Below are 224,066 nucleotides of genomic sequence, written 5' to 3'. Positions count from 1 at the left end.
ATATCGTCGAAGCCGTTAAGAACTTCGTTCAAGATCGCGAAGGGGAAGGGTAAAATGGCGACGACTGACTACACCCGCGCCGCGAAGTATTTCCTGCTGGCAGACTACGCCAAGGCGTTCATGCTGGGGATGCGCTATTTCTTTGCGCCGAAAACGACGCTGAACTACCCGCATGAAAAGGGGCCTCTGTCGCCCCGTTTCCGCGGCGAACACGCGCTGCGCCGTTATCCCAATGGCGAAGAGCGTTGCATCGCGTGCAAACTCTGCGAGGCGATCTGCCCCGCGCAGGCGATCACCATCGACGCCGAAGCACGCGAGGACGGCAGCCGCCGCACCACGCGCTATGACATCGACATGACCAAATGCATCTACTGCGGTTTCTGCCAAGAAGCCTGCCCAGTGGACGCCATTGTCGAAGGCCCGAACTTCGAATTCTCGACCGAGACCCGCGAAGAGCTGTATTACGACAAGGCCAAGCTTTTGGACAACGGCGAACGCTGGGAAGCCGAGATTGCCCGCAACCTTGAGATGGACGCACCTTACCGATGAGTGATCCCAAGAACCCTTTTGATGCGATGATGAAGCAGGCGCAGGAAATGGCGAAAGCCTTTCCAGCGATGGATGCTTTTTCGCCCAAAGGGTTCGAGGCGATGATGGGCACGATGCCGAAGGACATGATGGACTTCTGGTTCGGCGACACTGTGAACAAGGGCGGGCTGGACGCGCGGACGCGGCTGCTGCTTACCCTCGCGGGGCTGACCATGCAGGGCGCGCAGAATGATATGGCCCTCCGCCAGACCGTGCGCCACGCACGTGAGGCGGGAGCCACCAAACAACATATCGTCGAGACGATTAGCCAGATGTCGGTCTTTGCCGGGCTGCCGGCGATGACCCGGGCGCTGGAACTGGCGCAGTCGGTTCTTGACGAAGAAAAAGATACCAAGAAGGAAGACGGCGCATGACGGTCTTTTCATTTTACCTCTTCGCGATCAGCGTCATCACCGGCGGACTGTTCACGGTGATCAGCCGCAATCCGGTGCATTCGGTGCTCTGGCTGATCCTGTCCTTCCTCTCGGCGGCGGGGCTTTTCGTGCTGCTGGGGGCGGAGTTCGTGGCGATGCTGCTGGTCATCGTTTACGTCGGCGCGGTGGCGGTGCTGTTCCTCTTCGTCGTGATGATGCTCGACGTGGACTTCGCTGAGCTGAAGGCCGAAATGGCGCGCTATATGCCGCTGGCGCTGCTGATCGCTTTGGTGATCTTGATGCAGTTCGTCATGGCCTTTGGCGCATGGGAGCAGAGTGCAGCGGCCGAGAGCCTGCGGGCCAATGCGATCGATCCGGCGCGGTTCAATACCGAAGCGCTTGGGCTACTGCTCTATGATCGCTACTTCCTGCTGTTCCAACTGGCGGGCCTGATCCTGCTGGTGGCGATGATCGGGGCAATTGTGCTGACTCTGCGGCACCGCAAGGACGTGAAACGCCAAGACGTGGTGGCGCAGATGATGCGCGACCCGGCCAAGGCGATGGAACTGCGCGACGTGAAGTCTGGGCAGGGCCTGTAAACACCGGAATTTTTTAAAATTCCGTAGCCGTTTTCTTTGAATGAAAACGACTGAACCAAAGAGAAAAGGGACGTCGAAATGTCGAGAACAACAATCGTGGTACTGGTCGTGGTGTTGATCGTCGTGTTTTTCGGTGGCCGCAGCTTTATCGGCTAAAGCCTCGGCAATCCCGGTGGCAGCCGGGGCAAAGTGATACTAAAAGCCCCATCAAATGGGGCGCGACCAAAGCCCATCAAAGGGCGGGAACGTAAGGGACGACATGATCGGACTTGAGCATTACCTGACAGTGGCGGCGACGCTGTTTGTCATCGGCATCTTCGGGCTATTCCTGAACCGCAAGAACGTGATCATCTTGCTGATGAGCATCGAATTGATGCTGCTCGCGGTGAACATCAACCTCGTTGCCTTCTCCAGTTTCCTTGGTGATTTGACGGGGCAGGTGTTCACACTCTTCGTGCTCACCGTCGCTGCGGCGGAGGCTGCCATCGGCCTCGCCATTCTGGTCTGTTTCTTCCGCAACCGTGGCTCGATCGCGGTGGAAGATGTCAACGTGATGAAGGGCTGAGGCAATGGAAACCACGATCCTATTCGCCCCGCTTGTGGGTGCCATCCTCTGCGGTTTCGGCTGGAAGATCATTGGTGAGAAGGCCGCCCAGTGGACCGCCACGGGGCTGCTGTTCCTTGCCGCCTTCCTCTCTTGGGTGGTGTTCCTGACGCTGGACGGTCCGACCGAGCAAATCCAGATCCTGCGCTTTATCGAGAGCGGCACGCTGAGCACCGATTGGGCGATCCGCATGGACCGTTTGACCGCGCTGATGCTGATCGTCATCACCACGGTATCGAGCCTCGTTCACCTCTACTCCTTCGGCTACATGGCCCACGATGAGAACTTCCGCGATAACGAGAGCTATCGCCCCCGGTTCTTCGCCTATCTGTCGTTCTTTACCTTCGCGATGTTGATGCTGGTCACAGCCGACAACCTCGTGCAGATGTTCTTTGGTTGGGAGGGCGTCGGTGTCGCCTCCTACCTGCTGATCGGTTTCTACTTCCGCAAGCCGTCGGCCAATGCCGCCGCGATGAAAGCCTTTGTCGTCAACCGGGTGGGGGACTTTGCTTTCCTGCTGGGCATCTTCGGCCTCTATATGCTGACGGACTCGATCCGCTTTGATGATATCTTTGCCGCAGCGCCCGACTTGGCTGAGCAGACGGTGACTTTCCTATGGAACGATTGGAACGCGGCAAACCTGATCGCCTTCCTGCTGTTCCTCGGGGCGATGGGTAAATCGGCGCAACTGTTCCTGCACACATGGCTTCCCGACGCGATGGAAGGCCCGACCCCGGTGTCGGCGCTGATCCACGCGGCGACCATGGTGACCGCGGGTGTTTTCCTTGTCTGCCGCATGTCGCCGGTGATGGAATTCGCACCCGAAGCGATGGCCTTTGTCACGGTGATCGGCGCGACGACCGCCTTTGTCGCGGCGACCATCGGCCTTGTGCAAACCGACATCAAACGTGTGATTGCCTATTCGACCATGTCACAGCTTGGCTATATGTTCGTGGCGGCGGGCGTCGGCATGTATTCGGCGGCGATGTTCCACCTGTTCACCCACGCCTTCTTTAAGGCGATGCTGTTCTTGGGCGCGGGCTCGGTCATTCACGCGATGCACCATGAGCAAGACATGACCAACTACGGCGGTCTGCGTAAGAAAATCCCCTATACCTTCTGGGCGATGATGATCGGCACGTTGGCGATCACCGGTGTTGGCATCCCGCTGACGCATATCGGTTTCGCGGGCTTCCTGTCGAAAGACGCGATCATCGAAAGCGCTTGGGGCGGTGGGTCAATGTATGGCTTCTGGATGTTGGTGATCGCCGCGGCGATGACGAGCTTCTACAGCTGGCGCCTGATTTTCCTCACGTTCTTCGGAAAACCGCGTGGCAACAAGCACACGCATGAGCACGCCCACGAGAGCCCGATGGTCATGCTGATCCCGCTTGGCGTTCTGGCGCTCGGCTCGGTCTTTGCTGGGATGGTTTGGTACGGCAGCTTCTTTGGCCATGCAGATCAGGTTGGCAAATTCTACGGCATCCCGATGGCTGAAATGGCCGAAGGCGGCGACGCCCATGTCGAAGGGGCCGAGGATGACCACGGTGCCACCGGCCCGGTCGACGGCGATCACGGGGCCGATGCTTTGGTCGAAGGCCAGCAGGACGCGGGCGCGCATCACGAAGCCTTTGGCGGTGCACCGGGTGAGGGGGCGCTTTACTTTGCGCCCGACAACCACGTGCTGGATGACGCGCACGCCGCCCCGACTTGGGTTAAGGTCTCGCCCTTTATCGCGATGCTGGCCGGTCTGGTCATGGCCCTGTGGTTCTATATCTGGAGCCCGACCGTCCCGGGACGTTTGGCGGCAAACCAACGCCCGCTTTACCTGTTCCTGAAAAACAAATGGTACTTTGATGAGGTTTACGACGTGATTTTCGTGCGTCCCGCCAAAACGATCGGCCGGTTCCTGTGGAAACGCGGCGATGGCACTGTGATCGACGGCACGCTCAATGGCGTCGCCATGGGGATCATCCCCTTCTTCACCCGCCTCGCGGGTAAGGCACAGACGGGCTATATCTTCACCTATGCCTTCGCCATGGTGATCGGCATCGCCGTTCTGGTGACATGGATGACGATGAGCGGAGGAGCGAACTGATGGATACGCATCTGCTTTCAATCATCACATTCATTCCGGCCTTCGCTGCACTGATCCTCGCGGTCTTCCTGCGGGGCGACGATGCCGCTGCCGGGCGCAACGCGAAATGGCTGGCCTTCATCACCACGACGGTCACCTTCCTGATCTCGCTTTTTGTGCTCTTTGACTTTGACCCGTCCAACACCGACTTCCAATTCGTGGATGAGGCCGACTGGCTGCTGGGGCTGAAGTATCGCCTCGGCGTCGATGGTATCTCCATCCTCTTCGTGATGCTGACCACCTTCATGATGCCGCTGGTTATCGCGGCAAGCTGGAATGTTGAGCACCGCGTCAAGGAATACATGATCGCCTTCCTGCTCTTGGAAACGCTGATGCTCGGCGTGTTCATGGCGCTGGATCTGGTGCTCTTTTACCTCTTCTTTGAGGCGGGTCTGATCCCGATGTTCCTGATCATCGGCATCTGGGGCGGGAAAGAGCGTATCTACGCGAGCTTCAAGTTCTTCCTCTATACCTTCCTCGGCTCGGTGCTGATGCTGGTGGCGATGGTCGCGATGTTCACTGAGGCGGGCACGACCTGCATCGGCGGCTGCGAGATCAGCCTGCTGACCCACAACTTCGGCTCCGAGAGCTTTGAGCTGCTGGGGATTCAGATCGTCGGCGGCATGCAGACACTGATGTTCCTCGCCTTCTTTGCCAGCTTCGCGGTCAAGATGCCGATGTGGCCAGTGCACACATGGCTGCCCGACGCACACGTTCAGGCCCCGACGGCGGGTTCTGTGGTGCTGGCGGCGATCCTGCTGAAAATGGGCGGCTACGGCTTCCTGCGCTTCAGCTTGCCGATGTTCCCCGTCGGGTCCGAGGTGATGACGCCGCTGATCCTGTGGATGTCGGCCATTGCCATCGTCTATACCTCGCTAGTGGCGCTGGTGCAGCAGGACATGAAAAAGCTGATCGCCTATTCCTCGGTCGCACACATGGGTTTCGTGACCATGGGCATCTTTGCGGCGAACCAGCAGGGGATTGATGGCGCGATTTTCCAGATGATCAGCCACGGCTTCATCTCTGGCGCGCTCTTCCTCAGCGTTGGCGTGATCTATGACCGGATGCACACCCGTGACATTGACGCCTATGGCGGTCTGGTGAACCGGATGCCGGCCTATGCACTGGTCTTCATGTTCTTCACCATGGCGAACGTGGGCCTGCCGGGCACATCCGGTTTCGTGGGGGAATTCCTGACGCTGATGGCGACCTTCCAAGTGAACACTTGGGTGGCGGCAGTGGCGACCACGGGCGTGATCTTTTCGGCGGCCTACGCGCTGTGGCTCTATCGCCGCGTGGTGATGGGCGACCTGATCAAAGAAAGCCTCAAGGCGATCACCGACATGACCGCACGTGAGAAATGGATCATTGCGCCGCTGGTAGCGATGACCCTGATCCTGGGCGTCTATCCGGCGCTGGTGCTGGATATGATCGGGCCGTCGGTGGCTGCTCTCGTTGACAATTACGACATGGCGCTGGAGGCGGCTGACACCGCTGTGCAGACCGCCGATGCCTCGCATTAAGAAGGACTTGGCGCATGATATCCGCTGATCTGAACATCATTCTGCCCGAGATCGTCCTTGCGGGGTTTGCCCTGCTTGGCCTTCTTGGCGCGGTCTATACGTCGAAAGACAAGGCCGCCGGGGTGCTCGTCTGGGTGACCGCGGTGGTGATGGTGCTGCTGGCTGCTTGGGTGGCCATGTCCGGCGACGGCACCACCAACATCGCCTTCCACGGCATGTTCATCGACGATAGCTTTGCGCGCTTTGCGAAAGTGGCGATCCTGCTCTCGGCGGCGGCTGTCTTGGTCATGTCCGAAAGCTATATGAAACTGCGCGGTTTGCTGCGGTTTGAATATCCGATGCTGGTGGCCTTGGCTGTTGTCGGCATGATGATGATGGTCAGTGCAGGCGACCTGATGGCGCTCTACATGGGGTTGGAGCTGCAATCGCTAGCGCTCTATGTCGTGGCCTCGCTGCGCCGCGACTCGATCAAATCCACAGAGGCGGGCCTCAAGTATTTCGTGCTCGGCGCGCTTAGCTCGGGCCTGCTGCTCTATGGTGCGTCGCTCGTTTATGGCTACGCCGGGACCACGTTGTTCGCGGGCATCATCACCACGGCGCAAACCGGCGGCACCTCGCTCGGGCTGCTCTTTGGTCTGGTCTTCCTGATTTCGGGACTTGCCTTCAAAGTTTCCGCCGTGCCGTTCCACATGTGGACACCGGACGTATACGAAGGTGCGCCCACCCCGATCGCGGCTTTCTTTGCCACAGCGCCAAAAGTCGCCGCCATGGGCCTGTTCGCACGGGTCATGCATGACGCCTTTGGCCAGATCGTCAGCGATTGGAGCCAGATCGTGGCGCTTCTGTCGGTGCTGTCGATGTTCTTCGGCTCTGTCGCCGCGATTGGTCAGACCAACATCAAGCGTCTGATGGCCTTTTCGTCGATTGCCCACATGGGCTATGCGCTGATGGGCTTGGCTGCGGGCACCGCCTTTGGCGTGCAGGCGATGCTGGTCTATATGGCGATCTATGTCACCATGAACCTCGGCACCTTTGCCTTCATCCTGCTGATGCAGAAAGACGGCGCGCCGGTGACCGATATCACCCTGCTCAATATGTATGCTAAGACCAATCCGGGCCGGGCGCTGGCGATGCTGGTGCTGCTGTTCAGCCTTGCGGGCGTGCCGCCGATGCTGGGCTTCTTTGGCAAGTTCTATGTGCTGCGCGCAGCCTATGATGCCAATATGGCATGGCTCGCTGTGGCGGGCGTAATCGCCAGTGTGATCGGCGCTTATTATTACCTGCGGATCGTTTTCTACATGTACTTTGGCGAAGAACGCTCTGACACGCTGGACCATCAGAACGGCGGCGTGCTGACCGTGGTGCTGATGGCCTCGGCGGTGATCATGATCGTCGGGATCGCAAACATGTTCGGTGTCGAAGGCATGGCCGCCTCGGCTGCGGCGTCGCTGGTGAACTGAGCGGTGCGGCGGACGATCGCCCGGACCAGCGCATGAGCCACTGGCCGGAAGGCTATGGCCGGCGCGTCTATGACTCGCTCGATTCCACCCTCTCAGAGGCGGCGCGGTTACAGCAAGAGCTGACCGCGCCGACTTGGATTCTCGCACTGGAGCAAACCGCCGCCCGGGGCCGCCGGGGCCGCAGTTGGACCACGCCGCGCGGCAATTTCGCGGCCACACTGATGATGCCGCGCAAAGAGCCGCCCGGCGTCGCCGCGCTGCGGTCCTTCGTGACCTCGCTGGCACTTTACCGCTCTTTCGTCGGGGTGACCGGGCGCGAGGATGCCTTTGCCCTAAAATGGCCGAACGATGTGCTTTTGCGGGGCGGCAAGGTGGCGGGTATCCTGCTCGAAAGTGTGGGCGACCATCTGGCCATCGGCATCGGCGTGAACCTTGCCCATGGGCCCGAGGCCAGCACGCTGGAAGCCCGCGCCCTGCCAGCGGTGACACTGCGTGAGGCGGGGGGCAATGTGAGCGCCGAGGATTTTCTCGACGTGCTTGCGCGGGAATATGCCGGTCTCGAAGAGCAGTTCACGACCTATGGTTTCAGCACAATCCGCAGCGCATGGCTCGCCCATGCCGCGCGGCTCGGAGAGGTCATCACCGCCCGCACCATGCGCGATGAGATCACCGGCGTTTTCGAAGATGTAGACGGCGCAGGCAATCTGATCTTGGGCACCCGCGACGGCGCGGTGCCCATCACCGCAGCGGATGTGTTTTTCTAAAATCTGGGGGAGGGGAGGCACCATGCTTCTGGCAATCGACTGCGGCAATACCAATACCGTGTTCTCTATCTGGGACGGGGAAGAGTTTATCGCCACTTGGCGCACCTCGACCGAATGGAAACGCACGGCGGATCAATATTACGTCTGGCTTAACACGCTGATGCGGCTGCAAAATATTGACGCTGACATCACCGATATGATCATCAGCTCAACCGTGCCACGGGTGGTGTTCAACCTGCGCGTTCTGGCGGATCGCTACTTTCACACGCGCCCTTTCGTGGTGGGCAAACCCGGTTGCGCGCTGCCCATCGACGTGCGCGTGGACGCGGGCACGCAGGTCGGGCCCGACCGTTTGGTGAACACCGTGGCAGGCTATGACCTTTATGGCGGTGACCTGATCGTGGTGGACTTCGGCACTGCCACGACCTTTGACGTGGTGGCCGATGATGGGGCTTATATCGGCGGCGTGATCGCGCCGGGGGTGAACCTCAGCCTAGAGGCGCTGCATAGCGCCGCCGCGGCCTTGCCGCATGTCGATATTTCCAAACCGCCGCATGTCATCGGCACCAATACGGTGGCCTGCATGCAGTCTGGTGTCTTTTGGGGTTATGTCGGACTGGTTCGTGAGATATGTGAGCGCATAAGGGCGGAACGTGCAAGACCCATGCGCGTTATCGCCACGGGGGGTCTGGCACCGCTGTTTCAGCAGGCAGTCGACCTGTTCGATGATTATCAAGATGAACTCACGATGCACGGCCTGACCGTGATCCACGATTATAATAAGGACAAAGCTGAATAATATGAGCAGCGAACGATTTATCTATCTGCCCCTCGGTGGGGCGGGTGAAATTGGCATGAACGCCTATGTCTACGGTTACGGCAAGCCCGGTAAAGAACGGCTGATCGTCGTCGACATCGGTGTGGCCTTTCCGGACATGGACAGCACGCCGGGCGTGGACCTGATCCTGCCCGACATCTCTTGGCTGAAGAAGCGTCGCGATCAGATCGAAGCGATCTTTATCACCCACGCCCACGAAGACCACATCGGCGCCATCGCGCATTCCTACGAGGTGCTGAAAGCGCCGATCTATGCGCGCGCCTTTACCGCCAATATCGCCCGTCGGAAGATGTCTGAACACGGCCACCCCGAAGATGCGGTCACCACGGTAAGCGCATGGCCAGAGCAGATCACCGCAGGCCCGTTCAAAGTGGGCTTCCTGCCGATCTCGCATTCGATTCCTGAATCCTCGGCCATGGTCATCGACACGCCCGAGGGGCGCACGATCCACTCCGGCGACTTCAAGATCGACCGCACGCCCGGCGTCGGCGAAGCCTTCGACGACGCACTCTGGGCAGAGGTCTGCAAGGACGGCGTGAATGCGCTGATCTGCGACAGCACCAATGTCTTCTCCGCTCATCCCGGCCGCTCGGAAGCGACCGTTGGGCCGGAGATCGAAAAGCTGGTGAGCAGTGCCGAGGGCATGGTCGTCGCCACGACCTTTGCCTCCAACGTGGCGCGGGTCAAAACGCTGGCAGAGGCGGGCGCACGGGCAGGGCGGTCGATCGTTCTGCTGGGTCGTGCGATGAACCGCATGGTCGAAGCCTCGATCCAGACCGGTGTGATGACAGACTTTCCGCCTGTCATCTCTCCCGAAAATGCCCGGGCGATTCCGCGCGAGAACCTGATGCTGCTGGTCACCGGCAGCCAAGGTGAACGCCGCGCGGCCTCTGCGCAACTGGCACGGGGGAAGTATCAGGGCATCGAGTTGAAAGAGGGCGATCTGTTCCTCTTTTCGTCGAAGACCATCCCGGGCAATGAGCGCGGCGTGATCGGCATCATCAACCAGTTCTCTGAAAAGGGTGTGGATGTGGTGGATGATTCCTCGGGCCTCTACCACGTGTCGGGCCACGCGAACCGCCCTGACCTTGAGACGCTGCATGCGATCGTCAAACCGCAGGTTCTGATCCCCATGCACGGCGAGCACCGTCACCTGCGCGAGCATGTGAAGATTGCCAATGCCAAGGGCATCACCGGCGTGTTGGCCGTGAACGGTATGATGATCGACCTGTCGGGCAACAAGCCCAAGGTGGTTGAACATGTCGACACGGGCCGCATGTATCTGGACGGGTCGGTTCAAGTCGGCGCGCTGGATGGTGTGATCCGCGACCGTATCCGCATGGCGCTGAACGGCCATGCCACCGTGACCATGATTTTGGATGCGGATGATGAGCCCTTGGGCGAGCCTTGGGTTGATCTGATGGGTCTGCCGGAGACAGGCCGGTCCAATGCGCCGCTTGTGGATGTGCTGGAACAAGACCTCAGCCAGTGGCTGAACCGTCAGAAAGCCGCCACCCTGCGGGATGACGACAAGCTGAACGACGGTCTGAAAAAGGTCGCACGTCAGTCGTCTTACGACGAAATCGGCAAGAAACCCGAAGTCACCGTGGTGGTCAGCCGTCTGAGCTGACCTCCTCCCCACCGCTGCACATATAGACCGCGCCGCCCACTGCGACCACGCTTACCCCCGTGGCCGCAAGGGCGGCGGGGGTCGATAGCGCGGTGGCCAGCGTCGTGCCTGTAGTCGCCAGATTGGCGCTCAGTGCAGATGCCCCTCCCGTCAAAATGAAGGCCCCGGATTTATGCGCCACGGCGCGTAGGTTGTCCGGCTGGCTGATGGTGTCGACCGCGGATCGTGCGATGTTCTTGCTGATCTCGACGGTCTCTTCCTTGGTGGTGTTCACCCGTTCGCAAAAGGTCTTTTTGCAATAGCCGCGATAGTTCCGCGCGCCGGGGATCAGGAAATGCCCATCCTCGGGCGTGGCGGTCAGGCAGTAGCCGTCGATCTGGTCGAGCGGCACAGTGGTGGCAAGGTAGTCGAACAGCACCCCGCTGTCACAGGCGGGTGGGGCGCCCCAAAGGCTGCTCCATTTCCGCGCGGGCCAATTTATCAGCCGTTCGCGGGCGCCGACTTCCTCGGCGAAATTGGCGAAATTCTCGGCCTCTACGACAACTTCGGCGCCGTTGACCTCGGCCCGGCAGCGTTCGGCGCTGGCGGGGGCAGAGATAAGGGCGGTCAGGGCAAGGGTGAGGGCGAAGAGAGCAGGGCGCAGCATGATGGTCCTATCTGAGAGGTTTCCCCTCACATAGCACAGACGAAAAAGCCGCCAATCCCGGCAGGGATCAGCGGCGAATTCATGCCCGCGTGGGGCTGGTTTCAGATGCGCTCGCGGAAGCTTAGGCCGATGAAGTCAGGCGTATGATCGCCCAGCCCGACGACGCGGTTGTCATTGCCACCGCGTTTGTCATTCCGGCCCCGACCACGCGAAGGTTTGTCATTGTTGCCGCCGCGCTGAGATTTGCGCCCGCCCTGCGCGCTTTCGGCTTCGCGCTCTGGGGCCACATCGGCTTTGGCATCTTTCGGTGCCTCGGCCTGCGGTTGCTTGGCCTCATTGGAGGTCTCAACGGGTTTGTCCGTCTGAGGCTTATCCATCTGGGGCTTATCCGTTTGGCGCCTATCCGATTGGCGCTCGTCGGCCTGCGGTTGCTCAGCCTGTGGCTTGTCTGCCTGTGGTTTGTCCGACTTACGGCTGCGCGACCGGGTGCGCTTGGGCTTGTCATCGGTCTTGGCCGGGGCGTCAGACGCTTCTTCTGCTGGTTTGGCGTTGCCAAGCGGGTTCTCGATGCGCGGAATTTCCTTTTGCACCAGACGCTCGACGTCTTCAAAGTTCTTGTCGTCGCGGGGCTGGCAGATCATGATCGCCTTGCCGTCGCGGCCCGCACGGCCGGTGCGGCCAATACGGTGAACGTAGTCCTCGGCGTGGCTGGGCACATCGAAGTTGAAGACATGGCTTACGCTTGGCACATCAAGCCCGCGCGCGGCAACGTCTGAGGCTACGAGGAAACGCAGCTCGCCATTACGGAAGCCTTCGAGCGTCTTGGTCCGCTGGCTTTGGTCAAGATCGCCGTGGATCGGGGCGGCGTCATAGCCGTATTTCTTCAATGACTTAGCAACGGTATCCACGTCCATCTTGCGGTTGCAGAAGATGATCGCATTGGTGCATTTCTCGCCTTCGGCGTCGATCAGCAGACGCAGCAGCTTGCGCTTCTCGGTGGCTTCACGGTCCTTGCGCGAGGCTTTGAACATGACAACGCCCTGTTCGATCGTCTCGCTCGTGGTGGCCTGACGTGCCACTTCGATCCGCTCAGGATTGCTGAGGAAAGTGTTGGTGATCCGCTCAATCTCGGGCGCCATGGTGGCCGAGAAGAACAGCGTCTGACGGGTGAAGGGCGTGAGGCCGAAGATCCGTTCGATATCGGGGATGAACCCCATGTCGAGCATCCGGTCGGCTTCGTCCACGACCATGACTTTCACGTCCGAGAGGATCAGCTTGCCCCGCTCGAAATGATCGAGCAGGCGGCCCGGTGTGGCGATCAGCACGTCGACGCCTTTGTCGATCAGCTTGTCTTGCTCCTTAAAGCTCACGCCGCCGATCAGCAGCGCTTTGGTGAGCTTGAGGTGCTTGGAATAGGTGTCAAAGTTCTCGGCCACCTGTGCGGCCAATTCCCGGGTGGGGCAAAGCACGAGGCTGCGCGGCATCCGCGCACGAGCGCGGCCCCGGGCGAGCAGCGACAGCATCGGCAGCGTGAAGCTGGCGGTCTTGCCGGTGCCGGTCTGGGCGATTCCCAAGACGTCGCGGCCTTCGAGAGCAGGGGGAATAGCGCCCGCCTGAATAGGTGTGGGCGATTCGTAGCCAGCCTCTACAACAGCTTTGAGGACCTTGGCATTCAGGTTTAGATCGGTAAATTTTGTCATGTGCGTCCGGGTTGAGCGGACACTGACTTGGCCCGCGGCAGCAATACAAGCCGGCCCGAATGGCCCAAGGGGCGGCATATGCCGCGGCATGTTGCGAAAGCGCATAGCAAGTTGCGGCCCAGCCGTCAAACACTTGACCTCTCAGGCGCTTAACTTGCGAAATGGCGCGACACCTTTGCATCAAGGTCGAGATCGGCAAGGCGCAGCAATCCCTCCGCCTTTAGGGTCGCGCGCAACTCGGGGGTGTCGGCGCAGACCTCATTGAAAAAGGCGCGCAATCCCGCCTCGCCCCCTTCGGCTTCGATCATGGAAAAAAGCTCATGCATCGACAGCCCACCGCGATCACGGGGCCGGTTGGGGGCGAGATCGGAACGGTAAGAGCCTTTTTCCAGCCGGTAGCGATAGGCGGCCAGCCAGTCGGGCCAGCTTTTCGCGTGCAGATGCGCCAGATCAATGCCGGGCTGCTGCTCTGGCCCCTCAATCATCGCGTCATTCTGAAAAGCGTTGTGTATTTGAAGGCGAACGTCGGCCATCCCGGTGCGGACAAAGACCTTTCCGGCCAAATGGCTCAAGAATCCCCCTTTGACGTATTCGCCATAGGTTGGATAAAGCTCCGACACGATCAGCGCCCTCTGCGGGCCGTTTGGAATGAAGGATTTGAAGGCTGTCGCATCGCCTGCCAAAGCCTCCATCGGGCGGATGCGGGCGATCTTTTGCGCCGCGGGCAGGGCGGCGAGCACCTCTCCCACAGGGCGCTCGGCAACAAGGAATTCGTCCACATCCATATGGATCAGCCAATCCACATCATCCGCGCGGTTATAGGCGCGGGTGGCGTTCTGGCTTTGGCGGACCTGATGCTTTTGCGGGCGTTTGCCACAGAGCTTTTGCCAATAGGCATCATCGCAGGTGACGACGCGGATCTTGGGGTGGGCTTTCAAACTGTCGAAAGCCTCTGGCTTCTCAGCGTCGAGAAATAGATAGAGCCGATGCGCACCTGCCTCAAGATGGTAGGCGGCAAAGCGTCTAATCTCGTCAGCGGGGGCCAAAATTGTGGCAACCAGCCCCCATTTCGTCGTCGTCGTCATCGCGTCTCCCCGGTTGGGTCCAGAATGCCATGATTGCGCGCGAAATCAAGGCTTACGACCCATAGCGGAGAGGCTAATTCAGACCATCATTTCCTTGGTCGCGGTAAGTTTCACGTCCGGGTAATCGCGCTCAACCCGGTCGATGTCCCATTGCAGGCGGGTTAGGTATACGATGTCGCCGTCGTGGTCATGAGCGATGTGCTGTTTGTTGCTTTCGGTAAACTTATCAACGGCTTGTTTCGTGCCATTCACCCAGCGAGCCGAGGTGAATTGCGACGGCTCGAACCGCACCGGCAGGCCGTATTCCAACTCGATCCGGCTGGCGAGCACTTCGAACTGCAACTGGCCCACAACGCCCACGACAAAACCCGAGCCGATGGAGGGTTTGAACACTTTCGCGGCACCTTCTTCGGCAAATTGCATCAGCGCTTTCTCAAGGTGTTTCGCTTTCAGCGGATCGCCCGCGCGGACCGATTGCAGCAATTCGGGCGCGAAGGAGGGGATACCGCTGACGCGCAGCGCTTCGCCTTGGGTCAGCGTGTCGCCGATGCGCAGCTGCCCGTGGTTGGGGATGCCGATGATGTCACCGGCCCAAGCCTCTTCGGCCAATTCGCGGTCTGAGGCCAAAAACATTACCGGGTTGGAAATCGTCATCGGCTTCTTGGTGCGGACATGGGTCATTTTCATGCCGCGCTCGAAATGCCCCGAGGCAAGGCGCACAAAGGCGACCCGGTCGCGGTGTTTGGGGTCCATGTTGGCCTGCACCTTAAAGACAAAGCCCGCGACCTTGGTTTCTTCGGGCAAAATCTGACGTGGCGTGGCGGCTTGGATTTGCGGCTCTGGCCCGTATTTGGCGATGCCTTCCATGAGTTCACGCACCCCGAAAGAGTTGATCGCAGAGCCGAACCAGATCGGCGTCAGCGTGCCTTCGTGCATCGCTTTGAGGTCCAAGGGCGGCAGCAATTCGCGCGCCATCTCAAGGTCTTCGCGCAGCTTTTCCAGCAGGGTGGCGGGGACGTGTTCGGCCAGCTTGGGGTCATCCAAGCCTTCGATCTTGATGCTGTCGGCCACGCGGTTCCGGTCGGCGCGGTCCATCAGTTCCAGACGGTCGCGCAGCATGTCATAGCAGCCCACGAAATCGCGGCCCACACCGATGGGCCAGCTTGCGGGCGTCACGTCGATGGCAAGGTTTTCCTGGATTTCGTCAATGATCTCAAAGGTGTCGCGGCTTTCGCGGTCCATTTTGTTACAGAAGGTCAGGATTGGCAGGTCGCGCATCCGGCAGACTTCGAAAAGCTTCTGCGTCTGGCTTTCCACACCCTTGGCCCCATCGATCACCATCACGGCGGCATCCACCGCCGTCAGCGTACGGTAGGTATCCTCCGAAAAGTCCGAGTGGCCCGGCGTGTCGACGAGGTTGAAGCGGTAGTTGGTGTCACCGCTGTGGAAATCGAACGACATGGCCGAGGCCGAGACCGAAATGCCCCGGTCCTTTTCCATCGCCATGAAGTCCGACCGCGTGCGCCGCGCTTCGCCCTTGGCGCGCACTTGGCCAGCCATCTGAATGGCCCCACCGAACAGCAGGAACTTTTCAGTCAGCGTGGTCTTGCCCGCGTCAGGGTGGCTGATGATCGCAAAGGTGCGACGACGCGCGATCTCGGCGGGCAGGGCGGGGCGGTTTTGCGGCGTGTCCAACATCCGCCCCATATAGGCTGCGCCGTGGCCGGGCGCAATCTGGGCATTGCTGCGAATCGACCGTAGGCCTAACATGAGAACATAAGTGGTACATGGAGGAATTTGCGATGGAACTGAAAGAGATTGCACAAGAGTTGGTTAACGGCTGCCGTGCCGGTGCGGCCAAAGTACGCGAGAACCTTGATAAGCTATATGCCGAAGATGCCGTATCCGTAGAGGCCGCCGATATGGGCGGGCAGGGGCGTGAGACGCATGGGATCAAGGCGATCCACGGCAAACACGACTGGTGGGAAAACGCGATGGAGGAACACGCGAGTGAAGTCTCAGGCCCGTTCTATTTTGGTGATGAGCAGTTCAGCGCGGTCTTCAAGGTCGACGCCACCGACAAGCAGAGCGGCGATCGCTTTCAGATGGAAGAGATCGGCGTTTACCACGTGAAAGACGGCAAAATCGTCCGGGAAGAGTTTCACTATGCCGTTGAGGCACCTTAACGGGTAGAGGCTTTGCGCAGCAGCGCCGCCGCATCGGGGCGCTTGAGCAACGCCTCGGCCAGATCGAGCCCGGCATGGGGCAGGTCGGAATGGCCGGGGATCACCTCGCCCAAGGCCGCGGCCATTTCCGGCGGCAGCACCGACCGGGTGCGGCTGTCGACCAGCATGGATTCGGCTGCGATCCCTTCGGCGTAGATGATCTGATGCCCGTCAAAGAGCAGTTGGAAGTAGTCGACAAAGCCGCCGTCCTGCACGGTTACGCTTTCGCCGTTCACAAGATGCCGCGCTTTCACAAGCAGTTCCGAGCGGCCCGCGCCCATCTCATCACTGCGTTGATAGATGAAGAGCCGGTGATCGGGGCTGACGATCAGGTCATGTTCGTTGTTCAGCGTGCCTGCCTGAATGCGGATCGGGGCGAATTCGCCCACCGCGCGCAGGGTGCTTTGACCGATCCAGCGTAGGGTTTGAACGCCGTCGTCGCGGGTTAGGATACGGTCACCGACGCGAAGGTCTTCGATGGGGCGCAACTCTCCGGTGCTGAGCGAGATATGGGTGCCGCGTGTGAAGGACACGCAGGCGAGTTGGCCGAATTTCTGACGTGCGGTCTGGGTGTCGATGCCCACAATACGGTAGCCCGTTTGCGGTGTCAGCGGGCCTAGCGGCAAAAGGTACACCTCAGCCGCGTGGCCCTTGCCATCAACCTCGACCAGCAGCAGCGCCTCTTGGGTTTGCCCGTCGGGCGACATCAGCGTGAGCAGGCTGTCGAGATGCAACTCAGCACCGGGGCTGCCCACGCCGGTATCCTCGGCAAGCTGCAATTGATCCCCCGGCAGGGTCAGCAGGGACAGGCGCAAAGGCTCTGCCGCACGGTCCAGCTCATAGACGTCATCCAGCACCAATTCAGCGGCAAAACCCAGCGTATCGCCCATATTCGCCCCGTCGCTCGCGCAAAATTGCCCGGCGCGGTAGACGGCGATGTTCTGTGCGGGGGCGGTGCGGGTGCGGGACATGACGGGCCTTTGGCTTTAGGGCTTTCGCCAGCGGGATAAGGTAGAATTGTGGCCCGGATGGGTCAAGGCTCGGGTGATTTGCTGGCATTGGCCGCAGGGCGTGGTAGGCATATGCAAATGCATAGGAGGAATCGCAAAATGGATTTGGGAATCAAGGGGAAGAAGGCGCTGGTCTGTGCCTCATCCAAAGGGCTTGGCCTTGGCTGCGCCGAAGCTCTTGCGGCGGCAGGGGTCAACCTTGTGATGAACGCACGCGGCGCCGAGGCGCTTGAGGCGTCGGCAGAACGTATCCGTCAGGACTATGGCGTCGAAGTCGTCACCGTGGCGGCGGATGTGGCCACCGAAGAGGGTCAGGCGCTGGTCATCAAGGCCGCCGAGGGCTGTGACATTCTCGTCAACAACGCGGGTGGCCCGCCTCCGGGGATGTGGCATGACTGGGACCGCGAAGATTTCATCAAGGCGCTCGATGCCAATATGCTGGCCCCCATCGCGTTGATCAAAGCGCTGGTGCCCGGCATGATGGAGCGCGGCTGGGGTCGGGTCGTGAACATCACCAGCCAGTCGGTGCGCGCGCCGATTGCTGTCTTGGGGCTGAGTAACTCGGCACGGACCGGGCTTACGGGCTATGTCGCGGGCACCGCGCGTCAGGTCGCGGGCAAGGGGGTCACGATCAACAACCTGCTGCCGGGCATCCATGCCACCGACCGCGCGGATTCGCTGGATGCGGGTGTGGTCAAGGCCAAGGGCATCACGCTGGACGAGGCCCGCGCCGAGCGGCAGGCGGGCATTCCCGCAGGCCGCTATGGCACCCGTGATGAATTCGGCGCGACCTGTGCGTTCCTTTGTTCGCAGCACGCGGGCTTCATCGTGGGCCAGAACCTGCTGCTGGATGGCGGCGGCACCAATCTCACCATGTAAGCAGAGCTTGGCCGGGGCGAGCGTCCCGGCCATTGCGCTTCGCATCGGATCACATTCCTGACAGCAGCGGTTTCAGCGCTGGCGGGGATTGAGGGCGGCGGCTAACCCTTGAGGGTCAGCTTTTCGCAAAAGGTCCGTCCGCATGCAAACCACCGTTCTTGTCCTTCTTTTCGCGGCCATAATCCTTGCCAGCCTACTGGTGGCCCCGCGTCGCGCAACGGTCGAAGGGTTCTTTGGCGGCGCCAATGCGGCGGGCCGTGCGCCGGGGCTTTGGGTGCTGGTGCTAAGCCAAGTCACCACATGGATCTTTGCCCGTAGCCTGATGAACGCCGCGATCTTGGGCTATTTCTACGGCATCGCGGGCACGCTGGCCTATGCGGCCTATTACGGGTCGTTCCTGACAGGCGGCTTTATCGTGGGGCAGTTGCGCCGGGGCGGCGCGCGGTCGGTGCAGGACTGGCTGGGCGGGCATTTCGGGCGTTCGGGCACGGCGGCCTATAACCTCGTGATCGGGCTGCGGCTGCTGTCCGAGGTCTTTGCCAATCTGCTGGTCGTTGCGCTGATTTTCGAGGCTGTCTGGCCGGGGTCCGGCACGCTGGCGGTGCTGATCGTCGCTGCGCTCGGCTTTGGCTATTCGGCATGGGGCGGGCTTTCCGCCGCGCTGCGCACGGATGTGGTGCAGATGCTGGTCTTTCTTGTTGTTTTCGGCCTTGCGCTTGGCGCGCTGCTGCTAAGCCCGGGGTTCGAGCTTGGCGCGGTGCTGAGTGCGCCGGGCGTCTCGGGGCCCTACAACGGTTGGGTGCTTTTGGCGGTCGCCCTGTTGCAGGTCTTTTCCTACCCCGCCCATGACCCGGTGATGATGGACCGCGGCTTTCTGGCGGATGAGGCAACCACGCGGGCCTCTTTCCTGCACGCCTTTTGGATTTCGACACTCTGCATCATCGGCTTTGGCTTTTTCGGCATCCAAGCCAGCCTGACCGGTGCGGCCTATGAAGGCGAATTGATCGGCACATGGGGGCAGATGTTTCCGGGCTGGATTTTCGTGGCGCTGATGCTGTCGCTGCTCGTCTCGGCGCTGTCGACGCTCGATTCCGCATTGGCCTCGGCCGCGCGGCTGATGGTCGAAGAATGGCGCATCGCGCCGCGCAGCCTGAGGGGCGGGCGGCTGGTGATGGCGGGGTTCATGGCGCTTGGTGCGCTGTTGACGCTCTGGGGCAACGCCACGCTTTTCGATGCTGTGGCGGTCAGCGGGACCGCGTCGATGTTCCTTACCCCGGTGCTGCTGGTGGGGCTGGTGGCGGGGCGCCGCATCGCGGTCTGGAGTTACCTCGCCGCCTTTGCCGCCGCGATGCTCGGGGCTGCGGCCTATTTCGCGCGGGGCTGGGCGCCGGTGGCGGCCCTTCTGCCCGAGGGGCATAAATACGAGCAATTGTTGGTAATTTGCGTGATCGTGCTACTGGCCGGGTTCGCAGCGGTGCTTGCGGGGGCGCGGCGAGGCTGATAGCTGGGTTTCCGAGTGATTTGATCGGATACCGCAGTTTCCATGAGTGACCCCACCCCCCGTCTGGAAATCCGCAGTCTGCGCCGCGCCTATGGCGGGCGGCAGGTTGTCGATGACGTGTCTTTGCAGATCATGCCGGGGCAGGTGACCTGTCTGCTCGGCCCCTCGGGCTGCGGCAAATCCACCACGCTGCGCATGATCGCGGGCGTTGAGATGCAAGACAGCGGCACGATCCACGTCGATGGCAAGTTGATCTGCGACACCATGTTTCGCGTCCCGCCAGAGCGGCGCGAGATTGGGCTGATGTTTCAGGACTTTGCTCTGTTTCCGCATCTTAGCGTGGCCGATAACGTGGGCTTTGGCCTCAAGAAAGGCACCAAGGCCGAGAAGCGCAAGCGGATTGAGGAATTGCTCGAACGGGTGGACCTGCTGCGCTATATCGACGGCTATCCGCACCAGCTTTCGGGCGGGGAGCAGCAGCGCGTGGCGCTGGCCCGTGCGCTGGCGCCGCAGCCGCGCATCATGCTGATGGACGAGCCCTTTTCCGGCCTCGACAACCGTCTGCGCGACGGCATCCGCGATGAGACCCTGAGCATCCTGAAAGAAGAGGACACTGCCGTTCTGCTGGTCACCCATGAGCCGGATGAGGCGATGCGCATGGCCGATGAGATTGCGCTGATGCGCGACGGCAAGATCGTCCAGCAGGGCGCGCCCTATAACGTCTATACGCGGCCCGTCGATCGCGCCTCTGTCGCATTTTTCAGCGATGCCAATGTGCTTGAGGCCACGGTGACCGGGGCGCTGGCCGATACCGTCTTTGGCCAATTCCTTGCCCCGGGGGTACCCGATGGCACGCCGGTAAATATTGTCTTTCGCCCGCAACACCTGCGCATCGACTTTGACCGTGCAGGCAAAGGCCCACGCCCCACGGCGACCGATGGCACCCCGGCCCGCGCCGTGGTGGAACGCGCGCGCTTTATGGGGAACGAAAGCCTTGTTGAATTTGTGTTGGAAGAGGACGGATCGCGGCTCAAGGCCACGGTGCCGAATGTCTTTTTGCCGCAACCCGGCGCCGTCATGTGGCTGACCGTGCGCCGCGACCGCTGCTTTGTCTTTCCGGTGACGGCATGAAGCCCCTGATGGTAGAATTCGGCATGGGGTCGTCCCTGCGCCGCGCCGACTATACGCAGGCCGCGACCCGCGCGGTGCAGGATGCGCTGTGGCATAACTCGATCAATCTGGCAGAGCTTTTTGGTTTCGATAGGTCCGCCATGCGGATCATCCTCGACGTGGGCGTGCAACGGCCCGGTCTGGTCGACGCCGAAGCGCTGCGCGCGGTCTTTCCCTATGGCGAGGTGACGGTGAACCTGCATCACGGCGGGTTGGATGTGCCGCGCCCCGAAGGAGAGGGGAACCCGACCGTCATGGCGAATGTGGCCCTTTCCGTGGGCTTCGACATGGAGCCTGCCGATGACTGAGCAGCGGATCATCATCGAAATGGGCATGGGCAACGATCTGCACGGGATGGACTATACCAAAGCCGCCGCCCGCGCGATCGAGGATGCCCTGCGCCATTCCTCTCTGCCGCTTTTCGGCGCGCTTGACGTGACACCGGACCAGATGCGTGTGCAGGTCACCGTGGCGGTGCAAGAGCCTGAAAAGGTGGATGTCGACGCGCTGGTGGCCAATCTGCCGCGTGGCCGGGCCGAGGTACGTGCCGTGAAGGGCGGGCTGAACGTGCCGACGGGGCAGGATACCATCGTGATCGCGCAGGCGAGTGTCGAGGCGTTCTTGCCGCTGCAGACCGGTTGGCAACTGAAGGGCTGAGCCGGGGGGCAGACCGTCCGGGCGGTCTGGGCCAGCCAAGCGGACCTGCGCCCGTGATTCAGGGCTAGGGGTGGTAGTCAGCCAGCGTTTTGCCCGGCTCGTCGACGAACAGCTCTGGCAAGGCCTCGGCGCTCTCGATCTGATCGATCGCGTAGGTAGCAAATCCCTTTTCATCTTGGCACCAGGCGGTCAGCATCCAAAACCGCCCCCAATTCTCAACCTTCATTGGCCGTAGCACGCGGGTCTCTTCCCCCGCGACCCCGATCCGCAGCTTCTGACGCGCCAGCACCGCGGCGCGCAGCACCGGCAGATGGGCAAAAACCCGTGTGGCCTTGCCCTGCGCCGTCAGCGCCTGCGACCAAGCGGCCCCCTCGGCGATGGTTTCGGTGGGCAAAACTGCGTCGAACTTGGCGGCCAATGTCTCTGCCGCGCCCTGCAAGGCGGGGTCTCCAACCTCTGCCGCGACAGCAAGGCCGAGGTTCAGCGCCTCCAATTCAGACGGGGTTAGTGTCAGCGGGGGCAGGGTGATCGCCGGGGTGATCCGATAACCTTCGCCCCGCGTTCCGACGATGGACAGGCCCGCCGCGCTAAGCTTGCCCATATCGCGGTAGATCGTGCGGGGGGAGACACCGAACAGCCGGGCCAAATCCTCGGCCCGGTGCAGCCGCCCATCCCGCAGCCTGTCGATCAACCGCACGAGCCGATCTTCGGTTTTCACTGACACCATGACGCCTCCTGACGCTCCTGACAAAAACATGTCACAAAGGGAATTGCACGCCCGAAAATCGGCAGTCCTTTGCCCGCAGCACCGCCCAACCGCCGCTTTGCCCCTTCATGGTCCTGCCGCCGCCCGCTATCACAGGCAGGACGGCGCTGCATGACTTGCGCCAAACATGATGGGAGAACAGACATGTTGAACAATATCGGACTGCCGGGCCTGCTGCTGATCGCGGTTGTCGTGCTGGTGCTTTTCGGCCGCGGCAAGATTTCCTCGCTTATGGGTGAAGTTGGCAAAGGCATCACTAGCTTCAAAAAGGGCATCAGCGAAGGCGAAGAAGAGACCAAGCGCACCGACGACATCAAACATGTCGACGAAGTGCACCATGCCGACCTGCCCGAGCATGCCGATCAGGGCACGCATCCCAAGACCGACCTGAAGGCCGACAAGGACCGGGTGTAACCCGATGTTCGATCTGGGTTGGACGGAACTTTTAGTCATCGGCGTGGTGGCCCTGATCGTGGTCGGCCCCAAGGACCTGCCCGTGCTGTTTCGGCGCGTTGGGCAATTCGTGGGCAAGGCCAAGGGCATGGCGCGTGAATTCAGTCAGGCCATGAACGACGCCGCCGACGAAAGCGGCATGCGCGAGATGTCGTCGTCGCTGAACAAGTCGCTAAAAACCGCGACCAACCCGCTGGGCAGCGCCATGGATGAGGTGAAGGACGCGACCCGCTCGCTGACCAACTTCGACCCCGAGAGCGAGACCGGCAAATTGGCGGCGCAAAAGGCCGAGGATGTGAAGAAGATCCAAGCCAGCACCGCCCGCGCCGCAGCCGAGCGCAAGCAACGCGAAGCGGCAGAAGCCATGTCTCAGGCTGAGGCGGCAGAGGCGAAGTTGTCTGACGCGACCCCGGCCCGGGACGAAGCTGCGAAAGCTGCACCGGCACGGCCCGTGATCGAGAAAGACGCGGCACCAGCCAAGGCGGCGCCTGCTAAAGCGGCCTCACCCAAAGCGGCGCCGGTCAAAGCAGCGGCCAAAGCAGCGCCGGCCAAAGCAGCGCCGAAAAAGCCTGCTGCCAAGAAACCCGCTGCGAAAAAGCCTGCTGTCAAAAAGCCAGCGGCAGCCAAACCCGCTGCGAAAAAAGAGTAAGTTAAATGAGCGCCTCCGACGACTATGAGATCGACGACAGCTCGGCCCCGTTGATCGAACATCTGGCCGAACTGCGCACGCGGCTCATCCATTCGGTCATCGCCTTTATCATCGGCATGGTGATCTGCTTTACCGTCTGGAACCCGATCTTCAACTTCCTGACCGAACCGCTGTGTTCGGCCATGGCGGAACGGGGCCAAGAGGATTGCGGGCTGATCCTGATCAAACTGCAAGAAGGTTTCTTCGTTGCGATCTCGATCTCGCTTTTGGGTGGTTTGGTGCTGGGCTTTCCCTTCATCAGCTACCAGCTTTGGCGCTTCGTGGCACCGGGGCTCTACAAGAACGAAAAGGGCGCTTTTCTGCCCTTTTTGATCTCCTCGCCGGTGATGTTTTTCCTTGGTGCGGCCTTTGCCTTTTACGTCGTCACGCCGCTGGCCTTCGATTTCTTCCTTGGGTTCCAGCAGGCGGGTACGCTCGTCGGTGAGGGGCCAGAGGGTGAGAACGGCATCGCGGCCATCGCATTCCAAGGCTCGGCGCAGGAATACCTCTCGCTTACGATCAAGTTCATCGTGGCCTTTGGCCTGTGCTTCCAGCTTCCCGTGCTGCTGACCCTGATGGGCAAGGCCGGGCTGGTCAGTTCCGAAGGTCTGGGCAATGTGCGCAAATATGCCGTGGTGGCGATCCTTGTGTTGGCTGCCCTTGTCACGCCGCCAGATGTGATCACGCAGGTGATCTTGTTTGTTGTTGTCTACGGCCTTTACGAAATCTCGATCTTCCTCGTGCGTCGGGTCGAGAAAAAGCGCGACGAGAAGCTGCGCGAAGAGGGCTACTTTGACGACGAAGACGAGGAAGACCTGCTGTGATCGACGATCCGATGGACCGTATCGCAGCGGCGCTGGAGCGTATGTCTCCGGCGCCGCTGTCCGCCCCGGACTTTGACGCCGCGACCGCATTCGTCTGGCACACCGACCCCGACCGTCTGGTACCGGTGCCGCAGGTCGCGCGAATCGACCTGCCGCTGTTGATTGGCGTCGACCGGGCGCGGGATACCCTTCTGGCCAACACCCGCCAATTCGCGGCGGGTCTGCCTGCGAACAACGCGCTGCTCTGGGGTGCGCGTGGCATGGGAAAATCCAGTCTTGTCAAAGCGATACACGCAGATGTTCAGGCATCACATGAAGCGTTGCGCATCGTCGAATTGCAGCGCGAAGACCTGCCCTCGGTCGGGCGGATTCTGACACTGCTGCGCGGGGCGTCGCAGCGGTTTATCCTGTTTTGCGATGACCTTAGCTTTGGCCATGATGATGCGCATTACAAGTCGCTGAAGGCGGTGCTGGATGGCGGCATCGAAGGGCGGCCCGAGAATGTGGTGCTCTACGCCACCTCGAACCGCCGTCATCTGATGCCGCGCGACATGATCGAAAATGAGCGGGGCAGTGCGATCAACCCTTCGGAGGCGGTCGAGGAAAAGGTCTCTCTCTCCGATCGTTTCGGGCTTTGGCTTGGGTTCCATCCCTGCGATCAAGACCAGTATTTGGCGATGATCCGCGGCTATTGCGATGCCTTCGGCGTAGAAATCGACGACGACACCCTGCGCGCAGAGGCTGTCGAATGGCAGGCCACACGCGGGGCGCGGTCGGGCCGTGTGGCATGGCAGTATTTCTTGGATTTGGCTGGCAGAAAGGGCGTTCCCGTCTCAGGAGGGTGACCGCGCCTGTCTGGTGCTTCAGCAAAAAGGCCCGCAAGTTCTGCGGGCCTTTTTTTGTTTGATTACTGGATGTAGGGCGTCGGATCGACGCTCTCAAAGCCCTTGCGGACCTCGAAATGCACATGCGATTCCGATCCGCCGCGCAGTTTGGCGATCTGCTGGCCCCGGCTGACGGTATCGCCCTTGGCGACATTCACGCCGTCCACATTGGCATAGACCGTGAGCAGGTTGTCCGGGTGGCGCACCACGACAATCGGAATGCCCTCGGCGCTTTTGGTGATCGCGGCCACGGTGCCCCCTTCGGCGGCCTTCACCGGCCCGCCGGGGTTGCCCTTGATGTTGATGCCCTCGTTCTTGCCCTTGGAATAGGCGCGGATGATGGAGCCTTGGACCGGCGGTGTCATCTTCGTCGTTTTTGCAGGGGCGGTGGGTTTGCCGACATCGGCCACAGGCTCTTTCGGCTCGACTTTGGGTGGCAATGGTTTCGCCGTCTCATCCTGCGGCAGCGGTTTGGCCGCCGAAGGAGGCGTCGGCGTGGGGCTGCCCGCGCCGGGTGCGCTGGTGACAGGTTGCACGGGGCGCGAGGCGGCGGCACTGGATGCGGTGTTGGTCGCCTGACGCGGGGGCGCTTGTTTCTCTACCGGGATCAGCAGGAATTGCCCCTCGCGGATCGCGAAATCGGGGCCTAGGCCGTTCCACTCCGCCAGCGCTTTGACCGGCACGTTATAGAGGCGCGCAACGGTATAGGCGGTCTCGCCACGCTCGACCCGGTGGCGCACCGGCTCTTTCGCCGATTGCGGCGCGGTAGGCTGAGGCGCTGTGGGCTGCGGCGCGGTGGTGCCGGTGCTTGCAGGGGGCAGGCTTTGCGTTTGCACGCTCGGCGTCGCCGGGGCGCGGTCGATGGCGCTGCCCGCAAGGGTGGTGATATCGACGGCGCCATTGGTGCCGGGGGCAGGTTCGGCGACCCGCCGGGGCAGGGCGATGATCTCTCCTTGGCGAAGCGGGACGCCCGGATCAATGCCATTGTAGCGTGCGAGTTCGCCGCTGTCGGCCCCGACACGCGCGGCCACGTCTTTCAGCGTATCGCCACGGCGGGCGACGGCGACTTGATAATTGGGGTAGGCGATCACGCCCCGTGCGTCGGGCTTGGGGCGGTCCGCCAACGGGCCGCGTGCCGCTTCGGCGGTGGAAAACCCATCGCCAAAGGTGCTGCGCATATCGTAATCCAGTGGCTGATTTTCGCAACCTGCCAGCAGTATCGCACTGGTCCCGGCCATTAGGGTCAGCCGCATGGGGCGGCGCAAGCGTGTTTGGCGCATCTGCAAGTCCTCATCTTCGCCCCAGACGGTAAGGGGCGTTGTCCGTGTCTCTCTAACCTATTAGCCGTCCTTGCCCAAGCCTTCCAGCAGGGGGACAAAGCGCACGGCGCGCAATTCGTCGTATTCCAGCCCATCAGCGGTCTTTCGCACGCGGATGAGGTGTTGGACGGTGTCGGATTGGCCTACGGGCAGCACCATGATGCCGCCTTCTTTGAGCTGGGCCAGCAGGGGGCCGGGCGGGTCTTCGGCGGCGGCGGTCACGATGATCCGGTCAAAGGGTGCCTGTTCGGCTAGGCCAAAGCTGCCATCGGCGGTGATCGCGGTGATGTTGTTAAGATCCATCGCCTCGAACACGCCGCGCGCCTCTTGCACCAAGCGCCGGTGCCGGTCGATCGTATAGACCCGCCGCGCGAGCTTGCTGAGGATCGCGGCCTGATAGCCCGAGCCGGTGCCGATTTCGAGCACCTTATCGCGCGACGACACCTGCAAGGCTTGACTCATCAAACCCACGACAGAGGGCTGGCTGATGGTCTGACCGCAGGCGATGGGCAGGGGCATATCCTCATAGGCGCGGCTGGCGAAGAGGCCGCGGATAAAGGGGCCGCGGTCGATCGCTTCCATCGCTGTCAGCACGCGCGCATCGGTCACTCCCTTGGAGCGCAGCGCATAGAGGAACTGCATCTTGCGTTCCGCCTCAGAGATCGGCTCTTCGTTCATCCGTTGATGCCCGACAATGTTTCAAGCGCCGCGTGGTCGGTCAGGTCACAGCGCATTGGGGTGACCGAGATATAGCCATCAAGGTTCACGCAGGCGTCACTGCCGGGCGCTGTCTGCACGCGCTGGTCGCCGCCTTTGATCCACAAAAAGCGGCGGCCCGAGGGCGACAGATGCGCCTCGGTGGAGAACCCGGTGGCGGGGCGGCGGCCTTGAGGGGCGAGCCGGATGCCGCGCACATCGGCGCCCGCGACGGGGGGGAAGTTTACGTTATAAAACAGGCCGTAGGCGGCATCTTCGCTGGGGCTATGCTCCAGAATGCGGCGACAGGTCTCGACGCCATGCTGGGCTGCGGCCTCAAACGGATCAGCCAGATCGCGGTTGGCGGGGCCGTAGTATTGCGACAGGGCGATGGCGGGCAGACCCTGCAAGGCCGCCTCGATCGCGCCGCCGAGCGTGCCGGAGTAGAGCGCGTTTTCAGCCGCGTTGTTGCCCCGGTTCACGCCCGAAAGCACCAGATCGGGGGGCGCGGCGGTCATCGTGTCGTGGATCGCGGCAAGGACGCAGTCAGCGGGAGAGCCTTCGGTGGCAAAGACGCGGTCGTTCAATTGCGAAATCATCATCGGTTTGGTGTAGCTGATGCAATGGCCGACGCCGGATTGCTCAAACGCGGGTGCGACGGTCCAGACCTCGCCCTTGGGCCCGGCCAATTCCTCGGCAATGGCGCGCAGCACGGCCAGACCGGGCGCGTTGATGCCGTCATCGTTTGTAATCAAAATACGCATGAAAGGCCCCTTTTTGCCTTGATAGGCGAGGGGCGGACCGGCGGCAAGCGCAGCGCGCCGGTGCCGCGCGGTTCACAAGGCGGAGTTTTCCGACAGTTGCGCCAATACCGCAGCGGCCTGCGTGGCCGTGTCGCTGAGCGCCGCGCGGTCTTCACCGGGAAAGAAACGCGCGCGGGTGGCAGTGGGCATCGGGTCGGGGGTGAGGATATGCACGCGCGGGCCGATCTGCGCGGTTTCAACCTGCCAAGAGGTCGCCAGCGCGATCTGCGCGGCCTTGGTCGACCCGTAGCTGCCGAAGAATTTCGTGCCAGCACGCGGATCATCAAAGAAGACCGCCGTGCCCTCTGCCCCCAAAAGCGGGGAGACAAAGGTGATCAGCCGCGCCGTGGCGGTGACATTGCCCGCGATGGATTTCTCCATATCCTTGGCGTCAATGTGATCGGTGGGCGTTAGTGGGGCTGCGTGCACGGCGCAGTGCAGCCAGAGGTCAAGCCCGCCCCAACGGTCGTGGATGCCCCGGCAAAGCACCGCCATCGCATCGGCGTTGGTGATGTCCATCGGGGCCAGTGTGGCGCTGCCACCCTCGGCTTGGATACGGTCATCCAGCTCTTCCAACGCGCCGGTCGTGCGACCGACGGCGATGATGTGGTGGGTGGGGGCCAAAGCCTCTGCCAGAGCGGCCCCAAGGCCGCGCGACGCGCCGGTGATCAATGCTGTCTTGCTCATGCCCGCGATGTGCACTGCCCCGGGCGGCAGGTCAAGAGGCGCGGTGTCGCGCCTCCTTGAGCCGCTCAGCCCTGCGGCAGGCGCAGCACTTTGTTGCCGCGGCGGCTGGAAAGCACCAATGTGCCTTGCCCAATGGCCGCAACAACGCCGCCAGCGACTTGGTCGCCCACTTCAACGCGGGAGATTTTGCCGCCGCCTTCGCGGATCAGCGCGCCGGGCGTAGCGTCGCTGCCGAAAATACCAATCAGCGCTGTGCTGGACAGATCGGCCTTTTCAGTTGCCAGATCGGAGACTTTCTTTGGGGTCGGGGTCCCAGTGCTCGTCATGATGTGCCTTTCGCCTGTGGTTGCGTTTTGCGCGGCAGTCCCCCGCGCTCGCAAGGCGTCAGCTAACCCCTGCCGCAGTGCAGCGGAAGGGGGCGTTTTTGGGATGCGCAGGGTTCTGCCAGAGCGTCGGCAAAGCAGCGCCGACGACTCACTTGTAACGCTGCGACCTTTCGTAAGGCTTAACCTGGGTTAGCCCACAAAGGCCTTTTCCACGACGAAATGCTGGGGGTCGGAATTGGCGCCCTCGGTGAGGCCAAAGCCTTCGAGGATCTCCATGATATCCTTGTTGAAGCCCAAGCTGCCGCAGACCATGGCGCGGTCGTGGGCGGCGTTGATCTGAGGCACGCCGAGATCTTTGAACACCGTGCCATCCTGCAAAAGGTTCGTGATCCGGCCCATCTTGGGGCTCTCTTCGCGGGTGGTGGTCGGGTAATAGCGGATCTTGGCGAGGTTTTCGGGGCCGATCAGCTCTTGCATCAGTTCGTCGGCCTTCAGCCCTTCGATCAACTGGCGGCCATATTCCAGTTCCGCCACATCGCGGCAGGTGTGGGTGACGATGACCTCATCGAATTTCTCATAGGTCTCAGGCTCGCGCAGCAGGCTGGCAAAGGGGGCAAAGCCCGTACCGGTGGCGAACATCCACAACCGGTCGCCCGGCAGCAGCGCGTCATGCACCAGCGTGCCCACGGGCTTGGGCCGCAGGATGATCTGGTCGCCGGGCTGGATGTGCTGCAGTTTCGAGGTCAGCGGGCCATCCTGCACCTTGATCGAGTAGAACTCCAGCTCATCGTCCCACGCGGGGGAGGCGATGGAATAGGCGCGCAGCAGGGGTTTTTGTTTGCCCGTCTCGGGGTGCGGATCGCCCATCAGGCCGATCATGACAAACTCGCCCGAGCGGAAGCGCAAGGACGCGGGCCGCGATACCCGGAACGAGAAAAGCTGATCCGTCCAGTGGGTGACAGAGGTCACGGTCTGGGCGTCGGGCAACGTCGGGACGGGCTTGGCGGCGGTTTGGTTCACTGTGCTCTGCTCGGTCATCATGGTTTCCGCAAATCGGTTTGCGGCCTCTACTTATGGCAAGGAAGGGGGGAGGGCAATGAAGCGGCCTATTTGGCCGCCGCTGCCTGTGGGAAGGCTCCGCGAAGGCGGGACTGATAGTCATGGGCCTGCCAATCGGCGCGGGCCAGCCATTGGTCCTCAGGTTGACGCGCGGCCAGATCATCGTCGATCTCAACCTCATCAAAACCCGCGCGGCGGGCCATGGCGTATTGGTCGGCCAGCACATGCCCGCGGGCGCGCAAACGGCCCGTGTAGCCCCGCAGGCGCAGGACACGTGCGATGGTAAAGCCGCGCCCATCCGCGAAAGAGGGGAAATTGACGCGGATCATCTCCAGCGCCGGGGCGAGGGAGAGGGCATGGGCATCGGCGTCAGAGGCCAGATCGACGGCGCGGCAATCATTCGCCGCACCATCCTCGCAATAGCCATGGGTCCAGTCGTCGGCGGTGAAACCTGTGTCGGTTACGAGTACGCTCATGATTTGTCTCCTGTTCGGACCACTTTGCCGTTCACAAAGTGGATGCCGCATTCTTCTTTGTTCTGATCGCGCCAGCGCCCGGCACGCGGGTCTTCGCCGGGTGCCACGGGCGAGGTGCAGGGTGCGCAGCCGATCGAGGGATAGCCCTTGGCCACCAGCGGATGCCGGGGCAGGCGGTTCTCGGTGATGTAATCGGCCACATCCGAGGTTGCCCAATAGGCCAGCGGGTTCACCTTGATGCGCGGGGCAGCGCCATCGTCGGGGATCTCGACTTCAAAGAACTCCAAGGCCGCGCGGCTGCCGGATTGAAAGCGTTTGCGTCCGGTGATCCAGCCGTCATAGCCCGCCAGCGCGTTCTGCAAGGGCCGCGTTTTGCGCAATGCGCAGCAGGCGTCGGTGTCATACTGGTGCAGCGTGCCATCGGGATCCTGTGCTGCGATCTCTTCGCTGCGCAGGGTGGTGACCTTGCGCAGGCCCAGCCGCTCGCTCAGCTCCTGCTGGTAGACGAGCGTTTCGGCAAAGAGCATCTCGGTGTCGATAAAGAGCACCGGGATATCCCGCGACACCATTGAGGCAAGGTGCAAGAGCGCCACCGATTCCGCGCCAAAGCTTGAGACGAGGGTGAGGTTCTCGATCTCGGCATAGGCGCGGCGGATGACATCCGTCGCCCCGTGGTGGCGCAGGTCCGCGTTGAGCCGTGCGACTTTTTCCTCGACCGCGCGCAGCCCCTCGGGGGGCGGCGCATCGGTATTTGAGAAAGGATGAAGTTCAGGGGTGTCAAGCGGCATTGGCCCGGTCCTTATTGGCCGTCTCGGGGTAGAGCACCGCTTTGAAAGGCGCGAGGCCGAGGCGGCGGTAGGCTTGCAAGAAGGTCTCTGCAGGATCGTTGCGCAGGTCGAGGTAGCCCAGAACAAGGCGTTCGATGGCCGGAATGATCTCCTCGGCCGAGAAGCCGGGGCCGGTGCGGGTGCCAAGACTCGCATCCTCGGTGCCATCGCCGCCAAGGGTGATCTGGTAGTTCTCCACGCCCGCGCGGTCGAGGCCGAGGATCCCGATGTGGCCCACATGGTGGTGGCCGCAGGCGTTGATGCAGCCCGAGATCTTGATCTTGAGCGGGCCCACGTCATGCTCCAGCTTCAGCTCGTCAAAGCGGGTGGCGATTTCTTGGGCGATGGGGATCGAGCGGGCGGTGGCCAGCGCGCAATAGTCCATGCCGGGGCAAGCGATGATGTCCGAGATCAGGCCGATGTTGGCAGTAGCCAGCTTGGCCTCTTTCAGCGCGGCATGCAGTTCGGGCAGGTCGCTGCGGTGCACGTGGGGCAGGATCACGTTCTGCTCGTGGCTGATGCGCAGCTCGTCATGGCCGAAGCAGCGGGCGAGGTCGGCCATCACGCGCATTTGGTCGGCTGTGGCATCACCCGGTGTGGCGCCGTGGGCCTTGAGGCTGATCGACACGATGGCATAGCCCGGCGCGCGGTGTTCGGCGAGGTTGGTATCGGCCCATGCGCGGAAGACCGGATCGTTGGTATAAGCAGACTCGTAGGCCGCGAGGGAGGCGGTTTTGAACTGGGGTGCTGCGAAATCGGATTCAATGCGCGACAGCACTTGTTGATCCACGCCGGTGAATTGGCTGCGGATCAGGGCGTATTGCGCGTCAACGCGGGCGCGGATGTCTTCGATGCCGTTTTCATGCACGGTGATCTTGATCCGCGCTTTGTATTTGTTATCGCGGCGGCCCAGCACGTTGTAGACGCTGACGATGGCTTCGAGCGTGGGCAGGAGGTCGTCGGCACTGACGAAATCATAGAGCACCTTGCCGATCATCGGGGTGCGGCCAAGGCCGCCACCGACGATGACTTCGAAGCCCTGTTCGCCATCGCGTTCGACGATGCGCAGCCCGATGTCATGGGCTTTGATCACCGCACGGTCGGCGGCGGCACCGGTGACGGCCACCTTGAACTTGCGCGGCAGGAATTGGAATTCCGGGTGGTCGGTGGACCACTGGCGGATCAACTCGGCCACGGGGCGCGGGTCGGCGACCTCATCGGCGGCGGCACCGGCGAAATGGTCCGCCGTCACGTTGCGGATCGTGTTGCCGGAGGTCTGGATGGCGTGCAGGTTTACCTCGGCCAGCGCGTCGAGCATGTCGGGCACGTCGCGCAGCTCGGGCCAGTTGTACTGGATGTTCTGGCGCGTGGTGAAGTGGCCGTAGCCCTTGTCCCATTTCTCGGCGATGAAGGCGAGCTTGTCCATTTGCGCGCTGCTCAGCGTGCCATAGGGGATCGCCACACGCAGCATATAGGCGTGCAGTTGCAGGTAGAGCCCGTTCATCAGGCGCAGGGGTTTGAACTCATCCTCAGTGAGCGAGCCGTCGATGCGGCGCTCGACTTGGGCGCGGAACTGGGCGTTGCGCTCGGCGAGGAATTTGTCGTCGAATTCGGTATAGCTATACATCACAGGGTCTCCTGTTTGCCGTGGGCGTAGTTCGACGGGCCTTTGGCGCGGAACTCTTCGCGAAAGTGTGTGGGCTTGGGGCCGCTGGCCTCGGGGGCCACATCAGCGAGGTAGACGCCGACAACCAGATCCTGCTGGCTCAGCGCGTCGATCAGGCGCAGATCGGCGTCGGCCTCATCGGTCAGCACTTCGGCCTCGGAAAGGCTGCGGGTCCAGCCGGTGGCGGTTTGGTAGACAACGTCGCCTTCGAGCAGCGCATTGGCGGTGATGACCTTGGGGGTGAAAGGCTTGGGCATATCAGGCCAGCTCCTCTAGCGGGGTTTGGGTGGCAGCTTGGACGGCGGCGCGCGGGGCGAGGCCGTAGAAGGTGAGCGCGGGGCCGGTCATTTCGGCATCGGCCAGATCGCGCGGCAGATCGTTGAGCGTGGTGGACAGCACCCGCTGATCGGCGCGCGAGGCGTTTTCGATCACAGTCACGGGCGTGGCGCGGTCGGCGCCGTGCATCAGCAGGCGGCCTTGGACAAAGCGGGCGGATTTCTTGCCCATGTAGATCGCGGCGACTTCATTCGGGCGCGCAAGGGCGGCCCAGTCGTGATCGGCGAAACCTTTCATGTCGTGCCCGGTCAGGAAACGGACCGAGGCATTGCGGCCGCGTTTGGTCAGGCTTTGACCGATGCCCGCCACAGCGGCAGAGGCGGCGGTGATGCCGGGCACGATGTGCCAGCCGATGTCATGGGCGTCGACCGCGTCGATCTCTTCGTCGAGGCGGCCAAAGACCGTTGCATCGCCGGATTTCAGCCGCACGACCTGTGCGCCGCTTTGGGCGTGCTCGACCAGCAGGGCGTTGATGTGCTCTTGGGCCGTGGAGGGGCCAAAACCCTCTTTGCCCACGTCGATCATCAGCGCTTCGCGGCGGGCGAGTTCGAGGATTTCGGGGCTGATCAGGCGGTCGTAGATCACCACATCGGCTTCATCCAGCGCGCGGCGGGCTTTGAGGGTCAGCAGTTCCGGATCGCCGGGGCCGCCGCCAACGAAAGCCACATGGCCGTCGCGGGCTTCGCGGGCGAGGTGGGTCTGCAAGAGGTCTTTCAAAGCCGGGCGCACGGTGTCCTTGCCTTCGGCCATGGCGCGGGGGCCAGTGGCGAAGTAATACTCACGCCAGAAGTCGCGACGCGCGCGGCCCATGGGCAGGGCGTCGGCCAGCTTGCGAAAGCCTTTGCCGATCCGCGCGAGCGGGCCAAGGGTGACGGGCAGACGCTCTTCCAAGTCGGCTTTGATGGCGCGGGCCAGCACCGGGGCGGCGCCTTCGGTGCCGATGGCCACGGTCACCGGGTCACGGTCGACGATGGCGGGGGTGATGAACTGGCTATCATGCAGGTTGTCGACGATGTTCATCAATACGCCCGCCGCGCGGGCAAGGGCTGCATTCTCGGCATCCAGCGCGTCATCTTCATCGGCTGCGTAGAACAATAGTGCACCGGGCAGGTCGGTGGCAGTGAGGGCGCGGCGGTGCAGGGTCAGCTTGCCCGCCGCCTGCCATTCGACAAGCTCTGGCGCGGGGTCGGGCGCAAAGATATGCAGCGCGGCTTTGGTCTTCATCAGCAGGCGCAACTTGGCCAGCGCCGCTTCGCCGCCGCCGGAAAGGAGGATCTTTTGCTCGCTCGTGGCGAGGAAGATGGGAAAGTGATCCATGATGCGCCCTGTATTCTGTTTGACGTGACCTCTTATATAGGAAATATTCCCGATAATTGGCTAGTTGCTGGCGCAGATAAGAACATGTGTTCGCTATGGCCGTAGGTTGAGTATGAACGTCCTGCCGGGACGAGAGAGAAGAGAATGACTGTCCGAATTGATGAGACCGACCGGAAGATTTTGGCGCAGCTGCAACGGGATGCGAGCCAATCGCTGGACGATATCGCTCGCGAAGTAGGCTCTTCGAAGACGCCTGTGTGGAATCGGATCCGCAAATTGCGCGAGGCCGGGGTGATTGGCCAGCAGACGGTTGTGCTTGATTCAGAGGCACTTGGATTCGAGGCGTGCTTTTTCGTTCTGATCCGCACGTCAGAGCATGAGGCGGCGTGGCAGGCGGCGTTTTTGCAGGCATTGAAAGACCGGCCCGAGGTCCAGGAAGCGCACCGTTTGGCAGGGGATATCGACTATATTTTGAAGGTGCGGGTCAAGAACGCGCGGGCCTATGACGTGTTCTATCAGGCGCTGATCTCAGAGGTGAAGGTGCACAACGTTACGGCGCTTTTGTCGATGGAAGAGATCAAGTCGACGACGATGCTACCGCTTTAAGAACGCGGGGCGGGGCACCACTGCCCGCCCCGGTTGTTTTAGGACTGCGCGAGCGCTGCCACGATGGGCGCGAAGTCTTCGGCCTTGAGGCTGGCCCCACCCACAAGCGCGCCGTCGACGTTTTCCACCGCGAAAATCTCGACAGCATTCGCGGCCTTGACCGAGCCGCCGTAGAGCAGGGGAAGCGCATTGCCGATCTCTGCACCGAAACGATCGATCAAGCGCGTGCGGATGAAGTCATGTACTTCTTTGATCTGTGCGATGCTGGGCACTTTACCGGTGCCAATGGCCCAGATGGGCTCATAGGCGATCACGGTATTTTCCGCATCAACCGCATCGGGGAGGGAGCCGTCGAGTTGCCCGCCGATGACGTCGAGCGTTTGATCAGCGTCCCGCTCGGCTTCGCTTTCGCCAATGCAGACGATGGCGGTGAGACCCGCGGCCCAGGCGGCACAGGTCTTGGCCTGCACGTCGGCGTCGGTTTCCCGGTGGGCGTCGCGGCGCTCAGAATGGCCGAGGATCACATGGGTGGCGCCGCTGTCGGCGACCATCGTGGCGGAGATGTCACCGGTATAGGCACCTGCACCTTCGGTATGGCAATCCTGCGCGCCGATTTGAATCGGGCTGCCGTGGGTCGCATCGGTGGCGCGGAACAACAATGTGCTGGGTGGGCAGATCACGACCTGCGGCGGGTTTTCGGGCAGGCCGGTGGCAAGGCTGTGAAGCTCTGCCAAAGAGGCGGCGGTGCCGTTCATCTTCCAGTTGCCGGCGGCGATTTTGGGGCGCATCGGATCCGTCCTGATCTGTTGATATTGCTAGATCAGTTCGCAGGCCCGCAGCCTTTCGTCAAGGCCGTGGGCCTGACGGGCGCGCTTACTTCGCGCCCAAGCTTTCGTCGAACTTGATGGATTCGCCGCAGCCGCAGGCTTCGGTCACATTGGGATTGCGGAACTTGAAACCGGACTCGAGCAGCGTTGTCTCATAGTCGATTTCGGTGCCAAAGAGGAACATCTGCGCCATCGGGGCGATCATCACCCGCGCGCCGTCCTGTTCGACGACCTCATCGTTGGGGTCAGTCGCTTCGACGTAATCCATGGTGTATTCCATGCCCGCACAGCCGCCTTTCTTGACGCCAATGCGCAGCCCTGCGTGGCCCGCCGATTGCATCAGTTTTGCAATCTGGCCAGCGGCTTTGGGGGTCATGGTGACGGCTTGCTTGCCGGGAATGCCAAACATGTCAAATTCTCCTATGCGGCCAAGATAGGGATGCGGGGCGGTGATCTCAAGCCGTCAAAGGGAATTCATTGCCGCCAGCGTAGCAAAGGCCACGATGAGCGCCCAACCGAAAGAGGCCAGCGTCCCGATGATGACGTATTCGCTTATTTTCTGGTTTTTTTTCACTGTGTCAAAGCGCAGGATCGACTTTGCCGCGATGAGAAATCCGATGCTCGTAGGCTCGTCGATCATGACCATCAGAAAGATAAGCGCGCGTTCCAGCAGACCAATGACCCTGCCTGCGTTCTCCAAGCCGTCGGGCTGAGCTTGCGCTTTGTGGGGCAACATCAAGCCGCCTACGGCAGGCCCGCCTGCAAGGGTGGCGGTGATCAGCCCCGCAAGGAAGAAGGCAGGCGGAATGAGCGTTGTGCTGTGAGCAGCCCAGAAACCAATGGCAAAAGCCTCTGGAGTATAAAGGGTGAAGACCGCGATGGTCGCAAGATGGGCCGCTTGATCGGTGAGGTAGGGCCAGAGCCGCTCGCGGTGCTGCTCTGGAACGGCGTAGGTTTTGATCGCATCAATCCCGACATGGGCGAGGGCGAGAAGGCCAACTGGGAGGAGGCTGCCCCCGAGGGCCAGCGCAGTCGCGGCAAAGACGATGACACCGTGCAGCAGAAGTATGTGGGGTTTGCGTTTGGCGGCGACCATCGCGTTGGTCTGAAACACGAAATCCGCCAACAAATGGGCGAGCAGGCAAGCGAGGGCGGTGGCGATGGCCTGTTCGGTCATAAGGGGTCCGGCTGTTGGGGGTGGTTGTTATTTGAAAAGCTGCAGCGGGCTGTGGCAAGGGTCTTTCCCAAGAATAAATACAGGCATATTTGGCTGTAATGCCTGATAACAGCGTTATTGGGTTGTTTTTTGTTCCTCTAGCACGTCGCAAACCTCTCGCAATTCATCTATCCCCGCCGCGTCTACGTGGCCCTGAACACTCTGCTGCGTCAGGCCAAACCGCTGCGCGAGCTCCGCTTGCACGGGCGGCTCAGGGGCCAGCATGTAATAGGCGACATCGGCTTGGCGCTTGGTCCAACCGGTTGCGATCCGGTCGGCGAGGGGGAGGGCTGCACGCAACGCGAGGGTGGCATCCGGGGCATGCATGCGCCGCGCGCGGGGCATGGCGTCGAGGGCGTGACCGGAACGAACCAGCGCCGCCCCATCGGCACGAGCGAGGTCGTCGCCTGCGAAATGCGCCTCGCCTATTCCGATGCCAAAACGGGTGTCTGCGGTCTTGCCGCAGCGGCGCACGGCGGCGCGTAGAACGAGGGCCGCGCGGAGGGTGAACTTTGGCGCTACAGCCATTTGCCAGCCGTCACCGCGAAAGCGGGTCATGCGGCTGGACTGGCCTTGCCATGTCGTCAGGGCCTCGGCGGCGTCTTCGAGACGTGCGAAAACAGCATCCAACTCCGCCCGGCCCATCGCGGAGGATTTCACGATATCTCCGGTAAAAATTGCCCAAGTTTCCATGGCTTGCCCCTTGTTTCCCGCAATGTCGCAGGAAGGCGAAATCCATGCAAGCCCGGCCAACGAAAAGGGCCGCCCGAGATGGGGCGGCCCTGAGGATGGTCCAACGCGCGGCGCGGATCAGAGGCCCATGCAGTTCGCGTAATAGGTCACGGTTGCGGGCCAATCGGAGAAGACACCGGCCACGCCCACGTCTTGGGCCAGCACATCCAGCGCCACCAGATAGTCGCTGTCGTCTTTCACAACATCGTTGACCGACTGGAAATACCAACCGCCACCGGAGGCCAGCGGGCCGGAACGCTCCAGCGTCCAAGCGATCAGGGTCAGGCCTGCTTCTTTCGCGGCCATGGCGTAATCTGAGCCAGCAATTTCGCCCTCTTTGTTGGTCAGCATCATGTTGAGCGATGGGGCGAGGTAGTTGACGCCCTTGGCTTTCAGATCGGCGAAATCCTCGGCCCATGTCTCGGCGTTTTGCTCATCGAAACCGTCGGACCATTGTACCAGATAAACTGCCTGTTTGCCGAATTCGGGCGTGTTCTCAACCCAGTAGAGCACATCGTCAAGGTTGAAGGACTGCGGCCAAACGTCAGAGGCCGGGATGCCCGCAGCGACATATTCATCAACCAGTTTCTGCGCATAGTCTTCCTGAGAGAAACCGTCATGGGGCATCTCGACAGAGGGGGATTTCAGCTCGGGCGTGAATTTGGCGCCCAAGGATTTGAACAGGTCGATCGATTCCGCATGGGTCATCAGATCGGCTTTGTCGCTGTAAAGTTCGGTGCGGAAGTTCGCGACGCCGCCCTGATAGTCTTCGGCGGTGGTGGCGGTCTTGTCGGCACTGTCCATCTTGGGCGTCAGGGTGCGGAACTCTGCCAGCGTGATGTCAGAGGTGCGGCATTCGGCGCTGGCTGGCGTGTCGCCCGACGCGGCGGTGAAGCCGGTGGTGCATTTCTCGGCCAGATCAGAGACGAGGATGTTCGTCGTGGTGTGCAGATCGTTCTGCGCGTGGCGGCAGACCAGTTCATGGTCGGCGGTAAAGGTCACGTCGCATTCCAGAATGCCCGCGCCCATCCGCGCGGCGGCGACATTGGATTGCACGGTGTGTTCGGGAAACATCAGCGGCGCGCCCCGGTGCCCGATGGAGAAATCGGACTTGGCGGCGTCTTGACCCATGCAAGAGGCCAGCTTGTCCTTCAGGTCGCCCTCGGGCAGCTTATCCACCAGATAGGCGGGGCGGGGGCCGTATTCGACCGGTGTCGCTGCAGAATGAGCTTCGGCCAGCGCCATGCCGGGCGCGAGGGCCAGAGCGGCGAGAGAAACAAGGGTTCGCATAATGTTATCCGTTCGTGAATGAAGTTCTGGGCGCTTCTATGGGGGGGCTGTGTAACGGTTTCACGACCGGATCATGTCAGTCGAATGAACAATCCGGCGCGCCCCCATTCGGCACGACGCGGCCAAAGAAAAACGCCGCCGATGACCTGCATCGACGGCGTTTATTGTTCGCTCTGCGAAACTGGGCTTACATGAAGCCCAGTTCAAGCCGGGCTTCATCAGACATCATGTCCATGCCCCAAGGCGGTTCCCAAACCAGCGCCACATCGACCTGCTTGACCCCCGCAATCGGTTCGACCGCATCGGCGACCCATCCGGGCATTTCACCCGCGACGGGGCAACCGGGCGCGGTCAGCGACATCTTGATGTCGACTTCGTTCTCGGCGTTGATGTCGATCGTGTAGATCAGCCCGAGTTCATAGATATTCACAGGGATCTCAGGGTCATAGACCGTGCGACACGCCTCAACGACCTGCTCGTAAAGCGGGTGGTCGGTGGAAGAGGGCGCAATCAGCGGTGTCCCTTCGAGCGGTTGGGTCTGTTCGGTCATCTCTTGCCTCGCATCATTCTCGACGTTTTATATAGGGATTGCGGGGCGGGGCGTAAAGTGGCCCGACGCCCTGAGGGCGAGGGGCCGCCCCGGTCAGCCCCCTTTGCGACGCCGCGCAGGTTGCGGCTTCACACGGGCTTCGATCTCATCATAGACCTTACCGACGATGTCTTTCCTGGTGGCGTTTTCGATCCCTTCGAACCCGGGGGAGGAGTTGACCTCAAGCACCTTTGGGCCGCTTTCCGAACGCAGCAGGTCGACCCCGGCGATGCCAAGGCCAAAGGCCCGCGCGGCGCGCACGGCAGTGTCGCGTTCCTCTTTCGAGATCCGTACCACCTTGGCCGAACCGCCCCGGTGCAGGTTCGAGCGGAAGTCGCCCTCCGCCCCGGTACGTTTCATGGAGGCGACAACCTTGCCCGCCACCACGAGGCAGCGAATATCTTCGCCGGCGGCTTCCTTGACGAAATCCTGCACGAGAAAGTTGGCGCGCAGACCCCTGAAGGCGTCGATCACACTCTCGGCAGCCTTTTTGGTTTCGGCCAGTACGACGCCCTTGCCTTGGGTCGATTCCAGCAGCTTTACGATCAGCGGTGCGGTGCCCACCAAAGCCATCAGGTTTGAAGTGTCCTTGGGCGATGCAGCAAAAGCGGTGGTCGGCATGCCGATCTTTTTCGCCGCCAAAACCTGATGCGCGTGCAGTTTGTCGCGGCTGGCGGTGATCCCGGCAGAGCCGTTGACGCAATAGGTGCCAATCGTCTCAAACTGACGGATCACGGCGGTGCCATAGGGGGTGATTGACGCGCCGATGCGCGGGATCACGGCGTCATAGCGGGGCAGGCGCTTGCCGTCGTAATGCACCTCGGGGGCCAGCTGGTTGATCGCCATATAGCAGCGCGTGGTATCGATCACCTCAACCACATGGCCACGGGCTTCGCCGACCTCGACCAAACGGCGGGTCGAGTAATTGTCTTCGCGGCTGAGCACCGCGATGCGCAGGGCACGCTGTGGTGCTGTATGGCGCAGGCTGGCTGTGTGGTAAACGTCATAGTTCAGGTCCGGCTGCAAACGCCGCTCTGTCGCCGAGATGTTGATGTGCTCGGTCAGCGCCTGACGGCCCAGCAACATGCGGCTGGTCATGCTTGCCCGGTTGGTCAGGGTCACGTCGATGGGCCAGCTTTGGCCGTTCACTTCAATCGTGGTCGCGATCACGAAACGATGCTCGGATTCGCCGTTGGAGGAGGTGACTTCGCGCCGGTCAATGAGCGGCGCAGAGCAGGTGATGGAAATATCATCGCGCCCCGAGATCGGATGCACGTTAAAACGGACCTTGGGCTTGGAGGCGGGGCCGAAGACCTCAATATCGTGGGCATGCAGCGCCGAGGTGCGCGCGCCGGTGTCAACCTTGGCCTTGATCGCGGGAAGGCCAAGATCGGGCAGGGCCACCCATTCTTCCCAGCCGAATGTCAGTTTATCCATTGCCTGCTCCTTGGGTGATTGGTCTGCCTGCCTAACCTGCGGCAGGGATCGCTTCAAGCGATGCTGTGTTACGGTTTGCCCATATCCGCGGGGGCGGGGGGCAACATGCGGACGTCGTCTTCTTTCTCCATCCGCGCCGCGGCGGCGAGGAGTTCTTCGCGCACCCGGCATTCGATGTCCCAAAAGGTCGCCGCATTGTCGGTGGGCAGTTCAAAGCGAACTTTGATGCCGAATGCGTCTTGCTCAAGCACATGGACCTTGGCCTTGTCCATCGGTTTGACGTCATTGGGGTCTTCTTGGGCCAAAAGATTAAAGAACACCCGGCGCAGCGCCGCCACATCGGCATTCTGCGACAGGGTCAGGATGATGGGGCGTACCATGGCGTGGTCCTCGATCGACCAATTCTCAAACGCATCAGAGACGAAATAGCTGACCGGAACGATCAGACGGGTACCGTTCCAGTTCAAAAGTTGCACGTAGGTGAAGTGGATCCGCTCTACCGTGCAAAAATGCCCCTCAAAGATCAGCTGGTCGCCAATCCGGGCGGAACGGTTCAGCGCGATCTGGATGGAGGCAAGGATATTGCCCAGAACTTCACGCGCAGCGAAACCCAGTACGATGGTCACCGCACCGGCAGAGGCCAGCAGCGACAGGCCAAGAGTGTTGTCCGCATTGCTTGAGACCAAGATCACGCCAGAGGCCACCAGCACCGCGATCACGATCACCCCTTTGCGGGCAGCGGCGATTGTGGTGGCAATGGACCGCATATGCGCGTTCATCGGGTCGGCAAGCTCATAGGCGTTGTTGGGGCTGATCCGGTCGAAAATCTCGTCAAAGGTAAAGACGATGGCGAGGGTGCCTGCGGTCACATAGGCGATCAGCAAGATCGGACTGAGCACCGCGTCGATGAAGCCGGATACCACCAGCACGCGGCTGGTGGCCGTGCCGATGATCGTGGCGCAAAGCACGATGGCGGCAGGCCAGCGGAAAGACCGCAACATAAAGCGCATCCAGCGCCGTTTGGCCACTTCGCCCAGACGGCGCATGATGCCAAAGGCGAACCAGCCAGCCATCAGCGCCCCCACCAAGAGCAGGGGCAAAAACAGCACTTCCCAAAGATACATGCCCCAAAAGGCGCGGATGCGCAGCCAGTCGGGCAGCATCGTCTCAAGCTCCGTCGGCCCGTATTGCGCGTGAAGATGGGGAATGTTGTCGATGCTCTGGCGCGAGAAGACCCAGACGGGCTCGGCGTCCTCTCCGGGTTTGATCCGGTTGAGCCGCAAAGGCACATCATGGCCGCCCAGCTCTAACCGGTCGATCAGCAGCGAGCGGCGCACGCGCCCGGTGTCGTTATCCTCGGCCGAGCCAGAGAGCCAACCGTCGGGCCGGTCCGCCAGTTTGCGCCATGGCACGACGACCTTGCGCTCCATCAAGACCGAAAGCTGAAAGGCGCGTTCAGTCCCGATGACGGCCTGATCGGCTTGGGGCAGGTCCGACAAGTCAAGGATATGCGCCGCGTCGGAGTAGTGGCCATTGTCCGTCAGGTAAATAAAGCTTTCCAGCGCGGCCATCGGCGTGCCCCGGTCCAGTGTCTCGGGCGGGGGCGGCAGGCCGGGGTTCAGCTCGGTCGTTTCAAACCATGCCTCTTGCGCCTGTCCGGAGGCGGCGACAGCGAGCATTGCCAGCGCCAGCACAAAGGCCCCCAGAAAACGAGGAATTACAGACGCGAAAGCGCGTGAGAGTAGGGCAAGCCGCTGCATGGATAGCGCAATGTAGCGGGGGTTCGGGCAATTCAAGGCTGCGCCACGCTTGTTCATGCCATTTGCGGGCGTTTAGTTTTCGTTGATGTCACGGGTGACGATCCGCGCGCCGCTGGACTGCCGTTTGAAAACCGCCCGCAGGACCAGCCAAGCGATGAGCGACAGAACCGCAAAGATCGCCAGCATCAAGGCCACATTGGCCGGTGCCCAAAACGCAACCACCACTGCCATGCCAAGCGCGCCGAGCGCAAAGCCAAGGAAGATCGAACCGGGCAGCAAAAGCTCAACCACGCCAAGGGCCAAGGCCGCGCAGACCCAGACCCACCAGAGTGCCAGCCAGGCCGCCATCAGCCTTTCCCTCTGAGCAGTTTGAACGCATCGCCAAAGGCCTCTAACGCCTGCGCGGGGACAAGGATGGTCTGACTGCCCGCGCCCTTGCCCATGGCATTCAGCGCATCGACCTGTTTCAGCGCGATTTGGTAATGCGCGGCGTCGAGCCCGTTTTCGTTGATCGCCGTGGCGACGACTTGGGTGGCATAGGCTTCGGCATCGGCCAGAATGCGCCGCGCCTTGGCGGTCTGCTCAGATGCGTAAAGCTCGGCCTCGGCGGCCAGTTCCACGGCGCGTTTTTTGCCCTCGGCCTCTGTCACCTGTGCGCGGCGGGCGCGTTCGGCGTTGAGCTGTTGCATCATGGCGGCGCGGGTGGCGGCATCTAGGTTCACGTCCAGAATTTCGGCTCGGGTCACTTCGATGCCCCAACTGTCCACGGCATCTTCGACGCTGGCCTTAATCGTGGTGATCAACTGGCTGCGGTTGGCTTGCACCTCGTCGAGGTCCATCTTGCCGATCTCGGCGCGGACGATCCCCGCCACGGTGGTTGAGATTGCGCTGTCCACGTTGCGGATGCGGTAAACGGTCTTTTCCGGCTCGGTGATGCGGTAAAACACCGAGGTATCGACCTGCACCAGCACGTTGTCGCGGGTGATGGCGTCTTGGCTGGCGGTAGGCAACTGCCGCTCTAGGATCGAGATTTTATGCGCCACATGATCGATAAACGGCACGATCATGTTGATCCCCGGGCCCAAGACCGCGCGCAGACGGCCAAAGCGTTCAATCACATGCTGTTCGGATTGCGGGACGATCTTGACCGATTTCAGGATCAGGATCACGACCAACAGGGCCAGCAAAAGCCAAGCGAGGTTATTCTCCAAAAGGCCGATCAGCATGTCTTCGAGGGGCAAGGCCGTAATCCTTTGAATGATATCATTTTTACGCAATCCTCGCTATTTTACCTTTATTGCATGTTTCTCGCCACTGGTTTATCGCGCCAGTCGCAGCCAGAGAGGGCCAGAGTATGACCAGCACCGGATTCACCAAACATGCGCAGGACGGCAAGGCACGCAGCGGCGTGATTCAGACCCCGCGCGGCGACATCCGCACGCCCGCCTTCATGCCCGTGGGCACGGCGGCGACGGTCAAGGCAATGATGCCCGAAAGCGTGGCATCGACGGGCGCTGATATCCTGCTGGGCAACACCTACCATCTGATGCTGCGCCCCACGGCGGAACGTGTGGCCGCCTTGGGCGGGCTGCATAAATTCATGAACTGGGACAGGCCGATCCTGACGGACAGTGGCGGCTTTCAAGTGATGAGCCTTGCCGGGCTGCGCAAGCTGACCGAGCGTGGCGTGACCTTCAAAAGCCATATCGACGGCTCGAAACATGAAATCACGCCGGAACGTTCGATGGAGATTCAGGAACTGCTTGGCTCCGACATCGTCATGTGTTTCGACGAATGCCCCGCGCTGCCCGCCGACCGCGACCGCATTGCCGAAAGCATGCGCCTGTCGATGCGTTGGGCCAAGCGCAGCCGGGAGGCATTTGGCGACCGGCCCGGTCACATGCTTTTCGGCATCCAGCAGGGCGGGCTTGAGCAAGACTTCCGCCAAGAGAGCGCCGAGGCGCTGCGCGAGATCGGTTTTGACGGCTATGCCGTCGGCGGTCTGGCCGTGGGCGAGGGGCAGCAGGCGATGTTCTCTACTCTTGATTTCGCCACCGACATGCTGCCCGAAGACAAACCGCGTTACCTGATGGGCGTGGGCAAGCCTGACGATATCGTGGGCGCCGTGGCGCGGGGCATTGATATGATGGACTGCGTGTTGCCCAGCCGGTCGGGCCGGACGGGGCAGGTGTTCACCCGGATGGGCGTGCTCAACATCAAGAACGCGCGGCACATGGACGATCCGCGCCCTCTCGATGAAAATTGCAGCTGTCCGGCCTGCCAAAACTACTCACGCGCCTATCTGCACCATGTTTTCCGCAGCCAAGAGATCATCTCGTCGATGCTGCTGACATGGCACAACCTGCAATACTACCAAGACATCATGGCGGGCATGCGCGAGGCCATCGCGGCCGGGCGATTTACCCAGTGGCAGGCCGACTTCCACGCAGGGCGCGAGCAGGGCGATATCGACCCGCTTTAAGGGCAGGGCGGCGGCGTATTCTCACGCGAAATTGTGCTGACGGTCCTTGCTGCATTGCGGCAGGGTCTTAGGTGCCCTTGCACAGTCTATTGCAAGGAAAGGCCCGAATATGACCGAGAAGCTATTTACCCCCTTCACCGCCGGTGAGATTGTGGCCGACAACCGTCTGGTGATGGCCCCGCTGACCCGCAACCGTGCAGATAACGAGACTGGCGAAGTCTCGGACATGCATGTCGAGTATTACCGCCAGCGCGCGGGAGCGGGCATCATCATCACCGAAGCCACCCAGATCAGCCCCGAGGGCAAAGGGTACTTCCAAACCCCCGGCATCCATACCGAAGGCCAGGTCGCCGCATGGCGCAAAGTGACCGATGCGGTGCATTCCGAAGGCGGGCGCATCGTGATCCAACTGTGGCACGTGGGCCGGATCAGCCATACCTCCCTGCAGCCTGAGGGCGGCAAGCCTGTCGCACCCTCGGCCATCGCGGCGGGGGTAAAAACCTTTACCGCCAACGGGTTTGAGGATACTTCAGAGCCGCGCGCGCTGGATTTGGATGAGATGCCGCGTCTGGTCGCGGACTACGCCCATGCCGCCGAAATGGCCAAAAAAGCCGGTTTCGACGGGGTCGAGGTGCATGGGGCCAATGGCTATCTGCTGGACCAATTCCTGAAAACCGGAAGCAACAAACGCGATGACGCCTATGGCGGCAGTGTGGAAAACCGCGCGCGGTTGCTGTTTGAAGTGCTGGATGCTGTGACAAAGGTCTGGGGCGGTGAACGTGTCGGCCTGCGGCTCTCGCCCTTCTCGCCCGCCAATGGGATCGAAGACGCCAACCCGCAGGAGACGTTTGAGTGTGTCGTCAAAGGGCTGAACCGCTACAACCTCTCGTATCTGCACCTCGTCGAAGGTGCGACGGGCGGCTCGCGTGAGCTTGACGAAGGCGAAAGCATCGCCGCCCTGCGCGCGCTCTTTGAGGGGCCCTATATGGCCAATAACGGCTATGACCGTGAGATGGCGATTGAGGCCGTGGGCAATGACAAGGCCGATCTGATCGCCGTGGGCCGCCCCTTCATCGCCAACCCCGATCTGCCGCGCCGTTGGCAGATGAACGGGCCGCTGAACGAGGGCGATACCGATACCTACTACGGGGGCGGGCGCGAAGGCTTTACCGATTATCCGACACTGGAACAGGCCGACGCCTGATCAATTACGGGGCGCCCATGCGGCGCCCCGTGCCACGGCGCGCGGAATTGGGTCGAAATCAACCCAACGCGCGCTTGCCTCCACCCCGCCGAAGCGCGATGATGGCGGCCTAATACCCCGCAAGGGATTGAAACAGGCGGATGGGATGCACACATATCCTGTCCAGAAAAGGGGATGTCAGAGGCCGCCTATGACAGGGGCCCGGATGTCTTGCTAAGATAAGGAATTGAGCATGTTAGAGCCACTGAACGCATCCTACCCGGTGCTTCCGCTGCGCGACATCGTCGTGTTTCCCCACATGATCGTGCCGCTTTTCGTTGGCCGCGAAAAATCCGTCCGCGCCCTTGAAGAGGTGATGGCAGACGACAAACAGATCCTGCTGTCGAGCCAGATCGACCCCGCCGAGGATGATCCCGACACCGCTGGCATCTACAAGGCCGGCGTGTTGGCCAATGTGCTGCAATTGCTGAAACTGCCCGATGGCACCGTCAAAGTGCTGGTCGAAGGTCAGGCGCGGGTGCGCATCACCGAATACCTTGAAAACGACAACTTCTTTGAGGCCCGCGCCGAGTATCTCACAGAGATGCCAGGCGATGCGGCCACCACACAGGCGCTGCTGCGCACTGTGGCGGATGAGTTTGAGCGCTACGCCAAGGTCAAGAAGAACGTCCCCGAAGAAGCGCTTGCCGCCGTTGGCGAAAGCGCCGAACCTGCACGTCTGGCCGACCTCGTGGCCGGTCACCTCGGTATCGAAGTCGAGCAAAAGCAAGACCTGCTGGAAACGCTGAGCATTTCTGAGCGGCTTGAGAAAGTTTACGGGCTGATGCAGGGCGAAATGTCCGTGCTGCAGGTCGAAAAAAAGATCAAGACCCGCGTCAAATCCCAGATGGAGCGCACGCAGCGCGAGTACTATCTGAATGAGCAGATGAAGGCCATTCAGCAGGAACTCGGCGATGGCGAAGACGGCAAGAACGAAGTGGCCGAACTCGAAGCCCGCGTGGCCGAGACCAAGCTGAGCAAGGAAGCCCGCGAAAAGGCCGATGCCGAGATCAAAAAGCTCAAGAACATGAGCCCGATGTCTGCCGAAGCCACCGTTGTGCGCAACTACCTTGATTGGATGCTGTCGATCCCATGGGGCGTGAAATCGCGCGTCAAGAAAGATCTCAGCCGTGCGCAAAAGGTGCTGGATGACGATCACTATGGCCTGGATAAGGTCAAGGAACGCATCGTCGAATACCTTGCCGTGCAGCAGCGTTCGTCCAAGATGAAAGGCCCGATCATGTGCCTCGTCGGCCCTCCGGGCGTCGGCAAGACATCTTTGGGTAAGTCGGTCGCCAAGGCCACGGGGCGCGAATTCATTCGCATCTCGCTGGGTGGTGTGCGTGACGAGTCCGAGATCCGCGGCCACCGTCGGACCTACATCGGCTCCATGCCCGGCAAGATCATTCAGGCGCTGAAAAAAGCGAAAACCACGAACCCGCTCATCCTGCTCGATGAAATCGACAAGATGGGGCAGGACTTCCGTGGCGATCCGGCTTCCGCGATGCTCGAAGTGCTTGATCCGGAACAGAACGGCACCTTCGTAGACCACTACTTGGAGGTGGAATACGATCTGTCGAATGTGATGTTCCTGACCACATCGAACAGCTACAACATGCCCGGGCCGCTTCTGGACCGGATGGAGATCATCCCGCTCTCGGGCTACACCGAGGACGAAAAGCGCGAGATCGCCAAGCAGCATCTGGTGGCCAAACAGGTCAAGAACCACGGTCTGAAGAAGAAGGAGTTCGAAATTGAGGATTCCGCTCTGACCGGCATGATCCGCTACTACACCCGCGAGGCTGGCGTGCGGAACCTTGAGCGCGAGATCGCCAAGGTGGCACGTAAGTCATTGACCAAGATCGTGAAAAAGGAAGCTGAGAACGTCACCGTGACCGGCGACAACCTCGAAGACTTCCTTGGCGTGCGCAAGCATCGCTTCGGTCTGGCCGAAGAGAAAGACCAGATCGGCGTCGTCACCGGGCTGGCCTATACTTCCGTGGGCGGTGAGTTGTTGCAGATCGAAGCTCTGCGTTTGCCGGGCAAGGGCCGGATGAAGACCACCGGCAAGCTTGGCGATGTAATGAAGGAAAGCATCGACGCGGCAAGCTCTTACGTCCGTTCGATCTCTCCGCAGATCGGGATCAAGCCGCCGAAGTTCGACACGCTGGATATCCACGTGCACGTCCCCGACGGTGCCACGCCCAAAGACGGCCCCTCGGCCGGTCTGGCGATGGTGACTTCGATCGTGTCGGTGCTGACGCAGATCCCCGTGCGGCGCGACATCGCCATGACGGGCGAGGTTTCGCTGCGCGGTAACGCCATGCCGATCGGTGGTTTGAAAGAGAAACTTCTCGCGGCCCTGCGCGGCGGTATCACCACGGTGCTGATCCCGCAGGAGAATGAGAAAGACCTGCCGGACATCCCGGATAACGTCAAAGAAGGGCTGACCATCATCCCGGTAAACCACGTCTCTGAGGTGCTGGAGCATGCGCTGGTGAGCAAGCCAAAGGCGATCGACTGGGACGAAGCCGCCCAAGAGGCCGCCGAGGCTGCCGCGATCAAAGCCCGTGCCGCTGGCGTGGACGCGACCACCACGCATTAAGCCGGTTGGCCTATCAAAACGCCCCCAAACGCGCGCCTTTTGAGGCGCGCGTTTTTCGTTTTAGCAGGAGATAGGCCGTACCGCATTCCGCTACAGTTTTTGCGCCAAACCCTCTTGCAAGCATCGCCGCAATTGGCTACTTCGCCCCGCAAGGGTGATTAGCTCAGTGGTAGAGCGCTTCGTTCACATCGAAGATGTCAGGAGTTCAAATCTCTTATCACCCACCATTTTCCTACGTTTTGAATAAATTCAATCGGCAGTCCTGCGTGACGGCACTCTGGCTCATCTGCGCATGATCCCAGCCACCGGGCAGGCTTGCCTTCCCCGTCCTGCGGTGGTCCTTATCCAATCAATGGCCATACCACGGACAACACGGCGGAGAGAGCATGTCGGCACATCCCAAAATCTGGTTCCTGCGACACGGGCAGACCGAGTGGAACCGCGCGTTCCGATTGCAGGGCCATCTCGATTCACCGCTGACCGATCAGGGCATCGCCGAGGCCGCGCAGCAGGCGCAGGTGATGCCGGCGGTCCTTGCGCAAAAGCCCGATATTCTCGTCTCTCCGCTTGGCCGTGCGCAGCAGACTGCGCGGATTGCACTGGATGGGGCGTCTTTTCAAACGGATGCGCGTCTGGTGGAGATCCATGCAGGCGCGTGGCAGGGGCTCACCCGTGATGAGATTCTTGCCGCCAATCCCGATCTCGCCGCGCGCCATCCAGCGCCGCTGGACATCTACGCCGCCGCGCCGGGCGGGGAGGGGCTGCCGGCGTTTCGCGGGCGGATCCGCGCGCTGCTTGATAGCCTGATCGCGCCCACCGTGCTGGTTGCCCATGGGCTCTGGGGGCAGGTGCTCCGGGCGGAGGTGCGCGGCCTTGATCTGGCCGCAGCGGGGGGGCTGAGCAACAGGCAGGGCTGCGTCTATCTGCTGGAGAACGGGACAGAAAGCGTTCTGGAATGCCCTGCATGAGCCGCCACCCGACGCTCTATATCCTGCGTCATGGTGAGACGGAATGGAACCTCGCCAACCGACTGCAAGGGCATTTCGATTCTCCGCTGACCGACACGGGCCGTGCGCAGGCCGCCGCACAGAATGCGATTCTCAAGCGCTGCGATATGGCAGGATTCTCTGCGCTCAGCAGTCCGCAGGGGCGGGCTGTGGCCACGGCGGAACTTGCGCTGGCGGGGCTGGGAATGACGGTCGCGACGGACCCGCGACTGGGTGAGATCGGCATCGGCGCATGGGCAGGCAAGTCGCGCGATACATTGTTGCGGCAAACCCCAGACGCGCGTGATTCCTATGATCTTTACGAACATGCCCCCGATGGCGAGGGATTCGCGGCGCTTTATGAGCGCTGCCGCAGCTTTCTCGACAGTCTGACCGGGCCTCATGTGCTGGTGACACATGGCATCACATCGCGCATGCTACGCCTTATTTTACTGGACCGCGCGCCAAGCGCGCTGCGGGACATGCAAGGCGGGCAGGGGGTGGTGTTCCGACTTGAGAAAGGTGAGCAAAAAAGGCTGACATTATAGGCTTGAAGCCCGCCCCCACCTTGCGCTATGAGGTCCAAGTCGGGTCGTTAGCTCAGTTGGTAGAGCGCTTCGTTTACACCGAAGATGTCGGGAGTTCGAGCCTCTCACGACCCACCACCTCCCCCACGTATTTGTTTGTTGTGATCGACTGCCGCAGTGGTAGGCCCGACCGACGCCCGTCCGCTCCGCGGTCAGTCTGGGTCGGGAGTTTGAGGCTTTTACGGCCCAACACTCCCCTCCCGTTAAGAGATGTCCTATCGGCCACTAAGAAGAACTGCCTGTGCAGCTTGTGCAGCGTCTTGGTGCAGCCCCCATGCACCATTCTTGTGGGTGTAATGTGGCTGGCTAAGAAAGCTATGCCATTCCGCTGCCCGACCCTCTGAACAGCAGCGACCAATCCGATCAAAGCGCCCCGAACCCTCGGCGAACATCGCGGGATCTGAAGCCGCGAAGCCGGCCCCCAAACGCCCCAAGAACAACTTGCGAAATTTTCATATTTTCGCACAAACCGCGCTTGACGGCAGAGCGCCCTCACCATAGAACACCCAAACGCTCCGGGGCGACCTGGAGAGTGCAGCGGGCGGTTGTAGCTCAGTTGGTTAGAGTACCGGCCTGTCACGCCGGGGGTCGCGGGTTCGAGCCCCGTCAACCGCGCCACCGCTGCCTGAAAAGGGGACCTCTTCGAGGTCCCTTTTTTCGTTTCCAGCCCCCACAAAATACCGCGCGAAACTTCTTTTCCCAAAGCGCATTTTCTCGGGCGAATGCGCTTGACGGCCCGCGCCCCTTGGCCTATTCCGCCCACATCGCGCGGTTGTAGCTCAGTTGGTTAGAGTACCGGCCTGTCACGCCGGGGGTCGCGGGTTCGAGCCCCGTCAACCGCGCCACTTTCTCCCCTTCGTTATAGTAGACATACACTGCGACCAAAGCGGTCGCACTGGTGGCGCGCGCCGTAGGTTTGCATCGCCCAAGGCGGCATATTGGCGACCGGGCAGGCCCGATCGCAAGTGGGGTGCAATTGGCGACCGGGCAGGCCCGATCGCCGGTGGGATCAGGTCAGCGCATCAAGGATGCGGGCCCAAGACCGGATGCCTTTGTGAAAGCTCTCCATGTCGTATTTCTCGTTCGGGGAGTGGATCTGGTCATCGTCCTTGCCGAAACCGATCAACATCGGCTCAGTGCCGAGAATCTTTTGGAAATGCCCCGCAATCGGGATCGAGCCGCCACAGCCGATATAGGCCGCAGGCACCTGCCACTCATCGCTGAGCGCTTGGCGGGCGGGTTCGAACATCGGATGGCCAATTTCTACACCTGATGCTTGGCTGGCGCCGTGGCCTGAGAAGTCGACGGTGCAATCCTCGGGCAGCATCTCGGCCACCATCTTGCGGAAGTTCTCGCGAATGGCGAGCGGGTCTTGCGTGCCGACAAGACGGAAGCTGATCTTGGCGTGCGCCTCGGACGGTAGGACCGTTTTGAATCCATCGCCAGTATAGCCGCCCCAGATGCCATTAACCTCACAAGTCGGGCGCGACCAGATCATCTCAAGCGGGGTGCGGTCCTGTTCGCCTGCGGGTTTGCTGAGACCTACGTCGCCGAGGAAGGCGGCATGGTCAAAGGCCAGCCCCTGCCACTGCGCTTCCAGATCCTCGGGCAGGTCCGGCACGCCGTCATAGAAGCCGGGGATGGTGATGCGGCCTTCGTCGTCATGCAGCGACGCGATCACTTTGCTGAGCGCACGGATCGGGTTCATCGAAATGCCGCCGTACATGCCCGAATGCAGGTCTTTGGAGGGGGCGGTGACGGTCAGCTCTTCGCCCAGAAGCCCACGCAGCATGGTGACGATGGCGGGGGTCTTGCTCTCAAACAGCCCGGTGTCGCAGATCATCGCCACATCGGCTTTCAACTCCTCGGCGTTTTCCTCCATGAAGGGGACAAGCGACGGCGAGCCGGATTCCTCTTCGCCTTCGAGGAAGAAGGTGATGCGACACGGCCAGTCGCCTTTCACTTCTTTCCATGCGCGCAAGGCCTCGATGATGGTCATCAACTGGCCCTTGTCGTCAGCGGCCCCACGGCCCCGGATCACGCGACCCTTGTCGGTGTCCTCTACCGCCGGATCGAAGGGGTCGCGGTCCCAAAGGTTCAGCGGGTCGACCGGCTGCACATCATAGTGGCCGTAGAACAGCAGATGCGGCTTGCCTTCGCCCACATGCCCCACAACCATCGGATGCCCCGGCGTGGCGCGTTTTTCGGCCTCTACCCCCATTGATTTAAGGTCCGCGACCAGCCAATCGGCGGCGCGGTCGCAATCGGCCTTATAGGCCGGATCGGTTGAGATCGACGGGATGCGCAGCAGTTCTAGCAGACGGTCAGTGGCGGTGGGCAGATCGTCGTCGATCCGGGCGAGAACATCGTCGAGGGACATGGCTTAAATTCCTTGCGCTTGTGAGTTTGGCGCGAAGGTATCAGGCGGGCAGGGCGTGTCCAGTGGCCGCGGGGCCAGTGTTCAGAACGTGAGCGAGAGGCGGCTGCCCTCGGGCGTGAGACGGTGATCCACCTGCGCATTCAACTGCGAGGCCGCCGCCGCCATCAAGGTTTGCCCGATGCTGTCGGCCCGCCGCTTGCCTTCGTTTTCCGCGCCGATGCCGTCATCTTTGCAAGACAGAATAAAACGCCCGTCGCGCAGGCTCAGGTCAATCTCGATGTTGCCGGGCGTGGCTTCGGGGAAGGCGTGTTTGATCGAATTGGCCGCGAACTCGCTTATGATCAGCGCCATGGAAGACGCCGCAGTCGAGCGCAGGACGACGGGGTCTGATCTGTAGTTGATCTTCACATGCCCCGGTGCGGTTTCGCGCAAAAGCCCAACCACCTTGTCGAGGTATTTCTGTGCATCGACCTCATCGCGCCCGCGCACGGATTGCAGTTCACCGTGCAGCGTTGCCATGGCGTTGACGCGGCGCTGGATGCCGTCAAGCACATCGACCGTGGTCTCGTCGTCCAAGTGGCGGCTGTGCAGCCGGACCATGGCCGAAAGAGTCTGGAGCGAGTTCTTCACCCGGTGGTCGGCCTCGCTCATCAGCACTTCTTGCTGGCGCAGGGCAATACGAAGATCTAGCTGTTTCATCACCTGACGGGACAGCACGGACATGGCCTTGCGTTGCAGCGCGGTCAGCTGTCGCGGTTTGTTATCAAGGATGCACAGCGTGCCAAGCGGCATCCCGTCCGACGCCACCAGCAGGGCGCCCGCGTAAAAGCGCAGCCCGTCACCCGCGGTGCACAGCGGGTTGTCCGCCATCCGCGGGTCTTTGAGCGTGTCGGGAATCTCAATGAAAGGGTCTTCCAGAATCGCATGAGAGCACAGCGAGGTCTCAAGCGGCGTCTCGCGCGCGTTCAGCCCAACCTCGGCTTTGAACCACTGGCGGTCCTTGTCGATCAGGTTGATCACCGAAATGGGCGCCTCACAGATCTCGGCTGCCAGCTCGACGATTTCGTCGAACTCCGCCTCGCGCGGGGTGTCGAGGATCTCATAATTATAGAGTGTCCGCAGGCGTTGGTCCTGCTGGGGGTGAGGATCGGCGCGCAAATTAAGGCCCCTTTCTGGGTTTCCTGTTGAAGACAGGAAAGCGCCCGAAAACACAAGCAGACAATCCAAACTGTGCCTAAATCCGCGCTCCTACCTGCGACAGTTCGTCCCGCAGCGGGTTCAGGATAAGAGATTGAAGCTTCGGCCTTGGATCTGTAATCATTCTAAAAGCTGAATATGGAAGGGGCCCTTCCTGTTCGCGCCAAAAGATGGAGACGCGCAATGGACTATAACGAGAAGCTCGACGCGGCGATTGCGCGCCTGCATGACGAAGGCCGCTACCGGACCTTCATCGACATCGAGCGTCGCAACGGCCAGTTCCCCCATGCGGTCTGGACCAAGCCCGACGGATCGCAGCAAGATATCACCGTTTGGTGCGGCAACGACTACCTTGGCATGGGGCAAAACCCCGTTGTGATCGAAGCAATGGAAGAGGCCCTGCGCGCGACCGGGGCAGGCTCTGGCGGCACGCGCAATATTTCTGGCACAACGGTTTACCACAAACAGCTTGAGGCCGAACTGGCCGATCTGCATGGCAAGGAAGCGGCGCTGCTGTTCACCTCGGCCTATATCGCCAACGATGCCACGCTTTCCACGCTGCCCAAGCTGTTTCCGGGGCTGATCATCTATTCCGACGCGCTGAACCATGCCTCCATGATCGAAGGGGTGCGCCGCAATGGCGGGGCCAAGCGCATCTTCCGCCATAACGATCTGGACCATCTGCGCGAGTTGATGGAGGCCGATGACCCCGCCGCGCCCAAGCTTATTGCATTTGAATCGATCTATTCCATGGACGGTGATTTCGGCCCCATCGAAGAGATTTGTGATCTGGCTGATGAATTCGGCGCGCTGACCTATATCGACGAAGTGCACGCCGTGGGCATGTACGGCCCGCGCGGGGCAGGGGTGGCAGAGCGTGACCGCCTGATGCACCGGCTCGACATCATCAACGGCACGCTGGCCAAGGCTTACGGCGTCATGGGCGGCTATATCGCGGCCTCTGCCAAGATGTGCGACGCGATCCGCTCCTATGCGCCGGGCTTCATCTTTACCACTTCGCTGCCGCCCGCCGTGGCGGCGGGGGCGGCGGCTTCGGTTGCCTATCTCAAACGCGCGCCGGAACTGCGCGAAAAGCACCAGCAGCAGGCCAAGGCGCTGAAATTGCGGCTCAAGGGGTTGGGCCTGCCGATCATCGACCACGGCAGCCATATCGTGCCCGTCATGGTGGGCAACCCGGTCCATACCAAGCTGCTGTCGGACATGCTGCTCGAAGATCACGGCATCTATGTCCAGCCCATCAACTTCCCCACGGTGCCACGCGGTACAGAGCGGCTGCGCTTCACGCCGTCGCCGGTGCATGGGCCCAAGGAAATGGACGCGCTTGTTCGCGGGATGGACACGCTCTGGTCTCATTGTGCGCTGAATCGTGCCGAAGCTGCGGGCTAACGCAGCGCTATTCGTGTTTTGCGTTGTCTTGTGGTAGCCTTTTGTCAAGAAAAGGCTACATCCGAATCGTTGGGGCGTGTTTGGATCAAAGCTACAGGCTAACAGGGACAGGGCATATTGATGATCGGGCGATGGGCCTCCAGAACCGCTGAGGACGAAACAGTCGAACCCAAAGGGTTCGATGCATTCGAATTGCGGTTGGGGGATGTCATGCGCGGTGAACGCGCCACGCTCGGTAAATCCCTGCTCGACGTGCAGCGCGAATTGCGCATCAAAGCCTCCTATATCGCGGCGATTGAGAATTGCGACCCGGGTGCATTCGACACGCCCGGTTTCATCGCGGGCTACGTGCGCTCCTACGCACGCTACCTCAACATGGACCCCGATCAGGCCTTTGCCGCATTCTGCAAGGAATCCGGTTTCGCCGTGGCCCATGGCATGTCCGCCGAAGCCTCGGTGGTTAAAAAGCCCAGTTTCGAAGAACGCCGTAAGACCCCGAAAGAAGACGATCTTTTCGCCCGCCCCAATACGCCTTTCGTGCCCACGGGCGATGGGCTGCTCAGCCGGATTGAGCCGGGTGCGGTCGGCTCTTCGCTGGTGCTGATCGCGCTGATCTCTGCTATCGGCTTTGGCGGCTGGACCGTCCTGAAAGAGGTTCAGCGCGTGCAGGTGGCGCCGGTGGATCAGACCCCGATTGTGCTGTCCGACCTTGATCCGCTGGACGGGGCACTGGCCCGCGCACCAGACGCGGAAGACGATTCCGCTGCGCCCCAAAGCGTGGAAAGCCCGCGCGCTGATGCGCTCGACCGGCTTTATCGCCCGCAGGCTTTGGATGTGCCGGTGTTGGTGGCGCGTGATGCGCCCATTGCCTCCATCGATCCGCGCTCCGTCAGCAATTTCCCGACCCCCGACCGCCCTGCCACGGCAGAGCCAAGCACCGCCGTGGCCGAGAATGGCACGATCGACGCTGCCATCGACGAAGCCCTGATGCTTGCCAACGCCGAGACCGATCTGCCCAAACCGCAGGTGGTTGAGCCTTTGGGAGACAAGGTGCGCATGGTCGCGGCCTATCCCTCATGGGTGCGGGTGCGCGCCGCCGATGGCACGGTGATTTTCGAAGGCGTGATGAATAAGGGCGACACATGGGATGTCCCCGTCACCGAAGAGCCGCCCTCCCTGCGGACGGGCGAATCCGGTGCGCTTTATTTCGCGATGGCAGACGGATGTTTCGGCCCTGTCGGGCCGCGTGGTGCTGTCACTTCGAATGTGCCGCTCCACGCGCAGGCGCTGGCCGAACTTTATCAGCCAGTTGACCCAAAGGCAGAGCAATCGCTGAGCCGGATGTTCGCCGATCTGGAAGGCTCGCTTGACCCTTCCGCGCTGGCGGCGATGCCCTGTCAGGGCAGCTAAGCGCGCGGGCCGTCGCTTCCCATTGCACATGATGCCCCGGCTGAATAGGTAGGGGCCATAGCCCCTGATCCCGCGAAAGGTGTCTTCATGTCGCTTCATTCCATTCGCCCTTGGCGCGATATTCCGCGTCGCAAGTCCCGGCAGATCATGGTGGGCAATGTGCCAGTGGGCGGTGATGCGCCGATCACCGTGCAGACCATGACGAATACGCTGACCACTGATGTGGCCGCCACCATCCAACAGGTGCAGACCGCCGCCGATGCGGGCGCGGATATCGTACGGGTTTCGGTCCCGGATGAGGCGTCTTCCAAAGCCCTGCGTGAGATCGTGCGCGAGGTGTCTGTGCCCATCGTGGCGGACATTCATTTCCATTACAAACGCGGGATCGAGGCCGCTGAGGCCGGTGCCGCCTGCCTGCGCATCAACCCCGGCAACATCGGCGACGAAAAGCGCGTTCGCGAAGTCATCAAGGCCGCGCGGGACCATAATTGCTCCATTCGGATCGGCGTGAATGCAGGCTCGCTGGAGCGGCATTTGCTGGAGAAATACGGCGAACCTTGCCCCGATGCGATGGTCGAAAGCGGTCTGGATCACATCAAGATCCTGCAAGATAACGATTTCCACGAGTTCAAGATTTCCTGCAAAGCGTCCGACGTCTTCATGGCCGCCGCCGCCTACCAACAGCTTGCCGATGCCACTGACGCGCCCATCCACCTTGGTATTACCGAGGCAGGCGGACTGATGTCGGGCACGATTAAGTCGGCCATCGGTTTGGGCAATCTGCTGTGGAGCGGGATTGGTGACACGATCCGTGTTTCTCTGTCGGCCGATCCGGTCGAAGAGGTGAAAGTTGGCTATGAGATCCTCAAATCTCTGGGCCTGCGGCATCGCGGTGTGAACATCATCTCTTGCCCCTCCTGCGCGCGGCAAGGATTTGACGTAATCAAGACTGTCGAGGCCTTGGAAAAACGGCTGGAGCATATCAAGACGCCCATGAGCCTCAGCATCATTGGCTGTGTGGTGAATGGCCCCGGTGAGGCGCTGATGACCGATGTGGGTTTCACCGGCGGTGGGGCCGGGTCTGGCATGGTCTATCTCGCGGGGAAACAGAGCCATAAGCTTGGGAATGAGGGCATGATCGAGCATATCGTCGAGCAGGTCGAAGAACGCGCGGCGCAGATTGAGGCTGAAGCGGTGAAAGCGGCGGAATAGGGTAGTGGCTGGGCCGCTGGCCGGGTGGCGGCGGACAGGGTGCGCTGCGGTATTTTTAAAAGGATGAAGATGATGGGGGGCGCGTGAACCGGGAGGGGCGCGTGCTTTTTGGCTGTTTGGAAGCTGTTCTTAATCAGCGGGTTGGTGGTGAAGGTTAATGTGGTTGGGGGTGAGGTATTTCTCTAGGACCACGGGCGGCATGTGGCCGTTGAGCACCATCTCAGGCAGTACGTAGAAGGGGGCGGCGTCGAGCCCTAGGGCGGCGGCCCAGCGGGCGGCTTGGGGCGTGGGCAGTTCGTGTTGGATGAATGTTAGCCCGTAGCGCTTTGTAATTTCATTTAGTTCTTTGACGGCGGTATTGCAGGTATCGCAGTCTGGCGCGGTGAAGAGCGCCACGGCGTTGCCTGCTAGAAGTTCGGGGGCGAGGCGTTCGAGCAGGGTTAGGTCGTCTTGGATATATTGCCGCATTTCGGATTGCGCGGGCTGTGGCGCTGCCAAGGCTTTGGCGATGACATCGCCATTTGCCAAAATCGCCGCGCGCAATTCAATGTCAAAGGCGGCACGCGCGGTGGGGTCAAGCGTTCGAAGATCACCGGCCCAGACAGGCAGGGCCAGGGCGAGAGCTGCCATGGCTGCCGGGGCGCGCATTTTTAGCCGCGTTTTTCGTCCACCAGTGCCATCATCTGATCGTAGGGCAGGTAGCCGCGCAGCATCTCATCCTGCATGACGAAGGTAGGGGTGCCGGTGATCTGCAGCTTTTGCGCCAGCGCGCGGGTCTGGGTAATTTCCTGTATGACTTCATCGCTGTCCATCTTGGCTTCGATCGCCGGGACATCCAGATCAAAGCTTTCGCCTAAACGGCGCAGCGCGGGCAGGGAGACCTCACCGTTGAAGGCCATCAGGGCATCGTTCAACTGCTTGTAGGCATCGCCGCCCGCGACCTGTTTGGTCGCCACGGCAAAGCGCGACGCCAGCATGGATTGATCGCCAAGGATTGGGAATTCTTTGACGATCAATTTGATATTACCGTCCGTTTCCAGCAGCTTGGCCACTTCGCCATGGGCTCGTTTGCAATAGCCGCAGCGGTAGTCGAGGAATTCGACCAGCGTGATGTCGCCATCCGGGTTGCCACCGACCCAGGAATAACCGTCGTCGAAAATTTCATCTGCGTTGGCGGTGACCAGATCAAAATCGGCCTGCATCTGCGCTTCGGCCTGACGGTTTTGCATCTGCTCAACGGCCTGCAGGATCACCTCGGGGTTTTCCATCAAATAGGCGCGGACTTCGGCGCGGAACTGCGCGCGCTCGGCGTCGGTTAGCTCGGTCAAGTCCATGGCCCCGGCGGGGGCGGCAAGGGCCAGCGCGCTGGCAAAGGCGGGGGCGATGAGGCGGGTGAACATGGGCGGTCCTTTCGGTAAAGCTGCGAAATAGGGGCCAAGGGTTGACGCCCGGCATCAGGCGCGGTGAAAGCATATGCCGAGAGTAGGAGCAAGCCCATGCGCAATTCAACCAGGTCCGCCGTTGATCCCTTTATCGTGATGGACGTGATGCAGGCCGCCAGCGCCGCCGAAGAGGCGGGCCGTCACATCATTCATATGGAGGTCGGCCAGCCCGGCACAGGCGCGCCCAAAGGGGCGGCCGAGACGTTGACAAAAGCCATGGGAGAAGGCGCGCTTGGCTATACCGTGGCGCTTGGCTTGCCCGCGCTGCGCGCACGGATCGCGCGGATGTACGGGGAATGGTACAACGTGGATCTGGACCCGGCGCGGGTGGTGATCACGCCCGGATCCTCGGGCGGGTTTCTGCTGGCCTTTACCGCGCTGTTTGATTCCGGAGACAGGGTGGGCATCGGCGCGCCGGGCTATCCCAGCTACCGCCAGATCCTGCGCGCCTTGGGGATGCAGCCGGTCGATCTGCCCGCCGCACCGGAAAACCGCTACCAACCTGTGGCCTCTGATTTCGCGGGCGAAGACCTGTGCGGGTTGTTGGTGGCCTCGCCTGCCAACCCCTCGGGCACGATGCTGGACCGGCCTGCGCTTTCGGCGCTGACGGATGCCTGTGTGGCCAATGACATGTCCTTCATCTCGGATGAGATTTACCATGGCATCGAATACGACAAGAAGGCCGTGACCGCGCTGGAGGTCACCGACGACTGCTATGTCATCAACTCCTTCTCGAAATATTTCTCGATGACCGGCTGGCGCGTGGGTTGGATGGTGGTCCCCGAAGATCAGGTGCGCGTGGTTGAGCGGATCGCGCAAAACATGTTTATCTGCGCCCCCCATGCCAGCCAGATCGCGGCGCTGGCGGCGATGGACTGCGATGATGAATTGCAGGCCAATCTGGCGGTCTATCGCCGCAACCGCGACCTGATGATCACCGGGTTGAAAGAGGCTGGGTTCACCGACATCGCGCCGCCCGATGGGGCGTTTTATGTCTATGCAGATGTCTCCCGCTTTACCGATGACAGCCGCGCCTTTGCCGCTGAAATTCTGGAAAAGGCAGGCGTCGCCGTGACCCCCGGTCTCGATTTCGACCCGGCGCGGGGGCATAAGACGCTGCGCTTTTCCTATGCGCGCAGCACGGCAGACATGGAAGAGGGGATTGCCCGGCTCAAAGCCTTTATGGCCGCACGCTGAGCGCTGGTTTGCACGCGCGGCAGGTGATAGAAGGGCGAAAACGGGCAGGGTGATCAATCATGCGGGCAATTCTTAAGGGACTGGCAGTGGCGCTGGTCTGTGCGGTGCCGGTGGCCGGGGCCGCGCAGGAGTTGACCGCGCTGGCGCGGGTCGATCCGGTGGAGAGCGCGGTGAAAGACGGTTGGTTTGGTAAAACCGACCTGACCGTGGCGCTTAGCCAAGGGGTGCCTTTTCGGGTTTTCCTGTTGGATGATCCTGCCCGTCTGATCGTCGATTTCCGTGAGGCCGATTGGTCAGAGGTGGCGCGCGGCGACCTGCTGAAGAAACCGGGCCGTATCTCTGCCCTGCGCTTTGGCGCGTTTCAGCCGGGGTGGTCGCGGTTGGTGGCGGATCTGGCCGAACCGATGATACCTGCGGAAATTGGCATGCCAGTGGATGCAAGCAGCGGTAAGGCGCGGCTTGAAATTACGTTGGAAACCGTCGCGGCGGAGGTCTTTGCCAAGGCCGCGGGCGTGCCCGTGGATCCCGATTGGACCACCGCGCTCACCGCCCCGCCAAAGCCAGCGGCGGTGGATAAGGACAGCTTTACCATCGTGTTGGACCCCGGTCACGGCGGCATCGATCCCGGCGCGCAGCGCGAGGGGCTGGACGAAAAAGATCTGATGCTGAACTTCGCCCGCGATCTGCGCGATGCGCTGCGGCGCAAGGGCGTGGATGTGTTGCTGACTCGTGACGATGATATCTTTGTGGCGCTGGAGTACCGGGTGGCCATCGCCCATCAGGCCGAGGCGGACCTTTTCATCTCCCTTCACGCCGACAGCCTGTCGCAGGGCGGGGCGAGCGGGGCCACAGTCTATACCCTTTCGGATGATGCCAGCGACGTGGCGACCGAACATCTTGCCGCGCGTCATGACCGGTCCGACATCATCGCGGGTGCGGATTTGACCGGCTCGGATGATCAGGTGGCGGGTATCTTGCTTGATCTTGCCCGCCAAGAGACCGAGCCGCGTTCGGATGCTTTGGCCGCGACTTTGGTCGAAGGCATGCGTGCGGCGGGCGGGCCGATGAACAGCCGACCGCTGCGGCGGGCCGGGTTTTCAGTCTTGAAATCTGCGGATATTCCATCGGTTCTGGTCGAAGTGGGGTTCCTCAGTTCGAAACGGGATCTGACCAATCTGCGCGATCCGGTGTGGCGCGCGTCGATGGTGAGCGCCATGGCGGATGCGATCGTTGCCTGGCGTGATCAGGATGCGGCGCTCAAGCCCTTGATCAGAAAGTAAATTAGAATGATATGGCCGGTTTGGCGATGGGCGAACATTCGCCCTCGCTGGCGGCCATGTGTTTTGACCCGAGCCAGTGCATCCTGTATAGGCTCGGAACTGTCCCTAGCCAATGGTGGTCCGCGCGCGTGTTTCGATTTGTTCTGTCCTTTTTCGGGGGGATTTTTACCACCCTGACCCTGAGCGTCGGCATGGTGGCTTTGACCATCGGGGCAGTGTTCTGGATGTATGGCCGGGATTTGCCCAGCCATGAGTCGCTGGCGCAATATACGCCGCCGACGATCAGCCGGATTTACTCGGGCCAAGGCCGTTTGATCGATGAATTCGCCAAGGAGCGCCGTCTTTTTGCGCCCGCCAACACCATCCCGGATCTGGTGAAACAGGCGTTCATCTCGGCGGAAGACAAGAACTTTTACACCCACGAAGGCTATGACCTGCGCGGCATCGGTGCGGCGGCGGTGGATGCGGTCAAATCCCGTGGCCGCGATGTGCGCGGTGCCTCGACCATCACCCAACAGGTGATGAAGAACTTCCTGCTGTCGGGTGACCGCCGGGCCGAGCGCAAGATCAAAGAGATCATCCTAGCCACCCGCATCGAAGAGACGCTGAGCAAAGAGAAGATCCTTGAGCTTTACCTGAATGAGATTTTCCTCGGGCAGAACTCCTATGGCGTGGCCGCGGCCAGCCAGACCTATTTCAACAAAACGTTGAGCGAGTTGGCCCCGCATGAGGCCGCCTTCCTCGCGTCGCTGCCCAAGGCGCCGTCGGATTACCACCCGGTGCGCCGCAAGGACCGCTTGTTGGCCCGTCGGAACTTCGTGCTGCGCGAGATGAAGGAGAACGGCTATATTTCGGAAGCGGCTTATGAGACGGAAGTGGCGCTGCCGCTGCGCTCGGTCCAGAACGGTGATTTTGAAAGCTTCAAGGCCGAGCTGCCGCCGCGCGATTACTTCACCGATGAAATTCGCCGTCAGCTCAGCGAGAACTTCGGCGAGGGTGAGTTCTTTACCGGCGGTTTGACCGTGCGCGCGACCATCGACAACGAAATGCAGCCTATCGCCGCCAATGCGCTGCGCCGTCAGTTGGAGCAATATGACCGCGGGCAGGGCATCTGGCGCGGCACACGGTTCGAAATCCCCGCCGATCAGTTGACCAGCGAAGAGAAATGGCGCGCCGCCCTCGCGGACCTGCGGGTGCCGCGCGACATCGATCTGGAGAACCAGTGGTATCCTGCCGTGGTGCTGGAGGTCGGCAATAGCGATGCGCGGATCGGCATCGAAGGGGTCGATGAAGATCAAGATGGTCACTGGATTCCTGCCGATGATGTGCAATGGGCGCGCAAGCGCTTGGACGACGGCAAACTGGCCTCCAAGGCTCAGGTGGCGGGCGATCTGCTTGAGGTTGGCGAAGTGGTGTTGGTGCGCCGCATGACCTCCGATAGCGACGGTTCCTTCATCCGCTGGACGCTGCGGCAGGTGCCCGAAGTGCAGGGCGGTTTCGTCGCCATGGACGTGCACACGGGCCGGGTGATTGCGATGCAGGGCGGGTTCTCTTATCAGGCGAGCGTGTTCAACCGCGCGACCCAAGCCAAACGGCAGCCGGGGTCGAGCTTTAAGCCCTTCGTCTATGCCTCCGCGCTCGACAGTGGCTATAGCCCGGCGACCATCGTGGTCGACGCCCCGATTGAGATCAACACACCGCAGGGTGTCTGGCGGCCCCAGAACGCCTCGCATAAATTCTATGGCCCCGCGCCCCTGCGCACCGGGATCGAACAGTCGCGCAACCTGATGACCATCCGTCTGGCGCAAGAAGTCGGAATGGATGTGGTCGGCAGCTATGCCGAGCGTTTCGGCGTTTATGACGATCTGGCGCCGCTGCTGTCGAATGCACTCGGCAGTCAGGAAACCACGCTGTATCAAATGGTATCGGCCTATGCGATGTTCGCCAACGGCGGCGAACGGGTGCAGCCCACGTTGGTTGACCGGGTGCAAGACCGCTATGGCCGCACCGTCTACAAACATGACGAACGCAAGTGCTACGACTGTGAGCAGATCAACCTCGCGCCCGGCGCAGCGCCGCGGATCATTTCCAACCGCGAGCGGGTGATGGACCCGGTGACGGCTTATCAGCTGACATCGATGATGCGCGGCGTGGTCGAACGCGGCACGGCCCGCAATGCGGTCAACCTGCCGGTGCCGATCGCGGGCAAGACCGGCACCACCAACGATGAGAAAGACGCATGGTTCGTCGGCTTTTCGTCCAACGTGGTGGCAGGCTGCTACATCGGTTTCGACACGCCGCGCCCGATGGGTCGGGGCGCGGGCGGCGGGCGGCTTTGCGCGCCGGTCTTCCAGCGCTTCATGTCCGAAGCGATCAAGAAATACGGCGGCGGTGACTTTGCGGTCCCCGAACAGTGCCGCTTTATCAAGATCGACCGTTTCAGCGGCGCGCGGCTGAGCGATAACGCCTCGGGTGGAAATGTGGTGTCGGAATGTTTCCGCGATGGCGAAGAGCCGCTGTTTGGCATCTCCTTCGATGGCGGCTTTGCCATGGGGGCGGACCTGCCATTGGTCGAGGAACTGGGCGGCTCGGCTGCATCGTCTTCGCGTCAGGTCACCACATCGACGGGCAAAAAGGCCACCGTCGGCCCCAAGGCAAGCTTTGGCACGCTGAGCTCGGGCGGTCTCTACTAATCAGGTCGGCGGGGCGAAGGCGCGCTTTGCCTCCCCCCACTTGCCGCCGCTGGCGGGCTGGTCTATCTCTCGTGCGGCTCCGGTTTTCGGGGCCGCATTACTTATCAAAGGCAGGCACACATGCGCGCAGAGGCACAGAATACCGCGGACCAGATCAGCAAATCGCTGGAATTGCTGGCCCAGCGACTGGATGTGGAGACCGCGCCCTACCGGCTGGAAGAATTCAACGCCCGCGTCGAAGATCCGAACCTTTGGGACAACCCTGATGCCGCGCAAAAGCTGATGCGTGAGCGCCAGTCGCTGGTGGATGCCATCGACACCTATGAGGGCATCAAACAGGAACTGGCCGACAACGTCGAACTGATCGAGTTGGGCGAGATGGAAGAGGACGAGGAGGTCATCTCCGACGCCGAGGCCGCGCTGAAGGCGCTGGCGGAAAAGGCCGCCCAAAAGGAACTCGAAGCGCTGCTGAACGGTGAGGCCGACAGCAACGACACCTTCCTAGAGATCAACGCAGGCGCGGGCGGTACGGAAAGCTGCGACTGGGCCAGCATGCTGGCGCGGATGTATGTCCGTTGGGCCGAGAAGAAAGGCTATAAGGTCGATCTTCAGGCCGAAAGCGCGGGCGACGAGGCGGGCATCAAATCCGCGACCTATAAGATTGAAGGGCACAACGCCTACGGCTGGCTGAAGTCCGAAAGCGGCGTGCACCGTCTGGTGCGCATCTCGCCCTTCGACTCGGCGGCCAAGCGGCACACCTCTTTCACGTCCGTAAAAGTCTACCCCGTGGTCGACGACAACATCGAGATCGAAGTGAACCCTTCGGACATCCGCATCGACACCTACCGGTCGTCCGGCGCAGGCGGCCAGCACGTCAACACCACCGACTCGGCGGTGCGGATCACCCACCATCCCACGGGCATCGTCGTGACCTCTTCGGAAAAGTCGCAGCACCAGAACCGCGACATCGCCATGAAAGCGCTGAAATCGCGGCTTTATCAGATGGAGTTGGACAAGCGTTCAGCCCTCGTGAACGAGGCGCATGAGAACGCGGGCGACGCGGGCTGGGGCAACCAGATCCGGTCCTATGTCTTGCAGCCTTATCAAATGGTGAAAGACCTTCGCACCAATTACGAGACATCGGACACCAAGGGTGTGCTCGACGGTGATCTGGATGGGCTGATGGGGGCAACGCTGGCGCTGGCGGTCTCGGGCAAAAGCCGGGCCGAGGCGCAGGGCGACTAAGCCGGTGCCGTCCCCCTTCATGGAATAATATGTAGCAATAGGGGGACATGATGGATTTGCTAGATTGGGACGCTTCGGACCTGTCCGAGGCGCTGGCCGCGCGCAGGATTTCTGCGGTTGAACTGATGCAGGCGACACTTGCGCGGATCGAGGCGGTGAACGGCAAGGTGAATGCCGTCATCTCCCTCCGCGACCGTGACACATTGCTGGCCGAGGCAGAGGCGTCCGACGCCAGCCCGCGCAAGGGTTGGCTGCACGGTATCCCCATGGCGATCAAGGATTTGGCTGACGCAGAGGGGCTGCCAACGTCTCAAGGGTCACCGCTTTTCGGTGCCCAGCCGGCCGAGCGGGATCATCCCGCTGTTGCGCGGCTTCGCGCGGCAGGGGCGATCGTCATCGGCAAAACCAACACGCCGGAGTTTGGCCTCGGCAGTCATACGTTCAATCCGGTTCATGGCGCGACGTGCAACCCTTATGACCTAGGCCGCTCGGCTGGCGGTTCCTCGGGCGGGGCGGCGGCGGCACTGGCGGCGCGGATGGTTGCCGTTGCCGATGGGTCCGACATGATGGGATCCCTGCGCAATCCGGCGGGCTGGAACAACGTCTACGGGATGCGGCCGACATGGGGCAGGGTGCCGTCGGATGATGGCGGCGATCTGTTTCTGCACCAGCTTTCGACCTTGGGGCCGATGGCGCGCAGCCCCCGTGACCTCGCCGCCCTTCTTGATGTGATGAGCGGCGCCGACCCGCGCCAACCCCTGACCCGCTCCGGCCCGGATACGGCCCCGGATATCGATGCGGCCCTGCCCGCGCAGCGTGTGGGGTGGCTGGGCGATTGGGGCGGTGCCTTCCCCTGCGAGCCGGGGATCATTGACCTGAGCGAAGCCGCATTGAACCGTTTGGCCGGGCTGGGGCATGAGGTCATACCAATCGCCGCGCCTTTTGATGCAGATGCGATGTGGGAAAGCTGGATCACGTTGCGGTCCTTTGCCGTGGCGGCCTCATTGGGGGCGATCTACGACGATCCGGCGCGGCGGGACGGGTTGAAACCCGCTGCGCAATGGGAGGTCGCGCGCGGGCAGGGGTTCTCTGCCTCTGATATCCAGCGCGCCAGCGGCATCCGCTCCGATTGGTTCCGCGCCGCACATGCTCTGTTCGAAGAGGTCGACGTTCTGGTGCTGCCCTCCGCGCAGGTCTGGCCGTTCGATGTTGGGATGGTGCACCCGACCGAAATCAATGGCCAGCCGATGGACAGCTATCACCGCTGGATGCAGGTGGTGGTGCCCGCATGCCTGATCGGTCTGCCGGTGGTGAATATTCCTGCAGGTTTTGATAATCGCGGCCTGCCTTTGGGGCTGCAACTGATCGGCAAACGCGGCAGCGACGCGCGCTTGTTGCAACTGGCGCAGGGCTGGCATCGGGCGACAGGCTATCCGCAGGCGCAGCCCCCCCGGCTGTAGCAGGCCTCAATTGAACGGCGCGTCGGGCTGAAGCAGGCGGCGGTGATAGGGCATCAGGGCGTCGATGTCGATAAATCCCGCCTGCCGCGCCGCGGGCAGCACCGTTTTGGGATCTTTGCCAATGTATTCGTAGGTCAGCCGCGTCACCCGCGCGCCTGCGGCACTTTCGGGCGCGGTACGGGTGACATATCCCACCCAAAAGTTATTCTCGAACGAGGCGACACGGTTGAGGTAGTTGAACGACCCGGTCAGCGTGCGACGCCGCGATACGACGATGGAAACGCCATTCTCTTGCTGCGAGACGATGCCGCGATATTCGCGCGCAGTGGGGCTGGTGGGCAGCCCTTGCTGGCGTAGTGAATGCGCGCTCTCGTAGCCCCGCAGGAAGGTGCTGCTGCCGTCGCGCTTGATGTAGACGACCCCGGTCACAAACCTGTCTTGATCCAGAAACGACCGCCGTGCGAAGCGGTAAAAGCCGCTGGGAAAATCCGCCTCGGGCACGTTCTGAACCCCGGTCCCAAGGAAATCCCGCAGGAAACTGTTGTTGATCGGATCTTGGTTGAGCGAAATCTCGGTGACTGGCTCCAGCAACACCCGCGCATCGATTTCGAAGAAGCGGCAGATCCGGGCCAGCACGTCAGGCCGAGGGAAGCTTTCGCCCGAAAGGTAGCGGTTGAACTGCGTACGGTTGATCCCAAGTTGCCGGGCAAGATCGGAGATCGACGTATAATCCGCCGCCAACTGGCGCAGATTAGCACCAAACATGCTGCGAAGTTCAGAGGGGGAGCGGTTGGAAGCGGACATGCAGCCTCGTTCTGATTTGCGACGCAGCCATAGGATACGGGCTGTTTTGGCCAGAGGATTAACCGACTGACGCGAAGGCGCGTCACAGGTGACGCTAATTTGAGGTTGACCCTACTGGAACCGACACAAAATGCAAGCGGGCGTTGCATTTTAACCTATGTTACACCTTTTTCGATTGTCGCAGAATGAAGGTCAATTATCAGAAGCGGGGGGTACTATGATTGGTGTAGTTCTGTGGAGCGATAATACCGCTGGCAAAGCAGTGTTTTGGTGCGAAGATCAGGGCGATCTTGCCTATTACGAAGAGCCTGCGATCTGTATGGGGCACGGTTCGGGGTTCGACCCGGGCGACATGGTACAGTTCGGCATCACAGTGCATCGCAAACTACGCATCGCGGATAACCCAAGGGTGGTTCTGGAGGACGCGGCGTCATATCTGCCCGACGCCCTGCGCCATGATGGGCCCGCGGTGCAAGAGCCGCAGGCGGCAAAACCGCGCGGGGGCGCTCAGATCATACCCTTTACGACCAAGCCGGAACCGCGCCGATGCGGCGCGGCCCAGCTCAAAGCCTGACTCCCAACCCGATCAGACCCCGCGGGCGAGGGCGGCAACGCCCGTGCGGGCAACATCGGCCAGCCCCAGCGGGCGCATCAATTCGGCGAAAGCGTCAATTTTATCCGGCGCGCCGGTGATCTCGAAAACAAAGCTTTCCAGCGTGCTGTCGACCACATTGGCGCGGAAGATATCCGCAAGCCGCAGCGCTTCGACCCGGTGGTCGCCCTTGCCGACAACCTTGAAGATCGCCAATTCACGCTCAACGCTTGGGCCTTCGACGGTGAGGTCATGCACCTCGTGCACCGGCACGATCCGACCCACCTGCGCCTTGATCTGCTCGATCACCTGTGGCGTGCCGCTGGTGACGATGGTGATGCGCGACAGATGCCCGGTGTGGTCCACCTCGGCCACGGTCAGGCTGTCGATGTTATAGCCACGTCCCGAGAACAGGCCAATCACCCGCGCCAGCGCGCCGGGTTCGTTCTCGACCAGCACTGCAAGCGTGTGTTTTTCGACCACATCCGAGAAATTGGGCCGTAGGTTATAGGCGGAATGCGAGGTCGCACCTTTCTTGATTTTTAGGGCAGCCATGTCTTTGTCCTTTTATCTAGCCGCGGGAATTTTTTAAAAATTCCCGGTCGTTTTCTTTGAAAGAAAACGGGTCACACCAGCACTGAGCCTTTTGCGTCGATCACACCTTGGGTCTCATGATCCCCCGGCAGCAGCATTTCGTTATGCGCCTTGCCGCTTGGGATCATCGGGAAGCAGTTTTCGTGCTTCTCAACCAGACAGTCAAAGATCACAGGCCCGTCGTAGTTGATCATCTCCATGATCGCGTCATCCAGATCGTCGGGGTCGTGGCAGATGATCCCCTTGGCGCCAAAGGCTTCGGCCAGTTTGACGAAATCGGGCAGGGCTTCGGACCAGCTTTGCGAATAACGCTCGCCGTGCAGCAGTTCCTGCCACTGGCGGACCATGCCAAGGCGTTCGTTGTTGAGGATGAACTGTTTGACCGGCAGGCCGAATTGCATCGCTGTGCCCATCTCTTGCATGTTCATCAACCACGAGGCTTCGCCCGCCACATTGATCACGAGGGCGTCGGGATGCGCCATCTGCACCCCGATGGAGGCCGGGAAACCATAGCCCATGGTCCCGAGGCCACCGCTCGTCATCCAGCGGTTCGGCTCTTCAAAACCGAGGTATTGCGCGGCCCACATCTGGTGCTGGCCCACTTCGGTGGTGATATAACGGTCATGACCCTTGGTCAGCGCTTCGAGCCGCGACAGCGCGTGCTGGGGTTTGATGACCTTGCCGGATTGGGTGAACTTCAGACAATCCTTTGCGCGCCATTCCTCAATCTTGGACCACCATTTGGCGAGCCCCTCACTGTTGGTCTTGCGGCCGCGGGATTTCCAAACCTTCAGCAAGTCTTCGAGCACATGGCCCACGTCACCGACAATTGGAATGTCGATGCGGATCACCTTGTTGATCGACGACGGGTCGATGTCAATATGCGCCTTGGTGGATTTGGGGCTGAAACTGTCGATGACGCCGGTGATCCGGTCGTCGAACCGCGCGCCGATGTTGATCATCAGATCGCAGTCATGCATCGCCATATTGGCTTCATACAGCCCGTGCATCCCCAACATGCCCAGCCATTTGTCACCGGACGCAGGGTATGCGCCGAGACCCATCAACGTCGATGTGATCGGGAAACCCGTGGCATCGACCAATTCGCGCAGCAGCTGGCTGGCCGCCGGGCCGGAGTTGATGACGCCGCCGCCGGTGTAGAAGATCGGGCGCTTGGCCGTCTCCATCGCCGCCACCAGTTCGGTGATCTCGGCCATATCGCCCTTGACCTGCGGTTGATAGCGCGAGGTGGAGGGTTTGGGGGACTCGTAATGGCCCGTGGCAAATTGCACGTCTTTGGGAATGTCGATCAGTACCGGGCCGGGGCGGCCGTGGGTGGCGACATGGAAGGCTTCGTGCAGCGTGGCACCAAGGGTGTCGGTCTCTTTCACCAGCCAGTTGTGCTTGGTGCAGGGGCGGGTGATGCCCACGGTGTCGGCCTCCTGAAACGCATCAGAGCCGATCATAAAGGTCGGCACCTGACCGGTCAGCACCACCAGCGGAATGGAATCCAGCAGCGCATCCGTCAGGCCGGTGACCGCGTTGGTGGCACCGGGGCCGGAAGTCACCAGCACCACGCCGGGTTTGCCGGTCGAGCGGGCATAGCCTTCGGCGGCATGCACCGCGCCCTGCTCGTGGCGCACCAGAACGTGTTTGATCGAGTTCTGCTGAAAGACCTCGTCGTAAATCGGTAGCACCGCGCCACCGGGATATCCAAAGACGGTGTCCACACCCTGGTCAATCAGGGCTTGGACGATCATTTTCGCTCCGGTCATCTGGCGTTTCATCTTGGGTGCTCCGTAAGGCAGGTTATTGGCGTTTGGCATAAAAAAACCCCCGGTCTGACGGGGGCGCATGGGAAGGATTATGGTTAACCGTTACCGGCCCATGCGCGTGTGTCCTACAATAATGACTAGGTCGATCATCTCAGGGGTCCTCTTTGCGTGGCGTGAGATTATGAGGGGGAAAGGGGGGCGTCAACAGCGAAATGCCGAAAATCTTGTGCTTGGGTGGGGATTAATTGCTCTTTTATTTCGCCGAGGCGCCATTTTGGGTTCTTTTCGCAAAGAAATTTGCCCTCAGGCGAATTTTATTGAATTACGGGGTGTGTTTATACACGTGATTCAATGGGGCAGCCCAATGGTCCGCTCCGGTTGCGCGCAAAATCTGTAGGCTGGCTCAGCGCCTTAGCGCGGGCTGACATCCGGCAGGGTGATATTGGCCACCTGCTCGGCAATGGGATCATTGCTGAGCGGATGCTGGTCAGGCACGAAACCCTCAGGGTCGCGCATCTTTTGCCACTGCCCGCCCATATAAACCTCAAGTCCCGAGAACTTGGCCTTGTACCCCATCTTTTGACTGCCCGGCACCCAGTAGCCAAGGTAGACATAGGGCAAACCCGCTGCGCGGGCGATTTCGATGTGGTCGAGGATGATGTAATTCCCCAACCCGTTGCGGGGCCGGTCGGGGGTGTAGAAGGAATAGACCATGCTCACCCCGTCGCCCAAGACGTCCGTCAGGCAGACGCCGACCAGCGCGTTATCGGCCTCGGGGTCGGTATATTCGATGACCCGACTGCGGATCGGGGTTTCCTCGATCATTGCGGCGAATTCAAAGACATCCATATCCGCCATGCCGCCATCCGCATGGCGGCTGTCGAGGTAGCTGCGGAAGAGGTCATATTGCTCTTCCGTGGCCCAAGGAGAGGTGGCTCGCCGCTCAAGCCCCGCGTTGCGGTTCAGAATGCGACGCTGGCTTTTGCTGGGGCGAAAGGCCGCCACGTCGATCCGCGCCGACAGGCAGGCGGCGCAATCGGCGCAAGACGGGCGGTAAAGGACGTTCTGAGAGCGGCGGAACCCTTGGCTTGATAGGCTGTCATTCAGGCGTGCGGCATTGTCGCCCTGAAGGGCGGTGAACAGCTTGCGCTCCATCCGGCCCTCCAGATAGGGGCAGGGCTGCGGCGCTGTGACATAGAATTGCGGTGTCAAAGGCAGTGTATGTCGCATGGGTTTCCAGCATTTATCGGGGGATGCTATCAACCCCCCCCCGCTGCGCCAAGGGCAAATTTGCGTGATACCCTAGCGGCTGAGGCGGCGATTCACCGGCACCGTGCCAAGCGCCATATCCGTGAGGCTTTGACGGCGGGCCGTGGTGCAGATAAGAACGGCCGAGACGACCTGAATGATCGTGACCGTCATCGACAGCGAATAGCCGATGGTATGCAAAAGCGCGGTCATGAAATCAAAGGGCCGGTCGCGGTGGTCGCGCAGCTCCATCGCCATTAGGCGCATCCCCCATGTGGCCGACCCGCTGGTCAGCGTGGCCACCCGGTAGGCAAAGCCCACCACCAGCGTGAGAAAGGGGAAAAAGAACAGCCCGGTAAAGGCCGTGAAGGGCAGGATCAGCAGGCAAAAGACGATCACAAGGGTTACATCGACGATCCAAGCCAGCAGCCGTTTGCCAGCGATGCCGTCATAGAATTGCGGGTGCAGATCGGGGTCGGGTGTCTGGGTCATGTTTTGTCCTGCAAAAGGCCTCCCGGCGCGGGGCCGAGAGGCGGGGGTCAGGGTTGATTTAGGCGCTTGTAGCCGTGTCGTCACGTTTGGCACGGTCGTCCATGAACTGGTCGAACTCGGCCTTGTCTTTGGCCTCGCGCAGACGCTCAAGGAAGGCTTCGAAGTTGCCTTGCTCCTCTTCCAGACGGCGCAGCGTGTCGGCCTTATAGGCGTCGAAGGCGCGGTTGCCGGTGCTGCGTGACATCGTTACGCGGCTGGATTTGCGGGTGCAGGATTTCGAAGAGAACATGCGTTTGCTCCAGATCATATAAGCCAGAAGGGCAAGGCCGAGGGGCCAGAAGAAGATAAAGCCAAGCACCATGGCGGCGATCCAAGCGCTTTTGCCACGGGCGTCCATCCACGCTTCAGTCCGGGCAAGCCAGTTGCTGCTGCGGCCATAGGTCGGGTCGGTGGTCACTGTTGTCATTGTTGAGCCTTTCGGTCCTCATGGGCCTGTCGCCGGCCCGGGCGTTTCGGTTGATGTGAATGTCTTTCACATTGAATAGATCGGAACGCCGAACCTGTTTCGCAAGGGGCTATGTGAATGTTTTTTACATTACTCGGGAAGAATCAGTAAATTTAGCAACTTGTGCGCCGGAAAGCTGCGCCATTTTCTGTGGCTTAAGGCAGAATACGTGATGCGGCGTGCCCGCGGCGGCCCAGACCAGCGGGAATTCTAATAGGTTTCGGTCAAACCACGCACGGGGCGGCGTGATATGGCCCAACGGGGCGACACCGCCAATGGCAAAGCCGGTCTGCGCCCGGATCAGCGCGGCATCGGCCTTGCCCAAGGGTTCCCCAGCCAGCGCGGCTGCACGTGTCAGGTCAACTTGTTGCGCGCCTGCGGTGATGAACAAAAGTGCCGCCCCGCTGTTTTCGCCGCGCAGGACGATGGACTTGGCGATCTGGTCAACCTCGCAGCCAAGTGCGGTGGCCGCATCGACTGCGGTGCGCGCCAGTGCCGTCTCGCGAATTTCGGTCGTCACCCCGGCGGCCTCCAGCGTGGCGCGCACCCGTTTCAAACTCTTGCTCATCTTCTTCCCTTTACTGCCCGGCCCCGGTGGCGGGGCACAGGCCAAAGTCCTACCAAGGCCGCGCCGTGCCGCAACCCCCATTGACGCCGCTTGGATCAGCCCGCAAAGCTGGCCCCATGACAGACCCATCGCTTGCCGCCCGGATCACCCGCTCTCCCCGCATCTATCACCGCGAACGCGCGCAGGATGCGGCGGCGCTCTTGCCCGATCTTGCGCCGGACCTGCGCGAGATGATCTCGGCTGCCGCCTCTACCGCGCCCTATCTAATGGCACTGTTGGAAAAGGAAGCGGCTTGGCTTGGCGAGGCCGTGGAAAACCCCGAGGCCGCTCTGGCCGCCAATTGCGCCGCGGCGGCAGAATTTGCGCCCGACCGGCTGGCCGATGGGCTACGGCAGGGCAAACGGCGCATGGCGCTTCTGACCGCGCTGGCCGATCTGGGCGGGGCATGGTCGCTGGAAGAGGTGACCGGCGCGCTGACCGATTACGCCGATGCCGCTTGCGGGGCGGCCCTGCGGGCGGGGCTGGCGGCACAGATCAAACGCGGCAAACTGCCGGGGATGACGATGGACGATCTGGCCGACTGCGCGGGCATGGTTGTCTTTGCCATGGGTAAAATGGGCGCGCGGGAACTGAATTATTCCTCAGACATCGACCTCATTTGCGTCTTTGACGAAAGCCGCTTCGCGCCTGATGATTTCCACGCCGCCCGCAGCGCCTTCGTCAAGGCGACGCGGGCGATGTCGGGCACGTTGAACGACATTACCGCGCAGGGCTACGTCTTTCGCACCGATCTGCGCCTGCGTCCTGACCCGGCGGTCACCCCCGTTTGCATCGCGATGGAGGCAGCCGAGCGCTACTACGAAAGCCTAGGCCGCACATGGGAGCGCGCGGCCTATATCAAGGCCCGTCCGGCGGTCGGTGATATCGCCGCAGGGGAAGCGTTCTTGCAATCATTGCGCCCCTTCGTCTGGCGCCGCCATCTGGATTTCGCCGCCATCCAAGATGCGCACGACATGCGGCTTGCCATTCGCGAGCACAAGGGCTTGGGCGGGCCGATCACTCTGCCGGGGCATGATATGAAATTGGGCCGGGGCGGCATCCGTGAGATCGAGTTTTTCACCCAGACCCGACAGCTCATCGCCGGGGGGCGCGATGCGGAGTTGCGGCCCCGTGGGACGCTGGCAGGGTTGCAGGTGCTGGCCGAGAAGAACTGGGTGCCCAAAGAGGTCGCCGAAACGCTCGGCGATCACTACCGCGCACACCGCACGGTAGAGCACCGCTTGCAAATGGTGCAGGACGCGCAGACCCACACGCTGCCCCGCAATGATGCCGATTTTGAACGTCTGGCCGCCATGATGGATATGGATGTCAATGACTTGCAGGCCGATCTTCACAACCGACTTCAAGCCGTGCACGACCTGATCGAAAGCTTTTTCGCCGCCACGCGGGAGGAGCCAGAAGCCGCCCGCCCGGCGCATCAATTCGACACCTCGGTGCTTGACCGTTGGCCCAGCTATCCCGCGCTGCGCTCGGAACGGGGGGCGGATATTTTCGGGCGGCTACAGCCGCTGCTGCTGGACCGTTTGGCGCAATCTGCCAAACCGGACGAAGGGCTTTTGGCCTTTGACGGTTTCCTCGCTGGCCTGCCCGCCGGGGTGCAGCTTTTCTCGCTCCTGCGGGCCAATCCGCAACTGGGCGATCTTTTGGTGGATATCGTCGCCACATCGCCTGCGCTGGCCGCGCATCTGTCGCGCAACTCTGGCGTCTTCGATGCGGTGATCGGGGGGGATTTCTTTTCGGACTGGCCGGGGCAGACCAAGCTGACCGAGATGTTGCAACAGCATCTCGCGGCAGAGGCCGATTACGAGTTGCGCCTTGATGGCACCCGCCGTTGGGCGCGCGAATGGCATTTTCGGATCGGCGTGCATCTGCTGCGCGGGCTGATCGACGCGGCCACCGCCGGGCGCCAATATGCCGAGTTGGCCCAAGCGGTCTTGCAGGCGCTCTGGCCCGTGGTCGTCGATCAATTCGCCACCCGGCATGGCCCGCCGCCGGGGCGCGGGGCGGTGATCCTTGGCATGGGCTCGCTTGGGGCTGGGCGGCTAACGCCGACCTCCGACCTCGATATGCTGGTGATTTATGATGCCGATGGGGTGGACAGTTCCGACGGCCCCAAACCCCTCGCCACGCGCAGTTATTATGCCCGGCTGACCCAAGCGATGATCACCGCGATGACCGCGCCGATGGCCCAAGGCAAGCTTTACGACATCGACATGCGCCTGCGGCCCTCGGGCAATCAGGGGCCGGTGGCCACCAGCCTCGCCAGCTTTGAGAGCTACCAGAAAGAGCAGGCTTGGGTCTGGGAGCATCTGGCCCTTACCCGCGCACGGGTGATCGCGGGGGCAGAGGATCTGGGCCGCGATGTCGAAGCGCTTCGGGCTGAAATCCTCAGCCGCGCCGCCCCGCGCGACAAGGTTCTGGGCGAGGTCGCGAAGATGCGCCAGCGCATCGCCGCCGCCCGCAGCCCTGCAGGGCTGCTCGACGCCAAGACGGGCGCGGGCCGCTTGCAGGATATCGAACTGTTCGCGCAGGCAGGCGCGCTTATCGGCGGCACCGGGGCGCGTGAGATCGACGCGGGCCTTGCCGCCGCGCGCGGCGAAAACGTGATTGATGGGCAGGCGGAAGCCGCGCTTTCCTCGGCCTATACCAACGCATGGACCCTGAATTGCGCCGCGCGTCTGCTGTCGGCCAATCCTATTGATGCGCGGACAATGGGGCAGGCGGGAGCGAGCTTTCTCTGTCGTGTGTTAGCTTGTGGCGATCTTGCGGCATTGGAGGCCAAGATGCAGGGCGATTACGGCACCGCGGCTCAGATCATCGACGCGGCGCTGCCCGAGCCGGGACAGGAGGGGGCATGAGCGATCCAGATGACCCAAAGGGTTTGATCCGCGAATCCTACCGGATGGAGGGGATCGGCCCCGCCGAATGCCGCAGCATCTTTCTCGACTGGGCTTTGAGCTTGCCCGAGGGGCAGGACAACGCCGCCGCCATCACCCGTTTGCTGGAACGCTACGGTGCGGCCGCCGCGGGTCACCCGATGACCCAAGTGCTGCGCGAGGGGCAGACGACGCTCACCACCCCGCGCCGCAGGGGCGGTTGGCGGGGGAGGGCGCGCAACTGACCGCCGATCTGGGCCTGCGAAACCTCTTTCCCCAGCCGCGCGAACGCAGTACGAGGGGCGCTATGACAACGCCCCAAACCCCCTCCGCCCCGCAGCCTGCCACGCTTCCCGTGGTGCGCCTTTTGCCCAAGGCCAATGCCCGCGCCATCCGCCACGGCTTTCCTTGGGTCTATGCCAATGAACTGGTCACCGACCGCCGTACGCGGGGGCTTGCCCCCGGCACGCTGGCGCTGCTGGAAGATGCTGACCGCAAGCCCATGGGGCTGGTCGCGGTCAATCCGACCTCCAAAATCATCGCCCGGATGATCGACCAAGACGCAGAGGCGCAGGTGGATCAGGCGTGGTTCGAGGCGCGCGTTAGTCGCGCCCTTGCCCTGCGCAGCCAGCTTTACGATCAACCCTATTACCGCCTGATCCACGCCGAGGCCGATGGCCTGCCGGGCGTCATCATCGACCGTTTTGGCGATACCTGCGTGATCCAGCCCAACGCCGCTTGGGCCGATGCGCTGCTGACACCGCTGGTGGCCGCTTTGCAATCGGTGACCGGCGTGACCAACGTGTTGAAAAACGCCTCTGGCCGGACGCGCAAGCTTGAAGGGCTCGACGATGCTTCGTCCACGTTGGTGGGGGAGACCCCCGAAGGCCCGCTGCCCGTGCCGATGAATGGCGCGACCTATATGGCCGACCTTACCGGCGGGCAGAAAACCGGTCTGTTCTACGACCAACGCCCCAACCATGCCTTTGCCGCCAATCTCGCGCGCAATGGGGCACGGGTGCTCGATGTCTTTGCCCATGTCGGCGGCTTCTCCCTCGCCGCTCTGGCGAATGGCGCGTCATCAGCACTGGCCGTCGACGGCTCCGCCCCCGCCCTGGAACTGGCCGAGGCCGGAGCCGCCGCGATGAACATGCAAGACCGTTTCGCCACCCGCCAAGGCGATGCCTTCGACGTGCTCACCGCCCTGCGCGATGAGGGCGAGACCTTTGACGTGGTGATCTGCGACCCGCCTGCCTTTGCTCCCTCGCGCCAAGCGGTTGAGGCGGGGCTGCGCGCCTATGAGCGTGTTGCGCGTCTTTCGGCGCAATTGGTGGCAGAGAATGGTATTCTGGGTCTTTGTTCCTGTTCCCACGCCGCTGATCTGAACCAATTCCGCACCGCTTCCGTGCGCGGCATCGGTCGGGCCGGACGCCGTGCCATGCTGCTGCACACCGGCTTTGCCGGGGCGGACCACCCGCAACTGCCGCAGCTTGCGGAAAGCGGCTACCTCAAGTCGCTGTTCTTCCGCCTGTGATGGAAACGCGCCCCCGCGTGCTGATCGACACCTGCGTGCTCTACCCCACGGTGATGCGCGAAATGGTGTTGGGTGTGGCAGCAAGGGGCGCGTTCGAGCCGGTCTGGTCGGCGCGTATCTTAGAAGAATGGGCCCGCGCGGCGATCAAGCTTGGGCCCACGGGCGAAGCACAAGCGCGGGCCGAGATCGCACTGCTGCGCGGCAACTGGCCGGGGGCCGAACGCGCGGCCTCCCCCAGCCTACAGGCGCGGCTTTGGTTGCCGGATGCGAATGACATTCACGTTCTGGCCGTCGCCGTGGCCAGCAGCGCCGACATGATTCTGACGCTGAACGCCAAGGATTTCCCGCGCCAAATCCTTGCCGAAGAGGGGTTGAGCCGGGCCGATCCTGACAGCTACCTGCATGGGATTTGGCAAGCGACACCGGAATTGGTCGCCCCCGTGGCCGACGCCGTCTTGCAAGAGGCGCGGCGGCTGTCGGGCGAGCAATGGGAGATGCGCGCTCTGCTGAAAAAGGCACGGCTGCCGCGGCTGGCAAAGGCTCTGGCCTAGCCCTCCCACCGCAGTTGCAGCTTGCGCAGCTCGGCGACACGTTCCTCGGTCTTGGGGTGGCTCAGCAGCCACGCGGGCGGGCGTCCAGCGCCGTTTTGGCTCAGCGCGTCCAACTTCTCGAACAGGGAAATCTGTGGGCCGATGCCGATGCCCGCTTTGGTCAGCAGGGCGGCTGCATAGGCGTCTGCCTCATACTCATCCCCGCGTGAGAGGCGGGCAGCCAGCAGGCTGGTCAGCCCGTTTGCGATCAGCACACCGATCCCGGGAATGATCCGCCCAAGCACCATCGCCAGCGCCGTGCGCAGGGCGTTTTGGCCCGAGAAATCGATCATCCGCCGCCGCGAATGGCCAAGCGCCACATGGCCCAACTCATGCGCGATGACGCTCGCCAATTCCTCAGCCGTTACAGCACCTTGGCGAAACTTGTTGTAAAACCCGCGGGTGATGAAAATGCGCCCATCGGGTGCTGCCAGCCCGTTGACCGGTTCGATCTCATAAAGATGCACCTTGATGCGCGGCAGGTCCAACGCCTTGGCCATCTTTGCGCTCATGTCGTTGAGTTTGGGGTCCACCAAGGGGGTCGATTTCGCGTCCAACTCGCGCGCCGTGCGCCAAGCGGAAAAACGATACATGGCCAGCGCGTAAAGGATGGCCAGCAGGATGGGGAGAAAGCGGATCATGCCCGCAATATGGGCGCGCCGAGGGCCGGGGGCAAGCGGAACAAGGCCGCGCCCCCGGTTCCATGTCATGCGATCAGACGAGTTTTGCGTCCATCGTGATCTCGGCGGTCAGCAGCTTGGAGATCGGGCAGTTCTCTTTGGCGGTCATCGCGGCTTTGTCGAAGTCCTCTTGGCTCGCGCCGGGGATGCTGGCCTCGACCGTCAGATGCACTTTGGGCACGTGGAAGCCGCCGTCTTTCTCTTCCAGATGCACTTCTGCCTTGGTCTCGATGCTGTCGGGCGTCAGGTCGCTTTGCCCAAGGATCATCGACAGCGCCATGGAGAAACAAGACGCGTGGGCAGCACCGATCAGCTCTTCTGGGTTGGTGCCTTCCTTGCCTTCGAAACGGGTGTTGAAGCCATAAGGCTGGTCAGACAGCACACCGCTTTGGGTTGAGACATGGCCCTTGCCCTCTTTGAGCGAGCCTTCCCATTTTGCGCTGCCGGTTTTCACGATCGAAGCCATTGGAATATCCTTTCACTGAGCTTGCGTTCGTCCCCTCAACTGGCGCAGGGCGGAAAGGTTTCAAGGCCGAGCGTTCAAGATCGCGTCATGGTCTTGATGCCCCGGCTCAGCCCTTCGAGGGTCATCGGCACCATGGCCTCGGGGCCGAAAATCTCTTGGATCATCGCGATCGACTGGGTGTAGCCCCACTGACGTTCCGGCACCGGGTTGATCCACAGATGGTTGGGCCATTGATCCCGCGCACGGGCGAGCCATGTGGCGCCGGCCTCCGCGTTCCAATGTTCATTCGCGCCACCCGGATAGGCGATTTCATAGGGCGACATGGAGGCGTCGCCCACGAAGATGCACTTGTAGTCAGACCCATAGCTGCGCAGCACCTCATGGGTGGGGATTTGCGCGTCCCAACGGCGGCGGTTGTCGCGCCAGACGCCTTCGTAAAGGCAGTTGTGGAAGTAGAAATGCTCAAGATGTTTGAACTCGCCCCGCGCGGCGCTGAACAACTCTTCGACGACCTTCACATGCGGATCCATGGAGCCGCCGATGTCGAGAAACAGAAGCACTTTCACGGCATTGCGCCGCTCTGGCCGGGTTTTCACATCCAGATAGCCATGCTCTGCCGTGGCGCGGATGGTGCCGTTCAGGTCGAACTCTTCCGCCGCCCCGTCGCGTGCCCAGCGACGCAGACGCTTTAGCGCCAGTTTGATGTTGCGGGTGCCGATCTCGACGTTGTCATCGAGGTTGCGGAACTCGCGCTTGTCCCAAACCTTGACCGCGCGTTGGTGGCGGCTTTCCTTTTGGCCGATCCGCACACCTTCGGGGTTGTAGCCGTATGCGCCAAAAGGCGAGGTGCCCGCCGTGCCGACCCATTTCGATCCGCCCTGATGCCGGCCTTTCTGCTCTTCTAGCCGCTTTTTCAGCGTCTCCATCAGCTTGTCGAAACCGCCCGCGGCTTCGATCTCGGCCTTTTCTTCTTCGCTCAGATGCTTTTCGGCCATCTTGCGCAGCCAGTCTTCGGGCAGGTCCACGGCCTCGAGCACGTCATCAAGGCTGATATTCTCGAGCCCCTTAAAGGCCGCTGCAAAGGCGCGGTCGAACTTGTCGATGTTGCGCTCGTCCTTCACCATCGACACGCGGGCGAGGTAGTAAAACGCCTCAACGTCATAGGTGGCCAGCCCCGCCTTCATGCCCTCCAGAAAAGCCAGAAACTCGCGCAGCGAGACCGGAACACCGTGGCGGCGGAGCTGATCGAAGAACGGCAGAAACATCAGAGGCTCAGCGCGCGGTCCAAAAGAACCGTGGCGATCATGCCGACGATCAGGAAGGCAAAGCCGTAGCCCGTTGCATATTGCGCGATGTCTTTGCGGTTGCCGCCACGTTTGCGGGCCGTCAGCCCGCCGATTACCGCGCCGATCAATGCCAATCCGAGTGCTATCATAACCTATTGCCCGTCTATTTTGCGGACCTATCCATTGCGCGGGTTCAGGGACGCGATCTCGCGCAGCTTGGCCCGCACGGCCCAGTCAGGGCCAAAGCCGTATCGCGCCCAGCCGATGCTGTCCAGCCTGACGCGGCGCGCCTCAATGCCGCGGCCTTCGATCTCTAGCGCTTCGGCCTTGAGCAGCATGAGCGTGGCCAGAAGGGCGGCGTTTTCGCTGGCTTCGGCAATGGGCAGATGCGGCTCAATCAGGGCGAGCGCGCCTGCGCCATCGCCAATGGTCACCGCATAGCCCGCCCGCTGCGTGGCGACATAGGCGCGGTGCAGCGTGGTGCCGGGGGTGCGGGCATAGAGGGTGTCTGCCATCTGGTAATGCGTCTGCGCGGCGGCAGGATCGGTCATCTGCGTGACGCGGCCCATGGCGTAGTGCGAAAATGCATGGCGGTTGTCCTGCCAACCCTGCGCTTGGGCGACGCGCAGCGCGTCTTGGGCCGCAGACATCCGGGCGTTGCGGCCCACGTCGCGGCCAAGGGCCGTCTGGATGGCCCGGCTCCAGACCTGCGGCGTGGCGCGCGCGGGGCGGGGGGCAACAGTGCCGCCGCCGGGGTTTAGCCGCGCCAAAATGCCCGGCAGGCGCGCGGCGACCTCGTCGCGGGTCATGCCAGAGCGCAGCGCCGGGTCATTGTAGATGCGCAGCACCAGCATGTCGAAACCGGTCAGCACCGTATGCACATTGTCGTCGTTAAAAACCGAGTCCGGCAGGCGGTAGAGATCGTTCAGCGGCCCAAGCGCTTGGGCCAGTTCCTCATGCAGGCAGTCGCGGCTTTCTTGCGGGCTTACGTCGTTGGGTAGAAAAATTGCCAGCTTGCGCCGCTCGGTCAGGCGGGTCCAATCGGTCGCGGCGGAACGCCTCGTGCGGCGGTATTCCTCAAGTGTGCTGACATTTGGCACCACGAAACAGGCCGCTTGCGGCAAGAGCCGCCGGATCTGGCTGCGGTTCACCGCTTGAATGGTGATGCTTGCCTCTCCGCCCGTGACCTCGCGCAGTTCAATCCCGGCTTCGCTGCGCAAACGGGCGAGCAGCCGTGCAAGGTCCGGCCCCAAGGTCGCGGGCGGCTGACCCAGAACGCGCAGGGTGATCGGCCCCTCAAAACGGGTCAATACGGGCAGGGCACGGCCACTTTCCATGCGGAAGGACAGATCCAGGAAATCCTCGGCCAAGGCAGCATTTGACACATGCGGCGCCGTGGGGCGGGCTTGGGCGAACTGCTTCATCGGGGGCAGAGTGCTGTCGGCGATCACCGCGCGGGTTGCCACCTCGGAATGGGAGGCCGGCACGCAGGCGTTCAGCAACATCATCAGCGGCAGGATCAGCCGCGCCTTCACCCCGCGCCTCATGCGCTTGGGCCTTTGCGCGGCCTATTCCGCTGTGATCTATCGCAAACTGCGCATGGCGCTGCCGCTGTCTGTCCTTGCATTTGCCTGCCCCATCGGTCGTTTAAACCCGGGTCTTGGTGCCCGTGATTGACCTCAGCCTAGGCAGGCGAAAATTCAAAAGCGAGGAAAATACCCGCTTTTGACGTAAAGTCGCATGGGTGTTGCCGCTCTACCGCTGGCGGCGCGCCATAAAGGCCAGCCGCTCGAACAGATGCACATCCTGCTCGTTTTTCAGCAGTGCGCCATGCAGTTTCGGCAGGGCGTTGGGGCCATCCTTGGCCAGATCTTCGGCGTCCATATCCTCGGCCAGCAGCAGTTTCAGCCAGTCCAGCACCTCGGAGGTCGAGGGCTTTTTCTTTAGCCCCTGTTGTTCGCGGATCTCGTAGAACTGCGTCAGCGCGGTGGTCAGCAGTTGCTGTTTGATGCCCGGATGGTGCACCTCGACAATCTGCTTGAGCGTCTCCATCTCTGGAAAACGGATGTAGTGAAAGAAACAGCGGCGCAGGAAAGCGTCGGGCAGTTCTTTTTCATTGTTGGAGGTGATGATGATGATGGGGCGTTGGCGCGCCCGGATCGTCTCGCCCGTTTCATAGACGAAGAATTCCATCTTATCGAGTTCCTGCAACAGATCGTTGGGGAATTCGATGTCGGCCTTGTCGATCTCGTCGATCAGCAGCACGACCTTTTCATCGGCATCAAACGCCTGCCAAAGCTTGCCCTTGCGGATGTAGTTCTTGACGTCATGCACGCGCTCATCGCCCAATTGGCTGTCGCGCAGGCGGTTCACGGCGTCGTATTCGTAAAGCCCCTGTTGCGCGCGTGTGGTCGATTTGATGTTCCATTCGATCATGCGCAAACCCAAGGCATCGCTGACCTGCCGCGCCAATTCGGTTTTGCCGGTGCCCGGTTCGCCTTTTACAAGAAGCGGCCGCTCCAAGGTAACCGCTGCATTGACGGCAATTTTCAGGTCATCGGTGGCGACGTAGTCTTTGGTGCCTTGAAATTTCATCTTGTTTTCAACCTCGTGTGACGGGCGCTTGATCCTTGGCCTTTAACCAAAAATCAAAGGGATTGTGTAGTGACAATTGTAACCCGCTCAGATAGACGCTGCGGCAGGGAAGATGTCGGGAGACAGGCCTTTTTAATGTCTGAGTTGAAAACCGCCGGGGAAAAACAAATGAAGCAGGAAGTTTTCCTGCCGGACGATTATCGTCCGGCCGAGGACGAACCATTCATGAATGACCGTCAGCTTGAGTACTTTCGTCGTAAGCTGATCCACTGGAAATCGGAACTGTTGGCAGGCAGCCGTGACACCATCGAAGCACTGCAGGACGGCACCCGGAACATTCCGGATGTGACCGACCGCGCCTCGGAAGAGACCGACCGCGCGCTGGAACTGCGGACCCGTGACCGGGCCCGCAAATTGGTCGGCAAGATCGACGCGGCGCTGCGGCGGATCGACGAGGGAGAGTTCGGTTACTGCATGGTCACCGGCGACCCGATCTCGCTCAAGCGGCTGGACGCACGGCCCATCGCCACGATGACGCTGGAGGCGCAAGAGCGTCACGAGCGGCGCGAGAAAGTCCACCGCGACGACTGACATCACCTGAAACATCACACGCCGAGGCTCATGCTTCGGCGTTTGTGATTGGGGCGCGGGGCCAGCACGATCCGGAGCTTGTGAGCTGGGGTCTACCAGCTTGCCTACGATCTGGGGCCTGCGATCTGGGGCGTGAATGAAACCTTCTAATGCAATTGTCGTGGGCGGCGGGATCGGCGGGCTGGCCTTGGCCACGGCACTGGCCCGCAAGGGCGTGGCCGTGACCCTGCTTGAACAGGCCGCGCGGTTTTCCGAGATCGGCGCGGGGCTACAGATCAGCCCCAACGGCCTTGCCGTGCTGCGCGCGCTTGGGTTGGAACATGGGCTGAAGGCCCGCGGTGCCGTGCGGGGGCAGGCGGTGCGCCTTTGCGACTACGCGAAAGGCGCGCAGGTGGCCCGGCTTGATCTGACCCGCTTGGCCAATGATCAGCGTTATTATTTCCTCCACCGTGCCGACCTGATTGATCTGCTGCGGGAGGCCGCGCAGCGCGCCAACGTGAGTTTCGAGACCGACGCGCAGGTCGCCTCGATCCATCCCGGTGCCTTGCCGCAGGTGCAGATGGCCCGTGGCGGACGGCGGCGGGCGGAGTTGGTCGTGGCCGCCGATGGCATCCACTCGGTCGGGCGGGTGCAGTTAAACGGGGCGGATAAGGCGCGGTTCTCGGGGCAGGTGGCATGGCGTGCGCTGATCTCCAATGACATAGGCCACGGCCCAGAGGCGCGGGTTACCATGGGGCCGGGGCGGCATCTGGTTAGCTATCCGCTGCGCGAGGGGCGATTGGTCAACCTCGTCGCCGTGGAAGAGCGCGCCGATTGGGCCGCCGAAGGCTGGCATCACCATGACGATCCCGCCAATCTACGCCAAGCCTTCGCAGGTTACGGCGGAGAGGCGGCGCAGATGCTGGGCGCGGTGCAGGAGGCGACCCTCTGGGGGCTGCATTACCATCCCGTCGCCGCCAATTGGCAGGCAGAAGGCGTGGCGCTGTTGGGCGATGCGGCCCATCCAACGCTGCCCTTTCTGGCGCAGGGCGCAAATATGGCGCTAGAGGATGCTTGGGTCTTGGCCGACTGCCTGACCCGCCAGCCCCGCGACGCAGCACTTGGCGCTTATCAAGCCGCCCGCATCGACCGCGCGCGGCGCATAGTCAAAACCTCGGAAGGCAACGCGGCACGCTATCACCTGCGGTCCGGCCCGGTCCGGTTTGCGGCCCATACCGGGCTGCGCGTCGCCTCAAAACTGGCACCCGGCGCGATGCTGGGCGCGTTTGATTGGCTCTACGCTCATGACGTCACCAAAGCGTAAAGGCCACCGAGCTTAGCCGGTGGCCCAATTGGTCAGCCTGCCCGTTGCAGCATCCCGAAAAGGTCTCGCGGGTCGTCCGGGTCGGCCAGCAGATCAAGCGGTTGGAACAGCCCCGTCTCGGCGATTTGATCACTGACATAGCGCAGGGCCGAGAAATCCTCGATCGCGAAGCCCACGGAGTCGAACAGCGTGATCTGCTGCGCATCGCGGCGGCCTTCGGCCTGACCGGTCAGCACCTGCCAGATCTCGGTCACCGGGTGGTCGGCCTCAAGCTGCTGGATCTCACCCTCGATGCGGGTCTGCTCGGGGAATTCCACGAAGATGCCCGAACGGTGCAGGATCGCGGGCGCGAGTTCCGTCTTACCCGGACAGTCGCCGCCGATCGCATTGATGTGCACGCCAGAGCCGACCATATTATCGGTTAGGATCGTGGCATATTGCTTATCCGCGGTGCAGGTGGTGATGATCTGCGCGCCCATAATCGCCTCTTCGGCGGTGTCGCATTCCACCACCTTGATGCCATGGCCCGCCAGATTGCTTGCGCATTTGGCGGTCGCCGCGCGGTCGATATCGTAAAGCCGCACCTCATCCACGCCGCAGATCGCCTTCATCGCAAGGCTCTGAAACTCGGACTGCGCGCCATTGCCGATCATCGCCATGACATGGCTCCCCTTGGGCGCCAGCAACCGGGCCACCACGGCAGAAGTCGCCGCCGTGCGCAGGGCCGTCAGGATCGTCATCTCGGTCAGCAACACGGGGTAGCCGTTGGCCACATTGGCCAGCAGGCCAAAGGCGGTCACGGTCTGAAAGCCGTCTTTGGTGTTGTCGGGGTGGCCGTTGACGTATTTGAAGCCGTAAACATCGCCGTCCGAGGTGGGCATCAGTTCGATCACGCCCTTCTCAGAATGGCTCGCCACGCGGGGGGTCTTGTCGAAAAGCTCCCAGCGTTTGAAGTCAGCTTCGATATAGTCGGCCAGCCCGCGCAGCATGTCTTCGACGCCGATATGGTGGATCAGTTTCATCATCTGATCGACGGAAACGAAGGGCACCAGTGCCTTGTCGGAGGGGTTCAGATTGGTCATATTCAGGTCTTTCTATCAATAGGCACGGGTGGGGCGGTCGAACACGCGGCGGCCAAAGGCCGAGGCGGTGAGGTCCACCATCAGTTGCGCGGTGCGGCCCCGCTCATCGAGGAAGGGGTTCAGCTCAACCAGATCGAGCGAGGTCATCAAGCCGCTGTCGGAAAGCATCTCCATCACCAGATGGCCTTCGCGTACCGTGGCGCCGCCCGGCACGGTGGTGCCCACGGCAGGGGCAACGGAGGGGTCGAGGAAATCCACATCCAGCGAAACATGGAGCATGCCGCCCGCCGCTTCGACCTTATCAAGGAAGCGCTGTAAGGGTTTGGCAATGCCGCTCTCGTCGATCTCGCGCATGTCGACGTAAGTCACGGTAGTCTCCTGCAAGGCTGCGCGTTCGAGGGCGTCGACAGAGCGCAGCCCGATCATGGCGATATTGTCATGGGGCAGGGGCGTGTCGATCTTTGGAAAGCCGTCGAACCCCTCGCGCCCGGTGACATAGCCCAAGGGCGTGCCGTGCAGGTTGCCGCTGTCGCTGGTCTGCGGCGTGTGGAAATCCGTATGCGCGTCGAGCCAGAGCACGAAAAGCGGGCGGCCTGCCTTTTCGGCATGGCGCATTGCGCCCAAGACGGTGCCAAGCGCCAGCGCGTGGTCGCCGCCCATGAAGATCGGCAAGCCGTCGTCCATCGCCGCATCGGCAGCAGCGGCGAGGCTCTCTGTCCATGCGATGGTCTCTTCCAGCGCGTGCAGTTTCTCGTGCTCTTTCGCTTGGAAGGGCGCGGGGGCGACATTGCCGCGATCGGTGACGCTGTGGCCAAGATCGCGCAGGGCACGTTCGAGCCCCGCAGTGCGATAGGCATCCGGCCCCATCAGGCAGCCGCGACGGCGCTTGCCGCTGTCCAGCGGGACGCCCAGCAAGATACAGTTTTGTGGGTTCGACATGGGGGACTCCTGAGCTGTTTGAACTCAGATAATCCGCGCATCTGTCTAACGACAAGCCGTCAAACTGACCGTTTCGGGGGCGTTTTTAACAAACTGAAAGAAAGAGCTTCCAGTTTGTCAGTTTTTTGCTGGCTAGGCCGCTTTGCGCGCCGCCGCGACCCAAAGACCGACCAAGACGAAGGAGAAAATCGCGTTCCATCCCGCCATCGACAGGCCCAGAAATTGCCAGACGATCTCATCGCACATGACCAGACCGCTCGGGCCTTCGGTGGAGAGAAGCGACCCGCCGTCAAGGCTGCCCAAGTCCATGCCACCGCCGGTGCAGGAGCTCGGCCCCGGCCACCAGCCCCATTCGACCCCTGCGTGATAAACGCCGATCAGCGCCGTCACCGCCGCCGCCAAGGCCCCCAGCCACGCCAGCACGCGCGGACCGCCAAAGAGCACGATCGCCCCAATCAGCACTGCCGCCGCATGGGGCCACCGCTGCCAAAGGCACATCTGGCAAGGCGCGTAGCTGCCCAGATGCTGGAAACCAAAAGCACCCAGCAACAGCGCGGCTGAGCCGAGTGTTGCCAGCGAAGTCAAAGTCTTACCTGTCATAGAACCTTTACCACCATGAAGCCGCCAATCAGCAGGGCGACGGCCAATGTGAACATCAAACCCAAGCGCCGTTCAATGAAATCTCGGATCGGTGCGCCAAAGCGCCACAGCAGCCCCGCCACCACGAAGAACCGCAGCCCACGGGCAAGGATCGAGGTCATGATAAAAGTGCCCAGCGGCATCCCGGTCCAGCCCGACATGATCGTGATGACTTTGTACGGGAAGGGGGTGACCCCGGCGACCAGCACCGCCCAAAAGCCCATGTCGTTGAAACGGGTGGAAAATTCTGCCATCGCGTCGGACTTGCCCAGACTCGCAAGGATCGGCTGTCCAAGGCTCTCAAAGGCCAGCCCGCCAATGGCATAGCCCAACAGCCCGCCCAGAACGGAGGCCAGTAGCGCCACCCCCGCGATCAGCCACGCGCGGTTGGGGCGCGCGATGATCATCGGAATCATCAGGATATCAGGCGGGATTGGAAAGAAAGAACTTTCGACAAAAGCGACAACGGCAAGCGCCCAGAGGGCATGGCGATGTTGGGCCAAGCCCAGGGTCCAGTCATAAAGGCGGCGGATCATTTAGGGGGCTCCGGCTGTTTTATATGCCTCACCATGTCGCGCGACCAAGGTCAAGCGCAACGCTGTGCAGAAACAGGGTGAAAATCCACTTGCCCCACGCGCTTTTGCAGGCTACATCGCCCCACGTGCCCAAGTGGCGGAATGGTAGACGCAGGGGATTCAAAATCCCCCGCCGCGAGGCGTGCCGGTTCGAGTCCGGCCTTGGGTACCAATCGCAAGTCTTTGTATTTGCTGACAGAAGCCGCCGGTCGTGAGATTGGCGGCTTTTCATTTGTCGTGTGACTCCCACGGTTGACTCCCACATCACGCGTAAGTGCTGTTCGGGCACCTGTTGATTGTCACCGAGAACTGACCCGGCAACTGCAGAAATTGTCATTGAGAATTGACCCATGTGTAACCTTGCCCCTGCTTGAATCAGCTGGGAGCTATTGGAGTGTTAGACATGGGATTTCTGAGGATTATTCGGAAATGGGCTCTGCGAGACAAGATGCCCATCCGCGAGATTGCGCGCCGGACAGGGGTGTCTCGCAACACGATCAAGAAGTATCTGCGGACAGGGATAGTTGAGCCCGAGTTCCAAATTTTGGACCGACCGAGCAAGTTAGACCCTTATGCTGAGAAGCTGACAGGCTGGTTGCTGTCTGAGCAGCGTAAATCACGCAAGGAACGGCGAACGGCCAAACAGATGCATGCAGATCTGGTTCAGCTCGGCTTTGATGGTTCATATGAGCGTGTCGCGGCCTTCGTGCGGAACTGGAAGGGCGAACGCCAGCGTGCTCAACATACGACTGACCGGGGTGTTTTCGTGCCCTTGGTCTTTCAGCCGGGCGAGGCGTTCCAATTCGATTGGAGCGAGGACTGGGCCTATGTCGGCGGCGAGCGCCTCAAGCTTCAGGTCGCTCATATCAAGCTGTCGCACAGCCGCGCATTTCTGGTGCGGGCCTATCTACTGCAAACGCATGAGATGCTGTTTGATGCCCACTGGCATGGCTTTCGGGTGTTTGAGGGTGTTCCGGGGCGTGGCGTCTATGACAACATGAAGACAGCCGTTGACCGGATTGGTGTCGGCAAGAAGCGCGATGTAAACGCACGGTTCCTTGCGATGACCAGCCATTATGTTTTTGACCCTGAGTTCTGCAATCCCGCGGCAGGGTGGGAGAAAGGTCAGGTTGAGAAGAATGTGCGCGACGCCCGCCATCGGCTTTGGCAACTCATGCCCGCCTTTCCGGACCTCAATGCGCTGAATGAATGGCTGGAGGAGCGCTGCAAGCTTCTCTGGGCCGAGACACCGCATGGCAGATTGCCTGGCAATATTGCGGATATCTGGGACGCCGAGAAGGCCGCGCTGATGCCACTGCCCACAATGTTTGACGGCTTTGTCGAGCAGAGCAAGCGGGTATCCCCCACTTGTCTGATAGCATTCGACCGTAATCGCTACTCAGTGCCTGCCAGCTTTGCGAACCGCCCTGTCAGTCTCCGCATCTATCCTGAACGGCTGGTCATCGTCGCCGAAGGCCATGTGGTCTGCACGCATGAGCGCATTATTGAACGCTCACACCGTCAGCCAGGGCGCGTTATTTATGACTGGCACCATTATCTGGCGGTGGTTCAACGCAAACCCGGCGCGCTGCGCAACGGGGCGCCCTTCGTTGAGATGCCAGAAGGGTTCCGGAAGCTGCAGGATCATATGTTGCGTAGGCCAGGTGGTGACCGCGAGATGATCGACGTCCTATCCTTGGTCCTCCACCATGACGAACAGGCCGTGCTTTGCGCAGTAGAAATGGCGCTGGAGGCGGGCGTACCAACAAAAACCCATGTCTTGAACCTACTTCACAGGCTGGTGGATGGCGCACCGATAGACCAGCCCGATGTGACCCCGCCTGCGGCCCTTTCTTTGAATAAGGAGCCCGAGGCCAATGTCGCACGATATGACGGGCTACGCACCACGGGAGGAACACGTCATGCGTCATGATCCCGCCGGTGCTGCCATCGTCATCATGATGCGTAGCCTGAAGATGCCAGGCATGGCTCAGGCCGTGCAGGACCTGCATGAGCAGGGATCGCCTGCTTTCGATGCAGCGATCCCCATGTTGTCGCAGCTGCTTAAAGCCGAGATTGCTGAACGTGAGGTGCGTTCCATTGCCTACCACATGAAGGCAGCACGCTTTCCGGCATACAAAGACATCTCTGGCTTCGACTTTGGCGCCAGCGAAGTCCGTGAAGCTTTGGTCCGCCAACTTCACCGATGCGAGTTCATGGACGCGGCTGAGAATGTAGTGCTGATCGGAGGCCCTGGAACGGGAAAATCGCATGTCGCTACCGCCCTCGGCATTCAAGCAATCGAGCATCATCGCAAGCGTGTGCGCTTCTTCTCCACGGTCGAGTTGGTCAATGCGTTGGAGCAAGAAAAGGCCCAAGGCAAGGCAGGAAAGATCGCTGAGGTGCTGGTGAAAGCTGATTTGGTGATCCTGGATGAGCTGGGATATCTGCCGTTCAGCGCTTCGGGTGGCGCGTTGCTGTTCCACCTTCTAAGCAAACTCTACGAGCGCACCAGCGTCGTCATCACAACCAACCTGAGCTTTAGCGAATGGGCCAGCGTGTTCGGTGATGCAAAGATGACCACCGCGCTCCTCGACCGCCTCACACATCGTTGCCACATTCTCGAGACCGGCAATGACAGCTACCGGTTCAAGGCCAGCTCCGCGACAGCCAAACAGAAACGAAAGGAAAAAGCGGTATTGACGCCATCATAACGCAAAGAACATAACAACTGGGTGGGTCAAGTCTCGGTGAAAATGCCGGGTCAGTTCTCGGTGACAATCAACAGAATGGGCATTCGCTGCTTGGCGCGGTCGCGGCAGCGGGCGGACCGCGCGCCCATCGAAATTGCCTTCAGTTGTTTTGTGATGTTGCGCAGGCGCAAAGGCTGACGCGCCCTATGCGGTCTGAGTTCAAGCGCTTCCAGGAGCTGCTGACCTTGGCGAAGGCAGACGAGCGTCGGCCTGAGTGCCTGAACGATCATGATCTGGAGGCCATCAACCAGATGGCCGTCCAGCTCGAAATTCTACTGCAGAGAATTGGCCCCGATCGGGGACCAAGCGATATCGGCAATATGCTGACAAGGCGCGCATGACCTAATCCCCGGCGATCCGTGCCGGGGAGCTTGAAGCGTAGCATGGTGCTGCGCGAAGACTGGAGAAAATGGTCATGCATAAACACTTTCTGGAAATGCCCCTCGAGAGGCTTTGCGCGAAAGCTCTCTTCGAGCTCAAAACAGCTGGGGAACGGATAACCTCTGCGGACCTTGCGGCAAGCGCCCACGATCGGCTCAGATTGGCAGGCTGGGCAGCAAGTGTGGGCGGGGATATTGATCTCCGCCAAGCCGGCTCGGCATTGACCCCTATCATTTCGCTGCTGGAGCGTGAAACCGATTGCGAGACAGTGGGTCATCGGAACATCTTTTGCGGGTCGATTGACCCGGAGGAGGGCGATGTAGGAGAAGTCGTCGCCATACGCATCCTTACGGAGAGGGGTGAACGCATTCAGCGATGTTGCGACCGCCTTCGTCGGGTGCAACATATGTTGCAGGTGATCGAGGCTCGTCTGGCAGCTGAGACGGCGGTCATGTCTCAGTTATGAGAGCTGGACTGGTCAGGAAGGCAGCGGCATCATGCACGTCCAGCGCAGTTCGGGACGTGTTAGACCGTTCGTAACTTTAGTCCAGAATCGCAGTTCTTGGAACGCCGCGGTCTGAAACTGTAGATCACCCTCTAAAAAGGAAATCGGACAGCGCGTGCGATGGGCAATTTCGACTCCCACACCACCCTATTTCTCATACGGTTTCTGTGGGAGTCATCGCCGCCAATGCGTTGAGAAATAGTAGTTTCGTGAGAATTCAAAATCCCCCGCCGCGAGGCGTGCCGGTTCGAGTCCGGCCTTGGGTACCAATATACAAACACCTGATTTTCTTATGGAAAATGAGGTGTTTTGTTTTTTTATGGTGTGTGTTTTTAGGTTCCGATGGCGTGACTCACACTCGGCTGTTCCGGAGTTGGTCATCCACGTCACTCTTGGGCCGCGCGACTTAGCTATTTCCTACTGGCGCCCTTCCGATAGTATGCGACCATCTCAGCGCTTTGACTTGTGACCGCCTGAATCTCAGCATCGCACGCTCCGGCTTCGGCAAGCTCCACAATAGCGAGTTTGCGTAGACCATGGAGCACGTAAGGTGAGGCCCTCTCGCGATCTCCACGCTGGTCCGATTGCTGCGCGTCTAAGTTATGGCGGTGAAACATCACCTGCTTCAGTGTGACTAGCTAGCGCGATGCGGACGGGAGCAGCCTTTCACTGCAACTGTTCTACTGCCGCGATGGTGCCATACCCAAAGCCGACCCAAGAATATCGTACCCTTGGCTTTTCCAGAAATGCGGCAGATCTATGAAGACCCAATTCTCGGCGAGTTTGTCGTGGTCGCGACGATAGATGTCTATCACGCGAAACTCGCCTGCTTCACTGCCGCCGGGATACCCCATGAACCCGCCCGTGGGGCGGGCGGTAAAGTTGGGCCACCCAAAGAAACCGCCAAAGTGGCCTTCGGCAAGTCGGCAGACGTGTTGCGTTTTGGACCGTTCCGCAAAGCCTGCCCGGAACGGCGCAGAGTGCTGCTCCATATAACGGTCTATCGTGTACGTCGCGCCGATCCCCGCTGGGCCCCACCAAAGCATATCTTCTGCCCAAGTTTGCGCCAGTTCATCCCGCAATGAGAGGCCTGAGTTCCACTGACCCAGATCGCTGATCATTCTGTTAATAAGGTCCAATGTTCGCCGGCCTTCATTCGGGTTCTGTGGGTCGAGCAACAAGCCGTTATGTGGCTGTGGCCCTGGTTGGACAAGATGCGCACCGGTTTGACCGGGGAAGGGCGCAAGCCCCGCTTGAATCATCAAATGGGGAATGTCGAAATACATAGCACTTTCGATAATTTGGCCCTGATCTACGCGCGAAAATTCGCAGTATCTTAGGCTGGTAATCTTCCGAGTTGGCACGATTTCAAGCCAGGGCTCATCGAAGAGCCCCATCAGATGCCCCATTGAGACCACCCAAACAGAGCTGTCCTCGGCAAGGCTATTCACCCCCGCAAAAAAGATGTCTTCGCGCCTTTGCATATGCGTAAGTGACCGCCGCAAGGGGCGCCAAAAAGTGTCAGCGACCTGTGCTGGGCCGGTGAGTTCGTTGAACGGGTGATAACCGCGCCAGCGATAGTTGCTGCTGCAGTGGTCGCTCAGGGCTTGGGTGATTCCATCGAGCGGCGCGCTGTCTAATGCGGTGTGGAAGGCGCGGACAATGCCCTTTGCCCCTGTAATATATGACATTTCTTCTACTCACTCACAGAGGCGCGAAACTGCGCACTGAAATTCTTGCATACGTTTGCAAAAATATGTTGCCAAACGAAATGCGGCAAGTCTACCCTACTGCATACCAATGCAAGATTTGTCGCACAGCGGCATCCGAGGAGGGACCGTGGCAGAGATCCAACTGAAGAATATCTCAAAGCGATGGGGCAGTTTTGTCGGGGTCGACAACTTTGACCTGACCATCGCGGATCGCGAGTTTCTCGTGCTTCTCGGGCCATCCGGCTGCGGCAAGACCACCACCATGCGCATGATCGCAGGGCTCGAAGAGGCGACGGAAGGAGAGATCCATATCGGAGACCGCATGGTCAACGATCTGGACCCGAAAGACCGCGATGTGGCGATGGTGTTCCAGTCCTACGGGCTTTACCCGCACCTCAACGTCTATGAGAACATCCGCTTTCCGCTCAAGGTGCGCAAAGCGGATCCGGCAACACATGACGAGCGGGTGCGCAAAGCGGCGGAGATGGTCGAGCTGACTGACTTCCTTCACCGCAAACCCGCCGAATTGTCAGGCGGTCAGCGTCAGCGGGTTGCTCTGGCACGGGCAATCGTGCGCAAGCCCTCGGTGTTTTTGATGGATGAGCCCCTGTCGAACCTCGACGCCAAACTTCGCGTGTCGACGCGTGCTCAGATCAAAAATCTTAGCCACGAGCTGCAAGTCACGACGGTCTATGTGACCCACGACCAGATCGAAGCCATGACTTTGGCCGACCGTGTGGTGGTGATGAAGGCTGGGGTGGTGCAGCAGGTCGGCACGCCGACCGAGATATACGACAACCCGGCCAATACCTTTGTCGCGAGCTTTATCGGCTCGCCAGCAATGAACCTACTCGATGGGGAAATCCTGAACGGCACCTTTACCGGCAAGAACGTTACCGTTTCAGGGCTGAACGCGCCGAACGGGCCGGTGATACTAGGTTTTCGGGCCGAGGATGCGACCGTGTCCGAGACGCCTGCTGGGGAAATCGCGGCACCGCTCTACACGATAGAATTGCTTGGGGACGCCACAATGCTGACGGTGCGGGCCGGAGGTCAATTGGTTTCGATCAAGGCACACAAGGAATTGCGGGCCCAGATCGGCGACCCGGTGGCCTTTAACGTCCCTGCCGCGATTTGCCATTTGTTTGACCATGAAACTGGCGGGCGCCTGAACCGGCCATAGCCCAAGAACAAGACAAGCGCCGCAAAGGTGCATTTCATCAACGGGAGAAAACCAATGTATCTGAAATCAATAGTCACCGCCGGCGCGCTGACCATCGCCGCCACGGCTGCCACAGCCGAATGTAGTTTTGAAAACGACACCAAAATCAGCATGTTGTCTGCTGGTTTTGAGGCTTGGAAGGCCGTAACGGACCAGATGTCTGAATGCGGCAATTTCGAAGCCGAGCTTGATCAAGAGTTCCGCACCAAACAGCCCGCAGCCTTCGCGGCCTCTCCGTCGCTTTACCACATTGGTGGGGTGTCGAATGGCACAGTCACGCCCTTGCTCAACGAAGGTACGATCCGCCCGCTCGATGATCTGGTCGAGAAATACGGGCAAGACCTGACCCCCAACCAGTTGATCCGCGTTGACGGCAAGATCATGGCGATTGCCATGATGGTCAACACACAGCACCTTGTGTACCGCCGCGACGTGCTCGAAGACCTCGGCATCGAAGTGCCAACGACTTATGACGAAGTGTTGGCTGCTGCTGAGAAAATCGAAGAAGCCGGCGTGGTGGACTATCCGCTAGGCGCGACGATGATGTCCGGCTGGAACCTCGCGCAGGATTTCAACAACATGTTCTACGGCTACGGCGGCGAGTTTGTTGATGCCGAGAACCTGCCGACCATCAACAACGAAGCGGGTGTAAAAACGCTGGAAACACTCAAAGCGATCACCGCTTACCTTGATCCCGAATATCTTGTTTCTGACTCGACTTATGTTCAGCAGCAGTTCCAGCAGGGCAAAATCGCTATGGCGAATCTTTGGGCCAGCCGGGCAGGGGCCGCTGAAGACGAGGGGGAGAGCCAAGTCGTTGGTCTGGTAGATACCGCCGCAGCCCCCACGGCGATGGAGGGCGGCGCGCCTGCGACAACAATCTGGTGGGACGGTATGGTCATCGCCAAGAATATCTCCGACGAAGAAGCCGAAGCAGCCTTCAAGTTGATTGTCGCGGGTCTGTCGCCAGAGATGGTCAAAGCAAACAATGGTGCGGCCATCTGGTTGGTGCCGGGATATGAGCCTGACCGCCTTGCCAAAGGTGCGATCGACACGCTGAACACCTCGCCCGCGCCCAAGTCCTACCCATCGACCTCTGCCATGGGGCTGATGCACACGGCCGTCGGCAACAACGTGTCGGATTACCTAACCGGCGCGACCGACGCCGAGACCACATTGGCCGAGATTGAGAAAGACTATCTCGTATCCGCCCGTGAAGCTGGATTGATCACAAACTAACCCAGCCCGATGCCCGGGCGGTGCAGTTCTGCGCCGTCCGACGCTTCCATCTCTTCCGCGTCGCGTTTTGCCGGACATCGCCCCTACGATGTCCCGCCAAGCCCGATCCGATCTTCTTGCCACCCTCTGACTGAAAGCCGGACAAATGAAATTCAGAACCTTTGCAGCGTTTGTCGGACCGTCTTTGTTCATGATGTTTTTGTTCATTGCCCTGCCGCTGGTCAGCGTCTTTGCGCAGAGCTTTTACGTCACCCAGCCGGTGTTTGAGCGCGCCGAGGTGGAGACCTGCACGCCGGGTTTTCCGAACCCGGTCTGCGTCAAAGAGGTTAAGACCACCCCGGTGATCGGCGAGGACGGCAAGGTCGCGACAGAAAGTCATTTTACCGGGCTCGAAAGCTACCGCAATGTGCTGGAACTGGGCCGGGTCAAGGACGCGCTTTCCCGGGGCAGCTGGTCTGAATTGATGACCATCGACTTCTGGAAAGCGCTGCGCTTCACGCTGACCTTCACCTTAATCACCCTGCCGCTGGTGCTCGGTGTCGGTCTGGTGATTGCTTTGGCGGTCAACAATGCTGTGCGCAAAATCCGCGGGCCCGTGATCTTCATCTCATTGCTGCCGTTTATCATCACGCCGGTGATCGGCGGGCTGTCGATCCGCTGGCTGTTTATCGGCGATGGTATCCTGACAGCCGCGCTGGAATGGTGGACTGGCACCAATATCTCGATGTTTGCCCAAGCCTGGACCATTGAGCTGATGATGATGTTCTACAGGGTCTGGCACGTAGCGCCATTTGCCTTTGTGATCTTCTATGCCGGGCTGCAGACCGTCAATCAGGACACGCTGGAAAGCGCCATTATCGACGGTGCCAACCGCTGGGAACGTCTGCGCTATGTTATCGTGCCGCATCTGATGCCGCTTATCGTCTTTGTCGCGCTGATCCACCTGATGGACTGCTACCGTGTCTTTGAAGAGATCATCGCTTTCTCCAGCCAGAGCCACGTCATTTCACTGCAATGGCTGACCTACGATTTCCTGACCCCTGACGACTCGGGCAACCGCTCGATCTCGCGGGCCTCGGCCTCGGCGATGCTGACCATGGTGGGGATCATTGCCCTGCTGATCCTGCCGCTCAAGCGCACTTGGCGCGACCACAAAGGGAGCCACTGAGATGTCCACCCCCAAGGCAATGCAACAATCCCTCGCGCTGCGTGTCAGCTCTGCAAGCTTTCTGATCTTCTGGTGCCTCATCGCAGCCTTTCCGATCTTTTGGATCTTGGTGATGAGTTTCAAAAGCCCGGTCGATGCCTTCTCCGCGCAGCCGCTAGACGTGATCTTTGGCCCCGCTACCCGCGCCGCCGGGGAGGGATTGAGCCTGATCGATCTCAGTCTAGGTGCTGTGGTACTCTGGTTCGCTTACCGTTTCGCCTTCCGGGAGTTGCCGCAGATGGTAACCCGGTTCACCCGTCCGGGGACCGTGGTGATGGGCTGGGTGATCGCCGTGCTCGGCTTTGCAGTCGCCTTTATCGTGCTGTTCTTCGGGCTGCTGCCTTGGCTTCTTAGCGGGTTGAATGCCATTTCGGGACCTTTGGGTGAGCCTGTGCTCGGCCTTACGACACAGCATTACAAATCGGTCTGGGTCGAGAACCAGTTCTACCGCAATTTCATCAACTCAATCATCGTCACCGCCGGTGTCGTGACCATCTCTCTGACCGTCGGCACATTGGCGGGCTATGGATTGGCGCGCTCTGGTTCCAACCTTGCCTTCTGGCTTCTGATCGTGGCGTTGATCTTTCGGGCCCTGCCGCATTCGGTGCTGGTCGCCGGCTACTTGCCGGTCTTTATCAACTCATCGGAAATCCTGCGCCCGATCTTTGGCGATGCGGCACCCACCCTTTACGGGCAGCCCTATGCCGTGATCGCTGTGCTGGTGGCAATCAACCAACCCTTCACCATCTGGATGCTGCGCAGCTTTTTCCAGAACATTCCGTCCGAGTTGGATGAGGCCGCTCGCGTCGATGGATGCTCGCATTTCCAAGCGTTTCGCCGGGTGATTATGCCGGTCATGTGGCCGGGCGTTATTACCACGGGGCTGTTCAGTTTTTTGCTGGGATACAACGACTTCCTCGTGACCTCGCTGCTGCTCGATGCTCAGAACCAAACGATGGTCCCGGCCATTGCGGGCTACTTCAACCGCGAGACCACGACGACCGATCAGGTAGAAGCTGTCGCAGCAGCCGTGTCGATCACCGCGCCTCTATTTCTGCTGGTGATGGTGTTCCAACGCCAGATCGTCAGCGGTCTGACAGCGGGGGCGGTAAAAGGCTGATGTCCTGCAATTCTCGCACCCACGGAATGATGCGCCACCCGGCGCTCAACCGACTGCCCCGCGATTTCATCACGATATGCGTTTGCCCCCGCTAACTGCATGTTAAGACAAGATGAAAGGATGACCCGATGAAGGGTTCGAGACCAGAACAAGCCGTGCTGACGCGCGACACCGACCTGAGTAAGACAGGCGAAACCCGTGCCGTGATCGAAGGCATGGTGGACGGATTAAATGACCACCGCATTGACGACATCGGCCAGTTCTTTGCCGAGAGTTTTCGCTGGATGGGCAATCGCGGATGCGGCACCAAAGTGGGGCTGCAAGCCTTTCAGGAAAACTGGCAGCGGCCCTTTCAGGCGGCCTTTTCCGACAAGACCTGCGTGGATGAAGCGCGGCTTTTCATGGGCGAATGGGCGGCGGCCTTTGGCCGCCAGGAGGCGACCCATTCGGGCAAATTTATGGGGATCGAACCGACGGGCAAGCGCGTGACGATCCGCTACATGGATTTCTGGAAGGTGGAAGAGGGGCGCATCACTGACAATTGGGTGATGGTGGATTTCCCGGATGTTCTGGCGCAACTCGGGCATGATGTCTTTGACGGGGAAGGCTGGGAGGCCTTTGACAACGGCATCCGCGTCGCGCCGCGCCCGGAGACAGCTCGTGGATAGGCACGCTGCCAACAAACGCGCGCTCGCCCCAATGCGGGCGGCGCTGCATCAGGGCGATGTCGCAGTAGCCAAGCAGGCGCTGGCAGATATCGTTGCGCCCGATGCGGTGTTTCACCACTGTCATCCCTTCGGCGATCTGACGGGGGCTGATGGATATTGCGATGCAGCCCTTGCCCCGTTGCAGGCTGCATGGCCGGATCTGGAGCGGCGCGATTGGATCGTTATGGCTGGTCAAACCCCTGAGGGGGCCGAATGGGTTGGATGCGGGGGGCACTACTTCGGTACCTTCCTCTCGCCTTGGCTCGACATTCCGCCAACTGGCCATCTCACTCATATGCGCTTTCACGAGTTCTACCGATTTGAGAGAGGCAAGGTCGTCGAATCTCAGGCAATTTGGGATATTCCAGAGGTAATGATGCAGGCGGGAGCTTGGCCCATGGCGCCCTCCTTGGGCCGCGAGTTCTGCGTGCCCGGCCCTGCAACGCAAAATGGGCTGATCGAAGCGCCCCATGATGCGCAACAGGCTGCGGCCAGCACTCAGCACATTGCCGACATGCTCGATCACCTCACAAGGCATCCCGCAAAAGGCGGACCTGAGGTTATGCAGATGGAGAGATTCTGGCATCCGAAAATGAACTGGTACGGCCCTGCGGGGATCGGCACCGGGCGCGGCGTGGATGGCTTTCGCAACTGGCATCAGATTCCGTTCTTGCGGGCGATGCCGGACCGCGGCCAGCATGTGGACGGGACCGACTACCACCTCTTCGGCGAAGCCAACTATGCAGCCGTGACGGGCTGGCCGAACATGATCCAATCCGTGTCAGACGACGGGTGGATGGGTATCGCCCCTTCGGGGAAAAAAATCTCCATGCGGTCGCTGGACTTTTGGCGGATCGAGGCGGGAAAGATCCGTGAAAACTGGGTGCTGGTCGATCTGCTCGACGCCTATCGACAACTGGGCGTGGATGTTTTTGCGCGGCTGCATGAGTTCAATAAGGCGCGCAACCTAGGGCCAATTCGCCTTCCGGAAAACTGATTTGAGAACGGCCGCCTCTAGCACCGGGGGCGGAAAATAAGGCAAGAAGGACAGGACCACATATGGCTGACAGGATAACATCTTTGCAGGTGGCAGAACGGGCAGGCGTTAGCCAATCCGCCGTCAGCCGTGTGTTCACGCCGGGCGCGTCGGTCTCAGAAAAAACCGCCAAAAAGGTGCGCGCAGCGGCGCAAGAGCTTGGCTATCGCCCAAACGTGCTGGCGCGGTCCCTCATCACGGGCAAGAGCCGGATCATCGGGTTGGTCGTGGCTTATCTGGAAAACCAGTTCTATCCCGAAGCTATCGAAAAACTGTCCCATGCGCTTCAGGCCCAAGGCTATCATGTGCTGGTCTTCATGGCGTCAAACGACACTGAAACCACTGACAAGGTGATCGACGAATTGCTGGATTATCAGGTCGACGGGATCATCACCGCGTCGGTGTCGATGTCCTCCAACCTCACCGCGCGCTGCGACGCCGCGGGCATCCCGATCGTCATGTTTAACCGCCAGCAAGACGATGATCGGTTGTCTTGTGTGCGCTCTGACAACGTAGCGGGGGGACTGAAGGTTGCGGAGCATCTTTTGCAGACCGGGCACAAGCGGATTGCCCATATCGCGGGATGGGACGGCGCTTCGACCACGCGCGACCGGGAAACCGGACTGCTCATGGGGCTGGCAAAGGGTGCGCAGACATTGTTTGCGCGGGGCGAGGGCATGTTTAAGTACGAGACCGCCTGCGAGGCCGCGCGCCAGATGTTTACAGCCACAGAAATCCCTGATGCGGTCTTTGTAACCAACGATCATATGGCCTTTGCGGTCATGGATGTGTTGCGTTTTGAGCTGGGGCTGCGCGTGCCCGAAGACGTCTCTGTCGTGGGGTACGATGACGTTCAGCTCGCCGCTTGGCCTGCTTACAACCTCACGACTGTGCGCCAACCCGTAAATCGAATGGTGGATGAAACGGTCAATATTTTGATGACCTGCATTCGGGAACCGAACACCGCGCCGCGCCGGGTGGCCATTGACGGTCCTCTCATCCTGCGCGGTTCGACACGCAATCAGAAAGGAAAAAGCTAATGAAAGGCTTCGATAAGAAGTGGAAGGACTTCCCCGATTATATCATTGGGATCACCAAAGAGATTTGGGAAGACCGCGGCATCGCCACGCTTGATCACTACTATGGCAAGGAAATGCCCGTGCGTTCTCCTGGGTCCATCGTCGTGGGCAATGACAATGTGGTCGCCGCGACCATGGCGACCTTGGCAGAATTTCCTGATCGCACGCTTTATGGCGAGGATGTAATCTGGTGCGAAGGCAACGACGATGGCTTCCTCAGCTCACACCGGCTGTTGTCGACAGCGACCCACGCTAACGCCGGGGTCTATGGCGCGCCCACTGGCAAGAAGTTGAAATACCGCATTATCGCTGACTGCTATGCCCGCGAAAATGCGATCACCGATGAATGGCTGGTACGCGACCAAGGTGCCATCGTGCGGCAGTTGGGCTGGGAGCCTGCGGATTTTGCGCGTGACCTGATCGCCCGCGAAGGCGGAGCGGAAGCCTGCGTAAAACCTTACTTGCCGGAAAATGACATTGCAGGCCCCTATACGGGGCGCGGCAATGACAACGAGTGGGGCGCAAAGCTGGCGGATATTCTGACGCGCATGATGGCGGCCGACTTCGGTGTTATACCCAAGGAGTATGACCGGGCGGTAACGGGCGAATATCCTGGTGGCGTCACGGCGCTGTCGCATGGCGGGGTCGATCAGCATTGGCTGGGACTGCGCGCGTCCTTTCCGAACGCTGAATTCAAGGTAAACCACGTCATCGGGCGCGACGATCCGATGATGCCGCCCCGTGCGGCCGTGCGCTGGTCTCTGGACGGAGCGCATGATGGCTGGGGCAGCTTTGGGCAGCCCACTGGCAAGCGCGTGCATATCATGGGGATGACCCACGCTGAGTTCGGCCCTTGGGGCCTGCGCCGCGAATACACGCTCTACGACGAAGTCGCCTTGTGGAAGCAGATTATCCTGCAAACCGGCTGACAATTCACCGTTTTTGGGAAGCCGCAATATTCATGCCCGCGCGCCAAACGGCAGTCGAGGCAATACATCGGAGAAGAGAATGACACCCGCAGACATGGAAGCCCGCATTGTCCGTTACGGCGATCTGCAACCCTGCAAGACCGCTTTCATTGACGCCCACACGCCGGGCAGCAACCAAAAGGAAAACTTCACCATCATCGGCGGTGGAGTCTCGGAAAGCCCGGACCAGCATGTTCACATCACGACACCGCATGGGTTCAATATCGGCGCGGCAGGGCAACCGCCGAAGTGTCGCAACTCGCTGCACAACCACCGCACAGCAGAGGTGTTCTTTATTCTCTCAGGCCGCTGGCGGTTCTTTTGGGGCGAGAAGGGAGACGCGGGCGAGGTCATTCTTGAAAAGGGCGATATCTTCAACATCCCCACCAATATCTTTCGGGGTTTCGAAAATATTGGCACCGACTACGGGATGATCATGGCCATCCTCGGCGGCGACGATGCTGGGGGCGGTGTGATCTGGGCGCCGCATGTTATTGAGGATGCTAAGGACCACGGGCTGATCCTTGGCGCAAACGGCAAGCTTTATGACAGCAAGAAAGGCGAGACGCTTCCTGACGGCGTTGACCCCATGCCGCTGCTGACGCAGGACGAACTTGCAAAGATCGATTGCCCCACAGCCGCCCAAGTGCTGGGCGGCTACGTGCGACGTTACCTCGATATGGTGGCGCTGTCTGGTGAAGGGCCGGTTAAGGTGATCGGGGAGAACGGTATCATCCGCGACAAACCCGGTTTTGAGATCGATTTCCTGACCCGCGCGAATGCCAGCACCGAAATGCATAGCCATGACAAACCGTCGGTTTTGATGCCGGTAGCAGGGCACTGGCGCATCGAATGGGAAGGCGGCAGCGCCACCCTTGCCCCCGGTGACACGATGAGCGTGCCGGAAAATCTCAGGCACAGCGCGGTGCCCTCGATGTCCGGCGAAGCGGCGCTCTATCACGTGATCGCAACTGATGATCCTGCTGGACAGACATGGCGCAATGGCTGAGACACTGCCGCTTGTACTGATCCCCGGCATGATGTGCGACGCGCGGCTTTTCGGGCCGCAGATTGCCGCGCTGTCGGGGACTGTGCCGATATTGCTGGCTTCAATTGTCGCCCATGACACGGTGGAAGCGCTGGCTGCTGATATCCTCGCATGGGCACCGGCGCGCTTTGCGCTTGCCGGTCTTAGCATGGGGGGAATTGTTGCAATGGAAGTGGTGCGGCAGGCACCAGAGCGGGTTGCCGCGCTTGCCCTGCTGGACACCAATCCGCTGGCCGAGGTGGAAGCGGTCAAAGCCGGACGAGAGCCTCAGATAGAGCGTGTTATGTCGGGCGGGCTTGGCGCGGTTATGATCGAGCAAATGATCCCAAGGTACCTTGCACCCAGAGCGCATCGGCCAGACATCGAAGGGCTCTGCCGCGACATGGCGCACAGTCTCGGCGCAGAGGTTTTCGTGCGGCAGTCGCGCGCATTGCAACAGCGACCTGACCAGCAGGAGACCCTGCGCACATACGCCGGCCCTTCATTGGTGCTCTGCGGCCGTGACGACGCTTTGTGTCCCGTTGCGCGACATGAGTTGATGGCAGAGTTGCTCCCCCGTGCGACGCTTTGGATCGTCGAAGGTGCTGGGCATCTGCCGACCTTGGAATGCCCAGGCGAGACGACCGGTGCTCTGAAGCAATGGTACAAAGCCGTCTAGCGATGATCTCTTCGACAAATGGCGTGAAATAATTTCAACCGCTGATGAAAGTCGGTTAAGACCGAGTCATGAAAAAGGTCACTGCCAAGGATGTCGCTGCCCGTGCGGGCGTTTCGGTCTCTGCCGTGTCGCGGGCCTACCGTGGCAGCGCGCCGATTGCTGAGGAAAAACGCAAGGCGATTTTCGCCGCTGCAACCGCACTTGGTTATGTCAGCAAAGTGGATCAGGTGCTGGCCAGACATTCCAGCAACACGATCTCCATGGTCGTCAGCGAAATGCGCAACCCGTTTTACCCGATTGCGATCGACGAATTGACCCGCATGTTGCCTGACCGTGGATTGAAGGCGATCATGCATGTCGTGCCTGCGGCTGAGGATGTGGATTCTATGATCCGGCAGGTTATCGATTTCCGGACCAGGGGTGTGATCCTCGCCAGTTCTACAATTACATCTAAGCTCGCGCGGGCCTGTCGAGAAAACGGGATCCCGGCTGTTTTGTTGAATCGGGTTCAGACAGATAGCACTATGATGGCGGTCTGTTGTGACAACTACGGCGGTGCGCGCACCATTGCGCGACGGTTCCTCGACGGGGGGCGGCAACGCATCGCCTTTATTGGCGGCCGGCGCGATACCTCGACACATCTTGAACGCATGCGCGGATTTCGCGACCAGTTAGAGGACGCAGGCCGGGAAATTGCTGTGCAATTCGACGGAGGGTTCAGTTACCGGCAGGCCTATGCCGCTGCGCAGGAATTGCTGGCTCTGCGCCCCATGCCTGACGCGGTGTTCTGCGCCAATGACATTATGGCAATCGCCACGCTTGACGCCGCACGGATGAATGGAGTTTCCGTTCCTGCCGATATCGCGGTGATCGGGTTTGATGACATTCCGATGGCGGCGTGGGAGTCCTACCGCCTGACGACGATGCGCCAACCGCTGCGCCGTATGCTGGATCAGGCAGTCGATATCATTATGGACGCGAGTAGTTATCTGGAGACAGGTGACATCCGCGTGCTGCCCGCTGAACTGCAAGAACGGCAAAGTGGGTAGTGAAAATATTTCATTAACACAGACTGCAATTGCATAGCCGCAATGCACTGTGGCTAACCTCCACCTCGAACGTCCCTTTCGGGATCGTTTCATGATATTTGGAGGATACCCATGAAACTACGCACTTTCGCTGCCGCCGCTGCACTGTCCGTCACCGGACTGGCGCTGGCACTGCCCGCCCAAGCCGAAACTCGGCTCGCTTTTGGTGCCACCAACTCGCAGAGCGCGCATTACGCCTATTTCGCCTCGCTCGCAAAGATTGTGAACGGCGCATACCCAGATGCCTATCAGGCTTCGGTTGTGGAAACCGGTGCGACGGTCGACAACCTCAAGCGCATGGCGCGCGACCAGCTTGATATCGGGCTGATCACCACCTCGACGCTTTATCACGCCTACAATGGCATCAAGAGCTTCGATGGCAATCCGATCGAGTCCAAACTGCTCTGGGCCTATTCGCTTGCACCGCAAAACGCAGTCGTTCGCCGCGATTCCGGCATCGAAAAGCTTTCAGACATCGACGGTAAGAAGTTCGGGCCAGGCATGCGGGGGTCTTCGACCGAAGCCACGGCGCTGGCTGTGTTTGACCTGCTGGAAATATCTCCCGATTGGGTGCGGGGCACCAACAGCGAGCAGGCCAACGCAATCAAGGACGACCGTTCCGAAGGCTTCGTGAAAAGCGCCGTCGGCACCTCCTTTGACGCACTTACAACCGACATCGCGGCCTTTACGCCCCTGACGGCGCTTGGCATCGACGGCGAGCAGGAAGCCAAGATCCGCGAAGCGCTGCCGGAGCTCTCCATCGTGGATATGCCGGGCGGCGATATGGAGAACTCTGGCCCTTACAAGGTCTGGGGCTTCATGATCGGTGTCTCTGCACGACCCAATATGGACGACCAAACGGCCTATGACCTTACCAAGGCTGTGATGGAGAATATGGAAGAGCAATCCGCGGCCTTCCCGACGGTAAAGGGGCTCAATTTGCCGGAGCTGACACTGCAATACGCGACCAGCCCGCTGCACCCGGGGGCAATCCGCTACTATGAGGAAATCGGCCTGACCGTGCCGGACCGCCTCAAGTAACAGTCCATCTTTCAGCAGGGGCGGCGCGTGTCGCCCCTCATTTTCCGTTTGTGCCAAGGTGCCGTGATGCCCATTCCCCCGATGTTCGCCAATTTCCGACAGACAGCCATCGCCGCACTTGCCGTGCTTCTGGGGGTGTTCGTGTTCTACACCTCTTTCAATGGGCCGTTTGAATCGCTCGTGCAGCGCGCGATCTTTGTGATGACGATCACGGCTTTGGCCGTGCTGATGCATCCGCTTTTCGAAGGCAGCCGCCTGCGCCCACTTGGTATCGTAATCGATGCGGCAATTGTAGGCATGGTCACGGTTTCAGGCGTTTATATCATCGCCAACTACGAAACTATTATGAACGATCTGCCTTGGGCCAATGGTTGGGACATGGTCATGGGGTTCGGCACACTGGCCTGCGTGCTTGAGCTGGCACGCCGCAGTTCCAATTGGGTCTTTCCCCTGATTGTCATCGCCGCCGTTACCTATGCGTTCTTCGGCTATCTGATCCCCGGCCAGTTTGGGCACCGTGGCTTTGACGCAGGCTATCTCACAGAAATCATCTTCCTGTCTGACCGTGGCCTTTGGGGGATGCTGGTCAATGTGGCATCAACTACGCTCGCGGCGTTTGTGCTGTTCGGTGCGATCCTGTTGCACACCGGGGCGGGCGAGACTTTCTTTGACCTTTCGGCCCGTTTGGGCGGCTCCCGTCCCGGAGGTGCCGCCAAAATCGCAACATTCGCGTCAGGGTTCTTTGGCGCGATCAACGGGTCTACGGTGGCCAATGTCGCAACGACGGGCAACTTCACGATCCCGCTGATGAAGCGTTTGAAATATCCGCCTGCTTATGCTGGCGCGGTAGAGGCTATCGCTTCAACTGGTGGACAGTTAGCGCCCCCGATCATGGGTACTGCCGCATTCGTCATGGCAGAGCTTGTGGGCGTGAATTACTGGTCCATCGCGCTGGCTGGCGTCGTTCCTGCGCTGCTGTTCTACCTTGGCATCTATTCGACTGTTCACGTCATCGCCCGCCGTCAGGGCTTTCGCCCGGTGACTGCCGAAGACCTGCCAGACTGGCGCGGAGCCATGACCTTTGCGCGACTCGCTCCAATCGCCGCAGCGCTGTTGGGGTTGGGGTTTGGCGTCTTCAATGGCAATTCGGTCGAATTGACGGCCTGCTACGGGATGATCGCCATGTTGGTGGCTGTCCTTGTCGCACGAATTTCCAGCGGTGAAGACCCACGTGCAGTGTTTGGCATCATCCTTCGCGCACTGGAAGCGGGTGGCAAAGGCGTGGTCATCGTCGGTATTCTTCTGGTCGGGGCGCAGGTGTTCGTGGCCATGATCAACCTCACCGGTTTCGGCGTGGCAGTTACGTCAGCCGTGCTGGCAATCGGGCAGGGGGAGATCTGGCTCATCGCGGGGCTTATGGCGATTGTCTGTTTGATTGCGGGCATGGGCCTGCCAACCTCAGCCGCCTATGTCATGGTCGCTGCGGTTTTCGCCCCGGCGCTGATCCAGCAAGGGATCGATCCGCTCGTTGTGCATATGTTCGTGCTCTACTACGCCGCGCTGTCGGTCATTACGCCGCCGGTCTGCCTCGGTGTCTTTGTCGCAGCGACAATTGCGCAAGCACCTTGGATGAAGGTGGCAGGCGAGACGCTGCGCCTTGGAGCCACGGCCTATGCCCTGCCCATGCTCTTCATCGCCTATCCCGGCATGTTAGGCGGCGGCGAGTCGGGCGACATTCTGCGCGCCGTGCTGTCAGGGGGAATCTTTGCTCTCGGCGTGGCGCATCTGTTGGGTGGCGCACGGCTGCCATGGGGCGGCATTTCGCGCCTGCTTTGGGCCGTGCCGATAGGGCTTGCGCTGATGCCGCCTTGGCCCGCCACCTTGGCCGCAGTTGTGGTGTTCGGCGTGTTAGTTGTCTTCTCCCGCAGGGTGACAGACGCACATGACGCAGTTGAGTTGCAAACGGCCTGAGTGCTGAAAGGGAATGATAAAATGATGACGAATGCTGAATTCAAAGCGCGACTCGAAGCGCGCGAGCCTATGTTGGGCGCCTTTATCAAAACGCCCCATCCGATCGTCATAGAGATTATGGCCCGTGCGGGTTTCGATTTTCTGGTGGTAGATGCCGAACACGCCCCGTTTGATCGGGGCAGTGTCGATGTCATGACAATGGCGGGCCGGGCCGAGGGTTGTCCGATTGTGGTTCGGGTGCCCGTCGCCACGCCGGATTGGGTGCTCAACGTATTGGACGGCGGCGCGGCCGGTGTGATGGTACCCCATGTCGAGACGGCTGCGCAGGCAAGAGACCTCGTGCGTGCCGTAAGCTACGGCCCCGGCGGGCGCGGTTTTGCGGGCACTTCGCGGGCGGCGGATTACGCGGGGCGCAGCCTTAAGGAGCACCTTACCAAGGCGCGCGATGAAGTTGCCTTGATCTGTCAGATCGAAGACCCCGACGGCGTAATTAATCACGCAGAAATTGCGGATGTTGATGGGGTCGACGCGCTCTTCATCGGGCGGGCGGATTTGGCGGTGTCTCACGGGTTGTCAGATTTCTTTGCGCCCGAAGTGGCCGGGATGACGCGCGATATTCTTTCGGCAAAGGGCGCGGCGACTGGCCTTTACTGTGCGCCGACGGAACCTTTGGAGGGACATCGCGCCGCTGGAGGGTCATTCTTTGTAGTCGGCTCGGAACACACGCTGATGCAACTCGGCGGAGCCTCACTTGTGCAGAAGTTTCGGCAAAGGCCCTCTGACTAAAAGAGCGTGTGAAATAATTTCAATGTTTGCAGAAAATATTGCAACGGGTGGTGTGCGGCTTAGACATGAGCCAACCTCGCTTGAGCCTGATCAAAGGACCCTCTCATGACCATTACCTTCCTAAAAAAGGGCAAGTCCGATGCTGCCCGCGCTGACGATGACGCCAAAACTCGCGCAGTCGTCGAAACAACACTCCAATCTATTGAGGCCCGCGGCGATGCTGCTGTGCGCGAGCTAAGCGAGAAGTTCGACAATTACAGCCCCGCGTCGTTCCGGCTGAGCCAGCAGGAAATCGACGACCTGATCGCACAGTTGAGCGACCGCGAGTTGGAAGACATTAAATTCGCGCAAGAGCAGGTGGTAAACTTCGCCCGCGCCCAACGCGCCTCCATGACTGATATCGAGGTCGAAACGCTGCCGGGGGTCATTCTGGGGCACAAGAATATCCCCGTTCAATCTGTCGGCTGCTATGTACCCGGGGGCAAGTTCCCGATGGTGGCCAGCGCGCATATGTCCGTTGCGACAGCTAAGGTGGCAGAGGTGCCGCGCATTGTGGCTTGCACACCTCCCTTTAATGGCAAGCCGAACCCCGCCGTTATTGCAGCTATGCACTTGGGTGGTGCTGACGAGATCTATGTGATGGGCGGCATTCAGGCCGTTGGTGCCATGGCGCTTGGGACCGAAACAATCGAGCCGGTTCATATGTTGGTTGGTCCCGGAAATGCCTTTGTCGCTGAGGCCAAGCGCCAGCTTTACGGGCGTGTGGGGATCGATCTCTTTGCTGGGCCGACCGAAACAATGGTCATCGCGGATGAGACGGCGGCCGACGCCGAGCTTTGCGCGACCGATCTGCTGGGCCAAGCCGAGCACGGCTATAATTCTCCGGCCGTGTTGCTGACCAATTCACGTAAATTGGCTGAGGACACGCTGGCCGAGATTGATCGCTTGCTAAAGATCCTGCCGACTGCGGGCACGGCAAAAATCAGTTGGGATGAATACGGCGAAGTGATCGTCTGCGATACCTATGAGGAAATGCTAAAGGTCGCCGATGATATCGCCTCGGAGCATGTGCAGGTGATGACCGACCGCGATGATTGGTTCCTTGAAAACATGACCTGCTATGGGGCGCTGTTCCTCGGGCCGCGGACGAATGTAGCCAATGGCGATAAGGTGATCGGTACAAACCACACGCTGCCAACACATAAGGCGGGGCGCTATACGGGCGGGCTCTGGGTTGGCAAGTTCCTCAAGACCCACTCCTATCAGAAGGTCACCACAGACGAGGCCGCCGCACTTGTAGGTGCCTATGGTTCGCGCCTGTGCATGTTGGAGGGCTTTGTCGGACACGCGGAGCAATGCAATGTACGCGTGCGCCGCTACGGCGGTGAAAACGTTCCATACGGTGAAGCCGCGGCCCACCACGAAGCGGCGGAATAGCCTGCAACTGTCTGAGGAGACCACAATGCAACTTCCGTCCTTCGCCGGTTTTGACCTTTCAGGCAAACGCGCAATCGTAACTGGTGCAACGTCAGGTATCGGATTGGGGGCTGCAACCGCTCTGGCAAGGGCAGGGGCACATGTGGTCTGCGCGGCGCGCAGCGCTGCACCTCTGAAGGACTTGCAGGCGGCGATGGAGGCAGAGGGTTTGAGCTGTGAAACTCAGAGGCTCGATATCGCGGACGTGGAGGCGACCCGCACGGCGCTCTCCTCGCTCGGAGCCTTTGACATTGTGGTGAACTCCGCTGGGATGGCACGCCACGGTCCTGCCTTGGAAACCACGCCCGAGGATTTTGATGCTGTAATGAACGTCAATCTCCGGGCCGCCTACTTCCTATCATCGGCAGCCGCTGAGCAGATGATCGCGGCAGGCCGTCCCGGCTCGATCATCCATGTAGGCAGCCAGATGGGACATGTCGGAGGCATCGACCGAGGCGTCTACTGCGCGTCGAAACACGCTCTGGAAGGAATGGTGAAGGCAATGGCAATCGAATGGGGCCCGAAATCTGTGCGCATCAACACGCTTTGCCCCACCTTCATCCGCACACCGCTAGGTGAGCAAACCCTGTCAGACCCGGCGCGCCGGGCGTGGATAGTAGATAAAATCAAACTTGGCCGGGTCGGCGAGATTGAAGATATCATGGGGGCGGTGGTTTATCTGGCCAGCGATGCATCGGCGATGGTGACAGGCACGGCATTGTTAGTCGACGGCGGTTGGACCGCTGAATAGGGATTAGGTCGACCTAATGGAAGCGCCAGATTGCACGTGTTCTCTTTGGTTTGTCATCGCTGAAAGTATTTGATCAATTGACGTAGTTGGCGTTAGCCGTGATCAAGGCGCAAGTGTAATCTCCGCCCACTTTTACTCACACAACGCGCTAAGATTAGTGCATTGAGCTGTGAGCCGTCTGGTCTCAAGTTGTTGATTTAGCGATAATTCGTGAGAATTCAAAATCCCCCGCCGCGAGGCGTTCTGGTTCGAGTCCGGCCTTGGGTACCACCTTGTTTCAGCAAGGTTTCCGTGAAAATCGTAGCTCTATCAAATCGCCGTTTTCCGCGTTGGTCATGCTATCTGCTTCCACGTTCTTGTTCTAGACGTCGGTCATTTCTGGGCCGCGTTGGTTCGTAGTTTTCCGAGAGCCTGAGACTTCTACAGCTTGGGCAACTTCAGAATACCATCTGCCTGCTGTGAAGTTTTGATATTTATCATCTCAAACAATGCTACACCTTAGCGCAGGGTCAGCAGGAATAGGACGCCGCCATGGCTCGGACCAAAGCCGCCAGAGATATCAGCCTGAAGTCGCTCGAACTGTTTCAAGTCTGTGCCAAGGAAGGGTCGCTGCAAGCCGCCGCGCGGGATGCGGGATTGACGGTGAGCACCGTGTCGCATCATCTGCGCAGCTTGGAAGACCACTTGGGTGTTGAGCTCTTCAACCATGCCCGGCGTCCGATGGTCTTGACGCCCAAAGGGCAGGTCTTTTCGCGCAAAATCGACGAGGCGCTGCGCACGATCCGCAAGGCCAAGGCCGAGGTCTCCGCCGGCAACGTCGCCGACGCGAGCTTCCTTAGAATCGGTGCGATCGAAGATTTGGAGAGCGATATCGTGCCGTATTTGGCAGTCTCCCTGACCAAGACGATGCCCAGCTGCGATTTCAGCTATCATACCGGGGTCAGCCACGACCTGATCGGCATGCTGCGCAACCGTCAGCTCGATCTCGGTATATGCACCGCGCCCGGGGAAACGATCAGCGACCTGCAAGAGCGCCCGCTTCTGCGTGACCCTTTTATCATCGTTCTGCCCCGTCTCGCGTCGGAAACCCTCTCACAGATCATGGAGGGCAGGGCAAAGCTGCCCTTTTTGCGGTTTTCCGGCAACCTGATGATCGCCCGGCAGATTGACACTCACTTGCGGCGCTTGGGGGTCACGTCGCCGCATCGGTTCGAATGCAGCAACAACCAGACCCTGATGGCGATGGTGGCGGCGAATGCGGGCTGGACGATCACAACCCCGCTGTTGTTTTCCCGCGCCGCGCGGTTTCATGGCGATCTGCGCATGCACCGCTTTCCGGGCAAGGCTTTTGCGCGGACATTGGCCTTGATGAGCACGCCGGATTGTTCGCGCTCTGTCGTCGAACTGGTTGATGCCGAGATGCGCGACCTCATTCATCAGCATGTGATCGAGCCCCTGCACGCCAGCACCCCTTGGTTGGCAGAGAGTTTCCAGCTGATAGAGTAGGGGGCAGGGCTATTGCCGCTTCGGGGTCTAATCAAGCTATCGAAACTATCTTGCGATTTTTTCCAACACCCGCATTAGCGTTTGTTGTTTAACCCTCTTTCTGGCCCTCTGATCTCAGTATCTATCGGAGGCGCACGCCATGAAATCTCGGACCAAGGTGGTTGTCATTGGCGGCGGTATCGCTGGCTGCTCGACGCTTTATCATCTCACACAAGAAGGCTGGACAGATGTCGTCTTGGTCGAGCGTGATGAGCTTACGTCAGGCACAACTTGGCATTCGGCGGCGCAGGTCACGAATTTTGGGGCCAATCAAACGATGGTCGGGCTGAAAACCCATTCCATCAACCTTTACAAACGCTTATCCGAAGACCCGGAGTATCCGATCAACTACCACCACGCCGACGGCGGCATCCGATTGGCCAATACCGAAGCGCAGATGCAGGGCTATCGCCATTTTGCCTCAATGGCACGCGGCATGGATGTGGATCTGGAAGTCATCGACGCCGAAGAATGCGCCCGACGCCACCCGCTGATCTCGACAGAGAACCTGCTGGGCGGGCTTTGGGATCCGCTCGACGGCGACATTGATCCCGCGCAGCTTTGTCAGGCTTTGGCTTTTCACGCGCGCAAGGCCGGGGCCGAGGTCTACCGCAACACGCCGGTCACCGCCCTGACGCAGCACAAAGACGACACTTGGACGGTCCACACCAAACATGGCGACATCGACTGCGATATCGTGGTCAACGCCTGCGGTTACCGTGTGAAAGAGGTCGGCAGCATGATGGGGGTGCATCATCCCGTCGCCTCGATGGAGCACCAGTATTTTCTGACCGAAGACATCCCAGCCATCGCCGAGGCCGGTCACCGGATGCCGCTGCTGCGCTGTCCGATCTCGGACTATTACAGCCGCCAAGAAAAGAACGGCTTGCTGGTCGGCTTTTATGAGCAGGACTGCAAGACGTGGGGAATGGACGGGATCGACCCCAATTTCGTCAACGCCCTGTGCCCGGATGATCTTGAGCGGGTCATGGACGTGCTCGAAGGCGCCTTTGAGCGCATGCCCGCACTGGCCGAAACCGGCATCCGGTCCATCGTCAATGGCCCGATCACCTATACCATCGACGGCGCGCCGCTGGTTGGCCCGATCCCCGGCAAGCGCAACGCCTTTTGCATCATCGGCCTGCGTGCAGGTCTGGGCGAGGGCGGGGGGCATGGCTGGCTGCTGGCCCAGCAGATCGTCCATGGCGAGGCGCAGTATGACACTTGGGTCATCGACCCGCGCCGTTTTACCGGGCACGCCAATGTGGAACTGACGGCGCTTAAGGCCATCGAAGATTACCAGAACGAATTCCGCTTCCACTTCCCGCATGAGCACCGGCCCGCCGCGCGCCCTGCCAAAACCACACCGTTGACCCCGGTGATGGCCGCCGAAGGGGCCGAGTTCACCGTGGTCAACGGTTGGGAGCGGGTCGATTACATCAAACCGTCGCCCGATTTTCACCCGACCCTCAGCTTTGACTTCGACGAGGCATTCGACGTGGTCGCGGCTGAAGTGAAGAACGTGGCCGAGAATGTCGGCCTTTGCGAGGTCAACGGCTTCAACCGGTTCGAGATCACCGGCAGCGACCGCCACAGTTTCCTTGACCGGATGTTCTGCGGCGCGGTCACAAAACGCGACGGACGGGTGGGCTTGGGCTATCTGCTGAACCACCACGGGATGGTCAAAGGCGAAGCCACAGTGGCCAACTTGCCCGCCTCGGACCGCGGCCCGCAGCGGGTCTGGTACGGGTCGGCAGCCGCCAGCGAATATCACGACATGGACTGGCTCAAACTGCATCTGCGCGACGACGAAGATGTGCAAATCCGCAGCCTCACCAATGACCAAACGATCCTCGTGCTCGCCGGGCCCAAGGCACGCGATGTGCTCAGCGCCTGTGCGCGCGGCGACTGGTCGAAAGAGGCGTTCCCATGGCTCAGCCTGCGCGAATGTTTCATCGGATTTGCACCTGCCACGGTGCTAGGCGTCAGTTTCTCGGGCGAGTTGGCCTATGAAATCCACGTACCCAACAACGCGCTTTATGCCGCCTATCTGGCCCTGCGCGACGCTGGCAAGACGCATGGTCTGAAGCTCTTCGGCGCCCGTGCGGTGGAATCGATGCGGATGGAGAAAGGCTTTATGCACTGGAAAGCTGACCTGCTGACCGAGTTCGACCCATTTGAGACCGCGCTGGACCGTTTCGTAAAACCCGAAAAGCCCGCCGATTTCATTGGCAAGGTCGCCCTGCACAAGCGCATGGAAGAAGGGCCGCGCAAAAAACTGGTGACGCTCAAGGTCGACGCGACCCATGCCCCGGCCCATGGCGGTGCCTCACTCATGCAAGACGGCAAGGTTGTCGGCACCGTAACCTCAGGCGATTGGGGGCACCGGGTGGGCATGAACCTCGCCTATGCCTTCGTCAATCCGGCGCTGGCCACGCCCGGCACGCAAATCCCGCTTGATCTCTATGGGGAAATCGTTGGCACCGAAGTGATCGATCCCTCGCCATATGATCCTTCCTATGCGCTAATGCGCGGATAACATGATGGGCAGGGGCCGGTGCAACGCTGGACCCCGTCTCGCACCAAGGTCAACCAGCGGCAACGCGCCCCGCTGCACACCCATAGCTACGACAAGGATTATCCATGCACCTCTCTCGTTTTCCCCGCGTCCACCTTGCCCATCTGCCAACCCCGCTTGAGCATATGAAACGCCTGTCAAAAGAACTCGGCACCGAAATCTGGATCAAACGTGACGATTGCACCGGGCTTTCCACGGGCGGCAACAAGACCCGCAAGCTGGAATTCCTGATGGCCGAGGCCATCGAACAGGGCGCGGACATGGTGATGACCCAAGGTGCGACCCAGACCAACCATGGCCGCCAGACCGCCGCGGCTGCCGCCAAGCTGGGCCTTGCCTGCCACATCCTGCTGGAAGACCGGACCGGCTATGACGATGCCAACTACAACACCAACGGCAATGTGCTGCTGGATCATTTGCACGGCGCCACGACCGAAAAATTCCCCGGCGGCCACGACATGCCCGGCGAGATGGAAAAGGCGGCTGAAAAGAAGCGCGCCGAAGGCCTCAAGGTTTACGTCATCCCCGGCGGCGGCTCGAACCCAACGGGCGCTTTGGGCTATGTGAACTGTGCGTTTGAGCTGCTGAACCAAGTGAACACCTCCGGCATGAAGATCGACCGGCTGGTTCACGGCACGGGCTCTTCGGGCACGCAGGCGGGGCTTGTCACCGGGATGTGCGCGATGAATGCCCAGATCCCCGTGCTTGGCATCGGCACCCGCGCGCCACAGCCCAAGCAAGAGCAGATGGTCTATGATCTGGCCTGCAAAACCGCCGAGAAGCTGGGCTGCGCGGGCGTGGTCAAGCGCGAGGATGTGATGGCCAACACCGATTACGTCGGCGAAGGCTACGGCATCCCGACCGACAGCGGCATCGAGGCAATCCAGATGTTTGCTGAGCTCGAAGGCATCCTGCTTGATCCTTGCTATTCCGCAAAGGGGGCCGCTGGTCTCATTGATCTCTCCCGCAAAGGGACGTTTAAGGACGAGCGTGTGGTCTTCCTCCACACCGGCGGCGCGGCGGCTCTGGGCGGCTATGACTTCGCCTTTGACACCGCCAACCGCTGGGTCAACCTGTAAGAAAGGCAGCTTAAGTGGCGCGCAAGTTTACCGGCAGTTTCACCCAGCAAGAGGGGCTTTCCCAAGACGCCATCGCGGCGGCGGTCGCGGTGCTAGAGTCAGGCCGCTTGCACCGGTATAACCTCGCGCCGGGGGAGGCTGGGGAAGTGGCCCAGCTTGAGGCCGAATACCGTGATTGGCAGGGCAGCAGCTGCTGCCTTGCCGTCACCTCGGGTGGGCAGGCGTTGCAAATCGCCCTGCGCGCCTGCGACGTGGCATCGGGCGACAAGGTGCTGACCAACGCCTATACGCTGGCCCCGGTGCCCGGCGCGATCCGGGCGGTGGGAGCTGAGACCGTGCTGGTCGAGATCGACGAGGATCTGCGGCTCGACCTTGATGACCTCGACGCCAAAATTGCCAGTTCCGGCGCGCGGGTGCTGTTGCTGTCGCATATGCGCGGGCATCTGTGTGACATGGACCGGCTGATGGCGATCTGTGACGCGGCAGAGGTGACGGTGATCGAGGATTGCGCCCACACGATGGGCGCGCGGTGGAACGGCATTCGGTCGGGCAATTTCGGCAAAGTGGCCTGTTTCTCGACCCAGACTTACAAACACATGAACTCCGGCGAAGGCGGGTTTCTGACCACCGACGACGCCGCAATCGCCGCCCGCGCGACGATCTTGTCGGGCAGCTACATGCTTTATGAACGCCACGGGGCCGGGCCGCAGCCTGAGGCCTATACCGATGCGCGCTATGACATGCCCAATTGCTCGGCGCGGATGGATGCGCTGCGCGCCGCGATCCTGCGTCCGCAGCTTGCCGACCTCGACAGCAACATCGCCCGCTGGAACGCCCGCTACACGCAGGTTGAGGAGAGGCTGAAAGCACAGGACGGCGTTACAACCATCAAGCTACCCTCCGCCGAAACGCATGTGGGTTCCTCCATCCAGTTCCGCCTGCCAGACTTCACCGCCGCGCAGTGCCGCGCCTTGCTCGATGCCGCAGCCACTCGGGGCGTGGAGCTTAAATGGTTCGGCGCGAAAGAGCCTGCAGGCTTCACCTCGGCGCATCCATCTTGGCGCTATGTTCCAGCGCAGGACATGCCCAAGACAGACCGCGTCATGGCGACGCTTTTCGACATGCGCCTGCCGCTGAGTTTTTCGGAAGAAGACTGCGCGCTGATCGCCGAGTTGATCTGCGAAGCGGTGGGCGAGGTGGCATCATGAACCGCCCAGTCGTCGGCGTATTGGGGGGCATGGGGCCGGAAGCGACGATCCTGCTGCAGCAGCGTGTGCTTCGCACAGTCGATGCCCAAGACGACGCCGATCACCTGCCGCTGCTGATCGACATGAACCCGCAAGTGCCCTCCCGCATCGCCCATCTGATCGAGGGCACAGGGGAGGACCCCGCCCCGGTGCTGGCCGCGATGGCACAGCGGTTGGAACGGGCAGGGGCAACGGCCCTCGCAATGCCCTGCAACACGGCACATCACTACGCCCCGGCGATGGAGGCGGCGGTTTCGATCCCTTTCCTGAATATGGTGTCCCTATCGGTCGACCGCGCGGCGGGGCAACTTCCCTCGGGCGCCTCCGTTGGGATTCTCGCCTCTCCTGCCGTGCGCATGGCCGGGGTGTTTGACGCAGCCCTTGACCGCGCCGGGCTGACGGCGCTCTGGCCCGCCGATGCCGAGCGCATGCTGGCCGCGATCCGGCTGATCAAGGCGCAGGGGATCACCCCGCAGGCGCAGCAGACGCTTGCGGAAGCGGCGACCGAATTGACCGTGCAGGGGGCCGAACTTCTGTTCATCGCCTGCTCAGAGTTTTCGCTGCTCGCCCCCGCTTTGACCGCCCCCGTGCCGATCCTTGACACGATCGACGTGCTGGCCGAGGCGATCCATCGACATTCCCAATTCTAACCGAGGTAAGCCCATGGCGATCACGTATCTGAAGCAAGTCGAGACCCGCCCGGCGGTTGAGGGCAAAGACATCCGCGGCGTGGTTGCACAGATGCTCGCCAAGATCGAAGAGGGCAGTGAGACGGCCGTGCGGGACTATGCCCGCGACCTTGACGGCTGGACCGGGGATATCGTGGTCACTGCCGCGGAACGGGCCGGCGCCTCTGTGCGGGTGCCGCAAGAGCTCAAGGATGATATCCGCTTTGCCCATGCCAACATCCGCCGCTTTGCCGAAGCGCAAAAGGCGACGATGGGTGATTGCGAAATCGAGATCATGCCGGGGCTGATTGCGGGCCAGAAGCAAATCCCCGTCTCAAGCGCGGGCTGCTATGTGCCCGGCGGACGCTACAGCCATATCGCCAGCGCTTTGATGACGATCACCACCGCCAAGGTCGCGGGTGTGCCGCATATCACCGCTTGCTCGCCCACGCGCCCCGGCATCGGTATTCCCGATCCGATCATCTTTGCGATGGACCTTTGCGGCGCGGACCTGATCCTGAACCTCGGGGGGGTGCAGGGGGTGGCTGCCATGTCGATGGGGCTGTTTGGCGGTGTGCCTGCCGATATCCTCGTCGGTCCCGGCAACAGCTATGTGGCAGAGGCTAAGCGCATGTTGTTCGGCGCTGTGGGGATCGACATGTTCGCCGGGCCAACCGATTCACTGGTGGTCGCCGATCACAGCGCGGACCCTGAAACGGTGGCATGGGATCTGGTCAGTCAGGCGGAGCACGGGGCCGACAGCCCGGTTTGGCTGGTCGCGACCGACCGCAGGCTGGCGGAAACCGTGTTGCAGCGCGCGCCCGAAATGATCGACAGCCTACCGGAGCCGAACGCCAGTGCCGCGCGGGTGGCTTGGGCAGAGCGCGCCGAGGTGGTCTTGTGCGAGACCCGCGAGGAGGCCGCCCAAGTGGCCGACCGCTACGCGCCGGAGCATCTTCAGGTGCAGGCCGAAGACCTCGACTGGTGGCTCAACCGCCTCTCTGCCTATGGCTCGCTGTTTTTGGGGGAGGAGACCACGGTCGCTTTCGGCGACAAAACCTCGGGGCCGAACCATGTGCTGCCCACCAGTGGGGCTGCACGCTATACCGGCGGGCTCTCCGTGCACAAGTTTATCAAGACCGTGACATGGCAACGCTGCGATGCCGAAGCCTCGCATGAGCTGGCCCTGCGCACCGCGCGGATCAGCCGGATGGAGGGGATGGAAGGCCATGCCCGTTCTGCCGAGCTTCGGCTGAAACAGCAGACAGCCTGACGCCGCGCCGAGGAAAATCTATGCTACTGACCGTCAAATCCCGCGTCTCCCCCTATGCTGGGGGGCTGCTGCTCGCGACTGTCATCGCGGTGGCCGCCACGTTCTTGTCGGATCACTACGGCGCGCCGGTGATGCTCTTTGCGCTGCTGCTTGGGATGGCGTTTCACTTCCTGTCGGAAGACAGCGCTTGCGCCATTGGGGTCGATTTCGCCGCGAAGGCGCTGCTGCGCTTTGGGGTCGGGCTGCTGGGCCTGCGGTTGGGGCTGGCCGAGGTTATGAGCCTTGGCTTTACCCCTGTCATTGCCATCGTCGGTTTGGTTTTGGCGACCTTTGGATGCGGCGTGGTGATGGCCCGTATCTTTGGCCGCCGCACCGCTTTTGGTATGCTGGCGGGCGGGGCCGTCGCCATCTGCGGGGCATCAGCGGCTTTGGCGATCGCCTCCGTCCTGCCGCCGCATAAAGACCGCGAGCAGGACACGCTGTTCGTCGTGATCGGTGTCACGGCGCTGTCGACCATCGCGATGATCGCCTATCCCATTCTTTTCCAATCGCTGGGTCTGAGCGATATTGAAAGTGGTTTTCTGGTTGGCGCCACGATCCACGATGTCGCGCAGGTGGTGGGGGCAGGATACTCCATCAGCGACGAGGCCGGGGTCTTTGCCACCTATGTCAAGATACTGCGCGTCGCACTTTTGCCCGTCGTGATGCTGTTCGTGATGTTCAGCTTCAGAGGCGCGCAGCAGCAATCTGTCGGCGTGCCTTGGTTTCTGATGATGTTTGCAGGCTGCGCGGTTTTGGCAAATCTGGAAGTGCTGCCGAGCGCAGTGCTCGCGTTCCTCAACGAGCTATCCCGGTGGTGTCTGGTCATCGCCATCGCGGCCTTGGGGGTGAAAACCAGTCTGGCGAAGGTCGTAAAGGTCAAACCCAGCTACAGCATCATTCTGGTGGTTGAAACGGTATTCCTGCTCGGCGCAGCCCTCGCCTTTGTGCTTTTGTTCGGCATTTAGGTGGGCCGAGGCTGCTCGGTGAAGCCTGAGAACATCGCCGGGATTTTTGGCTCACCCCTTGCCCCAAAAATCTGCGATAACCTCCTCCGCCAGCTTGTTTTGCACGGTGAAATCAGTGTCTTCCGCGCCGCCGCTCTCAGGGTCGGTGAACCAGCGCCAGACCCATAGGTCCGGGATGTCCCGTGCCTCAAGGGCGCGAAGCCAGCGGCGCAAGACGTCGGCCTGAAGTGCCATATCGGCGGGGGCTGCGCGTTCTTCGGCGCTTTCCCACGGGCGCTCGGTCGCCCCTTCGGCAGAGCGGATGCCGATTTCGGCGATCCAAATGGGTTTTGCATGTTTCCGCGCGACGGCCTCGACCCGGTCCAATTCTTTGGCGATGGCGCGATCCCAGTCGGCGGTCGCCCCGGCTGCGCCCAAGACGGGGTAGAGCGACACCGCCACGGCATTCAATAGCGGCCAGAACGCAACCTTCTCGGCCTCGTCAGCGCCATGGGCGACATAGGTGATTTTACCGCTGAACGCTTCGCGCAGCCCGGCGATGGTGCCCTCCCATGCCTCCGCCCCCGATACGCCGCGCAATTCGGTGCCGAGGACCAGCACCTCGGCGCGGCTTTGCTCTGCGGTGACCGCGATGGCGCGCAGGGAATTTTCATAGGCCGCGTGCCAATCGCCTTCGGTGCCCGCCGCGGGGACGATGGCGCCCGCCCAGCTTTCGGGCACCCAGACATGCGGTTTGACGATGGCGGCCAGCCCGGCTGCGTGCAACTGCGCGATCCCGGCGGCGATCCTGTCATGGGGCAGCGCGTCCCCCATGACGATGCCGCTGGAGGTGGGCGCGGGTTGCCATAGGAACGGGATCACCGTTGCCGCCGTCGCGCCCGTCTTTCGCAATTGAGCGATGCTTAGCGCAGCGGCTTGGCTTCCGAAGGGCGCACTCGTTGTCTCGATAAGGTTGAACCCGCGCAGAACCTCGCCACTGCTGCTTTGGGGAAACGCTCCCGTCGCGGTGAGCGCGGTAGAGCCGAGGGCCCAAAGAAACGTGCGACGTTTAATCATAGGGGCAAGGTAGGATGACTTCCCCCGCTGCACAACGGCATCGTAGGTGACAGGCGGGGCCTTTCGGGGGCTGCATTTCGGGGGCTGTATTCGGGGACCTGCAATTCGGGCCTGTATTTCGGATGTTGGCAGGTGCCGACCAAAAGCAATCTCGCGAAACCGCTGAACGATCGCAGTCGCGCATACCAACGCGCGCAACGCCCAAGGACTATTCCCTTTCCCCGGTCGGCCCAACCGCGTAGGCAGCCCCTACCTTGGAAAACGAGACATATCATGGCGCAGAATGCCACCATCTACAAAGTCGAGCTTTCGGTCTCCGACATGGACCGCCACTATTATGAGACCCACAAGCTGACCATCGCCAAACACCCTTCGGAAACCGATGAGCGGTTGATGGTGCGGCTCGTCGCCTTTGCCCTCAACGCGCATGAGCATCTGGAAATGACCAAGGGTCTATCGACGGATGATGAGCCGGACATCTGGCAAAAAAGCCTGAGCGGAGAGTTGGACGTTTGGATCACGTTGGGTCTGCCCAGTGAGAAAGTCCTGCGCCAGTCCTGCAACAAGGCCGCCAAGGTCGTGGTCTATCCCTATGGCGGCAAATCGGCTGAGATCTGGTGGGACAAGGTCAAGAACGGCACCACCCGCTTTGACACCCTCGAGGTGGTGAACTTGGCCGAGAGTGACACCAAGGCGCTGGCGGAGATGGCCAGCCGCGCGATGAAGCTTCAGGTGATGATCCAAGACGGTGAGGTGACAGTGAACCTTGACGAGGCGCTGGTGACGCTCACGCTCGACCGATGGAAAACCGCCGGATAAAAGGCGGCAGAGGGGCAAACCCGGCTGCCGCCGCTTCTTCAGGCTGCGCGGCGTTGCAGCAGGGCAATGGCATAGCCGATCACCATGGCCATGCCGACGTGCCCCACGAAAGACGACTGCGTGTAGGCCCCGAAATCCATCATAAAGCTGCGCCCCACCACCGGGGCCAGCAGACCTTGGGCGACGAACCACAGCACAAGCCCCGACAGCGCCCCCGACAGGACCAGCCCAAGCCGCGTCAGGCGGTGCACCAGCCAAACAAAGACCGAGAAACCGACGATCCCAAGCGCGATATGCAGCGCGAAGCCAAGCCAATAGGGCAGGGTGATCCCAAGGGCGATCTTGCCAAGCGCAACCACAAGGTTCGCCGGGGCGAGTGCGACGCCAAAGAGGAGGGGGGAGAGCAGCCAAGCATAAAGCTCGAAGGCGATCTCGCCCGCGAGCCCGGCCAGCAGGAGCGTGGGAACGGTTTGTTTGAGGGGCATAAGCAAAGTCTCTTGCAAAAGGACAGCACATCGGCGCGGCCGCAGCCGGATGGCGCGGGCGCTATGCTTTGTCAGTGGAAGTAGGGGAAAGCGCCGGACCGATGGGCCCGAGCGGATAGAAAAAGGCGCGCCACCATGGGCGCGCCTTTCAATTTAAACGTCGAGCTTGTTGTCGCCGCGCTTCCATGCCAGCGGCTGGAAGACTTCGTCGACCGGGGTTTCGGCCACGTGGTTGACGTAGTTCGAAATGGTCTTCTGCGCCATCCCAAGGATCACGTCCAGCACCGCACGGTGGCTGTAACCTGCGTCAAAAAACGCCTGCATCTGCGCGTCGGAGACAAAGCCCCGGTTGCGCACCATCTGAACGGTGAACGTCCGCAGCGCTTCGAGTTTGGGTGTCGGCAGGGCGGTTTCATTGCGCAGCGCGTCGCTGATCTCGTCCGAGACCTTCATCATCTTGGCAATGCCGGTGTGGGCGGGCACGCAGTAGTGGCACTCGTTCTCGACGTTGATCGACTGCCAAACCACGGTCAGCTCTTCGGCGTCGAAATCCGTCTCGGTGAATAGCTTGTGCAGCACCTGATAGCCTTCATAGGCTTGCGGGCTTTCGGCCAGCACCTTGTGCAGACCCGGCAGGCGGCCAAAGGCCTTTTGCGATTCCGCCAGCAGCGGCTTGGAGGCTTCGGGTGCGGAGTCTTGGTCGTGGGACGGGAATGTCATGATCTCTACCTTTGTTAGTCGTCAATATTTGCTATTTAGGGTTTTTTGAGCGATCACTCAAGTATATATTTGAGTGATCGTTCAACACATGGTGATATCATGCCCCGCAAACCAAACCACGACCGAGCCGAGCTGATCGACCGCGCCCGCGATCTGTTTTGGCGTCAGGGCTGGGCAGGCACATCGCTGAAAGATCTCGAAGCGGTGCTGAAAATGAAGCCCGGCAGTTTCTACGCGGCCTTTGGGTCGAAAGAGGCGCTGTTCGAAATCGCCTTGGACAAATACGCCGAGGATGGGGCCGGGCGCTTGGCCGAATTGGTCGAAGCCCATGGCCCGATGGCGGCGCTGAAACGCTATCCCGAATTGGCGATTTGCCGGGAGGAGGCCCCGGCCAAGGCCTGTATGCTGTCCAAAACCCTGTTGGAATTACAGGCCCATGGGCATCCACTTGCCCAACGGGCCAGCGCGCATCTCATGGGGATGGAGGAACAGTTCGCGGCGCTTTTTGCCCAGATGCAGCAGGACGGAGAGATCGCGCCGGAACATGATCCAAAGTCACTGGCCCGGCGCTATCAAAGCGATCTGCTCGGCCTGCGTGTATCGGCCGAGCGGGAGGGAATCGACGCCCATGCCATCGCCCGCGAAATCGCGGAAGGTCTGGACCGATTGTAATCTCAGACGACGCTATTCGATCTGTTCTTCCAGCATGGCGGTGATCTTGCGCCGTTGAAAAATATTGCGGATTTGATGCGCCATGATCCGTTCCGGCACGAAATAGGGCTTGCCGTCTTTCCATTCCGCCCGAAACGCATGCCGCGCGGCGATCAATCTGGTGGTATGGCCATCCGCAGCCGCGACGGTGAGGTCCATCTGGCGGACCTTATCGAACAGGCCCTCGGTCCCGATGCGCGCTTCGGCGCGGCGCAACAGATCGAGAAAACTGCCGATATCGATGAATTCACCGCTTTTGATCGGCCCTTGATTGGTGCGGGTCAGGGGGTTTTGCACATCGTTCAGCGCCACTTCTTCGCGTTCGGTGACCTTGACGTGATAGGTCTTTTCCTCCGTCACCACCCGCGCCATGACTTCGAGCAAGTAAATCGGCTCGGCCCCCATATTGGTTACGAAACAATGGGCATTCTCATCCCGCGCGATAGAGCGGTTGATCAAGATCACCGGCTGCCGTTGCCGCCGGAAATTGAGCCATAGGATATGCAGGTAAGCCAGCCAGACCACCGCCGTTAAAAGGCTGACCGCCACCTGCAACGTACCGGAATTCTCTGCGATCCAATCGAGCATCCTTTGTCTTCCTTGCGAGTGCTGTTGGGGTCGCCAGACCAACGCGCGGGGCGGCGCTTCGTTGCACAGGGATTGAAGCGACGCTTGACCTGCCGATATTATATCAATAATTCACGATATATGGATAATGAAAACGCTCTCCTAGCCTTCGCCGCCTTGGGCCAACCGACCCGTCTGGATGTCTTTCGCCTGCTGATCAAAGCGGGGGGCAAGGGAATGTCAGCGGGGGAGATCGGCGTGGCGCTCGACGTGCGGCAAAACACCATGTCCGCCAATCTGTCGGTGCTTGCCCGCGCGGGCCTGATCCGCAGCAACCGCGAAGGCCGCAGCATCCGGTATTTCGCAGATATGAACGGGCTGCGCGCGCTGCTGGGGTTCCTTTTAGAGGACTGCTGCGGCGGGCAGCCAGAACTTTGCCAACCCCTGCTGGATGAATTGACCTGCTGCTAACCCTCGAAAATTACGCACGAAAGACCGCCATGACCGATACCGCACATCCCGCACCCGCTGGCCTTGGAGCATTTGAACGCTGGCTCTCGCTCTGGGTGGCGCTGGCCATCGGGGCGGGGCTTTTGCTGGGCAATCTCTTTCCCGACCTCTTTGGCACACTGGCCGCGCTTGAGGTCGCCTCGGTCAACCTACCCGTGGCGGTGCTGATCTGGGCCATGGTCTATCCGATGATGGTTGGCGTTGATTTCGGTGCGCTGCGGCAGGTGGGGGAGAAGCCCAAAGGGCTGGTGGTGACGCTGGTGGTCAATTGGCTGATCAAACCCTTCACCATGGCCGCCCTTGGGGTGCTGTTCTTCAACTACGTCTTCGCCGGGTTGATCCCACCGGATGATGCGCAGGCCTATCTGGCGGGGGTGATCCTGTTGGGGGCCGCGCCCTGCACCGCGATGGTCTTTGTCTGGTCCAACCTCACCCGTGGTGATGCGACCTATACGCTGGTGCAGGTCAGCGTGAATGATGTGATCATGGTCTTCGCCTTCGCGCCGATCGTGGCCTTCCTTTTGGGTGTGACCGACATCACCGTGCCTTGGGACACGCTGCTGATCTCGGTCGGGCTCTACGTCATGCTGCCGCTGCTGGCGGGGTATCTCACGCGCGAACGGCTGGAGGCCAAGGGCGGCGAAGCGGCTGTCGACGCCTTTAAAGCCAGCGTGCAACCCTTTGCGATCATAGGGCTTTTGCTGACCGTGGTGCTGCTTTTTGGCTTTCAGGGTGAGGTGATCCTTAACCGTCCGCTCGTCATCGCACTGATTGCCGTGCCGCTGCTGCTGCAATCCTACGGCATCTTCTTCATCGCCTATGGCGCCGCGCGGGCTTGGGGCATTCCTTTCAACGTGGCCGCCCCCTGCGCGCTGATCGGCACCTCGAATTTCTTTGAACTGGCGGTTGCTGTGGCGATCAGCCTTTTTGGGCTGGGGTCGGGTGCTGCCTTGGCCACCGTTGTGGGCGTCTTGGTCGAGGTACCGGTCATGCTGTCGCTCGTGGCCTTTGCCAACCGCACGCAGCATTGGTTTCCCGCCTCCAAGTGAACCTCACCTGATAACCCACTGCCGCCTAAGGAAATTCCCGTGACCGATACGCCGAACATCGAAGAAGACCACTTCAACCCCATCGACGACGCCCGCCTGCTGTCGCCTGAGCGCGCCACCCACGGCCCGCGCATTCTGCTGCTCTACGGCTCGCTCCGCCCGCGGTCCTTCAGCCGCCTGATGACCGAGGAGGCCGCCCGCATCCTCACCCGCCTCGGGGCCGAGACGCGGACATTTAACCCCACGGGGCTGCCGTTGCCCGACGATGCCGCACCCGAACATCCCAAAGTGCAGGAACTGCGCGATCTGGTGCAATGGTCCGAGGGCATGGTCTGGTGTTCGCCCGAACGTCACGGGGCGATGACGGGCGTCATGAAAACCCAAGTTGACTGGATCCCCCTGTCGCTGGGCGGGGTGCGCCCGACCCAAGGCAAGACTTTGGCCGTGATGCAGGTCAGCGGCGGCTCGCAGAGTTTCAACGCCGTGAACCAGCTGCGCATCTTGGGCCGTTGGATGCGGCTGCTGACCATCCCCAACCAATCCTCAACCCCCAAAGCCTTTTTGGAGTTTGACGAGGATGACCGGATGAAACCCTCGCCCTTCTATGACCGGGTGGTCGACGTGATGGAGGAACTGGTGAAGTTCACCCTGCTGACCCGCGACAACAAGGACTACCTGCTCGACCGCTATAGCGAGCGTAAAGAAAGCGCTGCGGAGCTTTCCAAACGGGTGAACCAAAAAGCGATCTGACCGCTAAAACGCAAACGGCAGGGCCAAATCTTGGCCCTGCCGCATCGTGCTACGCTAAAAAGCGATCAGTCGTTGGACCAGCCCGAAACGGCTTTGACTTCGCAGAAGTCCTCGATCCCCCAGACGCCACCTTCGCGCCCGTTGCCCGAGCGTTTCATGCCGCCAAAGGGCGCGCCCGCGCCACGGCTTTCGCCATTCATCTCAACCATGCCCGACCGCAGCTTGGCCGCCAGACGGTTGCGCCGCGCGCCATCGCTGGACTGGACGTAGTTGGTGAGGCCGTAGACCGTGTCATTGGCCATCTCGACGGCTTGATCTTCGTCCTCGAACTTCATGATGGCCAATACGGGGCCAAAGATTTCCTCGCGGGCGATCGTCATGTCGGAAGTGACATCGGCAAAAACCGTGGGTTTGACATAGAAACCGCGGTTCAGATGCTCAGGCCGTCCGGTGCCACCGGCCACCAGCCGCGCGCCTTCGTCGATGCCCTTTTGGATCAGGTCTTGGATCTTGCCCCATTGCGCTTCGTTCACGACCGGGCCGATGTGGCGACCCTCTTCGCTGGCGGGGCCGACTTCGACCTTATTGGCGACTTCGGCGGCGGTCTCGACCGCTTGGTCATAGGCGCTGGCTTCGACGATCATCCGGCTCGGTGCGTTACAGCTTTGACCGGTGTTGTTCATCATATGCAGCACGCCGCGTTTCACGGCCTTGTCGTCGGCATCGGCGAATACAAGGTTCGCGCCTTTGCCACCAAGCTCCAGATGAACCTTTTTCAGCGTACCCGCCGCGTTCTTGGAAATCGCAATGCCCGCGCGGGTGGAGCCGGTGAAGCTCACCATATCCACATCCTCATGGCCGGTCAGGGCGGTGCCCACGGTCATGCCATCGCCATTCACAAGGTTGAAGACACCGGCGGGGAAGCCTGCCTCATCCATCATTTCGGCAAAGACCACGGCGCTCAGCGGGCTTTCCTCAGAAGGTTTCAGCACCATGGTGCAGCCAGCGGCGACAGCAGCGCCCACTTTCAGCATCACTTGGTTCATCGGCCAGTTCCACGGCGTGATCATCGCCACGACGCCAACCGCTTCGTGGATGATCCGGTCGTTCGGCGCGTGATCGCCCAAGGGCTTTACGAATTTGAAATCTTTCGCCGCTTTGATGAAGTTCTTCAGGTGGCTGTAACCTGCGCCCCATTGCGAGCTGCGCGCCATTTCGATGGGCGCGCCCATCTCGGTGCTGATCGCTTGGGCCATGTCTTCGGTCCGGGATTTATAGACGTCGGCCAGTTTCTCCATCAGCGCGATACGCTCTTCGGGGGCGGTGGCCATCCAACCGGGCAGGGCGGCCTTGGCCGCTGCCACGGCGGCGTCCACATCCTTGGCCCCGCCGAGCGAGATCACGGTGCAGGGCTCTTCGGTCGACGGGTTGATGACCTTATGTTCGCTGCCCTCAAGCGGGGCGACCCATTTGCCGTCGATATAGAAATCACGTTTTTCGATCATGCTCTGTCTCCGTTATTGGCCAAGCGGGCGTCTTTTTTGCCGCTTAGAAGTGTCCGGGAATCGCCGGCTCCCGATATGCCTAGGACAATTTTACGGGGTGGAAAAGTTCAGAGGTGATTTTTGATCAAAAATACGGACGCGGCGGCCCGAAACCGGCGGGCCCACGGGGGGGCACTTAGCCCTGTGCGGGGAAGCGGATCTCGACACAAAGCCCGTCTTGGCCCTCGACCTTCAGCGTCGCCTCATGCTGGAAGGTGAGCGTGCGGATCATCCGCCAGCCCAGCGAATCCGACCGCTCGGGCCGTTTGGCATCTTCGGGCAGGCCGACACCATCGTCATAGACTTTCAGCGTCAGGCCTTCATCGCTCTCTTGCGTGACCTCAATGGTGATCACCCCTTTGTCGCGCCCTTTGAAAGCGTGTTTATAGGCGTTGGTGATCAACTCGCCCACGATCAGCCCGATGTCGACGGCCAGTTTGTTGTCCATCTTAAGGCTGGGGCAAATCAGCTTGATGCCAATGCTCTGGCGATCCCCGGTAAAGGCGCGTTCGGCGTTCTTGGTGACCTCATCCAGCATATCAGAGAGATCAAGGTCGGTGCTGTCGGTTGAGCGTTGCATCAACTCATGCGCCTTGGAGAGCGAGCCGACGCGGGTTTCCAACTCGCGCAGCACTTGGCGGGTCTCGTCCTCTTTGGCTTGGCTCTTGCTCATCCGGATCAGCGCCACGATCAGGGCAAGGTTGTTGCCCGTGCGGTGGTGCAATTCCTGCATCAAGAGGTCACGGTCGGCAATGCCTTCGCTCAACTCGCGGTTCTGTTCGGTCAGCGCGGCGGTCGGGTCTTTGGCGTTATAGGCCTCCAGCGCCGCGAGGGCGTCAGCCTTGATCTGCTCAACAGCGCATTGCGGTTCGGGCAGCAGAAACTCCGCATGGACCCGCGTGCCCTCTTGGCCGGTGTCCACATCAAAGCGGGCCGCGATACGTTGCACGCCGCGCAGGCCCAGCCCCATGCCCGTCTCCGACACGATGTCGCGGGTGGGGTCAAGCTTGTCTTCCTCAATGCCGCGGCCCTGATCAATCACAGTCAGGCCAAGGGCAGGCTTGCCGTTGACATCCGTCAGCGAAAACCGGGCGCGGCCCTTTTGCCCATGCTCAATGGCGTTGCGGCCCAGTTCCACAGCGGCGGTGACGGTGCGCGTCCGCTCAAAAGAGGTAAAGCGCATCGCTTCGGTCAGGGTCAGGGCAATCTGGCGCAGAGCCGCGATATCGCCGCCTTTTTCAAGGTTAACCGACGTGAGGTTCGTAGCTTTCATCAGTCCGCGTCCCGTGCAATGCGTATGACCACGATGGAGGCGTCGTCACGCCCGCGAAATGCCCGGTCGAGCAGGAAGCCAGCGATCAAGAGCGGGGATTTCCACAATAGACCCTGTGGAAGATAGCTGTCGCGCAGGGTTTTCAACCCGTCGCTGTGCAGGATCATCAGATCCCCCGGTTCAAGGTCAAAGGTCTCTTCATAGCCCCGCGTGGCGCGTGCGCCAATCCGGCCGTCGCGGACCGGCAGGCGTTTGACCTCGCCATTGCGGACCCGCAGGGTGGCGATATTGCCCAAAGCGGCATAGCGCAGCACCATCTGCGGCTGCGCGATATGCACAAGGGCCGCCACCGCGCCGCGCTTGCCGATCAATTTCTCGGTCACCTCACGCATCACGGCGCCCGGCTCGCTGTTGAAGCTGCGGGTGGCGGTGACGGCCTCTGTCACCTCCAGCGACGCGGCTGCGGCCTCGGGGCCATGGCCCAAGCCATCGCAAACCAGAATATCAGTGGCTTTCGGCGTTTGCCGCAGCAGATAGTCGTCGCCGCATTCCTCTTCGTTCGGGTGACAGACCCGCAGGCCCACGGCCTCAACCCCATGGGTCGCGCAGAGGGGGCTGTCTTTGGCAAAGCTGCAAACGATGGTGGTGCCGACCTCGGACCCGCTGAAGATGTCGAATTCATCCGACAGACGGCGGATCGCGCCAAGGCCCAGCCCGGCGGAATCGCCACTGCTCATGCCGTCTTGGAACATGTGATCCATATCGTTGATGCCGGGGCCCCGATCGGTAAAGATCATCACGATCTTGTCGCCCTTGCCCTCGGCCGGCGCGTTGATCAAGGCGCGGCCTTTCTCGGCGTAGCGCAGGATGTTGGTGGTGGCTTCGGTGGCGACGATGGCCAACTCGTCGGTCCGGTGTTTCGGCCAATCGTGCTGGGCGGCCAGACGCCGTGCGGCGCGGCGGACCACGGCGATGGCGCTTTGGTCCTGAACTTCGACCCATTGTTTCATAGGTTCACACTCATCATCACGCTGGTGCCCCCGCCGACGGCGGTGCGGATTTCAAATTTCTTGGCCAGCCGCTGTGCGCCGCCCAAACCACGGCCAAGGCCGCCGCCCGAAGTATAGCCGTCCGTCAGGGCCAGTGCCACGTCCTCGATCCCCGGTCCCTTGTCCCAACAAACCACGCTAAGCTGCTTGGCCCTTGGGTCGACATAGATGGAAAATTCACCTCCGCCAGCGTGAACGATCGCATTGCGGGCGATTTCGCTGACGGCGGTGGCGAAACGTGTGACATTCAGCGCCGAGGCGCCGTGTTCTTTCATGTAGCGCGCCACGGCTTGGCGCACCGTTACCGCGTCGCCGCTGGTGTTTAACTTGAACTGAGAGAGAAGAACCTGCGCCCCAAGGTCCTTTTCGTCAAATGCGGCGTAGCTGGGCAAGGGCATGTGTCAGGCTTAACGCGGTGCGAATTTCCGGCAGGTACATGCCAAGTTCGACAAGCGTGACCGCCACCGTGGGGCGCATGCCGACAACATAGGTATCCGCCGCCAGCAGACGGGATATCCCCGCCAACTGCGCGATCACACGGCCCACGAAGGTGTCGACAATCTCAAGCGCTGAGATATCGAGGATCACCCCGTCGATGCGGTTCTCGGATATTTTGTTCGACAACCGGTCTTGAAGCTCCAAGATCTCGGTGTCCGTGATGTCATCCTGTATCGAAACGAGGAGCGCATGTTCGACCAGATTAATCGACGTGACACCGGCCACCTTATTGGCCCTCGGTCTTCTTGATCACGTAGCCCACGGTCAGCAGCGCGTCCGACAGGGCGGTGCGGATGCTCGACCGGGTGGAAACGGTGCCGACATCAATGCCAAGCTGCACCATGGTCTGGGCGATCATCGGGCTGATGCCGCTGATGATGCACTCGGCACCCATCAGACGCACGGCAGCGGCGGCGCGCAGCAGGTGTTGTGCCACCTGCGTGTCGACGGTGCCGACGCCGGTGATGTCCATGATGACCACTTCGGCCTGCCGTTCCAGAATGGTTTGCAGCAGATTCTCCATCACCTCTTGGGCGCGGGCGGAATCCAGCGTGCCGATCAGCGGCAGGGTCAAAACACGGTCCCAAAGCTCGACCACGGGGGTCGACAGTTCCAGCATCTCTTGGCGTTGACGATCGATGATCTGCTCACGCTCAAGAATGAAAATCTCGTTGGTGTAGATGGCAAAGGCATCGACCAGACGGGTGACCAGCATCACGTCGCGGATCAATACGCCGTGTTCGCTGTCTTGCATCGCTTCGAGCCGTTTGAACAGCGGCGCTTTCAACGCCAACACAAAGGTCGCCATCTCGGTTGGGGTCACGCCGCGGTTGACACGTTCACGGCTAACATCGGCCAGAACGGCGCGCAGATCGTCCCATTGGGTATCATCGAAATCGAAATCTTCGCCCGAGATGCCATCGCGCACACCTTTGGAAAAGGCTTTGAGCAATTCGCGGTTCTGGTTCCGGCTCTCCGCATCGGAGAACAGGTCAGAACGTTTCACGCCCTCTTTGACCTGCGTTCCCAGCCACTCCTCGATGATACCTTTGAAATCGGTGTCGAGAACAGTCAGAATATTGGCCGTAGCAGATTGCGGCATCTTGAACCCCAGTGTTTATTTCACCCCCCATAGGCCAATCGTGGGGCCAAGTGTCAATAGGACGCAGGGATTTTGATCGGCGGCAAAGCGCCATCGGGCGCGCGCCATGTGATTGACTATGACCGCTTTTCGCGTGCCGCGGCGGGGGTGGGGCAGGCCATCGACGTTGGGTCTTCGCTTACGAGTTTGGAGGTGGAGGTGATTGGAGCGCTAGGGGCCCACGGCTCCACCATAAAGGGGTAGCCCCCGTCGCATCGCCCACCCGCAGGCAGGCGATGACTGTCTCTTAGTCGCGGGTGGCGGCTTATGCCGCCTCGCCGGGATGCCGTGGGACCAGCGCGCGGACCAGATCACGCATATGCAGCACGCCGACCTGTTTGCCCTCGCGCATGACGCGGTAGTTGTTGGTCGTATCCCCTCCGGAAACCGCGATGATGCTTTCCAGCGTGTCGTCGAAATCGACCTCACCGGCCACATCTGCAGGCGGCACCTCGGTCTTCTCCATGACCGACCGTACCCGCAGCACCCGCGCGCGGTTGATGTCGCTGACGAAGGCTTCGATGTAGGGATCATTGGGGTTCAGCAGAATGTGCTGCGGCTCGCCCTGCTGGACGATGAACCCGTCTTTGAGGATCACCAGATGGTCCGCCAGTTTTAGCGCCTCGTCCAGATCGTGGGTGATGAAGATCACGGTCTTATGCAGCTCTTCTTGCAACTCGATCAGCAGATCCTGCATGTCGGTCCGGATCAGCGGGTCGAGCGCCGAGAACGCCTCGTCCATCAGCATCACGTCAGAGTTCGACGTGAGCGCGCGGGCGATGCCAACACGCTGCTGCATCCCGCCTGATAGCTGCGCGGGGTACTGCTCTCCTTGCCCCTCCAGCCCGACGCGGTTCAGCCATTTGGTGGCCTCAGCCGCGTATTTGCTGCGGTTCTTGCCTTCGATCTCCCAGCTGAGCCCGGTGTTTTCCAACACCGTGCGATGCGGCAGCAGGGCGAACTTTTGGAACACCATCGACATCTTGTGCTTGCGCATCTCGCGCAGGCGACGCTCGTTGTAGTCGAGGATGTTCTCGCCGTTCATGATCACTTCGCCCGAGGTGGGGTCAATGAGGCGGTTGAGGTGCCGGATCAGCGTTGATTTGCCCGAACCCGACAGCCCCATGATCACCGTGGTCTTGCCCGCAGGCATGTCCACGTTGATGTTGTTAAGGCCAAGCACATGGCCGGTCTCGGCCTGAAGGTCGGTCTTGCTCATGCCGCCGCGCACCTTCTCCAGCGCGCCCTGCGGGTCATCGCCGAAGATTTTATAGAGGTTGCGGACGGAAATCTTGATATCGTCTGTCATGTCTGGCCTCACTTCTGCGCCGCGTTGATCCGCGCAAGCGCGGCTTTGGTGACCCGGTCGAGGATGATCGCAAGCAGCACGATCCCCAGACCCGACAGGAGGCCCACGCCCAATTCAAGGCTCCGAATGCCGCGCAGCACCAGCACGCCCAGACCGGGGGCCGAAACCAGCGAGGCGATAACGACCATGGCGAGGCTCATCATGATGGTCTGGTTCACACCGGCCATGATGTTGGGCAGCGCCAGCGGGATCTGCACCTTGTAAAGCTTTTGACGGTTGGTCATGCCAAAGGCGTCGGCGGCCTCGATCACGTCTTTGTCGACCAGACGGATGCCAAGGTCGGTCAGACGCACCACCGGCACGATGGCGTAAAGGATGATCGCGATGCCGTAGAGCTTGGGCTCGGTCACCGAAAAGAGGAAGATCAGCGGGATCAGGTAGACGAAGGGCGGCAGGGTTTGCAGCATGTCCAGCACCGGGATCATCGTGCGCTGCACACGGTCACTGCGCGACATGGCGATGCCGATGGGCACGCCCAAAAGCACACATATAAAGGCGCAGACAAAGATGATCGCCAACGTCTGCATGGTGTGTTCGTAAAAGTCGATAAAGGCGAGGAAGCCAAAGACCAGCGCCACCAGCGCCACCAGTTTCAGCGAGCGGCCCACGGCAAAGGTGATCGCCATCAAAAGCGGGATCATGATGAACCATGGTACCGCCTGCATGATCCAAAGCGCATTCTCTAGCGCCCAGCTCAGCGGTTGGGTCAGCGGATCGACAACGACTTTGAGACTGTCCTTGATGGCGAGGAAGCCCTCTTCCAGCCCTTGGGTCAGATCACGCGACTGTGGGATCGCGTTGCAACTGTCATGCAGCGCATCGAGCGAAGGGAAGGGGGCGTCCCAAAGCGTCGTATCGGCATCGCCGCCCGCTTGGCCCATGAGATCGGCCATGGAGCTAAGCCCACCGCCTTGGTCATCGCCGCACCAGCCGCGCAGGCCGAGCGAGTCAAAGAAGTTATCGTAGGTCGCCATCTGTCGCTTTCCCGGTCTGCATCAGACCGTTTACTTTTGGGGAGGGGGCCGGTGCGCCGCGCGGTCTGCGCGGCGTCGGCTGCCCCATGCAGAGGCGGCAAATCAAACCTATGTCCTTGCAAAGAAACTGCGCAGTCGGCGGGGGCCGCGGCGCAGTCGGTGTGAAAAGACGTAAGTCTTGCCGCCGATCCTGAAACAAACGGGCGGGAAACCCAGATGAGTTCCCCGCCCGCCGTTTTGTCAGTCTGTCTTACTGGTCAAGCAGCTTCGACAGGTTGCCACGGGCGTCGTCGCTCAGCCATTCGGCCCAGACGTCCTTGTTGTTCTGCAGGTAGTAAACAGCCGCTTCTTCATTCGAAGCGTTGCTTTCGCCCTGCCATGCCAGCAGCTTGCTCATCTCTTCGGTCTTGAAGGAGACGTTGCCGATGAATTCCGCGATCTCAGGATTGTTGTCGTGGAAATCCTTGGTCATCACAGTCAGAACCGGCGCCGTCGGGAAGGCCGAAGGCTTGGGCTCTGGGTTGTCGGCGTTCTGGTTGGCGCTGTGCGCGGCCTCGTCAAATTCGCCCAGATCGACGCTGGTCATGTCGTATTTGCCCAGCGGCGTGGTTGGGGCCCAATAGTAGCCGAACCATGGCTCTTTGCTTTCATAGGCCGACGCCATCGAGGTCACCATCGTCTCACCCGAGCCGTGGTCAAAGACTTCGATGCCGTTGCCTTCGAGGTCATAGGCGCGGGCGAGGTTGTCGCTCACGATGCGGCAGCCCCAGCCATCGGGACAGTTGTTGAACATGCCGCCGACCAGTTCGGGGTTTTCCAAGATGCCTTCGATGGTTGCAAGCTCGGGATGCTCATCCACAAGATAGGTCGGCACCCACCAGCCTTCGACACCACCGGGATCAAGCACGGAAGTCAGCTCAACGATCTTGCCGTTCTCTTTGAGCTTTTTGTAAGCATCACCGGCAGAGTTGGGCCACATCTCCGGCACGATGTCCGGCTCGTTGTTTTCCGACAGCGATGTCACGGCGGGCGTGGTGTCCGACGGTACCACGGTCACATCGCAGGAATAGCCCTGAACCAGCAGGAATTCGGTCACGGCGGTGACGATCTGCGCCGACGCCCAGTTCATTTCCGCGATCGAGACTTCGCCGCAGTCCTGAGCGGCGGCGGCCATCGGGGTCGCAACGGCAAAGGCCGTGCCAAGCAAATAGCGTTTCATAGTGATATCTCCTCTATTGTATCCGCAGTGACACGCAGCCGCGCACCGCTGATCTTTGTCCCTTTGCATCAAGAAAAAGCCGGTCGCGCGATAGGGCGCGGCAGCTTTCGATGGCCGGGTTTGCTGGAGATAAGAAAACAAATCGCGCGCCCCTGTGCAACACGATTGCCGAGAGGATGACGCAAGTTCGGGCACCGCGCCGGGTGTGGCGCGGTGCGGTTATGACCGGCGCCCCCCTGCAGGACGCCATATAATTAAGGCCCGCCGCGACCCTTCAAGAGGGGCGCGGGTGGGGCTGTTCAGCGGCGGGAAAAACTTTCCATGTCGCGGATATGCTGGGGGATGTCTTTGCGGTTCAGGCCAATATCCTGCAGCAGACGGTCATCCATCGCGTTCAGCGTCGACAGCGTGCGGTTGCGCTCCCAACGGCGCGCGGTGTCGCGCAGGGCACGCCGCAGCATGGCGACAAGGGCCAGACCCTCGGCGTTGGCGACTTGACCGATGGTGCCGTTAAAGGCGGTTCCGGGCATCCCGGCGATCTGGTTGGTGTTCTTCAGCAGGCGGAAATGCATGGCATGCTCCATATCAGAAAGGTCGTAAAAGGAAGGATCCGCAAAAGACGACGGTCAGTGCCAAAAGGCCGGGCCGGGTCGGTTGTGTGGGTCTCATCCCGAGTGTGATCCGGAAAGTCAGTTGGAACCCCGATGGTCCGAACAGGCGGATCGGCCTGTCCGACCGGGGTTACCGGCGGTTCAGCAGCGTGCCCGGTTTGCGCGGGCGCCTCTTATGAACGGCATACATCGTCATGCGGCGCATTTGGTCTACCCGAGCGGCCATTGCAATAGGGTGAAATGGGGGGTGCGACACCCTGCCGCAGGGGCGGGGCGCAGAGTGCACTATGGCTGGGGTTTGCGCGCCATCGGCGCGGTGTCGTTTGTGGACTTTGAAATGTCGTTTTGAGGGTCGGATTTGGCGCATTTTGGCGCGGATGTTCGGGGGGAGGTAAGCGGCTAGTGAGGTATACGTTCGAGACCAGCAGCCGCCTTTGCGCGATTAAGTCTGCCGCAAAGAGGCGATAGGCCGCTTCTTATAGGCCCACCTCGCCGCGCCGGTTGCGGTTCCGATGTGTTTCCGGCGAAATGCCTTGCATGAGCCCCTGACGCCCCCTGCAGGTGCGCGATTGATTCGGCGGGAATAAGGCGCTCTACCTGTGGCTTTGTCACCAGTTCCGCAGGTTTTCGGTCCATTGGTTCCAGCTTGTGAACAAGCAATCAAAAAGAATGACGAAAACAAGGCGGCACAGATGCGGCGCATTTGCGGCGCCATTGTCTCTCACTGCGAAACAGTCTTGACCGGGGGTGAAAGGGCGCGGTCGCGTTTTGGCGTTAATTTTCCTTAATCCTATGGCGAATCGCGATTTCGCCGAGGAATGCCGGGGAAACAATCGCCGCCAGGAGATCGGCTAAACCACCTGAATTGCGGCAAAACTTCATTTGGTTCCGGCAATTTTCAAACATTTTTTCCTTTGTCCATTCGTATAGGAGGGCTATTCCTATAGGTGCCCAACTGGGGGGCAAAGAAGTCTGTAGGTCACGGGGGCGGCCGCATTAAGCGCATCACGGATGCGGGAGATGTGGGTACGCCGCAAGTTAGCGCCGTAAGCACAACATACCGGGGAGGTGTTCTTCTCGGTTTGTGGGCCTCGTACAGGCTCTTCCCTTCGTTGCTGCAAGTATGCAGGCCGCCTGATCTGGATTTCAGCCAGCGGGGCGCGTGTGAATGGAGGGAGAGACGACATGAGACATAAGCGACAGGTCCTGCCACTGGCCTTCTGCGGGGCAAGAATTGCCCGGTTCGATCGCTCTGCCGTTCGGCGCTCCATACATCAGATTGAAACAGCATCTACTTCCAAGACGGCCGCGTTGCGCGCCGCGTGCAACACCGCTCAGGAGATTTCACAATGATTAGAACACTTGATTTCAACGCGTTCAGCGCAGGCACCATCATTGACGATGAATATGCAGCTCTGGGCGTTACGGTTTCGGCCAGCGGCGGATCCGGCGATGCGATGATCTTTGACAGCAGCAACCCGACAGGCGGCGACAGTGATCTGGCCTCCGACACGCTTGAAGGTCTGCTGATCGTCTCCGAAGACGGCGACCAGAGCGACCCGGACGACAACGCCGGCGGCGGCAGCCTGTTCTTTGATTTCGATGACATGGTGCGTCTGAAGGGCGTCACCTTCAAAGACATCGAAGAGACCAGCGGCGAGGGCACCCGTGTCATCTTTTACGATGACAATGGCGACGTGATCCAGAACCACTACGTTCAGCCCACGGGCGATGGCGGCGAACGGTTCGTTCAGTTCAACATCGACGGCGTGTCGCGCTTTGAAGTGCGTTTCGAAGGCTCCGGCGCGATCGACAATGTGATCTTCGACGACGACAAGCCAGAGGGCGGCGGCAACGATGCGCCCGTGGCCGAAGACGATGTGCTTGAGATCGACGAAGACACCTCCGGCACCGTCGACGTGCTGGGCAATGACAGCGACAGCGATGGCGACACGCTGACCGTCACCATGGCAACCTGCCCTGCGGGGCCTGTGGTCATCAACGACGATGGCACGCTGACCTTCACGCCCGATGCGGATTTCAACGGCGACACAACCATCACCTACACTGTGGATGACGGCAATGGCGGCACCGACACCGGCACCGTGAATGTCACCGTGAACCCGGTAAACGATGCGCCCGAGGCCAATGACGACACGGCCAGCACCACCGGCACCGAAGCGGTCGTGATCCCGGTTCTGGACAATGATACCGATGTGGACGGCGACACGTTGAGCGTTGCAGATGCCTCCAGCGACGATGGCACCGTGACCATCAACGACGATGGCACCATCACTTTTGTTGCCGATGACGGTTTCACCGGCGACGCGACGATCACCTATACCGTGTCCGACCCCGACGGTTTGACCGACGAAGGAACCGTGACTGTCACCGTGGGTGACGGCGATCCGACCCGCGACGGCTATGTTGACGGCACCGCAGGCGATGACATGATCGACACCGCCTATACCGGCGACCCCGATGGCGACATGATCGACAACGACGACGCGATCCTGCCCGGTGCCGAAGGCGATGACGACTATGTCCGCGCAGGCGACGGTGACGACACCATTCTGGCAGGCGACGGCGATGACATCGTCGAAGCCGGTGCGGGCTCTGACGTGGTCGACGGCGGTGACGGTGACGACATGATCACCACCGGCAACGACGATATCGCGCCTGATTTGGGCTACCCGGAAAGCGACAGCGACAGCTTGAGCTTTGACCCCGATGCCGATCCCGAGAACGACCGCGACTCCGTCGATGGCGGCGCGGGCAATGACACCATCTCGACCGGCGACGACCGTGACACCATCACCGGCGGCACGGGCGATGATGTGATCGACGCGGGCATCGACGACGATTGGGTTGATGGCGGCGACGGCGATGACCGTATCGTCGGCGGCGAGGGCAACGACAGCATCCTTGGTGGCGCTGGCAATGACACGATCTTTGCCGGCAATGATCCCGACCTCGGCCTTGATGTGCTCGACATCCCCGACGAAGATGATGCGTCCAACCCCTTCACCCCCGACCGTGTTACGGACAACGGGAGGGATACGGTCGACGGTGGTTCGGGCAATGACGTGATCTATGGCGCCGATGACGCCGACATGCTGCGCGGCGGTTCTGGCGATGACTATATCGACGGTCAGATCGACGATGACATCATCGAAGGCAACACCGGCAATGACACGCTGCTTGGCGGTCAAGGCGACGACAGTATCTCGGGCGGTCAGGGCAATGATGAGCTTGACGGCGGCACCGGCGATGACACGCTACGCGGCAACCGTGACGATGACCTGCTGGTCGGCGGCGAAGGCGATGACCTGCTCGACGGTGGCGGCGAGAATGACACGCTGATGGGCGGCGAGGGCGACGACACGCTGCAAGGCGGTCAGGGCGACGATCTGCTCGACGGTGGTGCGGGTGTCGACGTGATGACCGGCGGTGCCGATCAGGACAGCTTCGTCAACGTGAATGCGGGCGATGATGTCGACGGTGGCAGCGCTGGCGTGGACTATGACACGCTTGATCTGCGCGGCTCGGCCCCTGAAGGTGGCCGCCTAGAGGTTACCTATACCTCTGATGATCGCGAAGACGGTTTTGTTGACTACTTCAACGAAGACGGCAGCGATGCCGGGCGTTTGAACTTTGTCGAGATCGAAAATGTTATCATCCCCTGTTTCACACCGGGCACCAAGATCGCCACACCGCGTGGTGAGGTCCGTGTGGAGGCGCTTGAGGTCGGTGACCGGGTCATCACCCGCGACAACGGCATCCAAACGATCCGTTGGGTCGGCGCACGTGAGATGACGGGGGCCGAATTCGAAATGGCTGCCCATCTCAAGCCGGTGCTGATCCGCAAGGGCGCGCTTGGCAATGCACTGCCCGAGCGTGACATGATGGTCAGCCCCAACCACCGCGTGTTGGTCGCCAACGAGAAAACGGCGCTCTACTTCGAAGAGCGTGAAGTGCTGGTTGCGGCGAAACACCTGACCGGCATGGAGGGCATCGACGTGGTCGAGGTCTCTGGCACCACCTACATCCACGTGATGTTCGACCGCCATGAGGTGATCCTGTCGGATGGCACATGGACAGAGAGCTTCCAGCCTGGTGACATGTCGCTGGCCGGTATCGGCGAAGAGCAACGCAACGAGATTCTCGAGCTCTTCCCCGAGCTTGCGACACAGGACGGCATCGAAGGCTACACCGCCGCCCGCCGGTCGCTGAAAAAGCACGAAGCCAGCTTGTTGGTGAAATAAGCCCGCGGGGGCGGGAAGCGATGCAGCTTAGAAACGGGGCGGGTAACCGCCCCGTTTTCTTTTCTGGGGCTATCTCTGCGGCTTTCGCCACGCGGCCCAATCTTCGGGCGTGTCGAGGTCGAGCCGCGCGCGTTGACCGGGCAGGGGCACCATCTGCACCCGCGCGCCTGCGCCACGCACCACCGCACGGCCCCCATCATCGCCGCTCAGCTGTTTGAGTTGGTCAAACAGCGCGGCGGCAAAGATGATCGGATGCCCCGGCCTGCCATCCTCTGTCGCGGCGCGCCAGACCAACGTCTCACTGCTTAGATCAACCGAGGCCGCAAGGCAGGCCAGATCGCTGGGCTCAAGGTCGGGCATGTCGGCCAACATCACCATGGCCGCCGCCGTGTCCGGGGGCAGGGCCGCAAAGGCGCTGCGCAGGCTGGCGCCCATGCCCTCGGACGCATCGGGAATGGGAAGCGGCGTGATATCCAGCCCGGTCAGGGCCGTGTAGCGCGGATGCGGCGCGGGCGGCAGGGCGACCATCACGGGGCCGACGCTTTGCGCGACCCGCGTCTGACGGCGCAACAGGGGCTGGCCGTCCACGTCTTCCATCAATTTGTCGCGCCCCCGCATCCGGGAAGAGGCTCCGGCAGCGAGGAGGATCACAGGCAGAGAGGCTTTTGTCATGGCGCCAGACTACCGGGCGCAGCGCGCGGGGATAAGGGCTTTCTTGCACCTTGCCACGGGCCAGATATCAGCGCCGCCAAAGGTTGCAAATTCCTGCTAAACCACCGTTGGCAGGGCGCTTTTTCGTGCTACCCTTGCCCCATGAACATTAAAGACCTGATCCCGCACACACTGTTTCGCAAAGCCCGCGAATATTCTCGTAAACTTTGGGTGCGGGTGGTCGTCATGGGGCTGTTGGCCTTTGTCGCCCTCGGGATGACGCAGCTGTTTGAGCCCTTGGTGCCCAAGGAGGTCGCCACACGTTTGACGGGCGAGGCGGCGGATCGGCTTTTGCAGATCATCGCGGATGCGATGCTTGCGGTTACGATCTTTTCGATCACCATCATGGTCACGGTCTACCGCTCTACCTCGGCCCAATTCACGCCGCGGGCGCATCGGCTGATCATTCAGGACCGGACCACCCAGAACACCCTTGCCGTTTTCATCGGCGCCTATGTGTATGCTTTGGTGGCGATCATCATGCGCGAGTTGGGCATCTATGTCGACGAACGCTCATTCGTGCTGTTTCTGACGACAGTGATGGTGCTGGCGATCATCGTGATCTTTCTGATCCGTTGGGTGCTTCACCTGCAAAGTTTCGGTAGCCTGATCGACACCACGCGCCAAATCGAAGCCGTAACCACATCGCTGTTCAAGGAGCGGCTAAAGACCCCCTGCATGGGCGGCCACCCTCTGACCGGCCCCACCCCTGACAACGCCCGCCCGATCTTTGCCCCCGAAAGCGGGTATATCAAACATATCTACCCCGAGGCGCTGGACCAGCAGGCGCGCGATCATGGGGTGGCGATCTATCTTACCCGCCGCATCGGCGATTTCGTTTTTGTCGGAGAGCCTTTGGTCATGGTCACCCAGCAGGGCAGCCCGCAGGACGACGAGCACGACTGGGACAGCCTTGAGCAAAAGGTTTTCGACACCGTGCAACTGGGCGATCTGCGCACCTTTGACCAAGACCCGCGCTTTGGCCTGCGGGTGCTGGGAGAGGTCGCCTCCAAAGCGCTGTCGCCGGGGATCAACGATGGTGGCACGGCGATTGATGTCATCACCCGCATCGGGCGCATCCTGTCTTATTATTCGGACGAGGCGAAGCCGGGCGGCAAGGTCAACTTGCCCAACCTGCATATCGCGCCGATCCCGTCGGACGCCCTGATCGAAGACGGCTTTGGCGCGCTGGCCCGCGATGGGGCCTCGGTCGTTGAGGTGCAGATGGCCTTGCAAGAGGTGCTGGCCGGGCTGATGCACCACCCTGACCCCGGCCTTGCCGCCTCGGCCCGGGACGCGGCAGAGAACCACCTGCGCCGCGCTTTCGAAGAGGTGCCCTTTGGCCCCGACCGGGCGCGGATCTGGGCCGCCGCATGCAAAGAGGTGCGCGCGGCGGTGGAGACACCGGACTAAGCGGAGGTCAGAGGGGGCGGATTTTCAGCTGCGTGATGCGGTTTCCGTCCCGTTCCATCACTTCGAACCGGAAGTTGTGGAAAGAGAACACCTGCCCCACGGTGGGGATCATCTGCGCTTCGTGGATCACCAGCCCGGCCACGGTATTGGCCTCGTCATCGGGGAGGGACCAGTCGGTGGCCCGGTTAAGATCGCGGATCGTCATGGCCCCTTCGACCATCAGATGCCCGTCTTCGGACTGTTTGAGCGGGTGATCTGCGTCGGGGTCGAATTCGTCTGTAATCTCGCCCACGATCTCTTCGAGGATGTCTTCGAGCGTGATCAGCCCTTGCAGTGAGCCATATTCATCCACCACCAGCGCAAAATGCGTGCGGCGGCGCAGGAACTGGCGCATCTGTTCATCGAGGGTTGAGGTTTCGGGCACGAAATAGGGTTTCATCACCACATCGGCCACGTTGAACCCCTTGAGCGCCGCCGCATTGCCGTTGGGGCCGCCGATCAGCTTGTACATGGCGCGCAGCAGGTCCTTGGCGTGGATCACGCCGATGATGTTTTCCGGATCATCGCGGAAGACGGGCAGGCGGGTGTGGTTGGATTGCAGGCATTTTTCCATGATGTCGGTCGGGTCGGATGCCGCATCGATCATCTCGATCCCCGAACGGTGCAGCATGACCTCTTCGACCGCGCGTTCGCGCAGGTCGAGCGCGCCCAAGATACGGTCGCGGTCTTCCTTTTCGACGACGCCTTCGGAATGGCCAAGTTGCAAGGCGCCGGCGATCTCTTCGCGGACGGCCAGAATGTTGCTGTCCGGGTCAATCTGAACGCCGAACAGCCGCAGCACGCCGCGCACGAAATAGCGCACCGCCGTCACCACCGGCGAGAAGACAAGCACCACGATGCTGATTGGGCGCGAGACCAGCGCCGCCGCCGTTTCGGCATTGGTAATGGCATAGGTCTTGGGCAGCACTTCTGAGAAGACAAGCACCAGAAGTGTCATCACCAGCGTCGCCAGCGCCACGCCGCTTTCGCCGAAAAGCCGGGTGAACAGCGCCGTCGCCATGGAGGCGGCAAGGATGTTGACCAAGTTGTTGCCCAGAAGGACCGAGCCGATCAGCCGCTCGTTATCCTCGGTGATTTTGAGCGCCCGTATCGCCCCGCTTGCCCCTTTGTCGGCCTGCGCGCGCAGCTTCCCGCGCGAGGCCGCGGTCAGTGCGGTCTCGGACCCCGAAAAGAAGCCCGACAGGACGAGGAGAAACAGGATAATTCCGGTACTGATCCAGAATGCGGTGTCAAAAAGGGCGGGGCCCGTTTCCATGAGGTCTAAATCCATCCATTATGTGTTGCGAATGTTATGGGCGCAGGGGCTGCGTCATTCAAGGGTCGCAACGGGTGAGGGTGGTGTGATGCAGGCGAAAATCAACTGTGCAGAGCTCGGGGTTCTGGACGGGCCGCTGCTGTTGTTCGGCGGGCCCTATTCCAACCTTCAGGCGGTAGCAGCGCTGGCGGATTTTGCCGCCGCGCACGGCATCGGCGGGGGTCAGATGATCTGCACCGGGGATATCGTCGCCTACTGCGGGGCACCAAGCGAAAGTGTGGCGGCGATCCGGGCGCTTGGCTCTGCCGTGGTGGCGGGCAATTGTGAGTTGCAACTGGCCAGCGGGGCCGAGGATTGCGGCTGCGGCTTCGCGCCGGGCAGCAGTTGCGACATGCTTTCGGGCGCGTGGTACGCCCATGCCGTGCGGGCGTTGGATGCGGAGGCGAAGACGTGGATGGGATCACTGCCGGATGTGGCCGTGTTTCAGCATCAGGGGCAGCGCTACGGGGTGATCCACGGCGGGGTGTGCGATGTGGCGCGGTTCATCTGGTCAGAGAGTGCAGAGGCGGTGTTCGAGGAGGAGTGGCAGGCCTTGGAAGAGGTCACAGGCCCCGTCGATCACATCATCGCCGGGCATTCCGGTCTGCCCTTTATCCGCAAGACGGCGCGTGGGCGCTGGATCAATGCAGGGGTGATCGGCATGCCGCCCCACGACGGTGGCCAGCAAACGCGGGTGGCCGTGTTGGACGGGGGCGAAGTGCGGTTTCACCGGCTTAGCTATGATGTGGCAGGGGCCGTGGCCGACATGACAAAGGCCGGTCTGCCGCGCGCCTATGCTGACGCGCTGCAAAGCGGTTACTGGCCGTCGGAAGACGTGCTGCCACCGGGGTTGCGCGTGCCGTCCTTGGCCAGAGGGTGACGCTCTAGCACGAGGTCCGACAGGCGCTCTTCCAGAACATGGGTATAGATCTCGGTCGTGGCGACATCGGCGTGGCCCAGCATGGTCTGGATCGCGCGCAGGTCCGCGCCATTGGCCAGCAGATGCGTGGCAAAGGCATGGCGCAGGGTGTGCGGCGTGACCTTTTCAGGGGGCACACCCCCGGTCACGGCGAATTCCTTGATCAACAGATAGAACCGATGCCGCGTCAGATGGCCCGTTGCCCCGCGCGACGGGAAGAGATGCCGTGCGGGCGGTTTGCCCTTGGCTTGGGCCGCTTCATCCGCCTTGTCGCGCACCACCAGCCATGCGGCCAGCGCATCACGCGCAGGCTCTGACAGCGGCACCAGCCGCTCGCGGCCCCCCTTGCCCGAAATCAGCAGCAGGCGCGGATCGCCGCGCGCGGCGCTGACCGGCAGGCTGACCAATTCGCTGACCCGCATGCCAGTGGCATAGAGCAGTTCCATCAGGCAGGTGTTGCGCAGTTGGTCTGCCAGTGCCCGGCCTGAGTTGCGCGCGGCATCCAGAAGCCGGTCGACCTCTTCTTCAGAGAGAATCTTGGGCAGACGTTTGTCTTGCCCCGGTCCGGCGATTTGCACGGCGGGATTGTCTTCGCGCAGCCCTTCCTCAAAGGCAAAGCGGTAGAGCTGTTTGATCGCCGAAAGCCGCCGCGCGCGGGTGGATTTAGCCAGCCCCTGCGCGTCGCAATAGACAAGGTAATCCTCAACCTCGCCGCGGCTGGCGGTGAGGAAATCGTGATTGCGCTGCGCCAGAAAGGAATCGAAATCCTTGAGGTCGCGGCCATAGGCCAGCTGCGTATTGGTGGCGGCACCCTGTTCGGCGGCGGCGGCCTCCAGAAAGCTGGAGATCCAATGGAAGGTCGGGGTCTGGGACATCATCATTGCTGGAGCAATACAATCTGCAAGGCGGCACGTCGGGCGGTGTCTTCCAACCCGAGGGCGCGCAGGGTGGCTAGGGCGTCGCGGAGCGCCGATGTGTCACCACTCGCCCCGTCATGCAAGAGCGACAATAGGCGCAAAATCGCCATGCCCAATTCCTTGTCCCTCGCCAGCGCCATCAGGTCGGCGCGCGGGGTGGGATTGGCGAAAGCATCGTGAACAGCAGCGGCCAAGGGCGCATCCGGGGCAGGGCCTTCGGGGGCATCGCCAACCGCTACGGCGCGCAGCAATTCGTCTTCGGGGGACTTGCCGATCACCCGCGCCGCGGCGGCCTCGTAATTGGGCGACAGCAGCGCCACATCCCGCGCCAGACGCGCGGCATGGCCCGCAAGCGGCATGGTCGAGAGGGGTTCGGCAAAGAGCGTGGCAAAGGCCACTTCGAGAGAGGCCTCCCGCATCGCTTCCCATGCAGGCGGCAGGGTCTTGGCCACCGCCTCTGCGCTGCTGGTGCGCAGGGCGGTCTCAAAGCGTTGCAGCGCCGCGACACGGTCCCAGACGCCCCCCGATGCAGCGGGCTGGCGGTCTGTGTACAGCCCCAGCAGCAGGTTGTCGGGCAGGGCGCCCGCGCGGGTCAGACGCTCGGCGGCCTCAAGCTGGGCTTTCCATCCGGCGATGTCGCGCAGATCGGCCACCGCATAGGCGCGCGGCAGGATGTTGGAGGGCAGCGGCTCACCAATGGTTTCAAACAGGCGAAAGGTCATCGGGTCCATCTGGCGCGGCACGCGCAGCGGTTCGGCCCCTTCGTAGAAATCCGGGTTGAGGAAACGGTCAAAGAGTTCAAGCTGCGCCTCTGGCAACAGGCCGAGCGCCTGCGCCGAGCCAAAGGTCAGAGCCGCGTTTTCCCAATTGCCCGCGCGGGCGTTGCAAAAAATTCGGGTGCCATAGTCATGGGTCAGATGCGGTGATTTCATCAGCCGCTCGCAAACGCGGTGTTCGGTGCCAGTGAGCAGGGAAAGCTGCATCCAAAGGTCGAAATGCGCGGTCGAGGTGGTCACCCCGGCCTGTTCGATCAGCGACAGCGCCGGATCGAGCGCGCCAAGCTCCATCAGTTTTTCGCCCCGTGCCAGCGCCAATAGATCGCCATTGCGCGCCTCGCCCTGCGGGGCCTGCGCCTCGGCCAGAAGCACGGTATAGAGCAGGGCCTGCGCGGCGGGCAAATGCAGGTCGGGCAGGTTGCGAATACGCTCGATCAGGGCAGTGGTATCGCTGCCCATCCAGATGTCCCCACGCAGCCCAGTGACCGAGCCGGGCACCAGCCCGATGCGGCGCGGCGCGCCATCGCCCAGTGGGGTGACCTGCACCTCGGGGGGCAAGGCGTTGTTGGCGACAGGCGGTTCCGCCACCCGGCCCGAATTGGGCGGGCGCTTGGGGCTGTTTTCGGGCGGCGATTGCGCCCCGAGCCAGTCGATCACGGAAAGCGGTTGGTCATTGGCGGCGGGGGGCTTTTCCTGTTCCCCGGCCTCTGAGGTTTTGCGCGAATCGCGGCCCAGATTGCGGTCTTCGTCGGATTCGGCCAGCAGGGCGCTGGCACTGACCGAGCAGATCAACGCAGCGCAAAGGGCCAAACCGCGTTTTGACAGCGCGTTTGCCACCCCGCTCAATCCGCTGTCAGCGTGACGGGCTGGCGTGTCTCAATCTGTTCGGGCGAAAAGTCCACGCCAAAGAAGGGCCCGACGTAGGCATAGCCCACCAGCCCGATGAAGCCGACAATCAATAGAAATATCAAAAGCTTAAAAAGTTTACCCATGATTAATGCCTGCCCGGAATTCTGCTATTTTGCCAAACTATATATGGCCTTTCCGGCAAGATCACGTCATTCAGAGAAAAATGAGCGGAATTAAGCACAGCATAACCGATGGCGATGAAATGCCGCCCCGTTACCGTCTGAACAAGACGGTGGCGCTGGTTGGCATGATGGGGGCGGGCAAGACGGCGGTGGGGCGTGCGGTCTCGGCCAAGCTGGGCGCGCCCTTTCTGGACAGCGATGCCGAGATTGAGGCGGCGGCCAATCTGAGCGTGCCCGAAATCTTTACCCGCGACGGAGAGCCGTTCTTTCGCAAACGCGAGACAGAGGTCATCGCCCGGCTGCTGGCAGAGGAACGTTGCATCCTGTCCACCGGCGGCGGGGCGTTTCTGGCCGAGGTAAATCGCGACAATATCGCGGCTTACGGTGTGGCGCTCTGGCTGGATGCGGATCTTGATCTGCTGTGGAACCGGGTGCGCTATAAGGACAGCCGTCCGCTGCTGCGTACGGCTGATCCCAAGGCCACGCTGACCGCGCTCTACCGCGACCGGGTGCCGCTTTACCGGCTGGCGGATCTGTCGGTGCGCTGTGATCCGCGTCTGTCGATTGACGCCATGGCCAATCGGGTGATCGATAAGCTGCTGACAAGGCCGGATGTTTTGGAGAAATTGGATGCGTGAGACGGTATCCGTGACCCTGCCGGGGCGGGAATATGATGTAATCATCGGGCCGGGGTTGCTGGCCGATGCGGGCGCGCTGATCGCGCCGCTGCTGCGCCGCAAGCGGGTGGCCGTCATCACCGAAAGCCGCGTGGCCGCGTTGCATTTGCAAACGCTGCGGGACGGGTTGGCCGCCGAGGGCATCGCGATGTCGGCGCTGGAACTCGCGCCCGGAGAGGGGACCAAGGACTGGGCCAATCTGCAGCGCTCGGTCGACTGGCTGCTCGACGAACAGGTGGAGCGCGGCGATATCGTCGTGGCCTTTGGCGGCGGGGTGATCGGCGATCTAGTGGGCTTTGCCGCCGCCGTGCTGCGGCGCGGGGTGCGTTTTGTGCAGATCCCCACATCGCTTCTGGCGCAGGTCGACAGTTCGGTGGGTGGCAAGACCGGGATCAACGCAAGCCAAGGCAAGAACCTGATCGGGGCATTCCATCAACCCAGCCTCGTGCTCGCCGATACCGAAGTGCTGGGGACCATGCCGCCCCGCGATTTCCTCGCCGGGTATGGCGAGGTCGTAAAATACGGCCTGCTGGGCGATGCGGATTTCTTTGATTGGCTAGAGGCGCAGGGGCCAGCCCTTGCGGCGGGCGATATGGAAGCTCGGATCGAGGCGGTGCGCCGTTCGGTCCAGATGAAGGCCGATATCGTGGAACGCGACGAGACCGAGCAGGGCGACCGCGCGTTGCTCAACCTCGGCCATACTTTCGGCCATGCGCTTGAGGCGGCGACCGGCTATTCCGACCGTCTGCTGCATGGCGAAGGGGTGGCGATCGGCTGTGCGCTGGCCTTTGAGCTTTCCGCGCGGCAGGGCCTATGCCCGCAGGAAGACCCCAGCCGCCTGCGCGCCCATCTGGCGCAGATGGGCATGAAGACCGACCTGCGCGATATCCCCGGCGACCTGCCAGAGGCCGAAGAGTTGCTGCGCCTGATGGGGCAGGACAAAAAGGTTGTCGATGGCCGGTTGCGTTTCGTTCTGGCGCGCGGCATCGGCCAAGCCTTTGCCGGGGCCGAGGTCGACAATGCCGATGTGCTGGTCCTGCTGCGCGACGCGCTAAGCGCGCGCCAGTGACCCGCGGCGGGCTGGGCCCGGCGGTTTAACTCTATTCTTTAAGGTGTTGTGGTGCCGAATAAAAAGGGCGGCGCCGCCAAGTCGGATGTTTGAGACAGGTGTCACCCTGCATGTCTGAACGTCTTGACATGGCGCCCGCGTGGGGCGCCTCTGATCCGGTTGCCGAACTGATGAATGCCCGGCGGGTATCGCGATGGGGAGAGGTCTAATCCGGCGCGGTTAAAGACCTGTCACGGCCGCGGTCGCAGAGGGTGGGCAGGGCGCAACGGCGCCCCGCCCGAAATCGCATAGGGTTTAGAACGGGATCTCGTCATCGAGATCACGGCTGCCGCCACCACCGCTGCCGCCACCGCTGCCGCCACCGCTGCCGCCACCGCTGCCGCCGCCCGAGGAGGACGGGCCGCTGTCATAGCCGCCGCCGTAGTCATTGCCGCCACCACCGTAGCCGCCACCGCCGCCACCACCGTAGCCGCCGCCACCACCACCGCCGCCGGACCCGGCGCCACCGGGACCGTCGAGCATGGTCAGCGTGCCGCCAAAGCCCTGCAGCACCACTTCGGTGCTATAGCGGTCCGCGCCGGATTGGTCTTGCCATTTGCGGGTTTGCAACTGGCCTTCGATATACACTTTGGAGCCCTTCTTGAGGTACTGCTCGGCGATGCGAACGAGCCCCTCTTGGAAGATCGCCACCGAATGCCATTCGGTCTTCTCGCGGCGCTCACCGGTGTTGCGGTCTTTCCATGTTTCCGAGGTGGCGATGCGCAGGTTGCACACTTTGCCGCCGTTCTGGAACGACCGCACCTCGGGGTCGCGCCCGAGGTTGCCGATAAGGATCACTTTGTTCACTGAGCCGGCCATCTTGCCCCCTCGTTTGTCATTGCTGTGTCATTGCGTCGGGCGCGAATCCGAGCGCGCCCAATTCGGCCGTTTATATCGCGGTTGTCCGCCGGATGACACCGGCTTTCCCACCTCGCCGCCCATCAAGGCACGCCGCGTGGCGGGCCGGTTTCCGGGGGCTGGTAGGCCGCGCGGTTTTGGGTATACTGCGCGCAATGCAACGGCAGGGGGCAGAGATGCGAAAGACGGGACGTTTGGCCGGTCTGGCCGCGGTAGGTTTGGCGGCAGCCGGGATGATCGCGATGGGGGCAGCGCCGGCGGCTGCCGATATGTTTGCCAGCAAAAACCGCGCGGGTTTGTTTTCTTCACAGAAAAGCATCCTCGATAACCGCGCATCCAAGCAATATTCCGCCTCCGTTCGGCTGCAACCGCCCAAGGTTGTCACCCCGACGAAATGGGATGCGCCGAAATACAACGGTTCCTACAAAGGGGCCTTTTTGACCCATGCCCGCGCGGCGGCGACCCGGCATGGTATCCCGGTTGATCTGTTTCTGCGGCTGGTTCAGCAGGAAAGCGGCTGGAACCCCAAGGCGCTGTCGCACAAGGGGGCGATGGGATTGGCTCAACTGATGCCCCAGACCGCGCAGGCGCTGCGCGTCGACCCGACCGATCCGGTGCAGAACCTTGAAGGCGGCGCGCGCTACCTCAAAATACAGTACCGCGCTTTCGGCAGTTGGGAGCTGGCGCTGGCGGCTTATAACGCGGGGCCGGGGGCGGTTAAGAAATACGGGGGCGTCCCCCCCTATAAAGAAACGCGGAATTACGTTAAAGTGATCACTGGCAGCTAAGCCATTGATATCTATAGGTCTGTATGGCGCGGTGGGCGTTTGTCCGCCTATTTTCACGTGCCTATGCCCCCTTGGCCCGGCGCCCTAGGGAACCGCTGGGGCGATCGTGGGGTTCTTTGATCAGAAACTTTGCAGCGGGAAATTCTCGCCTCAGAGATAAAAGATCAAAGGAGAACGACATGCTGACGAATATGAAAAATATCGCCCTTGCCGCCGGTGTAAGCGTTATTGCGCTGAGCAGCTCTGCTTTTGCCCAAGATAAGATCATGGTCTCGAAAATCGACGTTGAATCCTCTGTCAGCGCGGCTGCAGAGAGCAACGCCATGGACTTCTATCCTGATCTGGAAGAAGACCTGCGCGCCGAAGTGGCAGAGCGTGTGCCGATGAGCAGCGATGGTGCCGATCCGCAGATCAAGATCGATATCCGCAAGATCTCTCTCAACGGCGCAACCATGTTGCCCGACAGTAAAGAATTCAACGAGTTGGAAGGCGTTGTTGATATCACAAGCCCCACCGGTGACAACGCTGGTCTGAGCTTCCCGGTGAAGATCTCGGCCTATAGCGGCGAAGACATCGCACCCGAAGGCTATGTCAACGTGCCGCCGTCTGAGACTGAATTCTACGTTGCGCTCGTGTCGACCTTTGCCGATGTTGTGGCCGAAGGTCTGGCCAATGTGAACACAGCCGGTTCGTCCGTCGACCCCTAAATCCGGATCACGATTACCTCAGGCCGTTCCCCCCTTAAACCGCCTGAGGGAGCAGGCGCGGCTCTTCGGAGCCGCGCCTTTTTCATTCTGCTGCCGTGCCCACTTCGATCACCGGCTCCATCTCGGCGAATTGCTGGGCTGAGAGGTGGCATTTAATCTGATGCCCGTCCGCCATGGTGACCATCGGCGGGACCTCCCGTTCGCAGAGGTCCCCCGGCACCTGTGATTTCCAGCGACAGCGCGTCTGGAAAGGGCAGCCCGGCGGCGGGTTCATGGCCGAGGGCACGTCGCCTTCGAGGACGATGTGTTTCTTCTTTACCTTGGTGTCGGCAATCGGCACGGCACTCAGCAGCGCCTCGGTATAGGGGTGATAGGGGGGCGAGAAGACCTGATCGGTGTCGCCCAATTCGACCACATGGCCCAGATACATCACCATCACCCGGTCGCTGAGATAGCGCACGATGGAAAGGTCGTGACTGATGAACAAGAGCGTCGTCTTCTGCTCGCGCTGGATCTCCATCAGCAGGTCGGTCACCGCCGCTTGTACGCTTACATCCAGCGCCGAGACGGGCTCATCCGCCACCACGATCCGCGCGTCACCCGCAAAGGCGCGGGCAATGCCGACCCGCTGCTTTTGCCCACCGGACAGTTGCCGCGGCATGCGGGTTGCGAATTCACGCGGCAGTTTGACCAGATCGAGCAGTTCCAGCATGCGCTGCTTGCGCTCTTTCTCATTCTTGCCGATGCGGAAAATTTCCAACGCGCGGATGATCTGCCGCCCGACGGTCATGGAAGGGTTCAGCGTGTCGAAGGGGTTTTGAAAGACCATCTGAACATCGGCGACGTTCTTGGTCGTGCGGTCGTCGATGGGCACCCCGCCAATATCCTTGCCATCAAGGTAGATGTGCCCCTCGGTCGCCGTCTCTAGCCCCATGAGGACCTTGGCGAAGGTGGATTTGCCGCAGCCCGATTCCCCGACAATGGCGAGGGTTTCGCTCTCATGGGCCTCGAAACTCAAGGATTCGTTGGCTTTGACCACCTTGGTATTGCCGCCGCCGAACATGGCATTTGCCGCGACCTGATAGTATTTCTTGAGCCTGTCCATCTTGAGGACGACCTCGCCAACCTCGCCCTTTTCCTTGACCTCGGCCAGTTCCAGTGGCGCTTGCCAGTCGATTTCTTGAAAGCGAATACAGCGGGTTTCGTGCCGGTCGTTGCCGGGTACGCTTTCCATCGGGATCGGCGCGGCATCGCAGCGGCCCGCCATGAAATAATCGCAGCGGGGGCCGAAGTTACAGCCGGGCGGGCGTTCATGGGGCAGGGGGAAGTTGCCGGGGATAGCCACAAGAGGCCGCGCGTTCTTGTCGGCGCCGGGCAGTGGGATCGAACGGAACAGCGCCTGCGTATAGGGGTGCTGCATCTCGTCGAAGACATCGTGGATGGAGCCTTTCTCGACCGCTTCGCCGGAATACATCACGCAGATGCGGTCGCAGGTTTCCAGCACCAGCCCGAGGTTGTGAGAGATGAACAGCATCGAGGTGCCGTATTTCTTGCCCAAGTCTTTCACCAGATCCACCACCGCCGCTTCGACGGTCACATCAAGCGCGGTCGTCGGCTCATCAAGGATCAGAAGCGAGGGTTCTGACATCAGCGCCATGGCAATCACGATGCGCTGCTGCTGCCCGCCCGAGAGTTGGTGCGGGTAGGCTTTCAAAATGCGTTCTGGATCGGGAAGTTTCACATCCGTGACCACCTGAAGCGCCCGCGCATAGGCTTCTTTCTCGGACATGCCCGCGTGGATCATCGGCACTTCCATCAGCTGTTTGCCGATCCGCATGGCGGGGTTGAGGCTGGCCATCGGCTCTTGATAGATCATCGCGATCTCGCTGCCGCGAATGTCGCGTAGCTCTTCGGGGCTCATCTCGCTGAGGTCGCGGCCCTTGAACTTGATGGAGCCGCCGACGATCCGGCCATTGCGGCCCAGATCCTGCATCACGCCCAGCGCCACGGTCGACTTGCCGCAGCCGCTTTCGCCCACCAGCCCCACAGCTTCGCCCGGTTGGACGCTGACAGAGAAATCCATCACGGCGGGGATCTCGCGCAGGCGGGTGAAGAACGAGATCGACAGGTTGTTGATCTCAAGAATGGGGCCGTCGTAATCAGTCTTTGGCATTTGTCTCTCCCAGTCGGGGGGATCAAAAGGGTCCGGGAGGGGGCGCCCCCCGGAGGATGTTTCTTAGTCGCGCAAGGATTCTTCGCGCAGGCCGTCGGCCAGCAGGTTCAGGCCCAGAACGAGGCTCAGAAGTGCAAGCGCGGGCGCGATGGCCGCGTGCGGATAGAGCGACAGCAGGCGGCGGCCTGCGTTGATCGTGCTGCCCCAATCCGGGCTCTCGCTTTCCAGCCCAAGGCCGAAGAACCCCAAAGTGCCGAGAAGGATCGTGGTATAGCCGATGCGCAGGCAGAAATCGACGATCAGCGGGCCACGGGCGTTGGGCAGAATTTCCCACAGCATGATGTACCACGGGCCTTCGCCACGGGTCTGGGCGGCGGCGACATAGTCGCGCGTTTTGATGTCCAGCGCGAGGCCGCGCACGATGCGGAACACCGTGGGCGAGTTCACGAAGACGACCGAGACAAAGACCACCAGCACACCGGCGTCGATATCAAAGAGGTCGATCATGCTCGGCAGGCCAGGGATGCGGTAGGTGTCCGTCGCCACGATCGCACCGTCGGTAGAGACCAGCGACAGGTACAGCCAGCCGACAATACCGAGCACCACGATCAACAGCGGCGTGCGGAAGGACGGCTGCGTGTAATAGCGTGAGTTCAGCAGGACCGCGAGGAAGATCAGCGGGAAGATAAACAGGAACACGGCCATGTAGTTCGGGATGCCGGTCAGCACGATCTCGGGCGTGACCAACAGGTAGAACAGCAAGATCACCGGGAAGGCGAGGATCAGGTTTGCCAAAAAGCTGAGGATCGTATCCAGCCGACCGCCGTAGTAGCCCGCAGGCAGGCCCAGCGTGATCCCGACCATAAAGGCAAAGAGCGTCGCCAGCGGCGCGATCTGCACCACGACCCAAGAGCCCTTGATCAGCCGAGAGAAGACATCGCGGGCAAGGTTGTCACCGCCCAACAGGAACCACGGGTATTCGCCCTCATCGGGGCTGCGCAGCGGGGTGCCGGGCAGCTTGTTCTTCATGCCCGAAGTTTGGCTAAGGCTGTCGTGCGTCACCAACAGGTCGAACAACCCGCCAAAGACTCCGGTGAATACCCAGAACATGACGATGGCAAAGCCGATCATCCCCACGGTGCTGTCGAATAGCTTGCCGTAGAGGCCAAGGCGGCGTTTGAAGTGGATGGAGACGGCGAAGGTCAGGATCAGCGCGATCCAGACCGGCAGCATCTGCTGCGACATGCCGCCGAAGATGCCTGCCTGCGGCCCCATGAAGGCACCGGCGACGATATAGATCAGCACCACAAGGATCAGCAGCGCAAACAGCAGGATCACCGCACGGTTCAGTCCGCCCGCCACACCGCCGCGTCGGGCAACGGTGCCGTCGGGGTTGATCTCTTGTGCCTCACTGGCAGGCAGGAAGGAAACGACAATCTGCGCCGCGACAGCCAAGGCCAGCATCACGCAAAGGCCGAGGAAGATGATGTTGAGCCCCGCAAGAGACCCGGTCCATGTCAGTTGTTCCATGTCCATGCTCCCTTATGAAATGCGAATGCGCGGGTTGAGGAAGACGTAGCCGATATCAGAGATCAACTGCGTCACAAGCACGACGATGACCGACACGACCGAAACGGCGAGCAGCAGTTCGATGTCGTTGTTCGCAGCCGCTTGGACGAGGAGCCAGCCGAAGCCCTTGTAGTTGAACAGCGTCTCCACAATCACCACACCGTTCAGCAGCCATGGGATTTGCAGCATGATCACCGTGAAGGGCGCGATCAGCGCGTTGCGCAGGGCGTGTTTCAGCACGATCTCAGAGAATTTCACCCCCTTGAGCCGCGCTGTGCGGATATACTGCGCGGTCATCACCTCGGTCATCGACGCCCGCGTCATCCGGGCGATATAGCCCATGCCGTAGAGCGAGATGGTCAGCACCGGCAGGAAGAAGTTCCAGAAGTTGGCGTCTTTCATGGCAGACGTGGCGGAGCCAAGAAATAGGGTTTTACTGTCGATCCAGCCCCATTCCGCCAGAAGCGGCGAGAGGCCAAAGCGCGAGGAGGCCAGCACCGCGATGAAGATCACGCCCGAGACATATTCAGGCGTCGCCGTGGTGGCGATGGAGAAGGTCGAGAGCGAGCGGTCAAGCTTGGAGCCTTCGCGCATGCCCGCCAGCACACCGACGATCAGCGCCGAGGGGACCATCAGCATCAGCACCCAGAACATCAACTTGCCGGTGAGTGCGAGGCGCGTCAGGACGGTTTCGCCCACGGGTTCTTTGAAGACGGTCGAAAACCCCCAATCGCCTTGCAGGATGCCGCAGCGAGTTGGACGCGCCTCTACCGGGGTGCCGGGGGCGAAACAGCGGCCAAAGGTCTCTTCGGGCGTGTCGCCTTCTGTGACCCATCCGGGCAACACGCCCAGCCATTCGCCGAACTTGTCGACGGTGGGTTGCAGATAGCCGCGGCTTTCAAGGTAGCTGGCCACGGCCTCGTCGGACATGCGGAAGTTGCCTTGGGTCTTGGCGAGCTTTTCGAGGTTCGGATAGAGATTGGTCAGCCAGAATACGATGAACGTCAGGCAGAGCGCCGTCAGCAACATCACACCCAGCCGGCGCAAAATGAATAGTCCCATGTGGTCCCCTGTGGCAGGGTCGGGCGGTGACTTGGCCCGACGATGCGGCCTTTGTGGCCTTTTTGATTTGTGCGGCGCCATCACAGCGCCGGTTCTGTTCGCGGCAGACGTTGCTGCCTGTGCGCACTGTGATGCCTAAGACCCATTGGCGGTCTTTCCCAGCGTCACGCGCTTGGTCGTTGATCTGACTGTTTTCAGAGCAGTTCAGCCATCAGGCACAGAAATTGGTCGCGCGTCAACATTCGGCTGAGCCGTTTGAGGGAGTTTTTGCGACATTTTGAGGGTCTGAAAGCGACATTTCGGGCGCGGATCAGCGCAGCTTGCTGGGGGGGAGGCCGCTGTGCTGCTGCATGAAACGGGTGAAATAGGCAGCGGAGCCAAAGCCCAGAGAGGCTGCGATTTCGGCGGCGGTTTGATCGGTTTCGGCCAACAGACGCCGGGCGGCGTGGCAACTGCGTTCGGTCAAGAGATCGGCGGCGGATTTGCCGGTGGCCGCCTTGACGGCGCGGGTCAGATGGGTCGGCGTGACGCCCAGTTCCGCTGCGTGATCGGCCATGCTGCCACCCTTGGGCGCGCGCTGGGCGATCAGGGCGCAGAACCGCGCGCTGAGCCTGTCGCCGGCCTTGGGCCGGGGGGCGGCATGTTCGTCTGACATGATCTGACGGCGGAGCCATACCGATATCAGCGCAACCTGAGCCTTAAGCGCGTCTTGTTGCAGGGGGCGGCCTTGCTGAACCTCCCGCTGGGTCTGTTCGATCAGGGCCGCAATTTCGGATTGGGCTACACCGTCGCGGATGCGCAACTGGCGCGGCATTTCGGGCAAACGCACATCGCGGTCTTCCGGGATCAGCACCGCATGGCCCAGACATTGATAGCCCAGCTCCAGAGCAAAGAGCGACCGCGCCGGTATCCAGAGCGCGTTATGGGGGCTAATGCCCCGGCGTTGCCCATCCAGCAGCAACCGACCCTGGCCCCGGGTGATCCAGATCAGCAGATGGTGGTCGCGCTCATGGGCGAGGGTCAGCCGCCAATCTTGCCCCGCCGAAAGCTGGGCCAAGGTGTGGGTTTGTATCTGCGTTTGGGGCACGCGGCGCTTTCGTCGAGAAATGGCAACCCTGTCGGGACAATCTACAACGTCAGGCTATCGGATGGTTGGAATAACGCAAGAAACTGTGTGCGCCCTGCGGTTATTGCGGCGTCACCCGATGCCAATCTGCCATTTTGCTACGCATCCAAGTGCGCTGCCGTTTGGCGAAGCGGCGGGTGGCAACCACGGCGGCTTCGCGGGCGCGGTGCAGGGGCCAATCGCCGTCAATGTGGCGGATCAGTTCCGGCACGCCGATGGCGCGATGGGCGGGCAGCGTGGGGTCATATCGCGGACGGAGGGCGGCGACCTCTTCCAAGGCGCCTTGCTCTAACATCAGGTCAAAGCGTTGGGCGATGCGGGCGTTCAGCCAATCCCGCTCAACATCGAAAACGATCGGCAGGCAGTCCGCGAGCGGCAAAAGCGGCGCGCCGGTATCGCGTTGCCAGTCCGACAGGCCGCGCCCGGTGGCCTGCCACACTTCCCAAGCGCGCTGCACCCGCGCGCGGTTGCGTTGGTCAATGCCCGCCGCGGTCTCAGCATCAAGCTGCGCCAGCAGGTCTTCGAGCGCCATGTCATCGCCTTGGGCGCGGACCTCTGGCGGGGTTTCCGGAATTTTGGCCAACCCCTGCGTCAGAGCCGCGAAATAAAGCCCGGTGCCGCCGGTGATGATCACCCGCTGATCGCCGCCCAGCAGCGGGGCCACCTCGCGCAGCCAATGGCCGGTGGAATAGGACGCATCTTCGGCCAGATGACCATAGAGCAGATGCGGCGCGCGGGCCTCTTCTTCGGCTGAGGGCCGGGCGCTGATGATGCGCAGGGGCGCATAGACCTGACTGGCATCGGCGTTCACGATCACGCCGCCCTGCGCCTCTGCGATGGCGAGTGCCAGGGCAGATTTGCCGCTGGCGGTTGGCCCGGCGATCAGCACAGGCCGCTCGGGCGGCAGGTCTTGCAACAGAGCATCAAACTGGGCCTTGGGAATATCCGGCATTTCTTTGCGTCTTCCTTACGTCCCGCATTGAACCTTGGACGTATTTGCGACATTTTGGCGCGAAATGAAAACCCTTCACCGCCGTATGGCTCAAATCTCCCCCGGTTGGTGAAATAATAAGGTGTGCCCGATGTCCCAAGACACCCCCCAAGTCTCCTTTAACCGCGTGATGCTGAAGATTTCCGGGGAGGCGCTGATGGGTGACCTCGGCTATGGCCTGCATCCACCAACCGTCGAACGCATCGCCCGCGAAGTGCAAACGGTGCATTCGCTTGGCGTCGAGATCTGCATGGTCATCGGCGGCGGCAATATCTTTCGCGGGCTGCAAGGCTCTGCGCAGGGGATGGAGCGGACCACGGCGGATTATATGGGCATGCTTGCCACGGTCATGAACGCGCTGGCGATGCAATCGGCGCTCGAAGGTCTGGGCATTCACACGCGGGTGATCAGCGCCATCACGATGAACGAAGTGGCCGAGCCCTATATCCGTCGCCGCGCCGTGCGCCACCTTGAGAAGAAGCGCGTTTGCATCTTTGCCGCAGGCACCGGCAACCCCTATTTCACCACAGACACCGCTGCGACCCTGCGCGCTAATGAGATGTCTTGCGAGGCCATCTTTAAGGGCACCAAGGTCGATGGGGTTTACGACAAAGACCCGGCGAAATTCGATGATGCAAAACGCTATGACACGGTAAGCTATGACGACGTGCTGCAAAAGCGGCTTGGCGTTATGGATGCCTCTGCCATCGCATTGGCACGCGACAACAACCTGCCGATTATCGTCTTCTCGCTGGATGAGCCGGGCGGGTTCAAGGGCATTCTGGCCGGGCAGGGCACCTATACCCGCGTCGGCTAAACGCGAAATGCACCGCAGGTGATCGTCCTACGGCTGGACGATCCGCTTAAGGCCGCCGCGGCTCTCTTGGGGTCGCGGTTGGCGTATGGTGGCGAAGTAATGGGCAGTTGTGAAAGCGCCGCGCCACCGTTAGAAAGCCGTAACGCAAGGAAACAACAAGCAGGCCTCGCCATGTCAGACGAATTTATGCTCGATACCGATGATCTTGAACGGCGGATGAACGGCGCAATTGCGTCGCTTCGGACCGAGTTCGCATCGCTGCGCACAGGGCGTGGCTCGGCCTCTATGCTGGAGCCGGTGATGGTTGAGGCTTATGGCCAAATGACCCCTGTGAACCAAGTCGGCACCGTCAACGTGCCAGAGCCGCGCATGGTGACGATCAACGTGTGGGATAAAGGTCTGGTCGGCAAGGTTGAAAAGGCCATTCGCGAAAGCGGTCTGGGCATCAACCCGCAGCTGAACGGCACCATCATCATGCTGCCGATCCCCGAGCTGAACGAAGAGCGCCGCACCCAGCTGACCAAGGTTGCTGGCCAGTATGCTGAGCACGCCCGCGTTTCGATCCGCAACATCCGCCGCGACGGGATGGACCAGATCAAGAAAGCCAAAAACGACGGCGCGATGTCCGAAGATGACCAGAAGATTTGGGAAGGCGAAGTGCAGGACCTGACCAACCGCTTCATCACCCTCATCGATGACCAGCTTGAGACGAAACAGGCCGAAATCATGCAAGTCTGACCCGGCCCAAGGGCAGGGACACAGCACTTGAAAGAAAAGGCCGAGACATGAGCACCGCCGAAATTCAACCTAAGATTGCTCCCGGTGGGCCGCGACATGTGGCGATCATCATGGACGGCAATGGCCGCTGGGCCACCCAACGCGGGCGGCCCCGGCTGTTTGGTCACCACGCCGGTGCCAAACGGGTGCGCGAAATTGTTGAGGCCTGCCCCGATGTGGGGGTGGAATACCTGACGATTTTTGCCTTCTCGACAGAGAATTGGAAGCGCACGCAGGTCGAGGTGGCGGGGCTTATGTCGCTGTTTCGGCGCTATATCTCCAAGGAAATGCGCAGCCTTAGCGAATATGGCGCGCGGGTTCGGTTCATCGGGGATCGCGACAGGCTGGATGACAAGCTGATCAAACTGATGGGCGAGCTTGAGGCCCATACCGTGCAAAACACCCGCATCAACCTCACGATTGCGCTGAACTATGGTGGCCGCGATGAGGTCGCCCGCGCCACGCATCGTTTGGCCCAAGATGTCGCCAGCGGCAAACTTGACCCCGATAGCGTGGACGAAGAGACCCTGCCGCGCTACCTCGATACCCATGTGCTGCCCGACCCCGATCTGGTGATCCGCACCAGCGGCGAGGCGCGGATTTCGAACTTTCTGCTGTGGCAGTCGGCCTATGCGGAATATGAGTTCATCGACACGCTGTGGCCGGATTTCACCCGCGAGGAATTCGCCCGGCTCTGCGCCGCCTATGGCGGGCGTGACAGGCGGTTCGGTGCGGTCAAGACCTGAGGAGACGTGCGATGAAATCACCTGAACAATGGTCCGACCTGCGGGCGCGGATGCTGTCGGCCAGCGCCATGATCCTGATTGGCCTGCTGGGCATCTGGCTGGGCGGTGTGGTGTTTCATCTGCTGGTGGCATTGATTTGCGGCATGATGGTCTGGGAATTGGTCGGCATGTTGCGCGGGCCTGGGAAGGCGGAATCTTGGCAGCTTGGGCTGGTGACGGGCGTGGCGGTGTTGGCTTCGGTCTATCTGCCGGTGGGCCTTGGGCTGCCGTTGTTGCTGGCGCCAGCGCTTCTGGGGTTCGCGCTTTTGAGCGCCAACCGCACGCTTTACATGAGTTTTACCGCGCTGATCCTGCTGGCGGGCTTTGGTCTGATCCAATTGCGCGATGATATGGGTTTTGGCTGGTTGATGTGGCTGGTGTTGGTGGTCGTGGTCACCGATGTGGTGGGCTATTTCGCCGGTCGCGCCATTGGCGGGCCGAAGTTCTGGCCCAAAGTCAGCCCCAAGAAAACATGGTCCGGCACCGCATCGGGCTGGGTCGGGGCGGCGGTTGTCGGGCTGATCTTTTCCTTCAACACCGGCTTTGGTCTGCAGCTCGTCGGCATCTCGGTCGCGCTGTCGATGGCTTCGCAGATGGGCGATATGGCGGAATCGGGGATGAAACGTAAGATGGGCGTCAAAGACAGCTCGGCGCTGATCCCCGGCCATGGCGGTCTGCTGGACCGCTTTGACGGGATGCTGGGCGCTGCGGTGTTCTTGCTGATCGTCGGGCCGCTGATCGGCTTCCCGCCGGGCGTGAACTGATCCGCTATGCCGCGCAAGATTTCGATACTGGGGGCGACCGGGTCCATCGGTCAAAACACGATTGACCTGATCCGCCGCGCGCCTGACGGCTATGATGTCGTGGCGCTGACCGGGGCGGGCAATATCGCGCAACTGGCGGCGGATGCGAAAGCGCTGAACGCCGAGGTCGCGGTCACCGCGCGCGAAGACCTGCTGGAGGATCTACGCGACGCGCTTAGCGGCAGCGGGATTGAGGCGGCGGCAGGGTCTGACGCGATCGCCGAGGCGGCATCGCGTCCGGCAGATTGGACGATGTCGGCGATCATCGGTGCTGCGGGGCTGGCACCGGGGCTGGCCGCCCTGCGCCAAGGCGGCACGCTGGCATTGGCCAATAAGGAATCGCTGGTCTGCGCCGGGGCGCTGATCATGGGCGAAGCCGAGCGCAATGGCGCCACGATCCTGCCGGTCGACAGCGAACATTCCGCCGTTTTCCAAGCGCTCGTGGGCGAGGATATGACTGCCGTTGAGCGCGTCATCATCACTGCCAGCGGCGGCGCGTTTCGCGATTGGCCGCTAAAAGACCTCGCCAATGCGACGCTCGACCAAGCTTCAAACCATCCGAACTGGGACATGGGTCAGCGGATCACCATCGACTCGGCCTCGATGTTCAATAAGGCGATGGAAGTCATTGAAACGCGGGAATTTTTCGGCGTCTCGCCTGAGGCTATCGAAGTGCTGGTGCATCCGCAGTCGATGATCCATGCGTTGGTGGGGTTCTGCGATGGTGGGCTGATGGCCCATGTCGGACCGCCTGACATGCGTCACGCGATTGGCTATGCGCTGCACCACCCGCAGCGGGCACCTTTGCCGGTGGAGCGGCTGGATCTCACCAAGATCGGACGGTTCGATTTTACCGCCCCTGACGACGCCCGCTGGCCTGCGCTGCGCCTCGCGCGGGAGGTTATGGCGGCGGGGGGGCTCATGGGCGCAGTCTTTAATGCGGCCAAAGAGGTTGCGCTGGATGGCTTCATCGCCGGGCAGTTGCGCTTTACCCAAATGGCCGAAATCGTCGAAGAGGTATTGGACGCGCGCGCCGCTGACGCATCGCTGGGCCGGGGCAGCGACGAAATGACACTTGATCTGGTGGCCGAGGTCGATCATCTCGCCCGTAAGGCCGCGACAGCCGCAATTCATAAAAGAGCAGGATAGCACGTTGGACATCATGGGATATTTGCCGGAGTTCGGCGGGCTGATTTGGACGATATTGGCCTTTGTCGTGGCGCTGTCGGTGATCGTGGCGATCCACGAATACGGCCATTACATCGTTGGCCGTTGGACCGGGATCAAGGCGGATGTCTTCAGTCTGGGCTTCGGCCCGGTGCTGTTTTCGCGCATCGACAAGCGCGGCACGCGCTGGCAGTTCGCGCTGCTGCCCTTTGGCGGCTATGTGAAATTCGCGGGCGATTCCAATGCGGCCTCCGGCAAGGACGAAACCGCGATGGAGGCGCTGGCCGAAGACCCCGAAGCGCTGCGCCACACGATGCACGGCGCGCCGCTTTATGCCCGCGCGCTGACCGTGGCGGCGGGGCCGGTGTTCAACTTTGCCCTGTCGATCCTCATCTTTTTCGCCGTGGCGATGACCGCTGGCACCGCCCGCGATCCGCTCACCGTGGGAGAGCTGCGGGCGCTTCCCAACGCTGCCTATGAGTTGCAGCCGGGCGACATTCTGCGCGCGGTCGAAGGCGCGCCGGTGCCCTCGCTTGCTGCCGGTGGGGGCTATAGCGATTTCCTGACGAATTTGCCCCAAGAAGCGGTCTTGAGCTATGACATCACCCGCGATGGGGCCGACCTGACCGTGCCCGGCCCCTATCTGATGCCGCCGCTGGTCAGCAATGTCGCGCCTCAATCGGCAGCGCAAGAGGCCGGTTTGCGCAGCGGGGATGTGATCACCGCCGTCAACGGGCAAGAGATCGTGGCCTTTGGTGAGTTGAAAGAGGTGGTTGAGGCTTCCGAAGGGGCGCCGCAGGAGTTGACCGTCTGGCGCGATGGCGAGACCCTGCCTTTCACCCTCGTTCCCAAAGCCACGGATGAGCCGCAGCCCGATGGCAGTTTCAAGCAAAATCTGCGCATCGGCATCGTCGGCGGCATGGCCTTCGTGCCCGCAACCGATACGCCCGGCGTGGGGGAGGCGCTGAGCTCGGGCCTAGACAACACTTGGCGCATCATCACCGGGTCCATCTCGGGCCTGCGCGAGATGATCGTCGGTAATATCAGCACCTGCAACCTGAGCGGCCCGGTGGGCATCGCCCAGACCTCGGGCGCGATGGCGAGCCAAGGGGCGCAGTCCTTCATCTATTTCATCGCGGTGCTGAGCACGGCGGTCGGTCTGCTGAACCTCTTCCCAATCCCGGCCTTGGACGGCGGGCATCTGGTGTTTTACGCCTATGAGGCCGTGACCGGCAAACCGCCCAGCGATGGCGCGCTGCGGATTTTGATGACCATGGGCATCGCCTTGGTGCTGACCTTGATGCTCTTTGCGCTTGGGAACGACTTGTTCTGCCCATAGGGCCGGGCGGCGCCCCTGACAGTGAAAGACATCCTGCGCCTTGCCCTTACGGGCAGGGCGTAATGCCTTGAAATGGTCATAATTGAACAAAATCGTGCCGCAATCCTTGGCTATGGTCATCTTTCATCTAGAAGGAACCCATGATGCACGTTTTACAAGGATCATACCGCGGCCTCAGCCTGCTTTTGGACCTTAACTGGGACCGTGCGTTCTTTGCCGCGGCCATTGCAGCGGCGCTCTCTGCCGGGGCCTTTGTCGCCTCTCTCTGAATGCTTGCGAGTGCGTGATAGAGTGCCTTATCGGGTGCTTCTGCACGATCATGGCTCATGATGTCATTCTGGCCCAACTTGCCGCATGATATGGTATATTTTCTCGGCCGTTGCTTTTGACAAACCCCGTTAACCTGCGTAGTCAGGTTGACAACAATGTCGTAAAAAAACGGGTCGGTGTAATGGGACTGAGGAACGAGGGCAGAATGCCCGTCGAGTGGGCGCAGCGCAGCAATGTTGGCAAGACCCTTCGGGGGGCATCGCTTTGTGTCATGTTGTCCGTGGCCTGGCTCGTGCCGGGCAGCCAAGCGCAGGCGCAGCAATATCAGTTCAACACGGTCGTCATCGACGGCAACGAGCGGATCGGCGACAGCGCGATTCTGCGCCGGGCCGGTATCGGGCGCGGGCAGGCGGTGTCGGGCGGTCAGTTGAACGACGCCTATCAGAACCTGCAAAACTCGGGCCTGTTCGAATCCGTCGCTCTTGAGCCGCAGGGCAACACGCTGGTCATCACGGTGGTGGAACTGCCGACGCTGAACCGCGTCAGCTTTGAGGGCAACCGCCGCATCAAAGATGAGATGCTGGCCGAACTTATCGGCTCGACCGAGCGTCGGGTGTTCAACCCCAGCCAAGCCGAGCAAGACGCCGCCGCCATCGCCGAGGCCTATAGCAACGAAGGCCGTCTGTCGGCCCGCGTGCAGCCCCGCATCATCCGCCGCGATCAAAACCGCGTCGATCTGGTGTTCGAAATTTTCGAAGGCGACAACGTCGAGATCGAGCGTCTGAGCTTTGTCGGCAACCGGGTCTATTCCGACCGGCGTCTGCGCCGCGTGCTGGACACCAAACAGGCGGGTCTGTTCCGCCGTTTGGTCAAACGTGACACCTATGTCGAAGGCCGGGTTGAGGCCGATAAGCAGATGCTGCGAGATTTCTACCTCTCGCGCGGCTATGTCGACATGCGTACCGAGGCGGTCAACGCCGAGCTGACCGAAGAACGCGATGGCGTCTTCGTGGCCTATAACATCACCGAGGGGCAGCAGTTCCGTTTCGGCAACGTGTCGGTCGAGTCCGAAGTGCCGGGTCTGAACGCCGCCGTGTACCGTGACCTGCTCAAAATCCGCCCCGGCGTGATCTACTCGCCCACTCTGATCGAGAATGACATCGCCCGGATCGAGCGCCAAGCGATCCGCGATGGTGTCGATTTCCTGCGGGTCGAGCCGGTGATTGACCGCAACGACCGTGATCTGTCGCTCAACGTGACCTACAAGCTGTCCCGTGGCGAGCGTATCTTTGTTGAGCGGATCGACATCGAAGGCAACACCACGACGCTTGACCGCGTAATCCGCCGCGAGTTTGACAGCGTCGAGGGTGACCCGTTCAACCCGCGCGAAATTCGCCAAGCGGCAGAACGTATCCGCGCGCTGCAGTATTTCGAGACGGCAGAGGTCAACGCCCGCCAAGGCTCCAGCCCCGAGCAGGTTGTGATTGACGTCGATGTGGAAGAGAAGCCCACAGGTTCGCTGAACTTCGGCGGCTCCTTCTCGAACAACGACGGTTTCGGGGTGGCGGTCAGCTTTCAGGAGGACAACTTCCTCGGGCGCGGCCAGCGGCTGAACCTGTCGATCTCCACCGCCGAAGATGCCACGCGCTATGGCGTGACCTTTGTCGAGCCGCGCTTTTTGGGGCGTGACGTGGCGCTTGGTCTCAAGCTTGATTATGCGGAAACCAATTCGTCTTACACCAGCTATGACACCGAACGTCTGGTGTTCCAGCCCAGCCTGACTTTCCCGGTCAGCGAGAATGGCCGTCTGTCGACGCGCTATACCCTCGAAGGGATCGAGATGCTGGAGCGTGATGATGAGGATAACAGCGCCACCATCGCGAATGAAATCGCGGAAGGCGCGTTGTTCTCTTCCTCCCTCGGCTACACCTACACCTATGACACCCGCCGCACCGGGCTGGACCCGACACAGGGCATTCTGTTTGAGTTCGGTCAGGACTTTGCCGGGCTTGGTGGGGATAACGAGTTTATCAAGACGACAGCCAAGATCGCGGGCGAAAAGCGCATCTTCAACGAGGAAGTGACCCTTCGCGCCACGCTTGAAGGCGGTGCGCTGGCATGGAACGGCGGCACCAACCGCGCTGTTGACCGCTTCATCCTTGGCCCGTCGATCATGCGCGGCTTTGAGCCGGGCGGCATCGGTCCGCGCGATCAGAGCAACGGTGTGGATGACGCGCTTGGCGGCAACCTCTTTGCCGTGGCCCGTTTCGAGGCGGAGTTCCCGCTGGGGCTGCCCGAGGAATATGGCATCTCTGGTGGTGTCTTCTATGACGTGGGCAACCTGTGGGATCTGAGCGATGTTGACACCACGGGCGGCACCATCGTCGGCGAAGGCGGTTCTTTCCGTCATGTGATCGGCTTCTCGGTCTTCTGGGACACGCCACTTGGCCCGCTTCAGTTCAACGTCTCCGACGCGCTGAAGAAAGAGAGCTTTGACAAAGAGCAAAGCTTTGAGGTCACGCTGCGGACGACGTTCTAAGCCCATGCGCCGCGCTTTCATCCTCTTGGTGATGATGCTGGCCGGGGCCACCCCCGGCCTCGCGCAGCAGGCCCCTGTGGCAGAGCCGCAAACAAACACGCCAGCCCCCGCGCGGGGCGGTGTGATCAGCCCCGTGCTGACCATCGATTCCGAGCGCCTGTTCCGCGACAGTGCCTTTGGCCAGCGCGTCACCCGCGAGATCGAAGCCGAGAGTGAGCAACTGGCCACCGAAAACCGCGAGATTGAGGCGGCACTAGAGGCGGAAGAACGCGAACTCACCGAAAAACGGTCGCAGATGAAGCCCGCTCAGTTCCGGCTTCTGGCCGATGCCTTTGACGAGAAGGTCCAGCGCACAAGGACAGAGCAGGCGGCGAAAAACCGGGCGCTGAGCGAGGCGTTGGATCTTGAGCGGGAGCGGTTCCTGTCTGCCGCGGCCCCGGTGCTTGAGCAGTTGATGCGAAATTCCGACGCGGCGGTCATTCTTGAGCGGCGGCGGGTCTTTGTTTCTTCCTCGGTGATTGAGGTCACGGATGAGGCGATTGCCCTGCTGGATGAGGCGATCGGAACCGGGCTGACCGACGCCGACTGATCCGCGCGTTCCGCGGGGATGCTTGCCCCCAGCCGCCTGAATTGGTAGCCATTCAGCAACCTTCTGAGACAAAGGACAGTCCATGACCGAAGAGCTGCTGCGCGCCGATATCCAGTTGATCCAGCGCATCCTGCCGCACCGCTATCCCTTTTTGCTGGTCGACAAGGTCGAAGAGATCAAGGGCACCGAGAGTGCTGTCGGCTACAAAAACGTCACCATGAACGAGCCGCATTTTCAGGGCCATTTCCCCGGCACGCCGATCATGCCGGGCGTCACCATTGTCGAAGCGATGGCGCAGACAGCAGGCGTGATGGTGGGCACCGCCCTTGGCATGCAGGACCGCGACATGCTGATCTATTTCATGTCGATCGACAAATGTAAGTTCCGCCGCAAGGTTGGCCCCGGCGATGTGCTGCGGATGGATCTCACGACCCTGCGCGGCAAGCCGGGTGCGAAAATCTGGAAATTCGGCGGTGTTGCCACGGTCGAGGGCGAAATGGCCGCCGAGGCCGAATTCATGGCGATGTTGGATCTGCCGCAGGACGCGGCATGAGCAATATCCACCCCAGTGCCGTGATCGAAGAGGGGGCGCAGATCGACCCTTCGGCGCGCGTCGGCCCCTTTTGCGTCGTCGGGCCTGAGGTCGTGCTAAAGGCCGATGTGGAGTTGAAATCCCATGTCGTCGTCACTGGCCAGACCGAGGTTGGCGCGGGCACGGTGATCTTTCCTTTCGCGGTGATCGGTGAGATTCCGCAGGATTTGAAGTTCAAGGGCGAAGCCAGCCGTCTGGTCATAGGCGAACGCAACCGCATCCGCGAACATGTCACGATGAACTGCGGCACCGAAGGCGGTGGCGGGGTGACGCGCGTGGGCGATGACGGGCTGTTCATGGCGGGCTGTCACATCGCCCATGACGCCATCGTCGGCAACCGCGTGATCGTGGTGAACAACGCCGCCGTGGCGGGGCATTGCGTGCTTGAAGATGACGTGATCATTGGCGGGCTTTCGGGCATCCATCAATGGGTCCGCATCGGCCAAGGCGCGATCATTGGCGCGGTGACCATGGTGACCAATGACGTGATCCCCTATGGGCTTGTCCAAGCGCCGCGGGGTGATCTGGACGGGCTGAACCTTGTCGGGCTGAAACGCGCGGGCGTGGCACGGAGCGACATCACGGCGCTGCGGGCAGCGTTTCAGATGCTCGCGCAGGGCGAGGGTACATTCTCGGACCGAGCGCGGCGTTTGGGCGACGAAACCCAAAGCGATTACGTTCGCCAGATCGTCGATTTTGTCATGGCCGACACGGGCCGTCATTTCCTGACGCCGAAATGAGCCTTGCGCTAATCGCCGGACGCGGCGGCTTGCCCGCACGGGTGGCGGCAGCGCAGGCCGAGCCGCCTTTGGTCTGCGCCTATGAGGGCTGCGCGCCCGATGGGTTGAAGCCCGATCTGACCTTTCGTTTGGAAACCTTGGGCAGCCTTCTGGCGCATCTTTTGGGCGTGGGTATTCGAGATGTGTGTCTGTGCGGGGCTATCGACCGGCCCACGCTGGACCCCGCAAAGCTCGATATCCGCACAGCACCTTTGGTGCCGCAGTTCAAACAGGCGCTGGCCGCGGGCGACAATGGCGCGCTTGAGGTGATCAAGACGATTTTCGAAGACCATGGCCTTCGGGTGGTCGGGGCCGATGAACTGGTGCCCGACTTGTTGGCCGACAGCGGTGTGCTGTCGCGGGAGTTGCCAGATGAGCAGATGCGCCGGGATGCCGCGCGTGGTGCTGCCGTGCTCGATGGCTTGGCCACGCTCGACATCGGGCAGGCCTGCGTGATTGGGCGTGAGCAGGTCTACGGGGTTGAGACCATCGGCGGCACGGATCACTTGCTGACGACCTTGCCAGAGATGGTGCGCGGGGCGCGAGCGGTGCTCTGCAAAGGTCCGAAAACTGGCCAAATCCGCGAGATTGACCTGCCCACCATCGGCCCCGACACGCTGCGCGCCACCCATGCGGCGGGGCTGGCGGGCGTGGTGGTCAAAGCAGACGGTGTGATGCTGCTGGAGCGCGACGCCTGCGCGGCGCTGGCCGATGAACTGGGGCTGGTGCTCTGGGTCCGAGAGGGGGGCGCGGCGTGAAGGTGTTCATTCTGGCAGGCGAGCCTTCGGGCGATCGGTTGGGCGGCGCGCTGATGGCGGGGCTGAAAGAGCTTTGTCCCGAGGTGACATTCGACGGAATCGGCGGGCCGATGATGATGGCTCAGGGGTTGGAAAGCCGGTTCGACATGAACGAGCTCAGCGTCATGGGGCTGGCCGAGATCCTGCCGAAATATCGCGCGCTGATGGCCCGGATCAACGAGACGGCGCAGGCGGTGGTTGAGACCAAACCAGATGTGCTCATCACCATCGACAGCCCCGATTTTTCCCTGCGTGTGGCGCGTAAGGTGAAAGAGAAATCCGACATCCGAACAGTGCATTACGTTGCCCCGACGGTCTGGGCATGGCGCCCCGGTCGGGCTGAGAAGATGGCCCGCTCTGTCGATCATGTGCTGGCGCTTTTCCCCTTTGAGCCGCCCTATATGGAAGCGGCGGGTATGGCCTGTGATTTCGTGGGTCACCCGGTGGTGGCCGAGCCTGTGGCCGATGACGCCGCCGCTGCGGCCTTCCGCGCCGAGCACCGTCTTGCCGATGCACCGCTGTTGCTGGCGTTGCCCGGCTCGCGCCGGGGCGAGGTCACGCGGCTGGCGCCAGTGTTCCAGCAGGTCGTCGCGCGGCTGGTCGAGGCGGAGCCGGCCTTGCGCGTCGTGGTGCCAGCGGCCAGTCCGGTGGCGGCATTGGTCAAACAGGTGACGCGCAATTGGGCCGGCAACCCGCTGGTGCTGGACCCGCGTGATATGGCGTCCGAAGAGTTCACCGCCACCAAACGCGCCGCCTTCCGCGCGGCGGATGTAGCGCTGGCGGCCTCGGGCACCGTGTCTCTGGAACTGGCTGCGGTGAACACGCCAATGGTCATCGCCTATGACATGAACTGGATCAGCCGCCAGATCATCGGGCGGATGCTGCGGGTGGATACGGTAACGCTGGTCAACCTCGTCTCGGAAACCCGCGTGGTGCCGGAATTCATCGGCGCCAACTGCCGCCCCGGACCCATCGCCGAAGGTGTCTTGCAGGTGCTGCGCGCGCCCGGCGCCCAGAATGACGCGATGGCGCGGACGATGCAACGTTTGGGGCAGGGTGGCGAGGCACCGGGCCTGCGGGCCGCACGGGCGGTGCTGGCCCGGATGTAGACGGGATCAGCCCCGGTAAATCCAGCCGCCGCCGAAGATGCGTGTGCTTTCAGGATCATAGAACACACAGGCCTGACCCGGCGACACGCCTTCCTCGGCGGTCAGCAGTTCAACCTCGGCCTCGGTCGCGCTGATTGGACGCAGGATCGCATCGCGCGGCGGACGGGTGGAGCGCACGCGCACGGCGATGTGCCACTCCGGGCGCGAGGTCAGGGGCTCATCGCCCAGCCAGTTGATCTCTCGCACCGGGATCTTGCGGGTGGCGAGCATGGATTTAGGGCCAACGACGACCTCTTTGCGCTCGGCATCCAACCTCACCACATAAAGCGGGTCGGCCAGACCGCCGATGCCCAAGCCGCGACGCTGACCGATGGTGTAGTGGATCACACCCTCATGATTCGCCAGCACATTGCCCTCGGTATCGACGATATTGCCCGGATCGGCAGCCTCAGGCCGCAGTTTGCGGATCACCGCAGCATAGTCGCCGTTGGGGACGAAACAGATGTCCTGACTGTCGGGTTTGTCAGCCACCATCAGCCCGTATTTCGCCGCCAGTGCGCGGGTGTCATCCTTGCTCGGCAGATGGCCCAGCGGGAAGCGCAGGTAGTCGAGTTGCTCTTCGGTGGTGGAGAATAGGAAATAGCTCTGGTCGCGGTTGCCGTCCGCAGCGGCGTGTAGCTCCGGCCCGCTCTCGCCCATCTTGCGCTGGATATAGTGACCGGTGGCCATACAGTCGGCCTCAAGATCCTTGGCGGTTTCCAGCAAGTCCTTGAACTTGACCCGCTCGTTGCAGCGGATGCAGGGCACGGGCGTGGCACCGCCGAGGTAGCTGTCGGCGAATTCATCGATCACGGCGTCCTTAAAGACGTTCTCATAGTCCAGCACGTAATGCGGGAAGCCCATTTCCTCGGCCACGCGGCGGGCGTCCTGAATATCGACACCCGCACAGCAGGCACCTTTCTTGGCCAGCGCCGCGCCGTGGTCGTAAAGCTGCAGGGTGACGCCCACGACATCATAGCCTTCGTCTTTGAGCATGGCCGCCACGACGGAACTGTCCACACCGCCCGACATCGCCACGACGACGCGCGTATCGGCGGGCGCCTTGGCAAAGCCAAGCGAATTGAGCGGCGGTGTCTGATCAAGGGCCATGGGTCTCTCCGGAGTTTGTGCGCGAATATAGGAAAATCCTACCTAGTCACAAGGGCAGGCTTCACGCCGCGTTAAGGCAGATGGGGGTTATTGGCCGCCAGAACAATGGCGGATGATGCGATGTACCTGAAAAAAGTCGATGGGCCACGGTCTGTTACCCTCGCTGACGGGAGCGTGATGTCACGCGCCGATTTGCCCGGCGCAGATACGCGAAGGTGGGTCGCCTCGCGCAAGGCAGCGGTGGTGCGGGGGGTGGTCTATGGGCTGATCACCCAATCCGAAGCGCTGGAGCGTTATGGCATTAGCGATGACGAATTTATGGAATGGTTGCATGCGGTTACAGAGCATGGAGAGGCCGCGCTGAAGGCCACTGCCTTGAAAAAGTATAGACAACTTTAAGTTGTTAAGCTAGCCTATCTAGTATCGGTAACGGGTAGTTAACCTTTTTTGCTCAAGATTAGCCAATCGTCCTAGATGAGCCGGAGAAACCGAATGCGTGTATTGTTAGTTGAAGATGACCCGACGACCTCTCGCAGTATTGAACTCATGCTGACCCATGCGAATCTTAACGTCTATGCCACCGACCTAGGCGAAGAGGGGATCGATCTGGCCAAGCTCTATGACTATGATTTGATCCTGCTCGACCTCGATCTGCCGGATATGAACGGCCATGATGTGCTGCGCCAATTGCGGCTGGCGCGGATTGAAACGCCGATCCTGATCCTGTCGGGGTCCGACGATACGGAAAATAAACTCAGGGGATTTGGATTTGGTGCCGACGATTATTTGACCAAACCATTTCACCGCGAAGAATTGGTGGCCCGGATCCACGCCATCATCCGTCGTTCCAAAGGCCATTCCCAATCGGTGATTGAGACGGGGCAAGTCGCCGTAAACCTTGATGCCAAGACCGTCAGTGTCAACGACAGCCCCGTGCATTTGACCGGCAAAGAATACCAGATGCTGGAACTGCTGAGCCTGCGCAAGGGCACGACCCTGACCAAAGAGATGTTTCTCAACCACCTCTATGGCGGCATGGATGAGCCTGAACTGAAGATCATCGATGTCTTTATCTGCAAGCTGCGCAAAAAGCTCAGCCAAGCCACAGGCGGAGAGAGCTATATCGAAACCGTCTGGGGCCGGGGCTATGTGCTGCGCGATCCCGAACCGGCGCAGATGGATCTGGCCGCCAGCGCCTGATCTGCCATCAACCGGACCTAAAATCGCTAGACCTGCCCCTGATCGCCACCTATCTAAGCCACAGGTGACAATATCGGGGGCAGATCGTGACATCCCAGATCGAGGTTGAAGCGCTGACCAAAGCGCAGGCAGAGACGGAGCTGGCCCGGCTGGCCGAGGTGCTGAACGCGGCGAACACCGCCTATCATACGGAAGATGCACCAGAAATTTCCGACGCGGAATACGACGCGCTGAAGCGGCGCAATGCCGCGATCGAAGCGCGCTTCCCCGACATCAAGCGCGCTGACAGCCCGTCAGAGCAAGTCGGCGCGCCGGTCGCCGAAGGGTTCGGCAAGGTGCGGCATGCGGTGCCGATGCTCTCGCTCGCCAATGCTTTCGACGCCGAGGAAGTCACTGAGTTCGACGCCCGGATTCGCAAGTACCTTGGGCTGGGGTCGGATGCGCCACTGGCCTATACGGCCGAGCCCAAGATCGACGGGCTGTCGCTGTCCCTGCGCTACGAAAAGGGTGTGCTGGTGCAGGCCGCCACGCGGGGCGATGGCGCGGTGGGCGAAAATGTTACCGCCAACGCCCGCACCATTGAAAACATCCCGCAAGAGTTAAAGAACGCGCCGGACCTGCTGGAGGTGCGCGGCGAAGTCTATATGAGCCACGCCGATTTCGCGGCACTGAACGCGCGGCAGGCCGAAAGGGGCGGCAAAACCTTTGCCAACCCGCGCAATGCCGCCGCCGGATCCCTGCGGCAGCTCGACGCAGAGATTACCCGCGCCCGGCCATTGCAGTTTTTCGCCTATGCTTGGGGTGCGCTCTCGGAACCCTTGGCTGAGACGCAGAAGGGCGCGATTGACCGATTGACGGAACTGGGATTTTCGACCAACCCTCTGACCGCGCTTTGTGACGGGCCAAGTGATATGGTCGCCCATTACGAAAAGATCGAAGCGCAGCGCGCCACGCTGGGCTATGACATCGATGGCGTGGTCTATAAGGTCGACGATCTCGCGCTTCAGGAACGGCTTGGCTTTCGCTCCACCACGCCGCGTTGGGCCGTCGCCCATAAATTCGCCGCCGAATTGGCGTGGACCCGGCTTGAGGGGATCGACATTCAAGTTGGGCGCACCGGTGCCTTGTCGCCCGTGGCGCGGTTGCAGCCGGTCACGGTGGGCGGGGTCGTCGTCTCCAACGCGACGCTGCACAACGAAGATTACATCAAAGGGCTCGACAGCAAGGGCGCCGAAATCCGCGGCGGCAAGGACGTGCGCGTGGGCGATTGGGTGCAGATATACCGCGCGGGCGATGTGATCCCCAAAGTGGCCGACGTGGACCTGTCGAAACGTCCCTCTGATGCCGAAGCCTTTGTCTATCCCACCACCTGCCCGGAATGCGGGTCGGATGCGATCCGGGAGCCGGGCGATGCGGTGCGGCGCTGCACCGGTGGGTTGATCTGCCCGGCGCAGGCCGTTGAAAAGCTTATCCATTTCGTCAGCCGCAAGGCATTTGATATCGACGGTCTGGGGGCCAAACAGGTCGAACAGTTTTACCATGACGGCTGGATCGCGGAGCCTGCGGATATTTTCACCTTGAAAGAGCGTTACGGCACCGGCGTGCAGCAGTTGAAAAACCGCGAAGGCTGGGGGCCGAAATCGGCGGATAACCTGTTTCAGGCTATCGAAGATCGCCGTGAAATACCGATGGCGCGTCTGATCTTTGCCCTTGGTATTCGCCATGTTGGCGAGGCGGCGTCGAGCCTGATCGCGCTGCACTACGGCGATTGGGACAGTTTTGAGGCTGCCATGGCCGTGGCGCGCGGGCTCGACGGCCCCGCTTGGGATGATCTGATCGGCGTCGATGGTGTCGGCAGCGTCATGGCGGGCTCGCTGGTCTCGGCCTTTGCGCAAGAGGCAGAGCGCGCCTCAATCGACCGGTTGGTGGCGCATCTGACCGTGATCCCGGCGGAACGCCCCGACACCGAAGGCAGCCCCGTCGCAGGCAAGACCGTCGTCTTTACCGGCACTTTGGAGAAGATGAGCCGGGCCGAGGCCAAGGCCCGGGCGGAGCGTTTGGGGGCCAAGGTTTCAGGCTCGGTCAGCGGCAAAACCGATATTCTGGTCGCCGGACCGGGGGCGGGGTCCAAGGCCAAGAAGGCCGCTGATCTGGGGGTCGAGACGATGGATGAAGATGGCTGGCTCGCCTTGATCGAAGGCAAATGAGCGGCAGACCGGAACAGCTTTTCCCGCTATTCGCGGGGCTCGAAACGCTCGAAGGGGTGGGGCCAAAGACAGCGCAATTGCTGGGCCAATTGGGCATCCAAGCGCCGCGCGATCTGATCTTTACCCTGCCACATTCCGGGATCGACCGCCGTCTGCGGGACAGTGTGAAAGACGCGCATCTGCCTGCGACACTCACCCTGGCCGTCACCATCGGCGCACACCGTCCGGCACGCAATAAAGGCGGCGCTTACCGCATCACGGTCGAGGACGCGCAGACCAGTTTTCAACTGGTCTATTTCCACGCGCGCGGCGACTATTGGCAGCGGCAATTGCCCGAAGGCAGCCGCCGCATCGTTTCGGGCCGGGTGGAGTTTTTTGACGGGATGGCGCAGATGGTCCACCCGGATTTCGCCGTGCCGGAAGATCAAGCGGGCGATATTCCTGACTTTGAGCCGGTCTATCCGCTCACCTCTGGGCTGACGCAAAAGGTAATGTACAAGGCCACCCGAAGCGCCTTGAAACGGCTGCCGAAGGTGGCCGAATGGGCCGATCCCGGGCAGGTGGCGCAGGCCCCTTGGCCCGATTTCGCCGCCGCCGCAGAGGCCGCGCATGACCCGCAAACCGCGCAAGACCTCACCGCCACGGCCCCGGCGCGGGAGCGGCTGGCCTATGATGAGCTTTTTGCCCATCAAGTGACCCTAGCCTTGGCGCGGCAGAATGAGCGGCGCAAGATGGGGCGGGCGAACCGGGGCGACGGGCGGTTGCAAGAGCGGGTGTTGTCTTCCTTGCCCTATCGGCCCACCGACGCACAGCAGCGTGCCGTCGAAGAGATCACCGCCGACATGGGCCGCGAGACACGCATGAACCGGCTGTTGCAGGGCGATGTGGGGGCGGGCAAGACGCTGGTCGCCTTCATGGCGCTTTTGCGCGCCGTTGAGGCGGGCGGGCAAGCGGTGCTGATGGCACCGACGGAAATCCTTGCGCGTCAGCACCTAATGGGGCTGCAACCGTTGGCGGAACAGGCGGGCGTGGTGCTGGAACTCCTCACCGGGCGCGACAAAGGGGCAGAGCGGCGGGCCAAGCTTGCGGCACTGGAGCTCGGCGACATCCAGATCCTCGTTGGCACCCATGCGGTGTTTCAGGCGGATGTGAGCTTTGCCGATCTGCGCCTTGCGGTGGTCGACGAACAGCACCGTTTTGGCGTGCGGCAGCGGTTGGAATTGGGCCGCAAGGGGCGGCTCGCCGACGTGCTGGTAATGACTGCCACACCGATCCCGCGCAGTCTAGCGCTGGCGCAATACGGTGATATGGATGTCTCGATCCTCGACGAAAAGCCTCCCGGGCGGCAGCCCATTCGCACGGCGCTGGTCTCGACTTCAAGGATGGATGAGGTCATCGACCGGATGCGTCACGCCATCAGCGAAGGGCGGCAATGCTACTGGGTTTGCCCGCTGGTGGAAGAGAGCGAAGTCAGCGATCTGACGGCGGCGGAAGACCGGTTCAAACGGCTCCGCGCGGCGTTGGGCGAAGGGGTCGTTGGCTTGGTCCATGGGCAGATGCCGCCCGCCGAAAAAGACGCGGCGATGCGTGCCTTCCAAGCGGGAGAAACCAAGGTGCTGGTGGCCACCACGGTGATCGAAGTCGGCGTGGACGTGCCCAATGCGACGATCATGGTGGTGGAGCGGGCCGAGATTTTCGGCCTTGCGCAGTTGCACCAGTTGCGCGGCCGTGTCGGGCGGGGCGCCGGGGCGTCGACTTGTCTTTTGATGTATCAAGCCCCCCTCAGCGATACGGGCCGGCAACGGCTTGAGGTGCTGCGCGAATCCGAAGACGGTTTCGTCATTGCCGAAACCGATCTGAAAATGCGCGGCACGGGCGATCTTATCGGCACCGCGCAATCGGGCGTGCCGCGCTTTCGCGTGGCCGATCTGGAGCGTCAGGCGGGTTTGATGGCGGTGGCGCAATCGGATGCCCGAAAGCTTTTGGTTGATGATCCCACCCTCGAAGGGCCGCGCGGCAGGGCGGTAAGGCTGCTGCTATGGCTCATGCGGCAGGACGAGGCGATCCGTTTGATAACAGTGGGTTAGCGCCTAAACTCTCTTTATGTTCGCGAATGTTCTCAAAAAGTTCTTTACATGGATGGGTAAAAATGAGAACAAAGAAGCAACGAAGATAAGGAGGTACTGATGATGACTTACACTGCCCTGAAATCTATCGCCCTCAGATCGCAGGCCACATTGCTGCAGGATGCAGCAGGGGCCGCCGCTTTGATCGTGATGCTGGTCGTCGGGTTGCATCTGCCCGCCTTTATCTGAGTTCTGCCAAAGGCTCTCATGCCGCTTTGTCTGCTGCATCCGTCCCAATTTGATGCACCGACTTGCCTGTCCGCGTCGGCCTCTGGCAAAGCGGGTCCCAACATGAGGAACGCCGACTGACGCCGCCATCCTTCGCAGGATGTGCGGCGTTTTTTTGTTGAATATTGGGGAAGGTGGGCTGCGGCAGGCTGCGCTTAGCGCTCGCCAGCTTCCGCCGGGGCTTCGGCCTGTTGCATCGCCTCTGTCAGCGCCTCGATGCTCAGCATGATGGAGGCATGGCGGTTTTTATAGGCCGCGGCAGGGGTCAGCACTTCGAAACCGTCAAAGGGGGCGTCCGGCACCGGCCCTTCGCCCTTGAGCATGGCGCGCAGTTGATCGCGGGCGGTGGTGATCTGCGTGAGCGAGGCACCGGGCGCGGCACCGCCCACAACGGCCGCAGCCGCTTGCCCCAAGGCGCAGGCTTTCACGTCCTGTTTCATCTCGGCCAGACGGCCTTCCTCTACGCGCACATCAACCGTCACGGTCGAGCCGCACAGCGGCGAGCGGCGCTTCACGCTGGCCTGCGGGGCCTCCATCCGGCCCAGATGCGGGATCTCTGCGGTAAGCGCCAAGATACGCGCGGAGTAGAGCTTGATGAGGTCCGTCTCATCCGACATGGGCTGTTCCTTTTCGTACTGAAACCCTACATAAGCGCCGCAGAGACAGATGCAAATATTTCCACGAGGTGCCCGATGACTTTCGATCCTGCAAGCCTTCAGTTCAACGAGGCGGGCCTGATCCCCGCCATCGCGCAGGACGTGGAGACACATGAGGTGCTGATGCTGGCCTGGATGAGCGCAGAGAGCATCGCGCGCAGCCTTGAGACGGGCAAGGTCACCTATTGGAGCCGCTCGCGGCAGGCGTTCTGGGTAAAGGGCGAAACCAGTGGCCATGTGCAGAAACTGGTTGAGATGCGGATCGATTGCGACCGCGATTGCCTGTTGGTGCTCGTGGACCAGAGCGGTCCCGCCTGTCACACTGGGCGCCGCAGTTGCTTTTACACCGGGATTCAGGATGATGAAGAAGTCGAACTGATGAATCCGGTGGATTAAGGCCGCGCGCTAAAGCCTTACCATATAACGAATATCTCCGGGCGTCATTCCATTCTCACGGTATAGCGCGATGGCGCGGGCGTCATCGCGTTTGGCGAGCCGTTTGCCGCCGTCATCCCGGATCAGCCGGTGATGGTGATAATGCGGCGTTGGCAGGTCGAGCAAAGCCTGCAGCACAGCATGGATATAGGTCGCCGCAAAAAGGTCGGCCCCGCGCGGGACCAGCGTGATCCCCTGCGCGGCATCGTCGAGTACGACGGAAAGGTGGTAGGACGTGCCCATGTCGCGCCGGGCCAAGACCACATCACCGACCGTGGCGATAAGCTGATCCGGGGAGAAGGTGATCGCGCCGGTTTCAACATTCGGGCCATAGCCGTTTTCAGTGAAGCTTAGCGCGCGATTGCCCAAAGAAGCCAAAGCTTTACGCATATCAAGCCGCAGCGCGCCGGAGGCTTTTGGATGGCCTGCGTCACGGCAGGTGCCGGGGTAAATCAGGCCGTCGGGGCCATAGACGGGCTCTGCGCCCTCCTGCGGGGCGCTGGTGGCGGCGGCGATGTCGCGACGGTTGCAGGTGCAGGCATAGAGCAAGCCGCGCGCCCAGAGGTCATCAAGGGCACTGCGGTAGGCCGCCATTCTGTCGGATTGGCGCATCACAGGCTGCGGCCAGTCAATACCAAGCCATGCGAGGTCTTCGTAGATCTGCGCCTCCCACTTGGGTCGCGCGCGGGATTGGTCGATATCTTCGATACGCAGCAGGAACTTTCCCCCCGCTGCTTTGGCCAGATCATGAGCCAAGAGTGCCGAATAGGCGTGGCCAAGGTGCAGCGGACCGGTCGGGGATGGGGCAAATCTGGTGGTAAGTGTCAATTCTTTTCAATCAGATAGACGGTAGACTTCAAGTCGATGCCGGGCAGGTGCGGGCCTTCCTCTGCAAAGAGCAGGATCGCCGCGCCGCAGTCGGTCCATTCATGGATCATGCCCAGGGCGCCGCGATCTTCGAGCGCCTTTTCGTTGAGCGAAAACAGAAGTTTACCGCCCTTTTCTAATGCATGCATCAACGTGTCGAACAATCTGATCGGCGCGGCTCCGGGGCCGATCACGCCGATGGCGCTGATCGCTTCATAGCTGCCGGGCGCGAAGGGGAGAGGGGCATCAACTTCGAGCTCTAACAAATTGCGGTATATATCTTTTTTTCGAGCCACTGCCAGCATGGCGGCAGAGACATCGCCGCCGTCAATGGTGGTGAAGCCCGCTTGTTTTAGGGCCGCGCCAGACAGCCCTGTGCCACAGCCGATATCGAAGATCGGTGCGTCTTTGTTGTCCAGAAATTCAGCGAGCGTGGCAGCGGCGCGGTCGGGCGTGGCATAGCCCTGCGCTTTGATATCCTCGTCGTAGCTGCCCGCCCATTCGTCATAAAGGCTACGGATCACCTGCGTGTCCCGCGCCGCGTAGGCTTTGTCGAAATAATGTTTTGTCATTCCCCTAGGATATGGGGGATGGGCAGGAGGATCCAGTGTTAACCCGGGGCGGGTTAACCTTGATCAAGCCATGCCTGCCAATCTGCCTTGGCACGGTCGGTATAGGCTTTGTAGCGATCCTTGCGGCCGCGACGGCCCGATTTAAGCCCTTCGACAGGCGGAAACAGGCCGAAGTTCACGTTCATCGGCTGAAAGGTTTTCGCATCCGCCCCGCCGGTGATGTGGGTGATCAGCGCGCCCATGGCGGTGCTGTCGGGCGGGGTTGGCAGGCTGCCGCCCTTGATCTCAGCGGCGGCCATGCGACCTGCGAGCAAGCCCATCGCGGCGCTTTCGACATAGCCTTCGACGCCAGTGATCTGCCCGGCAAAGCGGATATTGTCGCGGCTGCGCAGGCGCATTTGATCGTCAAGCAACGTGGGCGAGTTGATGAACGAGTTGCGGTGAATGCCGCCGAGACGTGCAAAGCGCGCGTTCTCAAGCCCCGGAATTCGTTTGAAAACATCTGTTTGCGCGCCGTACTTCATTTTGGTTTGAAAGCCGACGATATTGTAAAGCGTGCCCAGCTTGTTGTCGCGGCGCAGCTGGACAACGGCATGGGCCTTGATCTCGGGCTGGTGCGGGTTGGTCAGGCCAACCGGTTTCATCGGGCCATGGCGCAGGGTTTCGCGGCCCCGTTCTGCCATGACTTCGATGGGCAGGCAGCCATCGAAATAGCCCGCCGTTTCGCCTTCGCGGAACTCGGTTTTGTCGGCCTCCAGCAACGCGTCGATGAAATCATCGTATTGCTGCTTGTCCATGGGGCAGTTGAGGTAGGCGGTACGCTCTTCCTCGGTTTCGCCCTTGTCATAGCGCGACTGCATCCAGGCTTTCGACATGTCGATACTGTCGAAATAGACGATGGGCGCGATGGCGTCGAAAAAGGCGAGCGCCTCGGCCCCGGTTTCGGCGGCGATGGCTTCGGCCAATGCGCCGGAGGTCAGCGGGCCAGTAGCGATGATCCATTTGCCGTCTTTTGGCAGCTCAGAAATCTCGCCGTATTCGACGGTGATATTGGGGTGTGCGAGCAGCGTGTCGGTGACGGTCTGCGCGAAGGGGTCGCGGTCTACTGCCAGTGCGCCGCCAGCGGGCAGGCGGTTTTTGTCGGCGCAGGCCATGATGAGGCCGTCGGCGGCGCGCATTTCCCAATGCAGCAGGCCCACGGCGTTTTGCTCGTCATCATCCGAGCGGAAGGAGTTGGAGCAGACCATCTCGCCCAACAGCCCGGTCTGATGGGCAAAGGTTTCGACCTTGGGGCGCATCTCGTGGATCACGACTTCCACGCCCGCGTTCGCCGCTTGCCAAGCAGCCTCTGATCCGGCCATGCCGCCGCCGATGATGTGCAATGTATCTGTCATGGGGGCGATGTAGGGCAGGGCGGGTTCGCGCGCAACAGGCAAGAGCGGGGGCGGGCTGATGCGCGCTGAAATATCGCGGTACGCGCGCTTGGCCGGGCATGGTTTTGGGGTCGCCGCTGCGGGAATGGTCGGTCAGTGAGAGGCTGACCCGGAGGGACCTTCCGCCGTCGGCGACCCAAAATCATTAGGGTTTCTGTACCCTAATATAACAGTGCCCCGATTTTGCCAGATTTGCCAGCCCCTGCGTGGCAACACTGTTGCGCAAATTTGGAAACAATCACTGCTGCCAGTCGGGCGCGCGCTTTTCCAAGAAGGCGTCGATGCCTTCGCGGGTGTCAGCCTCAAGCATATTGCGCACCATGATGTCGCCGGTGAAGTCGTAGGCTTGGTCGGTGGGCAGGTGCATCTGTTGGTAGAATGCGCCTTTGCCGTGGGCGACGGCGGTGCCGAGTTTGGCGGCGATCTTTTCGGCTAGGGCGTTGGTCTCAGTAGCCAGCTGGTCGCCCGGCACGGCGCGGTTGATCAGGCCCAGTTCTGCAGCGCGGGGGGCTGAGATGAATTCCCCGGTGGTCAGCATCTCAAACGCCTGTTTGCGCGGGATGCTGCGGGTCAGGGCGACCATGGGGGTTGAACAGAAAAGGCCGATGTTCACGCCGTTGACGCCAAAGCGGGTGTCCTCGGCGGCGATGGCCATGTCGCAGGTGGCGACAAGCTGGCAGCCAGCGGCGGTGGCGATGCCGTGGACTTGGGCGATGACGGGCTGCGGCAGGCTTTGAATGCGGGCCATGAGGGTGGCGCAGCGGTCGAAGAGGTCTTTGAAGGCGGCGGCTCCGCCGTCTTCGGCTTGGCGCATGGCGGTCATCTGGCGCAGGTCGTGCCCCGCGCAAAAGGCTTTGCCCGCGCCCGATAGGATAATGACACGGGTTTGCCGATCTTCGGCCAAGGCGTCGAGTTTGCTGTGCAGGGCGGCCAGCATTTCGTCCGACAGTGCGTTCAGCCGCTCGGGTGCGTTCATGCGCAGGTGGGTCACCGGCCCTTGTGCCGTAACGTCAAGAATTGTCACCTTGCCCTCCCAAGCTGGTCGCGCCAACGTTACGCCGAGGAAAGCAGGGAGGACAAGTATGGCCGTGGTGATGGATGCAGAGGCGTTGGAAGCCTTTATGCGGGAGGTGTTTGATCAGGTGGCGGATGATTTCGCCGTGGATCACGTGGCCGAGAATGAGATCACCATGCGTCTGTTGACCAGCCGCCGCCATCTGCGGCCCGGAGGGACGGTGTCGGGCCCGTCGATGTTCGCGCTGGCGGATGTGGCGGCCTATCTCGCGACGCTTGCGATGATCGGGCCAAAGGCGCTGGCGGTGACGACGAATTGCTCGATCGATTTCATGCGCAAGCCGCTGGCGGATGTGCCGCTGGTCGCCCATGCCAAGCTGCTCAAACTGGGGCGGCAGTTGTCGGTAACGGATGTACTGATCTATTCGGAGGGGTCGGATAAGCCGGTGGCGCGGGCGAGCCTGACCTATGCGATTCCGCCTGCGTCGATGGGGTGAGGAAGGGCCAGCGCCTGACCGTGGGCTGGCGACTGTGACGGCGATCCGTGCCACTTTATGGGGCAGTCGTGATGTGCTTTTTCGAAGATGCGCCCAGCTTCACCAAATCGCCCGCCCGCCGGGACGGGCAGGCGATGGCCCGGCGCCTGCGGCTTGATTCCGGGCTGGGCGTCTGCGCGAGACTACGAAAAAAGGGCCGGGAAAACCCGGCCCAAGGAAGAGGTCTGGCGGACGCCACAGGGAAGTTACGCCTGCCAGAACACGCGGGAAGCCTCGGCTGAGGCTTGTTCCGGTGTAAGTCCCGCATCATCAAGCTCCCACGGCTCAAGCGCAGCAAGCGCGATCCGGGTGCGTCGGCGGGCCGCCCATGTGGTCACGACCGCCGCAAAGCGCAGCGCGATCATCGCAGGGACCGGCAGGGCGCGGTATGTCATCAATGTCATTGCATCGGCGCTGATAGGGCGAGCCTGTGTCATGGGAGAACTCCTTGAATTTGTATTGGCGAAATTGTATTGACACAAAGTGTAGAAAGCCTACAGGTACAAGGGTACAAAGCGCGATACAATTTGACCACAGGAATATTGTAATGGGTACAATTTGGCAGCCAACCCTCGCCGAAGGGCAGGGACCGAAGTACAAACTCGTCGCCCTCACGATCCGCGAGGGGGTCACATCCGGTGCACTGGCCGTGGGGGACAAGCTGCCGCCTGTGCGCGAGCTGGCGTGGCAGTTGGGGATCACCCCCGGCACCGTGGCGCGGGCCTATACCATTCTTACGGACGAAGGTTTGCTGGAGGCCGAGGTCGGTCGGGGCACCTTTGTTGCCCCGCCGCAGGCCGCCATTCGCGAAGATGTCTGGAATCGCGAACAAGATAGCTGGATCAAAGAGTTGGAGATCTCCGATACCGATGCGGTCAGCCTTTTTAGCCCGCGCTTACCAGACATGGGGCAGGTGGCCCTGATCCGCAGCGCCCTGCGGCAGGTGGCGGATGTGCCGGGCGAAGAGCTGATGAATTATCCCACCCGCGATGCCTATGCCCCGGTGCGTCAAGCGGTGGTCGACTGGCTGTCGCATCTGGCCCTCGGGCCGCTGAGCGAGCGCGACGTTGTGCTGTCACACGGCGGGCAAAGTGCGATTGTATTGGTACTTCAGGCCATCCTGTCGGGGCCAAAGCCGGTGATGCTGGTCGAAGACCTCTCCTACGCCGGGTTCCGCCGGGCTGCGGAGGTGCTGCGCGCCGAAGTGGTTGGCGTGGCGATGGACAAAGACGGCGTGTTGCCCGAGGCGTTGGACAAGGCCGCGCGCGACAGTGGGGCGCAGGTGTTTTGCACCACACCTGAAGTGCACAATCCAACCGGCAGCCACACAAGCCTCGAACGGCGGCGCGCGCTGCTGGAGGTCGCCAAGCGGCACGGGTTAGAGATTCTGGAGGATGATTGCTACCGTATGGGCTCTGCCCGCGCGCCGAGCTACCGCTCGCTCTGGCCGGAACATGTCTGGCATGTCTCTTCGATCTCGAAAGAGTTGACGCCCGCGCTGCGTGTCGGCTTTGCGCTGGCGCCGGCGGGGCGCTCGGCAGACCTGCGGCGGGTGGCGGAATACGGGTACTTCGGCCTTGCCCGCCCCTTGGCCGAGGCGACGCGGATTCTGCTCACCGATCCGCGGCTGAAGGGCATTTGCACAGATATCCGCGAGAGGCTGGCGGAATATGTAGAGGTCGCGGTCAACCATCTGGGCGGGCATGAATTGCAATGGTCGCGTGACGTGCCTTTCTTATGGCTGCACTTGCCGCCGGGTTGGCGCGCAGCGGGGTTTTGCCGCGCGGCAGAGGCGCAGGGCGTGCAGATCCGTTCCGCCGATGAATTCGCCCTGCGCGATGGCCGCGCGCCCCATGCGGTGCGCATCGCGGTGAACGCCCATGTCTCTCTGCGCTCTTTTGAGGCGGCGATGCAGCGCCTGCGCTGTCTCTTGGACAATCCGCCAGAGCAGATCAGCGTGTAGAAATTTGGGGTATTATTATACCTAAATCATAAGTAACTGATTTTTCTTACGTAATCCGCGATTGCTGCGCTTGACCCGGCGATGCAGGTGGTTATAACCCCTCCATCAGACACCGGGCGGGGATTCCTCGTTCCGACCAACCTTAAACGGGAATTCATCCATGAAAACCTTTTCTGCGACACCGGCAGATATCGACAAGAAATGGATCATCATCGACGCCGAAGGCGTCGTGCTGGGCCGTCTCGCTTCGATCATCGCCACGCGCCTGCGCGGCAAGCACAAGCCGTCCTTCACACCGCATATGGATTGCGGCGACAACGTGATCGTCATCAACGCCGACAAGGTGCAGATGACCGGCAAGAAGCGCGAAGAGCACTTCTACTGGCACACCGGCCACCCCGGTGGCATCAAGTCGCGCACCAAGGCACAGATCCTTGAGGGCGCGCATCCTGAGCGTGTGGTGACACAAGCCGTCAAGCGTATGCTGCCCGGAAACCGCCTGAGCCGCCAGATCATGACCAACCTGCGCGTCTATGCAGGTAGCGATCACCCCCATGAGGCGCAGAGCCCCGAAGTTCTGGATGTTAAATCCTTGAACAAGAAAAACACGCGGAGTGCATGAGCATGGCTGACGAAATCAAATCCCTCGACGGTCTCGAAGCAGCCGTGACCGAGAACATCGGCGGCGTGCAGGGCACCGAAACCGAAATGACCCCGCGTGAGCCTGTTCGTGACGAACTGGGCCGCGCCTATGCCACCGGCAAACGTAAAGACGCGGTCGCCCGCGTTTGGATCAAGCCCGGCTCCGGCAAGGTCATCGTCAACGGCAAGCCGCAGAACGAATACTTTGCGCGCCCCGTGCAGCAGCTGATCCTGGCACAGCCTTTCGGCATCACCAACACCGAAGGCCAGTTCGACGTGTTCGCAACGGTCAAAGGCGGCGGTCTGTCCGGTCAAGCGGGCGCGGTCAAGCACGGCATCTCCAAGGCGCTGCAGCTTTATGATCCCTCCCTGCGCGGTGCGCTGAAAGCGGCAGGCTTCCTGACCCGTGACAGCCGCGTCGTCGAGCGGAAGAAATACGGTAAGGCCAAAGCGCGCCGGAGCTTCCAGTTCTCCAAGCGTTAAGCTTACCGATCAGATTTGCGAAAGGGCTGCCCTCCGGGGTGGCCCTTTTTCGTTTGTGGGATGGCATGTGTGGCTGTTGGTCATGAAAAAGGCCGCTGCGGTTTCCCGCAACGGCCTCTGATCTAGGATCCGTGATCCCGAGACGGCTTAGCCGCCGATTTCGTAGCTCACGGTGAAGCCCAACACGCCGTCGCCATCGTTGGTGTCTTCGTAAAGCGCTTCAAAGCTGATGCCATCGCCAAAGTCGTAAACGGCGCCGGCTTCGGCATAGATGTTGTCGTCACGGTCGCTGTTGCCGATGAGGCCAACGGCGGTCCAACGCTCGGACAGGGGCGCTTCGAACGCGACTTCCTGATCGCTTTCGCCATTGTCGGGGTCGATGATCACGGCGAATGCGCCGGAGGCGTCACGACCGATGGGGAAGCCAAGCGTCGCGGTGATCTCTTCGCTGTGGTCTTCGGAATCGTTCAGCCAAATATAGCCATAGGTCAGATCCCAGCTGAGACCCTGACCGAAGTCCGCACCATAGCCGAGGTTTGCTTCGAACTCGACGTCATCTGTCGGGTCTTGGTAGAGCGATGTTGCGCTGAGGCCGGTGTGGAAGCCGCCGTAGGTCAGCTCGACAAAGCCTTCGACTTCGTTTTCGAGGTGATCGAAATCATCCGACGTGTTGAAACGTGTGGCGGCAGAGACGCCTGCGGTCCAGCCAATCATGGAGGTCATGGCGCGGTCTTCGATCACCGGGTCGAAACCGGTGGTGATGTTGTCCTGCGCATAGGCGGCGGAAGAGAGCAGCCCGGCGGTAAGGCCGAACCCGATAAGGTGTTTGATATTCATGGCATTTGCCTAGTGTTGGACCATGGCTTGTCTGCGACTGGCGAAGTCTGGTTGTGAAGGTCTTTCGGATATGCCCGACATGGGGGGGCGGCAAGGCCCGTTTGCGCATATCTGGCATGCGTTAGAACATAACATTGTGAACGACGGAAATTTCGCCCAAGTCGTTGGTTTTTCTCAGCCCCCGTGGTTCCGGGCGGGGCGGCGCCTGCCTATATCAAGCGCAACACAGGAGACAGTCATGCAGTATTCAGTTCTAGACCTTGCCCCGGTGCCCGAAGGGTCAGACACCGCCACCGCCATCGCCAATTCCGTCGCGTTGGCCCAATTGGCCGAAGCCAAGGGCTATCACCGCTTCTGGATGGCTGAGCATCATAACATGCCGGGCATCGCCTCGGCGGCGACATCGGTTTTGCTGGGGCATGTGGCGGATCACACGCAGCATATTCGCGTTGGGGCGGGCGGGGTGATGCTGCCCAACCACGCGCCTTTGGCGATTGCCGAGCAGTTTGGGACCTTGGCGGCGATCCATGGCGACCGGATTGATCTGGGACTGGGCCGTGCGCCGGGCGGCGATCAGGCGGTGATGCGTGCCATGCGGCGCGGCATGAGTGGCGGCGATCATTTCCCCGATGATGTGGCCGAGTTGATGGCCTATCTGGGCGACGCCGATCCGCGCTCGCCCGTCCGTGCGCATCCGGGTGAGGGGACGCATGTGCCGATCTGGATCCTCGGCTCCTCGCTATACGGTGCGCAACTGGCGGCGCATTTTGGGCTGCCTTATGCCTTTGCCTCTCACTTTGCGCCCGATGCGTTGGAGGAGGCCACGGCCATCTACCGTCGTGATTTCAAACCGTCCGAAGCCTGCCCCGCGCCGCGCTTCATGCTGGCGGTCAACGTATTCGCTGCCGACACGGATGAAGAGGGGGCCTATCTGCGCACCACCATGCAGCAGGCATTCGCCCGTCTGCGCACTGGCCGCCCCGGCAAGCTGCCAGCGCCGGTGCGCGACATTGATGCCGAGATTGGCGCAGGGATGCGGCAGGGGGTGGATCATGCGCTGCGGGTGTCTGCCGTGGGCAGCCCAGAGACGGTCAAGCGGCAGCTTGAGGCGCTGATCGCACAGCACCGCCCGGATGAGTTGATCCTGACCGGGCAAATCCACGATCACGCCGCGCGGTTGCGCTCGTTTGAGATTGCGGCGGATGTCTTGCAAAACATGAGGGTGGCGGCCTAAGGGCCGCTAAACCTTACTCGTCGGGGCTGACCAATCCCAGCCCGCGCAGGTAAATCCCGATCCCGGTTTCCAGCAGGTCATCTGCTGGGAAGGGCGACGCGCGACCGGGGGAGTTGCGGGCGAAAAGTTCGACCACGCCGTGGCTCATCGCCCAGATATGGGCCGAGAACATCGAAGCTGGGGGGCGTTTGTCTGCCGGGATATGCTGGCTGAGGTCGGATGCTGCGCGCTCCAGCACGCCATTGGCGCGGTTGGCGGCATGGGCCAGTTCCGGGGTGCGGTTCACCGAGATGCCGGATTCGAACATGGCGATGTAATGGCCGGGGTATTTGCGCGCGAATGCCAGATAGGCGCGGCCCGTGGCCTCGAAGGCTTTGAGGGCTGAGGGCTGGCCGGATTCGTAAGCGAATTCCATCAATTCGGCAAAGATATCATAGCCTTGATGCGCGGCCTCGGCGATCAGGTCTTCGCGGCCTTCGAAGTGGCGATAGACCGCAGCCGGGGTGACGCCTGCGCGTTTGGCGGCTTCGGATAGCGTGAAGCCCGTGGGGCCGCGCTGCTCGATCAACTCAAGTGCCGCGTCAATCAGGGCTTGGCGCAGGTTGCCGTGATGGTAGCCGCGCTTAGGCATCCCAGATTTCCGGTCCGCCGCAGATTTCATCGTCCGCCTTGCCGATCGCCTTGGCGTCTTTCTGGGGGTAGTCGAAACGGTGCAGCAGGTGGCGCATCGCGGCCAGACGGGCGCGGCGTTTGTCGTCGGAGCGGATTACCGTCCACGGGGTTTCTGGGGTATGGCTGCGCGACAGGGTCTCTTCGATGGCGGTTGAGTATTGCTCCCATTTCGAGAGGCCTTTCACGTCAATCGGGCTGAGTTTCCACTGTTTCAACGGATCGGATTCGCGCGACAACATGCGGCGCAACTGCTCGGCCCGGCCCACGTTGAGCCAGAATTTGATTAAGTGAATGCCATCTTCGACGAGCATCTGCTCAAACGGGGTGACTTGTTCGAAGAAATGCGCCCGTTGCGCGGGGGTGCAAAAGTCGAAAACCTTTTCCACCACCCCGCGATTGTACCAAGAGCGGTCATAAAACACCATCTCGCCCGCGGTGGGCAAGTGTTTGATATAGCGTTGAAAATACCATTCGCCCTGTTCCGTCTCAGTGGGTTTCGACAGGGCGACGACACGGGCGGAACGGGGGCTTAGGTTCTCGCGCATACGGCGGATCGTGCCGCCTTTTCCGGCGGCGTCGCGGCCCTCAAACACCATGACGACGCGCTGGCCCGTTTCGCGCACCCAAGATTGCAATTTGACCATTTCGATCTGCAACCGCTCATAGTCGCGCTCATAGGTTTTGCGCGACAGACGCTCGTCATGCGGATAGCTGGGCGAAAGGATAACGTCCTTGTCGGAGCGGCGGATCGCTTGGCGAATGTCCTCGGGGGCGTCATTCTCGTAAAAGGCGCTGATTGCGCCGTCAAAGGGCAGGTCCATGGGCGCTCCTTGCGGGTTGTTCTTGTTTCAATATGGGATGTTAAGGTGATTAACGCAAACCCGCACGGGCGGCGGCGCGGTCGATGGCATCCACGACCGCCTGCGGCGCGGTGTGTTGGGGCATATGGCCCATGCCGGGCAGCCGGGTCAGGGCCCCGTTGGGGATGTCTTTGATCAATTCCTCGGCGTGGATATGCATTGGCACAATGGTATCGGCATCGCCATGAATGATCTCAACCGGCATGGTCAGACGGTCATATTGTGCGGCCATTTCAACCACATGGGGGCGAAGCTGGTGCACCTGCTGGGCGTTGGCGCGGCTGGCGCTGCGGCGTAGGGTCAACCCGGTGCCGATATGTTCGGCATAGCCCTCGGGCGCGGGCTGCGGGGCAAAGATCGCCTCAACACTGCTTTGCACCACGCCTTCGGGGACGAAAGCGGTGACGGCGGGGATAAAAAGCGCACCGCCAAGCCGCGAGGCGCTGACGTTGTAAATCCAGCCCAGCCCACCGGGCCATGGCTCTGACACCGCAGAGACAAGCACCAGCGCGGCGGTGTCTTTGGGCCGCTGCACCCCCCAGGCCAGCGCCACGGCCCCGCCAAAGGAGTGGCCCAACACGATGGGGTTTTCGACGCCAAGCTGGTCGGCAGCCTTTTGCAGCAGCGCGGCCTGTTCTTGGGGCGATTCCCCCAGCGGGTTCCACGCGCCACGCGCGCCGGGGAGGCGGGCGGTATAGCCCATGCCGGGGCGGTCGAACATAATGACGCGGTAGCGATCGCTCAGCCGTTCCGCGAACCCCATGGTGAAATCACGCAGGTTGCCGCTGGCCCCATGGATCAGCACCAGATCAGGCCCGCTGCCGATAACCTTGGCATGGACCGGCAGGCCATCCACCGTGATGATCTCGCCCTCGGGCGGGTGGCTGGCCTCGGCCCGCGCCTCATGTCGTGCGGCGCGCCATTGGACAAGCGCCACCAGCAGCGCCAGCCCGAGAAGGAGGGAGAGCAACAGTTTAATGGCCAATCTCATTCATATCGAAGGGGGTGGTTTGGTATATCTCGTTGATCCAATTGCCGTAAAGCAGATGCGCGTGGCTGCGCCAGCGGTTCACCGGGGTGCGCGATGGGTCATCCTCGGGGTAGTAGTTGCAGGGCACGTTGATCGGCACGCCATTCTCAACGTCGCGGTCATACTCTTGTTTCAGCGTGTCGCGGTCGTATTCGAAATGGTTAAAGACATAGAGCGCGCGGTGCGCGGGGTCTTCGATCAGGCAGGGGCCGACTTCATCGCTACCCAAAAGCGTGGTGAGGCCCGCGTGCGTGTTCACTTCGTCTTGGCGCATCTCGGTCCAGCGAGAGACGGGCACGGTGCAATCATCCGAGAACCCGCGCAGATACGGCGAGGCGGGCGCGAGGTTGCGGTGGCGGAAACAGCCGAAGGCTTTCTCGGGCAGGATGTGTTTCTTAACCCCATGGAAATGGTTGATCATCGCCATGCCCCCCCAGCAGACGCCAAAGGTGGAGTGGATGTTGGTCTGGGTCCATTCCATCACTTCGCCCAACTCGTCCCAATAGGTCACCTCGTTAAACTCAAGATGCTCAATCGGTGCGCCGGTGATGATCAGCCCGTCGAATTTCTCGGCCTTCATTTCCTCGAAGGGGCGGTAGAAGCTTTCCATATGCTCTGCTGCCGTATTGCGGGCTTGGTGGTCGGACATGCGGATGAGGCTGAGTTCAATCTGAAGAGGCGTTGCGCCGATCAGACGGGCGAACTGGTTCTCCGTTTGGATTTTCTTGGGCATCAGGTTCAGCAGGGCGATGCGAAGCGGGCGAATGTCCTGTCGGGACGCCAGTTCCTCGTCCAGCACCATGACCCCTTCGTTGCGCAGAACGTCGAAGGCGGGCAGGCGGGAGGGGATCTTGATGGGCATGAGACAGGTCTTTCAGGGGTAGCCAGAGCAGTCAGGTAATCTTGGGCGTGGTGGGTTCAACCGCCCGAGGGTAGGTGGCGGGCGATAAGATCGGTAAAGTCTTCGGGAGCTTTTAGTGTGTCGATGTCGGCAGGGGTGATCGTGACGCCCCATTTCGACATCGCAGCATAGCGCGGCTGGCGGTGCGACAGCGCGGCGGCATAGGTCCAGCGGATGAAATCATCGGGGTTCACGGCGTCTTCGCGGATATTCTTTTCCGCAAGATAGTCGGCCCACGCACGCGCGAGGAATTCAGGCTGGTAGGCCATCGGCTTGGGGGCTTTGTCGAAGCGGCGGATCAGTTCTTCGGTATGGGCCTCATCGCCCTTGATCCAGACCAGCAGGCATTCTTGCGAGAGCTGTTGCAACAGCGGGTCGTTCGGGTCTTCGGGGTCGACCCATTCGCAGATCGAGCCACCGGTGTCACAGATGAAATGCGGATAGCCGTAGAGCGCTTCGGCGCGGTTGGCGAAATAGGCGGTGTCTTGCAGCGCGCTGATCTCGGCCCGGCGGAACGCCTCTTGGCGCGTCGCATAGTCCGCCATCGGCAGTCCGCCGCGCGCGGGATCGCCGGGTTTGCCGAGCCACGTGGCCACGGGCGATAGATTGTCGAAGGTGATGTTTGAGCCGATGTAGATGCTATCGCTGAGCAGCAGATCACGTAGAAACGGCACCTTCATCGCCTCGGCTTTGGCGTTGTCGGCGATCAGTTCGCCCAGATAGCGGGTGCCGATACGGTAATCGATGGAGTAGTGAAACCAATCCCCGCTGGCGCGCAGCAGGCTGGACAGATGGGTTTTGCCCAAGCCCGACATGCCGAAGATCAGAACTTTGCGGCGCGGCGCGGCGCGCCAGTCGTCAGCCGTGGGGTAGAGCATGTATCACCAAGGTTAAGTGCTTCGTTTCCCCTGAGTACCCCAGTGTTTGACCAGACGCCAGATGCGGCCATCCAGCACCAAAAGCCCAAGCGCCAGAAGGGCAAAGCCGCTGTAGGCGGCAGGGCGCAGGGTTTCATCGCGCAGCCATGCGCCCAGCAGGATCGCGACGGGTGCGACCAGCAGCGTGACCAGCATCAGGTTGCTGCTGCCCGCCATGCCCAGCACGCGGTAATAGAGCAGATAGGCCAGCGCCGTGGCAGCCAGCGCGTAATAGGCAATGGCCATGAGCGTCGCCGGGGCAAGGTCGAGCGTCAGCGGCCCTTCGACCACCCATGCCAGCGGCAGCATGACCAGCGTGGACCCGGTCAGCATCCCAGCGGCGGCCAGTTGCGGCGGCTGACCGGGCAGCAGTTTGCGCGCGCAAACCCCGGCCATGGCATAGGACATCGCCCCACCCAGCACAGCAAGCTGCGCAAGACTGCCGAGATCGAAATTCGTGAGGTTTTCCAGCCCAATGGCGGTGCTGACCCCGGCAAAGCCAAGGCAGACGCCAATCGCCTTGCGCGGGGTGATGCGCTCATCCGCGAGAAAGATCGCGGCGGCCAGCACGCCAAAGATCGCCGTGGCGGCATTGAGAATTGAGGTCAGGCCAGAGGGGATATGCAATTGCCCCCACGCCATCAGTGAAAAGGGGATCACGTTGTTCAACAACCCCATCAGCAGGAAGGCCGCCCAGATGCGCGGGTCGCGCGGCAGCGGCAGGCGCATAACGGCGACCGCGCCCCAAAGCACCAGCATCGCCCAGAACACCCGATGCGCAACCGAGGTCAGCGGCCCGATCTCATCCAGTGCCACCCGCACGGCGACAAAGGACGCGCCCCAAAGCAGAGCGAGAAAGCCCATTTCGATCCAAGCACGCGGGGGAATGGTTTTTTGTGTGATCATGACCTCGGGTTTAGGCCGTTCCATTGATCGGCACGACCCGAAAGATGCGCATGCATAAAAAACGCCGCCCGAGGGGTTCGGGCGGCGTGATCTCAACGGTTCTGGTGTGGATTAGAAGGTGAAACCCACTTTGACACCAAAGGCCACGGCATCGTTGTCTTCGAATTCCGCTGCCGGGGCAAAGCCCGGAATGGCCGTCTCTGCGTCACCGATGTTGACGTAGCGCACGCCGGTGGTGATTCTCATATTGTCGCGGGTATAGACGGCGGCCAGCGCGAGGCTCTTGTTGCCATCGGTCGGGCCGAGGTTGGAGGCAAAGCCGCCTTCGGACTTCTCATAGCCGACGGAAGCAGAGACCGACCAGTTGTCATTCAGACGACGGCCCACACCCAGCGAGTAGGTGAAAACATCGTTCTCATAGCTCACGAGGGAGGCCCCGCCCGTGGCGCCAGCATAGGCAGCCGGAGAAATATCGAAGGACGACCAATCAACCCAGCGGATGCCACCAAAGAGCAGAGTGTCAGCCGCGATACCGGTCTGGAAGTCGAGGTTAACCGACTGTGGCGTTTCGATTTCGGTTGTGCTCATGACTGCGCCGAACTCGGTGGTGTCAACGTCATGGTCGATGCTGGAATTATAGGTCAGCGCTACGCGCATGGCGATGTCGGGGCGCTCATAGGCGACACCAGCGACATAACCGACGCCTGTGTCGCGCTCACCATCAACCGTATAGCCGCCGACGAAGGGGACAGCCGCTGTGGCTTCGATGGTTTGCACGCGCAGACCGCCGTGAACGCTGAAGTTGTCGTTCATCCGGTAGCGCAGCAGACCCGTCAAAGCGTGCGCGTCAAGATCAGCCTGCGCGCCTGCGGCGTAGTAGCCGGTGCCGGTGGGATAATCGATGTCAGCGCCAAAGGGCTGGTCATAAATGATCGCATAGGACAGCTTGTCGTTGATGTCTGCCTTATAGGCGGCGCCAAACTGCATGTAGCTTTCTGTGGCATTGCCTGAATCGCGGCTGCCGAGCGCCGCAACCGAGGTGCCCGACGTGTCGGGCGAGATATGCCCGAAGCTGAATTCGGCATAGCGCCCGTTTTCAAACAGGGCGTTGATGGATTGGCCCGACCGATCGATACCGCCAGCGTGAACGAGTGCCGTAGATGCCAACAGTGCCGGAATTGCCAAGAAATAGGTTTTCATTTGCTTTCCTCCCAAGACTTCTGTGCGGTTCCTCCCCGGCACAGGTTAGAAACGATCTAAGCGGATAGCTGCCGTTTGCGTCAATCACTGACCTTGGGTCAGGTTGAAATCTGGGCAAACATTACTTGGGGTGTGCTTTGCGGGTCTCAAACCAGATGTTGAGGTAATTGCCCGCAAAAATGATCGCGGCCCCGACGAAGACCCAGACATCGAGCGCTTCGGCATAGAGGAGCATCCCGACGACCGCGATCGCCGGAAGGCGGACGAAATCAATCGGCACCACCACGGTCGCGGGGGCGAGGCTCAGCGCGTTGGTTAGACAGTAATGCGCAAGCAACCCACAGGCGCCGACGAGCAGCAGAAATGGCATCGTCTCAACAGTAGGTCCGGCGATATCGCCGTCGTAGCCCGCCGAGATCAGGCCAAAGATCAATTGCAGCGTTGTGAGGTAGAATAGGATCGTGGTGATCCCTTGGGTGCGCGTCAGCCGCTTGGTCAGCACATTGGTCAGGGCAAAGAAGACCGCACAGCCTGCCGCCGCCAGAATGCCGGTGTTGAGGTTGCCAATATCAGGCCGTGCGACGATCAGAATGCCGATGAACCCCATGACGGCGGCCAGCGCCCGCGTGGCGGTCAACCGTTCGCCCAGCAGAAAGATCGACAGAACGATGACCCAAAGCGGTGAAGTGAACTCTAGCGCGAAGACCTGCGCCAGCGGGATCAGCGACACGGCGAGGAACCATAGGTTCTGCCCGGTGAAATGCGCGAGGTTGCGGATAAGTTGTAGGCCAAAGTTGCGGGTGTTGATCTGCCGCCACGCCCCGGTGGCCCAAGCGAGCGACAGGACGATGATCACGCCGATCACACTGCGGTAGAGCATCACCTCAAAGGTATCGAACCGTGCCGAGAGTTCACGCCCCGCCACAGCCATGGTCGAGAAAGAGCCGATGGAGCCGATCATCCAGAGTGCAGCGCGGACGGTGGGGGTCATGTGGGGTTGGTCAATTGGTCATCGCCCTTGGCCTCGTCGCCGATGATTTGGCGGTCGGTGATCGGGGTGTCGGTGATCTTGTAGTCGCGTGTGATCCCGGCGGTGAGCCTTGCCCAGTCTGAAGCCGCCGTGCGGTTCTGATGCGCCGCAAAGGCTGCGCGGTCGGTGAAAAGTTCCGATACCTGCCACAGGAGGGGATCGTCGGTGGGCGTCACGTCGAAGCGCAAACACCCCGGCTCGGCACGGGTGAGGCGCAGATGCGCGTCAAGCTCCGCGCGCACCCGGTCCGCCTCGGCCCGGGTCGCGCAGCGAAGGTGGCCGGTTAGGGCCACCCTCATGTTTATTCCCACTCGATGGTGCCCGGAGGTTTCGAAGTGATGTCATAGGTGACGCGGTTGATGCCCGGTACCTCGTTGATGATCCGCGTGGCGGTTTCACCAAGGAAGTCATGGGTGAACGGATAGTAGTCCGCTGTCATGCCGTCCACAGAGGTCACCGCGCGCAGGGCGCAGGCGAAGTCATAGGTCCGGCCATCGCCCATCACGCCCACGGTACGCACAGGCAGGATCGCCACGAAGGCTTGCCAGATATCGTCATAGAGACCATGGCGGCGGATCTGATCGATATAGACCGCATCGGCCTCGCGCAGGATCGCCAGCTTCTCGCGGGTGATCTCACCGGGGCAGCGGATCGCAAGGCCCGGCCCGGGGAAGGGGTGGCGGCCAATGAACGAAGGCGGCAGCCCGAGTTCACGGCCCAGCTCGCGCACTTCGTCTTTGAACAACTCGCGCAGCGGCTCGACCAGTTTGAGGCCCATCTTTTCGGGCAGGCCACCGACATTGTGGTGGCTCTTGATGGTGACCGAAGGGCCGCCGGAGAAGGAGACGCTTTCGATCACATCGGGGTAGAGCGTGCCTTGGGCCAAGAAAGTCGCATCGCCCACGTCTTTTGCGTGTTTCTGGAACACATCGATAAAGAGCTTGCCGATGATCTTGCGCTTGGTCTCGGGGTCCGAGACACCGTCGAGCTCGCCCAAGAACAACTCTTGCTCGTCAGCGTGGATCAGCGGCATGTTGTAGTGGTCGCGGAACATGGTGACGACCTCTTCGGCCTCACCCTTGCGCAGCAGACCGTGGTCAACGAAGACGCAGGTCAACTGATCGCCGATGGCTTCGTGGATCAGCACGGCGGCGACGGAGGAGTCCACGCCGCCGGAAAGGCCACAGATCACCTTCTGGTCGCCAACCTGCTCACGGATCGCGGCAATGGCTTCCTCACGGTAGGCGCTCATGGTCCAGTCGCCTTTGAACCCTGCCAGACGCACGAAGTTCTCATAAAGGCGCGGGCCGTTGGGCGTGTGGTGCACCTCGGGGTGGAATTGCACCGCGTAGAAGTGACGTTCAACATCCGCGGTAATGGCGAAAGGCGCGTTGGGGGAGGTGCCATAGACCTCGAACCCCGGAGCGATCTTGCTGACGTGGTCGCCGTGGCTCATCCAGACCTGTTCGCGGTCGGTGGCAAACCAACCCTCCAGCAGATCAAGCTGTTGGCCTGTGGGGGTTACGAAAGCCCGTCCAAATTCGGCGGTGCCGTGACCGCGCTCCACATGGCCGCCAAGGCAATGCATCATGACCTGTTGGCCATAGCAGATGCCCAAGATCGGCACGCCCAGTTCAAACACAGCCTGCGGCGGACGCGGTGCGCCTTCGGCAAACACAGAGGACGGGCCGCCCGACAGGATCACCGCCTTAGGCGCGAATTCCTTGAGGAAGGCTTCGTCCACCGTGTTGAACGGGTGGATTTCGCAAAAGACGTTCAGCTCCCGCAGGCGACGCGCGATAAGCTGCGTGACCTGGCTGCCGAAGTCGATGATGAGAAGGCGGTCATGGGTGATATCTGTCATGGGGCCGTGATTAGGCCCGTGGGCGCGCTCTGGCAAGTCTCTAGCGGGCCGAAGACGCAGCCCTGTCGCGTTTAATTCGCGCAAGTGGCGCGAGGACGGCACGCGATGTCGCTTTTTGCCGCTAGAGGGCGTTATCCGCGCGAAGGGGCACTTGGGAATGGGGTAGGCACAGGCCAAGAGTTGCGGGAAGGATAGAGCAATGGCGGAATCAGCACGACGGGCACGCGGCGGCGGAGGTGCGGCACGGCGCGCGGCACGCACGGCCGTCTCATTCGAGACAGCGCGCTATATCGAGCGGAACATCCCGAACTTCGAAGTGCTGACCGAAGAAGCGCTGGAGATTATCGAGCATAACGCCGACACGGTGCTGGAAGAGATCGGTGTGAACTTTCCCGACAACCCCGATGCGCTGGCACTGTGGCGTGACGCCGGGGCCGATGTGCAGGGGGAACGGGTGCGTATTCCACGGGGGCTAGCGCGCAAGCTGTGCTCTACCGCCCCCTCGACGATCACCCAAGTGGCGCGCAACCGCGAGCGGGATGTGGTGATTGGAGGCAAGAGCCTTGTCCTCGCCCCGGTCTATGGGCCGCCCTTCGTGCGCGATGCCGCAGGGGGGCGCCGCTATGCCACGCTGGCGGATTTCCAGAAGTTCGTGAAGCTCGGCTATATGTCGAAATGGCTGCATCACTCGGGGGGGACGGTATGTGAGCCGACCGACATCCCGGTGAACAAACGCCACCTCGATATGCTGCATGCCCATATGACGCTCAGCGACAAACCCTTCATGGGGTCGGTGACCGAGCCGTCGCGCGCGCAGGACAGTGTCGATATGTGCGGTATCCTTTTTGGTAAGGACTTCGTGCAGGAAAACACGGTGATGACCTCGCTCATCAACATCAACTCGCCGATGACATTCGACGATGTGATGATGGGGGCGCTCAAGGTCTATGCCGAGAACAATCAGGCCTGCATCATTTCGCCGTTTATCGTTGGGGGTGCGATGGCCCCGGTGAGTGTCGCAGGGACATTGACGCAGGTCTTGGCCGAGACTTTGGCAGGCATCGCCTATAGCCAGCTCGTCCGCCCCGGTGCGCCTGTGATCATGGGGGCTTTCGTGACCTCCATCGACATGAACAGCGGTGCGCCCACATTCGGCACGCCTGAGGCTGCGCATATCACCTATGGCGCTGGGCAACTGGCCCGCAGGCTGAACCTGCCTTACCGGAGCGCCGGGTCTTTCAATGGCTCGAAACTGCCCGATGCGCAGGCGGCCTATGAGACCTCCAACAGTCTGAACATGGGGCTTCTGGCTGGGGTGAACTTCATGCTGCACGCCTGTGGCTGGCTGGAAGGGGGGCTTGTGTCTTCTTTCGAGAAGTTCGTCATGGATGCCGATCAACTGGGCACGCTGCATCACCTCGCCCGCGGGGTGGAGATGGACGAGAACGCGCAGGCCATGGACGCAATCCGCGAAGTCGGGCCGGGGGGGCATTACCTCGGTTGCGCCCATACACAGAACAACTTCCGCGAGGCGTTTTGGAAATCCGACCTGCTGGATTACAAACCCTTCGAGACATGGTCGGATGAGGGGGCGCGCGATACACAGACCCTTGCCACCGCGCGGGTCGAAAAGATGCTCGCCGATTATCAGCAACCCGCGCTAGATCCGGCCATTCGCGAGGCGCTTGATGCCTATGTCGCGACCCGCAAGGCAGCGGAGCCGGATAGCTTTACCTAAAATAGGACTGCGGGGGGCTTTCCCCCGCCGCGGCCTCTACGCGCTGGGGCTCTGCGCGGCTCTCAGAAAACGCGCTTCGCCGACCATGGCGATCAGCACATCCACATGCCGGATCAGGCTATAGCTTGCATCTGCCGTCTTGCGCTGGGTGTCCAACTCGGCCTCGATCTCGATCAGTTTGATCAGCGCCGTGCCGTGGCGCGGCAACATGCCAAAGCCCAATATGCGGGGCAGATGGGTGCCGCGCCGGTAATCCTCGGCTCCGATACGGGCGGCGCGCATCAACAGGCGCGGGCGGTGAAGTCTTTGCAGCATGGTCAGTACATCTTGCATCACAACTCTCCGGTGAACGGGGGGGTGAATCACCCCGGATCATCGAAGCATGGCACAACCTTTCCGGGTGTTGCGCGTCATGGCTTCGCGGCGCACGGCGCATACCGATGCTGTTTACCTTTTGGAAACAATCATTGCCAAATGCGACGATTTTAACCAACGGGTAACCAAAACATCCATAGGTTGTGAATAACTCTGGGGATAACTCTCCGGCTTGGGGACCCGCCAAAATGGAAGTGGCAGTCAATTGAAGGCGCATCACCAAATCCAACAGACCGTCCTGCCGGGATGGGTGCCGCACGGAGCCCTGCATTACCTCGCACATACGGAGACCGGCGCACCGATCCGGGCTTTGGCACGCCAAGCTGGCTGCCATGCCTCGACCATCATGCGCCAAATCCGCCGTATCGAGACAAGGCGCGACGATCCGCTGGTGGATGCCGCCCTGCGCAGGCTCGGGGCGGTGCGGCGCGCTTTGGATTGTACTGCTGGCCCCCCAGCAGGAAAGACAGCGACAATGACCAAACCCGCCATCCCCCTTCTTGACGAAGACACTTTCGCCGCCGAGGCGCTGCGGGTCCTTCGGCGCCTGCATGAGACGGGCGCGATCCTCGCCGTGGCCGAGGGCATGGAAAAGGCCGTCGTCTTGCGCGAGACGGACACCGGCCCCGGCGCACGCACCGCGGTGGTGGACAGCGCCGTGGCGCAGGCGATGGCCCTTAAAGATTGGATCGCCCCCGGCAGCGCAGGCCGGGTAACGCGCTACCGCATCACCAGCGCAGGGCGGGCTGCGCTGCGGCGGATGGTAGAAGACCAAGGCGCGGGCGCACATGGCTTTGCCGAAGATCAGACCGCGTTTCTGGGCTTGGCCAGCGACCCCGAGGCGGAAGAGGGCGCAGATGCCGATGTGGTCCCGCGCCGGGGCCGCTATTGCCTGTCGGAAAGCCCGCTCTCTGCGCTTGCTCGGCGGCGCGACAAATCCGGTGCGCCGTTTCTGAACGAGGGGCTGGTTCATGCCGGTGAAAGACTGCGTGAGGATTTCGAACTGGCCCAGATGGGCGGTGAGGTGACGCAAAATTGGGATCATTTTCTGACGCCGGGCGCCAAACCCAGCGGGCGGCGTGAGGGCTCGGGCAGCATGGCCGCGGCAGAGGCGCGCAAGCGGGTAGCAGACGCCATGGCCGAACTCGGCCCCGGTCTGTCTGACGTGGTGCTGCGCTGTTGCTGCTATCTGGAAGGGCTAGAGACCACCGAAAAGCGGCTGGGGTGGTCGGCGCGATCAGGCAAGATCGTGCTGCGGATCGCGCTGATGCGGCTCAAACGTCATTACGACGAAACCGTAGGCCCGGGCGGCCCGATGATCGGATAAAGAAGGGGCGGCAGGGTGATGATCCTGCCGCCCCGGTTGTTTTAGTCTGCGACCTTCGTCGGCGTCTCATCTGTCACCGAAATCGCCACTTCGTCTTTCTCACAGGCGTTGCGCACGCCGGCGGCATAGTCGGGGTGCACTTTTTCCAGCACCGCATACCAGCGTTCTTTTACCTGCTGCGAACAGGGCGCCATGGCACCGGCCATGTTCTCATGCAGACGGTCACGCTGCGCCTGATCGAACACCTCGGTGTAGAGCTTGCGCGGCTGGACGTAATCGGCGTCTGTCTCCTCTTGGACATAGCGATCTGCATCGCCCGAAATGCGCAGCGGCGGTTCTTGCACCGACGGGTCGGGGCGGGCCGATTCCTCATATTGGTTCGGCTCGTAATAGGCATCCGGGTGGCCGGTCTGCTGGGGGAAGAACCGCATGGAGCCGTCCTTGTGGTAGTGGTGCATCGGCGCGGCCTTGGGCGCGTTGGCGGGCAGCGCCTCGTAATGCGTGCCAAGACGGTAGCGGTGCGCGTCCGCATAGGAAAAGACCCGCGCTTGCAACATCTTATCGGGTGAAAACCCAATCCCCGGCACCTTGTTCGAGGGCGAATAGGCGGCGTTCTCGATGCTTTGGAAGTAGTTGTCGGGGTTGCGGTTGAACTCTAGCATACCGACCGGGATCAACGGGTAATCCGCATGCGGCCAGACTTTGGTCAGGTCAAAGGGGTTAAAGCCGCAGGTCTCGGCCTCTGCCTCGGGCATGACTTGGATATTCAGCTCCCATTTCGGGAATTCGCCGCCTTCGATCGCGTTGAAGAGATCCTCTTGGAAGTTCTCGCGGGTCGAGCCGATCAGCTTTTCCGCGTCTTCATTGGTGCGGTTGCGGATTTCCTGCTGGCAGCGGAAGTGGAACTTCACCCAATGACGCTCGCCCTTGGCGTTCCACATCGAATAGGTGTGGCTGCCGTAGCCGTGCATGTGCATCGGGTTCACCGGAATGCCGCGGTCCGACATCAGGATGGTCACCTGGTGCACGCATTCGGGCTGAGCCGCCCAGAAGTCGAACATCGCCTCGGGCGAGCGCAGGTTGGTGCGCGGGTGGCGTTTCTGGGTGCGGATGAAGTCCGGGAATTTATAGGCATCGCGGACAAAGAAGATCGGGGTGTTGTTGCCCACAACGTCCCAGTTGCCTTCCTCGGTGTAGAACTTCACAGAGAATCCGCGCACGTCACGCTCACTGTCGGCGGCACCCAATTCGCCTGCCACGGTGGACCAGCGCGAGAGGATTTCGCAGGTCTTGCCCACTTCGGAGAAGATCGCCGCACAGCTGTATTCGCTGATGTCATGGGTCACGGTAAAGGTGCCTTCGGCGCCCCAGCCCTTGGCGTGAACGGCCCGCTCGGGGATGCGCTCGCGGTTCTGATGGGCCAGTTTTTCGATCAATTGGTAATCGTCCAGCAAGACCGGGCCACGGCTTCCGGCGGTTTTGCTGGTTTCATTGGTCGGCATCGGCGCGCCGGCGGTGGTGGTGAGACGCTTGCTCATCTTGGGTTCCCCTCGGTTATTGTCTGAGGGGAAGATGATCCATTTCGCCCATAATTTCCAATTGCAGTTTTGTAAAATTGCGATAGGTAAAAGTTATGAACTTCACCCTAAAGCAACTTGAATATTTCCGCGCACTGGCGACTTTGGGCAACTTCGGGCGGGCGGCGGAGGCCAGCAATATCTCTCAGCCTGCGCTTTCCGTGCAGATCCGCACCTTGGAGGAGTCGCTGGGGGGGCGGTTGATCGAACGGCAAAGCCGCGCCTCGGTCCTGACGCCCTTGGGCCGCGAGGTGCTGACCCGCGCCGAGGATATTTTGCGCCGCGCCAAACTGTTGGAAGCCACGGCGCGCGAACAGGTGGGGCTGGCGGGCACCTTGAACCTTGGGCTGATCCCGACGGTGGCGCCCTATCTTTTGCCCGGTGTGCTGGCCGCCCTGCGCGCGCAGGATATTTCCCTGCGGGTCGAGGTGCGCGAGGCGCAGACCGATCAGCTGTTGGCCGATTTGCGGGCCGGGGCGCTGGACGCGGCGGTGATGGCGGTGCCAACAGGCGAAACCGGTCTGGCCGAAATGCCCCTGTTCGAAGATCGCTTTCTGCTGGCGGGCTCCGCCGAGCGGATGGCGGGGGCGGCGGTTGTCCGTCCGACCGATCTGGCCCGCACGCCGCTGATGCTGCTGGAAGACGGTCACTGCCTGACCGATCAAGCGCTAGAGGTTTGTCAGCGGGACCGGACGCAGGCGGGCATCCACACGGGCGCTTCGTCTCTCGCAACCCTATCGCGGCTGGTGGAGGCGGGGTTTGGCATGACCTTGATGCCCGAGATCGCCGCCAAAACCGAGCTTGATGCCGCGCCGGGCCTACGGCTGCACCGTTTCGGCACACCGGAGCCAGCGCGGCAGATCGGGCTCGTGCGCCGGGCGGGCACGCCGGGCAGCGGTTGGGCGGCGCAATTGGCCCAGACGCTGAAAGATGTGGGGGAAGGGCTGACCGGGCAGCTACGCGCGACATACTAGGCGCGGGCGGGGCAGCGGGGTCAGAGGGACCGGGCCAAATGGCCCGATCCGGTCACTCAAAGGGCGCTTAGGCCGCTTCGGTCTGCTTCTGGTTTTCGAGGTATTCCAGCAGGGTCTCGGGGCTGGAAACACCGTAGGGGTCATCGCCGTGGTTGTCGCTGATGCCGGGCTCTTCGAACCATGCTTCGATCTGACCGTCGTTGACGATCGCCGCATAGCGCCAGCTGCGCGCGCCGAAGCCGAGGTTGTCTTTGGCCACCAACATGCCCATGCGGCGGGTGAACTCGCCGGACCCATCAGGGATCACGTCGATGTTCTGGACGCCCTGCATCTCTTTCCACTTGTTCATGACAAAGCTGTCGTTGACCGACAGGCAATAGATCGCGTCGATGCCATGCTCTTGGAACGCTGCGAAGTTGTTCTCAAAACCGGGCAGCTGGTAGGTGCTGCATGTCGGCGTGAAGGCACCGGGGAGCGAGAACAGAACAACGCGCTTGCCTTTGAAGAAGTCTTCGCTGGTTTTGTCTTCCCAGCGGAAGGGGTTGTTGCCTTCGATGCTTTCGTCGCGCACGCGCGTTTTGAAGGTGACGTTGGGAACTTGAATACCGGGTTTCATCGCGTCTCTCTTTCTCGGATTGGAATCTTTGTCGGTTGGTAGCCCATATAGGCAGCCTGAGCAACTCTCGCAATGCTGCAACTGCATTGTAATTTTCCGTTTAGAAAACAAAGCACTAAATCATTGGCCGGGGGTGATGCCGCTGGTGCATGGCAGCCTTGTCTTGGGTGCGCATGCTGTAGGTGGTCATCGGGTCAAGGACTGTGATAAACAGGGTTCGACACAATGATCAGAGGCCCCCGATGCGCGATCTGAAGATACCCGAACAGCGCCACCCCGAAAAGGCGCGCAAGCCCGACAACGCCCAGCCAAAAAAACCGAGCTGGATCAGGGTCAAAGCGCCCGGCGGCAAGGGCTATGCCGAGACGGCGCGCATCATGCGTGACAACAAGCTGACCACGGTCTGCGAAGAAGCGGGTTGCCCCAACGTTGGCGAATGCTGGTCTCAGGGGCACGCCACGATGATGATCATGGGCGAGGTTTGTACCCGCGCCTGTACCTTCTGCAACATCGCCACCGGCAAGCCGCCTGAGGATTTGGATGTGTTCGAGCCGGGCCGCGTGGCCGATGCTGTCGCCAAGCTGGGGTTGAACCATGTGGTTATCACGAGCGTTGATCGCGACGATATCGAAGATGGCGGGGCGGAGCACTTCGCCCAGACCATCCGCGCCGTGCGCCACCGCAGCCCCGACACGACGATCGAAATTCTAACACCGGATTTCATCCGTTGCGGTCCCGAAGCCCTTGAAAAGGTTGTCGAAGCGCGGCCGGATGTGTTTAACCACAACCTCGAAACCGTACCGGGCCTCTACCCCGAAGTGCGCCCCGGCGCGCGTTACTTCCACTCCCTCCGCCTGCTTCAGCGGGTAAAGGAGCTGGACCCGTCGATGTTCACCAAATCTGGCATCATGGTGGGCTTGGGCGAAGATCGGCAATCGGTCATTCAGGTGATGGAAGACATGCGCGCCGCCGACATCGATTTCCTGACCATTGGCCAGTATCTGCAGCCCACGCCTAAGCACCACGCGCTGGACCGTTTTGTCACGCCGGAGGAATTCACCTCCTACGAAAAAGCGGCCTACGGCAAGGGCTTCCTCATGGTTTCCGCCACGCCGCTGACCCGGTCGAGCTATCACGCGGGCGACGATTTCGCGCGTCTGCGCGAGGCGCGGAACCGCAAGCTGGGTATCGCGTAATCCTAGGAAGACGCGCCCGGCGTTAACCGCCGGGCAGGGCTTTGAGGTAGGCCGCAATCGCTTCGCGGTCGCTTTCGGGGAGTTGGGCAAGGTTGCTGACCACCTCGGCCATCTCTCCGCCCGCGCTATCCCATTCTGGCGTGAAGCCGGAGGTGAAATATTCCACCAGATCGGCCTTGGACCACTCAAGATGTGCGGGCGTGATGCCGGGAATGCGCCCCTTGCCCGAGGGGTTCGGCGCGCCGGTCAGCCAAGCGTCCTGCTCTAACCCGCCCAAGGCGTTGCGTGGCGTGTGGCATTCGCCGCAATGGGCCAGCCCTTCGACAAGGTAGCGCCCGCGCGCTACCTGTGTGTCTGACGCATCGGCCAGCACGAAATCTTCGTCAAAGAACATAACCTTCCACGCGCCGAGGCCCCGGCGGATGTTGAAGGGAAAACCCACCTCATGCGGCAGGCTCGGGACATCTGCAGCGGGCAGGGTTTGCATATAGGCAAAGAGGTTCACCACGTCCTGCGGGGCGAGGTGTTGGTAGGCCGTATAGGGAAAGGCGGGGTAGTAGTGCTGGCCTTCGGGCGAGACGCCGCGCGTCACGGCGCGGGCAAACTCTGGCAAGGTCCAGTCGCCGATGCCATGGTATGCATCGGGCGAGATATTGGGCGCGTGGAAGGTGCCAAAATCGCTGGGGAAGGGCAGGCCACCGGCCAGAACCAGCATCTCCCCCCCCTCACTCTCGGGGGCGGCATGGCACGAAACGCAGCCCCCGGCAGCAAAGACCCGCGCCCCCGCTTCCGGGTCAGGCGTCAGACCTGCGCCATAAGACGGCTCAAGCGGATCGGGCCGGGTTGCGACCCAGCCAAGGGCCGCGCCGAGAACGGCACAGCCCAGCAGTACAGGGACAATAGGGCGCAAGGATCAGTTCTTGGGGCCGCGGTAATCGTCGTGGCAGGCGCCGCAGGCCTTGCCCACCGCACCCATGCCCGCTTTCAGGGCGTCAAGATCGGTGCCTGCGGCCTCGATCATATCCGCGCTGGCGGTCTCCAGCGCCATGAAGGCGTCGTTGAACCCCTCAGAATCGCTCCAGATTTCGGCCTTGGCGCGGGACCCTTCAACGGCGCCTTGCTCAGTGCCCTCAAGCCAAAGCGTGCCGGGCTGAAAGCCCGCGGCGGCATGCAGGTTGGTGGCGGCAGCGGTTGCCATTTCAGCGTTATAGTCCGTCTCGCCCTTGGCCATCCCGCCCAAGATGCCGGTGTGGTAGGCGATCAGTTGCATCTGCGCATGGCGCGCGTTCACCGCGTCACTCGCGGCTTTTTCGCTGTGGTTAGCGGCGAAGCCGGCAGTGGCGATCAATGCGGCGCTGACGCCGATGGCAGTAATGCTTTTGGTCAAATACATGGTCATCTCCCTTTTCTTGCCGCAGCGTAGCATGGGAGGGGCGGGTCACAAAAAACAAAAAAGTGATCAGCAGGATACAGGCGCGCTTCGGCTTAGAACCGGCGGGGGATACGCTCTGCCGTGGCCCAGTCGGGCCAATAGCCCAGCCATTCGATCGACCCGATGGCCAAGGCCGCCGCGATGATTGCAAAGACCACGATCACCCGTTTCCCCGAGGGTGGATTGCGCGCCCATTGGGACATCCGCAGCAGCCACCGCGGGTCCATCACGTAAAGCGAACTTTCCCGATGAAAGGCAGGTTGCGGTTGCGTTGGGCAAAGTCGATGCCATAGCCCACGACGAATTCGTCCGGGATTTCAAAGCCGGTCCAATCCGCTTTCAAATCCACTTCGCGCCGGGTGGGTTTGTCGAGCAGGGCAATGGATTTCAGCCGCGCTGGTTCGCGCGAGCGGAGCAGGTTGGTGACATGGTGCAGGGTGTGGCCGGTGTCGACGATATCCTCGACGACCAGCACGTCGCGCCCTTCGATTGCGCCGCGCAAATCCTTGAGAATGCGCACTTCCCGGCTGCTCTCCATGCCGTCGCCATAGCTGGACGCTTCGAGGAAATCGACCTCGATCGGCAGGTCCAATTCGCGCACCAGATCGGCGATGAACACAAAAGACCCGCGCAGCAGGCCGACCACGACCAATTTATCGGTGCCGTTGAATTCGTCATGGATCTCACGGCAGAGATCCTCGATCCGCGCCGCGATGGCCTTGGCCGAGATCATTTCGTCGATGACATAAGGCCCGTGTGCCATGGTTTTGCCCTTGAATCTGCGGGGTTGAGACGTGAAATAGGGGGTAACCTGCAACGCAACGGAACGCAATGCCCACCCATTCAGAGACCCGCCAACTGCCCTATAGCGCGCAACAGATGTATGATCTTGTCGCCGATGTGGCTCGCTATCCCGAATTCCTGCCTTGGACCGCTGCAGCGCGCATTCGCAGTGACGAAGACCGGGGCGATCACCGGGTGATGGAAGCCGATCTTGTGATCTCTTTCAAAGTGTTTCGGGAGCGGTTCACCAGCCGCGTCGTGCTCTGGCCCGAGGCCAAGAAGATCGACACCGAATATCTGGATGGGCCGTTCAAGTATATGAAATCAAACTGGCATTTCGAGGATAACCTCGAAGGCTGTCAGGTGCATTTCTTTGTCGATTTCGAATTCAAGAACATGATCCTGCAAAAGGTCATCGGCGTGGTTTTCAACGAAGCGATGCAGCGCATCGTGCGGGCCTTTGAGAACCGTGCGAAAGAGCTTTACGGGCCCAAAGGCTAAAGCGCCGCGAAGCCTCGCAGCAACAGGCCAAGCGCGTGGTCACGGGCCGCAAGCCGTACCGTGTCGCGGCCCTGGGCGCCGAACTCGATCGTTTCCGTCTGAATGCCCGCCGCTGTGGCAAGGCCAAAACAAACGCGGCCTTCGGGTTTATGCTCTGATCCGCCGGGCCCGGCGATGCCTGTGATTGATACGGCGATCTGCGCCTCAGAGTTTGCCAACGCGCCCGCCGCCATCTCTGCGGCCACCTGTTCAGACACTGCACCCAATTGCGCGAGCGTCGCCTCTGAAACGCCCAACATCGCGATTTTCGCGGCATTGGTATAGGTCACGAAGCCCCGGTCGAGCAGCGCCGAAGACCCCGGCAAGTCAGTCAGTGCGGCAGCTACTATTCCGCCCGTGCAACTCTCCGCACAAGCAACCATTGCGCCGGTTTCGCGTGCCTTTTCCAAGAGTTGCGCCGCGAGGATCATTTACAGGGCCCCGTGGTAAAGCGCCGCCAAGGCCATGACGCCAAGGGCGGCGAAGATGCCGGCAAAGATATCATCCAGCATCACGCCCCACGGCCCGCCCTGACGGTCTGCCCAGCCAATGATCAGCGGTTTGGTGATGTCAAAGAGCCGGAATAGGGCAAAGGCGGCGATCCAACCGGGCCACATGGCAAGGATCGGAATTTGCATGAACCAAGCGGCATAAGACAAGGGCAAAAGCGCGATCCACTGGCCGACCAATTCGTCGATCACCACTTCGCCCGGATCATGATCCGGCCCGCCCGCCGTGTAGCGCGCAGTGGCCCACCAGCCCAAAGGGATCGCCACGAGGATGCCGATCACCAGGAGGGGAAAGCCCCCCAACACATGCAGCAGCCACGCATAGGGCAGGGCGATGAGCGACCCCCAAGTGCCCGGCGCGGGGCGGATGTGGCCGACGCCCAGAAGCGTCGCGATCAGATGAGCAAGGGTCATGTTTTCACCAATGTTGCTGTGGCCATACAGGCAATGCCTTCGCCGCGCCCGGTAAAGCCGAGGCGCTCGCTTGTGGTCGCTTTGACCGACACGCGGTCCAATTCGATCCCCAGCATCTCAGCCATCGAGGCGCGCATCGGTTGCACATGGGGGCCGATCTTGGGGGTCTCGCAGATGAGGGTGCAGTCGACATGGGTCAGGGTGAACCCCATATCGCGGGCGAGCTGTGCCGCGTGACGCAGGAAGATATCGCTCCGCGCGCCCTTCCACTGCGGATCGCTTGGTGGGAAGTGCTGGCCGATGTCGCCCCGTGCCAGCGCGCCATAGATCGCGTCAGTGACCGTGTGCAGCGCCACATCGGCGTCAGAATGGCCGACCAGCCCGTGGGTGTGCGGAATGTCGAGGCCGCAGAGGGTCACGTGATCTCCGGGGCCAAAGGCGTGCACGTCAAATCCGTTGCCGGTGCGAATGTCCATGCGGGTCTCCAATATGCGGGCGGCGCGGGCAAAATCCTCGGGCCGGGTGATTTTCAGGTTATCGGCGCTGCCTTGGGTGATGGCAACGGTCAGGCCCGCCGCGCGGGCGACTTCGACATCATCTGCCGCTTGGCCGTCGTGGGTGCCGTGGGCCGCGCGGATCGCGGCAAGGTCAAAGCCCTGCGGCGTCTGCGCGGCGAAAAGGGCGCTGCGGTCTTGCGTGCCGGTGACGCGGCCATCCGCGCCCTGCCAAAGCGCGTCGGTGACCGGCAGGCCCGGTGCGGCGGCTTGATGCTGGTCGAGCGCATCAATCACGCCAGCAATGATCTGGGCCGAAACGCAGGGCCGCGCGGCGTCATGGATCAACACCTTCTCCGCGTGCCGAATGGCCCCAAGCCCGCGTTGGACCGAGGCCGCACGCTCCGCCCCGCCGGTGGTGACGGTAACGCCTTGGGCCGCAAATGCCTCGGCTTGATCCATGTCGTCTTCGTGCAGCACCAGCACGATTTCGGTGATCTGGGGTAGGGTGCGAAACACGGCGAGGGTGTGATCGATCACACGCGCCCCCGCCAGCGCCTGCCATTGTTTTGGCTGCGGACCGCCCGCGCGGCTGCCGCGCCCTGCGGCAACGATCAAAGCTGCGATACTCATGCGGGCAATCTGGAAAACGTGGTGAACATGGCCCTGTCTAGGCAATGCGGCGGCGGGGTGCAATCTGGGGTGGCTGCCTAAAAAATAAGCAGTTGCTTGGCGCATAGCTGCTTTTCAGGCTAGTTTCATTGAGGTCACCCCGTGGCAGAGCTACACAGCAAGGGACCGCACAAGGATTAAGCACGTGACCGCCGACCCCCTGACATTCGACCCTCCGGTATTCCTCGCCCCGATGGCGGGGATCACCGATCTGCCCTATCGCAGCCTCGTGGCGCGATTCGGGGCCGGTTTGGTCGTGTCGGAGATGGTCGCCAGCCAAGAATTGCTCAGCCGCCGCCCCGGTACCCGAGAGAAGGCAGAGTTGGGGTTGGATGTCATCGGCACCTCCGTCCAGCTCGCGGGGCGCGAAGCCGAGCCGATGGCCGAAGCCGCACGGATGGTCGAGGCGATGGGTGCGCGGATCATCGACATCAACATGGGCTGCCCGGCCAAGAAAGTGACGCAGGGCGCCTCGGGCTCGGCGCTGATGAAGACGCCTGATCACGCGCTGCGGCTAATTGAGGCGGTTGTGGGCGCGGTCAACGTGCCTGTGACACTCAAAACCCGGCTCGGCTGGGACGACAATATGCTCAACGCCGCACCCATCGCCAAACGGGCCGAGGATGCGGGCGTGCAGATGATCACAATTCACGGGCGCACGCGCTGTCAGTTCTACAAGGGCCGCGCCGATTGGGCCGCGATACGGGCGGTGAAAGAAACGGTGCGCGTCCCCGTCATCGCCAATGGCGATATCACTGGCAGCGATGAGGCACGCCAAGCCCTGCGGCTGTCGGGCGCAGATGGTGTGATGGTCGGGCGCGGCGCGCAGGGGCGGCCTTGGCTGCTGGCGCAAATCGCGCATGACCTGCACGGACGCGCCAAACCGATGATCCCCAAAGGGGCCGCAATGGCCCAGATGGTGGCCGAACATTACGACGAGATGCTGCGTTTTTACGGGGTCGATCTTGGGGCCAAAGTCGCCCGCAAGCATTTGGGCTGGTATATGGACCATTGCGCCACCCCCGCCGATCTGCGCCGCGCCCTGCTGACGGCGGGGGAGGTGAAAACCACCTTTGATCTGATCGCAGAGGCTATGCAGTACGACGCCGCGGCGGCTCAACCTCCGGTCGCGGCATGAGGGCCGAGATACCTGAGCGGCAGGTTTGGACCTCTTTGCCGGTGCCTGCCTTTATCGTCAGCGCCGACGACCGGGTCGCGGATTTGAACCCTTCCGCCGAAGGCTTCCTCAATGCCTCGGCCCGCGCCACGATTGGCCAGTCGATCTGGAAGTTGATCGCGGTGGATCACCCGCTTGAGGCCGCGTTTGCCCGTGCGCGGCTGCAGGGCACGCCGCTGTTCGTGAATGACGTGGATGTCGGCGCGATGCAGCGCGCGCCTTTGCAATGCGGCTTGCAGATTGCGCCGCTGGTGGGCGGGGCGGGGGAGATGGTTCTGATGATCACCCCGCGCGAATTGGCCGGGCGCATCACCCAAGATCACAGCGTAAAATCCGCCGCCAAATCCGCCATCGGCATGGCCGAGATGCTGGCCCATGAGATCAAGAACCCTTTGGCCGGGATCACCGGCGCGGCGCAGCTTTTGTCGATGAACCTGTCCAAAAGTGATCTGGAACTGACCGATCTCATCGTTGCCGAAAGCCGGCGCATCGTGAAACTGCTGGAGCAGGTCGAGCAATTTGGCAACCTCATGGCGCCCGAGCGCAAGCCGGTGAACCTGCATGATGTGCTGGACCGCGCGCGGCGGTCGGCGCTGTTGGGCTTCGGCTCAAAGATGAAAATCACCGAGGATTACGACCCCTCTCTGCCGCCCGCGCTTGGTGATAAGGACCAACTTTTGCAGGTCTTGCTGAACCTCATCCGCAACGCGGCTGAGGCGGCGGGCGCGGCGGGGGGCACCATCCGGCTGCGCAGCTTTTATGAACACGGGTTCCAGTTGCGCCGCGCCGATGGGGATGGCCAGCCGCTGCCCCTACAGATCGAGGTGATTGACGATGGCCCCGGCCTGCCGGATCATATCCGCGCCGATGTTTTCGATCCCTTCGTCTCGGGCCGGGAGAATGGCACCGGGCTGGGCCTCGCCTTGGTGAGTAAAATTATTTCAGATCACGGAGGCTGGATTTCAGTCAGTTCCGCCCCCGGTCGAACCGCATTCCGCATTTCGCTGCCGCGCGCAGGCGCCGCTGCCCTCAAGGAGAATTGACATGGATGGCACCATCCTCGTCGCCGATGACGACCGCACGATCCGCACCGTTCTGACCCAAGCGCTGACCCGCGCGGGCTGCAAGGTTCATGCCACTTCAAGCCTGACCACCCTGATGCGATGGGTCAGCGAGGGCAAGGGCGACGCGGTGATCTCTGACGTGGTCATGCCCGATGGCAACGGGTTGGAGATGCTCCCGAAAATCGCGCAGGACCGACCCGGCTTGCCGGTGATCGTGATCTCGGCGCAGAACACCATCATGACCGCGATCAAGGCGGCAGAGGCCGAAGCCTTTGACTATCTGCCCAAACCTTTCGACTTGCCGGATCTGATGAAGCGCACCGCTCGGGCCTTGGAGCAGCGCACGACGCTCAGCCGCAAAGCCGCCGCTGACGACGGTGCCGAGATCGACGCCGAGCGTGACGATCTGCCGATGATTGGCCGGACCCCGGTGATGCAGGCGCTCTACCGCACCGTGGCACGGGTGATGAACACCGATCTGCCGGTGCTTATCTGGGGCGAAAGCGGCTCGGGCAAATCGCTGATCGCGCGGGCGATTCACGACTTCTCAGACCGGCGCAGCCTGCCGTTCGTGACCGTGACGGATGCCGATCTTGCCGATATCGAAGGCCCTTCGCGGGTGTTGGCGCGGGTTGGCGGTGGTACCTTGATGATCGACGAAATCGCGGATTTCCCCCAAGATATTCAAGCCCGTCTGGTGCGGATGATGGATGCGCCGGGCGAAGACGCGCCGCGATTCATGGCCACCAGCCAAAGCGATCTGGATGCGGCGATGCAAGAAGGCAAGCTGCGCCGCGATCTCTATTACCGCCTGTCGGGGGCGACCCTCGAAGTGCCTGCACTGCGGGACCGGGTGGAGGACATCCCGCTTTTGGCCGATCACTTCTTGGCACGTGCCAACCCCGGGCCTGCGTCACCGCGCAAACTGTCGGACAAGGCCGCGCAAATCTTGCTGAAGTTTCCATGGCCGGGCAATGTGCGCCAATTGGAACATGCCATGCGGCAACTGGCACTGGCCAGCCAAGCGGCCGAGATCACGGCGAGCGAGGCCGAGCAGTTGCTGGGCGCACAAAGTGGTCCGGCACCGATGCAGACCGAGGCCGATACCGAACGGCTGGGTGCCTCGGTCGAGCGTCATTTGCAGCGTTATTTCGACCTGCACGGCTCCATGCTGCCGCCTCCGGGGCTTTACGCGCGGATCCTGCGCGAAGTCGAACTGCCGATGATCGAAATCGCGCTTGCCGCGACGGCAGGGAACCAAGCTAAATGTGCCGCTTTGCTGGGAATTAACCGAAATACTTTGCGTAAGAAGATCACCGACCTCGATATTGAGGTGACACGGGGCCGCAAGATGATGTAAAAGAGCCACATAACAGTGGCCATCGGGGTACTCTCCCGTTCAGGACCACATAATATGGCGGTTGATGCAGCAATGCATCACAACATCGGTGAGGTATGCGGGTGGCAACCCGGTCACGCAGGTTCAAGCTCGAGCGGTTGGGGCGTCTCAGGCGAGTCAAGCGGCTGCGCAATTGGTCCACCTTTGGGCTGGTGGTGCTGGGGCCGGTTTTGGCGCTTGCGACCTATCTGGCACTCGGGCCTTTGGGGCAGGGGGCGGATACGCTCAACCTGCGGCTCATTCTGTTGTCCGATCTGGTCTATGTGCTGCTGGTGGCGGCGCTGGTTCTCATTCAGGTCGGGCGGCTGATCTCGGCGCGCCGCGCCAAATCGGCTGGCTCTCGGTTGCACCTGCGGTTGACGGGCGTCTTTGCCCTGATGGCGCTGATCCCGACCGTCACGGTGGCGATTTTTGCAGGGCTTACGGTGAACGTGGGGCTTGAGGGCTGGTTTTCTGACCGGGTCAGCGGCGTGGTCGGCTCATCGCTCGCGGCGGCCGAGGCCTATGAGGCCGAGCAGCGCGAGGCCCTGATATTGGACGCGCGGACCCTTGCCCGCAGCATCGACAGCGCCCGCGCGCAGGGCATCAACCTAAGCGACAGTGAGCTTTTGGGCGAGGGCCAGCGGCAAATTCAGCGCGGCCTGCGCGAGGCGTTTCTGATCGACAGCACCGCGCAGATCCGGGCGCGGGGGGATCGGTCCTATCTCTTTGATTTCGAAGCACCCACCGAGGTGCAGCTTGATACCGCCAGTGACGAGGGCCTTTTGGTCATCGAGGACTGGCCCAACAATGAATTCCGCGCGCTGGTGCCGATGGACGCCTATGTCGATCGTTTTCTCTATGTCTCCCGCGCGGTGGATGGTGAGATTCTGGCGCTGCTGGATGAGACCAAAGAAACTGTGCGCCTGTACCAGCAGCTTGAATCCGAACGCGGGCGGCTGCTGTTCGAATTTGCCCTTGTTTATCTGGGCTTTGCGGTGATCCTCATTCTGGCCGCCGTTTGGCTGGGCCTGTGGTTTGCCGAACGGCTTTCCGGTCCGGTTGGGCGCCTGACCGGGGCCGCGCAACAGGTGGGCGCGGGTGATCTGAATGTGCAGGTCCGCGAAGAAGAGGGCGATGACGAAATTGCCATGCTGGGGCGTTACTTCAACCAGATGACCCGGCAGTTGAAGGGTCAGCGCGAGACGCTGTTGGAAAATACCGACCAGATCGAGCGCCGTCGCCGGTTGTTCGATTCCGTGCTAAGCTCGGTGACCTCGGGCGTTGTGGGGCTTGACCCGGAGGGGCGCGTCACCTTCGTGAACCGCTCTGCCATGCGGCTGCTGGACTGGTCGGAAGATCAGCAAAGCCTGCCGCTGACCCTTGCCGTGCCGGAGTTCGGCCCGCTGTTCGAGACGGTGAAGGCCGCGTCGGACGAAGTGGCGCAGGCGGAGATCAAAGTCTCGCGCCAAGGGGCGATGGAGAACCTCTTGGTGCGCATGGCGACCCGGCGGTCCAAGGATGGCGATCTTGAAGGCTATGTGGTGGCCTTTGACGATGTGACCGATCTGGTCAGCGCGCAGCGCATGGCCGCTTGGGGCGACGTGGCGCGCCGGATTGCCCATGAGATCAAGAACCCGTTGACGCCCATCCAGTTGAGTGCCGAGCGCATCCGCCGCAAGTTCGGCCCCAAAATGGCCGAAGGCGATGACGACGCGCTGGAACAAATGACCGGGGTGATCATCCGCCAAACCGGCGACCTGCGGCGCATCGTCGACGAATTCTCAAAATTCGCGCGGATGCCCGAGCCGGAAACCAGCCGTCAGGACATCCGGCAATTGCTGCGCGATGCCGTGTTGCTTCAGCAAAGCAGGCAGGAAGAGGTGGTGATCAAGCTTGACCTGCCCACGCAGCCGGTCATGGCCAATATCGACGGCACGATGATCTCGCAGGCGCTGACCAACCTGATCAAGAACGCGGGCGAAGCCATTGAAAGCCTGAAGAAAGAAGGCACGCCCGAGGGGCATGTGCCGCAAATTCGCGTGACGCTAAAACCGGAAAACCGGCTTTTGCGGCTGACCATCGCCGACAACGGCATCGGCCTGCCCGAAGACCGCGCGCGGCTGTTCGAGCCCTATGTGACCACGCGCAGCGAGGGCACCGGACTGGGCCTGCCCATCGTCAAAAAGATTATCGAGGAACACGGCGGCAGCCTGACGCTCGAAACCGCGCCCGCATTCGACGGGCAACACCATCACGGTGCCATGGCAGTCATTTCACTGCCCTTGGCCATCGACGCAACGACAGACCAAGGGGATAAGGCAGATGAGTGACATTCTGATTGTAGACGACGAACGCGACATCCGTGAGTTGATCTCGGACATCCTTGAGGATGAAGGCTTTGCCACGCGCTTGGCCAGCAATTCTGATGAGACGATGGCCGAGATCAACACGGAAGCGCCCGCGCTGATCATCCTCGACATCTGGTTGAAAGACAGCCGGATGGACGGGATCGATATTCTAAAGACCGTCAAACGGGACAATCCCGATGTGCCGGTGGTGATTATCTCGGGCCACGGCAATATCGAGATTGCCGTGGCGGCGATCAAGCAAGGGGCTTACGATTTCATCGAAAAGCCCTTTAACATCGATCAATTGCTGGTGGTGATCCGCCGCGCAATGGAAACCTCGCGCCTGCGCCGGGAGAACCAGAACCTCAAGCGCCGCGATGTGGCGACTTCGGAGATGATTGGCACCTCCGCATCCTATCGCGCCTTGCTGGGCCAGCTTGACAAGGTGACCAAATCCAATGGCCGCGTGATGCTGACTGGCCCCGCGGGGTCGGGCAAGGAAGTGGCGGCGCGCTATATCCACGCCCATTCCGCCCGCGCCTCGGCGCCCTTTGTCACCGTCAACTGCGCCGGGGTGGCGCCTGATCGGATGGAAGAGGTGCTCTTTGGCCGGGAGACGCCGGACCGCGGGGTCGAGCCGGGGCTGCTGGAGCAGGCCCACGGCGGGGTGATCTACTTTGATGAGGTCGCGGACATGCCGCTTGGCACCCAGTCCAAAATCCTGCGGGTGCTGGTGGACCAACAGTTCACCCGCGTGGGCGGGACCGACAAGGTGCGCGTCGATCTGCGGGTGATCTCTTCGACGAACCGCGATCTGGATCAGGCGATCAAGGCAGATACCTTCCGGCAGGAACTCTATCACCGTCTGAACGTCGTGCCGATTGCCGTGCCGTCCTTGGAGGAGCGGCGCGAGGATATTCCGCTGCTGGCCGAACATTTCATCGCCGAGTTCAACACCTCCCAAGGTCTGCCGCAGCGTGCGTTGACCGAAGATGCCGTTGCTCTGATGCAGACGATGGTCTGGCCCGGCAATGTGCGCCAGCTTAAGAACCTTGTTGAGCGGGTGCTGATCCTCGGGGATGGCACCGGCCCGATCGAGGCCCGTGAACTGCCGGGCGAAGAGGAAAACGGCGGCGATGAGGGGCGCGTGGTGCTTTCCGGCGCGCTGGCAACGCTGCCGTTGCGCGAAGCGCGCGAGGCTTTCGAGCGGGAGTATCTGCTGACCCAGATCAACCGCTTTGGCGGCAACATCAGCCGGACAGCAAATTTCGTCGGGATGGAGCGCAGCGCCTTGCACCGCAAACTGAAATCCCTCGGCGTTGTGACCTCGGCCAAGGCGGGTGTGCGCGTGGCCCATGTGGACGAGGAAATCGAAGCGGCTGGCTGACCCCCGCCGCAGAACTGCGAGGGGGCGTGCCCCCTCGCGCAGCGCCTCACCCTTGGGTGACGATTTGGAACGACCCATCGCTGTTGCGGATCACGCAGGACTTGGGGTTGAGTGCGGGCAGCGTGGTGGTGGCGCGCGCAGGTGCGGCGCGGGCCACATTGCTGGGGCAGGCGGGTATCGACACCGGCGCAAAGCCTTTGTCGGCCATACATTGCCCCTCAACCCGGTTGCGCAGGTCTTGGTTGGGGTCGAAGGTCACCAACTCACCCGGCACGTAAAAGCCGCCCCGCGTGGTGCAGTTGTTATTGGCATCGCAATGGCGACGCTCGGGCACATAGCGCGGCGGTTCGCGGCGGATTTGGGTTGAGATCGGCACATCGCGCAGGGCCTGCACCTCGCAAGAGGTGGTGGCCCGGTTGACCTGCGCAACGGTCGCGCCCGGTTTGTAATAGGTGTTCAGCGGTGCGCAGGCCGCAGCCATCAGGGCGACAAACGTCAGGGCAAAGGCGCTGCGCGATGCGCGTGGGGATATCGGTTTCATGACCCCATGATGCCGCTGTTGGATGGTAAAGACAATTGATTTGACCCTTGCCAACCCATCTGTCATGCCCTCTAACCGACCCAAGACAACCCTCACACGATCTTTGCTTAGGGTAAGGAAGCCTTCATGAAAATCATCATTTGCGGCGCAGGGCAGGTGGGTTGGCAGATTGCCCGTCACCTCAGCGGAGAGCGCAACGATGTGACCGTGGTCGACAGCAATGCCGAATTGATCCGCCGCGCCACCGACACGTTGGATGTGCAGGGCATCGCCGGTTTCGCCAGCTACCCCGATGTGCTGGACCGTGCGGGCGCGCGGGACGCCGAGATGATCATCGCCGCGACCCACTCCGATGAGGTCAATATGGTGACCTGTCAGGTGGCGCATTCGGTCTTTGGCATCAACCGCAAGATCGCCCGTCTGCGCAGCCAGTCCTATCTGGATGCGATTTATTCCGACCTTTACCGGCGCGATCACATGCCGATCGACGTGGTGATTTCCCCTGAGAAAGAGGTCGCCACCGCAGCGCTCCAGCGCCTCAGTGCGCCAGCGGCTTTCGACACCGAGATTTTCATGGACGGGCAGGCGCAGCTTCTGGGCATTACCATCGACAGTGATTGCCCGGTGGTGAACACGCCGCTGCGTCAGTTGACCGATCTCTTCTCAACCCTGCGCGCCGTGGTCGTGGGCGTGCGCCGCGATGGCACACTTTTCGCGCCCGAGGCGAAGGATCAGCTTTTCGTCGGCGATGACTGCTATGTCTTTTCGCATCACGACGACATCGCCCGCACGATGGAGATTTTCGGCAAACAAACCACCAAGCAAGAGCGTGTTGTTCTTGTGGGGGGCGGCAATGTCGGGTTGACCGTGGCGCAGCACCTTGAGGCCGGACCGCTGCGCGTGCGCACCAAGATGATCGAGAAAAACCGCAAATGCGCCGAACGCGCCGCCGAAGGGCTTGAGCGGACGATCGTGTTGAACGGCGACGGGCTCGATGCCGCGCTGCTGGCCGAGGCGGGCATCAGCCGCGCCGATGCGATGCTGGCGGTGACGGATGACGACAAAACCAACATGTTGTCTTGTGTGCGCGCCAAGGCCGAGGGCTGCCCCTATGTCATCGCGCTGATCAACGATCCGACGCTGGTGCCGCTGATGACCCACCTTGGCATCGACGCCTATATCAATCCGCGCGCCACGACGGTCAGTTCGATCCTGCGTCACATCCGCCACGGGCGGGTGCGGGCGGTCTATTCCATCGGCGATGCCGAGGCCGAGGTGATCGAGGCCGAAGTGCTGTCGACATCGCCCCTCGCGGGCAAAAAAGTGTCGGAAATTGACTTCCCCGAGGGCGTGTTGATCGGCATGCTGCGCAAAGAAGGCAAGGTGATCCGCCCCATGGGCAGCACACGGATCGACGAAGGGGATGTTGTTGCCCTCTTCGCTCTGGCCGAGGATGTGCCCCGGGTTGAGCAGCTTTTGCAGGTCTCGATCGACTTTTTCTAAGCGCAGGAGCGCCCTTGTGACGCAACCGACCAGCATCCGGCCGACCGGCATTCGCCGCGAGATCGTGCAACTGCCGCTGTTTTTGCAATTGTTCGGTGTCTCTGCTGTGTCGATGATCCTGCCGTCGATCCACGGGCTGGTGGTGAACGACCATCAGGCCAGCCGCGCTTTCCTCTATGCTGGGGTTTTGGGGCTTGTGGCATTTACCCTCATCGCCATTGCCCATGCCGGGCGCAAACCCTTGGACGGCGCACTTGGGCCGCTGCTATCGCTGCTCTCGGCCTTTGTTTTTCTGCCTGTGTTTTTTGCCGTGCCATTCCTTGAAGCTTTGCCGACGACGCGCTTTGTGAATGTCTATTTCGAGATGGTTAGCGCGCTGACCACCACGGGCGCTACAATGTTCGAAAACCCAGCACGGCTAAGCAACACGCTGCATCTGTGGCGCGCGCAGGTCGGCTGGATGGGCGGCTTGCTGATGTGGGTCACGGCGTCGGCCATTCTGGCGCCGCTGCATTTGGGTGGGTTTGAAGTGACGGCGCAGGCCGAACCGGGGCGGCCCGATGACCGTATCGGCGCCCGCATGGGCCGGATCACCCCGCGCCAACGTCTGCTGCGCACCACGCAGGCATTGCTGCCGATCTATTTCGGGCTGACGCTGCTGCTTTGGCTCTTGCTGGTCATCGGCGGAGAGACGGGCTTGGTGGCGCTCTGTCATGCCATGTCGGTCATGGCGACCTCGGGCATTTCGCCCATCGGCGGCGTGGCCGAAGCGCAGGTCGGCGTCACCGGCGAGGCGGTGATGATGCTGTTTATGCTCTTCGCCCTGTCGCGGCTGACCTTTTCCAAAGATACCGTGACCGCGACCCAAGGCGGGCTGATGACCGACCCAGAGTTCCGCATCGGTCTTTTGGTGGTGATCGGCGTGCCGTTGCTGCTGTTCGCACGCCACTGGATCGGCGCCTTCGAGGTTGAGGTCGAGGTTGACGGCACCCGCGCTTTGCACGCGCTTTGGGGCGGACTGTTTACCGTGCTGTCCTTCCTGTCGACGACTGGTTTCGTCTCTGAACATTGGGCCGAGGCGCAGAATTGGTCGGGGCTGCGCACGCCGGGGTTGGTGCTCATGGGGCTTGCACTGATCGGCGGCGGGGTGGCCACCACAGCGGGCGGGGTCAAGCTTTTGCGGGTCTTCGCGCTCTATCAAAACGGGGTGCGGGAGATGGACCGGCTGGTCTATCCCAATTCCGTCAGCGGCGCGGGGGCCGCCGGGCGTCGCTTGCAAAGCAACGGGGCCTTTATCGCGTGGATTTTCTTCATGCTTTTTGCCATGTCGCTCGCCGGAGTGACCCTTCTTCTGACTCTGACTGGCGCGTCCTTTGATGCGGCGGTGGTCATGTCGGTGGCCACGCTCTCCACGACCGGGCCGCTGATCGAACATGCTGCCGACAAACCCATCCATTTGATCGAACTGGGCGTGGCCGCGAAAATCATCCTCAGCGGCGCAATGGTGCTGGGTCGGCTGGAAACCTTGGCGATTATTGCGCTGATGACCCCGAATTTGTGGCGCGCCTGACACGTTTAGCGGTAGAACCGTCCTAGTCCGCTGATATTGGGGCTGGAAACTCACGCTTTCGCACTCCATACTTGAGGCAATGGGGGGGTCCGGTACGCGGACGCCAGCAAGAACAAAAGGCGAGACTACCATGGCGTCAGACAGACAGAACCTTCAGGATGCGTTCCTAAACCACGTTCGCAAGACCAAGGTCCCGGTGACAATTTTCCTGATCAATGGCGTCAAATTGCAGGGTGTGATTACCTGGTTTGACAACTTCTGCGTTCTGCTGCGCCGCGACGGTCAATCGCAACTTGTCTACAAGCACGCGATTTCGACCATCATGCCAAGCCAGCCGATCAGCCTTTATGAGGGCGAAGACGCTTCTTGAGCCGTCCAGCATTTCAGATCGACAACAGCGATGGGCCCCGCGTAACGCGCGCTTGGGTGCTGCATCCTGATATCAAGACCGACAACGACCGGCGCGCGCCTGAGCCCGCGCTGGCCGAAGCCGTTGCATTGGCCGAAGCGTTGCCAGAGCTTGAGGTGGTGGGGGCCGAAGTCGTGCCCCTGCGTACCGTTCATGCCGGGATGCTGTTTGGCAAAGGTAAGATC

222 protein-coding genes and 5 tRNA genes (2 of these 227 cut by a window edge) are annotated in these 224,066 nt (G+C 61.4%); 123 read left to right on the top strand and 104 right to left on the bottom strand.

The features are described 5' to 3' along the window. The 11 genes from K3762_RS11675 to K3762_RS11625 all read left to right on the top strand — a co-directional run. Window positions 1-53: the 3' end of a hypothetical protein gene (locus K3762_RS11675; RefSeq protein ID WP_132444516.1), read on the top strand. The gene continues 136 nt to the left of window position 1, outside the view; the window shows 53 of its 189 coding nt (coding positions 137-189); its start codon lies off the left edge, out of view; the stop codon is at window positions 51-53. 1 nt (window position 54) lies between these two features. Further along, window positions 55-549, top strand: a complete 495-nt coding sequence (gene nuoI, locus K3762_RS11670; RefSeq protein ID WP_067630640.1) for an NADH-quinone oxidoreductase subunit NuoI — start codon at window positions 55-57, stop codon at window positions 547-549. Continuing rightward, entirely contained in the window at window positions 546-962 is a 417-nt protein-coding gene (locus K3762_RS11665) for a carboxymuconolactone decarboxylase family protein (protein ID WP_067630637.1), read from the top strand. The genes nuoI and K3762_RS11665 overlap by 4 nt, the downstream gene beginning before the upstream one ends. Beyond that, window positions 959-1,561, top strand: coding sequence for an NADH-quinone oxidoreductase subunit J (locus K3762_RS11660; RefSeq protein ID WP_067630634.1), 603 nt, complete (start codon window positions 959-961; stop codon window positions 1,559-1,561). The genes K3762_RS11665 and K3762_RS11660 overlap by 4 nt, the downstream gene beginning before the upstream one ends. A gap of 259 nt (window positions 1,562-1,820) precedes the next feature. After that, a complete protein-coding gene (gene nuoK / locus K3762_RS11655; RefSeq protein ID WP_007119508.1) occupies window positions 1,821-2,126 on the top strand; it encodes an NADH-quinone oxidoreductase subunit NuoK in 306 nt (101 codons plus the stop codon). 4 nt (window positions 2,127-2,130) lie between these two features. Further along, complete coding sequence (gene nuoL / locus K3762_RS11650; RefSeq protein ID WP_132444517.1) at window positions 2,131-4,263, top strand: NADH-quinone oxidoreductase subunit L; 2,133 nt, start codon at window positions 2,131-2,133, stop codon at window positions 4,261-4,263. Continuing rightward, a complete protein-coding gene (locus K3762_RS11645; RefSeq protein WP_132444518.1) occupies window positions 4,263-5,825 on the top strand; it encodes an NADH-quinone oxidoreductase subunit M in 1,563 nt (520 codons plus the stop codon). The genes nuoL and K3762_RS11645 overlap by 1 nt, the downstream gene beginning before the upstream one ends. 14 nt (window positions 5,826-5,839) lie before the next feature. Then, entirely contained in the window at window positions 5,840-7,285 is a 1,446-nt protein-coding gene (gene nuoN / locus K3762_RS11640; RefSeq protein WP_260009500.1) for an NADH-quinone oxidoreductase subunit NuoN, read from the top strand. Window positions 7,286-7,317: 32 nt separating this feature from the next. Continuing rightward, complete coding sequence (locus tag K3762_RS11635; protein WP_260009499.1) at window positions 7,318-8,049, top strand: biotin--[acetyl-CoA-carboxylase] ligase; 732 nt, start codon at window positions 7,318-7,320, stop codon at window positions 8,047-8,049. 22 nt (window positions 8,050-8,071) lie between these two features. Further along, on the top strand, window positions 8,072-8,848 hold the full coding sequence (locus tag K3762_RS11630; RefSeq protein ID WP_120351316.1) for a type III pantothenate kinase: 777 nt from the start codon (window positions 8,072-8,074) through the stop codon (window positions 8,846-8,848). 1 nt (window position 8,849) lies between these two features. After that, window positions 8,850-10,517 (top strand): ribonuclease J, encoded by a 1,668-nt coding sequence (locus K3762_RS11625; RefSeq protein ID WP_067626618.1) that lies wholly within the window; start codon window positions 8,850-8,852, stop codon window positions 10,515-10,517. Here the strand turns inward: K3762_RS11625 and K3762_RS11620 are convergent. The 4 genes from K3762_RS11620 to K3762_RS11605 form a co-directional block, all read right to left on the bottom strand. Further along, window positions 10,501-11,163: a hypothetical protein gene (locus K3762_RS11620; protein WP_120351315.1), complete on the bottom strand. Its 663-nt coding sequence runs from the start codon at window positions 11,161-11,163 to the stop codon at window positions 10,501-10,503. The genes K3762_RS11625 and K3762_RS11620 overlap by 17 nt on opposite strands. A gap of 101 nt (window positions 11,164-11,264) precedes the next feature. Next, window positions 11,265-12,863: a DEAD/DEAH box helicase gene (locus K3762_RS11615; protein ID WP_132444521.1), complete on the bottom strand. Its 1,599-nt coding sequence runs from the start codon at window positions 12,861-12,863 to the stop codon at window positions 11,265-11,267. Window positions 12,864-13,012: 149 nt separating this feature from the next. Next, entirely contained in the window at window positions 13,013-13,948 is a 936-nt protein-coding gene (locus K3762_RS11610) for a glycosyltransferase family 2 protein (protein WP_260009498.1), read from the bottom strand. 78 nt (window positions 13,949-14,026) lie between these two features. Further along, entirely contained in the window at window positions 14,027-15,646 is a 1,620-nt protein-coding gene (locus K3762_RS11605) for a peptide chain release factor 3 (RefSeq protein WP_260012810.1), read from the bottom strand. Window positions 15,647-15,750: 104 nt separating this feature from the next. Between K3762_RS11605 and K3762_RS11600 the strand changes: the two genes are divergently transcribed. After that, a complete protein-coding gene (locus K3762_RS11600; protein WP_120352229.1) occupies window positions 15,751-16,134 on the top strand; it encodes a nuclear transport factor 2 family protein in 384 nt (127 codons plus the stop codon). Here K3762_RS11600 and K3762_RS11595 read toward each other — a convergent pair. Next, window positions 16,131-17,144: a Hint domain-containing protein gene (locus tag K3762_RS11595; protein WP_260009497.1), complete on the bottom strand. Its 1,014-nt coding sequence runs from the start codon at window positions 17,142-17,144 to the stop codon at window positions 16,131-16,133. The genes K3762_RS11600 and K3762_RS11595 overlap by 4 nt on opposite strands. Window positions 17,145-17,282: 138 nt before the next feature. Between K3762_RS11595 and K3762_RS11590 the strand changes: the two genes are divergently transcribed. The 5 genes from K3762_RS11590 to K3762_RS11570 all read left to right on the top strand — a co-directional run bounded on the left by K3762_RS11590 (window position 17,283) and on the right by K3762_RS11570 (window position 21,390). Next, on the top strand, window positions 17,283-18,062 hold the full coding sequence (locus tag K3762_RS11590) for an SDR family oxidoreductase (protein WP_067941767.1): 780 nt from the start codon (window positions 17,283-17,285) through the stop codon (window positions 18,060-18,062). A gap of 142 nt (window positions 18,063-18,204) precedes the next feature. After that, window positions 18,205-19,563, top strand: coding sequence for a sodium:proline symporter (locus tag K3762_RS11585; RefSeq protein ID WP_132444524.1), 1,359 nt, complete (start codon window positions 18,205-18,207; stop codon window positions 19,561-19,563). A gap of 42 nt (window positions 19,564-19,605) precedes the next feature. Then, window positions 19,606-20,694 (top strand): ABC transporter ATP-binding protein, encoded by a 1,089-nt coding sequence (locus K3762_RS11580; protein ID WP_132444525.1) that lies wholly within the window; start codon window positions 19,606-19,608, stop codon window positions 20,692-20,694. Further along, window positions 20,691-21,041: a Lin0512 family protein gene (locus tag K3762_RS11575; RefSeq protein ID WP_132444526.1), complete on the top strand. Its 351-nt coding sequence runs from the start codon at window positions 20,691-20,693 to the stop codon at window positions 21,039-21,041. The genes K3762_RS11580 and K3762_RS11575 overlap by 4 nt, the downstream gene beginning before the upstream one ends. Beyond that, complete coding sequence (locus K3762_RS11570; protein WP_120351309.1) at window positions 21,034-21,390, top strand: Lin0512 family protein; 357 nt, start codon at window positions 21,034-21,036, stop codon at window positions 21,388-21,390. Before K3762_RS11575 ends, K3762_RS11570 begins: the two co-directional genes overlap by 8 nt. A gap of 64 nt (window positions 21,391-21,454) precedes the next feature. Here the strand turns inward: K3762_RS11570 and K3762_RS11565 are convergent, their stop codons facing one another. Beyond that, window positions 21,455-22,117 (bottom strand): YafY family protein, encoded by a 663-nt coding sequence (locus K3762_RS11565; RefSeq protein WP_206054298.1) that lies wholly within the window; start codon window positions 22,115-22,117, stop codon window positions 21,455-21,457. Between the two features lie 183 nt (window positions 22,118-22,300). On the opposite strand from K3762_RS11565, the gene K3762_RS11560 reads away from it, so the two are divergent. Genes K3762_RS11560 through K3762_RS11545 form a run of 4 tightly spaced genes read left to right on the top strand, consistent with a single transcriptional unit; the run spans window position 22,301 to window position 24,966 of the window. Next, window positions 22,301-22,570 carry a twin-arginine translocase TatA/TatE family subunit gene (locus tag K3762_RS11560; RefSeq protein WP_093926540.1) on the top strand — a complete coding sequence of 90 codons (270 nt, stop codon included), beginning with the start codon at window positions 22,301-22,303 and terminating at the stop codon, window positions 22,568-22,570. A gap of 4 nt (window positions 22,571-22,574) precedes the next feature. Next, window positions 22,575-23,258: a Sec-independent protein translocase protein TatB gene (gene tatB / locus K3762_RS11555; protein WP_132444527.1), complete on the top strand. Its 684-nt coding sequence runs from the start codon at window positions 22,575-22,577 to the stop codon at window positions 23,256-23,258. A 5-nt stretch (window positions 23,259-23,263) separates the two neighbouring features. Next, a complete protein-coding gene (gene tatC, locus K3762_RS11550) occupies window positions 23,264-24,121 on the top strand; it encodes a twin-arginine translocase subunit TatC (RefSeq protein ID WP_067626153.1) in 858 nt (285 codons plus the stop codon). Next, complete coding sequence (locus K3762_RS11545) at window positions 24,118-24,966, top strand: ATP-binding protein (RefSeq protein WP_260009496.1); 849 nt, start codon at window positions 24,118-24,120, stop codon at window positions 24,964-24,966. The genes tatC and K3762_RS11545 overlap by 4 nt, the downstream gene beginning before the upstream one ends. A gap of 62 nt (window positions 24,967-25,028) precedes the next feature. Here the strand turns inward: K3762_RS11545 and K3762_RS11540 are convergent, their stop codons facing one another. The 11 genes from K3762_RS11540 to cysG form a co-directional block, all read right to left on the bottom strand. Beyond that, entirely contained in the window at window positions 25,029-26,285 is a 1,257-nt protein-coding gene (locus tag K3762_RS11540) for a M23 family metallopeptidase (RefSeq protein ID WP_162931846.1), read from the bottom strand. Between the two features lie 60 nt (window positions 26,286-26,345). Continuing rightward, window positions 26,346-27,002 (bottom strand): protein-L-isoaspartate(D-aspartate) O-methyltransferase, encoded by a 657-nt coding sequence (locus tag K3762_RS11535; protein WP_007120302.1) that lies wholly within the window; start codon window positions 27,000-27,002, stop codon window positions 26,346-26,348. Beyond that, on the bottom strand, window positions 26,999-27,784 hold the full coding sequence (gene surE / locus K3762_RS11530; protein ID WP_132444529.1) for a 5'/3'-nucleotidase SurE: 786 nt from the start codon (window positions 27,782-27,784) through the stop codon (window positions 26,999-27,001). The genes K3762_RS11535 and surE overlap by 4 nt, the downstream gene beginning before the upstream one ends. 72 nt (window positions 27,785-27,856) lie before the next feature. Next, window positions 27,857-28,510, bottom strand: coding sequence for an SDR family oxidoreductase (locus tag K3762_RS11525; protein WP_120351303.1), 654 nt, complete (start codon window positions 28,508-28,510; stop codon window positions 27,857-27,859). A 65-nt stretch (window positions 28,511-28,575) separates the two neighbouring features. Beyond that, on the bottom strand, window positions 28,576-28,836 hold the full coding sequence (locus tag K3762_RS11520) for a pilus assembly protein PilZ (RefSeq protein WP_067626161.1): 261 nt from the start codon (window positions 28,834-28,836) through the stop codon (window positions 28,576-28,578). A 189-nt stretch (window positions 28,837-29,025) separates the two neighbouring features. Beyond that, on the bottom strand, window positions 29,026-29,874 hold the full coding sequence (locus K3762_RS11515) for a ferredoxin--NADP reductase (RefSeq protein WP_067626163.1): 849 nt from the start codon (window positions 29,872-29,874) through the stop codon (window positions 29,026-29,028). A gap of 68 nt (window positions 29,875-29,942) precedes the next feature. Further along, on the bottom strand, window positions 29,943-30,371 hold the full coding sequence (locus K3762_RS11510) for a DUF934 domain-containing protein (RefSeq protein WP_132444530.1): 429 nt from the start codon (window positions 30,369-30,371) through the stop codon (window positions 29,943-29,945). Further along, window positions 30,368-31,159, bottom strand: a complete 792-nt coding sequence (locus tag K3762_RS11505; protein WP_067942012.1) for a phosphoadenylyl-sulfate reductase — start codon at window positions 31,157-31,159, stop codon at window positions 30,368-30,370. The genes K3762_RS11510 and K3762_RS11505 overlap by 4 nt, the downstream gene beginning before the upstream one ends. Then, the gene (locus K3762_RS11500) at window positions 31,149-32,825 is read right to left on the bottom strand and encodes a nitrite/sulfite reductase (protein ID WP_132444531.1); all 1,677 of its coding nucleotides are present in this window, start codon (window positions 32,823-32,825) and stop codon (window positions 31,149-31,151) included. Before K3762_RS11500 ends, K3762_RS11505 begins: the two co-directional genes overlap by 11 nt. Next, window positions 32,825-33,121 (bottom strand): DUF2849 domain-containing protein, encoded by a 297-nt coding sequence (locus K3762_RS11495; RefSeq protein ID WP_120351300.1) that lies wholly within the window; start codon window positions 33,119-33,121, stop codon window positions 32,825-32,827. The genes K3762_RS11500 and K3762_RS11495 overlap by 1 nt, the downstream gene beginning before the upstream one ends. A gap of 1 nt (window position 33,122) precedes the next feature. After that, a complete protein-coding gene (cysG, locus tag K3762_RS11490) occupies window positions 33,123-34,517 on the bottom strand; it encodes a siroheme synthase CysG (RefSeq protein WP_132444532.1) in 1,395 nt (464 codons plus the stop codon). Window positions 34,518-34,661: 144 nt separating this feature from the next. On the opposite strand from cysG, the gene K3762_RS11485 reads away from it, so the two are divergent. Then, window positions 34,662-35,123 (top strand): Lrp/AsnC family transcriptional regulator, encoded by a 462-nt coding sequence (locus K3762_RS11485; protein WP_067265010.1) that lies wholly within the window; start codon window positions 34,662-34,664, stop codon window positions 35,121-35,123. A 38-nt stretch (window positions 35,124-35,161) separates the two neighbouring features. On the opposite strand, the gene tpiA is transcribed toward K3762_RS11485, so the two are convergent. From tpiA to K3762_RS11435, 10 genes are all read right to left on the bottom strand, one after another. Then, entirely contained in the window at window positions 35,162-35,911 is a 750-nt protein-coding gene (gene tpiA / locus K3762_RS11480; RefSeq protein WP_132444533.1) for a triose-phosphate isomerase, read from the bottom strand. 85 nt (window positions 35,912-35,996) lie between these two features. Continuing rightward, entirely contained in the window at window positions 35,997-36,359 is a 363-nt protein-coding gene (locus K3762_RS11475; protein ID WP_120351297.1) for an iron-sulfur cluster assembly accessory protein, read from the bottom strand. Between the two features lie 54 nt (window positions 36,360-36,413). Next, a complete protein-coding gene (locus K3762_RS11470) occupies window positions 36,414-37,127 on the bottom strand; it encodes a DUF3307 domain-containing protein (RefSeq protein WP_132444534.1) in 714 nt (237 codons plus the stop codon). A gap of 114 nt (window positions 37,128-37,241) precedes the next feature. Next, window positions 37,242-37,859 (bottom strand): hypothetical protein, encoded by a 618-nt coding sequence (locus K3762_RS11465; protein WP_132444535.1) that lies wholly within the window; start codon window positions 37,857-37,859, stop codon window positions 37,242-37,244. A gap of 117 nt (window positions 37,860-37,976) precedes the next feature. Continuing rightward, a complete protein-coding gene (locus tag K3762_RS11460; protein WP_132444536.1) occupies window positions 37,977-39,188 on the bottom strand; it encodes a glycerophosphodiester phosphodiesterase family protein in 1,212 nt (403 codons plus the stop codon). 187 nt (window positions 39,189-39,375) lie between these two features. Further along, window positions 39,376-39,738 (bottom strand): SUF system Fe-S cluster assembly protein, encoded by a 363-nt coding sequence (locus tag K3762_RS11455; RefSeq protein WP_067626181.1) that lies wholly within the window; start codon window positions 39,736-39,738, stop codon window positions 39,376-39,378. A 93-nt stretch (window positions 39,739-39,831) separates the two neighbouring features. After that, the gene (gene rimK, locus K3762_RS11450) at window positions 39,832-41,214 is read right to left on the bottom strand and encodes a 30S ribosomal protein S6--L-glutamate ligase (protein WP_132444537.1); all 1,383 of its coding nucleotides are present in this window, start codon (window positions 41,212-41,214) and stop codon (window positions 39,832-39,834) included. A gap of 68 nt (window positions 41,215-41,282) precedes the next feature. After that, on the bottom strand, window positions 41,283-42,974 hold the full coding sequence (locus tag K3762_RS11445) for a mechanosensitive ion channel family protein (protein WP_165935561.1): 1,692 nt from the start codon (window positions 42,972-42,974) through the stop codon (window positions 41,283-41,285). 72 nt (window positions 42,975-43,046) lie between these two features. Continuing rightward, complete coding sequence (locus K3762_RS11440; RefSeq protein ID WP_067941997.1) at window positions 43,047-43,322, bottom strand: NfeD family protein; 276 nt, start codon at window positions 43,320-43,322, stop codon at window positions 43,047-43,049. Continuing rightward, a complete protein-coding gene (locus K3762_RS11435) occupies window positions 43,322-44,200 on the bottom strand; it encodes an SPFH domain-containing protein (RefSeq protein WP_132444573.1) in 879 nt (292 codons plus the stop codon). The genes K3762_RS11440 and K3762_RS11435 overlap by 1 nt, the downstream gene beginning before the upstream one ends. 128 nt (window positions 44,201-44,328) lie before the next feature. On the opposite strand from K3762_RS11435, the gene tgt reads away from it, so the two are divergent. The 9 genes from tgt (at window position 44,329) to K3762_RS11390 (ending at window position 51,722) form a co-directional block, all read left to right on the top strand. Beyond that, window positions 44,329-45,456 (top strand): tRNA guanosine(34) transglycosylase Tgt, encoded by a 1,128-nt coding sequence (gene tgt, locus K3762_RS11430; protein WP_120351289.1) that lies wholly within the window; start codon window positions 44,329-44,331, stop codon window positions 45,454-45,456. Between the two features lie 109 nt (window positions 45,457-45,565). Next, window positions 45,566-46,660 carry an alkene reductase gene (locus K3762_RS11425; RefSeq protein WP_132444540.1) on the top strand — a complete coding sequence of 365 codons (1,095 nt, stop codon included), beginning with the start codon at window positions 45,566-45,568 and terminating at the stop codon, window positions 46,658-46,660. Window positions 46,661-46,892: 232 nt separating this feature from the next. Beyond that, a complete protein-coding gene (gene lon / locus K3762_RS11420; RefSeq protein WP_120351287.1) occupies window positions 46,893-49,304 on the top strand; it encodes an endopeptidase La in 2,412 nt (803 codons plus the stop codon). A gap of 152 nt (window positions 49,305-49,456) precedes the next feature. Next, window positions 49,457-49,531 (top strand) — tRNA-Val (locus K3762_RS11415). 159 nt (window positions 49,532-49,690) lie between these two features. Beyond that, entirely contained in the window at window positions 49,691-50,272 is a 582-nt protein-coding gene (locus K3762_RS11410) for a histidine phosphatase family protein (protein WP_120351286.1), read from the top strand. Next, entirely contained in the window at window positions 50,269-50,838 is a 570-nt protein-coding gene (locus K3762_RS11405; protein ID WP_120352226.1) for a histidine phosphatase family protein, read from the top strand. Before K3762_RS11410 ends, K3762_RS11405 begins: the two co-directional genes overlap by 4 nt. 41 nt (window positions 50,839-50,879) lie before the next feature. Beyond that, window positions 50,880-50,955, top strand: a tRNA-Val gene (locus K3762_RS11400). Window positions 50,956-51,418: 463 nt separating this feature from the next. Next, window positions 51,419-51,495: transfer RNA gene (locus tag K3762_RS11395), tRNA-Asp, on the top strand. Window positions 51,496-51,645: 150 nt separating this feature from the next. After that, window positions 51,646-51,722, top strand: a tRNA-Asp gene (locus K3762_RS11390). A 164-nt stretch (window positions 51,723-51,886) separates the two neighbouring features. Here K3762_RS11390 and K3762_RS11385 read toward each other — a convergent pair. Next, entirely contained in the window at window positions 51,887-53,257 is a 1,371-nt protein-coding gene (locus K3762_RS11385; protein ID WP_132444541.1) for a M20/M25/M40 family metallo-hydrolase, read from the bottom strand. Window positions 53,258-53,338: 81 nt separating this feature from the next. Further along, a complete protein-coding gene (locus tag K3762_RS11380) occupies window positions 53,339-54,415 on the bottom strand; it encodes a sensor histidine kinase (protein ID WP_260009495.1) in 1,077 nt (358 codons plus the stop codon). 222 nt (window positions 54,416-54,637) lie between these two features. On the opposite strand from K3762_RS11380, the gene hemA reads away from it, so the two are divergent. From hemA to ispG, 3 genes are all read left to right on the top strand, one after another. Next, complete coding sequence (gene hemA / locus K3762_RS11375) at window positions 54,638-55,861, top strand: 5-aminolevulinate synthase (protein ID WP_120351283.1); 1,224 nt, start codon at window positions 54,638-54,640, stop codon at window positions 55,859-55,861. 120 nt (window positions 55,862-55,981) lie between these two features. Continuing rightward, window positions 55,982-57,271 (top strand): RodZ domain-containing protein, encoded by a 1,290-nt coding sequence (locus K3762_RS11370; protein WP_067626198.1) that lies wholly within the window; start codon window positions 55,982-55,984, stop codon window positions 57,269-57,271. An 87-nt stretch (window positions 57,272-57,358) separates the two neighbouring features. Continuing rightward, window positions 57,359-58,483, top strand: coding sequence for a flavodoxin-dependent (E)-4-hydroxy-3-methylbut-2-enyl-diphosphate synthase (ispG, locus tag K3762_RS11365; protein ID WP_067626200.1), 1,125 nt, complete (start codon window positions 57,359-57,361; stop codon window positions 58,481-58,483). A gap of 129 nt (window positions 58,484-58,612) precedes the next feature. Here ispG and K3762_RS11360 read toward each other — a convergent pair whose 3' ends face one another. Next, a complete protein-coding gene (locus K3762_RS11360) occupies window positions 58,613-59,113 on the bottom strand; it encodes a disulfide bond formation protein DsbA (protein ID WP_260009494.1) in 501 nt (166 codons plus the stop codon). A gap of 20 nt (window positions 59,114-59,133) precedes the next feature. Continuing rightward, complete coding sequence (locus K3762_RS11355; RefSeq protein ID WP_120351281.1) at window positions 59,134-59,883, bottom strand: DsbA family protein; 750 nt, start codon at window positions 59,881-59,883, stop codon at window positions 59,134-59,136. 96 nt (window positions 59,884-59,979) lie between these two features. Between K3762_RS11355 and K3762_RS11350 the strand changes: the two genes are divergently transcribed. The 5 genes from K3762_RS11350 (at window position 59,980) to K3762_RS11330 (ending at window position 67,800) form a co-directional block, all read left to right on the top strand. Further along, complete coding sequence (locus K3762_RS11350; protein ID WP_132444544.1) at window positions 59,980-61,122, top strand: pyridoxal phosphate-dependent aminotransferase; 1,143 nt, start codon at window positions 59,980-59,982, stop codon at window positions 61,120-61,122. 59 nt (window positions 61,123-61,181) lie between these two features. Further along, window positions 61,182-62,402 carry an N-acetylmuramoyl-L-alanine amidase gene (locus K3762_RS11345; protein ID WP_132444545.1) on the top strand — a complete coding sequence of 407 codons (1,221 nt, stop codon included), beginning with the start codon at window positions 61,182-61,184 and terminating at the stop codon, window positions 62,400-62,402. A gap of 128 nt (window positions 62,403-62,530) precedes the next feature. Continuing rightward, entirely contained in the window at window positions 62,531-65,095 is a 2,565-nt protein-coding gene (locus K3762_RS11340) for a penicillin-binding protein 1A (protein ID WP_132444546.1), read from the top strand. Between the two features lie 120 nt (window positions 65,096-65,215). Beyond that, window positions 65,216-66,340: a peptide chain release factor 2 gene (gene prfB, locus K3762_RS11335; RefSeq protein ID WP_120351278.1), complete on the top strand. Its 1,125-nt coding sequence runs from the start codon at window positions 65,216-65,218 to the stop codon at window positions 66,338-66,340. Between the two features lie 50 nt (window positions 66,341-66,390). Further along, on the top strand, window positions 66,391-67,800 hold the full coding sequence (locus tag K3762_RS11330) for an amidase (protein ID WP_132444547.1): 1,410 nt from the start codon (window positions 66,391-66,393) through the stop codon (window positions 67,798-67,800). Window positions 67,801-67,806: 6 nt separating this feature from the next. On the opposite strand, the gene K3762_RS11325 is transcribed toward K3762_RS11330, so the two are convergent. After that, complete coding sequence (locus tag K3762_RS11325; RefSeq protein WP_165935562.1) at window positions 67,807-68,604, bottom strand: helix-turn-helix domain-containing protein; 798 nt, start codon at window positions 68,602-68,604, stop codon at window positions 67,807-67,809. A gap of 217 nt (window positions 68,605-68,821) precedes the next feature. Here K3762_RS11325 and K3762_RS11320 point away from each other — a divergent pair, with 217 nt between their 5' ends. Then, complete coding sequence (locus K3762_RS11320) at window positions 68,822-69,178, top strand: hypothetical protein (protein WP_132444548.1); 357 nt, start codon at window positions 68,822-68,824, stop codon at window positions 69,176-69,178. A 12-nt stretch (window positions 69,179-69,190) separates the two neighbouring features. Here K3762_RS11320 and ilvN read toward each other — a convergent pair whose 3' ends face one another. The 6 genes from ilvN to K3762_RS11290 all read right to left on the bottom strand — a co-directional run bounded on the left by ilvN (window position 69,191) and on the right by K3762_RS11290 (window position 74,378). Further along, entirely contained in the window at window positions 69,191-69,751 is a 561-nt protein-coding gene (ilvN, locus tag K3762_RS11315) for an acetolactate synthase small subunit (RefSeq protein WP_067626213.1), read from the bottom strand. A 71-nt stretch (window positions 69,752-69,822) separates the two neighbouring features. Continuing rightward, window positions 69,823-71,577, bottom strand: coding sequence for an acetolactate synthase 3 large subunit (locus K3762_RS11310; protein WP_120352223.1), 1,755 nt, complete (start codon window positions 71,575-71,577; stop codon window positions 69,823-69,825). 399 nt (window positions 71,578-71,976) lie between these two features. Further along, complete coding sequence (locus tag K3762_RS11305; protein WP_067626217.1) at window positions 71,977-72,795, bottom strand: arginyltransferase; 819 nt, start codon at window positions 72,793-72,795, stop codon at window positions 71,977-71,979. A 72-nt stretch (window positions 72,796-72,867) separates the two neighbouring features. Beyond that, a complete protein-coding gene (locus K3762_RS11300) occupies window positions 72,868-73,305 on the bottom strand; it encodes an RDD family protein (RefSeq protein WP_132444549.1) in 438 nt (145 codons plus the stop codon). Window positions 73,306-73,363: 58 nt separating this feature from the next. Next, window positions 73,364-73,771, bottom strand: a complete 408-nt coding sequence (locus K3762_RS11295; protein ID WP_132444550.1) for a DUF2852 domain-containing protein — start codon at window positions 73,769-73,771, stop codon at window positions 73,364-73,366. A gap of 124 nt (window positions 73,772-73,895) precedes the next feature. Beyond that, entirely contained in the window at window positions 73,896-74,378 is a 483-nt protein-coding gene (locus K3762_RS11290; RefSeq protein ID WP_260009493.1) for a YbaK/EbsC family protein, read from the bottom strand. A 116-nt stretch (window positions 74,379-74,494) separates the two neighbouring features. Between K3762_RS11290 and K3762_RS11285 the strand changes: the two genes are divergently transcribed. The 4 genes from K3762_RS11285 to K3762_RS11270 all read left to right on the top strand — a co-directional run bounded on the left by K3762_RS11285 (window position 74,495) and on the right by K3762_RS11270 (window position 79,399). Continuing rightward, window positions 74,495-77,296: a glutamine-synthetase adenylyltransferase gene (locus K3762_RS11285; RefSeq protein ID WP_132444552.1), complete on the top strand. Its 2,802-nt coding sequence runs from the start codon at window positions 74,495-74,497 to the stop codon at window positions 77,294-77,296. Beyond that, on the top strand, window positions 77,293-77,559 hold the full coding sequence (locus K3762_RS11280) for a hypothetical protein (protein WP_132444553.1): 267 nt from the start codon (window positions 77,293-77,295) through the stop codon (window positions 77,557-77,559). The genes K3762_RS11285 and K3762_RS11280 overlap by 4 nt, the downstream gene beginning before the upstream one ends. 62 nt (window positions 77,560-77,621) lie before the next feature. Further along, the gene (locus tag K3762_RS11275) at window positions 77,622-78,848 is read left to right on the top strand and encodes an RSP_2647 family RNA methyltransferase (RefSeq protein ID WP_132444554.1); all 1,227 of its coding nucleotides are present in this window, start codon (window positions 77,622-77,624) and stop codon (window positions 78,846-78,848) included. Beyond that, window positions 78,848-79,399, top strand: a complete 552-nt coding sequence (locus K3762_RS11270; protein WP_120351272.1) for an RSP_2648 family PIN domain-containing protein — start codon at window positions 78,848-78,850, stop codon at window positions 79,397-79,399. Before K3762_RS11275 ends, K3762_RS11270 begins: the two co-directional genes overlap by 1 nt. On the opposite strand, the gene K3762_RS11265 is transcribed toward K3762_RS11270, so the two are convergent. The 6 genes from K3762_RS11265 to K3762_RS11240 all read right to left on the bottom strand — a co-directional run bounded on the left by K3762_RS11265 (window position 79,396) and on the right by K3762_RS11240 (window position 84,465). After that, entirely contained in the window at window positions 79,396-80,079 is a 684-nt protein-coding gene (locus tag K3762_RS11265; protein ID WP_209218094.1) for a M48 family metalloprotease, read from the bottom strand. The two genes, K3762_RS11270 and K3762_RS11265, sit on opposite strands and share 4 nt — an antisense overlap. A gap of 73 nt (window positions 80,080-80,152) precedes the next feature. After that, on the bottom strand, window positions 80,153-80,584 hold the full coding sequence (locus K3762_RS11260) for an OsmC family protein (protein WP_132444555.1): 432 nt from the start codon (window positions 80,582-80,584) through the stop codon (window positions 80,153-80,155). Between the two features lie 74 nt (window positions 80,585-80,658). Beyond that, a complete protein-coding gene (locus tag K3762_RS11255) occupies window positions 80,659-81,849 on the bottom strand; it encodes a VWA domain-containing protein (RefSeq protein WP_132444556.1) in 1,191 nt (396 codons plus the stop codon). After that, the gene (locus tag K3762_RS11250; protein ID WP_067630337.1) at window positions 81,849-82,019 is read right to left on the bottom strand and encodes an apolipoprotein acyltransferase; all 171 of its coding nucleotides are present in this window, start codon (window positions 82,017-82,019) and stop codon (window positions 81,849-81,851) included. Before K3762_RS11250 ends, K3762_RS11255 begins: the two co-directional genes overlap by 1 nt. Before the next feature lie 27 nt (window positions 82,020-82,046). Further along, window positions 82,047-83,417 carry a DUF2927 domain-containing protein gene (locus K3762_RS11245; protein ID WP_132444557.1) on the bottom strand — a complete coding sequence of 457 codons (1,371 nt, stop codon included), beginning with the start codon at window positions 83,415-83,417 and terminating at the stop codon, window positions 82,047-82,049. 208 nt (window positions 83,418-83,625) lie between these two features. Beyond that, window positions 83,626-84,465 (bottom strand): MoxR family ATPase, encoded by an 840-nt coding sequence (locus K3762_RS11240; RefSeq protein ID WP_260009492.1) that lies wholly within the window; start codon window positions 84,463-84,465, stop codon window positions 83,626-83,628. 168 nt (window positions 84,466-84,633) lie between these two features. Between K3762_RS11240 and dksA the strand changes: the two genes are divergently transcribed. Together dksA and K3762_RS11230 are read left to right on the top strand one after the other, a co-directional pair. Beyond that, window positions 84,634-85,056, top strand: a complete 423-nt coding sequence (gene dksA / locus K3762_RS11235; RefSeq protein WP_067941887.1) for an RNA polymerase-binding protein DksA — start codon at window positions 84,634-84,636, stop codon at window positions 85,054-85,056. A 136-nt stretch (window positions 85,057-85,192) separates the two neighbouring features. After that, window positions 85,193-86,359: an FAD-dependent monooxygenase gene (locus K3762_RS11230; RefSeq protein ID WP_260009491.1), complete on the top strand. Its 1,167-nt coding sequence runs from the start codon at window positions 85,193-85,195 to the stop codon at window positions 86,357-86,359. 32 nt (window positions 86,360-86,391) lie between these two features. Here the strand turns inward: K3762_RS11230 and K3762_RS11225 are convergent, their stop codons facing one another. From K3762_RS11225 to K3762_RS11210, 4 genes are all read right to left on the bottom strand, one after another. After that, window positions 86,392-87,441 (bottom strand): ornithine cyclodeaminase, encoded by a 1,050-nt coding sequence (locus K3762_RS11225; protein WP_260009490.1) that lies wholly within the window; start codon window positions 87,439-87,441, stop codon window positions 86,392-86,394. A 15-nt stretch (window positions 87,442-87,456) separates the two neighbouring features. Beyond that, window positions 87,457-88,380, bottom strand: coding sequence for an arginase (rocF, locus tag K3762_RS11220; RefSeq protein WP_132444560.1), 924 nt, complete (start codon window positions 88,378-88,380; stop codon window positions 87,457-87,459). A 132-nt stretch (window positions 88,381-88,512) separates the two neighbouring features. Continuing rightward, window positions 88,513-88,980: a disulfide bond formation protein B gene (locus tag K3762_RS11215; RefSeq protein WP_260009489.1), complete on the bottom strand. Its 468-nt coding sequence runs from the start codon at window positions 88,978-88,980 to the stop codon at window positions 88,513-88,515. Further along, window positions 88,977-89,555, bottom strand: coding sequence for a YqaA family protein (locus K3762_RS11210; RefSeq protein WP_067941874.1), 579 nt, complete (start codon window positions 89,553-89,555; stop codon window positions 88,977-88,979). The genes K3762_RS11215 and K3762_RS11210 overlap by 4 nt, the downstream gene beginning before the upstream one ends. Window positions 89,556-89,682: 127 nt before the next feature. On the opposite strand from K3762_RS11210, the gene K3762_RS11205 reads away from it, so the two are divergent. From K3762_RS11205 to istB, 3 genes are all read left to right on the top strand, one after another. Next, window positions 89,683-89,766: transfer RNA gene (locus K3762_RS11205), tRNA-Leu, on the top strand. A gap of 231 nt (window positions 89,767-89,997) precedes the next feature. Beyond that, entirely contained in the window at window positions 89,998-91,527 is a 1,530-nt protein-coding gene (gene istA / locus K3762_RS11200; RefSeq protein ID WP_132447149.1) for an IS21 family transposase, read from the top strand. Next, window positions 91,517-92,308 carry an IS21-like element helper ATPase IstB gene (istB, locus tag K3762_RS11195; RefSeq protein WP_260009488.1) on the top strand — a complete coding sequence of 264 codons (792 nt, stop codon included), beginning with the start codon at window positions 91,517-91,519 and terminating at the stop codon, window positions 92,306-92,308. Before istA ends, istB begins: the two co-directional genes overlap by 11 nt. Window positions 92,309-92,358: 50 nt before the next feature. On the opposite strand, the gene K3762_RS11190 is transcribed toward istB, so the two are convergent. Then, window positions 92,359-92,577 (bottom strand): hypothetical protein, encoded by a 219-nt coding sequence (locus K3762_RS11190; protein WP_132443248.1) that lies wholly within the window; start codon window positions 92,575-92,577, stop codon window positions 92,359-92,361. A 185-nt stretch (window positions 92,578-92,762) separates the two neighbouring features. Between K3762_RS11190 and K3762_RS11185 the strand changes: the two genes are divergently transcribed. Beyond that, window positions 92,763-93,194: a hypothetical protein gene (locus tag K3762_RS11185; protein WP_132443249.1), complete on the top strand. Its 432-nt coding sequence runs from the start codon at window positions 92,763-92,765 to the stop codon at window positions 93,192-93,194. A 719-nt stretch (window positions 93,195-93,913) separates the two neighbouring features. Here the strand turns inward: K3762_RS11185 and K3762_RS11180 are convergent. Then, the gene (locus K3762_RS11180) at window positions 93,914-94,924 is read right to left on the bottom strand and encodes a nuclear transport factor 2 family protein (RefSeq protein ID WP_132443250.1); all 1,011 of its coding nucleotides are present in this window, start codon (window positions 94,922-94,924) and stop codon (window positions 93,914-93,916) included. Window positions 94,925-95,072: 148 nt separating this feature from the next. On the opposite strand from K3762_RS11180, the gene K3762_RS11175 reads away from it, so the two are divergent. The 23 genes from K3762_RS11175 (at window position 95,073) to K3762_RS11065 (ending at window position 121,739) form a co-directional block, all read left to right on the top strand. Next, the gene (locus K3762_RS11175) at window positions 95,073-96,128 is read left to right on the top strand and encodes an ABC transporter ATP-binding protein (protein ID WP_132443251.1); all 1,056 of its coding nucleotides are present in this window, start codon (window positions 95,073-95,075) and stop codon (window positions 96,126-96,128) included. A 54-nt stretch (window positions 96,129-96,182) separates the two neighbouring features. Next, the gene (locus K3762_RS11170) at window positions 96,183-97,406 is read left to right on the top strand and encodes an ABC transporter substrate-binding protein (RefSeq protein ID WP_120351262.1); all 1,224 of its coding nucleotides are present in this window, start codon (window positions 96,183-96,185) and stop codon (window positions 97,404-97,406) included. 145 nt (window positions 97,407-97,551) lie between these two features. Then, window positions 97,552-98,574 (top strand): carbohydrate ABC transporter permease, encoded by a 1,023-nt coding sequence (locus K3762_RS11165; protein ID WP_132443252.1) that lies wholly within the window; start codon window positions 97,552-97,554, stop codon window positions 98,572-98,574. Between the two features lies 1 nt (window position 98,575). After that, window positions 98,576-99,733, top strand: a complete 1,158-nt coding sequence (locus tag K3762_RS11160; protein WP_120351260.1) for a carbohydrate ABC transporter permease — start codon at window positions 98,576-98,578, stop codon at window positions 99,731-99,733. Between the two features lie 128 nt (window positions 99,734-99,861). Then, window positions 99,862-100,401: an ester cyclase gene (locus K3762_RS11155; protein WP_260009487.1), complete on the top strand. Its 540-nt coding sequence runs from the start codon at window positions 99,862-99,864 to the stop codon at window positions 100,399-100,401. 31 nt (window positions 100,402-100,432) lie between these two features. After that, window positions 100,433-101,437, top strand: coding sequence for an ester cyclase (locus K3762_RS11150; RefSeq protein ID WP_260012808.1), 1,005 nt, complete (start codon window positions 100,433-100,435; stop codon window positions 101,435-101,437). 62 nt (window positions 101,438-101,499) lie between these two features. Then, complete coding sequence (locus K3762_RS11145) at window positions 101,500-102,516, top strand: LacI family DNA-binding transcriptional regulator (RefSeq protein ID WP_120351257.1); 1,017 nt, start codon at window positions 101,500-101,502, stop codon at window positions 102,514-102,516. Further along, a complete protein-coding gene (locus K3762_RS11140; RefSeq protein ID WP_120351256.1) occupies window positions 102,516-103,484 on the top strand; it encodes a nuclear transport factor 2 family protein in 969 nt (322 codons plus the stop codon). The genes K3762_RS11145 and K3762_RS11140 overlap by 1 nt, the downstream gene beginning before the upstream one ends. Before the next feature lie 79 nt (window positions 103,485-103,563). After that, window positions 103,564-104,532, top strand: a complete 969-nt coding sequence (locus tag K3762_RS11135; protein WP_260009486.1) for a cupin domain-containing protein — start codon at window positions 103,564-103,566, stop codon at window positions 104,530-104,532. Continuing rightward, the gene (locus K3762_RS11130) at window positions 104,525-105,229 is read left to right on the top strand and encodes an alpha/beta fold hydrolase (RefSeq protein ID WP_260009485.1); all 705 of its coding nucleotides are present in this window, start codon (window positions 104,525-104,527) and stop codon (window positions 105,227-105,229) included. Before K3762_RS11135 ends, K3762_RS11130 begins: the two co-directional genes overlap by 8 nt. 68 nt (window positions 105,230-105,297) lie before the next feature. Continuing rightward, window positions 105,298-106,278: a LacI family DNA-binding transcriptional regulator gene (locus tag K3762_RS11125; protein ID WP_260009484.1), complete on the top strand. Its 981-nt coding sequence runs from the start codon at window positions 105,298-105,300 to the stop codon at window positions 106,276-106,278. Window positions 106,279-106,389: 111 nt separating this feature from the next. After that, window positions 106,390-107,358 carry a TAXI family TRAP transporter solute-binding subunit gene (locus K3762_RS11120; RefSeq protein ID WP_120351253.1) on the top strand — a complete coding sequence of 323 codons (969 nt, stop codon included), beginning with the start codon at window positions 106,390-106,392 and terminating at the stop codon, window positions 107,356-107,358. 66 nt (window positions 107,359-107,424) lie between these two features. Continuing rightward, the gene (locus tag K3762_RS11115; RefSeq protein WP_260009483.1) at window positions 107,425-109,329 is read left to right on the top strand and encodes a TRAP transporter fused permease subunit; all 1,905 of its coding nucleotides are present in this window, start codon (window positions 107,425-107,427) and stop codon (window positions 109,327-109,329) included. Window positions 109,330-109,350: 21 nt separating this feature from the next. Beyond that, a complete protein-coding gene (locus K3762_RS11110; RefSeq protein WP_120351251.1) occupies window positions 109,351-110,115 on the top strand; it encodes an HpcH/HpaI aldolase/citrate lyase family protein in 765 nt (254 codons plus the stop codon). Between the two features lie 105 nt (window positions 110,116-110,220). After that, window positions 110,221-111,552 (top strand): histidinol dehydrogenase, encoded by a 1,332-nt coding sequence (gene hisD, locus K3762_RS11105; protein ID WP_132443257.1) that lies wholly within the window; start codon window positions 110,221-110,223, stop codon window positions 111,550-111,552. A 25-nt stretch (window positions 111,553-111,577) separates the two neighbouring features. Further along, window positions 111,578-112,342 (top strand): SDR family NAD(P)-dependent oxidoreductase, encoded by a 765-nt coding sequence (locus tag K3762_RS11100; RefSeq protein WP_132443258.1) that lies wholly within the window; start codon window positions 111,578-111,580, stop codon window positions 112,340-112,342. 531 nt (window positions 112,343-112,873) lie between these two features. Further along, complete coding sequence (locus K3762_RS11095; RefSeq protein ID WP_132443259.1) at window positions 112,874-113,848, top strand: LysR family transcriptional regulator; 975 nt, start codon at window positions 112,874-112,876, stop codon at window positions 113,846-113,848. Between the two features lie 139 nt (window positions 113,849-113,987). Further along, entirely contained in the window at window positions 113,988-116,426 is a 2,439-nt protein-coding gene (locus tag K3762_RS11090) for an FAD-dependent oxidoreductase (RefSeq protein WP_260009482.1), read from the top strand. Window positions 116,427-116,530: 104 nt separating this feature from the next. Further along, entirely contained in the window at window positions 116,531-117,544 is a 1,014-nt protein-coding gene (locus K3762_RS11085; RefSeq protein WP_260009481.1) for a D-cysteine desulfhydrase, read from the top strand. Window positions 117,545-117,558: 14 nt separating this feature from the next. Beyond that, window positions 117,559-118,752, top strand: coding sequence for a DegT/DnrJ/EryC1/StrS aminotransferase family protein (locus tag K3762_RS11080; RefSeq protein WP_260009480.1), 1,194 nt, complete (start codon window positions 117,559-117,561; stop codon window positions 118,750-118,752). Then, the gene (locus K3762_RS11075) at window positions 118,749-119,441 is read left to right on the top strand and encodes an aspartate/glutamate racemase family protein (RefSeq protein ID WP_260009479.1); all 693 of its coding nucleotides are present in this window, start codon (window positions 118,749-118,751) and stop codon (window positions 119,439-119,441) included. Before K3762_RS11080 ends, K3762_RS11075 begins: the two co-directional genes overlap by 4 nt. Window positions 119,442-119,454: 13 nt before the next feature. Further along, complete coding sequence (gene hisD, locus K3762_RS11070; protein ID WP_260009478.1) at window positions 119,455-120,732, top strand: histidinol dehydrogenase; 1,278 nt, start codon at window positions 119,455-119,457, stop codon at window positions 120,730-120,732. Window positions 120,733-120,752: 20 nt separating this feature from the next. Then, entirely contained in the window at window positions 120,753-121,739 is a 987-nt protein-coding gene (locus K3762_RS11065; RefSeq protein ID WP_260009477.1) for a YeiH family protein, read from the top strand. A gap of 51 nt (window positions 121,740-121,790) precedes the next feature. Here the strand turns inward: K3762_RS11065 and K3762_RS11060 are convergent, their stop codons facing one another. Then, window positions 121,791-122,795 carry a glycoside hydrolase family 113 gene (locus tag K3762_RS11060; RefSeq protein ID WP_409202456.1) on the bottom strand — a complete coding sequence of 335 codons (1,005 nt, stop codon included), beginning with the start codon at window positions 122,793-122,795 and terminating at the stop codon, window positions 121,791-121,793. 273 nt (window positions 122,796-123,068) lie between these two features. On the opposite strand from K3762_RS11060, the gene K3762_RS11055 reads away from it, so the two are divergent. Then, window positions 123,069-123,614 carry a YaeQ family protein gene (locus tag K3762_RS11055; protein WP_120351240.1) on the top strand — a complete coding sequence of 182 codons (546 nt, stop codon included), beginning with the start codon at window positions 123,069-123,071 and terminating at the stop codon, window positions 123,612-123,614. A 38-nt stretch (window positions 123,615-123,652) separates the two neighbouring features. Here K3762_RS11055 and K3762_RS11050 read toward each other — a convergent pair whose 3' ends face one another. Both K3762_RS11050 and K3762_RS11045 read right to left on the bottom strand, forming a co-directional pair. Then, window positions 123,653-124,099 (bottom strand): hypothetical protein, encoded by a 447-nt coding sequence (locus K3762_RS11050; protein ID WP_067627385.1) that lies wholly within the window; start codon window positions 124,097-124,099, stop codon window positions 123,653-123,655. 153 nt (window positions 124,100-124,252) lie between these two features. After that, window positions 124,253-124,819: a carboxymuconolactone decarboxylase family protein gene (locus K3762_RS11045; protein WP_120351239.1), complete on the bottom strand. Its 567-nt coding sequence runs from the start codon at window positions 124,817-124,819 to the stop codon at window positions 124,253-124,255. Between the two features lie 99 nt (window positions 124,820-124,918). On the opposite strand from K3762_RS11045, the gene K3762_RS11040 reads away from it, so the two are divergent. Next, the gene (locus K3762_RS11040) at window positions 124,919-125,491 is read left to right on the top strand and encodes a TetR/AcrR family transcriptional regulator (RefSeq protein ID WP_120351238.1); all 573 of its coding nucleotides are present in this window, start codon (window positions 124,919-124,921) and stop codon (window positions 125,489-125,491) included. A gap of 12 nt (window positions 125,492-125,503) precedes the next feature. On the opposite strand, the gene K3762_RS11035 is transcribed toward K3762_RS11040, so the two are convergent. Continuing rightward, complete coding sequence (locus tag K3762_RS11035; protein WP_132443266.1) at window positions 125,504-126,118, bottom strand: hypothetical protein; 615 nt, start codon at window positions 126,116-126,118, stop codon at window positions 125,504-125,506. Between the two features lie 120 nt (window positions 126,119-126,238). Here K3762_RS11035 and K3762_RS11030 point away from each other — a divergent pair, with 120 nt between their 5' ends. The 3 genes from K3762_RS11030 to arsH are packed head-to-tail and all read left to right on the top strand — an operon-like array spanning window position 126,239 to window position 128,406. Next, window positions 126,239-126,568, top strand: a complete 330-nt coding sequence (locus tag K3762_RS11030; protein ID WP_120351236.1) for a helix-turn-helix transcriptional regulator — start codon at window positions 126,239-126,241, stop codon at window positions 126,566-126,568. A gap of 29 nt (window positions 126,569-126,597) precedes the next feature. Further along, complete coding sequence (arsB, locus tag K3762_RS11025) at window positions 126,598-127,656, top strand: ACR3 family arsenite efflux transporter (protein WP_132443267.1); 1,059 nt, start codon at window positions 126,598-126,600, stop codon at window positions 127,654-127,656. 39 nt (window positions 127,657-127,695) lie between these two features. Continuing rightward, window positions 127,696-128,406: an arsenical resistance protein ArsH gene (gene arsH / locus K3762_RS11020; RefSeq protein WP_067627396.1), complete on the top strand. Its 711-nt coding sequence runs from the start codon at window positions 127,696-127,698 to the stop codon at window positions 128,404-128,406. A 65-nt stretch (window positions 128,407-128,471) separates the two neighbouring features. On the opposite strand, the gene K3762_RS11015 is transcribed toward arsH, so the two are convergent. From K3762_RS11015 to K3762_RS10970, 10 genes are all read right to left on the bottom strand, one after another. Further along, window positions 128,472-129,911, bottom strand: a complete 1,440-nt coding sequence (locus K3762_RS11015; protein ID WP_132443269.1) for an aldehyde dehydrogenase family protein — start codon at window positions 129,909-129,911, stop codon at window positions 128,472-128,474. Window positions 129,912-130,086: 175 nt separating this feature from the next. Then, complete coding sequence (locus tag K3762_RS11010) at window positions 130,087-131,223, bottom strand: sensor histidine kinase (RefSeq protein ID WP_082849486.1); 1,137 nt, start codon at window positions 131,221-131,223, stop codon at window positions 130,087-130,089. Then, window positions 131,223-132,233 carry an ATP-binding protein gene (locus tag K3762_RS11005; protein WP_260009475.1) on the bottom strand — a complete coding sequence of 337 codons (1,011 nt, stop codon included), beginning with the start codon at window positions 132,231-132,233 and terminating at the stop codon, window positions 131,223-131,225. The genes K3762_RS11010 and K3762_RS11005 overlap by 1 nt, the downstream gene beginning before the upstream one ends. Beyond that, a complete protein-coding gene (locus K3762_RS11000; RefSeq protein WP_132443271.1) occupies window positions 132,230-132,670 on the bottom strand; it encodes an ATP-binding protein in 441 nt (146 codons plus the stop codon). The genes K3762_RS11005 and K3762_RS11000 overlap by 4 nt, the downstream gene beginning before the upstream one ends. Continuing rightward, on the bottom strand, window positions 132,642-132,995 hold the full coding sequence (locus K3762_RS10995) for an STAS domain-containing protein (protein WP_260009474.1): 354 nt from the start codon (window positions 132,993-132,995) through the stop codon (window positions 132,642-132,644). The genes K3762_RS11000 and K3762_RS10995 overlap by 29 nt, the downstream gene beginning before the upstream one ends. Window position 132,996: 1 nt before the next feature. Then, window positions 132,997-133,872: an STAS domain-containing protein gene (locus K3762_RS10990; RefSeq protein ID WP_067627403.1), complete on the bottom strand. Its 876-nt coding sequence runs from the start codon at window positions 133,870-133,872 to the stop codon at window positions 132,997-132,999. 304 nt (window positions 133,873-134,176) lie between these two features. Then, window positions 134,177-135,220 carry a glycine betaine/L-proline ABC transporter ATP-binding protein gene (locus K3762_RS10985; protein ID WP_067627405.1) on the bottom strand — a complete coding sequence of 348 codons (1,044 nt, stop codon included), beginning with the start codon at window positions 135,218-135,220 and terminating at the stop codon, window positions 134,177-134,179. Window positions 135,221-135,228: 8 nt separating this feature from the next. Continuing rightward, window positions 135,229-136,254, bottom strand: coding sequence for a proline/glycine betaine ABC transporter permease (locus tag K3762_RS10980; protein ID WP_260009473.1), 1,026 nt, complete (start codon window positions 136,252-136,254; stop codon window positions 135,229-135,231). Window positions 136,255-136,504: 250 nt separating this feature from the next. Further along, a complete protein-coding gene (locus K3762_RS10975; RefSeq protein ID WP_067627408.1) occupies window positions 136,505-137,473 on the bottom strand; it encodes an ABC transporter substrate-binding protein in 969 nt (322 codons plus the stop codon). A gap of 299 nt (window positions 137,474-137,772) precedes the next feature. Next, entirely contained in the window at window positions 137,773-138,045 is a 273-nt protein-coding gene (locus K3762_RS10970; protein ID WP_067627410.1) for a DUF1127 domain-containing protein, read from the bottom strand. A 1,388-nt stretch (window positions 138,046-139,433) separates the two neighbouring features. Here K3762_RS10970 and K3762_RS10965 point away from each other — a divergent pair. Beyond that, a complete protein-coding gene (locus K3762_RS10965; RefSeq protein ID WP_260009472.1) occupies window positions 139,434-142,349 on the top strand; it encodes a Hint domain-containing protein in 2,916 nt (971 codons plus the stop codon). A gap of 69 nt (window positions 142,350-142,418) precedes the next feature. Here K3762_RS10965 and K3762_RS10960 read toward each other — a convergent pair whose 3' ends face one another. Continuing rightward, complete coding sequence (locus K3762_RS10960) at window positions 142,419-143,021, bottom strand: NTP transferase domain-containing protein (RefSeq protein ID WP_132443274.1); 603 nt, start codon at window positions 143,019-143,021, stop codon at window positions 142,419-142,421. Between the two features lie 141 nt (window positions 143,022-143,162). On the opposite strand from K3762_RS10960, the gene K3762_RS10955 reads away from it, so the two are divergent. Then, window positions 143,163-144,473, top strand: a complete 1,311-nt coding sequence (locus K3762_RS10955; protein ID WP_120351226.1) for a DUF2254 domain-containing protein — start codon at window positions 143,163-143,165, stop codon at window positions 144,471-144,473. Window positions 144,474-144,480: 7 nt separating this feature from the next. Here K3762_RS10955 and K3762_RS10950 read toward each other — a convergent pair whose 3' ends face one another. Then, complete coding sequence (locus tag K3762_RS10950; RefSeq protein ID WP_067623667.1) at window positions 144,481-145,788, bottom strand: HlyC/CorC family transporter; 1,308 nt, start codon at window positions 145,786-145,788, stop codon at window positions 144,481-144,483. A gap of 88 nt (window positions 145,789-145,876) precedes the next feature. On the opposite strand from K3762_RS10950, the gene K3762_RS10945 reads away from it, so the two are divergent. After that, the gene (locus K3762_RS10945) at window positions 145,877-146,707 is read left to right on the top strand and encodes a metallophosphoesterase (protein ID WP_240791519.1); all 831 of its coding nucleotides are present in this window, start codon (window positions 145,877-145,879) and stop codon (window positions 146,705-146,707) included. On the opposite strand, the gene K3762_RS10940 is transcribed toward K3762_RS10945, so the two are convergent. From K3762_RS10940 to K3762_RS10930, 3 genes are read right to left on the bottom strand one after another with little or no spacing between them, the layout of a single operon-like run. After that, entirely contained in the window at window positions 146,644-147,627 is a 984-nt protein-coding gene (locus K3762_RS10940; RefSeq protein WP_120351225.1) for a site-specific tyrosine recombinase XerD, read from the bottom strand. The genes K3762_RS10945 and K3762_RS10940 overlap by 64 nt on opposite strands. After that, a complete protein-coding gene (locus K3762_RS10935; protein WP_311198983.1) occupies window positions 147,624-149,276 on the bottom strand; it encodes a hypothetical protein in 1,653 nt (550 codons plus the stop codon). Before K3762_RS10935 ends, K3762_RS10940 begins: the two co-directional genes overlap by 4 nt. Before the next feature lie 5 nt (window positions 149,277-149,281). After that, window positions 149,282-149,431, bottom strand: coding sequence for a hypothetical protein (locus K3762_RS10930; RefSeq protein WP_007120408.1), 150 nt, complete (start codon window positions 149,429-149,431; stop codon window positions 149,282-149,284). 80 nt (window positions 149,432-149,511) lie between these two features. Between K3762_RS10930 and K3762_RS10925 the strand changes: the two genes are divergently transcribed. Both K3762_RS10925 and aroB read left to right on the top strand, forming a co-directional pair. Further along, a complete protein-coding gene (locus K3762_RS10925; RefSeq protein ID WP_132443277.1) occupies window positions 149,512-150,108 on the top strand; it encodes a shikimate kinase in 597 nt (198 codons plus the stop codon). Next, window positions 150,101-151,216: a 3-dehydroquinate synthase gene (gene aroB / locus K3762_RS10920; protein ID WP_260009470.1), complete on the top strand. Its 1,116-nt coding sequence runs from the start codon at window positions 150,101-150,103 to the stop codon at window positions 151,214-151,216. Before K3762_RS10925 ends, aroB begins: the two co-directional genes overlap by 8 nt. 294 nt (window positions 151,217-151,510) lie before the next feature. Here the strand turns inward: aroB and ssb are convergent, their stop codons facing one another. Continuing rightward, the gene (gene ssb / locus K3762_RS10915; RefSeq protein ID WP_260009469.1) at window positions 151,511-152,074 is read right to left on the bottom strand and encodes a single-stranded DNA-binding protein; all 564 of its coding nucleotides are present in this window, start codon (window positions 152,072-152,074) and stop codon (window positions 151,511-151,513) included. Between the two features lie 281 nt (window positions 152,075-152,355). Between ssb and K3762_RS10910 the strand changes: the two genes are divergently transcribed. Together K3762_RS10910 and K3762_RS10905 are read left to right on the top strand one after the other, a co-directional pair. Further along, window positions 152,356-152,901: a lytic transglycosylase domain-containing protein gene (locus tag K3762_RS10910; RefSeq protein WP_120352218.1), complete on the top strand. Its 546-nt coding sequence runs from the start codon at window positions 152,356-152,358 to the stop codon at window positions 152,899-152,901. Window positions 152,902-153,080: 179 nt separating this feature from the next. Further along, complete coding sequence (locus tag K3762_RS10905; RefSeq protein ID WP_120351220.1) at window positions 153,081-153,608, top strand: hypothetical protein; 528 nt, start codon at window positions 153,081-153,083, stop codon at window positions 153,606-153,608. An 82-nt stretch (window positions 153,609-153,690) separates the two neighbouring features. Here K3762_RS10905 and K3762_RS10900 read toward each other — a convergent pair whose 3' ends face one another. The 5 genes from K3762_RS10900 to miaA all read right to left on the bottom strand — a co-directional run bounded on the left by K3762_RS10900 (window position 153,691) and on the right by miaA (window position 160,490). After that, the gene (locus K3762_RS10900) at window positions 153,691-155,781 is read right to left on the bottom strand and encodes an ABC transporter ATP-binding protein (RefSeq protein ID WP_132443279.1); all 2,091 of its coding nucleotides are present in this window, start codon (window positions 155,779-155,781) and stop codon (window positions 153,691-153,693) included. 63 nt (window positions 155,782-155,844) lie between these two features. Then, window positions 155,845-157,311 (bottom strand): ABC transporter permease, encoded by a 1,467-nt coding sequence (locus K3762_RS10895; protein ID WP_165935517.1) that lies wholly within the window; start codon window positions 157,309-157,311, stop codon window positions 155,845-155,847. A gap of 12 nt (window positions 157,312-157,323) precedes the next feature. Beyond that, window positions 157,324-158,412: an ABC transporter permease gene (locus tag K3762_RS10890; RefSeq protein WP_067628867.1), complete on the bottom strand. Its 1,089-nt coding sequence runs from the start codon at window positions 158,410-158,412 to the stop codon at window positions 157,324-157,326. Window positions 158,413-158,722: 310 nt separating this feature from the next. Beyond that, window positions 158,723-159,499, bottom strand: coding sequence for an AraC family transcriptional regulator (locus tag K3762_RS10885; protein WP_120351217.1), 777 nt, complete (start codon window positions 159,497-159,499; stop codon window positions 158,723-158,725). A 100-nt stretch (window positions 159,500-159,599) separates the two neighbouring features. Continuing rightward, window positions 159,600-160,490, bottom strand: coding sequence for a tRNA (adenosine(37)-N6)-dimethylallyltransferase MiaA (gene miaA / locus K3762_RS10880; protein ID WP_132443280.1), 891 nt, complete (start codon window positions 160,488-160,490; stop codon window positions 159,600-159,602). 130 nt (window positions 160,491-160,620) lie between these two features. Here miaA and pyrH point away from each other — a divergent pair, with 130 nt between their 5' ends. The 13 genes from pyrH to lpxB all read left to right on the top strand — a co-directional run bounded on the left by pyrH (window position 160,621) and on the right by lpxB (window position 172,892). Next, window positions 160,621-161,346: a UMP kinase gene (gene pyrH, locus K3762_RS10875; RefSeq protein WP_120351215.1), complete on the top strand. Its 726-nt coding sequence runs from the start codon at window positions 160,621-160,623 to the stop codon at window positions 161,344-161,346. A gap of 171 nt (window positions 161,347-161,517) precedes the next feature. Continuing rightward, the gene (gene frr, locus K3762_RS10870) at window positions 161,518-162,084 is read left to right on the top strand and encodes a ribosome recycling factor (RefSeq protein WP_007120421.1); all 567 of its coding nucleotides are present in this window, start codon (window positions 161,518-161,520) and stop codon (window positions 162,082-162,084) included. A gap of 47 nt (window positions 162,085-162,131) precedes the next feature. After that, the gene (gene uppS / locus K3762_RS10865) at window positions 162,132-162,869 is read left to right on the top strand and encodes a polyprenyl diphosphate synthase (RefSeq protein WP_132443281.1); all 738 of its coding nucleotides are present in this window, start codon (window positions 162,132-162,134) and stop codon (window positions 162,867-162,869) included. 11 nt (window positions 162,870-162,880) lie between these two features. After that, a complete protein-coding gene (locus tag K3762_RS10860) occupies window positions 162,881-163,672 on the top strand; it encodes a phosphatidate cytidylyltransferase (RefSeq protein ID WP_132443282.1) in 792 nt (263 codons plus the stop codon). Between the two features lie 6 nt (window positions 163,673-163,678). Next, entirely contained in the window at window positions 163,679-164,860 is a 1,182-nt protein-coding gene (gene dxr, locus K3762_RS10855) for a 1-deoxy-D-xylulose-5-phosphate reductoisomerase (RefSeq protein WP_132443283.1), read from the top strand. A 13-nt stretch (window positions 164,861-164,873) separates the two neighbouring features. Then, complete coding sequence (gene rseP / locus K3762_RS10850) at window positions 164,874-166,217, top strand: RIP metalloprotease RseP (protein ID WP_386283956.1); 1,344 nt, start codon at window positions 164,874-164,876, stop codon at window positions 166,215-166,217. Window positions 166,218-166,360: 143 nt separating this feature from the next. Continuing rightward, on the top strand, window positions 166,361-166,486 hold the full coding sequence (locus K3762_RS10845; RefSeq protein WP_260009468.1) for a hypothetical protein: 126 nt from the start codon (window positions 166,361-166,363) through the stop codon (window positions 166,484-166,486). A 206-nt stretch (window positions 166,487-166,692) separates the two neighbouring features. After that, the gene (bamA, locus tag K3762_RS10840) at window positions 166,693-169,026 is read left to right on the top strand and encodes an outer membrane protein assembly factor BamA (RefSeq protein WP_120351210.1); all 2,334 of its coding nucleotides are present in this window, start codon (window positions 166,693-166,695) and stop codon (window positions 169,024-169,026) included. Window positions 169,027-169,030: 4 nt separating this feature from the next. After that, a complete protein-coding gene (locus K3762_RS10835) occupies window positions 169,031-169,615 on the top strand; it encodes an OmpH family outer membrane protein (protein ID WP_132443286.1) in 585 nt (194 codons plus the stop codon). Window positions 169,616-169,697: 82 nt separating this feature from the next. Continuing rightward, window positions 169,698-170,168 carry a 3-hydroxyacyl-ACP dehydratase FabZ gene (gene fabZ / locus K3762_RS10830; protein ID WP_067628883.1) on the top strand — a complete coding sequence of 157 codons (471 nt, stop codon included), beginning with the start codon at window positions 169,698-169,700 and terminating at the stop codon, window positions 170,166-170,168. Continuing rightward, window positions 170,165-170,947: an acyl-ACP--UDP-N-acetylglucosamine O-acyltransferase gene (gene lpxA / locus K3762_RS10825; RefSeq protein WP_067939984.1), complete on the top strand. Its 783-nt coding sequence runs from the start codon at window positions 170,165-170,167 to the stop codon at window positions 170,945-170,947. Before fabZ ends, lpxA begins: the two co-directional genes overlap by 4 nt. Continuing rightward, a complete protein-coding gene (locus tag K3762_RS10820) occupies window positions 170,944-171,744 on the top strand; it encodes an LpxI family protein (protein ID WP_132443288.1) in 801 nt (266 codons plus the stop codon). Before lpxA ends, K3762_RS10820 begins: the two co-directional genes overlap by 4 nt. Next, a complete protein-coding gene (gene lpxB / locus K3762_RS10815) occupies window positions 171,741-172,892 on the top strand; it encodes a lipid-A-disaccharide synthase (RefSeq protein WP_260009467.1) in 1,152 nt (383 codons plus the stop codon). Before K3762_RS10820 ends, lpxB begins: the two co-directional genes overlap by 4 nt. 6 nt (window positions 172,893-172,898) lie before the next feature. Here the strand turns inward: lpxB and mnmA are convergent, their stop codons facing one another. Then, window positions 172,899-174,041, bottom strand: coding sequence for a tRNA 2-thiouridine(34) synthase MnmA (mnmA, locus tag K3762_RS10810; RefSeq protein ID WP_260009466.1), 1,143 nt, complete (start codon window positions 174,039-174,041; stop codon window positions 172,899-172,901). A gap of 120 nt (window positions 174,042-174,161) precedes the next feature. Here mnmA and K3762_RS10805 point away from each other — a divergent pair, with 120 nt between their 5' ends. The 5 genes from K3762_RS10805 to K3762_RS10785 all read left to right on the top strand — a co-directional run bounded on the left by K3762_RS10805 (window position 174,162) and on the right by K3762_RS10785 (window position 179,763). Continuing rightward, the gene (locus K3762_RS10805; protein WP_067939991.1) at window positions 174,162-174,440 is read left to right on the top strand and encodes a DUF1153 domain-containing protein; all 279 of its coding nucleotides are present in this window, start codon (window positions 174,162-174,164) and stop codon (window positions 174,438-174,440) included. A 93-nt stretch (window positions 174,441-174,533) separates the two neighbouring features. Further along, window positions 174,534-175,241, top strand: a complete 708-nt coding sequence (ctrA, locus tag K3762_RS10800) for a response regulator transcription factor CtrA (protein WP_067626480.1) — start codon at window positions 174,534-174,536, stop codon at window positions 175,239-175,241. 86 nt (window positions 175,242-175,327) lie between these two features. After that, entirely contained in the window at window positions 175,328-177,448 is a 2,121-nt protein-coding gene (gene ligA, locus K3762_RS10795; RefSeq protein ID WP_260009465.1) for an NAD-dependent DNA ligase LigA, read from the top strand. Next, the gene (recG, locus tag K3762_RS10790) at window positions 177,445-179,535 is read left to right on the top strand and encodes an ATP-dependent DNA helicase RecG (RefSeq protein ID WP_260009464.1); all 2,091 of its coding nucleotides are present in this window, start codon (window positions 177,445-177,447) and stop codon (window positions 179,533-179,535) included. Before ligA ends, recG begins: the two co-directional genes overlap by 4 nt. 99 nt (window positions 179,536-179,634) lie before the next feature. Next, window positions 179,635-179,763, top strand: a complete 129-nt coding sequence (locus K3762_RS10785) for a hypothetical protein (protein ID WP_259944545.1) — start codon at window positions 179,635-179,637, stop codon at window positions 179,761-179,763. Window positions 179,764-179,957: 194 nt separating this feature from the next. Here the strand turns inward: K3762_RS10785 and K3762_RS10780 are convergent, their stop codons facing one another. Then, entirely contained in the window at window positions 179,958-180,419 is a 462-nt protein-coding gene (locus K3762_RS10780) for an iron-sulfur cluster assembly scaffold protein (RefSeq protein WP_260009463.1), read from the bottom strand. 75 nt (window positions 180,420-180,494) lie between these two features. Here K3762_RS10780 and hisI point away from each other — a divergent pair, with 75 nt between their 5' ends. Beyond that, window positions 180,495-180,854, top strand: coding sequence for a phosphoribosyl-AMP cyclohydrolase (gene hisI / locus K3762_RS10775; protein WP_132443294.1), 360 nt, complete (start codon window positions 180,495-180,497; stop codon window positions 180,852-180,854). Window positions 180,855-180,863: 9 nt separating this feature from the next. Here hisI and gluQRS read toward each other — a convergent pair whose 3' ends face one another. The 4 genes from gluQRS to K3762_RS10755 all read right to left on the bottom strand — a co-directional run bounded on the left by gluQRS (window position 180,864) and on the right by K3762_RS10755 (window position 184,789). Next, window positions 180,864-181,721: a tRNA glutamyl-Q(34) synthetase GluQRS gene (gene gluQRS, locus K3762_RS10770; RefSeq protein WP_132443295.1), complete on the bottom strand. Its 858-nt coding sequence runs from the start codon at window positions 181,719-181,721 to the stop codon at window positions 180,864-180,866. Beyond that, window positions 181,718-182,332 carry a class I SAM-dependent methyltransferase gene (locus K3762_RS10765; protein WP_120351200.1) on the bottom strand — a complete coding sequence of 205 codons (615 nt, stop codon included), beginning with the start codon at window positions 182,330-182,332 and terminating at the stop codon, window positions 181,718-181,720. The genes gluQRS and K3762_RS10765 overlap by 4 nt, the downstream gene beginning before the upstream one ends. 53 nt (window positions 182,333-182,385) lie before the next feature. After that, window positions 182,386-183,726, bottom strand: a complete 1,341-nt coding sequence (gene trmFO / locus K3762_RS10760; protein ID WP_120352216.1) for a methylenetetrahydrofolate--tRNA-(uracil(54)-C(5))-methyltransferase (FADH(2)-oxidizing) TrmFO — start codon at window positions 183,724-183,726, stop codon at window positions 182,386-182,388. Between the two features lie 277 nt (window positions 183,727-184,003). Continuing rightward, window positions 184,004-184,789 (bottom strand): enoyl-CoA hydratase, encoded by a 786-nt coding sequence (locus K3762_RS10755; RefSeq protein ID WP_132443296.1) that lies wholly within the window; start codon window positions 184,787-184,789, stop codon window positions 184,004-184,006. Between the two features lie 58 nt (window positions 184,790-184,847). On the opposite strand from K3762_RS10755, the gene K3762_RS10750 reads away from it, so the two are divergent. Beyond that, on the top strand, window positions 184,848-185,276 hold the full coding sequence (locus tag K3762_RS10750) for a PaaI family thioesterase (RefSeq protein WP_067629887.1): 429 nt from the start codon (window positions 184,848-184,850) through the stop codon (window positions 185,274-185,276). Between the two features lie 245 nt (window positions 185,277-185,521). Here K3762_RS10750 and K3762_RS10745 read toward each other — a convergent pair whose 3' ends face one another. Then, window positions 185,522-185,752: a DUF1127 domain-containing protein gene (locus K3762_RS10745; RefSeq protein ID WP_120351198.1), complete on the bottom strand. Its 231-nt coding sequence runs from the start codon at window positions 185,750-185,752 to the stop codon at window positions 185,522-185,524. A gap of 110 nt (window positions 185,753-185,862) precedes the next feature. On the opposite strand from K3762_RS10745, the gene K3762_RS10740 reads away from it, so the two are divergent. The 3 genes from K3762_RS10740 to rpsI all read left to right on the top strand — a co-directional run bounded on the left by K3762_RS10740 (window position 185,863) and on the right by rpsI (window position 188,403). Continuing rightward, a complete protein-coding gene (locus K3762_RS10740) occupies window positions 185,863-187,278 on the top strand; it encodes a PLP-dependent aminotransferase family protein (protein WP_132443297.1) in 1,416 nt (471 codons plus the stop codon). 160 nt (window positions 187,279-187,438) lie between these two features. Then, a complete protein-coding gene (gene rplM / locus K3762_RS10735; protein ID WP_067629878.1) occupies window positions 187,439-187,900 on the top strand; it encodes a 50S ribosomal protein L13 in 462 nt (153 codons plus the stop codon). Window positions 187,901-187,902: 2 nt separating this feature from the next. Further along, the gene (gene rpsI, locus K3762_RS10730) at window positions 187,903-188,403 is read left to right on the top strand and encodes a 30S ribosomal protein S9 (RefSeq protein WP_067629875.1); all 501 of its coding nucleotides are present in this window, start codon (window positions 187,903-187,905) and stop codon (window positions 188,401-188,403) included. A 147-nt stretch (window positions 188,404-188,550) separates the two neighbouring features. Here the strand turns inward: rpsI and K3762_RS10725 are convergent, their stop codons facing one another. After that, complete coding sequence (locus K3762_RS10725) at window positions 188,551-189,240, bottom strand: hypothetical protein (protein ID WP_132443298.1); 690 nt, start codon at window positions 189,238-189,240, stop codon at window positions 188,551-188,553. A gap of 238 nt (window positions 189,241-189,478) precedes the next feature. On the opposite strand from K3762_RS10725, the gene K3762_RS10720 reads away from it, so the two are divergent. Continuing rightward, entirely contained in the window at window positions 189,479-190,474 is a 996-nt protein-coding gene (locus K3762_RS10720) for an LLM class flavin-dependent oxidoreductase (protein ID WP_132443299.1), read from the top strand. Between the two features lie 13 nt (window positions 190,475-190,487). Here K3762_RS10720 and K3762_RS10715 read toward each other — a convergent pair whose 3' ends face one another. From K3762_RS10715 to guaA, 10 genes are all read right to left on the bottom strand, one after another. Continuing rightward, the gene (locus K3762_RS10715) at window positions 190,488-191,105 is read right to left on the bottom strand and encodes a TetR/AcrR family transcriptional regulator (RefSeq protein ID WP_067629863.1); all 618 of its coding nucleotides are present in this window, start codon (window positions 191,103-191,105) and stop codon (window positions 190,488-190,490) included. Beyond that, window positions 191,098-191,967, bottom strand: a complete 870-nt coding sequence (gene ppk2 / locus K3762_RS10710; protein ID WP_260009462.1) for a polyphosphate kinase 2 — start codon at window positions 191,965-191,967, stop codon at window positions 191,098-191,100. Before ppk2 ends, K3762_RS10715 begins: the two co-directional genes overlap by 8 nt. A 49-nt stretch (window positions 191,968-192,016) precedes the next feature. Beyond that, window positions 192,017-192,997, bottom strand: a complete 981-nt coding sequence (locus tag K3762_RS10705) for an alpha/beta fold hydrolase (protein WP_132443301.1) — start codon at window positions 192,995-192,997, stop codon at window positions 192,017-192,019. Beyond that, window positions 192,981-193,898, bottom strand: coding sequence for a homoserine O-succinyltransferase (gene metA / locus K3762_RS10700; RefSeq protein WP_120351192.1), 918 nt, complete (start codon window positions 193,896-193,898; stop codon window positions 192,981-192,983). Before metA ends, K3762_RS10705 begins: the two co-directional genes overlap by 17 nt. 56 nt (window positions 193,899-193,954) lie before the next feature. Next, window positions 193,955-194,815 carry an ATPase gene (locus tag K3762_RS10695; protein ID WP_132443302.1) on the bottom strand — a complete coding sequence of 287 codons (861 nt, stop codon included), beginning with the start codon at window positions 194,813-194,815 and terminating at the stop codon, window positions 193,955-193,957. A 12-nt stretch (window positions 194,816-194,827) separates the two neighbouring features. Next, entirely contained in the window at window positions 194,828-195,760 is a 933-nt protein-coding gene (locus tag K3762_RS10690; RefSeq protein ID WP_260009461.1) for a DMT family transporter, read from the bottom strand. Window positions 195,761-195,871: 111 nt separating this feature from the next. Beyond that, window positions 195,872-196,960, bottom strand: a complete 1,089-nt coding sequence (locus tag K3762_RS10685) for an OmpP1/FadL family transporter (RefSeq protein WP_260009460.1) — start codon at window positions 196,958-196,960, stop codon at window positions 195,872-195,874. Window positions 196,961-197,081: 121 nt separating this feature from the next. Next, window positions 197,082-197,951 (bottom strand): DMT family transporter, encoded by an 870-nt coding sequence (locus tag K3762_RS10680; protein WP_132443305.1) that lies wholly within the window; start codon window positions 197,949-197,951, stop codon window positions 197,082-197,084. After that, on the bottom strand, window positions 197,948-198,289 hold the full coding sequence (locus tag K3762_RS10675) for a putative quinol monooxygenase (protein ID WP_165935518.1): 342 nt from the start codon (window positions 198,287-198,289) through the stop codon (window positions 197,948-197,950). Before K3762_RS10675 ends, K3762_RS10680 begins: the two co-directional genes overlap by 4 nt. A gap of 2 nt (window positions 198,290-198,291) precedes the next feature. Next, window positions 198,292-199,854, bottom strand: a complete 1,563-nt coding sequence (gene guaA / locus K3762_RS10670; protein ID WP_120351187.1) for a glutamine-hydrolyzing GMP synthase — start codon at window positions 199,852-199,854, stop codon at window positions 198,292-198,294. 199 nt (window positions 199,855-200,053) lie between these two features. Between guaA and K3762_RS10665 the strand changes: the two genes are divergently transcribed. Then, window positions 200,054-201,592 carry a trimethylamine methyltransferase family protein gene (locus K3762_RS10665; protein WP_260009459.1) on the top strand — a complete coding sequence of 513 codons (1,539 nt, stop codon included), beginning with the start codon at window positions 200,054-200,056 and terminating at the stop codon, window positions 201,590-201,592. Between the two features lie 36 nt (window positions 201,593-201,628). Here the strand turns inward: K3762_RS10665 and K3762_RS10660 are convergent, their stop codons facing one another. Beyond that, complete coding sequence (locus tag K3762_RS10660; protein WP_260009458.1) at window positions 201,629-201,925, bottom strand: DUF6477 family protein; 297 nt, start codon at window positions 201,923-201,925, stop codon at window positions 201,629-201,631. Between the two features lie 280 nt (window positions 201,926-202,205). On the opposite strand from K3762_RS10660, the gene K3762_RS10655 reads away from it, so the two are divergent. Then, a complete protein-coding gene (locus K3762_RS10655) occupies window positions 202,206-203,294 on the top strand; it encodes a DUF6456 domain-containing protein (RefSeq protein ID WP_260012806.1) in 1,089 nt (362 codons plus the stop codon). A gap of 41 nt (window positions 203,295-203,335) precedes the next feature. Here K3762_RS10655 and K3762_RS10650 read toward each other — a convergent pair whose 3' ends face one another. Continuing rightward, complete coding sequence (locus tag K3762_RS10650; RefSeq protein WP_260009457.1) at window positions 203,336-204,832, bottom strand: catalase; 1,497 nt, start codon at window positions 204,830-204,832, stop codon at window positions 203,336-203,338. 95 nt (window positions 204,833-204,927) lie between these two features. On the opposite strand from K3762_RS10650, the gene K3762_RS10645 reads away from it, so the two are divergent. Beyond that, complete coding sequence (locus K3762_RS10645; protein WP_120351183.1) at window positions 204,928-205,845, top strand: hydrogen peroxide-inducible genes activator; 918 nt, start codon at window positions 204,928-204,930, stop codon at window positions 205,843-205,845. A gap of 67 nt (window positions 205,846-205,912) precedes the next feature. Here the strand turns inward: K3762_RS10645 and K3762_RS10640 are convergent, their stop codons facing one another. Continuing rightward, entirely contained in the window at window positions 205,913-206,461 is a 549-nt protein-coding gene (locus K3762_RS10640) for a peroxiredoxin (RefSeq protein WP_120351182.1), read from the bottom strand. Between the two features lie 242 nt (window positions 206,462-206,703). On the opposite strand from K3762_RS10640, the gene lipA reads away from it, so the two are divergent. After that, window positions 206,704-207,657, top strand: a complete 954-nt coding sequence (gene lipA / locus K3762_RS10635) for a lipoyl synthase (RefSeq protein WP_120351181.1) — start codon at window positions 206,704-206,706, stop codon at window positions 207,655-207,657. Between the two features lie 22 nt (window positions 207,658-207,679). On the opposite strand, the gene K3762_RS10630 is transcribed toward lipA, so the two are convergent. From K3762_RS10630 to hpt, 4 genes are all read right to left on the bottom strand, one after another. Further along, window positions 207,680-208,567, bottom strand: coding sequence for a cytochrome c (locus K3762_RS10630; RefSeq protein ID WP_132443308.1), 888 nt, complete (start codon window positions 208,565-208,567; stop codon window positions 207,680-207,682). Between the two features lie 3 nt (window positions 208,568-208,570). Next, window positions 208,571-209,050, bottom strand: a complete 480-nt coding sequence (locus K3762_RS10625; protein WP_165935519.1) for a cytochrome c — start codon at window positions 209,048-209,050, stop codon at window positions 208,571-208,573. 92 nt (window positions 209,051-209,142) lie between these two features. Further along, window positions 209,143-209,319: a hypothetical protein gene (locus K3762_RS10620; RefSeq protein ID WP_165935520.1), complete on the bottom strand. Its 177-nt coding sequence runs from the start codon at window positions 209,317-209,319 to the stop codon at window positions 209,143-209,145. Then, complete coding sequence (gene hpt, locus K3762_RS10615) at window positions 209,316-209,852, bottom strand: hypoxanthine phosphoribosyltransferase (RefSeq protein ID WP_067630594.1); 537 nt, start codon at window positions 209,850-209,852, stop codon at window positions 209,316-209,318. Before hpt ends, K3762_RS10620 begins: the two co-directional genes overlap by 4 nt. 68 nt (window positions 209,853-209,920) lie before the next feature. On the opposite strand from hpt, the gene K3762_RS10610 reads away from it, so the two are divergent. Then, on the top strand, window positions 209,921-210,373 hold the full coding sequence (locus tag K3762_RS10610; protein ID WP_067630597.1) for a type II toxin-antitoxin system RatA family toxin: 453 nt from the start codon (window positions 209,921-209,923) through the stop codon (window positions 210,371-210,373). On the opposite strand, the gene K3762_RS10605 is transcribed toward K3762_RS10610, so the two are convergent. From K3762_RS10605 to K3762_RS10595, 3 genes are read right to left on the bottom strand one after another with little or no spacing between them, the layout of a single operon-like run. Continuing rightward, on the bottom strand, window positions 210,370-210,843 hold the full coding sequence (locus tag K3762_RS10605) for a CinA family protein (RefSeq protein ID WP_132443310.1): 474 nt from the start codon (window positions 210,841-210,843) through the stop codon (window positions 210,370-210,372). The two genes, K3762_RS10610 and K3762_RS10605, sit on opposite strands and share 4 nt — an antisense overlap. Beyond that, complete coding sequence (locus tag K3762_RS10600) at window positions 210,844-211,335, bottom strand: phosphatidylglycerophosphatase A (RefSeq protein ID WP_132443311.1); 492 nt, start codon at window positions 211,333-211,335, stop codon at window positions 210,844-210,846. Next, on the bottom strand, window positions 211,332-212,462 hold the full coding sequence (locus K3762_RS10595) for a bifunctional 2-C-methyl-D-erythritol 4-phosphate cytidylyltransferase/2-C-methyl-D-erythritol 2,4-cyclodiphosphate synthase (RefSeq protein WP_132443312.1): 1,131 nt from the start codon (window positions 212,460-212,462) through the stop codon (window positions 211,332-211,334). Before K3762_RS10595 ends, K3762_RS10600 begins: the two co-directional genes overlap by 4 nt. Window positions 212,463-212,694: 232 nt before the next feature. Between K3762_RS10595 and dusB the strand changes: the two genes are divergently transcribed. The 5 genes from dusB (at window position 212,695) to K3762_RS10570 (ending at window position 219,858) form a co-directional block, all read left to right on the top strand. Continuing rightward, window positions 212,695-213,639: a tRNA dihydrouridine synthase DusB gene (dusB, locus tag K3762_RS10590; RefSeq protein ID WP_240791544.1), complete on the top strand. Its 945-nt coding sequence runs from the start codon at window positions 212,695-212,697 to the stop codon at window positions 213,637-213,639. Further along, the gene (locus tag K3762_RS10585; RefSeq protein ID WP_067942678.1) at window positions 213,636-214,721 is read left to right on the top strand and encodes a nitrogen regulation protein NR(II); all 1,086 of its coding nucleotides are present in this window, start codon (window positions 213,636-213,638) and stop codon (window positions 214,719-214,721) included. Before dusB ends, K3762_RS10585 begins: the two co-directional genes overlap by 4 nt. A 1-nt stretch (window position 214,722) precedes the next feature. Further along, window positions 214,723-216,102, top strand: a complete 1,380-nt coding sequence (locus K3762_RS10580; RefSeq protein WP_132443314.1) for a response regulator — start codon at window positions 214,723-214,725, stop codon at window positions 216,100-216,102. Window positions 216,103-216,197: 95 nt separating this feature from the next. Then, window positions 216,198-218,453 carry a PAS domain-containing sensor histidine kinase gene (locus tag K3762_RS10575; protein WP_132443315.1) on the top strand — a complete coding sequence of 752 codons (2,256 nt, stop codon included), beginning with the start codon at window positions 216,198-216,200 and terminating at the stop codon, window positions 218,451-218,453. Next, window positions 218,446-219,858: a sigma-54 dependent transcriptional regulator gene (locus K3762_RS10570; RefSeq protein WP_120351172.1), complete on the top strand. Its 1,413-nt coding sequence runs from the start codon at window positions 218,446-218,448 to the stop codon at window positions 219,856-219,858. The genes K3762_RS10575 and K3762_RS10570 overlap by 8 nt, the downstream gene beginning before the upstream one ends. Window positions 219,859-219,904: 46 nt before the next feature. On the opposite strand, the gene K3762_RS10565 is transcribed toward K3762_RS10570, so the two are convergent. Then, entirely contained in the window at window positions 219,905-220,399 is a 495-nt protein-coding gene (locus K3762_RS10565; RefSeq protein WP_240791520.1) for a hypothetical protein, read from the bottom strand. Between the two features lie 126 nt (window positions 220,400-220,525). Here K3762_RS10565 and trkA point away from each other — a divergent pair, with 126 nt between their 5' ends. From trkA to hflX, 4 genes are all read left to right on the top strand, one after another. After that, window positions 220,526-221,902, top strand: a complete 1,377-nt coding sequence (trkA, locus tag K3762_RS10560) for a Trk system potassium transporter TrkA (protein ID WP_120351171.1) — start codon at window positions 220,526-220,528, stop codon at window positions 221,900-221,902. Between the two features lie 16 nt (window positions 221,903-221,918). Then, complete coding sequence (locus tag K3762_RS10555) at window positions 221,919-223,472, top strand: TrkH family potassium uptake protein (RefSeq protein WP_206054252.1); 1,554 nt, start codon at window positions 221,919-221,921, stop codon at window positions 223,470-223,472. Between the two features lie 130 nt (window positions 223,473-223,602). After that, window positions 223,603-223,842 carry an RNA chaperone Hfq gene (hfq, locus tag K3762_RS10550; RefSeq protein WP_007119530.1) on the top strand — a complete coding sequence of 80 codons (240 nt, stop codon included), beginning with the start codon at window positions 223,603-223,605 and terminating at the stop codon, window positions 223,840-223,842. Beyond that, on the top strand, window positions 223,839-224,066 hold the 5' end (the start) of the coding sequence (hflX, locus tag K3762_RS10545) for a GTPase HflX (RefSeq protein WP_120351170.1). 1,071 nt of this gene lie beyond the right edge of the window; 228 of the gene's 1,299 nt are visible here — the first part of the coding sequence; the start codon lies at window positions 223,839-223,841; its stop codon lies off the right edge, out of view. Before hfq ends, hflX begins: the two co-directional genes overlap by 4 nt.

Source organism: Sulfitobacter sp. W074, assembly GCF_025142275.1.
Taxonomy (GTDB): domain Bacteria; phylum Pseudomonadota; class Alphaproteobacteria; order Rhodobacterales; family Rhodobacteraceae; genus Sulfitobacter; species Sulfitobacter profundi.
Note: the sequence above shows the minus strand (reverse complement) of the source record. Positions and strands in the feature narration are given on the sequence as shown.

What these genes read in the sequence shown, in the direction of transcription:
- K3762_RS11535 (WP_007120302.1), bottom strand. Translation starts at nt 27,002, where the DNA reads ATGAACGAAGAGCCGATCTCTGAGGCGGAACGCAAGATGCAGTTCCTC.
- K3762_RS11170 (WP_120351262.1), top strand. Translation starts at nt 96,183, where the DNA reads ATGTATCTGAAATCAATAGTCACCGCCGGCGCGCTGACCATCGCCGCC.
- metA (WP_120351192.1), bottom strand. Translation starts at nt 193,898, where the DNA reads ATGCCCATCAAGATCCCCTCCCGCCTGCCCGCCTTCGACGTTCTGCGC.
- K3762_RS11570 (WP_120351309.1), top strand. Translation starts at nt 21,034, where the DNA reads ATGACTGAGCAGCGGATCATCATCGAAATGGGCATGGGCAACGATCTG.
- K3762_RS10925 (WP_132443277.1), top strand. Translation starts at nt 149,512, where the DNA reads ATGAGCGGAATTAAGCACAGCATAACCGATGGCGATGAAATGCCGCCC.
- K3762_RS10785 (WP_259944545.1), top strand. Translation starts at nt 179,635, where the DNA reads ATGATGACTTACACTGCCCTGAAATCTATCGCCCTCAGATCGCAGGCC.
- K3762_RS11180 (WP_132443250.1), bottom strand. Translation starts at nt 94,924, where the DNA reads ATGTCATATATTACAGGGGCAAAGGGCATTGTCCGCGCCTTCCACACC.
- K3762_RS11385 (WP_132444541.1), bottom strand. Translation starts at nt 53,257, where the DNA reads ATGTCCCTCGACGATGTTCTCGCCCGGATCGACGACGATCTGCCCACC.
- K3762_RS10910 (WP_120352218.1), top strand. Translation starts at nt 152,356, where the DNA reads ATGGGGGCAGCGCCGGCGGCTGCCGATATGTTTGCCAGCAAAAACCGC.
- K3762_RS11010 (WP_082849486.1), bottom strand. Translation starts at nt 131,223, where the DNA reads ATGAAAGCTACGAACCTCACGTCGGTTAACCTTGAAAAAGGCGGCGAT.
- K3762_RS11215 (WP_260009489.1), bottom strand. Translation starts at nt 88,980, where the DNA reads ATGACAGGTAAGACTTTGACTTCGCTGGCAACACTCGGCTCAGCCGCG.
- hisD (WP_260009478.1), top strand. Translation starts at nt 119,455, where the DNA reads ATGGCGATCACGTATCTGAAGCAAGTCGAGACCCGCCCGGCGGTTGAG.
- K3762_RS10805 (WP_067939991.1), top strand. Translation starts at nt 174,162, where the DNA reads ATGTACCTGAAAAAAGTCGATGGGCCACGGTCTGTTACCCTCGCTGAC.
- K3762_RS10990 (WP_067627403.1), bottom strand. Translation starts at nt 133,872, where the DNA reads ATGCCGCAATCTGCTACGGCCAATATTCTGACTGTTCTCGACACCGAT.
- hisD (WP_132443257.1), top strand. Translation starts at nt 110,221, where the DNA reads ATGACCATTACCTTCCTAAAAAAGGGCAAGTCCGATGCTGCCCGCGCT.
- K3762_RS10650 (WP_260009457.1), bottom strand. Translation starts at nt 204,832, where the DNA reads ATGAGCAAGCGTCTCACCACCACCGCCGGCGCGCCGATGCCGACCAAT.
- K3762_RS10745 (WP_120351198.1), bottom strand. Translation starts at nt 185,752, where the DNA reads ATGACACAGGCTCGCCCTATCAGCGCCGATGCAATGACATTGATGACA.
- K3762_RS11500 (WP_132444531.1), bottom strand. Translation starts at nt 32,825, where the DNA reads ATGTATAGCTATACCGAATTCGACGACAAATTCCTCGCCGAGCGCAAC.
- dxr (WP_132443283.1), top strand. Translation starts at nt 163,679, where the DNA reads ATGCCGCGCAAGATTTCGATACTGGGGGCGACCGGGTCCATCGGTCAA.
- K3762_RS11455 (WP_067626181.1), bottom strand. Translation starts at nt 39,738, where the DNA reads ATGACCGAACAGACCCAACCGCTCGAAGGGACACCGCTGATTGCGCCC.
- K3762_RS11445 (WP_165935561.1), bottom strand. Translation starts at nt 42,974, where the DNA reads ATGCAGCGGCTTGCCCTACTCTCACGCGCTTTCGCGTCTGTAATTCCT.
- K3762_RS11145 (WP_120351257.1), top strand. Translation starts at nt 101,500, where the DNA reads ATGGCTGACAGGATAACATCTTTGCAGGTGGCAGAACGGGCAGGCGTT.
- K3762_RS11345 (WP_132444545.1), top strand. Translation starts at nt 61,182, where the DNA reads ATGCGGGCAATTCTTAAGGGACTGGCAGTGGCGCTGGTCTGTGCGGTG.
- K3762_RS10905 (WP_120351220.1), top strand. Translation starts at nt 153,081, where the DNA reads ATGCTGACGAATATGAAAAATATCGCCCTTGCCGCCGGTGTAAGCGTT.
- nuoK (WP_007119508.1), top strand. Translation starts at nt 1,821, where the DNA reads ATGATCGGACTTGAGCATTACCTGACAGTGGCGGCGACGCTGTTTGTC.
- K3762_RS11210 (WP_067941874.1), bottom strand. Translation starts at nt 89,555, where the DNA reads ATGATCCGCCGCCTTTATGACTGGACCCTGGGCTTGGCCCAACATCGC.
- K3762_RS11575 (WP_132444526.1), top strand. Translation starts at nt 20,691, where the DNA reads ATGAAGCCCCTGATGGTAGAATTCGGCATGGGGTCGTCCCTGCGCCGC.
- K3762_RS10900 (WP_132443279.1), bottom strand. Translation starts at nt 155,781, where the DNA reads ATGCCAAAGACTGATTACGACGGCCCCATTCTTGAGATCAACAACCTG.
- K3762_RS11120 (WP_120351253.1), top strand. Translation starts at nt 106,390, where the DNA reads ATGAAACTACGCACTTTCGCTGCCGCCGCTGCACTGTCCGTCACCGGA.
- nuoN (WP_260009500.1), top strand. Translation starts at nt 5,840, where the DNA reads ATGATATCCGCTGATCTGAACATCATTCTGCCCGAGATCGTCCTTGCG.
- ispG (WP_067626200.1), top strand. Translation starts at nt 57,359, where the DNA reads ATGTCGCTTCATTCCATTCGCCCTTGGCGCGATATTCCGCGTCGCAAG.
- trkA (WP_120351171.1), top strand. Translation starts at nt 220,526, where the DNA reads ATGAAAATCATCATTTGCGGCGCAGGGCAGGTGGGTTGGCAGATTGCC.
- K3762_RS11350 (WP_132444544.1), top strand. Translation starts at nt 59,980, where the DNA reads ATGCGCAATTCAACCAGGTCCGCCGTTGATCCCTTTATCGTGATGGAC.
- K3762_RS11515 (WP_067626163.1), bottom strand. Translation starts at nt 29,874, where the DNA reads ATGACCGAGCAGAGCACAGTGAACCAAACCGCCGCCAAGCCCGTCCCG.
- rseP (WP_386283956.1), top strand. Translation starts at nt 164,874, where the DNA reads ATGGGATATTTGCCGGAGTTCGGCGGGCTGATTTGGACGATATTGGCC.
- tgt (WP_120351289.1), top strand. Translation starts at nt 44,329, where the DNA reads ATGACCAGCACCGGATTCACCAAACATGCGCAGGACGGCAAGGCACGC.
- K3762_RS11305 (WP_067626217.1), bottom strand. Translation starts at nt 72,795, where the DNA reads ATGCGACATACACTGCCTTTGACACCGCAATTCTATGTCACAGCGCCG.
- hemA (WP_120351283.1), top strand. Translation starts at nt 54,638, where the DNA reads ATGGACTATAACGAGAAGCTCGACGCGGCGATTGCGCGCCTGCATGAC.
- K3762_RS10705 (WP_132443301.1), bottom strand. Translation starts at nt 192,997, where the DNA reads ATGAGATTGGCCATTAAACTGTTGCTCTCCCTCCTTCTCGGGCTGGCG.
- K3762_RS11610 (WP_260009498.1), bottom strand. Translation starts at nt 13,948, where the DNA reads ATGACGACGACGACGAAATGGGGGCTGGTTGCCACAATTTTGGCCCCC.
- K3762_RS11040 (WP_120351238.1), top strand. Translation starts at nt 124,919, where the DNA reads ATGCCCCGCAAACCAAACCACGACCGAGCCGAGCTGATCGACCGCGCC.
- rimK (WP_132444537.1), bottom strand. Translation starts at nt 41,214, where the DNA reads ATGGATAAACTGACATTCGGCTGGGAAGAATGGGTGGCCCTGCCCGAT.
- K3762_RS10945 (WP_240791519.1), top strand. Translation starts at nt 145,877, where the DNA reads ATGCAGGCGAAAATCAACTGTGCAGAGCTCGGGGTTCTGGACGGGCCG.
- K3762_RS10930 (WP_007120408.1), bottom strand. Translation starts at nt 149,431, where the DNA reads ATGGGTAAACTTTTTAAGCTTTTGATATTTCTATTGATTGTCGGCTTC.
- K3762_RS11330 (WP_132444547.1), top strand. Translation starts at nt 66,391, where the DNA reads ATGGATTTGCTAGATTGGGACGCTTCGGACCTGTCCGAGGCGCTGGCC.
- aroB (WP_260009470.1), top strand. Translation starts at nt 150,101, where the DNA reads ATGCGTGAGACGGTATCCGTGACCCTGCCGGGGCGGGAATATGATGTA.
- K3762_RS10750 (WP_067629887.1), top strand. Translation starts at nt 184,848, where the DNA reads ATGGCCGTGGTGATGGATGCAGAGGCGTTGGAAGCCTTTATGCGGGAG.
- K3762_RS11035 (WP_132443266.1), bottom strand. Translation starts at nt 126,118, where the DNA reads ATGCTCGATTGGATCGCAGAGAATTCCGGTACGTTGCAGGTGGCGGTC.
- K3762_RS11615 (WP_132444521.1), bottom strand. Translation starts at nt 12,863, where the DNA reads ATGACAAAATTTACCGATCTAAACCTGAATGCCAAGGTCCTCAAAGCT.
- K3762_RS10605 (WP_132443310.1), bottom strand. Translation starts at nt 210,843, where the DNA reads ATGATCCTCGCGGCGCAACTCTTGGAAAAGGCACGCGAAACCGGCGCA.
- K3762_RS11050 (WP_067627385.1), bottom strand. Translation starts at nt 124,099, where the DNA reads ATGCCCCTCAAACAAACCGTTCCCACGCTCCTGCTGGCCGGGCTCGCG.
- bamA (WP_120351210.1), top strand. Translation starts at nt 166,693, where the DNA reads ATGCCCGTCGAGTGGGCGCAGCGCAGCAATGTTGGCAAGACCCTTCGG.
- cysG (WP_132444532.1), bottom strand. Translation starts at nt 34,517, where the DNA reads ATGGATCACTTTCCCATCTTCCTCGCCACGAGCGAGCAAAAGATCCTC.
- K3762_RS11405 (WP_120352226.1), top strand. Translation starts at nt 50,269, where the DNA reads ATGAGCCGCCACCCGACGCTCTATATCCTGCGTCATGGTGAGACGGAA.
- K3762_RS11440 (WP_067941997.1), bottom strand. Translation starts at nt 43,322, where the DNA reads ATGGCGGCCTGGCTGGCACTCTGGTGGGTCTGGGTCTGCGCGGCCTTG.
- K3762_RS10965 (WP_260009472.1), top strand. Translation starts at nt 139,434, where the DNA reads ATGATTAGAACACTTGATTTCAACGCGTTCAGCGCAGGCACCATCATT.
- dksA (WP_067941887.1), top strand. Translation starts at nt 84,634, where the DNA reads ATGAAGCAGGAAGTTTTCCTGCCGGACGATTATCGTCCGGCCGAGGAC.
- tatC (WP_067626153.1), top strand. Translation starts at nt 23,264, where the DNA reads ATGAGCGCCTCCGACGACTATGAGATCGACGACAGCTCGGCCCCGTTG.
- K3762_RS11505 (WP_067942012.1), bottom strand. Translation starts at nt 31,159, where the DNA reads ATGCCGCTTGACACCCCTGAACTTCATCCTTTCTCAAATACCGATGCG.
- K3762_RS11265 (WP_209218094.1), bottom strand. Translation starts at nt 80,079, where the DNA reads ATGATCCGCTTTCTCCCCATCCTGCTGGCCATCCTTTACGCGCTGGCC.
- K3762_RS11355 (WP_120351281.1), bottom strand. Translation starts at nt 59,883, where the DNA reads ATGTTCACCCGCCTCATCGCCCCCGCCTTTGCCAGCGCGCTGGCCCTT.
- K3762_RS10585 (WP_067942678.1), top strand. Translation starts at nt 213,636, where the DNA reads ATGAGGGCCGAGATACCTGAGCGGCAGGTTTGGACCTCTTTGCCGGTG.
- K3762_RS11115 (WP_260009483.1), top strand. Translation starts at nt 107,425, where the DNA reads ATGCCCATTCCCCCGATGTTCGCCAATTTCCGACAGACAGCCATCGCC.
- mnmA (WP_260009466.1), bottom strand. Translation starts at nt 174,041, where the DNA reads ATGGCCCTTGATCAGACACCGCCGCTCAATTCGCTTGGCTTTGCCAAG.
- K3762_RS11075 (WP_260009479.1), top strand. Translation starts at nt 118,749, where the DNA reads ATGAACCGCCCAGTCGTCGGCGTATTGGGGGGCATGGGGCCGGAAGCG.
- K3762_RS11255 (WP_132444556.1), bottom strand. Translation starts at nt 81,849, where the DNA reads ATGTTTCTGCCGTTCTTCGATCAGCTCCGCCGCCACGGTGTTCCGGTC.
- K3762_RS11085 (WP_260009481.1), top strand. Translation starts at nt 116,531, where the DNA reads ATGCACCTCTCTCGTTTTCCCCGCGTCCACCTTGCCCATCTGCCAACC.
- rocF (WP_132444560.1), bottom strand. Translation starts at nt 88,380, where the DNA reads ATGTCGAACCCACAAAACTGTATCTTGCTGGGCGTCCCGCTGGACAGC.
- K3762_RS11410 (WP_120351286.1), top strand. Translation starts at nt 49,691, where the DNA reads ATGTCGGCACATCCCAAAATCTGGTTCCTGCGACACGGGCAGACCGAG.
- K3762_RS11665 (WP_067630637.1), top strand. Translation starts at nt 546, where the DNA reads ATGAGTGATCCCAAGAACCCTTTTGATGCGATGATGAAGCAGGCGCAG.
- K3762_RS11590 (WP_067941767.1), top strand. Translation starts at nt 17,283, where the DNA reads ATGGATTTGGGAATCAAGGGGAAGAAGGCGCTGGTCTGTGCCTCATCC.
- K3762_RS11140 (WP_120351256.1), top strand. Translation starts at nt 102,516, where the DNA reads ATGAAAGGCTTCGATAAGAAGTGGAAGGACTTCCCCGATTATATCATT.
- uppS (WP_132443281.1), top strand. Translation starts at nt 162,132, where the DNA reads ATGAGCACCGCCGAAATTCAACCTAAGATTGCTCCCGGTGGGCCGCGA.
- K3762_RS11100 (WP_132443258.1), top strand. Translation starts at nt 111,578, where the DNA reads ATGCAACTTCCGTCCTTCGCCGGTTTTGACCTTTCAGGCAAACGCGCA.
- K3762_RS11465 (WP_132444535.1), bottom strand. Translation starts at nt 37,859, where the DNA reads ATGGAAACTTGGGCAATTTTTACCGGAGATATCGTGAAATCCTCCGCG.
- K3762_RS11435 (WP_132444573.1), bottom strand. Translation starts at nt 44,200, where the DNA reads ATGCTGATCGGCCTTTTGGAGAATAACCTCGCTTGGCTTTTGCTGGCC.
- K3762_RS10955 (WP_120351226.1), top strand. Translation starts at nt 143,163, where the DNA reads ATGAACATTAAAGACCTGATCCCGCACACACTGTTTCGCAAAGCCCGC.
- K3762_RS10720 (WP_132443299.1), top strand. Translation starts at nt 189,479, where the DNA reads ATGCAGTATTCAGTTCTAGACCTTGCCCCGGTGCCCGAAGGGTCAGAC.
- K3762_RS10610 (WP_067630597.1), top strand. Translation starts at nt 209,921, where the DNA reads ATGCCCACCCATTCAGAGACCCGCCAACTGCCCTATAGCGCGCAACAG.
- fabZ (WP_067628883.1), top strand. Translation starts at nt 169,698, where the DNA reads ATGACCGAAGAGCTGCTGCGCGCCGATATCCAGTTGATCCAGCGCATC.
- trmFO (WP_120352216.1), bottom strand. Translation starts at nt 183,726, where the DNA reads ATGACAGATACATTGCACATCATCGGCGGCGGCATGGCCGGATCAGAG.
- recG (WP_260009464.1), top strand. Translation starts at nt 177,445, where the DNA reads ATGAGCGGCAGACCGGAACAGCTTTTCCCGCTATTCGCGGGGCTCGAA.
- K3762_RS10690 (WP_260009461.1), bottom strand. Translation starts at nt 195,760, where the DNA reads ATGATCACACAAAAAACCATTCCCCCGCGTGCTTGGATCGAAATGGGC.
- frr (WP_007120421.1), top strand. Translation starts at nt 161,518, where the DNA reads ATGTCAGACGAATTTATGCTCGATACCGATGATCTTGAACGGCGGATG.
- K3762_RS10665 (WP_260009459.1), top strand. Translation starts at nt 200,054, where the DNA reads ATGGCGGAATCAGCACGACGGGCACGCGGCGGCGGAGGTGCGGCACGG.
- K3762_RS10645 (WP_120351183.1), top strand. Translation starts at nt 204,928, where the DNA reads ATGAACTTCACCCTAAAGCAACTTGAATATTTCCGCGCACTGGCGACT.
- K3762_RS11270 (WP_120351272.1), top strand. Translation starts at nt 78,848, where the DNA reads ATGGAAACGCGCCCCCGCGTGCTGATCGACACCTGCGTGCTCTACCCC.
- lipA (WP_120351181.1), top strand. Translation starts at nt 206,704, where the DNA reads ATGCGCGATCTGAAGATACCCGAACAGCGCCACCCCGAAAAGGCGCGC.
- K3762_RS11125 (WP_260009484.1), top strand. Translation starts at nt 105,298, where the DNA reads ATGAAAAAGGTCACTGCCAAGGATGTCGCTGCCCGTGCGGGCGTTTCG.
- K3762_RS11290 (WP_260009493.1), bottom strand. Translation starts at nt 74,378, where the DNA reads ATGAGCAAGAGTTTGAAACGGGTGCGCGCCACGCTGGAGGCCGCCGGG.
- K3762_RS10740 (WP_132443297.1), top strand. Translation starts at nt 185,863, where the DNA reads ATGGGTACAATTTGGCAGCCAACCCTCGCCGAAGGGCAGGGACCGAAG.
- K3762_RS10950 (WP_067623667.1), bottom strand. Translation starts at nt 145,788, where the DNA reads ATGGAAACGGGCCCCGCCCTTTTTGACACCGCATTCTGGATCAGTACC.
- K3762_RS10970 (WP_067627410.1), bottom strand. Translation starts at nt 138,045, where the DNA reads ATGCATTTCCGCCTGCTGAAGAACACCAACCAGATCGCCGGGATGCCC.
- K3762_RS10820 (WP_132443288.1), top strand. Translation starts at nt 170,944, where the DNA reads ATGAGCCTTGCGCTAATCGCCGGACGCGGCGGCTTGCCCGCACGGGTG.
- K3762_RS10895 (WP_165935517.1), bottom strand. Translation starts at nt 157,311, where the DNA reads ATGGAACAACTGACATGGACCGGGTCTCTTGCGGGGCTCAACATCATC.
- K3762_RS10640 (WP_120351182.1), bottom strand. Translation starts at nt 206,461, where the DNA reads ATGAAACCCGGTATTCAAGTTCCCAACGTCACCTTCAAAACGCGCGTG.
- nuoI (WP_067630640.1), top strand. Translation starts at nt 55, where the DNA reads ATGGCGACGACTGACTACACCCGCGCCGCGAAGTATTTCCTGCTGGCA.
- K3762_RS11225 (WP_260009490.1), bottom strand. Translation starts at nt 87,441, where the DNA reads ATGACCAATCTGAACCCCTCCGACAAGGCACTGGTGCCCTTCGTTTCC.
- K3762_RS10835 (WP_132443286.1), top strand. Translation starts at nt 169,031, where the DNA reads ATGCGCCGCGCTTTCATCCTCTTGGTGATGATGCTGGCCGGGGCCACC.
- K3762_RS11540 (WP_162931846.1), bottom strand. Translation starts at nt 26,285, where the DNA reads ATGCGCCAAACACGCTTGCGCCGCCCCATGCGGCTGACCCTAATGGCC.
- K3762_RS10890 (WP_067628867.1), bottom strand. Translation starts at nt 158,412, where the DNA reads ATGGGACTATTCATTTTGCGCCGGCTGGGTGTGATGTTGCTGACGGCG.
- ssb (WP_260009469.1), bottom strand. Translation starts at nt 152,074, where the DNA reads ATGGCCGGCTCAGTGAACAAAGTGATCCTTATCGGCAACCTCGGGCGC.
- K3762_RS10845 (WP_260009468.1), top strand. Translation starts at nt 166,361, where the DNA reads ATGCACGTTTTACAAGGATCATACCGCGGCCTCAGCCTGCTTTTGGAC.
- istA (WP_132447149.1), top strand. Translation starts at nt 89,998, where the DNA reads ATGGGATTTCTGAGGATTATTCGGAAATGGGCTCTGCGAGACAAGATG.
- K3762_RS10960 (WP_132443274.1), bottom strand. Translation starts at nt 143,021, where the DNA reads ATGACAAAAGCCTCTCTGCCTGTGATCCTCCTCGCTGCCGGAGCCTCT.
- hfq (WP_007119530.1), top strand. Translation starts at nt 223,603, where the DNA reads ATGGCGTCAGACAGACAGAACCTTCAGGATGCGTTCCTAAACCACGTT.
- nuoL (WP_132444517.1), top strand. Translation starts at nt 2,131, where the DNA reads ATGGAAACCACGATCCTATTCGCCCCGCTTGTGGGTGCCATCCTCTGC.
- arsB (WP_132443267.1), top strand. Translation starts at nt 126,598, where the DNA reads ATGACCGATACCGCACATCCCGCACCCGCTGGCCTTGGAGCATTTGAA.
- K3762_RS11295 (WP_132444550.1), bottom strand. Translation starts at nt 73,771, where the DNA reads ATGACAACAGTGACCACCGACCCGACCTATGGCCGCAGCAGCAACTGG.
- K3762_RS11620 (WP_120351315.1), bottom strand. Translation starts at nt 11,163, where the DNA reads ATGCTGCGCCCTGCTCTCTTCGCCCTCACCCTTGCCCTGACCGCCCTT.
- K3762_RS11110 (WP_120351251.1), top strand. Translation starts at nt 109,351, where the DNA reads ATGATGACGAATGCTGAATTCAAAGCGCGACTCGAAGCGCGCGAGCCT.
- ctrA (WP_067626480.1), top strand. Translation starts at nt 174,534, where the DNA reads ATGCGTGTATTGTTAGTTGAAGATGACCCGACGACCTCTCGCAGTATT.
- K3762_RS11520 (WP_067626161.1), bottom strand. Translation starts at nt 28,836, where the DNA reads ATGACGAGCACTGGGACCCCGACCCCAAAGAAAGTCTCCGATCTGGCA.
- K3762_RS10660 (WP_260009458.1), bottom strand. Translation starts at nt 201,925, where the DNA reads ATGCAAGATGTACTGACCATGCTGCAAAGACTTCACCGCCCGCGCCTG.
- K3762_RS11370 (WP_067626198.1), top strand. Translation starts at nt 55,982, where the DNA reads ATGATCGGGCGATGGGCCTCCAGAACCGCTGAGGACGAAACAGTCGAA.
- K3762_RS11000 (WP_132443271.1), bottom strand. Translation starts at nt 132,670, where the DNA reads ATGCCCTTGCCCAGCTACGCCGCATTTGACGAAAAGGACCTTGGGGCG.
- K3762_RS10595 (WP_132443312.1), bottom strand. Translation starts at nt 212,462, where the DNA reads ATGAGTATCGCAGCTTTGATCGTTGCCGCAGGGCGCGGCAGCCGCGCG.
- K3762_RS10675 (WP_165935518.1), bottom strand. Translation starts at nt 198,289, where the DNA reads ATGAGGGTGGCCCTAACCGGCCACCTTCGCTGCGCGACCCGGGCCGAG.
- K3762_RS10575 (WP_132443315.1), top strand. Translation starts at nt 216,198, where the DNA reads ATGCGGGTGGCAACCCGGTCACGCAGGTTCAAGCTCGAGCGGTTGGGG.
- lon (WP_120351287.1), top strand. Translation starts at nt 46,893, where the DNA reads ATGTTAGAGCCACTGAACGCATCCTACCCGGTGCTTCCGCTGCGCGAC.
- K3762_RS11160 (WP_120351260.1), top strand. Translation starts at nt 98,576, where the DNA reads ATGTCCACCCCCAAGGCAATGCAACAATCCCTCGCGCTGCGTGTCAGC.
- K3762_RS10940 (WP_120351225.1), bottom strand. Translation starts at nt 147,627, where the DNA reads ATGATGATGTCCCAGACCCCGACCTTCCATTGGATCTCCAGCTTTCTG.
- dusB (WP_240791544.1), top strand. Translation starts at nt 212,695, where the DNA reads ATGGCGGGGATCACCGATCTGCCCTATCGCAGCCTCGTGGCGCGATTC.
- K3762_RS11060 (WP_409202456.1), bottom strand. Translation starts at nt 122,795, where the DNA reads ATGATTAAACGTCGCACGTTTCTTTGGGCCCTCGGCTCTACCGCGCTC.
- K3762_RS11660 (WP_067630634.1), top strand. Translation starts at nt 959, where the DNA reads ATGACGGTCTTTTCATTTTACCTCTTCGCGATCAGCGTCATCACCGGC.
- K3762_RS11475 (WP_120351297.1), bottom strand. Translation starts at nt 36,359, where the DNA reads ATGTTTGGCATTCCCGGCAAGCAAGCCGTCACCATGACCCCCAAAGCC.
- ppk2 (WP_260009462.1), bottom strand. Translation starts at nt 191,967, where the DNA reads ATGGACCTGCCCTTTGACGGCGCAATCAGCGCCTTTTACGAGAATGAC.
- hpt (WP_067630594.1), bottom strand. Translation starts at nt 209,852, where the DNA reads ATGGCACACGGGCCTTATGTCATCGACGAAATGATCTCGGCCAAGGCC.
- K3762_RS10695 (WP_132443302.1), bottom strand. Translation starts at nt 194,815, where the DNA reads ATGCTCTACCCCACGGCTGACGACTGGCGCGCCGCGCCGCGCCGCAAA.
- K3762_RS11325 (WP_165935562.1), bottom strand. Translation starts at nt 68,604, where the DNA reads ATGTCCGCTTCCAACCGCTCCCCCTCTGAACTTCGCAGCATGTTTGGT.
- K3762_RS11585 (WP_132444524.1), top strand. Translation starts at nt 18,205, where the DNA reads ATGCAAACCACCGTTCTTGTCCTTCTTTTCGCGGCCATAATCCTTGCC.
- K3762_RS11485 (WP_067265010.1), top strand. Translation starts at nt 34,662, where the DNA reads ATGACTGTCCGAATTGATGAGACCGACCGGAAGATTTTGGCGCAGCTG.
- K3762_RS11165 (WP_132443252.1), top strand. Translation starts at nt 97,552, where the DNA reads ATGAAATTCAGAACCTTTGCAGCGTTTGTCGGACCGTCTTTGTTCATG.
- K3762_RS10980 (WP_260009473.1), bottom strand. Translation starts at nt 136,254, where the DNA reads ATGGCGACCTACGATAACTTCTTTGACTCGCTCGGCCTGCGCGGCTGG.
- K3762_RS11135 (WP_260009486.1), top strand. Translation starts at nt 103,564, where the DNA reads ATGACACCCGCAGACATGGAAGCCCGCATTGTCCGTTACGGCGATCTG.
- K3762_RS11310 (WP_120352223.1), bottom strand. Translation starts at nt 71,577, where the DNA reads ATGAAACGCCAGATGACCGGAGCGAAAATGATCGTCCAAGCCCTGATT.
- K3762_RS11645 (WP_132444518.1), top strand. Translation starts at nt 4,263, where the DNA reads ATGGATACGCATCTGCTTTCAATCATCACATTCATTCCGGCCTTCGCT.
- K3762_RS10765 (WP_120351200.1), bottom strand. Translation starts at nt 182,332, where the DNA reads ATGACAAAACATTATTTCGACAAAGCCTACGCGGCGCGGGACACGCAG.
- K3762_RS10975 (WP_067627408.1), bottom strand. Translation starts at nt 137,473, where the DNA reads ATGAAACGCTATTTGCTTGGCACGGCCTTTGCCGTTGCGACCCCGATG.
- K3762_RS11005 (WP_260009475.1), bottom strand. Translation starts at nt 132,233, where the DNA reads ATGAAACAATGGGTCGAAGTTCAGGACCAAAGCGCCATCGCCGTGGTC.
- K3762_RS11045 (WP_120351239.1), bottom strand. Translation starts at nt 124,819, where the DNA reads ATGACATTCCCGTCCCACGACCAAGACTCCGCACCCGAAGCCTCCAAG.
- K3762_RS11185 (WP_132443249.1), top strand. Translation starts at nt 92,763, where the DNA reads ATGCATAAACACTTTCTGGAAATGCCCCTCGAGAGGCTTTGCGCGAAA.
- K3762_RS11015 (WP_132443269.1), bottom strand. Translation starts at nt 129,911, where the DNA reads ATGATCGAAAAACGTGATTTCTATATCGACGGCAAATGGGTCGCCCCG.
- K3762_RS11300 (WP_132444549.1), bottom strand. Translation starts at nt 73,305, where the DNA reads ATGACCCAGACACCCGACCCCGATCTGCACCCGCAATTCTATGACGGC.
- K3762_RS10725 (WP_132443298.1), bottom strand. Translation starts at nt 189,240, where the DNA reads ATGAATATCAAACACCTTATCGGGTTCGGCCTTACCGCCGGGCTGCTC.
- rplM (WP_067629878.1), top strand. Translation starts at nt 187,439, where the DNA reads ATGAAAACCTTTTCTGCGACACCGGCAGATATCGACAAGAAATGGATC.
- K3762_RS11285 (WP_132444552.1), top strand. Translation starts at nt 74,495, where the DNA reads ATGACAGACCCATCGCTTGCCGCCCGGATCACCCGCTCTCCCCGCATC.
- pyrH (WP_120351215.1), top strand. Translation starts at nt 160,621, where the DNA reads ATGTCCCAAGACACCCCCCAAGTCTCCTTTAACCGCGTGATGCTGAAG.
- istB (WP_260009488.1), top strand. Translation starts at nt 91,517, where the DNA reads ATGCGTCATGATCCCGCCGGTGCTGCCATCGTCATCATGATGCGTAGC.
- K3762_RS11280 (WP_132444553.1), top strand. Translation starts at nt 77,293, where the DNA reads ATGAGCGATCCAGATGACCCAAAGGGTTTGATCCGCGAATCCTACCGG.
- miaA (WP_132443280.1), bottom strand. Translation starts at nt 160,490, where the DNA reads ATGCCGGATATTCCCAAGGCCCAGTTTGATGCTCTGTTGCAAGACCTG.
- K3762_RS11470 (WP_132444534.1), bottom strand. Translation starts at nt 37,127, where the DNA reads ATGACCGAACAGGCCATCGCCACCGCCCTCGCTTGCCTGCTCGCCCAT.
- K3762_RS11510 (WP_132444530.1), bottom strand. Translation starts at nt 30,371, where the DNA reads ATGAGCGTACTCGTAACCGACACAGGTTTCACCGCCGACGACTGGACC.
- K3762_RS11065 (WP_260009477.1), top strand. Translation starts at nt 120,753, where the DNA reads ATGCTACTGACCGTCAAATCCCGCGTCTCCCCCTATGCTGGGGGGCTG.
- lpxA (WP_067939984.1), top strand. Translation starts at nt 170,165, where the DNA reads ATGAGCAATATCCACCCCAGTGCCGTGATCGAAGAGGGGGCGCAGATC.
- K3762_RS11495 (WP_120351300.1), bottom strand. Translation starts at nt 33,121, where the DNA reads ATGCCCAAGCCTTTCACCCCCAAGGTCATCACCGCCAATGCGCTGCTC.
- K3762_RS11320 (WP_132444548.1), top strand. Translation starts at nt 68,822, where the DNA reads ATGATTGGTGTAGTTCTGTGGAGCGATAATACCGCTGGCAAAGCAGTG.
- K3762_RS11250 (WP_067630337.1), bottom strand. Translation starts at nt 82,019, where the DNA reads ATGATAGCACTCGGATTGGCATTGATCGGCGCGGTAATCGGCGGGCTG.
- K3762_RS11630 (WP_120351316.1), top strand. Translation starts at nt 8,072, where the DNA reads ATGCTTCTGGCAATCGACTGCGGCAATACCAATACCGTGTTCTCTATC.
- K3762_RS11090 (WP_260009482.1), top strand. Translation starts at nt 113,988, where the DNA reads ATGAAATCTCGGACCAAGGTGGTTGTCATTGGCGGCGGTATCGCTGGC.
- K3762_RS10580 (WP_132443314.1), top strand. Translation starts at nt 214,723, where the DNA reads ATGGATGGCACCATCCTCGTCGCCGATGACGACCGCACGATCCGCACC.
- K3762_RS11595 (WP_260009497.1), bottom strand. Translation starts at nt 17,144, where the DNA reads ATGTCCCGCACCCGCACCGCCCCCGCACAGAACATCGCCGTCTACCGC.
- K3762_RS11460 (WP_132444536.1), bottom strand. Translation starts at nt 39,188, where the DNA reads ATGCGAACCCTTGTTTCTCTCGCCGCTCTGGCCCTCGCGCCCGGCATG.
- K3762_RS10715 (WP_067629863.1), bottom strand. Translation starts at nt 191,105, where the DNA reads ATGCCTAAGCGCGGCTACCATCACGGCAACCTGCGCCAAGCCCTGATT.
- K3762_RS11055 (WP_120351240.1), top strand. Translation starts at nt 123,069, where the DNA reads ATGGCGCAGAATGCCACCATCTACAAAGTCGAGCTTTCGGTCTCCGAC.
- K3762_RS11565 (WP_206054298.1), bottom strand. Translation starts at nt 22,117, where the DNA reads ATGGTGTCAGTGAAAACCGAAGATCGGCTCGTGCGGTTGATCGACAGG.
- K3762_RS11360 (WP_260009494.1), bottom strand. Translation starts at nt 59,113, where the DNA reads ATGGCAGCTCTCGCCCTGGCCCTGCCTGTCTGGGCCGGTGATCTTCGA.
- rpsI (WP_067629875.1), top strand. Translation starts at nt 187,903, where the DNA reads ATGGCTGACGAAATCAAATCCCTCGACGGTCTCGAAGCAGCCGTGACC.
- K3762_RS10600 (WP_132443311.1), bottom strand. Translation starts at nt 211,335, where the DNA reads ATGACCCTTGCTCATCTGATCGCGACGCTTCTGGGCGTCGGCCACATC.
- ilvN (WP_067626213.1), bottom strand. Translation starts at nt 69,751, where the DNA reads ATGGCTGCCCTAAAAATCAAGAAAGGTGCGACCTCGCATTCCGCCTAT.
- K3762_RS11150 (WP_260012808.1), top strand. Translation starts at nt 100,433, where the DNA reads ATGCGGGCGGCGCTGCATCAGGGCGATGTCGCAGTAGCCAAGCAGGCG.
- K3762_RS11635 (WP_260009499.1), top strand. Translation starts at nt 7,318, where the DNA reads ATGAGCCACTGGCCGGAAGGCTATGGCCGGCGCGTCTATGACTCGCTC.
- K3762_RS11230 (WP_260009491.1), top strand. Translation starts at nt 85,193, where the DNA reads ATGAAACCTTCTAATGCAATTGTCGTGGGCGGCGGGATCGGCGGGCTG.
- K3762_RS11190 (WP_132443248.1), bottom strand. Translation starts at nt 92,577, where the DNA reads ATGATCGTTCAGGCACTCAGGCCGACGCTCGTCTGCCTTCGCCAAGGT.
- prfB (WP_120351278.1), top strand. Translation starts at nt 65,216, where the DNA reads ATGCGCGCAGAGGCACAGAATACCGCGGACCAGATCAGCAAATCGCTG.
- K3762_RS10685 (WP_260009460.1), bottom strand. Translation starts at nt 196,960, where the DNA reads ATGAAAACCTATTTCTTGGCAATTCCGGCACTGTTGGCATCTACGGCA.
- K3762_RS10680 (WP_132443305.1), bottom strand. Translation starts at nt 197,951, where the DNA reads ATGACCCCCACCGTCCGCGCTGCACTCTGGATGATCGGCTCCATCGGC.
- hisI (WP_132443294.1), top strand. Translation starts at nt 180,495, where the DNA reads ATGACTTTCGATCCTGCAAGCCTTCAGTTCAACGAGGCGGGCCTGATC.
- guaA (WP_120351187.1), bottom strand. Translation starts at nt 199,854, where the DNA reads ATGACAGATATCACCCATGACCGCCTTCTCATCATCGACTTCGGCAGC.
- K3762_RS11240 (WP_260009492.1), bottom strand. Translation starts at nt 84,465, where the DNA reads ATGAAATTTCAAGGCACCAAAGACTACGTCGCCACCGATGACCTGAAA.
- K3762_RS10860 (WP_132443282.1), top strand. Translation starts at nt 162,881, where the DNA reads ATGAAATCACCTGAACAATGGTCCGACCTGCGGGCGCGGATGCTGTCG.
- K3762_RS11425 (WP_132444540.1), top strand. Translation starts at nt 45,566, where the DNA reads ATGACCGAGAAGCTATTTACCCCCTTCACCGCCGGTGAGATTGTGGCC.
- K3762_RS11155 (WP_260009487.1), top strand. Translation starts at nt 99,862, where the DNA reads ATGAAGGGTTCGAGACCAGAACAAGCCGTGCTGACGCGCGACACCGAC.
- K3762_RS11095 (WP_132443259.1), top strand. Translation starts at nt 112,874, where the DNA reads ATGGCTCGGACCAAAGCCGCCAGAGATATCAGCCTGAAGTCGCTCGAA.
- K3762_RS11560 (WP_093926540.1), top strand. Translation starts at nt 22,301, where the DNA reads ATGTTGAACAATATCGGACTGCCGGGCCTGCTGCTGATCGCGGTTGTC.
- K3762_RS11030 (WP_120351236.1), top strand. Translation starts at nt 126,239, where the DNA reads ATGGATAATGAAAACGCTCTCCTAGCCTTCGCCGCCTTGGGCCAACCG.
- K3762_RS11605 (WP_260012810.1), bottom strand. Translation starts at nt 15,646, where the DNA reads ATGTTGGACACGCCGCAAAACCGCCCCGCCCTGCCCGCCGAGATCGCG.
- tpiA (WP_132444533.1), bottom strand. Translation starts at nt 35,911, where the DNA reads ATGCGCCCCAAAATCGCCGCCGGCAACTGGAAGATGAACGGCACCGCC.
- surE (WP_132444529.1), bottom strand. Translation starts at nt 27,784, where the DNA reads ATGCGTATTTTGATTACAAACGATGACGGCATCAACGCGCCCGGTCTG.
- K3762_RS11625 (WP_067626618.1), top strand. Translation starts at nt 8,850, where the DNA reads ATGAGCAGCGAACGATTTATCTATCTGCCCCTCGGTGGGGCGGGTGAA.
- K3762_RS11580 (WP_132444525.1), top strand. Translation starts at nt 19,606, where the DNA reads ATGAGTGACCCCACCCCCCGTCTGGAAATCCGCAGTCTGCGCCGCGCC.
- K3762_RS10570 (WP_120351172.1), top strand. Translation starts at nt 218,446, where the DNA reads ATGAGTGACATTCTGATTGTAGACGACGAACGCGACATCCGTGAGTTG.
- K3762_RS11275 (WP_132444554.1), top strand. Translation starts at nt 77,622, where the DNA reads ATGACAACGCCCCAAACCCCCTCCGCCCCGCAGCCTGCCACGCTTCCC.
- K3762_RS11525 (WP_120351303.1), bottom strand. Translation starts at nt 28,510, where the DNA reads ATGAGCAAGACAGCATTGATCACCGGCGCGTCGCGCGGCCTTGGGGCC.
- K3762_RS10780 (WP_260009463.1), bottom strand. Translation starts at nt 180,419, where the DNA reads ATGTCGGATGAGACGGACCTCATCAAGCTCTACTCCGCGCGTATCTTG.
- K3762_RS10985 (WP_067627405.1), bottom strand. Translation starts at nt 135,220, where the DNA reads ATGACAGACGATATCAAGATTTCCGTCCGCAACCTCTATAAAATCTTC.
- K3762_RS10565 (WP_240791520.1), bottom strand. Translation starts at nt 220,399, where the DNA reads ATGAAACCGATATCCCCACGCGCATCGCGCAGCGCCTTTGCCCTGACG.
- K3762_RS11260 (WP_132444555.1), bottom strand. Translation starts at nt 80,584, where the DNA reads ATGGCTTCGATCGTGAAAACCGGCAGCGCAAAATGGGAAGGCTCGCTC.
- K3762_RS10625 (WP_165935519.1), bottom strand. Translation starts at nt 209,050, where the DNA reads ATGTATTTGACCAAAAGCATTACTGCCATCGGCGTCAGCGCCGCATTG.
- K3762_RS11600 (WP_120352229.1), top strand. Translation starts at nt 15,751, where the DNA reads ATGGAACTGAAAGAGATTGCACAAGAGTTGGTTAACGGCTGCCGTGCC.
- K3762_RS11130 (WP_260009485.1), top strand. Translation starts at nt 104,525, where the DNA reads ATGGCTGAGACACTGCCGCTTGTACTGATCCCCGGCATGATGTGCGAC.
- tatB (WP_132444527.1), top strand. Translation starts at nt 22,575, where the DNA reads ATGTTCGATCTGGGTTGGACGGAACTTTTAGTCATCGGCGTGGTGGCC.
- K3762_RS11245 (WP_132444557.1), bottom strand. Translation starts at nt 83,417, where the DNA reads ATGAGGCGCGGGGTGAAGGCGCGGCTGATCCTGCCGCTGATGATGTTG.